Origin of the sequence: Microbacterium sp. NPDC008134 (assembly GCF_042957055.1) — a bacterium.
Lineage (GTDB): Bacteria > Actinomycetota > Actinomycetes > Actinomycetales > Microbacteriaceae > Microbacterium.
Map to the genome: position 1 here is coordinate 507167 of NZ_JBIBHO010000001.1, position 230686 is coordinate 737852.

Consider the following 230686-nt stretch of genomic DNA (forward strand, 5'->3'; position numbering starts at 1 on the left):
GCGCGATCATCGGCCAGGGCGCGAGCGACGCGATGGCGCTCGACCTGCGCACGCAGGGCCCGCACGCGCTCGTCGGCGGGACGACCGGTGCCGGAAAATCGGAGTTCCTGCAGGCGTGGGTGCTCGGTATGGCCGCGGCGCACAGTCCCGACCGGGTCACCTTCCTTTTCGTCGATTACAAGGGCGGGTCGGCCTTCGCCGACTGCGTCGAGCTGCCGCACTGCGTCGGGCTCGTCACCGACCTCAGCCCGCACCTCGTGCGCCGCGCGCTCACGAGCCTGCGCGCCGAGCTGCAGCACCGCGAGCACCTGCTCAACCGCAAGAAGGCGAAGGATCTGCTCGAGCTCGAGAAGCGCCAGGACCCCGAGTGCCCGCCCGCGCTCGTGCTGGTGATCGACGAGTTCGCGGCGCTCGCGTCGGAGATGCCGGAGTTCGTCGACGGCGTCGTCGACATCGCCCAGCGCGGACGCTCTCTCGGCATTCACCTGATCATGGCGACGCAGCGGCCCGCCGGTGTCATCAAGGACAACCTGCGCGCCAACACCAACCTCCGCATCGCGCTGCGTATGGCCGACGAGGCCGACTCGCGCGACGTGGTCGACGACGGCATCGCGGCGACGTTCCCGGCATCCATCCCCGGTCGCGCGATTGCGAAGACGGGCCCGGGTCGCCTGGTGCCGTTCCAGTCCGCGTACGCGGGTGGATGGACGACCGACGACGAGTCGACCACGGCCGACGTGCGCGTCGCCGAGCTGCGCTTCGGTGCGAGCAGCGATTGGGAGGCCGACGGGCTCGAGGAGTCCGAGGTGCACGAGGAGGACCTCGGCCCGAACGACCAGAAGCGGATCGTGTCGACGCTGATCGACGCCGCCGATCGCGCGCGTCTGCAGCGCCCGCGCCGACCGTGGCTGGATGATCTGTCCCCTCTGGTCGACCTCGTGGATCTGCCGAACGAGGGCGACGCGCGCATCCCGATCGCGCTGACCGACGTGCCCGAGAAGCAGCTGCAGCAGGCGGCGGTCTTCTCTCCCGACCGCGACGGCTCGATGGTCGTGTACGGAACATCGGGATCGGGCAAGTCGACGGTACTCAAGACGATCGCCACCGCTGCCGGGATGCGTCCCGATCTGGGGCGCGTGCAGGTCTACTGCCTCGACTTCGCCTCGGGTGCGCTAGGGGCGCTGGCGACCCTGCCGCACGTCGGATCCGTCGTCGACGGCAGCGACGTCGAGCGCATCCAGCGTCTGCTGCGCACGCTCGACGGCGAGATGGATCGTCGTGCGGCCGCCTTCTCGGCGGCCAGCGCCGCATCGGTGCAGGAGTACCGCGAGCTGCGGGACCCGCGGATGCCGCGCATCCTGGTTCTCATCGACAACTATCCCGAGTTCAAGAAGGACTGGGAGGTCGCTCCCGGCCGCGGTCCGTTCTACCGGATCTTCATGCGCATTCTCGGTGAGGGCCGCACGCTCGGCATCCACACCGTCATCACGGCCGACCGCGGCAACGCGGTGCCGAGCGCGGTGGCGGCGAACATCTCGCGCCGTGTGATCCTGCGCATGGGAGACCCGAGCCAGTACATGCTGCTGGGTGCGCCGCGGGACATCCTCGACGAGCAGTCGGGCCCGGGTCGCGCGGTGGTCGACGGCCACGAGGCGCAGATCGCGGTCCTCGGCGGGACCGCCAACGTGGTCGATCAGACCAAGGCCCTCGCGGCGCTCGGTGATCGCCTGCGCGCCGAAGGCGTGCGCGATCTGCCCGAGATCGGTGCGCTGCCCACGATGGTGCCGATCGATGAGATGCCGGCGACGGTCAACGGGATGCCCGTGTTCGGCGTCGCCGACGACACCCTCGCGCCGCATCCGTTCGAACCGATCGGTTCGTTCGTCATCTCGGGGCCGCCGTCGTCCGGTCGCACGAATGCGCTGCGCTCGCTGGTCGTCGCGATGGAGCGCTTCGACCCGAACGTGCGGATGTACCACTTCGGCAACCGGCGCTCCGAGCTCAAGGACTTCCGTCCGTGGGTGAAGAGCGCGATCAAGCCCGAGGACGAGAAGGACCTCGCGACGGAGCTCGCCGAGCTGGTCGTCAGCGATGCGACGGCCGGTCGCATCCTCATCGTGATCGAGGACATGCCGCACCTCGCCGACGGACCGGCCGACCGGCCGATGCGCGCGCTGCTGCAGGCGATGAACAACAGCGACCATCTGCTCATCGGCGAGGCCGAGATCAGCCGCGCGAGCGGCAGCATCGGTGTGCTCGGCGAGTGGAAGACCGGCCGTCAGGGTATCGTGCTCAAGCCCGACACCTACGACGGCGAGGCGATCTTCAAGACGCCGTTCGGGCGCGTCAAGCGCTCGGACTTCCCGGTCGGTCGAGGCATCTTCGTGCAGGCGGGTCGAGCGGTCACCATGCAGATGCCGTTGGTGCCCGAGACGCCGGCCGGCGCATGACGCGAACGGGGAGCGGTGCATGGGTACCTCTCCCCGTTTGCTCGGTCGGCATTGTTGGCTAACCTTTTCGCAAGGGGTCGTCACCACGGCCTGAAGATGATCGATTCGGAGGCGGTTTCTCATGGCCGGACATGATTTCGGGGCAACGTACAGCGAGATGGAGAGCGCGGCGGCGCGTCTGCGCGATGGTCGCAGCACGGTGACCGACACGCTGAAGGAGCTGCAGGGCGTCATCGACGACCTCGTGCAGGACGGTTTCAAGACGGAGAACGCGTCGGAGGCATACTCGACCGCGTACGGCGAGTTGACCGCGTCTCTCGATGACGCGGCGGAGGCCGTGAACGACATGGCGCAGGCGCTGGACCGTATGGCGGACTCGATCCGCGACAAGGACTCGGAGCTCGCCGGCGGCTGAGCCCGAACGTGCTTCACCAGGGCTGCGGCTCGGTCTCCTGACCGGGCCGCAGCTTTTTCGTGGGTGCGTGGGCGGTCCGTGCTGGGTGGGGACTGCTACCCATGGTGTGGATAACCGCTCGCCCCGTACAGTCTGTGCAGGAGGTGTTGCTATGGGGATGATGTTGCCGAACGAGCTGATCTGGGTGATGGAGAAGCTCGGGTTCGACTGGCCGGATATCGACGAGGACGAGGTGCGCCGCGGGGCGCAGATCATCGGAACCTTTCGGGACGAGCTCGAAGGTCGTCTGATGGCCGTCGATCGGAAGGTCAACGGAGATCTGGCGTCCGCGATGCGGGGCCAGGCAGGGCCGGCGTTCGTGGCGGCCTGGAACTCGAACCGGTCGCAGAATCTGCAGAAGCTGCTGGACCTGCTCGGTCCTGTCCCGGCGGGGATGGATATCGCCGCCGGTGTGGTCACGGGCCTCAAGATCAAGGTCATCGCGGACGTGACGACGACGATGATCGCGCTGGTGGCGATGCTGACGAATCCAGTGACGGCGGCGGGCGCCGGCCCGATGCTGCTGATCAAGAAGCGGCTGCTGAACGCCGCCGTCGACATCGCGGTGGAGCAGGCGCTGAACCAGGTGCTGCCGATGGTGATCGAGCCGCTGGCCGAGGAACTGCCGGGAGTGATCATGGCGGCACTGGATGCGCCGGTGGTCGAGGCCGTCGCGGGAGATCCCGACGAGTTCTACGCCGATCTGCAGGCGCTCGAGGCCGCGGAGGGCGACCTCGACATGCACGCGTCGGATATCGAGTCGTTGGTGGATCGCCTCGCCGGTGATCTGTCGAGTCTGAACATCACGGGGGACTGAGCGTCATGGCGAAAATCGGAGACGAGATCTTCCGCCCGATCATCCGGGCGCTGGACGATGCGCCGGTGCACATGCGGCAGCTGCGCGACATGGTCGACGGCCTCAAGGCCAAGCAGCTTCGCAACCGCGACGGCGTGACCAGCGTCGACCGCATCGACACCCCGGGGAGTAACACGCCTCATGGGCCGCATCTCCCGAACCCCAACGGCGACGGGCCGGTTCATTTCAACGTCCCGGAAGGGGCGAGTCCGGCAGAGGTTGCTCAGTTCCACGACTATGTGAATCGCAGCAATCAGTATCTCGCCGATGGACAGCTGTCGAGTTCGGGACGAGTGACGACGAGGGGGGAGATCGCCGCCGATGCGCGTGATGCGGCGCGTGCCGAGCGCATTCGGGCGGCCAACGCGGGCGCTCCGTATCAGGGTGTCGTCGCGCATGTGCCGGATTCCACGTGGGTGGGGCAGGGTACTCCGCCCGGATGGGGTGACTACACTAGTCGTGTCAACTCCAGCCTCGCGGGGCAGGTGAACCGTTATCCGGTGGGCTTCAATCCCACCATGTTCGTAGTGAGGGAATGATGATCGATTGGGCCCCGCGGATCGTGGAGTTGGTGCGGGTGAAGGAGCAGATCGCGCGGCATGATGTCGATGGCATCTTCCCGTATACGTTGCCGTCGGTGGCTGCGCCGCCGGAGCGGTTGGATGCGTACGAGCAGGGCACTGGTCTGCGTCTTGATCCGGGGCATCGTTCGTTCTTGGCGGCGGCGGATGGGTGGAGGGCGTTCTTCGAGACGCAGGACCTGTTGAGTGTCGAGCAGCTCGCCTCGGGTGAGCACCGTGACGTGTTCACGGCGTGGATCGATTCTGCTCCTCCGCAGGCGCGGGAGCAGGGGTTCTCGTCGGCGACGCTGTTGCCGATCGCGGTCGATTTTGAGATGCCGTTCTATGCGGCGATGCCGGTGGTCGATGGTCAGGTGGCAGGTCAGGTGCTTTCCCTTGACCCGTCGGGCATCATCGAGGCTTTCGATTCGTTCGAGGCGTACTTCGACGCGATCATCGCCTATACGCATCGCAAGCTGACGAAGTTCGAGGCGGGCACGTTCGGGGTCTGACCCGGATGGGTAGTCCTCCCCGTTGGCCCGACGGGCGTTCGGCCGTACGCTCGTACCAAGAGGCCGATACGGCCTGAAGATGATCGATGGGGAGGCGGTTTCTCATGGCCGGACATGATTTCGGGGCAACGTACAGCGAGATGGAGAGTGCGGCGGCGCGTCTGCGCGATGGTCGCAGCACGGTGACCGACACGCTGAAGGAGCTGCAGGGCGTCATCGACGACCTCGTGCAGGACGGTTTCAAGACGGAGAACGCGTCGGAGGCGTACTCGACGGCGTACGGCGAGCTGACCGCGTCTCTCGACGACGCGGCGGAGGCCGTCAACGACATGGCGCAGGCGCTGGACCGTATGGCGGACTCGATCCGCGACAAGGACTCGGAGCTCGCCGGCGGCTGAGCCCGCCCGAACTCCGGAGGTCATGGGCCCGTTCGCCGAACCCGGCCCATGACCTCCGCTCGCGCCTGCGACGCATTCTGCGCGGCGCATAGAATCAGGACCATGAGCGGAGCACACCGATGAGCGGATCGCAGCCCTACTGGTACAACCTCTCGACGCAGTCGGTCGAGCGAGCGGATGAACGCCCCTCCGAAGACACGATCGGGCCGTTCGCGACCGCACAGGAGGCCGAGGACTCCCCGGCCGTGCTGCTCGAGCACGCGCGGGCGTGGCTCGAGAGCGAGGAGAGCGAGCCTTTCCGCGCCCTCGCCGAAGAGAGCGGCGACGGCGCCGATCTGGCGTGACGCGCGAGATGGGGGCTCGACGTCGCGCGGCCGCGGCATCCGTTGTGGTACTTGTGCTCGGGCTCGCGGCCTGTGCGCCCGCGATGCCCGAGACGGTGGTACCGGATACGGTGATCGCCGCCGGATGGACCGGTGAACTGACCTCGACGAACGCGTCGGCGTCGCCCACCGTCGGCAACACCGACATTGCGGCGGCCACCCGTGGTGGTTTCGGTTCGATCATCGACGGCGAGTTCGTCCCCGACGAGGGCTTCGGCACGGTCACTATCGTCAGCGACGACCCCTTCACCGTGCGCTACGACCTCGCCGAACCGGCGTGGTCCGACGGCATCCCTCTCGACGCCGCCGATCTCGTGCTCGGCTGGGCGGGAGCATCCGGGCTCTTCCCCGCTGACGACGAGGTCGCAGACGACACCTCCGATGCCCCAGCCGAGATCACGGAGGTCGACGAGTTCGCGCGCGCGATCGAGGTGACGTTCGCGGAGCCCGACATCGACTGGCAGTCGGCGGTCACCGTACCGGTTCCCGCGCACGTCGTGGGGCAGCGTGCGCTCGGCATCGACGACGCCATGGAAGCCAAGCAGGCCGTCTTGCGCGCAGTGCAGGACGACGACCAGGAGGCCCTCGCCGCGATCGGCGGCGTCTGGAACGGCGGGTTCGACGTCACCGACGCCGACGACATCGACGCCGACCTGCTGCTGTCGAGCGGGCCCTTCCGCATCGAAGACATCGGCGCGGGCGGGCGGAGCGTCACCCTCGTGCCGAATGCGGACTACCGCGGTCCGGTGACCCCTCAGGTCGCACGCATCGAGCTCGCTGCGCCCGATGGCGACCCGGTCACCGCCGTCGGCGACGCGCTCGACGTGGTGCAGGTCGCTCCGACCGCGGCGAATCGCGAGCCGATCCACGAGCTCGAGCGCCAGGACTTCACGATCGACACCTCTCACGACGGCACCGTCTGGGCCGTGCTGCTGAAGACGGATGCCGCGTTCGCGCAGCAGCCCGTCCGCACGGCGTTCCTGCGCGCGGTCCAGCCGACCGCCGTGGTCGCCGGTGGCGGCGGCGAATGGGCCTCGGCCGCGTACACGGGCACGACGTCGATGCTGGCGGCGCCGGGGTCGCGCGCCTACGACATCGTCGCGGAGGACTCGGGCTTCGCCGACGCGCTCGCGTACGCGGGCAACGACGCCGCCGCCGAACGCGACGCGGCCGGCGTCGGCGCGGGCACGCCCGTGTGCGTGCTCTACGACCGCGGCAGCGAGTTCGCGACGGGGGCGTTCGCCGCGATGAGGGATGCCGTGGCCGAGACCGGGTGGAGCCTGGTCGACTGCGGCGCTGACGACTTCGACACTGCGCTCGCGCAGGGCAACTGGAATGCGGTCATCGCCCGCGTCCCCGTGCCGCAGACGCCGGCGGACATCGCCGCGCAGTGGGGCACAGGGGGCGAAGCATCCGTCACCGGCAACGCCGACCGTGCGCGGGACGAGCTCATCGCACAGCTGGCCGTCACCACCGACGTCTATGAGGCCCGAGACGTGCTCGCCCGGATCGAGGCGTCGATCGTGCAGGCATCCGTCGCTCTGCCGCTCGCCGTCAACCCGCGTCTGACGATCATCGACAAGGACGTCACGGGGATCGCTCCGCGCACCGGCGCGATCGCCCCGCTGACCGCCGGCGTCGTGCAGTGGGCGGTCGTGCCGGACTAGCCGGGGCATATCCGGGTAGTTCTCCCCGTCGCGGGTATACCGCTCGGCCGAATAGAGTTTTCGTCAGGAGGGTGCACCGTGGGAATGATGTTGCCGAACGAGCTGGTCTGGGTGATGGAGAAGCTCGGATTCGACTGGCCCGATATCGACGAAGACGAACTTCGTCGCGGATCGGGGATGGTGCGGGTCTTCCGCGATGACCTCGAGAACAAGATCCAGGTCATGGACCGCAAGGTCAACGGCGATCTCGCCGCCGCGATGCGCGGCCAGGCCGGTCCCGCCTACGTGGGGGCGTGGAACCAGAACCGCTCGCAGAACCTGCAGAAGCTGCTCGACATCCTGGGGCCGGTCCCCACCGGGGTCGACATCGCCGCGGATGCCGTGTTCGCGCTCAAGATGAAGGTGATCGTCGACGTCTCGACGACGCTGATCGCCCTCGTCGGAATGCTCACCAACCCGGTCACCGCAGTGGGTGCCGGGCCGATGCTGATCATCAAGAAGAAGCTGCTGAACGCGGCGGTCGACATCGCCGTCGAGCAGGTGCTCAACCAGGTGCTGCCGATGGTCATCGAGCCGCTCGCCCAGGAGCTCCCCGCCGTCATCATGGCCGCGCTGGACTCGCCGATCGTCGAGGCCGTCGCCGGCGACCCGGACGAGTTCTACGCCGATCTGCAGGCGCTCGAGCAGGCACAGGGCGAGATGGAGATGCACGCATCCGATGTCGAGTCGCTCACCGAGCGACTGATGTCCGATCTCGCCAGCCTCAACATCGGAGGAGACTGACCATGAGCATGAAACCGGTGATCCGATCCGTCAAGGATTCGCTCGACGGGATGCCCATCCACGTGCGTCAGCTCGCGGAGATGTTCCGCAAGCACGGGCAGAAGCAGAATCGCAACACGTCCGGCGTGAACGATCTCGATGCGACCGAGGTCCCCGCGCCGCTGCGCAACGGGTGGAACACGAACGGCCCGACGCCGAACGCGGTCGTCGACGCCGGTCACGGCAACCGCCCGCACCCGTCGGAGTATCTCGACCAGTCGTACATCGACCAGCACCTCGACCGCTTCAGCGACGGAGCGAGCCGCATCTACATCACGGGCGACATCCAGAACTGGGGTCCGGGCAACCGCGACATGACGTTCGTGTTCCCGACCTCCGAGCTGCAGACTATCCTCGACGAGACCGGCGGCGACGCGACCCAGCTCGCCCTGCGCCTCGGGATGGATGCGGACTACTACCTCGACGCTGCCGGGAACCCGCTGCCCGTCGAGATCCGTCACTTCGATCCGTCCGAGCTCACCAACCTCCGTCTTCCCGACGGAAACGAGGGCGGTGCGAACGCGCACTGGATCCCGGGCGGCTACCTGCCGACGGGCGTGCCCGAGGCGGTCATCGACATCCCGAGCGACGCCACCGGCTGGAACAACGGCGACGGCGTGCTCGATCAATCGCGCTGGCCCGGTAGCCACGAGAGCTTCACGCTGAAATGAGTGCGCACGAGGATCGCGCGCTGACGCCGAAAGCGATCGCGACGGGAGCCGTCGTCGACGCGACCGGTGAGTCCGTGATCGCGGCGATCGAATCATGGATCGACGAAAGCGCGGCCGGCGCCGGCGCCGGTGATGCTCGCGCGGTCTCAGGGATCCCGGTGCTCCGGCGCGGTGAGGCGAGCATCGTTCCACTGTCGTGGGAGTCGCCGGAATCCGAGGCCTCCCCGTTCGAACAGCAGGAGATCTCTCGCCGGGCGAATGCGCTGTGGACCGAGATCGGCGGCGCGTGCCGCTACCGTCACGGTAACCAGATCGGCATCGACCTGTCGTCGCCGCGCGGCTCCTACGCACATGAGCTCGCGCGAACCGGTGCCCGGCGCGCCGATTGGTGGGCGTTCGGCGACCGTGCCGTGGTTCTCGTCGTCTACGGAGCTCCGATTCCCGCGCCCAAGACGTTGATCGGCGTGCAGGTGGTGCCCCGGTCCTGGGTATGGGATGACGCCGCGCGCGACGAGGCGACTGCAACCGACCTGCACACGGGGGACCTGGGTTGGTCGTGGGCCGATGCGGTGGATGCCGCCGACGGCCGGTGACACAGCGCCGGTTAGTCTGGGCTGAGGTTTCGAGAAGAGAGCAGGAAGTATGACGGATGCGGTCGGGAACCTGATCGTGAGCGCGGTGCCACGGGTCTACGGCGCCAGCGAGCTCGGGGTGCTGTCGCTGACGGCTCCGGGTGATGCGCACCCGCGGGTCGAGTACGTGGGCGGCGAGATCTTCATCGGGCTCGATGCCGATGGTGCCGCCGTCACGCAGGGGCAGGCCGAGGACCTGGCCCGTCCCTTCCGGGAGGTCGTGGCGGATGCCGTCGGCTCCTCTGCGGCGCAGCCCTCGGCCGACGGCGGCGTGATCGTCATCGACGACGAGTCGACGGCATCCGCCCTGCTCCTCGATCCGACCGCGATCGACGACAGCGCCCTCGCCGGTGCTCCGGTCGTCTTCGTGTTCTCGCGTTCGCGGGTCGTCATCGTCGGCGCGGAGGATGAGGGAGCTGTCGCACGCGCCCTCGATCTCGCCGAGGAACTCTTCGAAGCGGGTGGGCCGCTCGTGAGCGCGCACCCGATCGTGCGCGTCGACGGCGCATGGACGCCGTTCCCGTGGCGCGAGGCGCTGCCGGCGCTCGCCCTGCGTTTCGAGCGTGTGCTGCGGCTGTTCAGCGTGCGGGCGTACGAGGCGCAGACCGTCGTGCTGCAGCGTCCCGACGTGCACATCGCCGAGGCGAAGATCCGTGTGCTCGAGACGGGCGTGACCACCACGTTCGCGGCATGGCCCCAGGGCACCGCCACGCTTCTGCCGGTCGTCGACAACGTGATCCTCGCGGACCCGTCCGGGTCGATCAGCGTCGCGACCATGGACCAGTTCCTCGATGCGGGTGGCGAGGCGATCGTGCGCACGGGACTCTCGCCGGCGCGTTACTTCGTCCCCGGAGACGCACCTCGTAGCTGACTCCGGAGCGCGGGTGGCCGCCTGCATGGCAGGATGTGTGCCAGGGGGTTACGGAACATGACGGAAGTGAATGCAGCGGCCGAGCCGGATGTCGACGGGTCGACGGAGGTGGCGACGCCGCCGCCGCTTCGGCTCGAGTTCGCGGGGGAGTGGCATGAGCTCCCGCACGACCGCCCCTTCGTCATCGGACGTGAGGGCGATCTCGAGATCGACGACAACCTCTACCTGCACCGGCACTTCCTCGACCTGCGCTATCGCGACGGGCTGTGGTGGCTCGCGAACGTCGGTGTGCGCCTCGCGGCGACCGTGTCGAGCGCGGGGGGTGCGGTCCAGTCGTGGTTGTCACCGGGCGCGCGGATGCCGCTGGTCTTCGAGAACACGGTCGTCGTGTTCACCGCGGGCCCCATCACCTATGAGCTGAGCCTGCACACCGAGCAGGCCCCGTACGAGGTCTCCCGTCAGGTCGAGATGTCGCTGAGCGGAGAGACGACGGTGATGCCCGCCAGCTTCACGCCGCTGCAGAAGCAGCTCATGGTCGCGCTGGCCGAGCCGATGCTGCGCCGCGAGGGCGTGAGCATGAACGAGATCCCGTCGTCGAGTGCCGCGGCGAAACGTCTCGGATGGACCATCAGCAAGTTCAATCGCAAGCTCGACAACGTCTGCGAGAAGCTCGATCGCATGGGCGTCCAGGGGCTTCGCGGCGGTGCGGGTAAGAACGCCACGAACCGTCGAGCGCGACTGGTGGAGTACGCCGTAACGTCGCAGGTCGTCACTCGTGCCGACCTTCCGCTGCTCGACGACGAGTCGCTGCGCGCGCGGACCGACGACGAGGGCGACTGACGGAGCGCTGACTCAGCGCGCGACGTCGGCCAAGTGGCGCGCGTCGTGGTTGAGCACCTTGACGATGATGCCGCGGCGTCGGAGTTCGGCGACCGTGCGCGACTCCTCTTCGCCGTCGCGGCCGAGCGCGTGCGTGTTGGCGACGACGAGCACGTCGCCCTTGTGCAGGGTGTCGATCAGCCGCGCGAGACGATCGCCCCAGCTCTCGAGGATGTCGGGGGCGGGGTGACGGAAGCCCTCGATCGGAACCCCGAAGCGGGTGAGGTCGTCGCGCTGCTGCACGACGGGCGGCATGCCCTCGCGGGCGACGACCAAGCCGACCAGACGCGAGCCGTCGGGGCGCGCGAGCCAGAAGTCGCGGTTCTGCTGGAGTTCGGTGAAGCACTTGGGACACTCGGCCGCGGCGTGCGGCAGGTGCAGTGGGCTCGTGAGCGCGTCACCGACGGACGCCGTGCCGGTGGTCCGGTCTGTCGTATCGCTCATGGGCGCACCTCCGGAACCCATTCTGCCCTGTCGGCGGCCGGATCCGTATCGAATCCGGTGATGAAGCGGATGCCGGTCACAACTGCTGCAGGCGGCGCGGAGGCCCTTCGAGCCGGGCGATCGTGATCTTCACGTCGACCAGTTCGTGCTCGACGGCGAGGAGGCGCTCCTCCACCCGGTCGATCCGGGTGTCGACCCGGTCGAGTCGGGCGTCGACCCGGTCGAGTCGGGCGTCGACCTGGTCGAACCGGGCGTTCGTCTGAGCGTTCATCTGGTCGAAGCGGGCGTCTACGCTTTCTTCCATCCGCCCGAATCGCGAGTCCATGCGCTTCGTCTGATGGGCGAGCATCGCGCCGACGCCGCTCAGCACCGTCGCCGTGAAGGCGAAGAGGGCGATGATCATTCCGATCGTGTCAGGAGACAAGGTCACCGGTCCATTCTGCTCCGTGGAGCGTCGTCAGTCCAGTAACCATATGTCGTCTAAATGTCTTCGTGCGGGGACAGTGGAAAACTGACTTATCCACACACTCGTGCCGGAGAAGTCGGTCAGATCAGACCGAGCGCGCGCACCGCGTCGCGCTCCTCGACGAGTTCGGCGACCGACGCGTCGATACGTCGCCGAGCATCCTCACCGATGTCGAGACCCTCCACGATCTGCCACTCGCCGTCGACCGAGCGCACCGGGAACGACGAGATCAGTCCCGCGGGCACTCCGTACTCGCCGTGCGAGACGACGCCCGCCGACGTCCAGTCCTCCGTGCCGTGCACCCAGTCGCGCACGTGGTCGATCGTCGCGCTCGCCGCCGAGGCGACCGACGACGACCCGCGCACCTGGATGATCTCGGCGCCTCGCTTCGCGACCCGTGGGATGAACGTCTCGTCGAGCCACGTCGGTACGTCACCGACGATCGCGGCCAGAGCATCCGCCGCCGGCTTCCCGGCCACGGTCGCGTGCGAGACGTCCGGGAACTGCGTGGCGGAGTGGTTGCCCCAGATCGGCAGGCGGGCCACGGTCGACACGGGCACGCCCAGCGTCTGCGCGAACTGCGCTCTGGCGCGATTCTCGTCGAGGCGGGTCAGAGCCGTGAAGCGCTCGGCGGGCACGCCGTCGGCGGATGCCGCAGCGATCAGCGCATTGGTGTTCGCGGGGTTGCCGACCACGGTCACGCGAACTCCGGGCGCCGCGTTCGCGGCGATCGCGGCTCCCTGCGGCCCGAAGATACCGCCGTTGGCGGCCAGGAGGTCGCCCCGCTCCATGCCGGGTCCGCGCGGGCGCGCTCCCACGAGCAGGGCGAGGTCGGCGCCCTCGAAGCCGACCGCAGGGTCATCGGTGACCTCGACGTGCTCGAGCAGGCCGAACGCACCGTCCTGCAATTCCAGCGCCGCGCCCTCCGCCGCGCCGAGGCCCTGCGGGATCTCCAGCAGCCGTAGCCGCACCTTCTCGTCCGGCCCGAGCATGTCTCCCGCCGCGATGCGGAACAGCAGCGCGTAACCGATCTGTCCGCCCGCGCCCGTGATGGTGATCGTCGTGGTCATACCCCGAGCCTACGACCGTCCGAGGGGCGGAGTACCCTCGGAGCCATGACGTTCAATCCCGACGCCGACCTGTCGACGAACACCACCCGCCGCCGCGGCCGCAATGCCGCGATCGCGGGCGGGGCGGGTGTCGGTGTGCTCGGCATCATCGCCCTGATCGCGGGACCGCTGCTGGGGATCGACCTCACCGGACTTCTCGGCGGGGGCACGTCGTCCGGCGGTTCGGGGTCGGGTGAGTCGGTGATCGAGAACTGCGACACAGGGGCACAGGCGAACGCCGACGTCGACTGCCGCATGGCCGGCGCGCAGGTCGCGCTCGACGCGTTCTGGACCGAGAACGTCGAGGGGTACGTCGAGCCGACGCTCACGGTGGTCGACGGGTCGACGCCGACGCAGTGCGGCACGGCTTCGAACGCCGTCGGGCCGTTCTACTGTCCACCCGAGCAGGGCGTCTACGTCGACCCCACGTTCTTCGACCTCATGCAGCAGCAGTTCGGAGCATCCGCCGGCAACCTCGCCCAGCTCTACATCGTGGGTCACGAGTGGGGCCACCACATCCAGAACATCGTCGGAACCATGGACCGGTATCCGAACAACGGCACCGGCCCCGGCACCAACGGCGTGCGGATGGAGCTGCAGGCCGATTGCTACGCCGGCGCCTGGATCGGCCGCATGACCGAGCAGACGGATGCCGATGGCGTCCCGTATCTCGTCAAGCCCACCGAGGCCGAGCTCGAAGACGCGCTGAACGCCGCCTTCGTCGTCGGCGACGATCACATCCAGGAGATCTCGGGCTTCCAGAACCCGGAGAGTTGGACGCACGGGTCGAGCGAGCAGCGGCAGTACTGGTTCGCGCTCGGTTACAGCGAGGGTCTCGGCGTCTGCGGAGAGGCGTTCACCCGTTCGGTCGACGACCTCGAGCCCTGATCCGAGCGACCGAGCAGGTCGCGCACGCGGTCAGGCGCGCAGTGCCGCCATCAGCGTCTTCACGAGGCCGGGAATCGAGCCGTTCACCCGGAAGCGCGTGAGTCCTTCACTCACCTCGGCGCCGGTGCGGGAGGTCACGAACCATGGGGGCGTGGGCAGGATCGTGAAGAGCCCGCCCCCGCCCTTCGACAAGCCCAGGGACCCACCGACGGCACGCGGGAACGGCCGGAACGGGCCGCGCAGCACCGATCGTTCGACGCGATCCAGCAGCAGGGCGTTGTGCACCACGCCGATCCCGCTGCCGACATCGTCGATCGTGCTTCCGGGGAACGCGCCCCAGGTGAGGGTCGGCGTGATAAACGCGAAGCCGGTCCAGCCGTTGATCGCGATCGACCCGTACCGGAGCGCGGTGATCGCCCGCTCGAACGCGGTGCCGAGCGACTTCTCGGTCGCCGGGTCGATGATGAGGTTCGCGCCGAGCGTGCCCTGCAGCTCGTCATTCGCGTAGGCGACCGCCGCGTCGAGGAACTCCTGCCCCGTCCCGGCGACACTCACGACGCCGAGCACCGGAGCGAAGTACTCGGTGGTCTGCAGGGCCGACGCGTCGTCGTCGCCGTCGATCTCGACGAGCAGTCGGTCGCCGAGGACGAGCGCGTCGGGGTACGAATCGGATGCCTGGTGCATGCGGTTCGTAGACCCCGGGTACCAGGTGGGACGCTCGGGCGCACTCGCGTACGCCCGACGGAGCGCGGCGCGGAAGGCATCCGCCTGATCCCAGTCCTCCGACAGGATCACGACCTGCCCGGCGATGCAGTTGTGGCCGCTGTTCTGCAGGCGCATCGTCGCGACGTGCTCGGCCTGGTAACGCAGATCGGCGTCCGACCACGCGCCGGGTACGACGATGATCGGCGAGACCCCGCCGAGCTCGGCCGTGATCGGCTTCGACATCGACGGCTTCTTGCGGCGACCGCCGCGGGCGGTCTTCGGCCCCCAGACGATCGCGTCGAACGTCGCCGCGGACCCGGTGATGTGCACGTGGGAGAGGTCGGGATGCGATGTGAGATACGCGCCGACCGCCGGCCCGCCGCGCACGATACGCAGGAAGCCCGGTTCGATGAGCGGGGCGAGAGCACGCTTGTAGATCGGCACGAGCGGGTCCTGCGTCGGGTTCACCTTCAGCAGCGCGGTGCGGTTCGATGCGAGCAGCTCGTAGAGCACGTCGAGCACCGGGATGGAGGTGATGTTGCCGGCGCCGAGTACGAGCCCCACGCCGCCGGAGAGGGTCGGGGTGCGCTGGCCGAGGCCGGCGGCGGCGCGGGCGGCGCGCGGCGTCGTGCCGGGTTCGAGCCAGACCTCCCCGCTGAAGCCCGACAGCAGGAATCGGTCGATGCCGGTGAGCGGGAATGCCTGCACGCGCGTGCGTCCGCCGGGGGCGCGGTCGATCGTGACGCCGTCGAGCGGGTTGGCGCCGCGCGCGATCCGAGAGAGCGTCTCGATGTAGGCGTCGAGGGCGCCGAGCACGCCGTAGGGACCGCTCAACCATTCCTCGCCACGGAGCGGATGCCGCGCGTCGAGCCCCTTCGTCGCCGCGGCGGTCGTCGCCCAATCCTCGGCGGTCGCGGCGACGCTCGTACGCACCTGGCGCAGCAGCGTCACCCGCTGCGCGACGGTGAGCGCCGACCACACGCGGGTGCCCGTCTGCAGATCGTCGATCGCCGTGTCGAGTCGAGAGCGCTCGTTTTCGCCGATCTCGGGTGTGGTCGTGGCGACGGGCGTGGAGGTCACAGGCGGCTCCTTCGAACGGGATCCCAGCTTATGCCCGCTTCGAATCGCTCACTTCGTCGTTTTCTGGCAGGCAGAAGTGCAAAGTGAGCGATTCGAAGGCCAGAGGTCAGGTGTCGATGTCGTGGCGGCGCAGGCGGTAGCGGCGCAGGGGCAGCAGGCTCGCGAACATGATGAGTGCGGGAAGGATGCTGAAGCTGACGACGATGCCGGTGATCGCGGCATCCGGCTGCTCGACGGCTGCGCCCGCGACCGTCGAGACGTATCCGGTCAGGGCGAGCGTGAGCGATACCGTCGTGGCGCCGAGGGCGAAGCCGACGGTCTCGCCGGCGGTCCAGACGCCCGTGAACGTGCCGGCGCGTCCGCTGCCGTGGGTGCGCTCGTCGTGCGAGATGACGTCGGGCAGCATCGCCATCGGCAGCGACTGCAATCCCGCGTAAGCGATCCCGGCCACGGCGACGGAGGCGTAGATCCAGGCGCCGGGCGTCCAGATCGCGATCGTGAGGGATGCCGCCGCGAGGGTGAACATCACGCTCGCGATCCCGAACGCGCGCTCCTTGCCCACCCGCCGGGCGATGGCCGTCCAGGCGGGCGTCGCGACGAGAGCGGGACCGACGAGCGCGACGAAGACGAACGTCACGGCATCCTCCGAGCGCAGCACCCAGGTCGCCACGTACTGCGCGCCGGCGAGCATCGTGCCGGTGGCGAGCGCCTGCAGCAGGAACGTTCCCAGCAGTGCGCGGAAGGGCTGGCTGCGGCGCAGCGCCCGTACTCCCGAGGCATACTGCTCGCGGATGCCGGCGGCCGGGGCTGTCGCCGCTTCATCGCCGGCGCGGCGGGCGGCCGCGGCATCCGCCGTTCGCGTCGCGACGAGCATGCCGATGCCGATCGCGAGACCGGCGACGATGCCCATGAGCAGGTACCCGAGAACGGGATCGTCCCCGGCCTTTCGCAGTGAAGGACCGCCCGCGCCGAACAGAAGGATGGATGCCGTCAGCACCACGACCCGCCAACCGAGCAGTCGTGTGCGCTCGTCGTATCCGTCGGTGAGTTCGGCGGGCAGTGCCACGTACGGCACCTGGAACAGGCTGAACGCGGTGGCCGTGCCGAGGAACGCGAGCAGCACGCACACCGCACCGGCGATCGGCCCCCACGACGGCGGCACCGCGAACGTCAGCGCGAAGAAGACGGGGAGCGTGAGGGCGCCGAGCACCATGAATCCGCGACGCGAACCGGTGCGGGCGAGTTGGCGGTCGGACGCGGCGCCGATCAGCGGGTCGATCACGACGTCCCAGATCTTGGCCGCGGTCACGATGACCCCGGCGGCCAGCGCGGCGACGCCGAGGTTGTCGGTGAGGAAGTACGTCAGCACCAGCCCGGGCAGCGTGGCGTAGCCGCCGGTGCCGACGGAACCGATCGCGTACAGCACGATCGTGCGCGCGGACAGGCGGACGGATGCTCGTTCGGGCCGAGCCTCTGTGCTCATCGCGCCAGTGTAGCGGCGGCTCTTCGTCTCGTCGCTGCGTGGGGGACGCTTCGACAGGCTCAGCGACCCAGTCTCGAGAATCTGGGTCCCAGTCTCAAGAGTCTGGGTCCCTGAGCCTGTCGAAGGGCCTTGCCCTGCGCCGACTCAGATGAGGGCGAGCTCGCGCAGCTTCGCCTCGACGTCGGCGTTCGACGGCTCGACGTGGTGCGAGGAATCCGGGTAGAGCACGACCGGGATGTTCGTGCGGCCCGAGATGTCCTTCGCGACGTCGGCACCCGAGGGGTCGGCGACGAGATCGACGTAGGTGTACTCGACGCCCAGGTCGTCGAGCTGCTTCTTGGTGCGGATGCAGTCGCGGCACCAGTCGGCGCCGAACATCGTGATGGTGGATTCAGCAGGAGAAGTCATGGGACAAGCGTAGAACGCCCTGGCGGGGAGAGGGCCGAGAGGGGTTGTCGGTAAGGGTAGCCTTACCTATAATCGAACCCATGAACAACGCGAGCGAGCACCTGGACGATCCCGACTGGGAGAACATCGAGGGCGCCGTGCTCGTCGCCGGAGACGCCGCCGACGCCGGAGTGATCGCGGGAATCGCCGCCCGGCTGCCGTGGGACGCGACCGGCGTCATCCTGCTCGAAGCGGCCGCGCGCATCCAGATGCGTCACATCGACGTGCCCGACGGCGTATCGGTGCGCTGGCTCGTGCGCGGTGACGGCATCCGTGCGCACACCAAGGGTGAGCGTCTCGCCAACGCAGTGCACTCCTGGTGCGTCGAGTGGGCGTGCAGTGAGCCGCCGGCCCAGTGGACGGTCTGGCTCGGGCCCCACACGCCGCCTCACGTGGCGCGCATGGCTCGCAGCCTGCTCGGCGTCGCGAACTGACCCGCGTCGCCGACCGAACGGCTACCGCGCGAGTGCCGGAGCCGCCGCGCCCGCGGTGATCGCGTCGAGCGCTCGCCGCAGCGACGAACTCGAGGTGTGCGCGGTGTACGGGAAGTACACGACCTCGACGCCGACGCGCGCGAACTCCCGCTCGAGCCGCAGACCCTTCTCGGTGCCGCGCCAGTCGTCGCCCTTGAAGAAGTGCGTGAAGCGCACGTGCTCCCAAGCGTCCAGCTTCGACGGCGTCGTCTCGACGTGCACGTCGTCGACGAACGAGATGTGCCGCACGATCTCCGCGCGCTCCGCCGTCGGGATGACGGGCTCGATGCCCTTCACCTCGCGCAGCATCTCGTCGCTCACGACGCCGGCGATCAGAATGTCGCACTGCTGCTTGGCGTGGCGCAGAAGGTTCAGATGCCCCACGTGGAACAGGTCGAAAGCTCCCGCGGCGTAGCCGATACGCGTCCCCATGATCTCCCCAGATCAGTGATTCCCCAGTAGGCGGATCCCCATCCACCTGCGACTCCCACAGCCGCAGGGGTCAGTCTAGACCGCAGTCGCGCCACAGCGCGACCCCCGATCCGGTGCCCTGTGCGCGGCGGGCCCAGGTTTCGAGCGCATAGGAACCCGTGGCACGATGAGATGCCGCACAGCGGCGCGCGCAGAGGGGGCGACATGGACGCGAAGGTCACGGTCATCGTGCCGACCTTCAACGAGCGCGACAACGTCGCCGAGCTCGTCGCCCGCACCGCTGCCGCACTGGTCGGGTACGACGCCGAGATCCTCTTCGTCGACGACAGCAGCGACGACACCACCGACGAGGTGGCGAGGGTCGCGGCGGATGCTCCGCTGCCCGTACGCGTGATCCATCGCGCCGAGAACACCGGTGGGCTCGGCGGCGCCGTCGTGGTCGGCCTGGAGGCCGCGGCATCCGATCTCTGCATCGTCATGGACGGCGACCTGCAGCATCCGCCCGAACTCCTGCCCGCCCTGCTCGCCCGGCAGGCCGAAGGCGATGCGGATGTCGTCGCCGCCTCGCGCTACATCGGTGGCGGCGACACGAGCGGCCTCGGCACCGCGGTGCGCTTCGGCGTCTCGCGTGCGGCGACCTGGTTGACGCGGGCCATGTTCCCGATCCGGCTCGCCCGCAGCACCGATCCGATGACCGGGTTCTTCCTCGTCGACCGGAGCCGGCTCGACCTGGCGACCCTTCAACCGCAGGGATTCAAGATCCTGCTCGAGATCCTCGCGCGCACCGATCTGCGCATCGCCGAGGTGCCGATGGAGTTCGCCGAGCGGCGGCACGGCACGTCGAAGGCGAGCCTGCGGCAGGGAGGCACGTTCATCGCCCACCTGGCGCGCCTGCGCTTCGGCAAGATGTCGCTGTTCGCCCTGATCGGCGGGGTCGGCGCCGTCGCGAACCTCGCCATCATGTGGCTGCTGACGGCGGCCGGAGTGCCGTACATCTGGGCGGCGATCATCGGGGCGGTCGTCACGATCATCGGCAACTTCCTGCTGCAGGAGCGCTTCGTCTTCGCCGACATGCGCACGAACGCGCGCGGCGTCTGGCAGCGCTTCGCAGCGTCGTTCGCGTTCAACAGCATCGAGGCGGCGCTGCGCATCCCGGTGATGGCGCTGATGGTCGAGAGCTGGCACATCTCGAGCGTCCTCGCGACCGGGCTCTCGCTGATCGTCGCCTTCTTCGCCCGCTTCCTGTTCCACTCGCTGGTGGTCTACGCGCCGCGACGTCGCGGGCAGAACGGCGAGCCGAAGCCCGATACCGCGACGCTGCGCATCATCCGCGCGATCGACGAAGAGGCGATGCGTCCGGGAGAGCTCTGACCTCGCCCGATTCGCGACGTGACGCCAGCCCCGCCACCGGGATCGCCGTGAGCGCGAAGAGCAGCGCCAGCGTACGTGACGACGTCAGCAGCGGACTGAAGAACGTGTCCCACGCGCCGAGGAGCACCAACCACACGGTGATTCCCGCGGCGGCCTTGAGCGAGACGCTGCGCGCGACGGCGTAGATCGCGCATCCGATCAGGACGACGGCGAAGATCGCTCCGACCGGGCCGAAGCGCAGCCACAGGTCGCCGACCACCGAGTGCACCTCGTACTGCCCGCCGAACATGTACCCCTCGACGTAGCCGTTGTCGGGGTCGTAGTTCAGCTCGCTCATGCCGGTCTTCGCGATCCAGACGTCGTGCGAGACGGGCAGGACCCCGCTGCCGAAACCCTGCGGTCGCTCGGCCACGAGGGCGGTCGCCGCGCCGAGTTCGGGGCGTCCTCCGGCGATGAGCGATCCCGAGGTGTCGATCTGCGCCTGGGTGCGTTGCTGGGCCGCGTCGCCGAGCGCACCCTCCAGGATGAGTGCCTGCAGCAGACTGAACGCCGCGAGACTCAGCACCCCGAGCAGCACGAGCGTCTGCAGCGGGCGCGGACGCCGGGTGCCCGGCGGCATGAACATCTGCCACAGCACGATGACGCCGGCCAAGAGCAGGAACGAGGTCATCGACCGGGAATCCGACGCCAGGCACACGACCGCGAGCGCCCCGAGCGCGAGCAGGCCGAGCCACCTGCGACCGCTCGCCGCGGTGAGCCCGAGCACGATGATGATGACCGGGACCGCGAGCGAGTACTTCCAGAGATTGGCCGAGTTCCCTCCGGTGAGCACGACGTTCGCGAGCGCCCCCACTCCGAACGCCACGGCCGTTCCGCCGAGACCGATCTGGGTCCGCGCCCACAGCAGAACGCCGATGCCGCCGGCGAGCGACAGCAGCGTGAAGGTCTGCTCGAGCAGCAGACTCGTCGATACCGGCCGCATGGTCTCGAACAGGGTGAGCACGCCGCCCCAGACGGCCGCGATCGCCGCGAGGGCGAGCAGCAGACGCGCGAAGCGGAACCTCGCTGCTGCCTGCCACCACACCGGAAGCAGCACGACGGCGGCGATCAGCGACAGGCTCACTCCGGGCCCGAACTGGTACCGCACAGCGGTCGCCGCCGCCGCGGCCGCCGCGACGATCGAGGTGGTCGTGTACTGCTCGGCGCGCCCCATGCCGGGTGCGCCGATCAGCGCAGGTCTCCGCGGAACACGGCGACCTTGGCGCCGAAGAGGTAGTCCACGGTCAGGGTGACGTCGTCGCGGTCGGCCTCGGGCACCGTGAACAGGTACGTCCCCTCGGCCGAATCGCCGGGTGCGACGGTGCCCTCGAAGGGTGCGCCACCGGGCTGCGTGAGCGTGCCGGCCGGAGCGCGATCCTCGCCGATGTATGCATTGACGGCGACGTACTCGAGGTCGAGCGGCTCGTCACCGGTGTTCGTGATGCGCACGGTCGCGCGGATCGCGGGCCCCGACGTCTCGCCGGCGAGGGTGGCCTGCCCGTCGACCGCCTGCAGCGACGACAGCGAGATCTCGATGCCCTCCTCGGTGACGATCGTCTGGTCGGGGGCGACCGGGCTGAGTTCGGCGAAGGGCTCGTCGGTCGCGCCCGCCGCGGGCGTCGGCGTCTGCGTCGCCCGCGGGGCATCGGGATCGACGATGTCGCGCGGAGGCGTGGTGGGAGTGGCGGATGCCGTGGGCTCGGTGCTCGGCGTACCGGCGAGCAGCGGCGGCACGAAGATCGCCCCGAGGATCGCGAGCGCGATCACCACGATCAGTGCCGACAGCGTGATCCACACGCGCCGACGATTCGGCTGCGTCTCTTCGGTTGCGTCCATCGCAGACCCCCTGCTCCCCGTGTCTCCCCATCCGGCGCCGCGATGACGGTGGCCGGTGAGGAGAGTTTAGACCGCGGGCCGCCGCTCCGAACCAGCCTGTGCAAGAAGTCGTCGTCCGTCGCGCACCCCGCGCAACGCGGCGCGCAGCGGAGCGATCGGGCGGAGGAACTGCCGGCGTCCCCCGCGCAGCAGCACCTGGCGCGCATTGCGCCAGGCCGTGCGCGACCACGCCGCGGCATCCGTTTCATCGAGCAGCAGGCTCGCGAAGAGCAGCCGATTTCGGATGTTGTAGTAGTAGTACAGCTCGGATTTCGCCTCGGGGCGCTGGGCCGTCGCGCGATGCGTTCCGCCCTCGTCGTGCACCGCGAGAGCGTCGTCGACGACGAGCAGCTGTGCTCCCGCGCGAGCCGCGCGCACCGAGATGTCGACGTCCTCCCAGTACAGGAAGTACGCGTCGTCGAAGCCTCCCGTGAGATCCCAGGCGTCGCGGGTGAACCACAGGCAGGCGCCGCTGAGCCAGGGGAGGCGTCGGGCATCCGCCTGCTCCCGGCGTCGACGGGGGCCGCCCATCGACCCGTCGTCGAGGTACACGTCCATCCCGGCGAACCACACACGCCCCGCGGCGTCCTCGACGCGGGGCGACGCGACGCTCGGCCCCTCGGCGGTCGCCGCGGCCAGGGCGTCGACCGAGGATCCGTCGATCCGCGCATCCGGATTCAGGAGCAGGATGTCGCTGACCCCGAGCTCGTCGAACGCCACGGCAGCGCCGGCGTTCACTCCGCCGCCGAAGCCCTCGTTGTCGTCCATCGCAACGAGCCGCCATCCGTTCGCGACGCTCAGCGCCTCGACCCGCGTGCGCTCCTCGGGCGTCGAGCGGTTGTCGACGACGACGATCCGCGCGTCCGGCACCGCCGCGGCGGTCGCCGTCAGGTTCTCGGCGAGAAGGTCCGCCGAGGCGTAGTTGACGACGATGATCCCCAGCATCCGTCGTGCGTCCATCCGTGCATCCTCCCCATCGTCACGAAACCCACGGACCCGTACGAGGGCACCTGTGGCTATAGTGAAGGCTACATTTGACGCCACCTGGGGAGATGTCGTGTCAGAGATTCGTGGGGCAATGCTGCGTCTGAAACAGGCGCAGAAATCATCGAAGGGCGCGGCGGCGTATTCGCGCTATGTGAACCGGCCGTTGGGGCGCCCGCTCGCGGCGACGGCCTTCGCATGGGGGATGACGCCGTCGCAGGTCACGGTCGTGAGCGCGCTGTGCACCCTCAGCGGGGTGGCGCTCATCGCGCTACTCGCGCCGACCGTCTGGTCGTCGGTGCTCGTGGCGGCGCTGCTCGTGCTCGGCTACGCGCTCGACTCCGCCGACGGGCAGCTCGCGCGGCTCACGGGCACCGGGTCGCTCGCGGGGGAGTGGCTCGACCACTTCTTCGACTCGCTCAAGCTCGCGACGATCCATCTCGCGGTGCTGGTGTGTTGGTTCCGGTTCTACGATCTCGACGACCTGTGGCTGCTCGTGCCGCTGGCCTTCGCCGCGATCGCGAACACCTTCTTCTTCGGCATCATCGCCGCCGACTTCCTGCGGCGCATCCATCGCCTGCAGTCGCCGGTCGACACCGAGGAGGCCCCGCGCGAGGCCTGGCGGTCGGGCCCGCTGTATTCGCTCGCGGTGATCCCCAGCGATTACGGCTTCCTCTGCCTCGCGTTCGCACTGCTGTGGTGGCAGCAGGGATTCGTCGTGATCTACACCGCGCTCGCCGCGATCAACGCTCTGCTGCTCGCGCTCGCCGCCCTGCGCTGGTATCGCTCGATCAAGGGTCTGCAGGCCGATGGCTGAGCGCCCCGGTCCGGTGCGCGTCATGCAGTCGTTCGGGGCGCCGCGCGTGACGACCAACCCGTACATCACGATGCTCGATCGTGCGCTCGCCGAGTCCGACGAGGTCGATCACCTCCGCTTCTCGTGGCGCGGGGCGATCCTCGGTCGCTACGACGTCTTCCACTGGCACTGGCCCGAGGTGAAGCTGCACGGCGGGAGCGCCGTGGGCTCGGTGGGGAAGTACGTGCTCACCGCGCTGCTGTCGCTGCGGCACTCACTGTCGCGGCGGATCGCCGTCGTGCGCACGGTGCACAACCTCGAGCTTCCCGACGACAACGCCGCTCGGCTGTGGCTGCTGCGCCGCATCGAGCAACAGGCCGATCACCGGATCGTCCTCAACGAGACCACGCTGCTGCCGGAGGGCACCGCGCGCTCGGTCATCCTGCACGGGCACTATCGCGACTGGTACGCGCCGCAGCCCCGGGCCGATCGGGTGCGCGGGCGCCTCGGCACCTTCGGTGGCGTGCGCCGCTACAAGGGCGTCTCGGGGTTCGTGGATGCCTACGCCGAGGCCCGCGGCGACGACGACGATCTCAGTATGACGATCGGCGGCAAGGCCTCGACGCAGGAGCTGGCCGACGACCTGCGCGCGCGCGTCGAAGGACTCCCCGGGGTGACGCTGCAGCTCGCGTTCCTCAGCGATGCCGAGCTCGTCGAGCTGGTCACGGCATCCGAGCTCGTGGTGCTCGCGTACCGCTTCATGCACAACTCGGGCAGCGTGCTCGCCGCCCTGTCGCTCGACCGGCCGGTGCTCGTGCCGCGCAACGAGCCGAACGAGGCGCTCGCCGCCGAGGTGGGCGGGGAGTGGGTGCAGATGTACGAGGGCGAGGTCGATGGGCGCGCGCTGCTCGATGCGCTGCGTGCCGTGCGAAAGATCACCGACGAACGGCCGGATCTCTCGCGGCGCGAATGGGCGGATGCCGGGGCCTCGCACGCCGCCGCCTACCGGGCGGCGCTGCGCAGTCGTTGGCTCGGCGTGCAGCCCCGCGGGGTGGACGCGTGATCCGCGAGGCGGCGTTCCGCCTGAAGACCGCGATCGGCGGACGGTCGAGCATGGAGGCCTATCGGTCGTTCCTGCAGATGGATGCGCTCGCCCCCGAGGAGATCGCCGACATCAGTGCGCGCCGGTCGGCGGAGCACGCCCGGTTCGCGTTCGCGCACAGCTCCTTCTACCGCGAGCTCTACTCGTCGCACGGGTTCACCGACGACGATCTGCGCGACCCCGCGTCGTTCTCGTCGCTGCCGATCGTCGACAAGGCGATGCTGCGCGAGAACTTCGACGGCATCCGCACCGACGAGGCCGATGACCGCACCAGCGTGGTGTCGAAGACGGGCGGCAGCACGGGGCTGCCGCTGCACCTGCTGCGCGATCTGCGTTTCCCGGCTCGAGCGCTCGAGTGGCGCCTGTTCGAGTGGTGGGGCGTCACCCCGTGGGACGACCGCGGCATCGTCACGCGGCACGTGCTCACGGGGGCGGCGCGGGTGCGACACGACCTCGGGTGGTTGCCGTCCCGGCGCGTGCAGCTCGATGCGTTCCAGATCACCGATGAGGCGGTGGCGGAGTTCGCCCGTGAGTGGAATCGGGTGAAGCCACGGTTCCTCATCGGGTACGGCGGAGGGGTGCTCGACACCGTGCGACGCCTGCGGCGACTGGGGCTGGAGATGCGCTCCCCGCGGGTGATCGCCGTGACCGCGGCCCCGCTGACCCCCGGCACGCGCGCCGAGATCGAGGCGGCGTTCGGTGCGCCCTGCTACGACCACTACCGCTCCGCCGAGATCCCGTGGATGGCGGGGGAGTGCAGTCACCAGAGCGGTCTGCACGTCTTCGCGGACGTGCGACGGATCGAGATCGTCGACGGATCGGATGCTCCGGTGCCCGACGGCGTCGAGGGCGAGGTCATCGTCACCGACCTCAGCAACCGGGTGTTCCCGGTGGTGCGCTACCGGCTCGGCGACATCAGCAGCTATCTGCCGGGCACGTGCGCCTGCGGGCGGGGTCTGCCCCGTCTCGGCGCGATCTCGGGGCGGTCGTCGGATGCCGTGCGCCTGCCGGACGGCACGACGATCGCCGGCGCACTCGGGCACATCTTCGACGACGCGCCCCTGTCGATCCGGCAGTTCGAGATCGTGCAGGATGCCGACTACGCGGTGACGCTCCGGTGCATTCCGAGCGATGCGGGCGATGCGCAGGTGGGGATCGATGCGGCCGCCGCGAAGTTGCGCTTCGCCACGAAGGGCCTGGTGCCGGTGACGGTGGAGAGGGTCGACGGCATCCCGCAGGTGGGCGGCAAGATGCGCTTCATCCGCAGTGCCGCGCCAGCCGCTCCGGCCTGATTCCGGGCCCGCGGACTTCCGATATATTTCTTTTTCGCAACGATCTTCCAGCGGGCGTGTGTACACTAACGCCTGGCCGTCGCCCTCCGGGTAGGCGGTGCGTACCGAAACTGCACACCATCTCGCCCGGAGGGGGCAAGTTGGAGGGGCGCGGTGTACGCGGGCTGAAACCCCAAGGAGAACCCTGTTGCGTCTTCGACGTCACCCTCACCATCCCGATCCCTCCCCTCGTCTGGCGACCACCGGCGTCACCGCTGCGATCGCAGCCGTGACACTGCTGCTCGGCCTGGTCGGTGCTCCCGCTTCGGCGGATGAGACCCCGGCACCCGAGCCGACGACGACCGAGACCCCGGCTCCGACCCCGGAACCGCAGCCGAGCGCGAGCGAGACGCCGGCATCCGATCCGGCGCCACCCGACCCCGCGCCCGTCGATGCCCCGGCCACGGATGCTCCCGCTCCCGAAGCCCGAAGCGCGACGGCAGCCGCGCCGACCGTGCTGCTCGCCGACGACTTCGAGCGCACCTCGCCGGCCGGCTGGGGCAGCTCCGACAACGGACAGTCCTACACGTCCTGGTCGTCGCGCGCTGGAGTCGCGAGCGTCGCCGACGGCGCCGCGACGATCGCGCTCGAGCCGGGTGAATCGGCGTACCTCACCCCGCGCGCCGTCCAGGCGCAGGACGTGCGGCTGTCCGCCGACGTGCGTCTGTCGTCGACGGGCGGACGAGGCTACTACGCCTACACGGCCCGCGTGCAGAGCGATGGGGCGTCGTACCGCGTGCGTCTGCTCACCGACGCGAAGGGACAGGTGCAGCTCTCGGTGCTGCGCACCCAGGACGGCAAGGACACCGAGCTGAAGTCGGTGTCGGTGCCGCTGAGCATCCTCGGCGACGACTGGTACACCTTCGACGCGACCGTCACCGGAACGGATGCCGTCACGTTCGAGGCCCGCCTCACGCCCAAGGGCACCACTCCCGGTGCGCCGCAGCTGACCGCCACCGACACCTCGTCGAACCGGCTCGGCGACGCCGGCGGACTCGCGTTGTGGGGCTACGCCTCCAGCAGCGGCACCTCGGCATCCGCCCTGCAGATCGACGCCCTCGAGGCGACGGTCGCCACGGGGCCCCTGAGCAGCGAGGTCGTGACCGAGCCGGAGCCGGAACCCCAGCCCGAACCGCAGCCCGAGCCGGAACCGCAGCCCGAACCCGAGCCCCAGCCGGAACCCGAACCCGAACCCCAGCCGGAACCGGAGCCCCAGCCGGGTACGGGTCTCGAGGCCCGCGGTTCCGCTCCCGTCGGCACCGCGTCGTACGCCGTGCCGCAGGGTGCCGTGTTCGTCAACGGATCGTCGACGTCGGCCACGCAGAACGGCACCGCCGCGGCGCCGTACCGCACCGTGCAGAAGGCCGTCGACTCCTCGCCCGCCGGTTCGACGATCGTCGTGCGCGCTGGGGAGTACCACGAGTCCGTCGAGGTGCCCTTCAACAAGACCATGACCATCCAGGCCTATCCGGGCGAGGCGGTCTGGTTCGACGGCTCGAAGCGGGTCACCTCCTGGACGAAGTCCGGATCGGCGTGGGTGAGCGGTGGCTGGACCGCCGAGTTCGACGACGACATGCTCAACGGCAACGCGAGCTGGTTCGTCGACCCGAACCACCCGATGGCGAACCACCCCGACATGCTGTTCATCGACGGCGTCGCGCAGAAGCAGGTGGCGTCGGCATCCCAGGTCACCGCCGGCACCTTCGCGGTCGACTACGCCGGCGATCGTCTGATCCTCGGGACGGATCCGAGCGGCAAGCAGGTGCGGGCCAGCGATCTCGGCCAGGCGTTCAACGTGCGCTCCGCGAACTCGCAGCTCAAGGGTCTCGGCGTGCGCCGTTACGCGACCTCGTACGACGTGCTCGGCACCATCCGCATGCACAACGTCGGCGTCACGCTGCGCGACCTCGTCATCGAGGACAACGCCACGATCGGGCTCTTCGTGGGCAACGACCGCGCGACGGTCGACAACCTCACGATTCGCCGCAACGGCCTGCTCGGCATGTCGCTGACCACCGCGTACGACTCGACCGTGTCGGACTCGCTCATCACCGACAACAACACCGAGCGCTTCAACGGCTCGCCCGTCGCCGGTGGCATCAAGGTCACGCGCTCGCGCGGGGTCGACATGACCAACGTCGACACGAGTCGCAACGTCGGCAGCGGAACCTGGTTCGACGAGTCCTGCTACGACGTGAACATCGTCGACGTCACGTCGAACGGCAACACCGAGATCGGCATCCATGCCGAGCTCTCGTCGAAGGTCACGATCGCTCGTAGCCAGACGTTCGACAACAAGGAGGGCATCCGGGTCTTCGACTCCGAGGGCGTGCTCATCACGAACAACGACCTCGGCAACAACTCCCGGCACGACATCAACCTCATGCAGGACGAGCGCCGTCAGGCGACGCATACGGTCGGTCGCGACCCGCGCGTCTCGGGTGCCGATCCGACGGTGACGTGGATCACGCGCAACATCACGATCCGCAACAACGTCTTCGGCGCCGGCGGCCCCCGGGCGATCTTCGCGCACGACACGAAGACCGGTCGGGCCGTCGACACGTGGAACCTCACGATCGACGGGAACCTCTTCAGCAGCTCGAAGGGCGGGCCGTCGATGGTCACCTGGGGCGGCTCGGGCAACGTCTACGAGACGTTCTCGACGCCGCTCGCGCTCGCCTCGGCGAAGAACTCCGGATGGCGCAATGCGATGACGACCACCGCCGAGCCGTTCTCGAGCATGAAGGACGACATCGCCGCCGACGTCGGCATCGCCCGTCCGCTCACCGGTGCGGCCGCGACCCTGCTCGGGGTCGGCAGCGGCACGGTGCTGCTGGGCAGCGGTCGCTGACCCGTACCCCACCGAATCCGCCCGCCGCGTCCATGACGCGGCGGGCGGATGGGATGTGGGGGCGCGCTCGCGGGCGGTGCCGTGCAGAATGGTCGGGTGACCGCCGACACCCGCCGCCCGCATCTGCTCGTGCACGCCGGGTGGGAGCTCTTCGGTTCCGACCGGATGCTGCTCGAAAGCGCTCGCGGCCTGCGCGATGCCGGGGAACGCGTCGTCGTCGCGCTCCCCGCGGAGGGGCCGCTGGTCGGAGAACTCCAGGCCGCCGGGGTCGAGGTCCTCCTCCCGCCGACGTTCGCTCTGCGGAAGTCGGCGCTCCGCCCCCGCAACTGGTTGCGCTCGGTGCGCGACGCGATCCGCGGCTCGGTCGCGGCGGTCGTGATCACGCGTCGCCTGCGGCCGCAGACGCTGTACGTCAGCACGATCGTGCTGCCGCTGTGGCCCCTCGTCGGTCGCCTGCTGAGGGTGCCGACCGTCACGCACGTGCACGAGGCCGAGGCGTCCGCTGCCCGCATCGTCAACACGGTGCTCTACGCGCCGCACCTGGCCGCCCACCGCATCATCGTGAACAGCGAGTTCACGATGCGCACGGTGGCCGCGGTGATCCCCGCACTCGGACGCCGTGCGACGCTCATCGCCAACGGAGTCGACTCGCCCGACTCGGTGCCGGAACCCCGCGCAGTGATCGATCGTCTGCGCGTCGCTTACGTCGGACGCATCTCGCACCGCAAGGGGCCCGACGTGGCCGTCGAAGCCATAGCGCTCCTCGGCGATGCCGGGATCGAAGCGGAACTCGACCTCATCGGTGCCGTCTTCGAGGGCAATGAGGCGTACGACGAGAGCCTGCGTCGCCGCACCGAAGAGCTCGGCGTCGCCCGCCTCGTGCGGCATCACGGTTTCCGGTCGGACGTCTGGCCGATGCTCGGCGCGGCCGACGTGCTGGTGGTGCCGTCACGCCAGGACGAGTCCTTCGGCAACACGGCCGTGGAGGGCATCCTCGCCGGGCGTCCGGTCGTGGCGAGCGAGATCCCGGGCCTGCGCGAGGCGGTGGGAGCCTACGACGCGGCGGCTTTCGTCGCGCCGGGCGACGCCGCGGCACTGGCGGATGCTCTCGCCCGCGTCGTCGCGGACTGGTCGGAGCTCCGCGTGGCGGTCCTCGCCGATCGCGACCGGGCGAAGGAGCGTTTCGCGCCGGAGACGTACCGCACGGCGGTCGCCGGCTTCCTGCGCGACCTCGCCGCAGACCGCTGAGGTCAGGGCGGGCCCGCCGCCGTCAGCGCGAGCCGGCCGCGGAGTCGAGGAACGCCGTCGCCTGACGCAGGAACTGCGCGACCTCGGCCGACGTCGAGGTCAGCATCGCGCGGTGCTCGCGCGCCGAGTCGTGATGCGCATCGGCGATGTCGAACGGGTTCCGGCGGCGCCGTCCGAACAGCGTGCGGCTCGTCTTCGGCGGAACGGTGAAGCCGCGACGGGCGTGCAGTGCCTCGGCGTACCGGGCGAGGCCCGTGGTGTTCGCGGCATCCGCATCGAACTCGGCGATGATCTCGAACTCACGGGGGTCGACGGGCTCGGTGCCCAGGTGGATCGCCTCGCGCAGGGTGAAGGCGCGGGAGCGAGCCTCGGGCGCGGCGGCGGCCACCGCCGCGCGCTCAGCGCGGCTGGCGGTGAGGATCAGATCGGCGGTGTGCAGTGCTTCGGCGTCGATGGCCTCCGAGCGGTGGCCGGCGGCCAGGATCGGTGTCTCGGCGTCGCCCGAGGCCTCGGCGATCTCGGCGGATGTCACGCACATGCGATTACCCGCCGTGCCCACTCGGCTGCCCGCGCTCGAGACCTGCCATCCGGTCGCACCGCCCTGCGCGCGGAGCACCAGCTCCATCAGCGGCGACCGGCAGATGTTCGCCTCGCAGACGAAGATCAGTCTGTGCGTCACGTGTTCCCCCGTCGTGCCCCGCAGAGATCACTGCGGTCCGATCCTCCAACATAGGTGATAATGGTCGCGGGGAAGGCACCGTGCGAGACACTGAGGCACGCCGGGGTGCCGAGGGGATACGGGGACACATGACACTGCAGGACTATTTCCAGTCGCTGAAGAGCCACTGGATCGTGATCGTCGTGCTGGCGGTGCTCGGCGCGGGTTCGGCGTACGGATACTCGCAGTTCATCGACCCCGAGTACCGGGCCGAGTCCCAGGTGATCGTCATTCCGACCCGCGGCGAGAACACCAGTGAGTTGGTCCAGGGTTCCAATTACGTGCAGAGCCTCGTGCAGACCTACACGCTCCTCGTGAAGTCGCCGACGGTGCTCGACCCGGTCATCGACGACCTCGGCCTCGACGAGACCGCCAACCGTCTGGCGCGCCGGGTCGACGTCAACGTGCCTCTGAACACGGTCGTCATCGAGATCGGGGTGACGGATGCCAGTGGCGAGAGCGCTGCCGAGACCGCCAACGCGATCGCCCAGGAGCTCGCGACGGCCGTCGCGGGCGTCTCACCGGTGAGTGCCGACGGCGAGCCCGCCGTGCGCGTCGACACGATCTCCGCCGCACGCACCCCGACGGTGCCGGTCTCGCCGAACACCCGCCTGAACGTCATGGTCGGAGCCGCCGCAGGATTCGCGCTCGGCGTCGTCTTCGCGTTGCTCCGACGCCTCCTCGCCACCCGCATCACGACCGCGCGCACGCTGAGCGACGCGACCGAGGTCGCCCTCCTCGGCGAGATCCCCGAAGCATCCGACGCGCACACGATCGCCCGCATCATCCGCTCGCAGCCCGACAGCCGTGTCGCCGAGGCGATGCGGCAGGTCGCCGCGAGCCTCAAGTTCGTCGATGTCGACAAGAACCGTCGGGTGATCCTCGTCACCTCGTGTTCGGCCCAGGAAGGGAAGTCCTCGGTGAGCCTCGGACTCGCCCTGACCCTCGCCGAGGGCGGACGCTCGGTACTCTTCATCGAGGCCGATCTGCGTCGCCCGAGCACCGCCCGCTACACGCAGCTCGAGGGCTCGGTCGGACTCACGACCGTGCTGATCGGCGACGTCGAGCTCGCCGATGCCGTGCAGCAGTGGGGGCGCCCCGGTCTCGACATCCTCACCGCCGGAGCGCAGCCGCCGAACCCCGGGCAGCTCCTGTCGAGCGGCGGCCTGCACCGTATCGTCGACGAGGCGCGCGACACCTACGACTACGTCATCATCGACACCGCGCCGGTGCTGTCGGTCAGCGACGCGCTGTGGCTGTCGACGATGGCCGACGGCACCCTGTTCGTCGTGCGCTCGAATCGCACCAAGGCCGCCGATCTCACGCGCGCCCTCGGCTCCCTCGAGTCGACCAGGACGCCGGTGCTCGGAATCGTGCTCAACGGCGTGCGCGGTGCGGCCAAGAGCCCGTACTACACGGATGAGCCGCGTCGCGGCGTCCGTCCGCGTCTCGCGGCTCGCGCCACGCGCTGACCATGAACTCGCTCCTGGCCCTCGGCGCCCGCGCGCTGACGATGGTCGTCTCGCTGGTCTGCGGAGTCATCACGACCCGCATGATCCTCGGCGAGACCGACATCCAGCATTACGCCCTGTACTCGCTGCTCATCACGATCCCGTCACTGCTCACGTTCACCGATCTCGGCAGCGGCGCGGTGCTCGTGAACGCCGTCGCGACGAGCGATGACGTCCGTACCGACCGCAAGCTCCGGCTGCAGGTCACCTCGGTAGGACGCATCCTGCTGATGTTCGCGACCGGCCTCATGCTCATCAACACCGTGTTGCTCGTCACGGGCGGATGGCGCGCCCTGTTCGGTGACGCGGGGGCGATCCCGGGGGCGGCGCTCGCCGCCTTCCTGTGCATCACCCTGTTCAGCCTGTCGATCACCCTGGGCGTGTGGTTCCGCATCCTGCTCGGTCAGCGCCGCAACCATCTGGTGATCCTGGTGCAAGGGCTGATCTCGCCGGTCACCCTCGGCGGCGTGTGGCTGATGCTGCATCTCGGCGGGCGCGAGGCCGACTCGTATCTCGCGATCGCCTCGTACGGTGCCTCGTTGCTCTCGGCGATCATCGGCCTCCTGCTCGTGACGCGGTCGACCAGGCCGCTGATCCCGGATGCCGTGCGGATGCTGTTCCGGTGGCGCAGCATCCCGGGGGTGCGGGTCATGGACGTCGGCTGGCCGATGCTCGCGCAGATGGTCACCTACCCGATCGCCGTCGGGTCGCAGCGCTACGTCCTGGCCCAGTTCGGCACGCCCACCGACGTCGCCGAGTACGGCGTGACGGGGCAGGTGTTCTTCGCGCTCAACGGTCTGGTGATGGCCGCCGGCGTCGCACTGTGGCCGCAGTTCGCCCGCCTGCGGCACAAGGGCGAACTGAAGCGCGGACCGTACCTGCTCTCCCTGCTCTTCGCTGGAGCGGTCGCCGCCGCCACCGCGTTCGTCTGGCTCATCGCGCCGTGGCTGTTCGAGTTCATCACGCAGGGCGAGCTCGACGTGCGCACCTCGACGATCCTCGCGTTCGGCGCGATGATCATGCTCACCGCCGCCGTGTACCCGCTCGGGATGTTCATCATGGACAAGCCCGGCATCCGCTTCCAGGTCATCCCGACCCTCGCGATGGCCGCGGTGAGCATCGTGCTCTCGATCGTGCTGACTCCGGTGGTCGGCATCGTCGGTCCGCTGCTCGGAGTGAGCTTCGCGCTCATCGTCTGCCAGGTGATCCCGTATGCGATCTACATCCACCGGCATCGGGAGCGACTGCTGAAGAGCGAGCCCGACGACGAGGTCGAGGCCGCCGTCGACCCGGTCTGACCCCGGCGATCAGTCGGGCCACTCCGTCGCCGCGCGGTGCGCGCGGCGTGCGGAGAGGTGGATGCTCTCGCCCGCCGCGAGCCGCAGCGCGAGGTCTTCGTAGGTCGCGGCGACATCGTCCCACGAGAATGCGTCGGACGCGCGCCGACGGGCGGAGGCGGATGCCGCGGCGACGGCTGCGGCATCCGCCTCGGCGGCGTCGACCGCCGTGGCAACGTCGCCCGGCGTGCGGAAGTACCAGCCCTGCTCGTCGAGCACCTCGCGGTTGAAGACCACGTCGAACGCGATGACCGCGGTGCCGGCGCCCATGGCGCGCAGCAGCGAGGGGTTCGTACCGCCGACCGAGTGGCCGTGCAGGTAGGTCGAGGCGTGGTGGTACAGCGCGTCGAGCAACTCCTGGTCGTAGACCGCGCCGAGCAGACGAATGCGCGGGTCGGAGGCTGCGATCCGGTCGATCGCTGCGGTGTACTCCGCCGCGTAGGGTGCGGAGCCGACGACGACGAGCGGTTTCGCGGCGTGTGACATCGCGTAGCCCTCGACGATCTCGCGTATGTGGTTCTCGGGTTCGAACCGGGCGACCACGAGGTGGTAGCCGCCGGGCTCGAGACCGAGCTCGCGGATGCCGGCGGACGGCGCCTCGTCGAGCAGCGGTGCGCCATAGCGGATCAACTCGCTCGCGACGCCGAACTGGTGGTCGTAGTAGTCGGCGATGCCGGGTGCATCGGCGATGATCGCATCGGCCTGCCGCACGCCGAAGGACTCGGCGGCGCGGTAGTACGCCTTGCCGCGCGGACCCCACTTCGAGCGGCGCCACTCCAGACCGTCCATGTGCAGGGCGACGGGGATGCGGCGGGCGCGCAGCAGCGGGAGGAAGGGCGAGTTCGCGGCGTTGAACACGAACGCGGCATCCGGTCGTGCCTTCGTGACGGCGTGCACGGTCGAGAGCGCGGTGTGGCTGAGGGTCTCGAGCGCCTTCTGGCGGACCGCTGGGAGGGTGACCCGGCGCATCCCGAGGTGCACGTCTCCCGCGGTGCCGGCGTCGCGCCCGTAGACCAGCACCCGATGCCCGCGCTCGACGAGGCGTCGCCCGACCTCTTCGACGGCGGTCTCGAATCCGCCGTAGGCGGCGGGGATGCCGCGCGTGCCGATGAGGGCGATGCGCAGGGACGTCGACGACGAAGCGGAGGCGGTCTGCATCGCATCAGTATGCCCGAGGCGGCGGACAACGCCGGAAGGCCGCGGGCTATCCTGGGGCGGTGTCCATGCCGCCGCACGAACGTCGCCCGCTGATCTGGGGATTCCCCGCCGAGCAGTCCGTGACGCGCTGGGAGCGTCGGCACTCCGCCGGCGAGGTGCCGAGCGTCTGGCCCTACGGACTCGACGGGCTGTGCGAGTACGCTCCGGTAGCGGTGCTCGATCTTCCGGCCCCCGGGCGCCTCTCGCGACTGCGGTCGCGCGTGGGGATGGGGCCGCGGCCGCGCGCCCAGACCGCGTTCACCTGGGACGAGAACGCGGCGTTCCGCCTGCAGGTCGCGAGCCCCTACGAGCGGTTCGCCTCGGGAGTGATCTGGCTGACCGACATGGTCGATCGCGGGGCAGACACCGGGCGCCTGATCGAGGTGCTCCGCGGGGCCGAGACGCTGTGGGTGCTCAGCGAGGCGCAAATCGAGCCGCTCCGCGCTCTCTTCGGCAGTGCGGGACCGCGGATCGTCGCGGTTCCGTTCGGCGTCGACGCCGATTTCTTCTCGGCGCGGCCGTACCCCGAGCGCCCGCGCATCGTGAGCATCGGCAACGATCGCGACCGGGATCCGCAGACGCTGTTCCGGGCGCTGGCGCGCGTGCACGAGCAGCGCCCGGACGTCGAACTCATCGTGCAGTCGTCGGCGTCGCAGACGGATGCTCCGGCGGGCGTCGAGGTCGTGCAGCGGATGAACCACGGGGAGCTGCACGAGCTCTACGCGACGGCATCCGTCATCGCCACCGCGACCCGGCCCAATCTCCATGTCTCGGGCATGACGGTGACGCTCGAGGCCCTCGCGACCGGTCGGCCGGTCGTGAACACCGACACCCCCGGAATGTCGCAGTACGTGGACGAGGGGCGCACCGGGCATCTCGTTCCGCTCGGCGACGACGAAGCATTGGCGGAGCGGTTGATCGGCCTGATCGACGATCCGCAGCGCGCGGCGGAGATGGGGCAGGCGGGGCGCCGCGAGGTGGAGGAGCGGTTCACGACCCGCGAGATGTGCGCCCACCTCGCGCAGATCCTGGCCTGACGTCAGGGTGATCTTTCGGCTCTGAGACGCCCGATCCGGGGTGTCGCGGAACCGTCGAGAAACTTCTTCTGGTATCCGGCGCAGTTGTGCGCTATCGTTACCGCGGATGCGTCTATGGGGGACGCGGGGGAATCCACTTCTTTTGCCGATCACTCGGCAGCCGCCTGGGGAGGCGCTATGCGAGTCAGTCGACTCGACGCGATCGAAAACGATCACGATTCGAATTCACGTCCATTCCGTCGTATCGCACTGGGGGTCGTCGCCGTTCTGGTGACCGCGATGCTCGGTGCCACGCTGACGGCTCCCGCCGCGCAGGCCGACACGGTTCCGACCGATCCGGCACTGCCCGTGACCATGAGCGCCGATCCGCTGCCGACCGTGCAGATCAACGGCATCGTGTGGGCACAGGCCGTCGCCGGCAACAAGGTCTATGCGGGTGGCCAGTTCACAAGTGCGCGCCCGGCCGGCGCCGCCGCCGGCACGAACGAGACCGCGCGGTCGAACATCCTGGCCTACGACCTCGCGACCGGCGTGCTCGACACGTCGTTCAACCCGACGGTCAACGGGCGCATTCTCGCGGCCGCCGTCTCGCCCGACGGCTCCCGCCTCTACATCGGCGGCGGATTCACGGCCGTCAACGGGCAGAACCGCTACCGTCTCGCCGCGTTCAACACCGCGACCGGTCAGCTCATCTCGACCTGGACCCCCGGGACGAACACGATCGTGCAGGGCATCGTCGCCACCGACACGACCGTCTACGTCACCGGAGAGTTCTCGAACATCAACAACGTCGCCCGCACCGGTGTCGCCGCGCTGAGCGCGTCGACCGGTGCCGTGCTCGACTTCAACCCGCAGCTCGCGGGCGGCTACGGCGTGCGCGCCGTGGTGGTGTCGCCCGACAAGTCGAAGGTCGTCATCGGCGGCTCCTTCACCTCGACCAACGGATCGACCAACCCCGGGCGCGGCATGGCCGCCCTCGACGCGGTCACCGGTCAGAGCCTGCCATGGGCGATCAACAGCGTGATCCGCAACGCCGGCACGGGAGCGTCGATCTACGCGCTCGCCTCCGACGGCGACAGCGTCTACGGCAGTGGGTACGACTTCGGCGGTTCCAAGACCGAGGACGATTTCGAAGGCGCGTTCCGCGCGAACTGGAGCGACGGATCGATGGCGTGGATGGAGGACTGCCACGGCGACACGTACTCGATCTTCCCGACCGGGGGCGTGCTCTACACGGCATCCCACACGCACTACTGCGGCAACATCGGAGAGTTCCCGCAGCTCGACCCGTGGAACTTCAACCACTCGCTCGCGTTCGACAAGAACCCGTCGAACCGCACCATCACGCCCGACCCCTACGGCTACCGCAGCTTCACCGGCAACCCTGCCGGTCGTCTGCTGCACTGGTACCCGACGTGGCAGCCGGGCTCCGTCTCCGGCATGGACCAGGCGGGATGGACCGTCACGGGCTCCGGCGAGTACCTGATCTACGGCGGGGAGTTCACGGCCGTCGGGGGCGTCGCCCAGCAAGGCCTCGTGCGCTTCGCCAAGCCGTCGACCGCTCCGAACAAGGTCGGCCCCACCATCAAGGGCGGCGCCTACCCGATCAGCACGCAGTCGTTTCGCGCCGGTCAGGTGCGCGTCGCGTGGTCGGCCAATTACGACGCCGACAACGCGAAGCTGACCTACGAGGTCTTCCGTCGCGACCTCGCGCAGCCGATCTACACGACCACGGCGGAGTCGACCTACTGGGTGCGTCCGCGCCTGACGTACTCCGACAACGCGGTCACCGCGGGCCAGACGTATCAGTACCGCGTGAAGGTCACCGACCCGAACGGCAACTCGACGACGTCCGACTGGACCTCGGCGACCGTGGCCGCGACCGGAACGGAGAACGCGTACAACACGGCGGTCCTCGACTCGCAGCCGAAGTACTACTGGCCGCTGAACGAGGCGTCCGGCACCTCGGCGATCGACTGGATGGCGGGCAACGACGTCACCCTCGCCGGTGGCACGACCCGCGGCCAGGCCGGCCAGTTCGTCGGCGGCGCATCGTCGTCGACGGCGTTCAACGGCTCCAACGGCACGGGAGCGTCGTCGGTGTCAGAGGTCGGACCCAACACGTTCTCGGTGGAGGCCTGGTTCCAGACCACCAGCACGAGCGGTGGAAAGATCGTCGGCTTCGGCAACAACGCCACCGGTAACTCCGGCAGCTACGACCGTCACATCTACATCAACAACACCGGTCAGGTCTCGTTCGGCGTCTACCCGGGCACGACCCGGGCCGTCACGAGCAGCGCCGGCTTCAACGACGGTCAGTGGCACCACGTGGTCGGCACGATGAGCTCGGCCGGCATGGTGCTCTACCTCGACGGCAAGCGTGTCGGATCGCGTTCCGACACCACGACGGGCCAGAGCTACTCCGGCTACTGGCGCATCGGAGGGGACTCGCTCGGCAGCTGGCCCTCGGCCGGCAACTCCGGGTACCTGAACGGCCGCATCGCCGACGTGGCGGTCTACAACACCGCGATCACCCGCGATGTCGTCGACGCCCACTGGGTCGCCTCCGGACGCACGTCGGCACTGCCGGCGGCGCCCGCAGATGCCTACGGCAAGGCGGTCTACGACCTCGACCCGACTCTCTATTGGCGTCTGGGCGAGACCACGGGCACCGTGGCAGCCGACTCCGGTCGCGACGGCAGCACCGGCACGTACCGCACCAACGGCAGCGCGTCGATCCAGCGCGGTGAGACCGGAGCCCTCGCGGGCGTGACGAACAAGTCGATCCGGTTCACGTCGTCGCGCAGCGGCACGACGTGGAACAACCGGCAGACCGTGACGAGCGATCGCCAGTACGCGGCATCCGACGTCTACTCCATCGAGACGTGGTTCAAGACGACCACGACCGGCGGCGGCAAGATCGTCGGCTTCGGCAACAGCAACACGAACAACGCCAACGCCAGCTCCAACTACGACCGTCACATCTACATGGACACGGTGGGGCGGCTGAAGTTCGGCACGTACAACGGCGGGGAGCAGATCCTCACCGCGCCGAGCACCTACCGCGACAACCAGTGGCACCACGTCGTGGCGCAGCAGTCGCCCAGTGGCATGCAGCTCTACGTCGACGGTCAACTGGTGGCGTCGAACAACCTCGCGAACGCCGAGGACTACGCCGGGTACTGGCGGGTCGGTGGCGACACGACCTGGGAGGGCAACCCCTTCTGGGTGGGTTCGGTCGATGAGGTGGCGATCTACTCCACCCCGCTGACCGGCAGCCAGGTGCTCCAGCACTACCAGCTCGGCAAGACCGGCCAGGGCAACGAGCTCCCGGTCGCACAGTTCACGACCACGCCGACCGACCTGTCGGTGGCCTTCGACGCCTCGACCTCGAGCGATGCCGAGGGGCCGATCGCCGACTACAGCTGGAACTTCGGCGACGGCGAGACCGGTACCGGGGTCGCACCGACGCACGTCTACGCGACGCCCGGCACGTACACGGTCACCCTGACGGTGCGCGACAGCGGGTCGCTGACCTCGTCGGTGAGCCACGACGTGGTCGTGCGCAACCCGAACGTGCTGCCCACTTCGACGTTCACGGCGAGTGCCGAGTTCCTCGCACTGTCGGTCGACGGATCGGCCAGCGCCGACCCGGACGGCACGATCGCGAGCTACTCGTGGAACTTCGGTGACGGAGCATCCGCGACCGGCGCGACGGCGGCGCACACCTACGACGCGAGCGGCACGTACTCGGTCTCGCTCACGGTCACCGACGATCGCGGCGGCTCGGCGACGAGCACGCAGGAGATCGTGGTCGAGGCGGCGAACGTGCCGCCGAAGGCCGTGGCCAACGTCGTGCGCGGCGCCGACGGCATGACGGTCTCGGCCGACGGCAGCGGGTCGACCGACGCCGATGGCACGATCACGGGATACGCCTGGAACTTCGGTGACGGCGCGACCGCGACGGGACCGTCGGCCAGCCACACCTACACGACCGCCGGCACCTACACCGTGACTCTGACGGTCACCGACAACCGCGGTGCGACGCACCAGGCGACCTCGTCGGTCGCCGTGGCTCCGGCCTCGACCGAAGACGTGATCGCCCGCGACGCCTTCGCACGCTCGGCCAGCGCCTCGTGGGGCAGCGCCGACGTCGGCGGAGCCTGGACGACCACCGGCGGTGCTGCAGCCTTCACGGTCGCGGACGGTGTGGGCAAGATTGCCCTGGGAATCGGACAGACGCGCGAGGCCCGCCTCGCCGGTGTCAGCACGACGAACACCATCACCTCGCTCACGCTCTCGTCGAGCAACGCGACGTCGGGTGGCGCGTTCAACCTCACGGTCAACGGCCGTCAGGTCGGGAGCGACGTCTACTCCGGCCGCATCAAGGTCGAGTCGACCGGAGTGATCCGCCTCTACCTGCTGCGCAACGAGACGGCGATCGGCAACAGCGTGGTGCTTCCCGGCAACTACGTCGCGGGTGAGAGCCTGTCGGCCGTGCTGTCGGTGCGGGGAACTTCGCCCACGAACCTGTCGCTCAAGGTCTGGCGCACGGGAACGACCGAGCCGACCACGCCGCAACTCCAGGCGACCGACACCACGGCCGCGATGCAGCAGGCGGGATCGGTCGGTCTGAAGATGGCCGTCAGCTCCGTCTCGACGGTGTCGACCGTGATCAGCGTCGACGACTACAAGGTGGTCTCGGGTGCGGTCGTCGCCCCGCCGAACCAGGCGCCGGTCGCCGCGTTCGTCTCGTCGACGACGGGCCTCACCGCCAACGTCGACGCGAACGGCTCGAGCGACTCCGACGGCACGATCACCGGGTACGCCTGGAACTTCGGAGACGGAGCGACGGGAACCGGGGTCACTGCCTCGCACCCCTATGCCACGGCCGGCACCTACACGGTGACGCTCACCGTGACCGATGACGACGGAGCGACGCACACGGTCACGGCTCCCGTGACCGTGACCGCACCGCCCGTCGACCCTCCGGCGGGACCGACCCCGCTCGCGACCGACGAGTTCAACCGCACGCTCACTGGCGGGTGGGGGACGTCGGATCTCGGCGGCGCCTGGGCGACCTCGGGTGGCAACGCCGCCTTCGCGGTCGCCGGTGGTCAGGGCACGGTGACGCTGGCGCCGTCGCAGACCCGTGAGGCCCGGCTGGGCGTCTCGGCGACGAACGTCGTGATCGACACGCTGTTCTCGTCCGACGTCGCCTCGACCGGCGGCACGGCGAGCGTGACGGTACTGGGACGCACGGTCGGAACGTCGAACTACTCGGCCCGCGTGCGGTTCGAGCCGGCCGGGGTCATCCGCCTCTACATCCTGCGCGACGAGACCGCGATCGGGAACAGCTACGTGCTGCCGACCGCCTACACGCCGGGACAGGTACTGCACACCAAGCTGTCGGTCACGGGCACGAGCCCGACGACGATCGCCGCGAAGGTCTGGGTCGAGGGGCAGCCCGAGCCCACCACCTGGCAGCTGCAGGGCACCGACACCACGGCGGCTCTGCAGGCGGCCGGTGGTGTCGGGATCAAGACGTCGATCAGCTCGGCGTCCACCAACCCGGCGACCAAGCTGTCGTTCGACCGCATCGCCGTGGTGGTCCCGCAGTAAGCACGGTGCGGGGAGGGGCAGGCCCAGGCGGCCCTCCTCCTTCCCGCATCCGGGCGATCCGGGAGTGCCCGATACGCTCCCGTCGCTGAAGGCCCGACATCTTCGCGATGTCGGGCCTTTTCGTTGCGCGCGGCTGTGCACGACCGCGCGAGTGGCGGCGGTCGGTGCCGCCTGCTACACCGCCGAGGGAGCGCCGGGTTTCGGGGGTCTCGCGTACTCAGGCGTCACATGCCCGACGGCGCCGAGGATGCGCCCCTGCGCGAACCAGGTGCGACGTGTCAGCACGGCATGGTTCGCGACGTCTCCTCGAAGTCGCGCGATGGCGCCGCGCGCCGAGAACACGATCAGGCGAGCGACGCCGCCGAGCAGGTGTGCGCCGCGCAGAAGAATCCGTCGCGGTGTCGACGAGGTGCGGGTGAGCAGGCGAGTGCGCATCTGCCCCTGCGAGATGGTCCGGCGACGAACGAACTCCCGCGTCGTCCGGGCCGCGGGCACCTCGTCGCGAACGACGGAGTCCGCGGAGGCGACGATCGATCCACCCGCCGCGAGGACAGCCCGCCCGAACAGCATGTCCTCGCCGCCGGCCAGGCCGAGACTCGAGTCGAACGAGACGCCGATGCGCTTCACCTGCGCGGCATCGACCAGCACGTTGCCGGTGGCGAGGGCATCGAGGTGCTGCCCGGTGGTGCGTCGTCGTCGGCGCATGAATCCGCCGGCGACGATCCACGGATCGGTCCCGTCGGGCCACACGTACTCGACGTACCCCATCACCACCGCGGGTCGCTCCGCCGCCCACACGCGCAGGAGCGCGTCGAGCCATCCGGGCTGCGGAACGACGTCGTCGTCGACCATCGCGACGAGCTCACCGGTACGGGCGGCGTCGAGAGCTGCCTGACGGGCCGCGGCGATCCCGGGAGTGGGCTCCGAGACGTAGTCGACACCGAGGTCGGTGGCGATCGCGGATGCCGAACGGTCGGGGTCGTTGTCGATGAGCGCGATCCGCATCCGCGGGCCGGTATCTCCGGCGGCGCCACGGATCGCCGAGACCAGGGGCGGGAGCAGCTCGGTGCGCCGGAACGTCGTCACGGCGACAAGGACGGCAGGGCCCTCGTCGGGCGCGGCGGAGCTCATGCGTTCAGTATGCCCCGCTCGGCTGCACCATGACCTTCGCCGTGCGCCACATGATCTGCAGGTCGTTCATGACCGACCAGTTCTCGACATAGCGCAGATCGAGACGCACGCTCTCGTCCCACGACAGGTCGCTGCGACCCGAGATCTGCCACAGGCCCGTGATGCCGGGCTTGATGTACAGACGGCGGAACACCGTGCCGTCGTATGCGGTGACCTCGGTCGGCAGCGGCGGGCGGGGCCCGACCACGCTCATGTCGCCGACGAGGACGTTCCAGAACTGCGGCAGCTCATCGAGCGAGAGCTTGCGGAGCACGCGCCCGACGCGCGTGACGCGGGGGTCGTCCTTCATCTTGAACAGGAGGCCGGAGCCCTCGTTCTGCAGCTTGAGCGCCGCGAGTCTCTGCTCGGCATCCGTCGCCATCGAACGGAGCTTTACCATCTTGAACCGCTGGCCGTCGCGCCCGACGCGCTCCTGGTGGAAGAACACCGGACCGGGGGAGTCGAGTTTGATGAGGAGGGCGAGCACCGGCAGGATCAGGCCGATCGGGATCAGCGCGAGCGCGGCGACGACGACGTCGAGCGCCCGCTTGAGCACGTGCTTGCCGCCCTCGTATGTCGGGATCTGCACCTGGATCAACGGGAGCCCCTCGACCGAGGCGAACGAGATCCGGGGCCCCGCGACATCGGTGAGCCGGCTCGACAGCACCAGCTCGGCGGCCGTGCCCTCGAGCTGCCAGCTCAGGTGCTTGACGAAGTCGGGATCGCGATCCGGGCGGCTCGCGACGATGATCGTGTCGGCGCCGAGCTCGGTCGCGACGGTCGCCACGGAATTCGAGTTGCCGAGGACCGGGAAGCGGATGTCGTCGATCTCGACGTCGCGGGCGTTGCCGTCGAGCAGCGTCGCACCGACCACCTGGTATCCGGATGCGCCGATCGGATGCAGCGTGCGGATGACGTACTCCACGTCGTCCCGATTGCCGACGACGAGTGTGCGGGAGGCGAAGCGGCCGTGTCGTCGTTCGCCCTGCAACCAGTGCCGCCACCCCCAGCGGGCGACGAGCAGCGCGAGCAGTCCGACCGGCAGGCCGACGACGAGCATCAGCTGCATCGACTCCCATGCCAGCAGCACGTCGATGATCGCGACCAGGGCGAACGCGAGCCCGCTCGCGTTCGCGACGCCGCGGTACTCGGTCGCGCTCGCCTGGAACAGTGCGGCATCGCGGGTGTGGAGCGCCCCGAGCATGAGGAACCACAGCACGGCGAGAGGCGCACTGGCGCGCAGGACCTCGAGCAGGGTGAGACCGATGGAGAGCTGGATCGCCGCCGTCAGAGCGACGGCGAGCAGGATGACAGCCGCATCCGTCGTCCGCAGCCGCATCCGATATCGCCGCTCCCACTGACGGCGGCGTTCCAGTGTTGCGGAGACGCGCGGCGAGACCACCGATCGCGGCACCGACTTGACAGCTCGCGGAGCGGCAACCGGCACGAATGCCGAACCTGCGCGAGTGATGCTCACGGCATCCTCTACGGAGGTCATGCCGAGGCTCCTCGAGCCGGTGATGTACGCAAATATCCCCAGTGCGCCATTGTTTCCCCAGATATTCCCCAGACCGCCAGCCCCACGCTCGCGGTGTCGTCTGCATTCCCGACCCCTCGGGTCTCTCCGACGTTCCGTGATCCCACATCACGGGCGAGCAGCCACCGTCCCACACGGTGAATGCATACAGAGAGCACTGCAGACTCCCGTCAGCATAGCCCACGGCGGTCGCGTTCGGTAGGTTCTCCGTGCAACGATCCGAAACGACTTTCCGGTGTCGCGGCGTGCGGCGATGACGGCGGGTCTATTCTGGCGCGGTGACACCGAACGCCACCCCGCCGAGACTGCGTCTCGCCCGCATGATCCCGCGTGACGCCACCCAGCCGCACCGGGTCGCCAGCTCGCTCGAGCTGTTCTTCGACCTCGTCTTCGTCGTGGCCGTGAGCATCGCCTCGGCGCAGCTTCACCATGCGCTCAGCGAGGGGCATCTGCAGCACGGGATCATCTCGTACGCCATGCTCTTCTTCGCGATCTGGTGGGCGTGGATGAACTTCACGTGGTTCGCGACCGCGTTCGACACCGACGACTGGCTGTACCGCGTTACCACGATCGTGCAGATGAGCGGCGTGCTCGTTCTCGCCGCCGGCATCCCGAGCGCTTTCGAGCACGGCCACTTCACGCTCGTGGTCGTCGGGTACGTCGTGATGCGCATCGCGATGGTCGCCCAGTGGTTGCGGGCGTCTCGCGCGGCGGGTCCGTTGCGTGAGGCGACGCGGCGGTATGCCTTCGGCATCGCCGCAGTGCAGGTGCTCTGGATCCTCTTCCTGCTGGTGCCGGAGGGGGCTCTCCAACTGGCGGCCTTCGTGGTGTTCGCGCTGCTGGAGATGTCGATCCCGGTGTTCGCCGAGCACAAGCGGCACACGCCCTGGCATCCGCATCACATCACGGAGCGCTACGGCCTGTTCACGCTGATCGTGCTCGGTGAGAGCCTGCTGGCATCGGCCAATGCGATCATCGAGGCGCTCCACGAGGCCGAGTCGTTCGTGCCCTTCATCTCGATCTCCGTGCTCACGCTGGTCGTGACGGCCTCGCTGTGGTGGATCTACTTCTGGCCCGAGCACCATCGGGCCGTCCGGTCGTTCGGCAGCTCGCTGCGCTACGGGTACACGCACTACCTGATCTTCGCCGCCGCGGCCGCCTTCTCGGCCGGCATCGAGGTCGAGCTCGACGTGCTCACCGGCAAGAGCGAGCTGTCGAGCACGGCCGCCTCCTTCACGGTGACGATTCCGATCGCCGTCTTCCTGCTCGGCGTGTGGTGGGTCGCGATCCGCCGGAGCGCCGACCGCGTCGTCAACGCGGTCGTTCCGATCGGTGCGGTCCTCGTGCTCCTCGACCCGATCCTGCCGATCCCGGTGGCGCTCACCGCCGTCATCATGGTGATCATCGTCATCGTCCTCGTCCTGCACCCTCCGGTGTCGGAGGATCAGGTCATCGAGAACGCATAGCCGACGCAGGGGCTGCGCATCGATCGCCGGGCGACCATGGATCCTCCCGACCCCGCACACGAGGAGCGCCATCATGACCCGGATCCCCGAACCCGACCGCACGCCCGACGGCCCCGCTTACGAGGGGCGACTGCTGGATCGTCCGGACGAAGAGGTGGTCGACCAGGGTGTGGCCTTCGACCTGCGCACCCTGGTCACGCGCCGGGGGATGCTGAGTCTCGCCGGTCTCGGTGTGGGCGCGGTGGTGCTCGCCGCCTGCGCGCCGTCGGTGACGGCATCCGCTTCTCCGTCGCCGACCGCGACGTCGACGCCCAGCCCGACGCCCACTCCCACGCCGACGTCGGATGCCGTTGCCGCCGACGTCGCGGAGATCCCCGAGGAGACCGCCGGCCCCTACCCGGGCGACGGGTCGAACGGTCCGGACATCCTCGAGGACTCCGGGATCGTCCGGCAGGACATCCGCTCCTCCATCGACGGCGGTGCGACCGCCGGGGGAGTGCCGCTCGTCTTCGAGCTGCAGGTCGTCGACGTCGCCACGGGGGCGCCCGCCGAGGGCGTCGCCGTCTACGCCTGGCACTGCACGGCGCAGGGGGAGTACTCGATGTACTCGTCGGGCCTCGAGAACGTCACCTACCTGCGGGGTGTCCAGGTGGCGGATGCCGCGGGCACGGTGTCGTTCACCTCGATCTTCCCCGGCTGTTATGCCGGGCGCTGGCCGCACATCCACTTCGAGGTGTACCCCGACGTCGCGTCGATCACCGATGCCCGCAACGCGATCGCGACCTCCCAGCTCGCGCTGCCGGAGGCGGAGTGCGCGGCGGTCTACGCGACCTCGGGGTACGACGGATCCGCACGGAACCTCTCGCAGATCACGCTCGCGAGCGACAACGTGTTCGGCGAAGACTCGGCGGCATCCCAGCTCGCCACGCTGTCGGGGGATGCGTCCGCCGGATACCGCGGATCGCTGGTCGTCGGAGTGGCCGCCTGACGCGAATCCCGCGAATCTGCTAATCTGTCCATGCAACGTGTGTGCACGCCCCCTCTCGGCGCCCACGTCGCCACTGATCGGGGCCATTACGGACCACGCACATCGACGCGCGCGGCATCCGCCCACGATCTTCCATCGCGGAGCGCCGACGTGCGCCCGCCACACAGCAATGATGAGCATGACCATGAGTACGACAACTTTCCATCCGACCGATCCGTTGACCTGGAAGCAGGCCGACCTCGATGTGCACGTCGCGACGCGCGACGGCGAATTCGCCGGCTTCGTCGAGTTCGACGGCACCGGCCACCTGGTGCGTGACGCACGAGGTGCTGATCTCGGCAACTTCGCCGATCTCGACGACGCCCAGCAGGCTCTGGAGTTCTCACACGAACCCCATAAGAAGCGCCGCAATCTCGCGATTCCCGCGGTTTTCCGCCGTCGCCCGCGCCGCGCTCGCGCCTGATCGACCACGCCCCTCCGGCATCACCGGCCGGAGGGGCTTTCGTATGCCCTCCGGCGTATGCGGGCGAGGTTAGCCTGAGGTCAGCGAACGGCATCCGCCCTTGGCTTCCATGCCTCCAGGGCTCCCGATCGGCAGGAGAGCACCATCTCCATCTCTCAGCTCGACCCGACCACCTCCACCCTCGGACCCGTGCGTCAGACCTACGCCGGCAACGCCGAGATCCCCCCGATGACGCGGGCCTATCGTGATGTGCAGCAGGTGATCAAGGAGATGGGGCTGCTGCAGCGCACGCCCGTCTTCTACTCGCTCGTCGGCGCGGCGCTGGTTCTCGCCTTCGCCGGCTGCGTGACGGGCTTCATCCTGCTGGGTGACAGCTGGTTCCAGCTCCTGATCGCGGGAGCACTGGGCATCGTCTTCACGCAGGTGGCGTTCCTCGCGCACGAGGCGGCGCATCGCCAGATCCTCGCCTCGGGTCCGGCGAACTTCCGCCTCGCCCGCCTCCTCGCCTCGGGCGCCGTCGGCATGAGCTACGCCTGGTGGGATTCGAAGCACACCCGCCACCACGGCAACCCGAACCAGGTCGGTAAGGACCCCGACATCGAGGTCGACACCATCTCGTTCCTCGAAACGGACGCCGCGCAGTCCCGGGGTCTCGTGCGCCTGATCACTCGCAAGCAGGGCTGGTTGTTCTTCCCGCTGCTCCTGCTCGAGGGCATAAACCTGCACTACATCAGCCTCAAGCACCTGGTGACGCAGAAGAAGGTGAAGGGCCGGTGGACCGAGCTGAGCCTCATCGTCCTGCGCCTGTCGCTCGTGATCGTCCCGGTCTTCCTCCTGCTCCCGCTGGGCATGGCGTTCGCCTTCATGGGCGTGCAGCTCGCCGTCTTCGGCGTATACATGGGGGCGTCCTTCGCCCCGAACCACAAGGGCATGCCGGTCATCGCCCCCGACGCCAAGCTCGACTTCTTCTCGAAGCAGGTGCGCACCTCGCGCAACGTCAACGGCGGCTGGTGGGCGACGTGGCTGATGGGCGGTCTCAACCACCAGGTCGAGCACCACCTCTTCCCGAACATGTCGTGTCTGCACCTGTCGACCGCGCGCGGCATCGTGCGCGACTACTGCAACGCCAACGGCGTTCCGTACACCGAGACCAGCCTGCTGCGCTCATACGGGATCGTCATCGCCTACCTGAACCGCGTCGGGCTCGCCGCTCGCGATCCGTTCGACTGCCCGGCCGCCGCGCAGATGCGGCGCGCGTAGAGCACGGATGACGAAGGCCCGAGCGGATATCCGCTCGGGCCTTCGTCGTGGTCGGGGTGGCGTCAGCGACCCGACTCGTCGTCGCTCTCGACGACTTCGATCGTGATCTTCTCGAGCGGACGCTCGTCGTCGATCGCCTCGTCGTCGAGAACCTCGTCGCCCAGGAACTCCTCGGTCGGCTCGTCGTCGATCGACGCGACCTCGCCGAGCGACGCCGTCGCGTCTCCTTCGTCGGAGAAGACGCCGTCGGGGCGGATGAGCTCGCGCACCTCGGCCATGAAGCTCGTGAGCTGCTGCTGCTGCCAGCGCAGCTGGCGCGTGCGGTCCTCGGCATCCCGCAGCACCGTGTTGGTGTGCGTGGTGACGGCGTCGACGATCTTCTGCGACTTCACGCGGGCACGGTCGAGCGTCTCACGGGCGCGCACCTGAGCGTCCGCCTCGATCGACTGCGCCTGCGAACGCATGAGGCGCTCGTAGTCGTCGGCCTTCGCCGAGATGCGCTGGGCGTGGTCGAGCGACGCCGAGACCTGTTCGTTGGCATCGCTCGTGATGCGCTCGGCGTGGGCGACGGCCTGGTTGTGCAGCACGAGGAACTCCTGCTGGGCGTCGTCCTGGCGGCGGGTCAGGGTCTCTTCGAACTCGAGCACGCGAGCGTTCATCTCGCGCACGTCGCGCTCGGCGTCGGCGCGCAACTGCGTGGTCTCGCGCGTGACGAGGGAGCGCAGCGCGGCAGCGCCCTTCTCGGCCTCGGTGCGGATGGCCGTGGCCTCCTGCGACGCCTGGTTGACCTTCTCGGTGGCGTGAGCGCCCTCGCGTTCGATGCGCGCCTCGTGCGCCGTGTACTCGGTGTCGATCTTGAGACGCACCTGGTCGGCGTCGCGCTCGGCCTGGGAGATGATGCGGGCGGCGTCGGCCTCGGCCTCGGCGCGCTGGCCGGCGACCTCTTCGCGGGCGGCGGCCATGAGGCGGTCGGCCTGCACGGCGGCGTTCTGGATCAGGACGTTCGCCTGCTCCTCGGCCACGCGCAGGATCGCCTCGAACTGCTGGCGCGAGGGAGCCTCTTCGCCGTCCGGCGCGGGCGCGTCGACGAGCTCGGAGGTCAGGGTCGCGACCTGCTGCTCGGTCTCGGCGACCTTCGCCTTGAGGGCCGTCAGCTCGCTCTCGAGCTCCTCGCGGGCGGAGCTCTCATCCGACTTCAGGGCGTCGATCGCGTCGGCATGACGCACCTCGGCGTCGGCCAGATCGGCGTTCGCCTGCTGCAGCTGGTTGCGCAGCGTCGACAGAGCGGAGTCGACCTCGGCCTTGTCGTAACCGCGGAAGCCGATCGTGAACGCCGACGGAGACGACGACGAACCCTGCGACGAGGAGTTCGCGGGCGGCGCGGTCTCGATCAGCTGGTCGAAGAAGTCGGGGGAGCGGTCGCCGCCGCGATCTTCGGACTCGGTCGGTTCGCTCATGGTTCGTGCCTTTCTGGCGCAGGTCTCGAGGACCGGGGAGGGGTCGTGAAGGGCCGGTGCCGCGACAACCGCTGCGAGCCGCTGTCGCCGTCGCAGTCCAGCCTAGTTGCGTCGTGCGTGAGTTGTGTGCGGGTTTCACCCGGCGGGAGGGGCGAATTCACCCGTCGTGCGGACGATCAGGCGTCGAGCGCCCAGCGCGCGTTCTTGGGGTCGAGCAGGCGGCCGCGGAGGTACTCGAGGTGCGGACCGTCCGACACCGTCACGCCGCGCGCGGCGGCGGCGGTCGAGATGCGCGTACGCAGGTCCTGCCAGAACGAGACCGTCTGTGGGAAGCCCATGTACTCGCGGAACGTCTCGATCTGCACGCGGGTGCCCGCGGGGTCGGGCACCAGGCGCACGATCGTGTCGTCGGGCTCGATGAAGCGGATGCCGAAGCCCCCGTCCGCGCGCTCCGTGAAGTCCTTGGGCTTCTTGCCTGCGGCTTCGGCGACGATCTCGCGCGCCGCGTCCTCGGGAGCGTGGATGACGATCGTCGTCCCGAACTCGACGAGCACGTTCACCAGTTGCTTCGCGGCGAACTTGCGTCCGGCGTTCTCTCCGGCGGCTGCGGCCTTGCGGTTCGCCCACCCCTTGATGAAGGGGCCGCCGATGATCAGCACGAGGACGAGGATGCCAAGAAGGATGAGTGTCGGGTCCACGGCCACAGCGTAGCGGGTGAGCGTCGGCTCGGTGAGCGAGCCGGTATTTCGGCTAGTTCGGCAGGACGTTGTCGAGCACCAGCTCGCCGCTGGCGTTCAGGTGCTGCATCAGTTCGGCGATCCGCTGAGGGTCGACGGCGGGCGGAACCTCCTCGTCGAAGCCGAACTGCAGGGGGATGGCCGGGTGGATCCAGACGGTCGCGCGTCGATTCACTCCCCCGTCGCGGGGGACCCACGTCATCATGAAGCTCTCCTGCCGTCGGAGCTTCGTCGCGATGATGATCTTGAGATGCGCGAGGGTCACGTCCTCGATGGTGATCGGATCGGAAGTGCCGTCGTACCTGAGCCTGCCCATACATGAACCGTACGCGGTTTTCGGCGAGTATCACGCCGATGTCCGCCACGAATTCGTGTCGCGCTGATACCGTGACGGCGGGGGACATCATGTCCGCTGGGGCCGAACGACCACGGGAGAGCGCGACATGCACCGACAGTCACGCCTCCGGCGCGCCCGAGTCGGTGTGCTGGCACTCCTCGCCGTGATCCTCGCATCCTTCTTCCCTGCGCTCACGATGTCGACGACGGCATCCGCGGCCATCGACGGGCAGATGGTCGTTCCCTCGTCCGGGAACATCCAGTCCAAGGTCGGCGACGGATGCCGTGGCAACTACCGCAAGCACGACGGCATCGACATCGGCGGAGGGGGCGGTACGCCGATCCTGGCCGCCTACGACGGCGTCATCAAAGCGCGCACCGCGAACAGCGGATACGGCAACTACGTCGACATCGAGCACCCTGGCGGCTACGTCACCCGCTACGGGCACATGGCGGCTCCCGGGCTGCAGGCCCCGGGAACACGCGTCAGCCGCGGCCAGCAGATCGGCGTCGTCGGCAAGACCGGCGCCACCGACGCGTATCACCTGCACTTCGAGGTGTGGCGCAACGGCAGCGTGTACTCGGCGATCAACGACGGCTTCACGTGCCTCGCGAACGTCGCCCGCGGCAACATCATCCCGATGAACTTCCCCGGGCTCGGAACGCCGGTCAGCCCCAAGGTGCTGACGGCCGACTACAACCGCGACGGCAAGGCCGATCTCGTCGGTGTCGCGGCGGACGGCGATCTGCACTTCCTCGGCGGGAACGGCACCGCAGCGCTCAGGCCGCGTGTCGTGATCACGTCCGGGTGGGCGGGCCGAGGCCAGATCGCGCACGGCGACCTCAACAACGACGGTCACTCCGACCTGATCGTGGTCCGCAACGATGGCACGCTGGAGTTCTACGGCGGCAGCCCCGCGACCGGGGGCGGATTCGCCTCGCAGCGCGACATCGCGACCGGCTGGGGCGGGTTGGCCCACGTCATCTCCGGGGCCGACTACACCGGCGACGGACTGCACGACGTCATCTCCGTCCGGAAGGACGGCACCATGACGATCCATCTCGGCGACGGAAAGGGCGGGCTGTCGGGGCAGACGCGCCCCGGTGGACCCGAGTGGGACACGATGGTCTACCTCGTCGGCGGCGACTTCGACCGCGACGGGCGTGGAGACCTCATCGCCATCGATGCCGCCGGCACTCAGTACTTCTACCCGGGTATCCCCAACGGATTCGCCGCACGGCAGATCATGGGCCGCGGATGGACCGGGTTCACGGCCATGACCGGCGGCGTGGATTACAACGGCGACGGACGCCCGGACCTCGTCGCACGGATGGCCAATGGCGACCTGCGGGTCTACCCCGGGAGCGGGAACGGTGGATTCGGAGCCTCGTACGTCATCGGAACCGGGTTCGGCTCCTACCTGCAGATCGAGTGACCGCGACTCGGGTCAGCCGAGGAGCAGCATGATCAGGAGCAGCACCGGCAGGCATCCGATCGTGGTCAGGAAGACGGTGTCACGGGAGATCGCCTCGCCGACGCCGTAGCGCTGCGAGTAGTTGAACACGTTCTGCGCCGTCGGAAGAGCCGCCAGCACCGTCACGATCAGCACTTCATGCGCCGTGAGACCGAAGACGAACTGCGCGAAGACCCACGCGACCAGCGGCATGACCACCAGCTTCAGGATGCTCGCCACGACGACGTCGCGTCGATGCCCCTGCGTGCCGAGGACACGCTGGCCGTGCAGCGACATCCCGTAGCTGAGGAGGAGCACCGGCACCGCGGCATCCGCGATCAGCTGTGCGGGGGCGAGCACCATCTCGGGGAGCTGCAGACCCGTCACCGAGACCAGGGTGCCGAGCAGGGCGCCGATGATGATCGGATTCGTCGCGGTGCGCAGCAGCGTGCGACGCAGAGACGTGCGCTCCGCCGTCGCGGCGTCGAGGATCGTGAGCGACACCGGTGTGAAGACCAGCAGCTGCAGGAGGATCACCGGCGCGGGGAACGCCGCGCTTCCCAGCAGGTAGAGCGAGAGCGGCAGGCCGATGTTGTTGGAGTTCACCTGACCGGCCGAGAGCGCGCCGATCGTCGTCTCCGCCACCGAGCGGCGCCAGGCGAATCGTGCCACGACCGTATGGATGAGGATGACGATCACCGCCGCGATCGCCGACACGGGCAGCAGCGACGAGAACAGCATCGTCGCATCGGCGTGGGCGAGAACGGTGAAGAGCAGGAACGGCGAGAGCACGAAGAACACCAGGCGGCTCAGCAACGGACGTGCGTGCTCGCCGAGCAGATCGATCCGGGCCAGGACGTAGCCGACGATGATCGCGACGCCCACCACGACGAATCCGGTGAGCGTCTCGAGCATTCCTCGAGCGTATCGAGGTGCTTTCGCCCGCACGAAACCGGAGACGTCCGGAGAAACACGTCGGGCGGTGCGAGCCGAAGCTCGCACCGCCCGACGGCGATCAGATCAGAATCGGATCAGAGGGTGTTGCGCGTCCGCATGCGACGGACCATCAGCAGCGCTGCGCCGAGCAGGAGCAGGGCGGATGCCGTCACCACGTACGGCGTCGGATCGCTCATACCGGTGTTGGCGAGCGAACCGGGCGCGCTGCCCGCGCCGCCGTCCGAACCGCCGCCCGTCGTGGGCGCCGCCGCGACCTCGTAGGTGACCGTCGTGCTGTTGCTCTGGCCGTTGACGGTCTGCGTCACGACGAGCGTGAACGCGCCCGCCTCAGCGGTGAGCGGAAGGCTCCAGGCCCCGTCGGCGACCGTGGTCGCTCCCGCATCCGCACCGTTCAGGGTGGCGCTGATCGCGGCCTCCTCGATGCCCGTGCCGGTCGCGGCCGTCGGGGCGCTGGCGAAGGCGTACGCGCCGCCGACCAGCGGGGCCTCGACGACCGGAGCGGTCGGGATCACGGCGAAGGCCGAGGTCGCGGATGCCGAGGTGATGCCGTCGATCTCCTGCGTGGCGGTGACGGAGTAGGCGTCGATGCCGAGGTCGACCTCGACGCTCCACGTGCCGTCCTCGCCGACCGTCGCCTCGTCGGTGACATCACCGGTCAGGCTGACGGTGGCGCCGATCTCGCCGGTGCCGGCGATCTCGGTGACCTCCGACACGATGCGGTCGCCGTTCGCGGGCGAGGTGAAGACCGGAGCCGCCGGAACGACCTCGACCTCGAACGCGGTGGTCTCGGAGGTGTTGAAGCCCGAGGCGGCGTAGGCCGTGTAGGAGTAGGTGCCGACCTCCGGAGCGGGGAACGACCAGTTGCCGGCGCCGTCGACGGGAACGTCGACCTCTGCGCCGCCGTCCTGCGAGACCTTGAGGGTCGAGTTCGCCGGGCCGGTTCCGGTGATCGCCGAACCCGCGCCGAGCGGCGAGGTGGAGGTCACGACCGGAGCGTCGAGGAACAGGGCGACCGTGTACCCGCCGGTGAGGGAGAGCGCGTTCTGCAGGTCCGCCGCGAACATGATCGGTCCCTCGGCGGTGGTCGTTCCGCCCGACAGGATGCCGACAGCGGTGTTGCCCTGGAAGACGGCTCCACCGGAGTCGCCCTCGGAGGACTGGACGTTCGTCATGAAGCCGTAGACCTGTCGGCCGCTGACGTTGGCCCAGCCGCCGACGGCCAGGACCTGTCCCGAGGTGAAGCCGGTGGTGCGGCCGGACTTCGTCACGGCTCCGTCGACCACGGCCGTGCCGACCGAGCGGATCGGGATGGTCGACAGCGACAGATCCTCGGTCGCCGAAGTGGTCCAGTTGGTGACCTCGGGCAGAGTCGTCAGTGCGGGGTTGGTGACGTCCCAGGCCGAGACGTCGCTGGACGTCAGGTCGCCGGAGGCGCCGGGGGTGTTGCCCGGTCCGCCGTACTGCGAGAACGCGAGATCGGCGAGGCCGTAGGTCAGCGCGACATCTTCGTTCTCCGGGTCGCCGCCACCGGCGGGGTCTCCGGTCGGGAGGGTCAGGGCGCTGGACGAGTACAGGCCGTCGCTCGTGCAGTGTCCGGCCGAGATGTAGGCGGGGTCACCCGCGGGGGTCCAGGCCGAGAAGCCGACGGAGCACAGTCCGCCCGGGCCGGGGTTGGCCGGGTCGGTAGCGAAGTATCCGGCACCGCCGACGACGTCGGTGTCGGCGTGGGACTCGAACGGAGCGTCGATGACCTCGACGACGACGTTGGAGTGGCCGTCGACGAAGGCATCCGCCTCGCCCGCCAGCGCGTCTTCGGGAGCCGTCGTGTAGACGACGACCTGGCCCGCCGCGTTCGTGGCGACGGCCTCGACGCCGTCGTTCGTCAGGAGCTGCTTGGCGTTCGCGTCGAACGACGCTCCGCTGGTCGGCGCCGTGGCGTCTTCATCGGCCGTGGCGGCCGTGGGGATCAACGCGCCGGACAGCGCGAGGATGATGGCCGCGGTGGTACCGCCAGCCAGCACTCTTCTCTTGTTCTGGGTCATCTTCTCGTCTCGATAGTTCGCAGTGCAGGTGATCGACGGCGCGCGCGAAAGCGGTTGCGTGCGCCCGGGGACACGCCCAACGTAGCCAACCTGTGAGCAGGCTGTATGCGCCTCGGGCGATCTCTTGCGCGAATTGTCATTGGGGAGATGTCCCCATGACATACGACGAAACAGCCGATCAGCGGCGAGTACGCGCCCGGGTCTTCGCCACGCTGCCGAGCGTCGCGCGCACGGGGGTGCCGAGGTAGAGGCCCAGTGACGCACCCGAAGCCAGCCCGATGCCGATGATGGCGGCGTCGATCAGCGAGCCGCCCGCGCCGACGACCCCCATGCTGGTGCCGCCGTTGTGCACCATCTCGAGCAGGCCCTGGAAGACGGCGACACCGGGAACGAGAGGCACGATCGCCGCGGTCGTCACAGCCACCGACGGGACGTGCAGATTGTGGGCGATCAGCACGCCGACGAAGCTCGCGAGCAGGGCGCCGATGGCGCTCGCCGCGGCCGGGTGCAGGTTGAGGGCGACGGATGCCGTGTACCCGGCGATCGTGATGGCGCTCAGCAGTGCGCTGACGAGGATGATGCGGATGCCGGCACCGTTGAAGACGGCGACGGCGACCGCGATGATGATGGCGCCGGCGAAGACACTGAGCAGCGGGCCGAACGGTGCGGGGTCGTCGGGCAGGTCCATCGTGAAGCCGAGCACGCTGCCGAGCTCGAGTCCAACGAGGATGCCGATCACGACGCCGAGCGTCTGCATCGTGAGATCGAGGATGCGGCCGCCGGCGGTAAGGGCGAACCCGTCGATCGCGTCCTGCGCGGCGCCGACGACGGTCAGCCCGGCGAGCATGAGCACGATGCCCGAGGCGACGATGATCGAGGGTCGGATGCCGACGAACGGCTCGATCCCGGCTGAGCCGAGTGCCGAGACGGCGACCGCGACCACCGTGGTCACGAACCCTCCGGCGATCTGACTGAAGAAGAGGGGAACGCGCACGCGCGCGAGGCCGGCCTGGGTGAGGGCGGCGGCGAGAGCCGCGATGAACGTGAGCCCGACGATGATCGGGGAGGCGCCGAGCAGGATGCTGACGCCGACGGCGAGCATCGCACGGGCCACGACCACCACGGCCTGCTGGTAGCGGAAGGGCACACGACGGATGACGCGGAACGCGGTGCGCGCGGACTCCAGGTCGAGGCCGGCTTCGATCTCGGCGACGAGCGCCTGCACGCGCTGCAGCTTGGCGTGGTCGGGGGCGGCGACCCGCACGACGCGCAGTAGCGTCTCGGGCCAGACCTCGCCGCTGAGGTGGAACGAGACGGTCACCGAGTTGTAGGTGACGTCGACCTGCACACCCTTCAGCGCGTAGGCCTCGCAGACCCGCGTGATCGCGAGGGTGACCTCATGGGCGGAGGCGCCGACCGCGAACATCGATTCCCCGATGCGAGTGGCGAGGTCGAGCACGCGGGGAACCGTGCGCTCGTCGATGATCGGCATGGCCTCGGTGTGCGCGACGTTCGAGGGATCGGTGTGCAGGATCCGCTGCATCGAGGCGAGCAGCCGCCGGCGGGGGTTCGAGGGCATGCCTCCATCCTCCTGTCCGGATCAGGTGAATGACGAGAGAGCGCGCCGATATGCCACGCTGTCGGCGCGGGTGCCGGCGGTCATGAGCAGGGTGTTGTCGCCTATCCGTCGAGTGTGCTCACCGGTGCAGGGGATGGTCACGATCGTCGTGAGGCCGGACTGCCAAGCGGGGATGAGGGCTTCGAGGTCGCGGTGCTCGGGATTGTCGGCGAGCGTGTGCGGGCGTGCGGCGGCGCGCTCCTCGGGGGTCGAGCGCTCTCGCTCGGTGTAGGACGGGTCGTCGAACGCGTCATCGCCGAACTCGTCGCGCCAGGTCGGGCCGATCATGTCGTGGAGGAGCTGGGCGCGATCGGGGGCGCCCGGAGGCATTTCGAGGAGGCGGGGAAAGGCATCGGGGTCCTGCGTGCGACCGGCGTGGGCGGATGCCGCGTGCCACAGGCGTGGCCAGGCGTTCTCCCCGAGGGCGCGAGCGGCGCCGTCGAGCGGCCTTGTGGCCGGCGCGGGGGTGCGCACGAGGAACGGTGGAAGATCGCCGCCGACGGGTTGGAGTGCATACGCCTCGCGCAGCCAGAGAAGTTCCCACAGCGGCTGCGGCGAACCGGAGACGTGGATGACCATGTCGTGCGGCCAGGGGTTACCGGGGATCGGATTCACGGAGCGCATCGGAGAAGTACACCCGATCCTGGTCGCTCGCGTAAGACCCCACCGGGCTATTGCAGATGCCCGGGCAAAGCAAAACCCCCGCGATGTAGAAGCTACGCGAGGGTTTCTGGGCTGATTGTAATGATCAGCCTTGTGGCTCCGACCGGCATCGATCCGGTGACCTTTCGATTTTCAGTCGAACGCTCTACCAACTGAGCTACAGAGCCGCGCGACCGGCGAACCTGTCGCGTCCTAGACGAAGAGCCCTCTCCGAAGAAAGAGCTCGTCGCACGGAGCGACCCTGACGGGACTTGAACCCGCGACCTCCGCCGTGACAGGGCGGCACGCTAACCAACTGCGCTACAGGGCCATACTTATTTTCAATTGTATCGGACGTGGTGACCCCAACGGGATTCGAACCCGTGCTACCGCCGTGAAAGGGCGGCGTCCTAGGCCGCTAAACGATGGGGCCGAGTCAGTCCCGGGGGACTTCCTTGCCGACGCTCAAGCATAAGCGATAGTCGGGGCAAATCGCGAATCGAGGGCGAGTCGGCGCCGTCCCGGGCGTGTTCCGGGGGACGATGGCACCGTCAGCAGGCCCTCCGACGCGCCCGCGCGCCCTGGTGCGCGTGTGAAAGTTGTTGTTACTGTGACATGTGTGAAACCGGCGGAAGGGGCCGTGTGAACGACCAGATCACGAAGGATGCCGCGGCAGCCGCAGCATCCGAAGAATGCGGCTGCGCGCCCACGCCCGCCGAGCGCGACGCTCTGTGGAAGCAGAGCGTCAGCCGCCGGAGCGCGCTCGGTCTCGGCGCGCTCAGCGTCGTCGCCCTCAGTGCCTTCGGAGTCACCTCGGGCGTCTCCGCCGCCTACGCCGCGTCGTACCCGAGCTGGGACGACGTGCAGAAGGCCAAGAACAACGAGGCCGCCAAGGGCGCCGAGATCCAGCGCATCGAGGGTCTGATCCAGTCCCTCACGCAGAAGGTCGCGCAGACCCAGGCCGCCGCCAAGACCGCGTCCGACGAGTACTTCACGGCTCAGCAGGAGTTCTTCGCCGCGATCGCCGAAGCCGACACCCTGCAGGCGAAGGCCGACGAGCAGGCCGGCGTCGCCGACGAGTCCGCTCGCAAGGCCGGCCAGGTCGCCGCTCAGATCTACCGAAACGGTGGCGACGACACCTCTCTCGAGCTGTTCTTCGCCGGATCCGCGACCAATGCCGATGAGCTGCTCTCGCGCCTGGGCACGATGGACAAGCTCCTCGAGTACAACCAGTCGGTCTACGACGACGCCGTCGCCGCCCGCAACTCCGCCCAGTCGCTCAGCGACCAGGCCAAGGTCGCCCGCGACGAGCGCGACCGCCTGCAGAAGATCGCCGAGCAGAAGATGGTCGCGGCCCAGCAGGCAGCGGATGCCGCGCAGGCCGCCCTCGACGAGCAGTCGGCGAACCTCACCACGATGCAGGCGCAGCTCGCCGCCCTCAAGGACACGACGACCAAGACGGTCGCAGGGTACCAGGCCGGCGTCGCGGCCCGCGAGGCCGAGGAGAAGAAGCGCCGCGAGCGCGAGGCTGCCGAGGCCGCGGCGAACGCCGGCGGCAACAGCGGCGGCGGAGGAGCCCCCGCCGGAAGCGGAAGCGGTTGGGTGCGCCCCCACGGTGGCTACCGCAGCTCGGGTTACGGCCCCCGTTCGCAGCAGTGCAATGCGAACGGATGCTCGTCGAGCTGGCATTACGGCATCGACCTGGCGAACGGGTGCGGCGCGGCGATCTACGCCGCGTACGCGGGTGTCGTCGACGCCGCGTTCTACAACGGCGGGTACGGAAACTACGTCCGCATCCAACACGGCACCGGCGTCGCGACCGGCTACGCGCACATCCGCGACGGCGGCTTCGCGGTCCGAGCCGGTCAGCAGGTGCAGGCCGGTCAGATCATCGCGTACGCGGGTAACACCGGCGGATCGTTCGGTTGCCACCTCCACTTCGAGGTCTACATCAACGGGTACTACACGAACCCGGCCGACTTCATGGCCGCGCGGGGCATCTCGATCTGAGCATCCGCCCCTCCGGCATGCAGAAGACCCCCGGCCGTCGAGCGGAACCGGGGGTCTTTCGCTTCGACGGGCTCAGCGACCCAGGGGGTAAGTGAGCCCGACGGGTCAGTGACCCTGCTCGCCGAAACGGACGATCGCCTCGTCGAGGATGCGCTCGGCCTCGGCCTTGTCGCCCCATGCGTCGACCTTGACCCACTTGTTGGGCTCGAGGTCCTTGTAGTGCTCGAAGAAGTGCGCGATCTCCTTCTTCGTGTACTCGGCGATGTCGTCGATGTCCTGGATGTGCGCCCAGCGCGGGTCCTTCGACAGCACGGCGACCAGCTTGTCGTCTCCGCCGGCCTCGTCGCTCATCTTGAGCACGGCCACGGGACGCACCTCGACGACGACGCCCGGGTAGATGGCGTGGTCGAGCAGCACGAGCACGTCGAGCGGGTCGCCGTCCTCGCCGAGCGTGTTGTCGAAGTAGCCGTAGTCGGCCGGGTAGCCGAAGGTCGTGTAGAGCACGCGGTCGAGGTGCACTCGTCCGGTCTCGTGGTCGACCTCGTACTTCACGCGGCTGCCGCGCGGGATCTCGATGACGGCGTCGTGTGCGCCCATGCGTGTGCTCCTCGGGAGAAAAATCGGTTGGATGCCGCGGACAAGCCTACTCGGGGCGGTTGGGCGTCTGAACGTCGGGGCCGTGCGAGCGCCCGTGCGACACCCGATCGACGAGGCGCGACACGGGCGCGTTCAGCAGCAGGAGGAGGAGCGCGGCGTATCCGATCTGCGGAACGAGCACCGCGATGAGCAATGCCGCGACGAACAGGATGATCGCGGCGATGTCGCCGAGCACACCCGCACGATAAGCGGACGGCGGAGCGGTCGTGAGTTCGGGGTGGCGCCCGAGGTAGATCCCGCCCGCCAGCGTCGCGACCTGCGTCGTGAGGAGCGTGCCGATGTAGACGATCTTCTGCAGAGCGTCGGCGTCGATCTGTCCCAGCATCGCCGTGGGCACCGGCAGCCACACGATCGTGGCCATCCACGCCACATTGATCCAGATGAGCGGCACCGTGATCCGCTCGACATCGCAGTACTGGCTGTGGTGCCCCATCCAGAACGTGGCGATGAGCAAGAAGCTCAGGGCGAAGCTCAGCAGCTGCGACGAATGCTCATGGAAGAACTCCGCGGTGGACAGCTTGCCCGACGCGGCATCCGACACCGCCTCCATCAGCGGCAGGATGAGCAGCGTCATCGCGATCGCGACGACGGCGTCGACGAACGCCTTGAAACGCTCGGTGCGGAACGGCCGGGTGCGGTGCGGTGCGGTCACGGCGTCAGAATAGTCCCGGCCCCGAACCCGTCGCACCCCTTCGGGACGTGCCCTAGCGTGGAGGGATGCCGTCACTCGACCCCGCCATCGCCGAGATCCGCCGCGCCGTGCGCACCGCCCTGGCCGATCTGTCCGAGGGAGCGACCGTCGTGGTGGCGCTGTCCGGGGGAGCGGACTCCCTGGCTCTGTCGGGCGCCGTCGCCTTCGAAGCGCCGAAGCTCGGCATCCGCGTGACCGCCGTCACCGTCGATCACGGTCTTCAGGCGGGATCGGATGCCGTCGCCGCCCGTGCCTCCGAGCAGGCGACGGCCCTCGGGCTCGAAGCCCGCGTCGTGCGGATCGAGATCGACCACGCCGCGGATGACGGCCCCGAGGCGGCCGCGCGCGAGGCGCGCTACCGGGCGCTGCAAGACGTCGCCGCCGAAGTGGGGGCGCGAGCGGTACTCCTCGGCCACACGCTCGACGACCAGGCCGAGACCGTGCTGCTCGGATTGGCACGCGGCGCCGGAGCCGCGAGCCTGCAGGGCATGGCGCCGGTGCGGGAGGACGACGGCGGTCTTCTGTGGCTGCGCCCGATGTTGACGGTGCGTCGTGCGACGACGCGGGCCTTCTGCGCGGCATCCGGTCTCGATGTCTGGGACGACCCCCACAATCTCGACGACCGTTTCGCCCGCGTGCGGGTGCGTGAGCGGGTGCTCCCCGTGCTCGAGGCCGAGATCGGGCCGGGCATCGCCGACGCCCTCGCCCGCACCGCCGAGCAGCTGCGCGAAGACGCCGAGGCGTTCGACGAGATGATCCACGAGACCATCGAGGACATCGTCGAGCACGCCGAAGCCGGCATCTCGGTGAGCGTCGCGGCCCTCGCGGCGAACCCCGCGGCCCTGCGCAATCGTGTGATCCGGCTCGTGGTCGACAGCGAGTTCGGGGTGAGCCTCACCCGACTGCAGACGCTGGAAGTCGCGCGCCTCGTGACCGACTGGTCCGGTCAGGGACCGATCGACCTGCCCGGATGCTCCGCCACCCGCCACGGCGGCCGCATCGTCTTCACCGCGCGCAGCTGAATCCTGCTTCGCGCGACCGGAACCGTCCGGTGCCTACTTCTTTCCGCCGAAGAGTCCGCCGACGATGCTGCCCAGGTCGATGCCGCCGCCGTTGCTGCCTCCGCCGAGCAGGCCGCCGATGATGTCGCCGATCCCGCCGCCGCCCTGCGACTCGGTCGAGGCGGACTCGGTCTTGCCCTTGCCGGCGTTGGCGATCAGGCCCATCACGATCGGGGCGAGGATCGGCAGGAGCTTGCCGAAGTCGATGCCCGCGGTCTTGTCGGACTGCGTGAGCTTCTCGGTGACCTTCTTCTTCTCGTCGGCACCGAGGATGTGCGCGACGATCTTGTCGCCGTCGGCCTGATCGATGTCCTTCACCGAGGCGGCACCGCCCGTGCCCTCGTGCTTCTTCAGCGCCTTCTGGATCGCCGCCGAACCCTCGTCGGTCGAGGCGTTCTTCGCGAGCCCGCCGAGCAGCACTGCACCGCCCTGCTCGACCGCGGTCTTCGCGACGTCGGGAGAGACGCCGAGCTGCTTCGCGATATCGTCGATCGGGACCTGCTTCAGGATGTCGTCGAGAGCCATGGGAATCCTTCCGTCGGTGGGCGTCCGCCCGTCTCACGGCTCAGAGTAGTGCGGATGCCGGGACAGGGGGAGAGCGGTGTCGTCGATCGCCTAAAATCGATCCATGCGCGCCACGGAAATCCAGGCTGACCTGTCCGAGATCCTCGTCACCGAGGAGCAGATCCTCGCGAAGCTCGACGAGCTGGCCCATCGCGTCGCCGATGATTACGCGGGTAAGGATCTCATCCTGGTGGGCGTGCTCAAGGGCGCGGTCATGGTGATGGCCGACTTCGCCCGTGCGCTGCCCTTCCACGCCCCGATGGACTGGATGGCCGTGTCGAGCTACGGCGCGAGCACGAAGTCCAGCGGTGTGGTGCAGATCCGCAAAGACCTCGACACCGACCTGAACGGCAAGCACGTGCTCATCGTCGAGGACATCATCGACTCGGGCCTGACGCTCAGCTGGCTGCTCGAGAACTTCGAGTCCCGCGGCGCCGAGTCGATCGAGGTGCTCGCCCTGCTGCGCAAGCCGGAGGCGGCGAAGGTGGTCATCGACTGCAAGTACGTGGGCTTCGACATCCCCACCGATTTCGTGGTCGGCTACGGCCTCGACTTCGACGAGCGGTACCGCAACCTGCGCGACGTCGCGGTGCTCGCCCCGCACGTCTACTCCTGAGGCGCTACGCCGTGGGTGAACGCACAGCAGGCGCCTAGTACGCGCGCGATACGCTGATCCGATCATGGATGTGAAGAAGCTCGGCAAGAACCCGCTGATCTACGTGCTCGTGATCGGCCTGCTGCTGATCCTCGGCTTCGTGCTGGTCTCGAACATCGCGGCACCCAAGCAGATCACCACGCAGGAGGGTCTGAAGCTGCTCGGCGGCTCGACCGTCACCGAGGTGGTCAACACCGACGGCGACCAGCGCGTCGACCTCACGCTGTCGAAGCCGTTCGAGGGCGCCGACAAGGTGCAGTTCTACTACGTCGATGCCCGCGCCGACGAGGTGGTCACGGCGATCAACGACGCCGACCCCAAGGAGGGCTTCAACGACGCCGTGCCGCGCGCGACGTGGTTCGACGGCTTCCTCTCGCTCCTTCTGCCGCTCGTGCTGCTCGGCCTCCTGTTCTGGTGGCTCCTGTCGTCGATGCAGGGCGGCGGCGGCAAGGTCATGCAGTTCGGCAAGTCGAAGGCGAAGCTCGTCAACAAGGAGACCCCGACGGTCACCTTCGCCGACGTCGCCGGCGCCGACGAGGCGATCGAAGAGCTCCACGAGATCAAGGAGTTCCTGCAGGATCCCGCGAAGTTCCAGGCGATCGGTGCCCGCATCCCGAAGGGCGTGCTGCTGTACGGCCCTCCCGGAACGGGTAAGACCCTTCTCGCGCGTGCTGTCGCCGGCGAGGCGGGCGCCCCCTTCTACTCGATCTCGGGTTCGGACTTCGTCGAGATGTTCGTCGGTGTCGGAGCATCCCGCGTGCGCGATCTGTTCAACCAGGCCAAGGAGAACTCGCCCGCGATCATCTTCATCGACGAGATCGACGCCGTCGGTCGCCACCGCGGCGCCGGCATGGGCGGCGGCAACGACGAGCGCGAGCAGACGCTCAACCAGATGCTCGTCGAGATGGACGGCTTCGACCCCAACGCGAACGTGATCGTGATCGCGGCGACCAACCGTCCCGACATCCTCGACCCCGCGCTGCTGCGCCCCGGCCGTTTCGACCGTCAGATCGGTGTGGACGCCCCCGACCTCAAGGGCCGTCAGAAGATCCTCGAGGTGCACAGCAAGGGCAAGCCGCTGTCGCAGAGCGTCGACCTCGAGGTCGTCGCCCGCAAGACACCGGGCTTTACCGGTGCAGACCTCGCCAACGTGCTGAACGAGGCCGCACTGCTCACGGCTCGCTCGAACGCGCAGCTCATCGACAACCGGGCACTCGACGAGGCGATCGACCGCGTCATCGCCGGCCCGCAGCGTCGCACCCGCGTGATGAAGGATCGCGAGAAGCTCATCACGGCGTATCACGAGGGCGGGCACGCGCTCGCCGCCGCGGCGATGAACTACACCGACCCGGTCACCAAGATCACGATCCTGCCGCGCGGCAAGGCCCTCGGTTACACGATGGTGCTGCCGCTCGAAGACAAGTACTCCGTCACCCGCAACGAGCTGCAGGACCAGCTGACGTACGCGATGGGTGGGCGTGTGGCCGAGGAGATCGTGTTCCACGATCCGACCACGGGTGCCTCGAACGACATCGAGAAGGCGACCTCCATCGCCCGCAAGATGGTCATCGAATACGGCATGACGACCGAGGTCGGTCCGGTCAAGCTCGGTTCCGAAGGCGGCGATATGTTCGTCGCCCGCGACATGGGCCGCGGTCGCGAGTACTCCGAGAAGGTCGCCGAGCGCGTCGACGCCGAGGTGCGCGCGCTCATCGAGCAGGCCCACGACGAGGCCTACTCGGTGATCAGCGCGAACCGCGACATCCTCGATCGTCTCGCCCTGGCACTGCTCGAGGAGGAGACCCTCGACCACAACCAGATCGCCGAGATCTTCACCGAGGTGCGCAAGCTCCCGGAGCGTCCACTGTGGCTGTCGAGCGACGACCGTCCGGTGTCGGACGTGCCGCCGATCGAGGTTCCGAAGAAGGTCGTCCCGGTGGCGGCGTCCGTCGAGGAGCCCTCGGCGACCGCCCGCGCACAGGAGCCGTCGGGAGCCACGAACCCGCGCCCCGCGACGGCCTGATCGTGAGCGTCGACAGGGCGCGGATCGAGAGCCTCACCCGTGAGCTGCTCGAGGCGATCGGCGAAGACCCGGATCGTCCGGGCCTCCGCCAGACGCCCGCGCGCGTGGCCGAGCTGTACGCCGAGTTCTTCGCCGGTGTCGGTGAGGATGCCGCGGCGCCGCTCGAGCGCACGATCAGCGTGACGCGGGGCCCGGCGCCCGACACCCTCCCCTCGGGGGCCGTGCTTCTGCGCGACATCCGCTTCCGTTCGGTGTGCGAGCATCATCTGCTGCCCTTCGCCGGTCGCGCCCATCTGGCGTACCTCCCGGGGGAGCAGGTCGTCGGACTCGGAGCGCTCGTGCGCGTCGTCGAGATCCTCGCCGCCCGCCCACAGGTGCAGGAGCGGCTGGGTGAGCAGATCGCCGACACGATCGCCGAGAACCTCGACACCCGCGGCGTGCTCGTCGTGCTCGACGCCAGCCACGGCTGCGTGACGATGCGGGGCGGACGCCAGCCCGAAGCATCCACCCTCACGATCGCGGCCCGCGGCGTGTACGAGGATTCGATCGCGCGCGCCGAGCTCATCGCCCTGATCGGCTCGTCGGCGGGCGCTGCCTCGTGACCGGCATCTGGGGCATCGTCAACGTCACGCCCGACTCGTTCAGCGACGGCGGGCGGTATCTCGATGTCGCCGCCGCGGTCGCGCGCGGGCTGAGCCTGCGCGCCGACGGGGCCACCGTTCTCGACATCGGCGGAGAGTCGACGCGCCCCGGTGCGGAGCGCGTGGATGCCGCCACCGAGCAGGCGCGGGTGATCCCCGTGATCGAGCAGTTGGCAGCGGCCGGCGTTCCCCTCAGCATCGACACGATCAACGCCTCGACCGCAGCGGCGGCGGTACGCGCCGGTGCGCGCATCGTCAACGACGTGTCGGGCGGTCTCGCCGACCCGGAGATGCGGACGGCCGTCGCCGAATCCGGCGCCGATTACGCGATCGGGCACTGGCGCGGATTCTCCGACGACATGTACGCCCGCGCCGACTACCATCGCATCGCCCGCGAGGTCGCCGGGGAGCTGCAGGAACGCATGGGCGAAGCGGCGGCGGCGGGGATCGCCCCGTCGCGGGTGATACTCGACCCCGGCATCGGATTCGCGAAGGCGGGAGAGCAGAACTGGGAGCTGCTGCGCGGGCTCGACGACATCGTCGCCCTCGGCCCGCGCGTGCTCATCGGTACCTCGCGCAAGCGATTCCTGGCCGAGACGTTGGGGCAGGCGGATGCCGACGTCACCGAGCAACGTCGAGACCTCGCCACGGCCGTCACCAGCGCCCTCGCGCTGCGCGCCGGCGTATGGGCGGTGCGCGTGCACGACGTGGCCGCGACCCGCGACGCCCTCGCGATCGCGCACGCCTGGGAAGGGCGCTGAGCGCCGGCCGCTGCGCCGTCGGTGCTCCCGCGTACGCTGGGGGAATGGACTTCCTCGACGAGATCGTGCTGACCGGGCTGACCGTCTTCGGTCGGCACGGCGTGTACGACCACGAGCGGGCCGAGGGGCAGGAGTTCACGATCGACCTGCGTCTGCGTCTGGACCTCGCCCTGGCCGCGGCATCCGATGACGTGGTCGACACGGTGCACTACGGCGAGCTGGCCGAGAAGGTCGCGGCGATCGTCGCCGGTGAGCCGGTCGACCTGATCGAGACGCTCGCCTCGCGCATCGCCGACGCGGCCCTCGACGACGGGCGCGTGCAGCAGGTGGTCGTGACCGTGCACAAGCCGCACGCCCCCATCCCGCTGACCTTCACCGATGTCTCGGTGACCCTCACCCGCAGGCGTTCGGCCACGGAGGCAGCCGCATGAGCCGGAATCTCACCCGCCCGCCCGAGGTGCCGCTGCCCGGCCCCGGCCGCGAACCGGTCACGGCCGTCGTCGCACTCGGTGCGAACCTCGGCGACCGTCATGCCACGATCACGGCTGCGGCCGAGCGCATCGCGCGCCTTCCGCTGGTGAGCGATGTACGGCTCTCCCCGCTCCACGAGACGGTCGCCCTCCGCCTCGACGGTCCCGACCCCGACGCGCCGGGGTATGTGAACGCGGTCGCCCTGGTGACCACGCGTCTCGCCCCCGAGATCCTGCTCGGCATGCTGCACGCGATCGAAGACGAGAACGGTCGCGAGCGCCACGAGCGCTGGGGCGACCGCACCCTCGATCTCGACCTCATCGCGTACGGTGACGTCGTCTCGGACGACCCGCGCATCGCGCTGCCGCACCCGCGTGCGTTCGAGCGGCTCTTCGTGCTCGACCCGTGGCTCGACCTCGACCCCGACGCTGAGCTGATCGGGCACGGTCGCATCGCCGACCTCGCCGCCGCGTTGCGGGCGCAGGAGCAGTGATGCGACGCACCTCCGCCGGGCTGCTCGTCATCCTCGCCGCCGTCGGCGCCGCGCTGGGGTTCCTCCTCGATCAGCTCCTGACCGCCATGGGGCGCGCGACGTTCACTCCGTCGGTCTTCCTGCCCGCGCTGCTCGTGCTGATCGCCGCGGCGGCGCTCGCGGTCGCGTGGCCGGTGCGGCGCAGTGTGCGCACCGGCATCCGCATCGATCCCTTCCGCGCGCTCCGCGCCGCGACGCTCGCCCGCGCGTCGAGCCTGCTCGGAGCCCTGCTCGCGGGCTTCGGCGCGGGCCTCCTGGGCTTCCTCCTGACACGGCCGATCGATCCCCCGCTAGGGTCGACAGTGGCGATGATCGCCCTGATCGCGGGATCAGTCGTGCTCGTGGTCGCCGCCCTCGTCGCTGAACAGTTCTGCACCCTGCCGAAGGATCCTGATGACTCAGAGCCCAGAGAACGCGCCCCTGAACCCGGCCGAGGGCACTGACCTCGCCGCCCTCGACCAGGGGGTGTACACGTCTCTCCGCACTGCGCGCAGCGAGGCGCGCCTCGAGCTCGACGGCGCCTGGCATCAGATCTCGCCGCGCTACGCCGTCTCCCAGTTGCTGCAGAATGCGATCCTGCTCGTCGTGGTGATCGTGGCCGCCGCGGTGCTCGCATTCGTCCTGCACCAGAGCTGGGTGTGGATCCCCGGCGCGGCGCTCACGCTGCTGATCGTCGTGACGATGATCATCCTGCCGCGGCAGGCGCGCGCGATCGGCTACATGCTGCGCGCCGACGACATCGTCTTCCGCAAGGGCATCCTCTGGCAGCGCATGATCGCGGTGCCCTACGGGCGCATGCAGCTCGTCGACATCACCCAGGGGCCGGTCGACCGTGCGTTCGGTATCTCCCAGCTCAAGATGGTCACCGCCGCCGCGACCACCGGCGTGCAGATCCCCGGCCTCACGCAGGCCGCGGCCGAGGCGCTGCGCGACACGCTCATCGAGGTCGCCGAGACCCGTCGGACCGGCCTGTGAGCGAGCCGCAGCTCCCGGCCCCGTCCGGTCCGCAGCCCGGAAGCTCCGCCGCCAAGGAGGACTCGTCGAACCTGGCGGACGGCGAATGGCATCGGATGCATCCGCTCACGCCCCTGTTCAAGGGCGGGCTGGTGCTGCTGATCGTCGCGGGCATCACGATCGCGAACCTGCGCGACCGGGTGATCGCCTGGTTCGTGAACATCACGACCCCGAGTGACACGCACTACAGCGACTACACCTCGGGAGACCCGGTCGACTGGGTGCTCGAGAACAACCTGATCCTCATCGCCCTGTTGGCGGTGCTCGGCCTGCTGATCGTGCTGGTCGCGATCTTCTGGTTCGTGTGGCGCTTCCAGCAGTTCCGCATCACCGGCGACCACGTCGAGGTGCGCAAGGGCATCATCTTCCGTTCGCACCGTCGCGCTCCGCTCGACCGCGTGCAGGGCGTCAATCTCACCCGGCCCTTCCCGGCGCGCATCATCGGCCTCGCCAAGCTCGAGGTCGTCGGCGCGGGAACCGATGCGAACGTCGAGCTCGAGTACCTCGCCACGCCCAAGGCCGAGGCGGTGCGGGCCGACATCCTGCGCCTCGCGTCGGGCGTGCGTGCGGCGCGTCAGGCCGCGGCATCCGGTGCGCCCGCCGCGCCGACGACCGCGCGCGCCCAGCTCGTCGACTCGATGAACCACGGCGTCACCGGTCTTCTCGCCGGCGTCGACCTCGAAGATGTGGCGCCCGAGAGCGTCGTGAAGATCCCGACCGGACGCCTCGTCGGTTCGCAGCTGCTCGCGGGTGTGTTGTGGTTCGTGTTCTTCGCGCTCGTATTCGGCGTCACGATGGGGTTCATCTTCTTCGGTGCCCTCCTCGACGGCGATGTCGGCGGCAGCTTCATCTCGTTGGGGCTCGCTCTCGGTATCGGCATCCCGTTGGTGATCGCCGTCGTCGGTATCACCTGGGCGCAGATCTCGAAGTCGCTCCGGTACTCGATCGCCCCGACACCCGACGGCGTGCGCATCACCTACGGTCTGCTCACGACCGTCACCGAGACGCTGCCTCCGGGGCGCATCTTCGCGGTCGAGGTCACGCAGTCGCTGCTGTGGCGACCGTTCGGCTGGTGGTCGATCAAGATCAACCGCATGAGCGGTAAGAGCGCCGCGCAGCAGTCGTCGGGCAGCGCGCAGCAGTTCAATGTCGTGCTGCCGGTCGGCAAGCGAGCCGATGTCGAGCGCGTGCTCGGGCTGATCCTTCCCGACGTACCGGCGGCCGACATCCCTCTCATCTGGGAGCACGGCATCCTCGGGCCGGTCGAGGGCGATCCCTATCGCACGATGCCGCGTCGCGCGGGCTGGCGCCGCCCGCTCTCGTGGAAGCGCCACGGCTACACGGTCACCGATTTCGGGCTGATCCTGCGTCGTGGCGTCATGTGGCGCAAGCTCGCGGTGTTCCCGCTCGCGCGTCTGCAGGGAGTCTCGCTCTCGCAGGGCCCGATCGACCGCGCGCAGCGGGTCAGCGGTGCTCAGGTGCACACGGTGCCGGGGCCGATCCACGGCGTCCTGTCGGGCCTCGAGCGCGACGACGCCCTCGCGTTGATCGGCGATGTCTCGAGTCGGGCGGCGGCCGCCGCCGCGCGCGACACCTCGCACCGTTGGAGCGAGCACACCGGAGGATCGGATGCTGCGGGTGCGACGGATGTCGCGGGTGCGGGTGCGCCTCTGCCTCCGCCGTACGCGCCCGTGCCTCCTGCGTCCGCCCCGGTGCCGCCCGCTGCTGCCGTGCCGCCACCGTATGCCGGTGAGCCCGGCGTCGGTGCGCCGGCGTACCCTGCCCCGCCTGCTCCTCCGGCCCCGGCTGCACCGCCCGCGCCGCCGGCATCCACTGCACCTCCGGCACCGCCGGCATCGACTGCGCCTCCGGCACCGCCTGCGCCGACCGCGCCGCCTGTGCCCCCGGCGTCGACGGAGGACTGACGTGGTGGAGCGCGACGGACGCCTCGGCGTCGGCATCATCGGCGCGGGTCTCGTGGGACCGGTGATCGGCGCGGCGCTCGGCGGTGCCGGGCATGCGGTCGTCGGGATCACGAGCGGTTCCGATGACGAGCGAGCCTCGGCCGTGCTGCCCGATGTGCCCGTTCTCGATGCGCTCGAGGTCGTGCGCCGAGCCGAGCTCGTCGTGATCGCTGTTCCGCACGACCAGCTGGAATCGCTCGTGGCCGGCATCGCCGAGGTCGGCGGGTGGCAGATCGGTCAGCTCGTGCTGCACACCGACCCGGCCTTCGGCATCGAGGTGCTTCGCCCGGCTGCCGAGAAGGGCGCGATCCCGCTCGCCGTGCACCCGGCGATCACCTTCACCGGCACCTCGATCGATCTGCGTCAGTTGCAGGCCGGGTTCGCCGCGGTCACCGCGCCGGCGGCCGTGCTGCCGATCGCCCAGGCGCTCGCCGTCGAGATCGGCTGCGAGCCGGTCGTCATCGCCGAGGCGGATCGCACCGCATACGCCGATGCGATCCAGACGGCGACGGAGTTCTCCCGCTCGATCATCGGGCAGGCCACCGGCCGTCTCCGCGAGATCGGCGTCGACAACCCTGGGGGGTACCTGTCGGCCCTCGTGCAGTCCACCGTCGAGCGGGCGCTACGCGAAGCATCCGATCCTCCGCCTCTGATCTGACGGCACTCCGTCGCGTGCGGGGGCGCTTCGACAAGCTCAGCGACCCAGCGTCGTTCAGCGACCCGGTGTCGCGAACTGGACTGCGTCCCTGAGCCTGTCGAAGGGTCCCGCCCCGAGAGCGACTGCGTCCCTGAGCCTGTCGAAGGGTCCCGCCCCGAAGACGACTGGGTTCCTGAGCCTGTCGAAGGGTCCCGCCCCGAGCGGGGTCAGCGACCGCCCGAGAACCCTCCGCCGCCTCCGCCGCCGGAGAACCCGCCGCCGCCCGAGCCTCCGAAGCTGGACGAGCTCCCCGTCGACGGGGCCGTGTACGACGACGCCGATGCGGTGGAGACGGCGAAGGCGGCGAGCGAGGTGCTGAGGTACGGAGAGCGACCGTCGCCGATCCAACCGGGGCCGCGCTGCTCGTACGTGTAGACGTGCTCGAGCACCTTGCCCCATTCGTCTTCCATGCCGAAGAGCATGGCGTACGGAAGCAGGCGTTCGTACAGCACGATCACGTTCGCGCTGCCGTCCTGCCGGCGCTCCGCGCCCGTGTACGACTGCAGCATGCGGAGGCGGTCGGCCTCGGCGACGCGGATGAACTCGCGCACCCCCTGCAGGTACTCGTACTGCCGCGCGCCCTCCGGGGTCAGCATGACGTGTTTCGAGAAGGCGTAGAGGCTCGCCAGGAGCACGAGGAAGGCACCGAAAGCGGCGACCACGAGCGCCGGAATCGCGCCGACCCGACCGGTGGCGACGCCCCAGATCGACACCGCCAGTCCGATCGCGGCGACGGCGATCGCGATCCATTGCAGGATCACCGCACCGCGGGCCCGTGCGCGCACGGTGAGGCCGCGTGTCTCGGCCTGCTTCGTCCCCAGCGCCTGCACGACGCCCATGCGCGCGGCGAAGGTCTCGCTCGCGGCCGGGATGTCGACCACGCCGGCGTCACCCGTGCCGAGGAACAGGTTGTCGAGGGCATCCGCGTCGAGCTGATCAGGGATGCGGCCGTCGAGGAGGCGCCGCAGTCTCGGACGCTCCGGCTCTGCTCCCTCCTCGATGCGGAGCACGCCGCGAACGGCGAGGTGCACGATCTCGGCCGGGATCACGGCCTTCGCGCCGGGGAGGATCGCGGCGGCGAGGACCGGGGGCATGGCATCCGGCACGTCGTACTGGGCGACGACGATGCCGGTGGCGGTGCGCCGGCGCTTGCGGACGGACGCGACGGCGAACCAGCTCGCGACCGTCAGCCCGAGACCTCCGGCCGCGGCGATCATCGGGGCGACGTCGGTGACCGGGTTCGGGGTGCGTGCGGAGGGTTGCGTGACGGTACCCGCGTCGAAGGCGATCGCGACGGTCACCCCGTCACCCGCGGGGCGCTCGCCGGACTCGACGTGGAAGAGCGCGCCATCCGCGGTCTCGGTCGGGCCCGTGAGTGCGCAGGTCTCGGATGACCCGGAGTATCCCTCGTAACAACGGCTCGCTCCGGTGAGCGCTGCGGTCAGGGTGTCGTCGAACAGGATGTCGGCGCGGAACGACTCGATGTCCTGCGTGCTGTCGAGGGGCAGGAGGTCCCAGTAGAACTCGTCGACTCCGGTGTCGGCGGCGAGCACGACGTCGCGCATCTCGTACTCGATGACGTAGGTCGTGAGCCCCTGCACGTAGTCGTCGTCGCCGGTGAGCACGTAGAGCACGCCGTCGTCGGTGTCGGTCTCGTAGGGCACACCGGCGCCCGTCGCATCGGTGACGGAGAGCACGCGGGTGTCGATCCCGGCGTTCTCGTAGGAGGTGGCGAGCCCCCGGACGATTCCCCGGTTCTGATCGAAGTCGGGGAAGCGGGCGACGAGCTCTTCCGTGACGTGCATCGTGGCTCGACCTTCGTCGTCGACTCCCACCGTGTACGTGGCATCCCACGACGCGTAAGAGAAGTCGTCGACGTCGGCGGAGACGGATGCCCGGGCACTCGCGGGGCTCGACGTGAGCAGGGCGAGGCCGGCGACGGCGGCGGTGGTGGCGAGGGCGCGGAGGATCCGTGGGGCGGCCATTCTTCGAGGCTACCCAGCCCGGGCCTCGGATCGGCTCTCGGCCTCGGTAAACTGGAACGACTTTTCCAAGGAGCCCCGAATGACCGACGCGTCCGCCGCGCCCGCGCAGAACCCCACCGACCCTTCGAACACGGAACTCGGCGATGACGAGATCCACGAGCAGAAGGCGGTGCGTCTCGCCAAGCGCGAGCGCCTGATCGCGAAGCGTGCGGATGCCGGTGGCGGAGCGTTCCCTGTCGGCGTCCCGGTGACCCACACGATCCCGGCGCTGCGCGCCCAGTACGGCGAGGACGGCCCGGACGCCCTCGAGGCGGGTGCCGAGACCGGCGTCCAGGTCGGCGTCGCCGGTCGCGTCGTGTTCAGTCGGAACACCGGAAAGCTCTGCTTCGCGACGCTCCAGGCGGGTGACGGCTCGCGCATCCAGGCGATGATCTCGCTCGCGAACGTCGGTGAGGAGTCGCTGGCGGACTGGAAGGAGTACGTCGACCTCGGGGACCACGTCTTCGTGCACGGCGAGGTCATCTCGAGCCGCCGCGGCGAGCTGTCGATCATGGCCGACGCCTGGGAGATCGCGTCGAAGGCGATCCTGCCCCTGCCCAACGCCTACTCCGAGCTCAGCGAGGAGGGCCGCGTCCGCAGCCGCTACCTCGACCTGATCGTGCGCGAGCAGGCCCGCACCACCGTGCGCGCCCGCGCCGCCGTGAACGCGAGCCTGCGTGCCACCTTCACCGGTCATGACTACCTCGAGGTCGAGACCCCCATGCTGCAGGTGCAGCACGGTGGGGCATCCGCTCGTCCGTTCATCACGCACTCGAACGCCTTCGACACCGAGCTGTACCTGCGCATCGCTCCCGAGCTGTACCTCAAGCGCGCGGTGGTCGGCGGCATCGAGCGCGTCTACGAGATCAACCGCAATTTCCGCAACGAGGGCGCCGACTCGACGCACAGCCCCGAGTTCGCGATGCTCGAGGCGTACCAGGCGTACGGCGACTACAACCAGATGGCTGCCCTCACCCAGGAACTCGTGCAGAACGCCGCGATCGCGGTCTCGGGCTCGACGACGGTGACCTGGGCCGACGGCACCGAGTACGACCTCGGCGGCGAGTGGGACCGCATCTCGATGTACGAGTCGCTGTCCGCCGCCGCGGGGCGCACCTTCACTCCGCAGGACGCGGTCGAGGACCTCATCGCCTTCGCCGAGGCCAACGACGTCGATCTGCCGCCGCAGGCGACCCACGGCAAGCTCATCGAGGAGCTGTGGGAGCACTTCGTTAAGGGCGACCTCGTGCGCCCCACGTTCGTCATGGACTTCCCCGTCGACACCTCGCCGCTGGTGCGCGAGCACCGCTCGATCGAGGGCGTCGTCGAGAAGTGGGACCTGTATATCCGCGGGTTCGAACTGGCGACCGGATACTCCGAGCTCGTCGACCCGGTGATCCAGCGCGAGCGCTTCGTCGAGCAGGCGAAGCTCGCCGCGCGCGGCGACGTCGAGGCGATGCCGATCGACGACGAGTTCCTGCGGGCGCTCGAGCACGGCATGCCGCCGTCCGGGGGCATGGGCATGGGCATCGATCGCCTGCTCATGGCGATCACGGGTCTCGGCATCCGCGAGACCATCCTCTTCCCGCTCGTCAAGTAGTCCGCCCGGGGGTGCGCCGGAAGGTCCACTCCGGCAGCACGGCCGCGTTGATCATCGAACTCACCAGCGCGGCGAGTCCGTAGTCGGGGTCGATCTCGCGCACCAAGTCGAGGTAGTGCGCGGCGTGCGTCGATCGGCCGAGCGCCCAGGAGAGCCACGCCGCCGCGGTGAGTGGGGCGGGGCGTGCGGCGCGCGGCGCCTGCGATACGGCCGTGCGCACGACGTCGAGGGCGAAGCTGAGACGGTCGGGATCGGGTGTCGGGCCACGTCCGAGGAAGATGTCGCCGAGGTCATCCGGGATCGACTGCCCGTGCTGCGCGAAGTCGAGCTGGGCGGCAAGCGATCGGCGGCCGGATGCATGGTCCGAGGCCCACTGCAGCAGCGCCACGTCGCGGTAGACGGGACGCTCGAGGCACCACAGCAGCGCCGCGACGGCGAAGGGCGGCAGATCGCCGCGGGTGTCGATCAGCTGCTCGTAGAAACCGGGAACGTCGTCGAGGATCGCGAGCGCGGCCAGGGCCTCGGGGTTCTCGTCGTCGGTCAGCGAGGACGCCGGGCGGCCCAACAGCGCGGAGAGGTCGCGCAGAGCCCGCCCGACGCGCTCCTTCTGCGCGAGATCGGCGACCGGGAGCACGGCGCCGGAGTTCTGATCGCCCGAGACGTCTCCGATGCCGGGCACGCTCTCGGCGCGCACGGGCTCGACGGCGTGGAGCACGGGCTGCTCGTCGAGGTAGCTCGCCCATCCGCCCGGCGTGACGCAGAGGGCGTCGACGACGCGGAGCCCGGCGTCCTCTGCGCACCCGAGCAGTTCGTCGAGGGCGACGGTGTAGGGGAGCACCCATCCGTCCGGCGTGCTCTGCGCCGCCTCGTCGACGTAGACGACGACGGCGACCGCGTCGATCGCGGCGACGCGTGAGACGAGTCCGATCGCGGTGTCGGCATAGCGCTCGAGCGGCACGTCGTCGCGGGGCAGATCGATGCGCATCGCGCCGTAGGCGCGGGAGCCCTGGAAGGGGAGCAGCACGATGCTGCGTCGCGGCGTGAAGCCGGCGAGGAGGGGGACGATGCCGAGGAACTCGGCGGAATCTGCGGCACGGAGGACGGTGTTCATGAGGCGAGTGTGCCCGGTGGGAGCATCCGCTCGTTCCGGAAAACCGGCCCTGTGGAGAGATTGCCCCGACTTCGCGAACGGCGCAGGAGGAGTGAGGTCGCGTACCATGGGGGTATGGACAACTTCTGGGTCGCCGCCGCGTGGTCGATCCTTCCGACCCTGGGGGTCAGCGCCATCTTCTTCATGGTGCTCCGCGGCATCCTGCGCTTCGACCGCACCGAGCGCAAGGTGCACGCGCAGATCGAAGCCGAGGAGCGGGCAGCTCGCGGCCTTCCGCCGCGCTCCTGAGGCACTGTCCCACCCATCCGATACTGTGAAGCGAACACCGCTCGACGGTGATGCGCGACGGAACCCTTCATCGGTGAGGGCCGTCAGGAAGAGAGCAGTATGACCGCGGAGGGCGTCGCCTGGGCGATCACGGCCTTCCTCGTCGTGCTCGACCTGACCATACGCATCACGGCGATCATCGTCATCCCGCGCAATCGCCGCCCCACGGCCGCGATGGCCTGGCTCCTGGCGATCTTCTTCATCCCGTTCGTCGGCGTCTTCCTGTTCCTCGTGATCGGAAATCCGCGACTGCCGCGCGCCCGCCGCCGCAAGCAGGATCAGATCAACGAGTACATCGCCGCGACCAGCGAGCACCTGCATTTCGGTACGCTCCGACCGCACGCGCCGGACTGGTTCGGTCCCCTGGTCGAGATGAACCAGCGCCTCGGCGCGCTGCCGCTCTCGGGCGACAACGGCGCGCACCTCATCTCCGACTATCAGGAGTCGCTCGATGCGATGGCCGACGCCATCCGCGAGGCGAAGGACTACGTGCACGTCGAGTTCTACATCCTGCAATCGGATGCCTCGACCGACAACTTCTTCCGCGCGCTCGAAGAGGTCGCGGCACGCGGAGTCTCGGTGCGGGTGCTGCTCGACCACTGGGCCAACCGCTGGAAGCCGCGCTACAAGCAGACGATCCGGCGCCTCAACGCGATGGGCGCCGACTGGCACCTCATGCTGCCGGTGCAGCCCTTCAAGGGGCGGATGCAGCGACCCGACCTGCGCAACCACCGCAAGCTCCTCGTGGTCGACGGGATAACGGCGTTCCTCGGTTCGCAGAACGTCACCGACTCGACCTACAACCTCCCGAAGAACATCAAGCGCGGCCTCCACTGGGTCGACCTCATGGTGCGCCTCGACGGCCCGGTCGTGCTCAGCGTCAATGCCATCTTCCTCAGCGATTGGTACAGCGAGACCGACATCGTGCTGGAGGAGATCGACATCGCCCACGCCGACATCGGCTCGGGTGATCTCGACTGCCAGGTGGTGCCCTCGGGGCCGGGGTTCGAGGTCGAGAACAACCTCCGCCTCTTCCTGGGCCTGCTGTACGCGGCCAAGGATCGCATCATGATCGTGAGCCCGTACTTCGTTCCGGACGAAGCCCTGCTCCTCGCCGTCACGGCGGCCGTCGACCGTGGCGTCGAAGTCGAGCTGTTCGTCTCGGAAGAGGGCGACCAGGCGATGGTCTACCACGCGCAGCGCAGCTACTACGAGGTGCTGCTCAAGGCCGGCGTGCGCATCTGGATGTACCGCAAGCCCTTCATCCTGCACACCAAGAGTCTGACGGTCGACGACGAGGTGGCGGTGATCGGCTCGAGCAACATGGACATGCGCTCGTTCGGTCTCAATCTCGAGGTCTCGATGCTCGTGCGCGGCGAGGAGTTCGTCGCCGAGATGCGCGAGGTCGAAGACACCTACCGCTCACTCAGCCGTGAACTCACACTCGAGGAGTGGATGCAGCAGCCGCTCCGCTCGACCGTGCTCGACAACCTGGCGCGTCTCACCTCCGCTCTGCAGTGATCGCCGGCCTTCCGATGGAATATCGCCACCGGTACCCTGAGAGAATGGTCACTCCCTCGCGCGTCGTCGCCGTCCTCTCCGCCTTCGCCGCGGCGCTGCTGATCGCCGGGTGCACCGCCACCCCCGGTTCGACCTCGCCCACGAGCACTCCCGGCGCCTCCACCGCGCTCGAGGCGGGCGATGACGACTTCGCCGACGTCGAGGCCGCACTGCTCGACGATGGCCGCATGTTCGCCGTCGTGACCTGGGGCTCCTCGACGTGCATCCCGCAGGTCGACACGGTGAGCGCCGATGGCCAGAACGTCTCGGTGACCCTGGTCGACGGTGCCGCCGACCAGGTCTGCACCCAGGACATGGTGCAGCGCGCCAGCCTCGGCGGTCGCCCCGCCGGCGTGGACCCCACGAAGGACATCACGCTGCAGGTCACGTACGGCGACATCTCGGACAACGCCGAGATCGGCGGGGTTCCCGTCAGCGGTGTGCCCGGGGAGTCGACCGAGTACCAGCCCTCCGCTGGATGGTTCGACGACGGCAGCCTCGTGCTGCTCACCTGGGGATCGTCGGGATGCCCGCCGGTCGTCGAGTCGGTCGAGGGCTCGGGCAACGCGGGTACGGTGACGTTCGTCACCGACGACACCAAGATCTGCACGATGGACATGGCGCCGCGCGCGACGATCCTCTCGTTCGGCGACGACACGGTCGACGACGACGGCTTCACCCTCACCATGGTGGGCGGCGGCCTCGACGGCACGGTGTCGGTCCTCGCCGACTGACATCGCCGGAGGCCGGCGGCGGTCGTCGGCGCGCGTCAGAGCGCGTCGACCGGATGCCCCTCCGGCAGCGCGAGCAGGAGCGCGCCCGGATCGACGCGACAGGTGATCCGCACGGCGTCGCCGAACTCGTCGCCGTCGAGCTCGACCGGGGTGGGGGTCGATGTCGCGGCCTCCGCGACGAGGCCCTGGAAGTAGTGCACCGCGGCATCCTTCCCGCGTCGTTCGAGAATGCGCCGGCCGGCGGCGAAACGACGGAGAACCGAGTTCTCCCACCAGATCCTGCGCCAGACGTTGAACCAGCCGAACGCGCCGGACGGCCGGATCACGGCGACGTCGAGAGTGCCGTCGGAGATCGAGGCATCCGGAACCAGCGCGATGCCCGCGGGGAGCGTGCCGCAGTTCGCGAACAGGATGCTGTGCACCTTCGTCGAGTGCAGGCGACCGTCGTCTATCTGGTAGACCGAGCGGAAGGGCGAGGCGTTCGCGAGCGAGCGCGCGGCCCCGTCGACGTAGGCGATCCAACCGACCGATTTCTTCAGGTCGGGGCGGGTGTTCGCGATCATGTCGGCATCCAGCCCGATGCCCGCGAGCACGACGAAGGCGTGCTCGCTCTCGTCGCCGCTCTCTCGGGTGATGCGCGCCCACCCGATGTCGATCGCGTGGCGCGAGCCCGTCAGCGCGGCCCGGATCATGTCCTCGGGCGCCGCGAGCGGCAGCGCGAGATTACGGGCGAGCAGGTTGCCGGTGCCACTCGGCAGGATCGCGAGGGGCACTCCGGTGTTCGCGATGGCCTCGGACACCGCGCGAACGGTGCCGTCGCCGCCGGCGACGAGCACGACGTCGACCCCGCGGGCGAGCGCCTGCGCGGTCGCTCCCTGCCCGGCATCCTGGATCGTCGTCGGATAGAACGCCGGATGCTCCCACCCCTCGGCCTTCGACAACTCGCGCACGGCGGAGCGCAGTCTCTTCTCGTCGACCTTGATCGGGTTGTAGACGAGCGCCGCCTGTCGTCTCGCGGCCGCGGGCTTCGTCATGGCGATACTCTATTCCCGGCATGTGTCATGCAGGTGACACGGGGATGGATGCCCGAGTGCTCTGGGGAGGGGCCGGAATGGGTGCGCAGGCGAACAGCGGGTCGGTCGACGACGCTCGGGTACTGCTGACGGAGATGATCACCGACAAGCCCGATCGGCTCCGTCGCCGCAGTATTTCTCTCGGTGTGCCGGTGGACGACGCCGATGACGCCGCTCAGATCGCGCTGCTGCGCGCCTGGCGATCGGTCGCCCACCTCGAGACCCCGGAGCCGGGACGTGTGTGCTCCTGGCTCGATGCGATCGCGCGCAACGTCGCGATCGATCTCTCGCGTCAGCGGGCCCGTCGTCCGCAGGCCGAGCTCGACGACGAGATGCCCGACGCCGTGAACGTGGCCGGTGCCGCCGAGGTCCGCGTGATCCTCGACGGAGCGCTCGCCGCGTTGCACGACCTCCCCGACTCGCTGCGGGAGCCGCTGCTGCTCACCGCCGTCGACGGACTGTCGGCCACCGAGGCGGCGGAGCGGCTGGGCATCGATCCCGCCGCGGTCCGCCAGCGCGTAGCCCGTGCCCGCAAAGCGCTCGGCGCCTGCCGGCAGAGCGGCATGGGCGCGGACTGAGACTGTCTCGGTAGCGGCGGCCTCGCGGTCCGGTTGATGCTCCGGCCGGGCGCCGAGACCCATCGGTACCGCCGAGACCCATCGGCACCGACGTCGATACCGGTGGGTCTCGACGGGCGCGGTGGGTCTCGACGGGATCGCGGATGCCGAGGGGCCGGGTCAGACGGTACCGAAGGGGTTGTCGACCGCGTAGCGCCAGCCGTGCTCCTCGTCGAAGACCGCGACGTCGGCGGTCGTGCCGGCGAGGGCGATCTCGGATCCGTCGGGACCGGTGCCCGTGATCGTCCAGTCGGCGATCGCGAGACCGGTGCCGGCGCTCTCGAACACGTGGCGGACGGTCATCGAGATCGGCAGGTCGAGCCCGAGGAACTGCTCGAGCGCGCCGCGGACGGCCGCTTCGCCGGTCACCGGGGTGCCGGGAGCCGGCACGAAGACGACGTCAGCCGTGTTCAGGGCCATCAGGCCGTCGAGGTCGCGGGCGTTGAAGCGATCGGCGAAGGCCAGGTTCAGCTGGTCGAGCGAGGTGACACGGGTGGTCATGGGTGTTCCTTTCACAGCGGCGATCAGCCGGATGCCGACCACCGAGGAGAAAGACGATGCGCGTCCGCCGGTGTGACATCCGGGGAGCCTGCGGTGTCGGAGGACCCCCGTAGAATCGTGGAATGATCGACCTCGCTCTTCTCCGCGACCACCCTGAGATCGTCCGCCGCTCGCAGACCGCGCGCGGCAACGACCAGGCCACCGTCGACATCGCACTCGAGGCAGATCGATCGCGCCGCGCGGCGCTCGCCGCGTTCGAGGAACTGCGAGCCGAGCAGAACGCCTTCGGCAAGGTCATCGCGAAGGCGCCGAAAGACGAGAAGCCCGCGCTCGTCGCTCAGGGCAAGGAGCTCGCCGAGCGCGTCAAGCAGGCGCAGCAGGTCGCGAACGAGGCGGGGGAGGAGGCATCCGTCGCCCTGTCCCGCATCGAGAACGTCGTCATCGACGGCGTGCCCGCCGGCGGCGAGGCCGACTTCGTCGAGCTGCGTCGCGTCGGCGAGGTGCCCGCCTTCGACTTCGAGCCGCGCGATCACCTCGAGATCGGCGAGATCCTCGGTGCGATCGACATGGAGCGCGGGGCGAAGGTCTCGGGCGCCCGCTTCTACTTCTTGCGCGGCATCGGCGCCCGCCTCGAGATCGCGCTCATGAACCTCGCGCTCGACAAGGCGCTGCAGAACGGTTTCGTGCCGCTCATCACCCCAACGCTCGTGCGCCCCGAGATCATGCAGGGCACCGGTTTCCTCGGCGAGCACGCCGACGAGGTCTACCACCTCGACAAGGACGACGACCTCTACCTCGTCGGCACCAGCGAGGTCGCCCTCGCCGGCTACCACAAGGACGAGATCGTCGATCTCTCGGACGGCGCCCTGCGCTACGCCGGCTGGTCGACCTGCTACCGCCGCGAGGCCGGATCGCACGGCAAGGACACCCGCGGCATCATCCGCGTGCACCAGTTCAACAAGCTCGAGATGTTCGTCTACACGGCGGCGGAGGATGCCGAGGCCGAGCACCTGCGCCTCGTGGCGCTGCAGGAGGAGATGCTGACCTCGCTCGGCCTCGCCTACCGCGTGATCGACGTCGCCGCCGGCGACCTCGGGTCGAGCGCCGCGCGCAAGTACGACATCGAGGCCTGGGTGCCCACGCAGGACGCGTTCCGCGAGCTGACGTCGACGTCGAACTGCACGACCTACCAGGCGCGACGCCTCGACGTGCGTCACCGACCCGCGGCCGATGAGGCGGCGCAGGGCGGCTCGGCGCCGAAGACGCAGCATGTCGCGACGCTGAACGGAACGCTCGCGACCACCCGCTGGATCGTGGCACTGCTCGAGACGCACCAGCAGGCCGACGGGTCGGTGCGCGTGCCCGAGGTACTGCGTCCGTACCTCGGAGGCCTCGAAGTCCTCACGCCGGAGAACACGAAGGCGACGCCGAAGGTCACCGCATGACCGCGCCCTGGCTCGTCGCGCTCGACGTCGACGGCACGATCCTGCTCCAGGACGAGACGATGAGCCCGGGCGTTCCCGAGGCCGTCGCGCGCCTGCGCGATGCGGGTCACGTCGTGACAATCGCCACCGGCCGCAGCTGGATGGCGACCCGCCGCTACGTCGAGCAGCTTGAGCTCGACGCCGAGTATGTGGTGTGCTCGAACGGTGCCGTCACGATGCGTCGCGTCGACGACGACTGGGAGCGCTGGAACGTCGAGACCTTCGACCCCTCGCCCGCGCTGGCACTCCTGCGCGAGCGCCTGCCGGACGCTCGCTACATGGTGGAGCTCGCTTCGGGCCAGCGGCTCTTCACCGATCAGCTCGACGACTGGACGCTCGACGGCGGTCGGCGGGTGAGCTTCGAGGAGCTCGCCGCCGAGCCCGTGTCGCGCATCGTCGTGGTGTCGCCCGGCCACGATGAGGAGGACTTCCACCGACTGGTGGCGGATGCCGGCCTCAACGAGGTTTCGTACGCCATCGGCTGGACCGCCTGGCTCGACATCGCCCCGCAGGGCGTCGACAAGGGCACGGCCCTCGAGCGTGTGCGCGAGGTGCTCGGACTCGTCGGGGAGCGCGTGCTCGTCGCTGGGGACGGACGCAACGACATCGGCATGTTCGGCTGGGCGCGCACCCTGGGTGGGCGAGCCGTCGGCATGGGGCAGGCTCCGGCCGAGGTGAAGGAAGCGGCATCCGAGATCACCGACGATGTCGTCGACGGCGGGCTGGCACGGGCGCTGAATACGCTTCCAGCGCCCGCCCAGGTCAGCGCGGGAGAATAGAACTCGGCTAGACTCACGGCTTGTCGGCAGATCCGTCTGTCGGGAGGGTTGTCCGAGCGGCCGATGGAGCTGGTCTTGAAAACCAGTGGGCAGAGATGTCTCGTGGGTTCGAATCCCACACCCTCCGCTTCCTGAGCCCGGTGCCCCCTCACCGCAGGCAGAACCGAAAGGCACCGTGTGACCGAGAACACCCGACGCCGTCGAACGATCGCGCGGCACGGCCAACTGCACACGCCCGGACCTCTCAGCCAGCTGCTGAAGTTCATCGCGATCGGACTCGCGGTGGTGCTGGTGAGCGGTGTCGGCGTGGCTGCGTACGTCGTGTACGACCTGCGCAGCACGCAGCTCGCGAACTCCGTCGAGCTCGAAGGGCAGTCGGCCGATGCGGTGCCGCCGGACATCAGCGAATACGAGGGCGGTTTCAACTTCGTGCTCGCGGGCGTCGACACCTGTGAAGAGGCGTACGCCGGGTACTTCGGGGACCGCTGCAGCGGCAACGACTCCGAGGGCAACCTCAACGACGTCAACCTTCTCGTGCACGTCTCCGACAACCCCCGCCGAATCACGGTGGTCAGCTTCCCGCGCGACCTCATGATCCCGATCCCCGAGTGCACCGACGAAGACGGCAACGTGCACTCCGCCATGAGCAAGCAGCCGCTCAACGTCGCGTACAGCGACGGCGGTCTCAACTGCGTGGCGAAGACGATCTCCGAACTCACCGATCAAGAGGTGCAGTTCGCGGCATCCGTCACCTTCGGTGGCGTGATCGAGATCACCAACGCGATCGGCGGCGTCGACGTGTGCCTCGCGAACCCGATCCGCGACCGCTACACGGGCCTCGACCTCGCGGCCGGCACCCACACCGTGCAGGGCCTCGAGGCGCTCCAGTTCCTGCGCACCCGCCACGGCGTCGGCGACGGCAGCGACCTGGGCCGTATCGGCAACCAGCAGCAGTACATGTCGAGCCTGGCGCGCAAGCTCATCAGCGGCGAGACACTCGGCAACGTGGGCACCATGCTGAAGCTCGCGAACGTCGGTCTCAGCAACCTCGAGACGAGCACGACCCTGAACGACCCGATGACGATCGTGCAGATCGCGCTCGCGGTCAAGGAGGTCCCCTTCGAGGACATCGTGTTCGTGCAGTACCCGACGGGTGCCGACTCGCAGAACCCCAACAAGGTCGTGCCCAACTACACGGCAGCCGGCGAGCTCTTCGCCGCGATCGAGGCGAACGCGCAGCTGCAGATCACGCATCAGAACACCAGCAACGACGGCGTGATCGTGCAGGAGCCGACGCCGGCCGACACGACGCCCACCGAGGAGACGGCTCCGACCGAGGAGGCCGCACCCGAAGAGGGTGCCGAACCGACCGAGCCGGCCACGCCCGACAACGTCGTGGCGCTCCCCGACAGCATCAAGGGCAACTCGGCCGCGCAGCAGACCTGCTCGAACGGCAACGTGCGCTGACCGGCGCGTCGAGACCCACCGAACGCATCGAGACCCACTGGAAACCACGCGGCTCCCGGTGGGTTTCGTCGTTCGGGATGGGTCTCGACGCGGCGCTGGTGCGAGACGTCAGTCGCGCGGAGCGAAGCGCACGGGGGCGTGGGTCGCCGCCACGAGGGCGCGCAGCTCTTCGAGGGTCGCCGGAGCTGCGCCGAGAGCCCGGGCCTGCACGAGAACGTTGCCGAGCGCGGTGGCCTCGACGGGGCCGGCGAGCACGGGGAGCCCGGTGCGGTCGGCGGTCGCCTGGCACAGCAGGCTGTTGAGCGATCCGCCGCCGACGATGTGCACGACATCGAGGGTGCGACCGGTGAGAACGGATGCCGTGGCGACGGCATCCGCGAAGGCCTCCGCGATCGACTCGACGATGCTGCGCGCGAAGCCCGGGCGGTCGGTCGGGGCCGACTGCCCATGTGCGGTGAGCAGCGCGCGGATACGGGCGGGCATGTCACCCGGCGCCGAGAGCGACGGGTCGTTCGCGTCGAAGGTCGGCACGACATCGATGACAGCGGATGCCGCGGCCAGCAGTGCGACCAGATCGATCGGTGCGCCATCCTCGGCCTCCCAGGCCCGTACGGTCTCGCTCAGCAGCCACAGGCCCGCGACGTTGTGCAGGAACCGGAAGCGCCCGTCGACACCGCGCTCATGCGTGAAGTTGGCCGTGCGCGCGGCATCCGTCAGCACGGGCTCCGTGAGCTCGACGCCGACGAGTCCCCACGTGCCGCACGAGATGTACGCGGCGGAGGGCGAGGTCATCGGAACCGCGGCGACGGCGGAGGCCGTGTCGTGCGAGCCGACGGCGATCACCGGGAGCGTGGCGCCGATCCGCGCGGCGATCGCGGGGCGGAGATCGCCGATCACCGCGCCCGGATCGACGAGGGCAGGGAGGAGCGCCGGAGCGATGTCGAGTCTGCCCGCGAGATCGACGTCCCACTCCCCGTCATCGACGCGCAGGAGGCCCGTAGTCGACGCGTTCGTGCGCTCGGCGACCCGGGCGCTGGTGAGCAGGAACGCGAGCAGATCGGGCACGAGCAGCGCGGTCTCGGCTTCGGCGGCGCGGTCGTCGACACGGAGTTGGTAGAGCGTGTTGAACGGGAGGAACTGCAGGCCGTTGCGACGGTACAGCTCATCGAACGCAACGATCTCGTGCACCTCGGCCACGCCGCGGGCCGAGCGGTCGTCACGGTAGTGGAACGGCTCGGCGAGCAGCGCGCCGCCCGCGATCAGCCCGTAGTCGACCGCCCAGGAGTCGATGCCGATGCTCTCGATCGCGGGCTCGCGCCGCACCGCTTCGGCGAGACCGTCGAGCACGTTCTCGTACAGGGCATCGAAGTCCCAGTGCAGACCGTCGGCGCGCTCGACCGGACCGTTCGGGAACCGCGAGACGAGTTCGAGATCGAGCGTGCCGTCGCCGACGCGTCCGATCATCACCCGGCCGCTGGTCGCGCCGAGGTCGACGGCGGCGACGGCGCGGGTGCTCATCGCAGGAACGCGGCGGCGACGCCGGAGTCGACGGGGATGTGCAGTCCGGTCGTGCGGCTCAGCTCGGGGCCGGTGAGCACGAACACGGCATCCGCCACGTTCTCGGGCACGACCTCGCGCTTGAGGATCGTGCGGTTGGCGTAGAACTGGCCGAGGTCCTCTTCGGCGACGCCGTAGGTCGCGGCGCGGTTGGCGCCCCAGCCCGAGGCGAAGATGCCCGAGCCGCGCACGACGCCGTCGGGGTTGATGCCATTGACACGGATGCCGTACTCGCCGAGCTCGACCGCCAGCAGCCGTACCTGGTGCGCCTGGTCGGCTTTGGTCGCCGAGTACGCGATGTTGTTCGGGCCGGCGAAGACGGAGTTCTTCGACGAGATGTAGACGATGTCGCCGCCGAGCTTCTGGTCGATGAGCACGCGGGCCGCGGCCTTCGATACGAGGAACGAGCCCTTCGCCATGACGTCGTGCTGCAGATCCCAGTCCTTCTCGGTGGTCTCGAGCAGCGGCTTCGACAGCGAGAGGCCGGCGTTGTTCACGACGAGGTCCACGCCGCCGAATGCGAGCACGGCATCGTTCAGTGCGGCCTGGATGGCGTCGGCATCCGCGACGTTCGCGGCGACGCCGATCGCGACGTCGGTGCCGCCGAGCTCGGCGGCAGCGGCCTGAGCCTTCTCGAGGTCGAGGTCGGCGATCACGACGCAGGCGCCCTCTGCGGCCAGGCGCGTGGCGATGGCCTTGCCGATACCCGAGGCGGCCCCGGTGACGAAGGCGATGCGCCCCTGGTGTGACTTCGGCTGCGGCATCCGCTGCAGCTTGGCCTCCTCCAGCGCCCAGTATTCGATGCGGAACTTCTCGGCGTCGGAGATGGGGGAGTAGGTCGAGAGTGCCTCGGCTCCACGCATGACGTTGATCGCGTTGATGTAGAACTCGCCGGCCACGCGCGCGGTCTGCTTGTTCGCGCCGTACGAGAACATGCCCACGCCGGGGACGAGCACGATGAGCGGGTCGGCGCCGCGGATCGCGGGGGATGCCGTCTCGGTCGCTGAACCTGTCGACGCATGCGCGTCGTAGTACGCCTGGTAGTCGGCGCGGTACTCGGCGTGCAGCTCGTGCAGACGCGCGATCTGCTCTTCGGCGGATGCCGTCGCCGGCAGGTCGAGGATCAGCGGCTTGACCTTGGTGCGCAGGAAGTGGTCGGGGCAGCTCGTACCGAGCGCGGCGAGAGCAGGCGCCTTCTCGGAGGCGAGGAAGTCGAGCACCTCCGCGGCATCCGTGAAGTGGCCGACCATCGCGCGGTCGTGCGAGGCGATGCCGCGGATGGTGCCGGCGAGGGCGGCGGCGCGTTCGCGGCGCTCGTCGGCGGGCAGCGCCTCGAAGCCGGCGCGGACCCCACCGAACGGATCGGCCTTCCCGTGCTCGGCGATGTACGAGGCCGCGGTGTCGATGATCCAGAGGGAGTTCGCTTCGGACTCCTCGGAGGTGTCGCCCCACGCGGTGATGCCGTGGCCGCCGAGGATGCAGCCGACCGCCTGCGGGTTCGCCCGCTTGATCTCGGCGATGTCGAGACCGAGCTGGAACCCGGGGCGGCGCCACGGCACCCACACGACCTTGTCGCCGAAGATCGTCGAGGTCAGCGCCTCGCCGTCGGCGGCGGTCGCGATCGCGATGCCCGAGTCGGGGTGCAGGTGGTCGACGTGCGCGGCATCCACGAGTCCGTGCATGGCCGTGTCGATCGAGGGAGCCGCCCCGCCCTTGCCCTGCAGGCAGTAGTCGAACGCGGCGACCATCTCGTCTTCGCGGTCGATACCGGGGTAGACGTCGACGAGGGCGCGCATGCGGTCGAGGCGCAATACGGCCAGGCCCTTCTCGGTGAGGGTGCCCAGGTCACCGCCCGAGCCCTTGACCCACAGCAGCTCGACGGGCTGCCCGGTCACGGGGTCGATCTCGGTGCCCTTCGCGGAGGTGTTACCACCCGCGTAGTTGGTGTTCTTCGGGTCGGCGCCCAGGCGGTTGCTCCGCGCGATGAGGTCGGCGGCAGTGGGGTTCGTCATGAGTGGTCTTCCGTGATCGAGGGGTCGAGGGGCGGCGCGCTCAGGCGCCCCAGCCGGCCTGCACGCCACCTGTACGTTCGGCGGCGATCTTCTGCTGGTAGCCGGATGCCGCGTACGCGGCCATCGGGTCGGCGGCGAGGCCGCGCGACTCGCGCCACTCGGCCAGCGCCGGGCGCACGTCGGTGTAGAAGGCATCCATGAAGACGGCGTTCGCGGCGAGGACGTCGCCGGACTTCTGCGCGGCGGTCAGGGCGTCGCGGTCGACGAGCAACGCGCGGGCCGTCATCTCCTGCACATTGAGCACCGAGCGGATCTGGCCGGGGATCTTGTCCTCGACGTTGTGGCACTGGTCGAGCATGAACGCCACGTCGGGGTTGTTCAGGCCGCCACCGCGTACCACCTCGAACAGGATGCGGAAGAGCTGGAAGGGGTCGGCCGCCCCCACGATGAGGTCGTCGTCGGCGTAGAAGCGCGAGTTGAAGTCGAACGACCCGAGCTTGCCCAGGCGCAGCAGCTGCATGACGATGAACTCGATGTTCGTGCCGGGGGCGTGGTGCCCGGTGTCGAGGCAGACGGATGCCTTGTCGCCGAGCGAGACCACCTGTGCGTACGAGGTGCCCCAGTCGGGAACATCCGTGTGGTAGAAAGCCGGCTCGAAGAACTTGTACTCGAGCACGAGACGCTGGTCGTCGCCGAGGCGAGCGTAGATCTGCTGAAGCGAGTCCTGCAGGCGGTCCTGGCGGCCGCGCAGGTCGGCCTGGCCGGGGTAGTTCGAGCCCTCGGCGAGCCAGATCTTGAGGTCGCGGCTGCCGGTCGCGTCCATGACGTCGATGCAGGCGAGGTGGTGGTCGATGGCCTTGCGACGGATCGCGGCGTCTTCGTGGGTGAGGGCGCCGAACTTGTAGTCGTCGTCCTGGAAGGTGTTGGAGTTGACCGTGCCCAGGGTGACGCCCAGGTCTTCGGCGTGCTTGCGCAGGTCGGAGAACGAGTCGACGAGGTCCCACGGGATGTGCAGCGCGACGCTTGGGGCGAGCGCCGTGTAGGCGTTGACCTGCGCGGCATCCGCGATCTTCTCCCACGGATCGCGCGGCGTGCCGGGGGTGCCGAACACCTTGAAGCGAGTACCGGAGTTGCCGAACGCCCAGCTGGGGAGTTCGATGCCCTGCTTCTCGAGCGCGGCGAGGTGGTCAGGGGTGAGGACGGACATTGTCACTCGCTTTCTGTGGTGATGAATCGTTTCATAAACTACGGCACGGGGTGATCTACGTCAACCGCAGCCGGGCATTCGGAGTCATTCCCGGCTTTCGAATAGCTCACTTGGCGCTTGAACGGCGGTCAAAACGACGAAGTGAGCTATTCGAAAGTGGGTCTGCCCTGACGCACCGCCTCGAACAGCCCGTCGTCGCCGACCTGGCCGCCCTTGAGGAGCAGCTCGGTGCCATCGACCGCGGGGTCATCGCTGCGGGTGCGCAGTACCACCACGTTCGCGCCGGGGTTCGCGGCGATCGAGAGGCTCGTGATGCCGAGCGAGCGCACGACGCGGCTCGACGTGTCGCCGCCGCACACGATCAGGCGACGGGTCGCTTCGGCCCGCAGTGCTTCCCGGACGACCGCGGTGGTCGCCTCGGCGATCCCGGCGAGCACGTCGGGGTGGTCGGCGAACGCCGGGGCGCCCTCCGACGAGAGGGCGACGCTCCGGCCCGATCGCAGCAGGTCGATGACCTCGGACCGCGCCTCGGCATCCGGAGACAGCGGCAGCACGGCCCAGCCGGCGGCCTGCGCGGCCGCGATCTGGCGCCGGGTCTGCGGTGATCGGCTGCCCGACACGGCCAGCACCGGGCCGTCGGTGGTGCGTTCATCGGCCAGCACGGATGCCGGACGCCCGAGTGCGAGAGCCCGGCTGAGCCCACCCGACCCGATCGCGAAGAGCGGATGCCGTGCGGCGCTCAGCTCATCCAGCGCCCCGCCGATCAGCGCGAGGTGCGCGTCGTCGAGGGCATCGAGCACGAGGGCCGCCGCGGGGGAGTCCTCGATATCGGTCGCGAGAGTCGACGCCGTCGAATAGTGGGTGAGCGGTACCCCTGCCACCGGCAGCGCGGTCTGCCGGGAGAGATGCGCCGCGAGGTCGGAGTCGTCCATCGGGGTCGACGGATGCTGCGACATGGTCGGCTGACGATCGAGGCGGTGCACCGTGCCGCCCTCGGCCGCGAAGTGATGCCCGAAGACCGTGTAGCGCCCGAAGTCGGGCTGCGCGAAAAGCACCGGAACGGTCCGAGGGCCGAAGATCTCGCGCCCGATCTCGATCACCCGACCGAGGCTGCCGACGGTCGGCGACGAGTCGGCCGTCGAGCACGCCTTGTACTGCACGATGCGGGGCGAGATGTCGCGGAGCGCGGTCAGAGCCGGACGCACCTCCGCGTCGAGAGCGTCGGGATCGAGCGAGCGGGCGATGCCGGCGATGCCGATCACCTCGTGCGTCGCCGCGGCATCCGCGAGCGCGGCGGCCGAGGGCGTGCCGATGAACAGGCATCCGCGCACCCCGTGCCGCGCGAACTGCAGCAGCACGTCGACGCTGCCGGTGACGTCGTCGCCGTAATACCCGACGGCCAGCGAAGCTGCGGACTCAGTCACGGACCGCTCCGAAGCGCTCGGTCGCGCGGCGCAGCTCCGGGGAGGCCGCCAGCGCCTGCGCGGTGGTCTCGCCGCGCTCGGCCGAGGCCCACGCGGCGCGCATGCTCTCGACGCCGGCCGCGGCACCGTCGGGGTGCCCGTGGATGCCGCCGCCCGCCAACACGAGCAGGTCGGACGACCCGACCGCGCGACGCGTGGCGTGGGCGAGCCCGCCCCACTGCCCGGACGACAGCACCGGGACCGTGTCGCCGATGCCGTCGAGCGGGGTGCGTACGTCGTCGATCGACGCGAGCACCTCGTCGTCGGACTCGTAGAACTTGTTCGAGATGCCGTTGGTGTGCAGATGGTCGGCGCCGCTGAGGCGGGCGAGCTTCTGCCAGGCGCGGAACGAGAACCCCACCTGCGGGGAGCGGCTGATGGCGCCGAACATCGCGCGGTGGCCGTGGATCGGCACCTGAGTGAAGCGCCGCACGTGGGCGAGGCCTGCGAGACCGACCATGTTGATGCACACCATGACGCACGTGCCTCCGGCGGCGACCACGAGATCGTGGTTCTGCTCGAGCAGGTGGATATCGTCGGTGATGTTGAAGGCGTACATCGGCATGCGCCCGGTGTGGTCGGCATGGCGTTTCAGCACCGGCATCACGGCGGCCACGCGCTCGGCCAGCGGCGCACTCGGGCCGTTGCCCTGCAGCTCGTCGTCCTTGATGAAGTCGACGCCCGCGGCGGCGAGTTCGCCCACCACCTCGGCGAGATCGGCCGGTGAGAGACCGATGCTCGGCTTCACGATCGTGCCGATCAGCGCGCCGTCCGGGCGCCCCATCCGTTCGCGCGTACCCGCCAGGCCGAACCGGGGCCCGCCGTAGCGCTCGCCGAAGGCCGGGGGCAGATCGAGGTCGACCAGCTTGACGGCCGCGAGCTCCTTGATCTCGAACAGGTTGCCGGCGACGGCCGCCTGCAGGTTCGGGATCGACGCACCGAAGTTGTCGAGCGGGAAGCGCAGGCGCATCCGAGCGCGCCGGCGCCGTGCCGGATCGCCGACCGTTCCGGGCAGGGCGCTGTCGCCGGTCAGCGGCAACTCTTCGAGATCGACGACCTGGGCCGCGAATCGTGCTCGCAGATCGTCGGACTCGCGCTCGACCCGCACGAAGGTGCCGGTCGACTGCTCGCCGGCGAGGGTCTCGGCGGCCTGCTGCAGTGGCAGCGAGGTCTCGATGACGTAGGTGGCAGTGACGAAGGCGCTCATCGGATCACCAGACGATCGGCAGCCAGACCGACATCTCGCCCGGGCCGCGATTGCCCCAGGCGAAATACGGCACGAGCCGGATCGGAATCTCGATCAGCGGCGCCCCGTCGATGTCGGCGTAGAGAGCGTCGTCCGACGTTCCGGGAATGACCTGCAGCGTCGTGCGCAGCGCCGTGAGGCGCTGCCCGTCGATCTCGATTCGTTCGGTACCGAACGTCGCGCCGCGCCGCAGCGCCGCCTGCTCGAGCAATACGTCGTCGGGGAGGTCGGCCTCTTCGATGCAGTAGACGACCGGGCCGCGCTGCACGGCGACCTGATTCGCGGCCTCCTCGGCGAGACGGTGGGCGCGCAGCACCCGCACCGGCATCGGCAGATCGAGCACGATCTCGTCGCCGACGGAGAGCGGCCGATCGATCCGCGTGTACGTCCCGGGAGCGCTGACAGCGACCGGTTCGCCCGCGGCCGTGATCCGGGCATCCGACGACCATCCGGGGATGCGCAGGTGCACGGGCAGACCGCCCGCCTCGACCGCCGTCACGGTGAAGACGATCCGTCCGTCCCAGGGGTAATCGCTCTGCTCGGTGAGCGCGAGCATCCGCCCGTCCTCGAGGGCGGCGCGCAGCTCGCTGCCGCCGTACTGGTGCACGTGCAGGCCGGCGTCCGAGACCGATGCCGCGCACTCGTGCCACCGCGAGAGCGTGCGCGCCGTGTTCGGTGGGCAGCAGAAGCAGCTGAGGTACCGCTCGCGCAGGCGCTCGTCGGACTTCGGAGGGGCGGGAACGGGGTGCAGTCCGGTGTCGCCGGCCCGGCGCAGCTCGAAGGGCAGGTCGCGCACCTGGCGCAGGGGGTTCGTGTAGAAGTACGCGGTTCCGTCGAGGCTGATCCCGGCGAGCAGCGCGTTGAAGGCGATCCGCTCGATCACATCGGCGAAGCGGGCCTCGCCGGTAAGTGCGAGCATCCGCTCGGCCCACAGGATCATGCCGATGTTCGCACACGACTCGCCATGCGCCGTCGTGTGCGGCAGCTGGTACGCGCGGCCGTAGGCCTGGTGCACGCGGCTGATCTGCTCCTGCCAGGGATGGCCGTCGGGCGAGGCGCCGTCGTAGAGCGCGCCGCAGCCCCCGGTGATGTAGAGCTTGGTGTCGATGACGTCGTCCCAGAGGCGCGTGAGCACCTCGACGATGTCGGCATCACCGGTCTCGAGGGCGAGGTCGGCGAGCCCCGCGTAGAGGTAGTTCGCGCGCACGGCGTGCCCGGCGACCACGTACTGCTCCCGCACGGGGAGGCGATCCTGGTTGTCGTCGCCGCCCTCGAACTCGTCGCGCACACGCAGGAACGCCTGGGCCAGTGCGAGCCAGCGCCGGTCGTCGGTCGCGCGGTACAGCTCGATCACGGCCATGTAGTGCGAGGGGCAGATCGCGCTGCGGGCGAGTTCTGCGGGCTGGTTCTCGGCGAGGTGCTCGAGGTACCCGGCGGTGCGCACGGCGACGTCGAGCAGCAGAGCGTCGCCGGTCACCTCGTGGTGGCGCACGCACATCGTGATGAGGTGGCCGAGGTTGTACGTCTCGAAGTGGAACCGATCGGCGAGGTCGGTGGCCGTCTGCGGGCCGAGGGCCGCGATCAGCGTGGGCGTGTGCAGGTAGCCGTCGGCGCGCTGCACCGAGGCGATGAGCCGGGCGAGCTCGTCGATCGTCGCGGCGAGGTGCGGGTCCGGGTGCACCTCGAGCTGGGCGATCGCGGCTTCCATCCATTTGTAGAAGTCGCCGTCCATGAACGGTGGCCCGACATGCTCGCCCTGCTCGAGGCCGGCGGCGATGCGGAAGTTACGGAGCCCCGCGCTGACGGCGGGATCGCGGAGCGACTCCCACATCGTCGGCACCGTCGCGGTTCGGGTGCGCTCCTGCACCCCGCCCCAGAAGCCGCTCGCCCAGCGGGCGCCGTCGGTGCCGAGCGGGGCGAGTGCGCGCTGTCGCGTGCCGGTGGTCATCGGGCATCTCCTTCGGTCGTCGCGCCCGGGGTGAGAAGTTCGCCGAGTCGGGCGATCCCCGGACGGATGCTGGTGAGTACCGGCACCGAGACGCGAGCACTCTCGGCGGCCGAGGCCATCGACGCCTGTGCGAGCACCACGACATCGGCGTGTGCGGCCAGGCGTTCGATCGCGGCGGCCACCAGCGCGTCGTGCCGTAGGCGATCGCCGCCCGAGACCGCCGCGAAGGCGCCGTCGACGATCTCGTCGAGGATCGTCGGCTCGGCGCCGGCGAGCGCAGCGCGCTCGCGCAACAGGGCGACGGTCGGGGCGAGAGTGGTCGGGAGCGTGGCGATCACGGCGATCCGCGTGCCGGTGGCGACGGCTTGGTCGGCCATCGCCTCGTCGATGCGCAGCACGGGGATGCCGGCGCGCTCGGCCGTCGGCGCGGCGTACCCCGAGATCGACGAGCAGGTGAGCATCACCACGTCGGCTCCGGCGTCGCGCGCAGCACCGGCGAGGTGCGTGAGACGGTCGGCGACGGATGCTGCGCGCTCCCCGTCACCCAGATCGGCGACGATCCGGTCGTCGAGGTAGTTCACGAACGTGGCATCGGGGAGGGCGGCACGGGCGGCCTCGACGACGGGGGCGATGACGACGGCCCCGGTGTGCAGGAAAGCGACGCGGGTCATGCCGTCACCTCCGTGGCGTTGGCGGCGGTGGAGTCGAGGGCGACGGTGCGCGTGTGCGTGCCGTGCCCGACCTGCTCCTCGGGCTGTTCCGGGAGGGCCAGCACACCGGTGGTGCCGACGGGGAGCTCGGCGGTCACGTGCAGCTGTCCGTCGGTGATCCGCCATGAGACCGCGGCCTCGCCGAACGGGGTGCGGTGCCGGGCCGACGCCGAGGTGAGACCACCACCCGGGCGCGGGGCGACGCGGATCCGGCGGTAGCCGGGTGCGTCGGCGGCGAGACCGGCGACGACACGGTGCATCCAGTCGACCACGGCGCCGAGCGCGTAGTGGTTGAACGAGGTCATCGATCCGGGGTTCACCGATCCGTCGGGGCGCATCGAATCCCAGCGCTCCCAGACCGTCGTCGCGCCCATGCCCACCTGGTAGAGCCACGACGGGCACTCCTTCTCGAGGAGCAGGTCGTAGGCGGCTTCGAGCTGGCCGTTCGCGCTGAGGGCGTCGGTCACGAGGGGCGTGCCCACGAACCCGGTGCCGATGCGGTTGCCGCCGGCGCGCACGAGGGCGGCGAGGCGGGCGGCGGCGGGCGAGCGCAGCTCATCGGGGAGCAGATCGAACTCGAGCGCGAGTGCGTAGGCCGTCTGCGCGTCGGAGGTCATGCGCCCGTCGTCGCCCACGTACGCGCCGATGAACGCGGCCTTCGCCTCGGCTGCGAGGGCGGTGTAGTGCGCGGCATCCGTCGTCTCGCCCAGCGTCGCCGCCATGTCGGCGACCAGCCGCGCGGAGTACGCGAAGTACCCCGAGGCGACGAGGTAGCGATCGGTGAGCGCATCGGCGGGGTCGTGCGGGGGAGCGGCCGGGTCGAGCCAGTCGCCGAGCTGGAATCCGGTGTTCCACAGGCGGGAGGGGCCGGCGATCTCCGCCTGCAGGTCGACCCAGGCGCGGGCGCTGTCGAACTGCGCGCGCAGCACGCCCTCGTCGCCGAAGCGGCGGTGCAGAGTCCACGGCACGATGGTCGCGGCGTCGCCCCAGGCGGCGCCCGGGCGCTGCGGGGTCCACATGGTGTCGGCGGGGATGACGGGCACGTACCAGGGCACGGTGCCGTCGGGCAGCTGCTCGGCCGCGAGATCGCGCAGCCAGCCGGCGAGCATGCCGGAGGAGTCGTAGAGGAAGGATGCCGCGGGCGTGAACACCTGGATGTCTCCGGTCCAGCCCAGGCGCTCATCGCGCTGCGGGCAGTCGGAGGGGATGTCGACGAAGTTGCCGCGCATGCCCCAGACGACGTTCTCGTGCAAGCGGTCGAGCTGGGGGTTCGACGACTCGAACCACCCCGTGCGCTCCATGTCGGTGTGCAGCACGCGGGCCACGAGAGCGCCGGCGGCGGCATCCGCATCGATGTCACCCGGCCACCCGTCGACCTCGACGTAGCGGAAGCCGTGGTACGTGAAGCGCGGCTCCCACTCCTCGCCCTCGGCGCGTCCGGCGAAGGTATAGACGTCGGTCGAGGCCGCGTCGCGCAGCGGGCGCGTGTAGAGCTCATCGTCCTGCAGCACCTCCGCGGTGCGGAGGGTCACGGTCGTGCCCGCGGGGGCCGTGGCGCGCACACGCACCACACCCACGAGGTTCTGTCCGAAGTCGAGAACGCGCTTGCCGGACGGGGTGCGCAGAACCGTGACGGGGTGCACCTCCTCGGTCACGCGCACCGGCGGTCCGGTGGGCGCGACGAGCGTCGCGGGGTCGCGGCGCCGCAGCTGCACGCGCTGCCAGTCGCCGTCGTCGTAGCCCGGGCGGCTCCACCCCGGCAGCTCTTCGCGGGCGTCGTAGGTCTCGCCGTCGTAGATCCCGGAGTGCAGGATCGGGCTCGGTGCGGACTTCCAGCGGGTGTCGGTCGCGACGGTCTCGATCGTGCCGTCGGCGTAAGTCAGCTCGAGTTGCCCGATGAATGAGAGGTCGTCGCCGAACACGTTGCGGAAGCCGCCGCGCCAGCCGAGACGGCCGCGGTACCAGCCGTCGCCGAGCCACGCGCCGATCGCGTTGTCGCCCTCGTCGAGCAGATCGGTGACGTCGTAGGTGTAGTAGCGCAGGCGTTCGCGGTAGACGGTCCAGCCGGGTGAGAGCACGTCGGTGCCGACGCGCTCGCCGTTGATCTCGGCCTGGTAGAGGCCGTGGGCCGAGGCGTAGAGGCGGGCGCGCACGAGGCCGGGGCGCACGGCGAAGTCGCGGCGCACGAGCGAGGGGCGGCGGTCGTCGCGCATCGGGTTCTCGTTCCGGATCGCGCCGATGGGACCGGCGGTCCAGTCCTCGGGGCGCAGGAGCCCGGTCTCGACCGCGGACCAGGGGCTCGGGTCGCTCCAGTCGCCGTCGTCTCCGTCCGCCTGGGCTCCGCGCACCTGCACGCGGACGGATGCTCGGGCGCGCGAGCCGAGGGTGTCGGCGGGCCAGGGCACGAGCACCTGTTCGGGGGAGTCGATCTCGAAGGTCTGCACGTCGCCGTCGAGATCGATCTCGACGCGATAGGCGGTCTGCGTCCACCCGGCGGGTGCCGTCTCGACGAACCAGCTGAGCCGCGGGCGCGGCTCGCCGATGCCCAGGGGCTCGCGGTGGTGCTCGAAGCGAACGGCGGATACGGTGGCCGGCATTGGACACTCCCAAGATTTCGAAACGTTTCAGAGACGCAGAAAAAGCACTGTTGCGGCGAATCACGTTAGAATTGTGACGTTTCAATACTAGGGCATGGAGGTCGACGAGGTCGATCATCGTGCCAGACTCGGACGCGGAGGTCCCCATGGTCATTGCGGTCACAGGAAGCAGCGGCACGCTCGGTCGTGCGACGGTCGAACGACTGCGCGCCGGAGGGGCAGAGGTGATCGGCTTCGACCTCGCGGGCCCCGCCGGGGCGGGCTTCACGCGCGTCGACCTCACCGACTACGGGCAGACGCTCGACGCACTGTTGGGAGTGACCGCGCGCCACGAGGGCATCGATGCCCTCGTGCACCTCGCGGCGATCCCGGTCAACGGACTCGTGCCGGATGCCGCGACCTTCGAGAACAACATGCTCGTCTCGTCGCACGTGTTGCTCGCCGCGCATCGCGCCGGTATCCGCACCGTCGTCTTCGCGTCGAGCATCACCGCCATGGGCTTCCCCTTCGACGTCGCGCCGCCGTCGCTCCCCGTCGACGAGACCTACACGCGCGCGTTCAACACCTACGGGCTCGGCAAGGTCGTCGAAGAGGCGATGGCCGCGCAGCTCGTCGGATGGCACCCGGATGCCTCGATCACCGCGCTGCGATTCACCAACGTCGTCGCCCCCGAGGCCTACGACACCTTCGCCTCGGCATCCGAGCCGAACTACCGCCGCGATCTGCTCGGGTCGTGGGTCGATGCGCGGGATGGGGCCGAGGCGATCGCCCTGGCGCTGGATGCCGCGGCCCCCGGGTTCCGCGTGTACAACGTCGCCGCTCCCGAGTCGGGTAACGCGGCGCCCTCGCGCGAGGTGGCGGAACGGTGGTTCCCGGGAGTGCCGGTCGCCGATGGCCTCGCCGAGTTCGGATCGCTCATGTCGACCCGCCGCATCCAGGACGAACTCGGCTTCCGCGCGCAGTACGACTGGCGCTGAAGGGCCCCAATCGAGCTACTGGGTCCCTGAGCCTGTCGAAGGGTCCCATCCGCGAAACTGGGTCCCTGAGCTTGTCGAAGGGCCCCGCGCCGCGAAACTGGGTCCCTGAGCTTGTCGAAGGGTCCCACGCCGCTCACCGTGTGGGGCGGAGTTCTCGCTGTGGGGCGGAGTTTTTAGGCGGATGCTTCCGCCCAACGCGGAGTTCTCCTCCCGTCGTGGGCGGGGCCCGCCCCGCGAAACTGGGTCCCTGAGCCTGTCGAAGGGTCCCACCCCGAGGTCACTCCGCCCGCAGCGACCGCACCATGCTCTGCAGCGCGTCGAACGCGCCCCTCTGATCGTCGGCGCTCATGCCCGACAGCATCCGCTTCTCGACCGCGCGCACCGCGGCGGTCGCCTGCGCGAGCAGGGCACGCCCGGCCGGCGTGAGGTCGGTCGGCAGCGCCTTGCCGACGGGAGCTTCGGATGCCCGCACGACGAGCCCTTCGCGTTCGAGCTGTTGCAGCAACACGTTCATCGACTGTCGGGTGACGAACGCCCCGCGCGCGAGGTCGGAGTTCGAGAGCCCCGGACGTTGTGCGAGAAGTTCGAGGCAGGAGTACCGCGTGATGGTCATGTCGAGCGGGCGGAGGGCCTCCTCCATCGCGGCGCGCAGCGCGCTCGCGGCCTCCTTGAGCAGGTAGCCGAGGGAGGTCGGCAGGTGGATGCCGTCTTGACTCATGTCAGTATTCTGACATAGATTGATGCATGTCAGAAAACTGACACGTATCGAAGGAGCATCCCATGCCCGTCACCGGCCCCGACTTCATCTCGCTGCAGACCCGCGACCTCGACGCCTCGCAGAAGTTCTACGAGAACTACCTCGGGCTCGTGCGCTCGCCCGCCGGGCCCCCGCACGCCGTCGTCTTCACCACGACCCCGATCGCCTTCGCACTGCGCGACATCGTGCCGGGAACCGACCTCGCCGCCGCGGCCCAGCCCGGCATCGGCGTCGCCCTCTGGCTGCACGCGACGGACGTGCAGAGCATCCACGACGCCCTCGTCGCCGACGGGCACGCGATCGTCACGGCCCCCATCGACGGCCCGTTCGGCCGCACGTTCACGTTCGCGGACCCCGACGGATACCACGTCACCCTCCACGACCGCGCCTGACGGTCTCGTGGGGGCGCTTCGACAGGCTCACCGACCCAGTTCTGGAACAGGCTCAGCGACCCAGTGTCTGAGACTGGGTCCCTGAGCCTGTCGACGGGCCCCACCACAGAAGAGAGGGTGCAGCGGCATCCGCTCGGGAGGAGATCTCGTCCAGGGGAGGAGCGTTCCGCGGATTCTCTCCTCCCGAACGCGAGTTCTCCTCCGTTCGTGCGTGGGTGAGGCGCTTCGACAGGCTCAGCGACCCAGTTCTGGAAACAGGCTCAGTGACCCAGTTGCGTGCGCCTGAGTTCGGCGACCCAGTGTCTGAGACTGGGTCCCTGAGCCTGTCGAAGGGTCCCTCCACGGGGGAGGGGCGGATGCCGCGGCATCCGTTCGGGAGGAGATCTCACGTTCGGGAGGAGCGTTTCGAGGATTCCCTCCTCCGGTAGGTGAGTTCTCCTCCGTTCGTGCGTGGGTGGGACGCTTCGACAGGCTCAGCGACCCAGTGCCAGACCACAGAAGAGGGGGCGGATGCCGCAGCATCCGCCCCCTCCGTCGTCCCCGGGTCTCAGCCCTTGACCGCGCCGGCCGCGAGGCCCTTCATGATGCGTTGATTCAGGAACAGGTACATGACGAGGATTCCGAACACCGTGACGCAGATCGCGGCGAACAGCGGGCCGTAATTGATCGCGCCGTACTCGCCCGAGAAGTTGAGCAACCCGACCTGGATCGTGTTGAGGCTCTTCTTGCCACCGAAGACGAGGGCGATGAGGAGGTCGTTCCAGATGAGGAAGAACTGCACGATCGCGACCGTGAAGATCGCGTTCTTCATCATCGGCAGGCCGATCGCGAAGAACGAGCGCAGCATCGAGGCGCCGTCGATCGTCGCCGCCTCGAAGATCTCGCGGGGGATCGCGCGTAAGTACGTGGCCATCATGAAGACCGTCAGCGGAAGGCCGCCGGCGACGTAGATGAGGATCATCGGCAGGTACGACCCGCTGAGGCCCATCTTCGAGAAGGCGTTGAACAGGGGCAGGATGATCATCTGCCCGGGGATCATGATGCCCGCCAGGAACAGCAGCAGCACCGAGGCGCGGCCCTTGAAGACCATGATCTCGAGCGCGTAGCCCGCGGCCGTTCCGAGCAGCACGATGAAGACGAGCGACGGCACCGTGACGATCAGCGAGTTCGTGATCGTGGTGGCGAGGTTGCCGGTCTCCCAGGCGGTGGCGTAGTTGTCCCACCGCCAGGTCTCGGGGAGCGTGTAGGAGGGGTTGTTGAGGAACTCGCTGTTGGACTTCAGCGAGTTGATGAACATCCAGAAGAGCGGGTACGCCGTCACGATGACGAGCACCGCGATGGTGATCCAGGTCGGGATCTTGCGCAGGATGCCGAGGGCGGTCGCCGCGGGACCGCGGCGATGCGGGACGAAGGCCTTCGGGCTGGCGACGGCCGTCGTGTCAAGTGTGGTGGTCATGATGCTGTCCTCAGACGGTGTTGTCGCGGCGCGACGAGCGGAAGATGACGAGCGTGATCAGCAGACACATGATCGTGAGCACGAGGGCGACGGTCGAGCCGTAGCCGAAGTCGCTGTACTGGAACGCCGTGCGGTACATGTACATCGTCAGCGGGGTGGTCGCGTTGCCGGGGCCGCCGGCGGTGAGGGCGAACACCGAGTCGAAGACCTTGATCGTGCCGTTGATGCTGAAGATCATCGAGGCGAAGAGGATCGGCAGCGACATCGGCAGCACGATGTAGCGGAACAGGCTGAACGACTTGGCGCCGTCGAGGCGGGCCGATTCGATGATCTCGTCGGGGATGTCGAGCAGACCGGAGAAGACGAGGATGCCGTAGAAGCCGGCGGAGCGCCAGACGTCCATGATGACGATGACGACGAACGCGGTCGCGCCGTCGCCGAGCCAGTCGATGTTGCTGAGGCCGACGTTCACGAGCAGCTCGTTGACGAGGCCGTCGCCGGGGGCCGACTGGAAGAGCTTCTGGTACAGGATGCCGATCGCGACGGTTGGGAGCACGACGGGGAAGAACACCAGGGTGCGGACGATGACCGAGGAGCGACGCAGCACGAAGTGGTAGAGCAGCGCGAGTCCGAAGCCGAGGACCACCTGGAAGAGGGTGGTCAGCAGGGCGTAACGGATGGTGAACCAGAAGGCGTCGGCGACGTACTGGTCGGAGAAGAGCCGCTGGAAGTTCTCGATGCCGTTGAACTCGAAGCCTTCGAGGATGCTGCCGGTGAAGAACGTGAGGCCGAACGACCAGAGCACGGGGACGATGGTGATGAGCGTGTAGATGACCAGTGCCGGCAGGAGCAGCAGCAGGATCGTCTTCCGGTCGCCGAGGACGGACTTCATGCGTGGCGGCCTTTCGGGTGTAGAGGGGGTGAGACGAGAGAACCGGCTCCGCGCACTCCGGGTTCGAGTGCGCGGAGCCGGTGCGGATCAACCGGCGTCGAGGGCGTCCTGGACGAGGGTCATGAACTCCTCGGCCGTGAGCTGGCCGGTCACGAGGAGCGCGGCGTTCGTCGACGAGATGTTGCTCGCCTTCGCGTTGAAGAGCGCCTCGAACCACAGCACGCTGTCGGAGCTGCTGGCGATCTCATCGGCGACCGTCTGCGAGATGGCGGGCAGCTCGACGTCGGCGTCATCGGCGATGAAACCGGTGATCTGGCCCTGCTCGAGCGCCTCGGCGCCGTAGTTCTCGGCGATGCAGCCGAGCCAGTCGCCGGTGCCCTCGTTGTAGGCGGCGCTGCTCATCGTGGCCGGCAGGCCGACGTTCGACGGGTAGGCGTCGGGCGTGCCCTTGCCGCCCTCGACGGCCGGGAAGTTGAAGAACCCGACGTTGTCGGCGCCGATCTGGTTGCCGTCGCCGTTGATGTTGCCGAGGATCCAGCTGCCCATGTAGATCATGGCGGCCTTGCCCGTGAGGAACTCGTTGTACGAGCTGTCGATGTCGAGCGAGGTGACGTTCGCGTCGAAGTAGCCCTCGGCGCCGAGGTCGGCGATCTGCTGGGCCGCGGCAACGTACTCGGGGTCGGTGAGCTTGGCGTCGCCCGAGGCGACCTTCTCGAGTGCGTCGTCGCCGACGGAGCGGAAGAGGTAGCTCGAGATGAGGCGGGTGATGGGCCAGCCCTGCTCGCCGGATGCCGTGAACGGCGTGTAGCCCGCGGTCTTGGCCTCGGCGGCGATCGTGGTGAGCTCGTCCCAGGTCTCCGGGACCTCCCAGCCCTGCTCCTCGAAGATCTGCTTGTTGTACCAGATGCCCTCGATGTTGTACTGGAACGGCAGGAAGTTGAACTCGCCGCCGTAGAGCTTCTTGATGGTCGACACGGCGCCCTCGGCGATCTTGTCGCGCACGCCGAGCTCGGTGAGCTTCTCGTCGAAGTCGACGAGGTAGCCGCCCTTGGCGAGCTTCGCGCCCTCGGAGGGGTTGCCGCCGGCCGAGAAGATCGGGGGCAGTTCGTCCTGCGTGGCGAGCAGCTGCACCTGGGCGTCGAGGTCGGCCTGTGGCGCGGAGTTGAACTCGAGGGGCATAGCCTCTTCTTCGGCGGCGCACTGGTCGCCGGCGAGAGCTTCGAGCACGGGCTGCGTGGTGGTGTTCTCGGAGTTCTTCAGGAACTCGAAGGTGGTCGCACCCGATCCGCTGTCGCCGGCGCAGCCGGAGAGGACGAGAACCCCGGCGCTGGCCAGAGCGGCAACGCTGAGGAGCGGCTTGCGAAGGCGCCGCCGTTCTGCTGTGAACACATTTCCTCCTTGAAAGTGGCATCTCGTTATTGAGACGTTTCAAAACTTGATGTTAGGGCCAGATTTGTTGAGTGTCAAACGAAAACTGGCGAGGGAAGCGCTCGATGAGTTCGGCGGGCACCGGGCGGATGCGTCATCATGAATCCATGAACTTTGAAACGTCACAATCGGATGCCGTCGACGACGACGCGCTCGAACGTCTCATCGGCGAGATGACGCTCGCGCAGAAGACCGCGCAGCTCGTGGGACTCTGGGCGGGCGCGCGCCGCGACGACAACGCGGCCCCGATGCAGGACCAGCTCATCGCCGACGGCGTGCACGTCGACGAGTTCGCCGCCCACGGCCTCGGCCAGCTCACCCGGCACTGGGGCACGACGCCGATCGCGGTCGAGGCCGGTACCGCCGAACTGCGCCGACGTCAGGCCGCCCTCGCCGAGCGCACCGGTATCCGCGCCCTCGTGCACGAGGAGTGCCTCACCGGCGTGCTCGCCTGGGGAGCAACGACCTATCCGACCCCGCTGGCCTGGGGTGCCGCCTTCGATCCCGAACTCGCCGAACGCCTCGGCCGCCGGATCGGCCACGACCTGCGCGCACTCGGGGTGCATCAGGGCCTCGGCCCCGTGCTCGACGTCGTGCGCGATGCCCGCTGGGGCCGTGTCGAGGAGTGCATCGCCGAGGACCCGTTCACGGTCGGGGTCGTGGGCAGCGCCTACGTGCGTGGACTCGAGTCGGCGGGGGTGGTCGCCACGCTCAAGCACTTCGCGGGCTACTCCGGGTCGCGCGCGGGACGCAACCACGCACCCGTCTCGGTCGGTCCGCGCGAGCTCGCCGATGTCTACCTGCCGCCGTTCGAGCGGGCGATCCGCGCCGGGGCGCGTTCGGTGATGAACGCCTACAACGATGTCGACGGCGTTCCGGCCGCGGCATCCGCCGAACTGCTCACCGGCATCCTGCGCGACCGCTGGGGCTTCGACGGAACCGTCGTCGCCGACTACTTCGCCGTGCGGTTCCTCGAGACGATGCACGGCGTCGCGGCCGATGGCGAGGACGCGGCGGTGCTCGCCCTCTCCGCCGGGATCGACGTCGAACTGCCCACCGGCACCGACTACCTCGCTCCGCTCGTCACGGCGGTCGAGAGCGGGCGGATCGACGAGGCGGTCGTCGATCGTGCTCTCCGCCGGGTGCTGCGGCAGAAGCGCGATCTGGGCCTGCTCGGGCCCGCCGAACCCGAGGGTGACCCAGCCGTCGACCTCGACTCCGCGGCCAACCGGGCGCTCGCGCGCGAGATCGCGGATGCCTCGATCGTGCTGCTCCAGAACGACGGCATCCTGCCGCTCGACGCCGGGCGCACCCCGCGCCTCGCCGTCGTCGGCCCGAATGCCGACCGCTTCGGTGCCGTGTTCGGCTGCTACTCGTTCGTGAAGCACGTGCTGCCGCGGCATCCGGAGGTCGATCCGCTGATCTCGGCCCCCACCGTCGCCGAGGCTCTCCGGGGGAGCTGGTCCGGCGCGGTCGACGTGGTCGAGGGCTGCACCGTCATGGGCGACGATGCGAGCGGGATCGCGGCGGCCGTCGCGGCCGCGCACGCCGCCGACGTCGTGGTGGCGGTGATGGGCGACGATTCCGGGATGTTCGGGCGCGGAACCTCCGGCGAGGGCTGCGACCGCGAGGACCTCAGCCTGCCGGGCGTGCAGGAGCAGTTGCTGAAGGCTCTGGTCGACACCGGACGCCCCGTCGTGCTCGTGCTGCTGACCGGCCGCCCCTACGCGATCGGCGCCGCGGCCGACGGGTGCGCCGCCGTGGTCCAGGCGTTCTTCCCCGGCCAGGAGGGTGGCCCGGCGATCGCGGATGCCCTCTTCGGAGTGACCTCGCCGTCGGGTCGCCTCCCGGTGCAGATGCCGCGCCCCGGCACCCCGCAGCCGGGCAGTTACCTCGCTCCGAAGCTCGGGTCGCTCACGGGCGTCAGTTCGGCCGACCCGACGCCGCGGCATCCGTTCGGTCATGGCCTCGGATACACGACCTTCGCGCGGGACGGTCTGCGCGTCTCCGAGACGCGGGTCGCCGTCGACGGCATCGTCGAGGCCGAGATCACGGTGCGCAACACGGGCGACCGCGACGGAGCCGACGTGCTGCAGGTCTACGCGAGCGACCCGGCCGCGCAGGTCGTGCGTCCGCTCCGCCAGCTCGTCGCGTTCCGGAAGGTCGCGCTGGCGGAGGGCGAGGCGCAGACCTGGCGAGTGCGCATCCCGGCCGCGGCCTTCGCCTTCACCGGCATCGACGGGCAGCGCATCGTCGAACCCGGACGCCTCGTGCTGCGCGTGGCCGCGGATGCCGCCGACGAGGGCGAGTCCGTCGAGATCGACCTGGTCGGCGACGTCGTGCGCGTCGACACGATCGCCGACGAACCGGTCTGGGAGCGGCGTGCGTGAGCGCGTGTGCCGCTCCCGGCCGGGCGCGGGGGAGCCGGTAAAGTGACTGATCGATCACCGAGCCGAAGGAGGCCGCGCATGGCCCGTGTCGGGATCCGTGATGTGGCGGTGCTCGCGGGCGTGGCCGTGGGTACCGTGTCGAACTACCTCAACCACCCCGACCGCGTCTCGGCCGACAAGGCCGAACGCATCCGCGCCGCCATCGACTCGCTCGGGTTCGTGCCCAGCAACGCCGGGCGACAGCTGCGCCTCGGGGTGAGCAGCGCGATCGGATACATCGCCCCCGACGTGAGCAACCCGTACTTCGCCGAGATCGCCGAAAGCGTCGAGCTGCGCGCCAGCGAGCTCGGGTTCACCGTGTTCCTCGCCAATTCGCACCGCAACCGCGACCGCGAGAACGACTACATCCAGCTCTTCGAGCAGTATCGCGTGCAGGGTCTGCTCATGTCGTCGCACCTGCCCGTCGAGGATCGCCTCGCGCAGGTGCGCCGCCGCGGTACGCCCTCGGTGCTCGTGGGCCAGCGCGGGCAGTCCGACGAGCAGCCCTCCGTGTCGCTCGACGAGGTCTCGGGAGGGCGCCAGGCGATGCAGCACCTCATCGAGATCGGATGCCGTCGCCTGCTGTTCGTGGGTGGCCCGCTCGACATCCCACAGGTCTCCGGTCGTCTGGCGGGGGCGGGAGAGGTCGTGCGCGAGTTCGGCGCGGCGACCCTCGAGGTGATGGACGAACCCGATCGCACGGTGCGCGGAGGAAAGCGGATCGGGGCGGCGCTGCTCTCGCGCCCGGCCGACATGATGCCCGACGGCATCTTCGCCGCGAACGACCTGCTCGCGCTCGGCATCATGAACGCGCTCGTCGCCGGGGGCGTCGACGTGCCGCGGCAGACCGCGATCGTCGGCTACGACGACATCGAGTTCGCGGAGGCCTCGCTCATCCCGCTGACGAGTGTCATGGGGCGCCACGACGGCTTCGGTATAGCCGTGGTCGATCTGCTCTTCGACGCGATCGGCGGCACGGCGATCGACGCGCCGCATCGGATGTTCGAACCCCAGCTCGTCGTGCGCGCGAGCACCGGGAGGGGATGACCGTGGCTGCGAGCATCCGCGACGTCGCCGACCGCGCCGGGGTGTCGGTGGGCACGGTGTCGAACGTGCTCAATCACGTCGACCGCGTGAAAGAGGAATCCGTCCGACGGGTGCACGAGGCGATCGCCGAGCTCGGGTACGTGCGCAACGACGCCGCCCGGCAGCTCCGGGCCGGGCACAGCCTCATGGTCGGGCTGGTCGTGCTCGACGTGCGCAACCCGTTCTTCACCGAGCTCGCCCGCGGCGCCGAGCGCGAGGCCGCCCGGCACGGTCTCTCGGTGGTGCTCGCCAACAGCGACGAGGACGTCGCGCAGGAGGCCAGGCACATCGACCTGTTCGAGCAGCAGCGCGTGCGCGGCATCCTGCTCTCGCCCTATCAGGAGGCGGGGCCCCGCCTGCGCCGGATGCGCGACCGGGGGATCCCCGCCGTGCTCGTCGACCGCCGCGGCGCCGACGACTCGTTCAGCAGCGTCTCGGTCGACGACGAGACCGGGGGATACCTCGCAGCGCGGCACCTGCTCGACACCGGGAGGCGCCGCATCCTCTTCGCCGGCGGTCCGCTCGACATGCGCCAGGTGGAGGACCGTCTCGGGGGAGCCCGGCGCGCGGTCGCCGAGGTGCCCGGCGCGGTTCTCGAGACGCTCGCGTCGACGGCATCCACGGTCGACGCCGGTCGTCTGGCGGGAGATCAGGTCGCCGCGCTCGCCGCATCGGAGCGCCCCGACGCGATGTTCTGCGCCAACGATCTCGTGGCGCTCGGGGTGCTGCAGGGATTGCTGACCCACGGCATCCGCGTGCCGCAGGACGTCGCCCTCATCGGCTTCGACGACATCGACTTCGCCGCAGCCGCCGCCGTGCCGCTCTCGTCGGTGCGCCAGCCGAGCAATCTCATGGGCGAGACGGCGATGCGCCTGCTGCTCGAGAGTGCCGATGACCCGGGCCGGGCGCCCGAGCACATCGTGTTCCAGCCCGAGCTCGTCGCCCGCGCCTCGACCGCCTGAGTCGGTCGCGGGCCCGTCTGTGCGCTGAACGCGACGTACCCAAGTCAGGAAAAACGTGGCAGCTCGAGCCCGAACGGGCCGGATCGGCCCCCGCCACGCTCGTTCTTCCTGAGTTGGGTACGCCCCGCGGCCCCTCCCGCCTCAGAACTCCGCGACCACCGGGCGGCCGTCGAGGTACGCGATGAGGTTGAGCACGAGGAAGTTCCAGTTCTGGAAGTTGCGCGTCATGATCGCCTCGCCCGTGTCGGGGTTGTAGAACTCGTGCAGGCATCCGGTCGTCGCGAGGTCGCGACCGAACAGCTCGACGGTCTGCTCCGCGAGTTCACGGGCATCGTCCGCGAATCCGTACTTCTCGAGGCCCCGGAAGACGAGGTAGTTGCTGATGCCCCATACCGGTCCGAGCCAGTTCGAGGGGTTGTTCGACGCGCGCAGGTTGTAGGGCTTCTCGAGGCGCGACAGCGTGCGAACCCCGAAGTTCGCGCGGAACGTGCGGGTGTCCTGCAGTCGCTGGCGCATCCGCTCGGCCTGCTCCTGCGACGCGAATCCGGCCCACAGCGGAAGGAAGCTCGACCAGTTGTCGACGCGCAGCAGCAGCGACGACCACGAGCGCGGGGCGCCGCTGTGCAGCCAGTCGTCGCCGTCGATCTCGCGGAAGGCCAGGTCGGCGCTGTAGTAAGTCCCGTCGCGCTCGTCCCACAGGTGGGTGTTGATCGCGTCGGCGAGGTCCTGCGCGCGTCCGCGCCAGCGGTTCGCCTCGGGCAGACGGTCGAGGTCTTCGAGCAGCGATCCGAACGCGAGCAGCTCGCGGTAGAGCAGCGAGTTCAGGTAGATCGAGGCCGTGCTGCGGTCGGGGCGGTAGTAGACGGAGGGGTCGTTGTCGACGCCGATCGCGAAGTCGGTCTGCCAGTAGGCCAGTCCGGTCTCGGCGTGGATGTGGCTCTCGAGGTAGCGCTCGAGGAAGGACTGGATCACCGGGATGCCGTCGGCGATCCACTCGGCGCTGCCGCGACGACGGCTGAGGAGCGCGGCCTGCTGGGCGATGATCGGCTTGTGCATGTTCTGCGAGAACCCGGCGGCCCGGGAGGGGTCGCCGTGCAGCAGCGGACCTTCGGGCTTGAGCAGCAGCGGCATGACGCCGTCGGCGTCGGTGTGGTCGAGGAAGTTGCGGACCGTGCCCTCCTCGTACGCGCCGAAACGCCCCGACTGCCCTGTCTCGAGTTCGACCTGGCCCAGCACCACGCTGATGAACCACGAGTCCCAGTCCCACAGTGCGTTCGAGTAGTACGGGGAGTCGGGCGAGCTGGGCACCGTGTACGGGTGCTCGAGCACCCCGGAGGGCTCGCGGGTCATCTGCACCGCGTGCTCGGTGATGTAGGTGCGGAGGTCGGACTTCCAGGTGTCGATCATGCGAGCGGTTCCTCGGTTCGGGGCAGGGAGATGCGGATGAAGGTGGAGGGTTCGAGCGAGACGGATGCTTCGCCGCGGTCTGTTTCGATGCGAAGCGCGCGAGGTTCCTCGGCGATGTTCACGGCGAGGATGTCGTCGGTTGCGACGGTGCGGGCGCCGATCGCCCAGGTCAGGCCGTCGGGGCTGGGGCCGGTGAGCAGCATCGCGCCGTCGCTTGCCGCGAGGGCGGCGAGTGCGTGCAGGGCCGCGGCGACGGGGAAGTCCTCCCCGTCGGACGAGCGGATGCCGCGCGGCCCCCACTCTTCGAACCACACCAGGGACGCGACCCCGGGCACGGCCAGCGCCGCGGCGCTCGCGACCGTCCAGGCGGCGAGCTCGGGGGCCCGCTGACGCTCGTCGTCGGTGCCGGTGAACTGCGGGCCGTAGCCGTCGCGCAGATCGTCGTGGGGCGACAGCGGCTGCGGGGAGGCGGCGACGTCGTTGAAGCGCGGGCGGAGCGACACCGGGCCGATGTGCACGGGGTGCCCGGCCGCGCGGGCGACCGACTCCTCGGCGACGAGGCGCTGCATCGCGACCGACTCGACGATCTGTTCGGTGTCGGCGGAGTGGAAGAGCGGCGTGACGGTGACCGCGATCCCGTCGAGGTCGTCGGGCAGGCGGTGGAGTTCGCGGTTGAGTTCGGTGAAGTGCGAACGGCTGCCGCCGATCACCTCGCGCGTGCGGCCGTGCGCGGCGAGGGCGGTGCGCAGCAGGTCGATCGCCTCGCCGTCCGAGACGTGCCGGGCATCGCTCACCTGGTGGAAGGCCGTGGCGCGCACGATCTCGGTGCCGGCGAGGGCAGCGACGGCATCCGAGATCTTCTCGGGCGCCGCCGGATCGAGCACGAAGCGCACGTCGAGGGCGAGGCCGGATGCCGCGGCGCGGGCGAGGGCCGCCCGCCAGTCGCGACTCGCGAGGTCGAGCTCGACGAGCAGCGTCTCTCCGATGGTGTCGACGCGCGGCGCGGGGTCGGGGGCGGATGCCGCGGCGACACCGATCGTCGGGAAGGGGCCGGCGGGGGTGAGGCGGATCGTGTCGTCGAGCGCGGCGGTCTCGGCATCCGTCGTCTCCTGCGCGCGGATGCGGAGGGCCTGCACGACATGCTCGCCGGCGGCGACGCGGTAGGGGAAGGGGAGCGAGAGCGGCCGGTTGTACGTCTTGAACGAGGCATCCGTCCAGTTGCGCTGATCCTCCATCTCGAACACGTCGCCGTCGAAGGCGAGGTCGATCGCCGCGCCGTCGTGCGTCCACGCGAGCGACGTGATGTCGAAGACGGGCTGGTGCGCGCTGATCCGCTCGGGGAACACGGTGTGCTCGGTGGTGCCGTCGGGGTGCCCGACGCGCAGCGCGGCGCCGGCGACCTGTGGGGGATGCAGCACGATGATGCCCGTGCGGTTCGTGTCGACGTCGCGCATCGCGCGGAGGTCGAGGGCGACGGTGAGTTCGGCGCCGTCGGCGGTGGCGAGGATCGAACCCTCGAACGCGGACTCGATAGTGCGCACGGAGATCTCGAGGCTCTCGGCGTCGCCGGTGATCTCGCGGACGGTCAGGGGGAGCGTGTTCCAGTCGCCGTCGCGCACCACCCCGCGGATGCTGCGGAGCACTCGGCGACCCCGCCATCGGATGTCGGCGAGCTCGTCGTCGCGGCGCTCGATCGTCCAGTCCCCGAGGGTTCGCTCGTCGCGTTCGGGGCGGTTCCACGTCATGATGCGTCCTTGCACGGGTGGGCCGGGGCCCGGATTGGTACGTTTCAATTCTGCCGTACGTGTCACATGCCGGGCAAGGTGGAAGCGCGAATCGGGCGGCGATCGGCCCCGGTTCTGCCCGACTTCACCCCCGGTTCGTGGGATGCGGCGGAATCCGTTACGATGGCTAGGTGCATCCGAACTTTCGGGTGAGGATGCCTGGAGACGTCGCATAGTCCGGCCTAGTGCACCACCCTGCTAAGGTGGAGACCTCTTTAAGGGGTCCAGGGGTTCAAATCCCCTCGTCTCCGCCACGAAGCCCCCGAGTGATCGGGGGCTTTTCGCGTCTAGATCCAGTAGGTATTCGGGCGGTTTTCGCGAACGTGAGCATGCCCGGCCACGGCAAGTGGTGCGGATAGGTTTTCCTCGACATGGGTGCAGGTGGCGAGCACGCCTGCCGCATCATTGCAAAAGAGCGTTGCCAATGTCGCCAGATCGTTGACCGCAGACACCGTCGACTGGCGTTTCTGATTTCCGACTGCGTCCTGTTCGCCGGGCTGATGGATGCCGAAAGCAACCGACTCGATGGCCCTGCTCTCGACCACCACGGCTCTGTCGGTGCTCGACACGACGGATGCCTTCGTCAACGCGTTCGGCATCATGGCCGTGGCGCTGGTCGCCGTGGTCGTCGTCGCCTGGGTGCTGCACAAACTGCCGGCGTTGCAGGAGCATCTCAACCGTCGGTCGAGCTTCCGGGTGGGATTCATCTGGAAGCTGCTGATCGGTGCCCTCGCTCCGATCGTGCTGGGCTGCCTGCTCATCAGCGAGTTGATCACCAAGATCTCCGAGCCCTACAGCGGCTACCCCGACTGGTTCCTCGCCGTGTTCGGCTGGGGCATGGTGATCGCCCTGGTCGTGATCGGTGTGCTGCTCTCGCTCGTGCCGTGGAGCCGCCGCTCGCACGCGAAGGACGACCCCGAGTACGACGAGTTCCTCGATGAGGAGCACTACGACCCCGACCCCGAGACGGGAATGCTCCCCGTGCAGGCCGCGACCGAGAAGGAGGCCAGCGCATGACCCCTGTGGCGATCGTCATGATGATCATCGCGATGGTCACGGTGTGGGGCGGCCTGATCGCCGCGATCGTGAACCTCGCGCGTCACCCTGAGGTGGCCGATGGTGAGCCGGAGGCTCCGCCGGTCGAGCTCTGACGCTCAGCGCCCCGGTCGCCGACGACGCGCGCGTGCCCCGAAGGCATCCAGTGCATCGAGGATCTCCGTCGCCTGCCAGTGCCGGTTGCGCCGTCCACTGCTCGACTGGGTGAGGATGCCGGCGTCGACCAGCTTCTCGACGGATGCACGGGCGGCGGGCTCGCTCACGTCCAGTTCGCGGGTGGCGACGCCGAGTGTGATGACCGGTTGGCGGAGGAGGAGGCTCCTCAGTGTGTGCACGGAGGAGTCGCGGCGCGCGCTGACGCGTTCGTCCCACATCGACGAGACGCGCAGAATGTCGCTCTCGAGCTGTCGCCCGTTGGCGATCGCGGCGAAGGATGCTTCGGACAGTGCTTCGATGATCGGTCGGGCGTCCCCCTCGCGATAGGCGGTCAATGCGCGGAAGTAGCCATCGGTGTCACCCAGGAGGCCCGCGGAGACGGGCACGGTGACGCTCTGCGTGACACCGGCTGCGCGCAGCATCCCCTGCACGAATGCGCGTCCCGTGCGCCCGTTGCCGTCCGGGAACGGGTGGATGGTCTCGAACTGCGCATGAGCGATCGCGATCTGGGCGATCGCCGGCAGGTCGGCGCGCCGCGCGAAGCGCATCACGTCGTCCATCAGCTCAGGCACGTGCTCGTGATGAGGGGGGATGTAGGTCGCCTTGTGCGGAGATATCGCACCGCCGCCGATCCACACCTGTTCGTCGCGCCAGCGGCCGACGATGCCGGGAGCCGAGCGCTCGAGGAGTACACGGTGCATCGTCAGGATCGCCGCGGGATCGAGATCGTCGGCGAGTGAGATCGCGGCCGACATCGCGGCAACGTTCGCGACGACGAGCTGCGCGTCGGGTGAGCGTGTGTCGCCGATCTCGGCGAGCGCGAGCTGTTTCGCGCTCGCCGTGACGTTCTCGACCTCGGAACTCGACGCGCTCTCGGTGCGCAACAGAATCGATGCGAAAGGTGCGGTCAGGGCGCCCGACTCGGCATCGAAACGCGCGAGTTCTCGCCCGGCGTCCTCGGAGGCCGCGATGAGGTCAGCGGGTAGGTCGACGGTCATGTCGGCGATCAGAGGTGGGACCGATGCGAGGTACGGCCCGACGGCGGCGCGCAGTCGGGCACGCGAGGCGACCTCATCGCCCGAGCGCACCCACGGGCGCTCCTCGAAGTGCACCGGCGGCCATGCGGCGGGAGGGGAAACTGTCATGATCGCATCCGTTCTCTCTCCATACCAAAGGGTACGCAATTATCCTTTGGTATGGAGAGAGATTGAGCCGATCGAATCCGTCCGGAGTGATCGGGTGGGTGCACCCTGCCTCGCGAAATGCTGGGGACCATCCACAGAGGAGGACCGCATGATCGGCACGCTGAACGCTCTGGTCGACCTGGTCGAGCGGGTCGACGCCGACGACCTGGATGTCGCCGGATTCGCCTGCGAGCACGGCACCACGGAGTACCACCTGCGCCGGATGTTCTCGGCGCTGGCCGGCATGCCCCTGTCGGAGTACGTGCGGCGTCGCCGCATGACGCTCGCCGGCGCCGAGCTCGTGGCCGGAGCATCCGATCTGCTCGACGTCGCCGTACGGCACGGATACGGATCGGCCGAAGCGTTCGGCCGTGCGTTCCGTGCGGTGCACGGCATCGCGCCGGCCGATGCGCGCCGGGACGGCGGCCCTCTTCGCACTCAACCCACGCTCCGGTTCCGCCTGAGCGTCGAAGGGAGCACACCCATGCACGTCACCATCACCGATCACCCCGCGACCATCCTCGCTGGGCACGCGGTCGAGGTTCCGCTGATCCATCGCGGGGTCAACCCGCACATTCAGCAGCACATCGCCGGGATCGCCCCGGAGGAGCACCGTCGCCTCAAGGCGTTGTCGGATGCCGAGCCCGCCGGCATCCTGGCGATCACCGCCGACGTCGAGCCGGATGCCCCGGAGGGCACCCCGCTCACCTACCTGCACGGTGTCGCTCTGCAGGAGTCGTCGACCGTGCCGGCCGACCTCGATGTGATGCCGATGCCCGCCGGATCGTGGGCCGTCTTTGCGGCGGAGGGGCCGTTCCCCGACACCCTGCAGAACCTCTGGGCGGCGACGGCGACCGAGTGGTTCCCCTCGAACCCGTGGCGACTGCGGCCCGGACCGTCGATCGTTCGGTACCTGGAGTTCACCGGCGCGCATGCGTCGTGCGAGCTCTGGCTGCCGGTGGAAGCGGCCTGACATACTCCTCGTGCGGGTGGTTCGCGCCGCCCGCACGAGGAGACATCTCATGGCGACCGATCTGAAGAAGACGCTCGACGCGTACCAGGCGAAGCGAGGGGTGTTCCGACTCGTCGACGTGCCGCCGACGCAGTACCTGATGATCGACGGCGCGGGCGATCCGAACACGTCCCAGGCCTATACGGACGCCCTCGCTGCGCTGTACCCGATCGCGTACGGGGTCAAGTTCGCGAGCCGCGCGCAGCTCGGCATCGACACGGTCGTCATGCCGCTGGAGGGGCTCTGGCACGCCGACGACCTGGCGTCGTTCACCACGCGGCGCGACAAGTCGGCGTGGCTCTGGACCATGATGATCATGGTTCCCGAACACGTCACGGCCGACATGGTCGAGGCGGCGCGCGACAAGGCCGGGGCGAAGAAGGATGCCTCGCCGAATCTGCCGGCGGTGCGGCTCGAGACCCTGGAGGAGGGGCTGTGCGTGCAGACGCTGCACGTCGGCTCGTACGACGACGAGGCGCCCCTGCTGGAGGAGATGCACCACCGCTTCATCCCGGAGAACGGTCTGCGGATGCGCGGCATCCACCACGAGATCTACCTCAGTGACGCGCGCCGGGTGGAGCCGGCGAAGCTCCGCACGATCCTCCGGCAGCCCGTCGCGCTCGGTTCCTGAGCTGCGGTGTTCCTCCGCAGATCTGCACTGATCTCGGACGCTTGTGGCGGAAGCATCCGAAATGCGTGCAGATCTGCGAGATCGTGACCGCCCGGACTCAGGTGCTGGCGGGCTTCTCGCTCCACACCAGCAGGAATGCTCCGAGCCCGATCATCATGCCGCCGCCGGTAGCCGACATGGTCGAGAGGCGGCGCGGTGAGCGGCCGAACCAGTCGCGTGCGGCGCTCGCGAGCAGCACCCAGATCGCGTCGCAGCTGACGCCGATGGCGACGACGATGACGCCGAGCACGAAGAGCTGCAGGGGGACGGAGCCTGCGTGCAGGTCGACGAACTGGGGGAGGATCGCGAGGAAGAAGGCGATCGACTTCGGGTTGGTGAGCCCGACGACGAAGCCCTCGAAGAGTAGCCGGGTTCCGGACTTCCGTGCGGCGGGAGCGGATGCCGTCGCCGCTGCGTCGTGTCGGTGGCGGATCGCCTGGATGCCGAGGAACACCAGGTAACCGGCGCCGAGCACCTTCACGATCGTGAAGAGGATCGCCGATTGCGCGATTACGGTGCCGACGCCGAGCGCGACGGCGAGCACCAGCACGATCGATCCGACGGCGGTGCCGAGGATGCTGAGGAACCCGCCGACGCGGCCGAGTGCGATCGATCGACCGATCGTGAAGAGCACGGTCGGGCCGGGGATCACGACCATCACGAAGGCTGCGACGACGAACGCGAGCAGCGTCTCGGGAGCGAACATGAGCCGATCTTAAAGGCATATTGGCATGCTTTCCACAGATGCGGTTTATGTGTCTTCACATGGGGCGAATTTGTCGTAATCTCGCTGTCGAGATCGGAGGTTCGAATGGTTGATGATGGATGGTCGGTATCGCCCGAACAGGTGTCGGTGGTGCTGCAGAACGTGGACGTTGCGGGGGAGCCACTGGGGCAGGACGTCAAGACGGCTCAGACGCTCGCAGAACGACGGACAGACCTCATGGCGAGCGGTCGGGCAGAGATAGCGAATGCCTGGGACGAGTTTCTGGAGGCTCGCTCGCTGGTGCCCGGGATGCTGATCGATGCCGTGACGTCGGCGGCGGCCTCGGTTATCGAGGGTACGCTCGCGATCGTCGCAGGCGACGAAGCGATGGCGCAGGAGTGGCGGGGGAGCCATCCCGAACTCTTCGAATCGGCGGACAGCAAATGAGCGCATTCGTGGCACACACGCTCCGGGACGTTCCGTCCTCAGCGGCGATGTCGACTCTCGGAACCGACTCTGACTCCCTTGGCGTCTCGGTAGCGGGACACATGGAAGCTGTGACTACTATGTGGTCCGCGATCGACGGTGCGTTGACCATCATCCCTGACGGTAGCCCCTCGAGCGCGCTTGAGGAGCCGCTGGCCTCTGCAAAGGATTTCGCAGAGGCGATGACGCAAGTGAAGTCGGCGCTGGTCAACGCCGCGGGGGAAACGTTCGCCAAGCTGGAGCAGACACGCGCAGAACTCCAGGGCACTATTCAAAACTTGAACGATCGCCACCGGTCGCACTCACTCATCCTCGACGAGGAGATCGCGAAGTACGTGGCTGATCCAGAGAACGATCCGACCATCAACGGGCGTAATCACCCCGAAACGGATGCCTACGATACAGCGAAAGTGAATCTTGGTCTGCTCGACGAAGAGGCCGCGCGCCTCGCTCTCGCCGTTGACCTTTTCCATCGCGACCTGGCGCAGGCAGAGCAAGACCTCGCAGATCAAATTCGGAAGATATCCGGCGGCGATGAGGTCACTCGTCGTGACGGAAGCCGGGTGACCACGTCGCAGACGGCGTGGGGCCTTTTCCCGCCGGTTCCGTCAGCTGGTCCAGGGCAGGCCCCAAGATCGGTGTCGCTCGATGATTATTTCGGCCTCGCGATCGCCCGCGCGACAGCGGAACGTATCGAATGGTTCGCTTCCGCGACTGATAAGGATCTGACGGATTGGCTAAGTTCTCATCCTGAGTTCTTCGCGACCGTCGGATTCATCCCCCCGGCGGAGGCGAAGGCACTCTACGACCGGCTTCAGTCGCGATCGACGCAGGATCCCACCGGCGCGTGGGTAACGGGCCCCCTCGCGGCGCTGTGGCACCGTGCCCCGGCATCAATCGGCAACCTCAACGGGATACCCGCTACGACGCGCGCAAGCTTCGGCGCACAAGAACTTCAACGTCTGCTCGGCGACCCGAGTCTCACCGACGATCAGCGCACAAAGCTCAATCTCCTTCTTGATGAGACGACAAAAGGCTCCCGAGTTCTCTCCCTGTTCCTTGACGCGGATGGCCAAGTCCGCGGATCGCTTTTCGTCGGAGACCTTGACGCTGCTGACCAAATCATCACCGTGACTCACGGCATCGCGACCGACTTTGGGGCGATGGACGAGTGGGGGACGATCGCAAGTGATCTCGCGGGTATGACTAACGAGCAACTCCGGCTTCGCGGAATCGATCCATCGACGGCTGTCGTCCTTTTCATGGAGTGGGATTCCGGCGAATGGAACACGGTCCAGGGAATGAACAGACCGATTCTGGGCGCGGATCGAGAAGCGGCCCTAGTTGCTGGAATGCGCTTCGTGAACCCAGAGGCGTGGCAAGAGGGCTGGGCTCATTCGCTTGGTACGACCATGACCACGACGAATCAGACGCACAACCCCGGAATCTTCGATCACCTCACGCTATTCGGGTCGGCGGGCATCACCGAGGTCTCGGCGAGGTTGCTTGAGACTCAGATCGCGGATGGCACTGTCTCCGTTTCCGCTGCTTCTTCTGGACTCGATCCGATCGCGTGGATGGGTCGAACCGATCTTTCGATGCATCCCGTTGACCCGAAGACTGTCGAAGGGGTCGAAGAGATCGGGGCGCACGGTGGCGTGGTTGAGGACTACCTCACAGTGGATGGGCAGGAGGTGAGGGGAGTCGCGACGCAGGGCCACAACGCAGGCCCCTCGGCGGAAATCCTCTATCGCATTCATAGATCGCCCTATTGGCATCTCGGGCTCATTCCCGATGACAGCGTCGGGTATCTGGACCCGCGCTCTGAATCGATGCTGCAAGCAGTCGCCGATTTCGCCGAGCGTGCCGAGGAGCGCCAGTGAGAAAGGCAAGACGACGAGATCGACGCCGTGCGCGGGTGGCACTCGCACTTGTCTTGATAGGAGGAGTATTCCCCATGACCGGTTGTGCCCCGACGGGCTTCTCTCTTTACGAGCATGCTCGTGAGACCAACCTCACGATGAAGCAACAAGTGGCTGACCTGCAGTTACACATCTTTGACGGCGAGTGGACTGTAGGAGAGTACGGCGATGTGCCGAATAGTTGCGGATCTAACGGCTATAACTTCTACGTTCAGCGCGGTACGCCGCTCGACAGCGATTGGCGGATGTCGGCGCCAAGTGCTCAGGACATGGCAGACGAACTGATGGAGTGGCTCGAAAGTCGCGGCTGGACGAGCGTCACCCGGCAGGCATACTCGACGGGCGTGTCCACCGTCACCGTCGAGGCCGAGAAGCGCTCGAGTTACGTCGAAGACCTACTCGTCATGATCTCCAGCGGCGTGGAGAACGACATCGTGACGATCCGTGCCACGAGCACATGCGAGGACGGAGATCGTTGGGAGCTTAGGGAACTGATGTTCCCGGACAACCTCTTTGAGTACGAGGTCATTGGGCGAGAGCATCCGTCGGCGGAGCCGAAGTTCGGCATGGCCACGCCGACGCCTGGACCATGACGATTTCGGTGTGGGGTGAGTCTGGAATCGCCAAGGTGGGATGTCCATACTCACCACCTGTGGATAACTTCTGTGGGCGTCGATCGTTCTCGGGCACACTGTCCCAGTGCGCATGTTCCGAGACAGGTCCGCAGAGCTGACGAGGCGGACGAAGGTGCGAGTCTTAGCTCTCGTCGTTGTGACGATAACCGTGCTTCTTTCGTCATCCGGTTGTGCCAACGCGAGCGATGACCTGTACGCAGAAGCTCATAAAGTAAACGCCGCGATGAAGGCAGAGATCTCGTCGCTTCAGTTGCACATCTTCAATGGCGAATGGGACGTGGTCGAGTACGGAGACATTGCGGCTTCGTGCGGGAGCGGCTATCGCTTCAATCTTCACCGCGCTACCCCGCTAGGGGCTGAGTGGCGTCTACCGAGGGAGAGCATTCGAGCTCAGGCCGATGACATCGTGAGGTGGCTCGAAGAAAAGGACTGGAGAGGAATCGTGAATCGGTCTTACCCAACCGGTCTAGGTACGGCGACGATTGAGGCTTCGAAGCCTGCGGCCCATATCGACGATCTGCTGGTGAAGATTTCGACTGGGAAAGTAGCGGATGGAATCAGCGTAAGAGCCACAGGCGCATGTGAGCCCGGTGACATTGAAGAGTTGGACGAGTTGATGTTCCCCGATGGATTCTCGGGCAACACTTTCCCGCCGACGGAGCACCCGACCGAGACGCCAAAGTTCGGCATGTCGACGCCGAAGCCTGGATCGTGAGCGACGAGAGAGTGCGCTCGCTCGTGAATCCAGAGAACACGTCAGCACTGCCGCCGATGCCGAAGACCAAGCGCGACAAAGCCGAGACTTTCGGCGCGATCGTGGTGTTCACGCCGCTGGTCGTCACCGGTCTCTCGTTCTTGATCATGGCCGTGCCGGTTGTCGGCATCATCGGCATCTCGACCTTCCTGTACTTCTCGCTGGCATGGTGGATCGTCGGTCTGGCTTCCTTGTTCGTGCTGTTCCTCGCGCTGTGGGGCAATCGTCAGGTGGCGCTGTACGGCGCTCTCGGAATGCTCGAATCGTTAGTGCTCGGTATGATCTGCTCGCACTTGCCTGGCCTATGAACGAGGCAACCGAACCCGAACAGCCCGGTTCCGCGCAGCCCTATGTCGCGAACACGGCGCAACGAGACCGAGCAAGGTCTGCGGCATGGGGCTCGATGCTCGCGGCATTCTGCCTGTGGCTGGCATTCCCGCTCTGGACGGTCTGGTCCGTGTACCTGAACTTCGTGCCGATATGGCAGTACCTGCAGTACGGTGTCTCGGTCGTGCTCGCCGCGTTCATCTACAAGAACGTGCACTTCCGGACGCGGTTCGGCTCGCTCCCCACGAAGATCTTCGGCGCGTTCGGCGCACTCGCTATCGCCGCGCTCGGCCCTGTCCTTCTCCTCTACATGCTCGAACACCCCTGGGGCTGGTCATGACCAGTTCGTCCTTCGTGGCGGAGCGTTAGCGCTCGGCAGCGGACCCGTCCGTCCCTTGAACTGATCGAAACACGCACACGTCGCGGTCAACCGATCTCCGCTGCCTACATACCCAGCCACACGGAGAACATCACTCCAGATTCGATGAGCCCGATCGCTCCTCCTACGATGCCGCCGGGGCTACACCGCTTCACACCGAAGATGATCGAGATCAGACCACCGAGCGTCCACACCCACCAGTGGGTGGCCAGGACCCACCAGAACAGCAAGCCTGAAAGTCCGATGACCGGGATGAGGAGCGCGACGAAGCCCGCCGCCAAGAGAAGCACGGGGCTGAGGGCAACCCAGAGCCCCAGGATGGATGCGCTCCGCGCGGGATTGACGTGCCGGGCGACCGGAGGACGTCCGCGCATTCCCGCGAAAGGGTCGAGCGGTGTCGAAGCGGACGGCATCTCAGAGGGGGTTTCGCTGGTCACCGAGAAAGTGTGCCAGCGATCGCGGGACGGCCCGGGAGTTATCCACAGACCCCACCCCCACAACGAAATCCATGATGCTAGCCGTTGGCATATCGGTCTGGCAATGGCATTCTCCGATTCATCCGCGCTCCTTATATTCAGCAGTACACACACGAACACTGGAGCCCGTCATGACTGCACGAACCCGCACACCAGATGGCTCCGACACGGATGCGGGCCAGCCCGAGCCGTCGTACGAGCGCGTCGACCTCGAGCGATACGTCGTGCTGCACGACGGGCCTATCGGCTACGTCGAAGCCGTCGCCCCGGTGTTCGTCTGCTACGTCGGCCACCCGTATCCCCGCGCCGTCGAGGTCGCGCAGGTGCACGACTTCCACCACGCCGTGCGCATCGTCGAGATCGCCGCGACATCTGCAGCACCTAAGATCACCGGATGAGCCTCGAAATCTGGCCGGGTACGCCATACCCCCTGGGAGCGACCTACGACGGACAGGGCACGAACTTCGCCCTGTTCAGCGAGTGCGCCGAGAAGGTCGAGCTGTGTCTCTTCGATGCCGAGGGCAACGAGGAGTGCATCGAGCTGACTGAGGTCGATGCCTTCGTCTGGCACGGCTACCTTCCCGCCGTGCAACCGGGGCAGCTCTATGGTTACCGCGTGCACGGTCCCTACGATCCGGCCGAGGGCCAGCGCTTCAACCCGAACAAACTTCTCCTCGACCCCTACGCCAAAGCGGTCGCAGGCGACATCGCCTGGGGCCAGTCGCTGTTCGGTTACGACTTCGGTGACCCAGACTCCCGCAATGACGAGGACTCCGCGGCCGACATGGCGAAGGGCGTGGTCATCAACCCGTTCTTCGACTGGGCGGGCGACCGTCTGCTCAAGACGCCCTACGCGCAGACCGTGATCTACGAGGCCCACGTGAAGGGCCTCACGATCCAACATCCGGACGTTCCCGAAGACCTGCGCGGCACCTACGCCGGTATCGCGCACCCGGCCATCATCGACCACCTCACCCGCCTGGGCGTCACAGCGATCGAGCTCATGCCGGTGCACCAGTTCGTGAACGACTCGGTGCTCCAGGACAAGGGCCTCTCCAACTACTGGGGCTACAACACCCTGGCCTTCCTCGCGCCGCACAATGAGTACGCGTCGAACGGTCAGCAGGGCCAGCAGGTGCAGGAGTTCAAAGCGATGGTGCGCGCCCTGCACGCGGCCGGCATCGAGGTCATCCTCGACGTGGTCTACAACCACACCGCCGAGGGCAACCACATGGGGCCGATGCTCTCGATGCGCGGCATCGACAACCAGGCCTACTATCGGCTCGAAGAGGACAAGCGATACTACACCGACTACACGGGCACGGGCAACAGCCTCAACGCCGGCAGCCCACATGCTCTGCAGCTGATCATGGATTCGCTGCGCTACTGGGTCACCGAGATGCACGTCGACGGCTTCCGCTTCGACCTCGCCTCGACCCTCGCCCGCGAGTTCTACGACGTCGACCGGCTGGCGGCGTTCTTCGAGCTCGTGCAGCAGGACCCGATCGTGTCGCAGGTGAAGCTGATCGCCGAGCCGTGGGATGTCGGCCCCGGCGGTTACCAGGTCGGCAACTTCCCGCCGCAGTGGACCGAGTGGAACGGCAAGTATCGCGACACCGTGCGCGATTTTTGGCGCGGTGAGCCGCAGGCCCTGGGGGAGTTCGCCTCGCGCCTGACCGGTTCGGCCGACCTCTACGAGCACTCCGGTCGTCGCCCCGTCGCCTCGATCAATTTCGTCACCGCCCACGACGGCTTCACCCTGCGCGACCTCGTCTCGTACAACGAGAAGCACAACGAAGCCAACGGCGAAGACAACAACGACGGCGAATCGCACAACCGCTCCGACAACAACGGCGCCGAGGGGCCGACCGACGACGCCGAGATCAACCGACGCCGGGCGCGCCAGCAGCGCAACTTCCTCGCCACGCTCCTGCTCTCGCAGGGCGTGCCGATGATCGCGCACGGCGACGAACTCGGGCGCACGCAGGGCGGCAACAACAACGGCTACGCGCAGGACAACGAGATCACCTGGGTCGATTGGGATGCCGCCGACGGGCCTCTCATCGAGTTCACCGCGGCGGTGGCGCGACTGCGGCACGAGCATCCGACGTTCCGGCGCAGCCGCTTCTTCGACGGCCGCCCCGTGCGCGACGAGGACGGCGGGCGCGTGCCCGACGTGGTCTGGCTGCGCCCCGACGGGCGCCCGATGAAGCCCGAGGACTGGGACTCCGGCTTCGGGTTGTCGGTCGGGATGTTCCTCAACGGCTCGGGCATCCGCGAGAAGGACGTGCGCGGACGCCCCGTCACCGACGTCAACTTCCTCGTCTACTTCAATAGCGGGGATGCCGCGGTCGACGCCGTGCTGCCGCATGCGCGCCTCGCGAAGGGCTGGGAGGTCGTCGTCGACACGGCGGGGCAGACCGTCGAGGGCGCGGCCCTGCGGCCCCGCGACGATCTCACCCTCGAGGCGCAGTCCTTGCTGGTGCTGCGTGAGCGTCCCGAGGCCGAGATCGATCTCGACGACTCGGTCGAGGCGTCGCTGCGCATCCAGAGCGAGCACGCCGAGGCATCCGATTCCGGCGCGACGACGGGCGCCACGACCGAGACCGCGACCGACACCACCGGTGAGGACCGCGGATGACCCGCCGCCCGGTCTCGACGTATCGCCTGCAGATCACCTCGCGCCTCACGCTCGACGACGCCGCGGAACTCACCCCGTACCTCGCCTCGCTGGGGGCGGACTGGGTCTATCTCTCGCCGATCCTGGCGGCGACACCCGGCTCGGACCACGGCTACGACGTCGTCGATCCCTCCCGCATCGACCCGAGTCGCGGCGGCGCCGAAGGGCTCGAGCGTTTCGCGGCCGCCGCGCGCGCCCACGACCTCGGCATCCTGATCGATACCGTCCCCAACCACATGGGCGTCTCGGTGCCGCGCGCGAACCCCTGGTGGTGGGACGTGCTGCGTCTGGGGCGCGCATCGCGCCACGCCGTCGCCTTCGACATCGACGCGCGGCAGAGCGACGGGCGTGTGCGGTTGCCGATTCTCGGCGCGCAGCCCGAGGAGGTGCTCGCGGCAGGCGACCTGGTGGTCGACCCGACGCCGCAGGCGGATGCCCCCGACGGCACGCTCTCCTACTTCGAGCACATCCTCCCGCTGGCCCCCGGCACCGCCGCGCTCGCCGATGACCTGCCGGCCCTGCTCGCCGCGCAGAACTACGAGCTGCGGTTCTGGGAAGACCAGAACACCGAGCTGAACTACCGCAGATTCTTCGCGGTGTCGGAGCTCGCCGGCATCCGCGTGCAGCTCGACGACGTCTTCCGCGAGTCGCACCGCGAGATCGTGCGCTGGATCACCGACGGTCTCGCCGACGGCCTACGCGTCGACCACCCCGACGGCCTCGCCGACCCGGGCGGGTACCTCGAGAAGCTGTCGGATGCAACGGGCGGGGCGTACACGCTGGTGGAGAAGATCCTCGAACCCGGTGAGGCCTTGCCCGACTGGTGGCGCACCGACGGCACCACCGGGTACGACGCCCTCGGCGAAATCGACCGGGTGCTCATCGACCCTGACGGCGTCGGCGCGCTCGACGCGCTCGACGCCCGACTGCGCGCCGACACCGGCCTGCCGGACGGCGCGAGCTGGCACGACCTCACGCACCGGACCAAGCGGCTGGTCGCCGACACGATCCTGCGATCAGAGGTGCGTCGACTCGTGCACGCTCTGCCGTTCGGTGTCGTCGACGCCGAGGACGCGCTCGCCGAGATCGTGGCCTGTTTCCCGGTGTACCGGTCGTACCTTCCCGCGGGCCGCGAGCATCTGGAACAGGCGCTCGCCGAGGCATCCGCTCGCCGTCCCGATCTGGCGGCCGCGATCGCCGAACTCGCCCCGCTGCTCGCCGACCCCGCGCTCGAAGTCGCCGAACGGCTGCCGCAGGTGAGCGGTGCGGTGATGGCGAAGGGCGTGGAAGACACGGCGTTCTACCGCTTCACGCGCCTCGGCACCCTCACCGAGGTCGGCGGCGACCCGTCGATCGCGGCGGTGACCGTGGAGGAGTTCCACGCCGCGCAGCAAAACCGTCTCGCCGCCTGGCCGAACTCGATGACGACGCTCTCGACGCACGACACCAAGCGCTCCGAAGACGTGCGGGCACGGCTGTCGGTGCTCGCTGAGGTGCCGCAACGATGGGCCGAGGTGCTCACCGAACTCCGTGCGATCGCATCGACCGGCCACGGCCCCCTCGACTCCCTGCTCTGGCAGGCGGCGGTCGGCGCGTGGCCCATCACCTCGGAACGCCTGCGCGACTACGGCCTCAAAGCGGCGCGCGAAGCGGCCGAATCCACGACCTGGCAGCACCCGGACGAGGAGTTCGAGCGGGGAGTCATCGCCATCGCGGATGCCGCGAACGGCGCTGCCCGCGCGACCATCGAGGACTTCGTCGCCGAGATCGCCGGTTTCGGCCGGTCCAACTCGCTGTCGGCCAAGCTGCTCCAGCTCACCGGTCCCGGCGTGCCCGACGTCTATCAGGGCAGCGAGCTGTGGGACCTGTCGCTCGTCGACCCAGACAACCGGCGTCCGGTCGATTTCGCCGCGAACGCGCAGCTCCTCGGCGCACTCGACACCGACGTGGCGCACGGGCTCCTCCCGGCGATCGACGGCACGGGACTGGCGAAGATGCTGGTCACCTCGCGCGCCCTGCGGCTGCGCCGCGACCACTCGGAGTCTTTCACGCGGTATCGCGCGGCGGAGGTGGTGGGCGCAGCATTTGCTCACGCCGTCGCGGTCGACCGCGGACGCGTGACCGTCGTCGCGACCCGGCTGCCGGTCGCGCTGGCTCGGCGCGGTGGCTGGGGCGACACGGTGCTGATGCGCCCCGACCGGGCGGCGACCGATGTGCTCACCGGGCGTCGCGTCGACCCCGGCCCGGTGCGCTTGGCCGACCTGCTCGACACCTACCCGGTGGCGCTGCTGATGGAGGAGAGATGATCGAGGTCTGGGCGCCGCGGGCGCAGCGCATTCGCCTGCGGCGGCTGACGGATGCCGGGGCCACGGCATCCGACACCGAGATGACCGCGACCGCCGACGGGTGGTGGCGATCGGATGCGGTGTTGTCCGAGGGAGAGAAGTACGGGTTCCTGCTGGGCGACAGCGACCAGCTGCGGCCGGATCCGCGCTCGCGCCGCCAGCCCGACGGAGTGCACGGCGCGTCGGCGGCGTTCGACCCGGCGACCTTCGCCTGGACGGATGCCGCGTGGACCGGGCGTCCGCTCGCCGGCGGTCTGATCTACGAGCTGCACGTCGGAACGTTCACCCCCGGCGGCACCTTCGACGCGCTGATCGGGCGGCTCGACCACCTCGTCGACCTCGGCGTCACGCACGTCGAGCTTCTGCCGGTCAACGCCTTCAACGGCACCCACAACTGGGGCTACGACGGCGTGCTCTGGTACGCCGTGCACGAGCAGTACGGCGGTCCCGCCGGCTACCAGCGTTTGGTGGATGCCGCCCACGCCCGGGGTCTCGCCGTGATCCAGGACGTCGTCTACAACCACCTCGGTCCGAGCGGTAACTATCTGCCCGAGTTCGGCGAGTACCTGCGCGACGGCCAGCGCAACACCTGGGGCGATTCGGTGAACCTCGACGAGCCCGCCGTGCGCGAGTACATCATCGAGAACGCGCTGATGTGGTTGCGCGACATGCACGTTGACGGCCTCCGTCTCGACGCCGTGCACGCGCTGCACGACGAGCAGCCCGTGCACATCCTGCAGGAGCTGGCCGAACGGGTCGACGCGCTGTCGGCCCACCAGCAGCGCCCGCTGACGTTGATCGCCGAGTCGGATCTCAACGACCCGACCCTCATCCTCCCCCGCGAGGCGGGTGGTTACGGCCTCACGGCGCAGTGGTCCGACGACTGGCATCACGCCATGCACGTGGCCCTGACCGGCGAGACGGCGGGGTACTACGAGGACTTCGCCGCAGCGGATGCCGTCGCCAAGGTCACCCGCGGCGGCTTCTTCCACGACGGAACGTATTCGTCGTTCCGCGGGCGTCCGCACGGTCGGCCTCTGCCGGATGAGGTTCCGTCGTGGCGACTGGTGACGTTCGCCCAGGATCACGACCAGATCGGCAACCGTGCGGCGGGCGACCGGCTCTCGCAGACGCTGTCGCCGGAGCGGCTCGCGGTCGCGGCCGTGCTCACCCTCACCGCGCCGGGCACGCCGATGCTCTTCATGGGTGAGGAGTGGGGAGCATCCACCCCCTGGCAGTTCTTCACCTCGCACCCCGAGCCGGAGCTCGGGAAGGCGACCGCCGAGGGGCGCATCGCCGAGTTCGCGCGCATGGGCTGGGACCCCGACCAGGTGCCCGATCCGCAGGATCCGGCGACGTTCGAGCGTTCGCACCTCGACTGGTCCGAGCTCGACCGGCCGGTGCACTCCCGCCTGCGGGCGCTGTACCGCGAGCTCATCGCGCTGCGCCGTGCGCGGCCCGAGCTCACCGATCCCGACATGACCCGCAATCGCGTCACGGTCGAGGTGAGCGCGGATTCGGCCGGAAACGCGCCCGACGCCCGGGTCTATCGGATCGACCGCGGCGCGCTGTCGGTGCTCGTGAATCTGTCGCCGGAGCCTGCGACCTTCGAGGCGGGCGGCGAGGTGCTGCTCGCGACGGCGGAGGCGGGCATCGCTGACGGCTCGATCACTCTCGCGGCGGATTCCGCAGCCGTCGTCGCCCCTGCCGAGGGCCCGGAGGCCGTCTCGGGGTGAGAAGCTAGAAGGATGAGCACTGCGTCCGTCACCGCCCCGGCCACCCCGCTGAGCGACGACGAGGTGCGACGTCTCCGCGCCGACTTCCCGATCCTCTCGAGCGAGGTGAACGGGCATCCGCTCGCCTATCTCGACTCGGGAGCGACCTCGCAGCGTCCGTTCGCCGTGCTCGACGCCGAGCGCGATTTCGCGAGCCGCTTCAACTCCGCCGTGCACCGCGGTGCGCACACCCTCGCGGCCGAGGCCACCGAGCTCTTCGAAGACGCGCGGGCCACCGTCGCCCGCTTCATCGGCGCCGACGACGACGAGATCGTCTGGACCTCGAACGCCACCGAGGCGCTGAACCTCGTCGCCTACTCGCTCTCGAACGCGTCGATCGGGCGCGGGGGAGCGGCGGCCGAGTCCCTGCGGCTGCGGGCGGGCGACGAGATCGTGACGACCGAGATGGAGCACCACGCCAACCTCATCCCGTGGCAGGAGCTCGCCGCGCGCACCGGCGCGACCCTGCGCGTGATCCCGCTCGACGACGACGGTGCACTGCGCCTCGACGCGCTCGCCGAACACATCACCGAGCGCGCGAAGCTCGTCGCCGTCACCCACGTCTCGAACGTGCTCGGCGTGATCAACCCCGTCGAGCAGGTGATCGCGCGCGCCCGCGAGGTCGGCGCACTCGTGATGCTCGACGCCTGCCAGTCGGCACCGCACCTGCCGCTCGACGTGCGCGCCCTCGACGTCGACTTCGCCGTGCTCTCCGGTCACAAGATGCTCGGGCCCACCGGCGTCGGCGCGCTCTACGGCCGCCGCGAACTGCTCGAGATCATGCCGCCGTTCCTCACCGGCGGGTCGATGATCACCACCGTCACCACCACCGAGGCCGAGTACATGGCGCCGCCCCAGCGCTTCGAGGCCGGCACCCAGCGGGTCTCTCAGGCGATCGCGCTCGCCGCGGCCGTCGACTACCTGACCGAGGTCGGGATGCCGCGGATCGCCGCGCATGAGGCGCAGCTCGGGGCGCGACTGCTCGACGGGCTCGGTGCGATCGAGGGTGTGCGGGTGCTCGGTGCGGGCATCGCGCTGCCGCGCGTGGGGCTCGCGAGCTTCGACGTCACCGGCATCCATTCGCACGACGTCGGCCAGTTCCTCGACGACCGGGGCATCGCCGTGCGCGTCGGGCACCACTGCGCCCAGCCGCTGCATCGCCGCCTGGGCGTGACCTCGTCGACCCGGGCGAGCACCTACCTCTACACGACCGACGCCGAGGTGGATGCCGTGATCGACGGCGTCGCCGCGGCCATCGACTTCTTCGGAGCACGCTCATGACGTCCGGCGACCTGCAGAACCTGTACCAGGAGCTCATCCTCGACCACTCGCGCACCCCGCACGGCTTCGGACTGCGCGGCGAGATCCTCGCGCAGTCGCACCAGGTCAATCCAACCTGCGGCGACGAGGTCACCCTGCAGGTGCACCGCGGGGCCGACGGTTCGGTCGAGGCGATCGCCTGGGAGGGACACGGCTGCGCGATCTCGCAGGCATCCGCCTCGCTGCTCGCCGAACTCGCCGAGGGTCTCTCGGTCGATGACCTCGAGGTGCGCATCTCGGCGTTCCGCGAGGCGATGCGCTCGCGCGGCAAGATCGAGCCCGACGAGGAGCTGCTCGGCGATGCCGCGGCACTCGGGGGAGTGTCGAAGTACGTCGCGCGCGTGAAGTGCGCGATGCTCGCGTGGGTCGCCGCGGAGGACGCGCTGCAGAAGTCGACGCTGGCTTCCTGATCCGTCGCCGTCATCCGGCGACTCATCGGAATACCCACGGGTGGTGGGCGTTGGCCCCTGCATGACCACTATCGGAATCATCGGTGCAGGAAACATCGGCGCCCAGGTCGCACGTGCGGCCGTCGCCACCGGCTACGACGTCGTGATCGCGAACTCGCGCGGACCCGAGACCCTCACGGATCTCATCGACGAGCTGGGTCCGAAGGCGAAGGCGGCGACCGCTGTCGAAGCGGGCGAGGCGGGAGACGTCGTCGTGGTGACGGTGCCGCTCAAGGCGATCGGTGACGTGCCGGTCGAACCGCTCGCCGGCAAGATCGTGCTCGACACGAACAACTACTACTTCGAGCGCGACGGCCACATCGCGGCGCTCGACAAGGGCGAGACGACGACGTCCGAGATCGTGCAGGCGCACCTGCCCACCTCGCGCATCGCCAAGGCGTTCAACCACATCTACGCCGCGGACATCACGACCGACGGCACTCCGGCCGGCACTCCGGACCGGCGCGCCCTCGCGACCGCGGGCGATGAGGAGGCCGTCGCTTTCCTCACGAAGTTCTACGACGAGATCGGCTTCGACACCGTGAACATCGGTCCGCTCAGTGAGTCGTGGCGCGTCGAGCGCGACCGTCCGGCCTACGTCGTTCGGCAGAACGCGGCCGAGCTCGAGGCGAACCTGGCGAAGGCGAATCGCCTGCCCTGAGCAGAGATCGATTTCACCGAAGAGGGCGGATGCTGCGGCATCCGTCCTCTTTTCATGCGGGTGCATATTATTACGGTGGGATACCAAAGTTGGCGAATCGGGTCCCCGAGTGGGAGACTGCCGGAATGACGGGGGCGGGGGCTACCGGCGAACTGGAGTCGGTGCGCGTGACGCGCATACTGCGCGATGACATCGTGCTGGGTCGGCGTGCCCCGGGATCGCGCCTCGTCGAGCGCGACATCGCCGCGGAGCTCGATGTGTCGCGTCTGCCGGTGCGCGAAGCCATCCGGGCTCTCGTCGCGGAGGGCGTCGTCGTCGCCCGGCCGCGAACGTGGGCCGTGGTGCGCGAGTTCACGCACCAGGACATCCAGGACTTCGCCGAGGTGCGTGAGGCGATCGAGACCCTGATCTTCGTGTTCGCCGCCGAGCGCCACGATGAAGACGGCATCGAGCGCATGCGGCTCGTGTACGAGCGGGAGATGGCGGCGGCGCTCGCGGGCGATGCCGAAGGAGCGCGGATCGCGGCGGGCGAGTTCCACGAGATCGCGGCCTATCTCGCCGGCAACGACATGCTCAACGAGCTCATCAGCGTCTTCCTCACACGGCTGCAGTGGCTGTTCGGCCAGCACGACGACCTCGTGGCCATGGCCGAGGAGCACCGCATCATCTACGAGGCGATGGCGGCACGTGATTCCGATGCCCTGCGGTCGCTGATCCCGCAGCACCTCGCGAGCGGGCGTCTCGCGGCCGAGCAGCGGTTGGCGGGCGGCGTCGAGGCCTGAGGTCGGGGTCGCTCGAGGTGGGAGCCTGCAGCCTGGCGTACCCAACTCAGGAAGATCTCGCTCTGTCATCGGTTTCATCGTCGTTCCAGCCCCGCGGGGCGGCGATCTTCCTGAGTTAGTGCCACCGACGCGCCGGGCCTGCGGCCGAGGGCGTGCACAACTCCGGAGAAATCCGGCCGAGGGCCCGAATTCGAGGCTGATCGACGGGGTCGGCGTGATATCTCCGGAGTTGTGAACCGCGTCGACGGCGCGACCGCCGCACATCGCCCTCACATGGGCCCGGCACACCGCTATATTGAGCCTGTTGGGTGTGTTCGCGTTCTCTGGGGAGCGGTATGCGAGGCGTAGCCGTCGTCGTCGGGGGTCTGTTGGTGATCGGGGGAGCGACGGTCGTCGTGCTCGCCGATCAGCAGCGTGCGGCCGAAGTCGCCCAGTTGCACGAGCGCGTCGAGCAGGCCACCGAGCGCCTCGACGACATCGGCGACGAGAACCTGAGCCTCGCCGCGCAACTCACGGCCCTGCGCTCGCAGATCGCCGAGCAGGATGCCGCGCTCACCGACACCGCGGGGTTCATGCAGTGATCCGGCGCGCGATGGCTGTGACGATCGCCGCCGCGATCCTCGTGGGTGGTGCCGCGGTCGATCGAGCTACCGCCCTCGAGGCCGAGCGGGCCGCAACCGCTGCCGAACTGATCGCCGTGACCGAACAGGCGGATGCCTCCGCCGCACGCACCGCCTATCTCGAGGGGGCCGTCGAACGCGCCGAGGAGGATGCCGCCGAGCGCGACGCGGTGCTCGAGGTGCGCCCGGCCTTCGTCGATGAGGTCGCCGCACTGTCGACGGCGTTGGAGGGAGCGGACGGCAAGGTCGACACAGCGGCGCACCGGGCATCCGCTCTGGATGCGCAGAAGACCGTGCTCGCCGAGCGGTCGGACCCCGCTGTGGTCGTCGCGGCCACCGCGACCGTGCACGCTCTCACCGAGAAGGTGGGCGAGGAGGTCGCCGGGTGGCAGGCGGCGCAGATCGCCGCCGCGGGCCCCGCAGGTCCGGCGTGGAGCACGAGCGGACCCGACGGATATGCGCGCGTGCGCGCCGCTCTCGACCAGGTGGGCGGGGCGGGCGTCGGCCTCTACGAGTCGTCGTCGTGCGCGGGCGGTACGGCCCCCGCCTGCGCGAACAGCGGCGGCTACATCAAGTACCGCGCCGACATCGCGAGCTGGAGCACCGGCCGCTTGCAGTGGGCCATGGCACACGAGCTCGCGCACATCTACCAGTTCCAGGTGTGGGGCGCGCTCAACGCCTCGGGGTCCTACCAGTCGTTGTTCGGGGGTGATCCGGAGTTCCTGGCGAACTGCATGGCCGTCGTGCGCGGGTACCCGGGAGATGTCGGATGCACCGGCGATCAGCAGGCGTGGGCCTCGGGCATCTGGATCGGCGCGGTGCGCTGAGACGCCGGTTCAGGCGATCGGCGTGGTCGTGTCGATGGCCTCGCGCAGCGGACCTCGCAGGAACCGCCAGTACCCCGTGGGGAAGAGGCGCGTGAGCACGTCGATGAGCCGTGCCTCGCGGCCGATCATCGTGCGCGCGCGTCGATGCACGGTCGCGCGCACGATGCGCGCCGCGGCGTCGGCGGGTTCGGTGTGGTACATCGCGGCCTGCGCGGCGGCGGCGCGGTCGGCGACGGCCGGGGGGATCGCCGCCGCGTAGCGACCATGCAGGATGATGCCCGTGCGCACTCCCGCCGGATACACCGCGCCGACCGACACCGTGCTGCCGTCGAGCTCGTGCCGCAGGGCCTCCGAGAACCCGCGCACGGCATACTTGCTCACCGCGTACGGGATGCGGCCGGCCGGGGCGGCGAGGGCGTAGACGCTCGCGAGATGTGTGATGTGGGCGGCGGGTGCGGTTCGGAGTGCCGGGAGAAGAGCCTTCGTGATCGAGACCGTGCCCCAGAGGTTCACGTCGGTGAGCCAGCGCATCTCCTCCATCGTGAGCTGGTCGATGTCGCCGAGCATCGACGATCCGGCGCAGGTGATGAGGGCGTTGATCGTCGGGTGTGCGGCGGTGATGTCGGATGCCGTCGCGAGGACCGCGTCGTCGTCGCGCAGGTCGACTACGTGGATGGTGACCGGTGGCGCGCTCGGGTTGCGCGGGCCGGCGAGCTCCGTCGAGAGGGCCTGCAGTGCATCGGCGTTGTGATCGATCAGGGCGAGGTGGGCTCCGGCAGCGTGGAGTTGGCGGGCGACCTCGGCGCCCATGCCGCTGGCAGCGCCGGTGATCACCGTCGTACTCCCGGGCAATGTCAGTGGCCGCATGCATACTCCTCGAGGGCGAGACGAGCGGTTTTCCCCCATTGTGTCCGAGGTTCGGCGCGGGCGATACGGGTACGCTCGAAGGGAGGAGGTTCCGGTGGGACGAACAGCGGATGCCATCGCCGAAGGCGTCGCGATCGCGACCGCTGCGGCGCGCCTCGCGATCAAGAACCACATCCTCGTCGGAACGATCGCCGAGGACGGGATCTTCGACACCGAGAAGTACATCGCCGATGCCCGTGAGGCGCTGCGCGCGATGGCCGAGGAGTCCGAGGCGGCGGCCGAGAACGTCACGGCCCTGCGCAAGCGTGCGCGGGGCCGGCACTCCGACCCGCGCGGCACCCACGACTACCGCGACCGCGACGTGCGCAACCTGCGGCGGCGGGCGAAGCAGTCGAGCGGGGTCGCCGCGAAGCTGCGCGAGATGATGGATGACCCCGAACAGCTCGGCGCGATGGTCGAAGAGGCGCGCGAAGGTGCGTGGTCGGACGTGCGGCACAACCTCGATCGCCGGTTGCGTGTCGAGGGCATGCGTCCCGATCAGGATCCCGACTACTCCCGCATGCGTGAGGCGCGGATGCAGGCGCTGCGTCTCGTCGATCTGCAGGCGTTGTCGTCGCTGCAGCGCGCCAAGGCGAAGCGCAAGAAGAGGCAGGACGAGGCCGACGAGCGAGCGGTCGAGTCGGCCTGAGGGGCCTCGTTTCGCTTTCGCGTCGAGTCTCATGTAGGCTATTCCACGGCCCGCTGAGCGGGCCGGGCGCCCGTAGCTCAATGGATAGAGCATCTGACTACGGATCAGAAGGTTAGGGGTTCGAGTCCCTTCGGGCGCACATCACGCAAAGACCCGGTCAGGAAGAAATTCCAGGCCGGGTCTTCTTCTTTTCGCCTCAGCATTCCGGCCAGGGCGGGCATTCCACGGGCATTCCGTCGCCGAAAAGCGGCCGATTCTGAGCCCCTGTTTGCCCGTTGAACGCTGAGTCGTGGATGAACTCGCTGGTGCCCTTCGGTGCGAACAGAAGGGACTCCGCGAACTCTCCGACACGCTCGGCCATGTGGGCGTCGATGACGTCGGTCATCCAGGTGGGGAGGGTCACGGATCGAACGCCCTTCGCGCTCTTCGGTGGGCCGACGACCCAGCCCTGACCGGTGACGTACTGCGCCTGCCGGGTCACCAGGACGCGGTACCTGCCATCGATCAGAGCGAGGTCGCTGCGACGTAGCGCGCGCCATTCAGAGAGCCGGAGACCGCCGTATGCGGCGATGAGCCATGCTGTCTCCACTGGCCCGAATAGCGCCCGTGTGACTTTCACGGCCACAAATGACACGACACTCGGGTCTATGGTCCGAGGCATCGGCACATACGAGTTCTGGAACGGCATCCCGGGGCCGAGCGGGCCGTTCTCGACGGTTCAGCAGAGTTATGTTTGGACGGAGGAGGTGACGTGGTGAGCCGTCGCGCGAAAGCTGTGGTGATCGTGTCTGCGTTCGCGTTTGTCCTGCTCGCCGCGTGTGGAGTTGCGGCAATGCTGAATCTGGGAAGGAGCCTAGGGGCTGCCGACGTGGCGGGCAGCTGGCGCTTCGAATCTGAAGGGCACAGTATCGAGATCCGCGTCGACGCCGACGGTGGCTTCACCGCTCCTCGATGGCCAGAGAATCTCGGATGTTCGAATGCTCCGTGGCCCTCCAGAGTGGCCGACGTCACTTGGGAACGCACGGTCCGCTTCGAAGGAAGTTGGTCGGTCGACGACATCACCGGACGCGCGATCAATCTCTACGGCGACCCATCGGGAGACTGCTCGATCGTAACCTTGAATGCGTCCCCTGTTCTGGGCGACAACTCGTTGAGTGTCACGCTCGATTTGACGGGAGAGCCTGTTGAGCTCACCTTCTCTCGTCGCTGAGAGAGCAAATAGGGCTACGACAAGGCGGGCAACCGCACCTCCTGGAACGTCAACGGCGCAGAGGCGGGGAACAGCAAGCTGACGGCGGTGTTCGACGAGGCCGGTCAGCTGACGTCGACTACGACGACGGGTGCGAATGCGGGGTCTGCGTCGTACACGTTCGATGGTGCGGGCAACCGGTCGTCGCAGACGGTGAACGGCGCGCAGGCGTCGTTTGGTCATGACCCGGCGGGGCGGTTGTTGTCGACGCAGACCGAGGGCCGGTCGACGTCGTACACGTACTACGGGTTGGATCGTCGCACGTCGGTGACGGATGCCACGGCCTTCGGGTCGGACACGACGTCGACGACGTGGGATGGGCTGACGCCGGTCGCAACCGATAGCGCCCAGCACGGCGTGACGGATCTGTTGCGGGATCCGACCGGTGTGCGCGGCGACGGACCGGAAGCGGTGCTGCTCGTCGCGGTGGATGTTGCCAAGGGGAGTGGCGACAAGCACATCGATGAGCTTGAGTTCGTGTGGAGTGGGGAGAACCGGCGTACGAGCAGTCCGTGCCGCTCGGCCTCGAATACGGCGATGACGGTTGCTCGGTTGTCGTGGGCGTGACCGTGTGCGTGCTGGTTCGCGTGATGGTGCGCAAGACCGGAGTGCCCTGGCAGCTTTTCATGAGCGGGGTGATCGCCGCATCGCTCGGCGGCGCCACGCTCTGGCTGTGGGGCGTCGTCGACGAAGAGCAGATCGGCGGATGGGCGCGTGGCGTGCTGATGCTCATGGCGATGGGGAGTCTGCTCTTCATCGTCGTCGGTCTGGCATGGATGTTCGTTCGCCGTGTCGTCGCGGTCGAGGTTCCGCCGTCGGTGTCGCCGACCGCGGAAGAGGGCGTTCTGGGTCGATGGTGACTCCTGCAACGGGTAGAAAAGAAGACATGGGTGAAGGGAATTCGATCGTCGTCGCGAAGTACGACCAACGGGCGGTGGTCTGGGCTCTCTTCGGTGCAACGTGGAAGACGGTGATCGCGACCGTGGCGATCGCGGGCGTCGCGCTCGGCGTCTTCATCGCGGTGCTGAACGACTTCATCGACCGGCCGCTGTGGCTGGTCTCGACGATCTGCGCTGTGACGCTCCTCATCTTCGTGCTCGTCATGGTCGGCAGCCACCGACGCATCAGGGTCTCGATGCCCGTCGGATCGACGAGCGCGATCTCCGTCACCCAGCACGCGATGGAGCTCGAAGGGCACGGAGGGACATCGCAGTTCGATTGGCGGCAGCTCACCGATGTGAAGCGCTCCGGCGGCGCCGTGTTGTTCCGGATGTCGGGAACGCGCCTCGCGATCCCCGGTCGGATGGTGAGCCCGGAGGCATTCGAGACGATCTTGTCGCGCATCGAAGCGGGGCACGGGGGTGCTCGCCTGCGGCACGCGACGCCCGACCTTCCCAGCGGTGGCGGAGAAAGCGAGAGAGACGAGCCGGGCAGCCGGAGCATCCTTCTCACCACTGACGACCTTCGTGCGATCCGTCACGGGGTATGGGTGCAGTCGGCGCCCATCGTGTGCGTCCTCGGCGTTCTTGGCGGGGGACTCATCGCGGCCGCGGTCGCCGCCCTCCTCCACGGTCCGGGCGTCGCCGGATGGCTCCTTGCCGCCGGATCACTTCTGTTCTGGGGACTCGACGCTGCACTGCTCATCGTCAACGCCCGTAACGTCCGGTCGTCGTGGGTGGTCGGCAGCCGGTACAGCGTCAGGGTCACCGATGCCGGGGTCGAATTCGCGGATGCTTCTGCGAAGTCCCAGACGCGGTGGACGCAGATCTCCCACCTGAAGCAGCGAGGACTGGTCGTCACGATGACGATCAACGGAGTGCCCCAGATCGTCCCGGCACGGCTGATCTCGCCGACGATCTTCGCGCTGATGACGCAGAACCTCGCGAAGGCGTAGCGCGCGAAGACGTTTGGTCTCGCGCGGCGGCGTCTCTCGACGAGAGCGCGTGAGCCTTACTCCACCAGACTCGTGATCGCCGGGTCCCGCCGGGCGACCTCGACTGCGGTCGCGACGATCACCTTGCGCATGGCCGACACGGCGATCGCCGGCGTCACGTCCGAGCGGTGGGCGAGGCTCACGGTGCGGGTCATCATGGGGTGCGACAGCCGCATCGAGCGCAGCTCGGGCCGGTCGAGCAGCACCATGGCGGGCACCACTGCGACGCCGAGGCCGCGCTCGACGAAGCGCAGCACGGCGTCCATCTCGGCTCCGGCGAGCACCGGCACGGGTTCGAGGCCTTCGCTGCGGAACGCGGCATCCGTCGTCGCGCGCAGTTCGTAGGTCTCGTCGAAGACGATGAGCGGCAGGGTCGCGAGTTCGTCGAGCCCGATGGCGGATGCCGTCGACACGGGCGGCTGCGCCGCCGACGACACGACAACGAGCTCTTCGGCGAGCAGCGGCATCCGCGTCAGGCTGACGCCCGCGGGCGGCGGCCCGGCCGACTCGGTGATGAGCGCCATGTCGACCGCGCCGACGGCGACCTGCTCGACGAGCGCGCGCGATCCGGCCTCGCCGAGCTGCAGCTCGACGCCGGGATGGGCGACGTGGAACGCCGCGAGCGCCTCGGCGACGAGACTCATGCAGAGGGTGGGCGGGGCGCCGAGGCGCACACGGCCGCGACGGATGCCGGCCAGCTCGCCCATCTCCTCTTTGATCGCCTCGGCCTCGGCGAGCATGCGCTGCGCGCGGGGGAGCAGGGTCTCGCCGGCGGAGGTCAGGGCGATGTGCCCGCGTGCGCGATGGAAGAGTTCGGCGCCGAGTTCGCGTTCGAGCGTCGAGATCTGACGGCTCAACGACGGCTGCGCGAGGTGCAGCGATTCGGATGCCCGGGTGAAGTGTCCGAGGCGAGCGACCTCGACGAATCCGCGCAGCTGCTCGAGGTTCATGTTCATAGCGTACCTACATGGTTCGAAGAGAAACTATGCATTGGAGTTATTAGGGTGACCTAACTAGCGTCGAAGGCATGAGTACTCGCGAACGTCAGATCTCCACCACGATCCTCGTCATCGGCACCGGCGGATCCGGGCTGCGCGCGGCGATCGAGGTCGCCGAGCACGGCATCGACGTGCTCGCCGTCGGCAAACGCCCCCGTCAAGACGCGCACACCTCCCTCGCCGCCGGCGGCATCAACGCCGCCCTCGGCACCATGGACTCCGACGACACCTGGCAGCAGCACGCCGCCGACACCATCAAGGAGAGCTACCTGCTCGCCAACCCGCACACGGTCGAGATCGTGACCCAGGGCGCCGAGCGCGGCATCCGCGATCTGGAGCGCTGGGGCATGGACTTCGCCCGCGAAGACGACGGCCGCATCTCGCAGCGCTTCTTCGGCGCACACACGTTCCGCCGCACGGCTTTCTCCGGCGACTACACCGGACTCGAGATCCAGCGCACCCTCGTGCGCAAGGCCGAGCAGCTCGAGGTGCCCATCCTCGACAACGTCTACATCACGCGCCTGCTCGTACGCGACAACGTCGTCTTCGGCGCCTACGGCTTCGACCAGGCCGACGGCACGCGCTACCTGATCCACGCGGATGCCGTCATCCTCGCCGCCGGCGGACACAACCGCATCTGGCGCCGCACCTCGTCGCGCCGCGACGAGAACACCGGAGACTCCTTCCGCCTCGCCGTCGACGCTGGGGCCCGCCTGCGCGACCCCGAACTCGTGCAGTTCCACCCCTCCGGCATCATCGAGCCCGAGAACGCCGCCGGCACCCTCATCTCCGAGGCCGCCCGCGGCGAAGGCGGCATCCTGCGCAATGCCCTCGGCGAGCGGTTCATGCCCAAGTACGACCCCGAGCGCATGGAACTCTCGACCCGCGACCGCGTCGCGCTCGCCGCGTACACCGAGATCAAAGAGGGGCGCGGCACCGAGAACGGCGGCGTCTGGCTCGACGTCTCGCACCTGCCGCGCGAGACGATCATGACCCGCCTGCCCCGCGTCTACCAGACGATGATGGAGCTGCAGATGCTCGACATCACGACCGACCCGATCGAGATCGCGCCCACCGCGCACTACTCGATGGGTGGCGTGTGGGTGCGGCCCGAAGACCACCAGACCGATGTCGACGGGCTCTACGCGATCGGCGAGGCATCCAGCGGTCTGCACGGTGCCAATCGCCTTGGCGGCAACTCGCTCATCGAACTGCTCGTCTACGGACGCATCGTCGGGCAGGCCGCGATGGAGCACGCGGCCGGCCTCGACGCGCAGAAGCGATCAGCGGATGCTGTTGCCCGGGCGCGAGCCGAGATCGACGACCTGCTCTCCGCCGACGGACGCGAGAACGTGCGCGCCCTTCAGCGCGCGATCCGCAACACCATGACCGAGCACGCCGGCGTCGTGCGCTCGGAGGAGGGCCTGCGCCAGGGCCTCGCCGAACTCGACCTCATCGAGGGACGCATGGAAGACATCGGCATCCACCCCGACATCGCCGGGTTCCAGGACCTCGCGCACGCCTTCGACCTCAAGGCCTCGGCGCTCGCGGCGCGCGCGACGATGGAGGCGGCTCTGGAGCGTCGGGAGACCCGCGGATGCCACAACCGCAGCGACTTCCCCGACACCGACCCGACGCTGCAGGTCAACCTCGTCTGGTCGCCGACCGAGGGCGTGACGCGTGAGTCGATCCCCGAGATCCCCGAGGAGATCGCCGAGCTCATGCGCGAGGTCGACACGGCGGGCAAGCTCGTCGAGTAGCGGCTTCTGCGGGGTGGGGCGCTTCGACAGGCTCAGCGACCCAGTTGAGTCCGCGGCACACACTACTCGGTTCCTGAGCGAGCGAAGCGAGACGAAGGGCCTCCACACGCGACTCGGTTCCTGAACGCCCTTCGTCTCGTCGCTTCGCTCCTCGCTCAGGAACCGCGAAGCGAGCGCCGTGTTGAGCGAGCGAAGCGAGACGAAATGACGAAGGGTCGCCCGAGGAGCCTCAGTCCTCCGTGTCGACGACGCCGATGCCGACCGCTTCGTGGTCGGGCTCGGGCTCGTCGCGCTTCGGGGCCTTCGGCTCCTCGCCGGGATCCTTCTCGGTGCTCGGCTCTTCGAGCTGATCGGTGCTCGGCACCTCGCTCGGATCGGCGTCTTCGGGCGACTCGGCCGCATCCGGCGTGGTCACTTCGCCCTCGGCATCCGATGCTGGAGTGGGTGTGGGCGTCTGCGCCTCAGCCGAGAGATCGTCGGTGGGTTCGGGGGTGCTGTTCGTCATGGTCGCTCCCTTCGCGATGTCTGACGTTCAGGATGCCGTCGCCACTGCCCCGCCTGAAGGGGCTTGACGCGCGGTCAGAAGTGCATCTGCTGGAGCGTGCCGTACTTGATGACGATCTCCTCGATCTCGGGCTGGGCATCCGCCGGGTGCAGGCGCACGGTCTTGCCGGCGCTGTCGAGCAACACCAGGTCGGGGCCGTTCGAGAACCGCAGGGCCGACCACGGCGAGGTCCAGACGATGCCGCTGTTCGCGTCGAGGGCCGTCACGCCCGCGGCATCCATTGTCACCGCCGTCGTGCCGTGATCGCCACGCACGGGAAAGCGCGCGGGGAACTCGCTGTTCTCCCACTCGCGGAAGTACGCCGACATGCCGATCTTCGCCTGGGGGAACCCGGCGCGCAGGCTGCGGCTGACCCGGGAGATGCGCACCGTGCGGCCGTCGGGCTCGTCGTCGGACGGGATCTGCAGCTCGCCGCCGATCTCGTAGGTGAGACGGAAGAGCTCTTCCTGGCGCTTGTCGTCGAGCGCGATGTCGTTGCTCTCGAGGAACGGCTGGGAGCCGATCTCGCCCGGGCGCACGGTGAAGGTGCGCATGGTCGCGTTCTTCTTGCGCTTCGAGCTCAGCACACCGAACACGACGATACCGATCACGACGAGCACGCCTACGCCGAGGAAGATCAGGATTCCGGTGTCATCAATCACACGCTCACAGTAGTGAATCGATGGGTTAACGAAGGTGAACCGAAACCGACGATCCGGCGTAGCCTGGAGGGGTGACAGCGTACGTCTCGGCCTTCGACCTCTTCTCCATCGGAGTGGGGCCCTCGAGCTCCCATACGGTCGGACCGATGCGGGCCGCTCTCGACTTCGCACAGCGTCTCGCAGCCTCGGGCGAACTCCCACGGGTCGCGCGCGTCGGGTGCAGCCTCTACGGCTCGCTGGGCGCGACCGGCATCGGCCACGGAACACCGGATGCCGTCGTCGCCGGGCTTCGCGGACTCTCACCCGAAACCTGTGATCCGGCCGCCGTGCGTTCGGCCTGGAGCGACTACCCGGCGGGTGAGCCCCTCGTCGTCGCCGGGACGCACGAGATCGCGTTCGCGAAGGGCGACATCGAGTTCGCCCCGCGCACGCGGCTCCCGGGGCATCCGAACGCGATGACGCTCGTGGCGCGGGCGGACGACGGCGAGGTCGTCGCCGAAGACACCTACTACTCCGTCGGCGGCGGGTTCATCCGTCGTGAGGGCGAGGAGGCGGCGGTGTCCATCGGCGGATTCCCCTACTCCTACGCGGATGCCGCCTCCCTTCTCGCGCTCTGCGACGAGCACGGCCTCTCGATCGCCGAGGTCGCCCGACTCAACGAGACCGCGATGCGCAGCGAAGAAGAGGTCGCCGCGGGCCTAGACGCGATCTGGGACGCGATGGCGGGCTGCGTCGACGCCGGCCTGCACGCCGACGGTGTGCTGCCCGGGATCCTGAAGGTGAAACGGCGCGCCGGGGTGATCCGCAGACAGCTCGACGCCTCGGAGGCCGACGGGCATCGCGAACTCCCGGGTGAGTGGCTCGGCGCCTTCGCGCTCGCCGTCAACGAGGAGAACGCCGCGGGCGGACGCGTCGTCACCGCGCCGACGAACGGCGCCGCCGGCATCCTGCCCGCCGTGGCCATGTACTGGTGGCGGTTCCTCGCCGACTCCGGCCTCGGCGCGGGCAACGCGGTCACCCCGTACGGCGAGTTAGTCGGCAGCGCCCTGCTGGGATTCGAATCGGATGCTAGGGCGCTCGGCACGTCTGCTGGGCTGGACGAGGAGCAGACCGCCGAGGCGAACCGTCGCCGCGGCATCCGCCGTTTCCTGCTCACCGCCACCGCGCTGGGATCGTTGTTCAAGGCCAACGCGTCGATCTCGGGTGCCGAGGGCGGCTGCCAGGCCGAAGTCGGATCGGCCTGCGCGATGGCCGCAGGCGGACTCACCGCGGTCATGGGCGGCACCAATCGCCAGATCGAGAACGCCGCCGAGATCGCGATGGAGCACCACCTCGGACTCACGTGCGACCCGATCGGCGGCCTCGTGCAGATTCCGTGCATCGAGCGCAATGCGATCGCGGCATCCACCGCCGTCACCGCCGCCCGACTCGCCCTGCGCGGCGATGGCAGCCACTACGTCTCGCTCGACGCGGTCGTCGAGACGATGCGTCAGACCGGACTCGACATGTCGACGAAGTACAAGGAGACGAGCGAGGGCGGCCTCGCGGTCAACGTCATCGAGTGCTGAGTCTCTTCCCGGCGAACCACCCCCGGCTTTCGAGTCGCTCACTTCGTCGTTTCGACGGCCGCGAAACGGCAAAGTGAGCGATTCGAAACGGGTGGTGGATGCCGGGACGGCTCGGGAGCATAATCGCACCATGGACACCGGATCGGTGAGCGATGGGGCCGCGGTCGAGATCGCGGGGCTGCGGGTGCGGCGCGGGCGCGTGCACGTGTTCGACGGCATCGACCTGGCGATTCCGCGCGGCCAGATCACCGGACTGCTCGGGCCCTCGGGCTGCGGAAAGACCACCCTCATGCGCTCGATCGTCGGGGTTCAGCGCATCGACGCGGGGCGCGTCACCGTGCTCGGCGAACCAGGCGGATCGCCGCAGCTGCGGCACCGGGTCGCCTACGGCACGCAAGGTGCTGCGGTCTACACCGACCTCACGGTGCGACAGAATCTCGCTTACGTCGCGCGTCTCCTGCGTGCGCCGAAGGGCGACGTCGACCGCGTGCTCGCCGAGGTCGGGCTGGCGGCACAGGCGGGGCAGCTCGTCGAATCGCTCAGCGGCGGGCAGCTGAACCGGGTGTCGCTCGGGATGGCGCTGATCGGATCGCCCGAGGTCGTCGTGCTCGATGAGCCGACCGTCGGCCTCGACCCCGTGCTGCGCGCCGAGCTGTGGACGCTGTTCCGCGGCCTCGCCGATCGCGGGGTGACGCTCGTCGTCTCGAGCCACGTGATGGACGAAGCCGCCCGCTGCGACCGCCTGCTCCTCATGCGCGAGGGCCGCATCATCGCCGACACGACCCCGCAGGGACTCCTCGACGAGACCGGGGCCGCCGACGCGGAGGCGGCGTTCCTGGCGCTGATCGAGCGCGATCGCTCCGCGGCATCCGCTCTCGACGCTGCGCCCGACGCTGCGCCCGACGCTGCGCCCGACGCTGCGCCCGCCGGCGGCGAGACCCGCCGATCGCGTCGGGCGCTCCGTGAGGAGGGCGAACGATGAACGGCACACGGATGCTGGCGACCGCCGGTCGCGTGCTCGCGCAACTGCGCCACGACCCGCGCTCGATCGCGCTCATGCTCGTCGCCCCGAGCCTGCTCGTCGGACTCTTCGCCTGGCTGTTCAGCGATCAGGACGGCGTCTTCGACCAGTTCGGCGGGGCGATCCTCGCGCTGTTCCCGTTCATCGTGATGTTCCTGATCACGTCGATCACCACACTGCGCGAACGCCGGTCGGGCACGCTCGAACGACTGATGACGACACCGCTCGGCAAGGCCGACTTGATCCTCGGTTACGCGCTGGCCTTCGGGCTCATGGCCTTGCTGCAGGCCGTGATCACCGTGTCGTTCGCGGTGGGGGTGTGCGGGCTCGACGTCGACGGGCCGCTCTGGCAACTGGGACTCGTCGCGATCGCCGACGCGCTGCTCGGCACCGCTCTCGGGCTGCTCGCGAGCGCCTTCGCGCAGACCGAGTTCCAGGCCGTGCAGTTCATGCCGCTGCTCGTGTTCCCGCAGATCATCCTCGGCGGACTGTTCATGCCCCGCGACCAGATGCCCGACGTGCTTTACGCCATCTCGGACTGGCTGCCCCTGAGTCACGCGATCGACACGATCAACGCCGTCGCGGCGGGGGACGACGGGTGGGACGTGTTCGGGCCGCTGCTCATCGTGGTCGCGTTCGCGGTCGGTGCGCTGGTGCTCGCGTCGCTGACGCTGCGCCGGCGCACGCGCTGATTGCGGCTGGGTCGGCCTCAGCGCGCAGCGCGGTTCTTCGTGTGCCGGGTCGGCGCGGCGGCCCAGGGGTCCTCGGGCCACGGATGCTTCGGATAGCGACCGCGCATCTCCGCGCGCACCTGCGCATAGGGTCCCGACCAGAACGAGGTGAGGTCGTCGGTGACGGCGAGTGGGCGGCCGGCGGGGGACAGCAGATGGAAGAGCACCGGCACGCGGCCGTCGACCAGGCGGGGAGTCTCGGCCCAGCCGAAGCACTCCTGCAGCTTCACGGCGACGACGGGGCGCGCGTCCGGATCGGCCAGGTCGGGATACGCGATGCGGATGCGGGAACCGCTCGGCACCTCGAGCCGCTCGGGCGCGAGCTCGTCGAAACGGACGGCCTCGGGCCACGGCAGCAGCCGACGGAGCGCCGAGGTGAGGTCGAGCCGTCCTGCAGGGGTGCCGCCCGCCAGCGCGTCGAGCTCCGGGGCGAGCCAGGAATCGAGCGCGGTGAGGAGTCCGGCATCCGAGACATCCGGCCACGGCGCTCCGAGCTCGCGGTGCAACAACGCCAGGCGGGTGCGCAGTTCGGCGGCCGGCGCCGACCAGGTGAACATGCTCAGTCCCTCGCGCTGGAGCGTGCGGCGCACAGCATCCCTGCCCTCATCGGCTGACGCCCGCACCGGTGACGACGAGCGAAGGATCGCGCCCGCTCGTCGTTCGCGACGTGCCTGGATGCGGCCGTCGACGAACTCGGCCTCGACGCGGTCGGTGAGTAGATGACTCGCCGCCCGCTCCATCTGCTCCTCGGTGAGAGCCGCAGCCGACCGGACGATCGCGCCCGAACCGCTCGCCGCGCGACCGGAGGAACGCGTGACATCGGCGATGGCCAGCCATTCGACCGCCGCGAGCGAGCCGGTCACCCCCGCGCGGGTGCCGGAAGCCAGAAGGAAAGTGGCCCCGGTCGCCGTGCTCTCGACGCGACGGGCGATCCGTTCGGGGAACGTGAGCGCGACCACCAGGCCGACGCCGTCGAGGTCGGAGCGCATGTCCGGCGTAGGCGGGGCCAGGCGCTCGAGCCGATCCGCGTCGCTGCGCCACCGACGAGCCTCCGGTGAGCGTCCGCCGCGCAGGGTGATGAGCGCCTGCGCGACGTCGGAGTCGGCGGTGCGCGCGTCGCCGCCCAGCAGCGCGACGACCTCGGCGGCGAGGCGAGAACCCACGACCGGGCCGCCGTCGCGCAGTGCACGGGCGAGCCGCGGATCGGTCGGGATGCGAGCGAGCGCGCGCCCAGCAGAGGTCGCGCGCCCCTCGTCATCGATCGCGCCGAGGCCGTGGAGTACTCCGACGGCATCGGCCAGGCTCGGGGTGGGGAGAGGGTCGATCAGCCGTAGCCCCACTCCTCCCGGTGCTCCCCAGCAGGCGAGCAGTAGCGCCGCATCCGCGAGGTCGCTCGACGCGATCTCCGGAGTCGGTCGCGCGGGCGCCGTGGCATAGGTGCGTTCGTCGACGCAGCGCACGACGATGCCCGCTCCTTGACGTGTGGCGCGACCCGCGCGTTGCACGCTTGACGACCGCGAGGCCACGGTGGTGACGAGGCCCGTCATTCCGCGCGCGGCATCCCGCTGCGGGCCGCGTGCGAGGCAGGTGTCGACCACCAGGCGCACGCCCGGCACGGTGAGCGACGACTCCGCGAGTGACGTCGTGACGATGATGCGGGGCTGCGCGTCGGCGCGGCGACCGCGGATCACGGCATCCTGTTCGGCGGCGGGCATCCGCCCGTGGAGTTCTCGCACATCGAACACGTCGGTCGCCTCGCGGATGCGTCGGGCGGTCTCCGACACCTCGCGGACTCCCGGTGCGAACACCAGCGCATCCGCCGCAGGGTCGTCGCGATGCAGATCGAGAGCAGCGGATGCTGCGGTGCGCGCGACGTGATCGAGGAACGCCCAGGTCACTCCGCGTTCATCGAGGCGCGGGGCGGGGCTCGGCGCCCAGCGCTCGGTGAGCGGGAAGGCGGGCACCTCGTGGTTGACGATCGGCGCGGGCCGGTCGTCGGAGCCGATCACGGCGGCGATGCACTCGGCGTCGAGAGTGGCCGACATGGCGATGACCACGAGGTCGTCGCGCAGCTCGCGCACCTCCGAGAGCAGGCCGATCAGCAGGTCGGTCTCGAGCGCGCGCTCGTGCACCTCGTCGATGATGACGGCATCCACCCCGGCGAGGCCCGGGTCGTCGAGCAGACGCCGCAGCAGCACCCCTGCCGTGACGAACTCGACACGCGTCTCGGGCCCGACCGCGCGCTCGCCGCGGACCGTGAAGCCGACCCTGGTGCCGAGCGGCGAGCCGTCGAGCTGGGCCAGGCGGCGCGCGGCGGCCCGGGCGGCGACGCGGCGCGGCTGGGTGACGATCACGCGCCCCGTGGAACGCGAGGCGAGAAGCGGCGGCACGAGCGTGGTCTTGCCCGTACCGGGAGGGGCACTCACGACCACCGACGTGCTCACATCGAGCGCCGCCTCGAGCTCATCGACGGCGGAGGCGAACGACAGTCCCGCGCCGATCGCGGCGAGGTCGAAGGCGCGCGTCATGCTTCCAGTCTGCCCGGGTCCGGGAGGAGTCTCCGCGAGTCGCCGTTCATATCTCCGGAGAATCGTCGAAGATCGCGCGAGATCGGGGCAGACGAGCGGACGAGGGTGTTTTCTCCGGAGTTATGAACGCGATACACCGGCGGAAACGACGGATGCCGCGACCGAATCGGTCGCGGCATCCGCGTCTGCTGCTGTGACTACTCCGCGTCGTCGGCGGGCGGCGGGGGAGTGGTCGGGTTCGGCACGCGCTTCGTGGGCGCGGCGGCGGGCGCCGGGGCGGATGCTTCGGCCGCACCGGCACCGAAGGCGCGGCCGACGGCCTGGCCCTGGATGATGCCGGCGAGGTCGAGACCCGTCGCCGACTGCACGCTGTCGAACACTGAACGCAGTGCCTTCGCGCTGTCGGCGCCGACGACCTGGGAAGCACCGTCTTCGCCGGAGCCGCCGATGATCGACACGTTGCCGATCGCGGAGTACCCCTTCGCGAACTCGGCCATGATCGACGGCAGCACATCGAGCACGCGCTGCGAGAGGAACGCGTCCTGGTTCGAGGCGATGGCCTTGGCTTCGGCCTCGACGGCCGCGGCGCGGGCTTCACCCTCGGCACGGATCGCGTCGGCCTCGGCGATGGCCCGGAGGCGACGTGCCTCGGCCTCTGCCTCTGCCTTCGACCGCAGAGCTTCGGCCTCACCGGTCGCGCTGGCGACCGCGGCCGCGGCCTCACCGTCGGCGCGAGCCTTGTCGGCCTGAGCCTGCTGCTCGGCGATGCGGGTGCGGGCCTCGGCCTGCTTGACCTGCTCGATCGCGGCGGCCTCGGCGGCACGCTCACGCGTGTAGAGCTCGGCCTGTGCGCGGGTCTCGGCCTCGTACCGCTGCGCGTCGGCGACGCGCTTGACGTCGGCATCGAGCTGGGCCTGCTTGTTCTCGGCCTGCTGCTGCAGAACGGCCTGCTGGGCCTGCTCGCGGGCGAGGTTCTCGGCCTGCTCGGCCTCGGCGCGCGCCCGACCGATGCCGGCGTTCGCGTTGGCGGTGTTGGTGTCGAGGGCGGTCTGCTCGACCAGGTTGGCTTCCTGGTTGGCGATGAACTTCTGGTTGATCGCACGGTCGGCGTTCGTCTGCGAGATCTCGGCCGACTGACGCTTCGCCTGGATCTCGGGAGCACCCAGCGACTGGATGTAGCCGACCTTGTCGGTGATGCCCTTGATCTGGAACGAGTCGAGGATCAGACCCTGCTCGGCGAGCTCCTGCGAGACGTCGGCGGCGATCTGGTCGGAGAACTTCTTGCGCTCGCGCATGAGCTCGACGACCGACAGCGTCGCGACGATGCCGCGCAGGGCACCTTCGAGCTGCTCGGTGGTGAACTGCTCGATGGCCTTGTCCTGCGAGGCGAAACGCTCGGCGGCGCGGCGCACGAGGATGGGGTCGGAGCCGATCTTGACGATCGCGACGCCGTCGACGTTGAGCGTGACGCTGTCGAGCGACTGCGCCTCGGCATTCAGTGACACCTGGCGCGAGCGCAGCGAGATGATCTCGTGGCGCTGCGTGATCGGGTTGACGAGCGACTTGCCGTTCACGATGACCGTGACGGGCGACTCCGACATCTCGGGGCGGCTCGTGCCGTCGGGAGCGACGACGGCGCGCTGCACCTTCTGCTTGCGTCCCGAGATGACCAGCGCCTCGTCGGCGCGGGCGACCTTGATCCAGCTGCGTGCGAACAGAAGCAGGATCAGCAGGACGACGACGAGCACGACGACGGCGATGCCGACGATGACGAGGATGCCGACGATTCCGGCGAGCTCCATGGATGACCTCCCTGATCCCCCGAAGGGGAAGTCTCAGGTCCCGCGACATGCGGGACTCAGCATCCACCCTGCCAGATCATAGGAACGGATGCCGAGGGGAGATCTCCCCGCGTGGAGAAATTCCGCCGGGGGAGCGTTCGATCAGGAGTGGCGCAGCTTGTCGGCGAGCGCGCGGAGGGTGCGTAGTTCGTCGTCGTCGAGGGCTGACATGCGTTCGGCGATGGAGCGCCCGTGCACGGTGGCGACGGCGCGGAACGCGCGAGCGCCGGCGTCCGTCGCGGTGATGAGCGATCCGCGACCGTCGTCGGGATCTGCGCACTTGGTGACCAGGCCGTTCGTGACCATGCGATCGACGAGGCGCGAGACGCTCGGCTGACTGATCAGCATGTTCGCCGTGATGTCGCGCAGACGCGCGGTCATCTCGGGCGATCGGGTGACCGTGAGCATGACGTCGTACTCCGCCTGACTGATGTCGGTGCCCTCGAAATCGGCGAGCATGTCGTGGAAGACCTCGTGCTGCGCGCGGAACAGGCTCTCCCAAGCGGCGAGAGCGAGTTTGCGATCGGTCATCCGTCCAGAATACCCGCCCGAGGAGCAGCAGTAAGGGCCGGTCGGAGAGGCTCCCGACCGGCCCTTGTCCCTTGCACCAAGAGTGTCCTGCAATCACATTCGGTGAGTGCCACAGCAAACATTCACCGTGTGATCACTGTATAACGGCGAGGTAACGAATGCAACGGTTTGATTACGGAATGTGGATGGAGAATATCGGCTTCTATCCGTCTCCACCGACAGCGAGTACGCAGTTCTGGACATGTCGTCTGTGGCTGTGCCTGCCGTTCTCGGACCGTCTCCGCTCGTGGCCCGTCTGCATGCCCGCGTACACCGGGTCCAGTCTCGCGTATGCAACCTTCGGACGATGCCGGAAGTGCCGCCTTTCGGTCGTCGCGGGTCTCCCGCATCCGTTCCTAGCGTGTTGAACGACCTGATCACACGACCCCGAGAGCGGAGGCTCTGACCATGACACGCATTGATCGTCTCGATCCGACCCGGACGGGAGGGGGTGGCGTCGCCGCGCTCATTCGGCGTCGGCCGCTCGTCGCCTTCTTCGCCCTCGCGCTCGGTATGAGCTGGCTGGCCTGGACGCCCTGGATTCTGTCGCAGGACGGTCTGGGCATACTGCCGTTCTCGTTCCCCACGGTGCTCGGTAGCACCCAGATCACCGGCATGCTTTTCGGCGCCTATCTCGGCCCGTTGGGCGCCGCGTTCATCGTCACGGCCGTCACGGCTGGCCGGGCGGGCTTGCGGGTATGGGCGGGGAGGCTGCTGCGCTGGCAGGTTGCTCCTCGGTGGTACGCGGTCGCGCTACTGGCCGTGCCGCTCGCGGTGCTCGCGCTCGGTGCCGTCGCCTCCGGCGGCGCGATGCAGGCGCCGAGCGCCGCAGCGATCGCACTGTTCGTGCCCATGCTCGCCTTTCAGATGGTGACCACCGGCTTGGCAGAGGAGCCCGGGTGGCGCGACTTCGCCCTGCCGCCGCTGCAAGAGCGCTTCGGACCTCTCGGTGCAGCGGTCATCCTCGGCCCGCTCTGGGGCGCGTGGCATCTGCCGCTCTTCCTCACGGCCGACTGGGGCTCCTGGCCCGACGTCACTCTGCTCCACGTCGTGCAGTTCGTCGCCTTCAGTGCCCTGTTCAATGTCGCCGTGATGTGGCTGTTCAACCGTTCGGGTGAGAGCCTGCCGATCGTGATGCTGTTTCATGTGAGCCTCAACACCACGGTGTCGGTCTTCTGGGCGGAGATGTTCCCGACCGTCGAGAACGCCATCGGGGTGCTGTTCGCGGGGTCGGCCGTCGCGGCTGTCGTCATCATCGTGCTCACCCGGGGTCGCCTCGGCCTTCCCCGCTCGACGCCGCTGCTCGGTCGTCGCGAGCTGCGATCGGGAAGAATGGTGGAATGAGTCCTTCCGCCAACCAGCCGAGCGCCGTCGACGTGTCGATGGCGCTCGGCTGCGGTCTCCTCACCGTGGGCGCCTTCGTTGCGGCCCCCACGCTTCTCGGACAGGAGGCGGCACCGACGCTGAACGCTGCGGAGTCGACGACCACGGTCGGCGTACTCGTGTCGCAGGCGCTGCTGTTGATCATCGCGCGCCTCCTGCCTCGCACGACACTGCTGGGCGTCGCAGCGGCAGCGATGCTGCTGGGCCTCGTCGTACCGAGCGGTCTGACAAACCTCGCGGATGCTGCCGTGATCGTGGCGGTGCTGCGCACGACCTCGCTGCTCTCCGCGCGGGCGCAGCGAGGTCTGCTCCCGCTTGCGGGGCTTGCCGTCGCGGTCGGCCAGGTATCGGACCTCCTCGGCGCAGGCGGGACGGAGCCGGTGCCCGCGGTCATCGCCGGCGCGTTACAGGCGGTGGTCGTCGTCGCGCTACCCGCAGCGGGAGTCCTGGCGGTCACAGCACGACGAGAAGCGCACCGCGCGCGCACCGGGGAATCAGCAGCGGTCGCTCGCGAGCACGACGCCCGCATCGAGGCGGCTGTGGCACGCGAGCGCACGGGCATGGCTCGAGAGCTGCACGACATCGCCGCACATCATGTGTCCGGTATCGCGGTGATGGCAGCGGCGATCGAGAAGCAGATCGACACCGATCCGGATGCCGCGAAGCAGTCGGTGCGACAGGTGCGCGTGCAGAGCCGCGCGCTGCTCGACGACCTGCGGCGCCTCGTCGGACTGCTGCGCGACGCCGACCACGTCGACGCGGTCGAGACGGTCGGCGCCGTCGAGCGGCTCATCGCCGACGCACGCGCCGCGGGTCGCCCGGTCACGCTGCGCGTCGAAGGTCGCGCCGACGGCGTCGGCCCGCTCGGTCAGCTCGTGGCCTTCAGGATGGTGCAGGAGTCGCTCGCCAACGCCGCGCTGCACGCGCCCGGTGCCGCCTGCGCCGTCGTTATCGACGGTGCCCGCCCCGGACGCCTGGTAGTGACCGTGCGCAACGATCCCACGCCGCATGCCGGCAGCATCCGCCAGGAAGGACTCGGGCTCCTGGGCATGCGCGAGCGTGCGGCGCTCGTCGGCGGTGAGGTCAGTGCCGGGCGAGAGGAGGACGGTGCCTGGCTGGTGCGGCTCGAGCTGCCGTCGGAGCTGACACCCGCCGTGGAGGCCTCCGCCACAGGTGAGTCCGAGCGAGACACGGTGGCACCGTGATCCGCGTGCTCGTCGCCGACGACCAGCCACTCGCGCGAGCCGGCATCGCCTCCCTGATCTCTGCGGAAACCGACCTCGAGGTCGTCGGCGCGGCAGCAGACGGCGACGAAGCACTGCGGCTCGCGCTCGAGCTGCGCCCCGACGTCGCTTGTCTCGACGTGCGCATGCCTGGGCGCACCGGTATCGACGTGACGCGTGCGCTCAGCTCGGCCGAACGCATCGACAAGATCCCGGTGCTCATCCTCACGACCTTCGACATCGACGACTACGTGTTCGGGGCACTCGAAGCCGGCGCCGCGGGCTTCCTCCTGAAGGATGCCGAGCCGGATGAGATCGTGCGGGCGGTGCGGCAGGTAGCGGCTGGCAACGGCACGCTCGACCTCGCAGTGACGCGCAAGGTGCTGCACGAGTTCGCTCGGCGGCGCAGCCTCCAGGCCGTCGCCTCTCCCGACGGCGTCGATCTGCTCACCCCGCGGGAGCTCGACATCCTGCGTCTCCTCGCACAGGGCATGTCGAACGAGCAGATCGCCACCACCCTCACCGTCGAGGTCACGACGGTGAAGTCGCACCTCGTGCGCATCCTGCCGAAGCTGGGCGTGCAATCCCGCCTGCAGGCCGTCGTGTGGGCATATCAGAGCGGCGCCGTCTCACCGACCGATTAGTCGTGCCAAGAAACTCTTTGTCTGTGAGGTGTTCACCTGACGGATGCCGGAACGACAGCATCCGGGCCCGAAGCGCTCCTAGCGTGGGCGAGTTCCCCCTCTCGAGACTCGTCAAGGAGTTCCCTTCCGCATGTCTGTTTCGTCCCCTACTCGCCGGCGCGTCTGCGCCGCGATCCTCGCCGCGACGATGGCCTCCGGTGCCGTCGTCGCGCTCGGAGGCTCCGCCGCCACCGCGGCCGAACTGCCCGAGACCTTCCTGAGCACGGCCGCCACCACGTGGTCGTACTCCGATGACAACACCGACCCCGCCGCCGGTGTCGCCGATCGCCTGGTCTGGACGCAGGCCGCCTACGACGACTCCACGTGGAAGACCGCCACCGGCGCGTTCGGTGCGAAGAACGGCCAGCCGACCGGAATCGGCTCGGGTTTCCCCATCAACACGCTGCTCACCCAGTACATCTCGGGCACGTCCGACGACGTGCCGACCTTCCACTTCCGCACGGCCGTCGACATCGACGCCGAGCAGCTGGAGGCGATCGACGGTCTCTCCGCCACGCTCACCTACGACGACGCCGTGCAGGTGTTCGTCAACGGTGAGAAGGTCGCCGGGTTCGTCGACGAGAAGGTCGAAGCGGCCCCCGAGGCGCAGCGCAACCTCATGTACGCGGGCAACAGCGGCGGCGACCCCGTCACCTCGACGTTCACGATCGATGCCGACGACCTCGTCGCCGGCGAGAACACGATCGCCGTCGCGCTCTACCAGGACCGCATCACGAGCTCCGACATCTACTTCGACTTCCAGAGCCTCACCCCGATGATCGCGGGCGTCGAGCCCGTGGCCTCCTACGACGACGTGGTCCTCACGATCGGCGCCGACGAATCGGCCCGCAACGTGACCTGGTACACCAACGTCGACACGGCTCAGGAGCTGCAGTACGCGCCCGGCACCGACACCTCGTCGTTCCCGGCATCCGGCGTCACCACCGTCGCCGCGACCGGCGGCCTCACGAGCAGCAACGAGTACAACCGTCGCGCCGCGCTCCAGGGACTCGCGGAGAACACCACGTACCTCTACCGCGTGGGCTCCGAGGCCGGCGGCTGGTCGGACGTCCGGTCGTTCTCGACCGCCGCGTTCTCGGGCGACTACGGCTTCCTCTTCTTCGGCGACCCGCAGATCGGCGCCTCCGGCAACGCGGAGCGCGACGGACAGGGCTGGGCCGACACCCTCGACATCGCCGAGCAGACCTACCCCGACAGCGAGCTGCTCTTCTCTGCCGGCGACCAGGTCAACACGGCATCCAGCGAGACCGAGTACGGCTACTACCTCGCTCCCGAGCAGCTCTCCAGCATCCCCACCGTGCCGGTGAACGGCAACCACGACGTGGGCTCGAAGGCGTACGCGCAGCACTACACCGTGCCCAACCTCGATGAGTCGGCGGGTGCCGCGACCAGCGGCAGCTCGTCCGGCGGCGACTACTGGTTCATGTACAAGGACGTGCTCTACGTCGTCCTGAACACGAACAGCAACGACGACCAGAGCCACATCGACTTCATGGAGAAGGTCGTGGCCGAGCACGGTGCCGACGCGAAGTGGAAGGTGCTCGCCTTCCACCACTCGATCTACTCGGTCGCGTCGCACGTGTACGACACCCAGATCGAGCGTCTGCGCAACGCGCTGCCGACCTCGATCTCGGACCTCGGCTTCGACCTCGTTCTGCAGGGTCACGACCACAGCTACACCCGCACGTACCTGATCAAGGACGGCGAGCTCGCCGACGCGACCGAGGTGCCGGGTCAGGCCGAGGTGTCGGCCGGTGCGGGCGAGGTACTGTACGTCACGGCGAACTCCGCCAGTGGGTCGAAGTATTACGACGTGAAGGCGCCCGACGCCTGGTACGGCTCGGTCATCAACCAGGAGAAGGTGCGCAACTACTCGCACATCGAGGTCACCGACGATTCCATCACCGTCACCACCCTGCGCAGCCAGGCCAACGGTACGGCGTCGCCCGTGAACAGCGTCGTCGACGAGGTCACCCTCGTTCGCGATGACGTCACCGCCCCGGAGATCGCCTTCCCGGCGGAGTCCGAGGTCGTGCAGGGCGAGAAGTTCGACGCCCTCGCCGGCGTCACCGCGACCGACGAGCGCGACGGCGACGTCACCGCGTCGCTCGAGGTCGAGGGCTCGGTCGACACCGACACGCTCGGCTCGTACGACCTGGTCTACACGGCGACGGATGCCGCGGGCAACACCGCGACCGCCGAGCGCGCGGTGACCGTCGTCGAGGCGCCGGTCGTCGCTCCCGCGAAGCCCCGCGTCACGATCTCGGGAGAAGCCGTCCAGGGTGGCAAGATCACGATCGAAGGATCGGGCTTCACCCCGGGTGACACCGTCTCGGTCGTCGTGCACTCCGACCCGGTCGACCTCGGTTCGTTCACGGTCGCGGCCGACGGCACGCTGGCCGCGAGCTGGACGATCCCGACGACGTTCGAGGCCGGAGCCCACACGATCGTGGTGACCCTGCCCGACGGTTCGACCGTCGAGACCGCCTTCACGATCGCCGCCGCGGCGGCATCCGGAGCGGCCGGATCCGACGCGCTCGCCACGACCGGCGGCGAACTGCCCCTCGCGATCGGCGGCATCGCCCTGCTGCTGCTCGTCGTCGGTGGCGTGCTCGTCGCCCGCCGTCGCCTGGTCGCGAACCGCGACTGACGATCACGGATGCCCCGGGCTCTCGAGCCCGGGGCATCCCCGTACTCTCCGAGGAACCCATGAAGTGGTCAGCGCCCGCCGTCGGGCTCGTGCTCGCGATCGCGCTCGTCGGCTGCACGCCCGCCGTCGAGGCGTCGGATCAGCCGACTCCGGCGCCGAGCGCCTCGGCCTCGACGCCGGCCGAGCTCGTGCCGGGCTCGACCCTCGACCGATCAGCCGTCACCGCCGCGGTGCCGGAGGGCGCCACTCTCTCGGTGGTCATGCCGTCGGATGCCGGTGAGGAGGAGAGCGCGGCGCTCGCTGCCATGCAGGACGCAGCCGCTCGCCACGGAGCCGCCGTGCAGGTGCACGCGGATGCCGACCCCGTCGCGGCCGTGACCGCCGCTCTCGCCGATCGCCCGGATGCGATCGTCGGCATCGGCCCCGCGCTCGTCGGTGTGCTCGACCGTGCCTCCGCCGCCAACCTCGACGTGTCGTTCCTCCTGCTCGGCACGCAGCTCGCCGAGCCGACGGGCAACGTCATCGCCGTGACGTGGCCCGGGGCCGAGGAGCGCGCCGTGTTCGCCGATGATCCCGCGTCCTTCACCGGAGCCGCCGCCTACGCCGGCGAAGCGCTGGAGGTCGGGCTCGCCGGTTTCGCCTCCGGCCTCGACGGGCACGTCATCGCCCTCGACTGACGCGCGTCACATTCGACGCGATGTCTCGTCTTCCTCTACGGCGGGTATTTCGAGGAGAGCAGGGCGGGCGTGGGCGGTAGTTTCTGGTTCATGTTCATCAACGTCGGCGTGGTCGTCGTGCTCGCATCGCTTCCGCGCATGGTGCGCGCGGTCTATCCGAACGGCAAGCGAGACGCTGCGGCGATCGCCGTCTACCGTCGGGCGAGCATGCTCCCGCTCTTCACCATGGTCGGGGTGCTGTTGCTCGTCGGGGGAGCGGGGGTGCTGTTCCCCGAGTGGGGCCTCGCGACGACCTGGGTCATGTCGGCGGTCGCGATCATCGGATGCCTGTGGGTGGTCGAACGCGGCATCCGCTCGGTCCGTCGCTATCGACGTGACGAGGAGGCCGGAAAGCGCGGGCCGGACCACCCGTGGCCGTATCGGCGGCGGAGCTAGAAGCGTTCGACGCCGGCCTTTATGCTCATCGCGAGGGGGTCGATGATGACGAAGTTCGAGCGCGTGGCGGCGGCCGTGGGTGTGACGTTGGTGTTGATGCTGACGGGGTGCGCCGTTCCGGTCGGCCCATCCGACGCTGCACCGCCACCGTCCCCGACACCGACCGCCGCATGCCCACAGGTCGAGGGGGTCGAGCTGCCGCCCGACTGCGCTCCCTACGACCCTGAGAAGGCGATGGCTCTCAACGATCGCTACCGCGATCGAGTGGACATCGACGGCGAGACGCGCGAGGCGAGCGCCGCGGTGGTCGATGCCATCCGGGCTGATCTCGATGAACTCCGCATCTCGGGTGCGGCGTCCGTCGACACGGTGCAGGCCGCGCTCGCGAATGCCGGTCTCGCCGACGCCCAGGTGCGCGAGGACTACGGAGACTTTCTCTTCGGCGTCGGCGGGATCGACGGCGGATGCATCTTCGGCGAGGTCTCCGAAGAAGCGGTGTCGGTCGAGATCGGCGGGTACATCCTCGACGGCGGATGCCTGCCCGCGCAGTGAGCTCCCGGCCGGGCGTCGGTGCTCAGTCGTCTTCGATCACGTACGCGCCCGAGGCGTCGGTGAACAGAGCGGTCTGGCCCGGCAGCGCCTGCTGCGCGAAGTCGGCGACCCACGGGAACCGTGCGAGGAAGGTGTCGACCGACCACACTTCGTGGTTCGCGGAGTCGTTCATGTAGGCATCCGATTCGAGGCCCGTGACCGACTGCAGATGCGCACCCGTGAACGTCACCCATCGGGGCGGATGCTCGGCGTGCAGCTTCGAGAGGAAGACGGGGCGATTGCCGTCGATACCGGTCGGCGCACTTGCGGCGTCGCCGCGTGTCACGTCGAGCAGGGCGTCGAGCGACCCCGCCTCGGCGACCAGGGCATCCCAGCCCCGCGCGGTGGTGAAGGAGGCCTCGGCATCGGTGAGCAGGCGCAGGGTGCGCACATGACCGACGACGGCCCCCTCGTGTCGCACCTCGTCGAACTCGCTGCCCCATCGCGACCCCGTCGCCATGATCGCGCTGATGCGCGTGCCCGACAGGAACGGCTCGCTGTTGCGCCAGGGTGCTCCGACCGGGGGCACGCGACGGTTGCGGGTGATGTCGTCGCAGACGATCTCGAGGGCGACGAGCGCGACGCCCTGCTGCCCGTCGAGCACTTCGACGGCGAGTTCGACGCGCTCGCCGCTGTCGGTCGGCAGGCGTGATGCGCCGAGGGTCATCACGGTGACAGGCCCGTCGACGGGGCGTTTCTCGACCACGCGGACCGAGCCGCCGACCAGGTCGGGAAAGGGTGCCGGCGCGGCTCCCAGCGAGTCGAAGACGTGCTCGGGGAAGCCATGGTCGACAGTCATCGCCCGAGTCTTCCAGGTGCGGCGAGGGGAGGCAACGATGCCCCGTCGATGTCAGCCGTGGGCGAGGACCTGCAGCCCTATGACCGCGAGACCGAGTGCGGCTTCGGCGCCGAGGGCGACGAGTCGCTGGAGGAACGTCAACGGCATCCGACGAACGGCGATCCAGCCGATCACGATCAGCGAGACGAGCAGGGCGATCGCGCTCGCGCGCAACGCGGCATCCGTCTCCCAGGCGCCGAGGCCCGCGAACCCCAGGAAGACGAACGGCAACACGATCGTGCTGAGCGCGCCGAAGCTCGAGGCGAGCGCGTGGCGCAGCTCGGGCTGCGTGAAGAGTCGCTCGTGCACGACGAGGTGCGAGATGAGGTCGGCGGTGAACACCGCGAGGAGGGTGCCCATCACCGTGACGATCAGCGTCGTGGCCGCTTCGCCGGCGGTCACGTGGCCGTGGGTCGAGAGCGTGATGACGACGGCGAGCGCGGCGAACGTGAGATAGATCCGCTCCTTGAGGTGGGCGGCGCGGGCCGCGCGTTCGGCATCGTCGATCTCTGCGGCCATGGCTGCTCCTCGTTCGCTCTGCGGGTGTGCTGACCAGGCTACGTCGCGCCGGATGGGGCCTGAGTACGCTGTGGGCATGGCGGGTCAGGAGAGCGATGAGATCCAGGGGCTGCGTCGTCGCCTCGCCGAGGTGCGTCGGCTGCATCAGGAGGCATGGCTGGGCGGGATGAGAGTGGGCGGCGGCCTCGCGCTTCACGACGCGCAGATGCGGCTGGAGGAGGAGGCGCGGAGTATCGAGGCCCGTCTCATCGAACTCGGCGACGACCCCTCGACGTAGCGACCCACGCGTCCGCTGCTGACGGCATCCGCTCCCGTCGCGCGAAAGGCCGGTATCCGCCGCGATACCGGCCTTTCGCGCGACCGGAGCATGCCGCTGGCCGCGGGAGACGTCGGATGTTCGGGTTGCGCATCGGCCGGAGCGGTGTTTATATTACGACGTAAAGTAATTCTCCCAAGAAGGTAGATATGACGCTCACCGTCGAGCACGACCACCCCGCCGCGACAGCGGCGGCGCCCGTGGAACGACCGAAACGGCAGTCCCGGTTCCGCCGCAGCCTGCGCCGCTATTGGCAGCTGTACCTCCTGCTGCTGATCCCCGTCATCTGGTTCATCGTGTTCCGCTACATCCCGATGGCCAACGCGGTCATCGCGTTCAAGAACTACAACCCGATCGACGGCGTGTGGGGGAGCCCCTGGGTGGGCTTCGACAACTTCGCGAACCTCTTCCGCAACCCGGTCTTCCCGCGGCTCGTCGGCAACACCTTCATCCTCGCCGCGTACACCCTGCTCGCCAGTTTCCCTCTGCCGATCATCCTCGCGCTCGCGCTCAACGAGGTGCGCCTGCGCTTCTTCAAGCGCACCGTGCAGATGGTCACCTACGCGCCGTACTTCATCTCGACCGTCGTCGTCGTGTCGATGACGATCCTGCTGCTCTCGCCGCGGGTGGGTCTGCTCGGCCGCACGTTCAGCTTCTTCGGCGCCGGCCAGGTCGACCTGCTCGCGAGCGCCGACTTCTTCCGGCACATCTACGTCGCCACCGACATCTGGACCACGACCGGCTACTCGGCAGTGATCTACCTCGCGGCCCTCGCCTCCGTCGACACCTCGCTCTACGAAGCGGCCAAGATCGACGGCGCCAGCCGACTGCAGAAGATCTGGAACGTCGACATCCCGGCGCTGCTGCCCACGGCATCCATCATCCTCATCCTCGGCGTCGGCAACATCATGGCCATCGGGTTCGAGAAGGCGTTCCTCTTGCAGAACGCCCTCAATCTCTCGACATCCGAGATCATCCCGACCTACGTGTACAAAACCGGCATCCTCAACGCGAACTTCAGTCTCGGGGCGACGATCGGGCTCTTCAACGCCGTGATCAGCCTCGTGCTGCTGCTGGTCGTGAACACGGTGTCGAAGCGAGTGACGGGAAACGGACTGTGGTGACCACGATCAACACCGAGGCGCTCCTGACCGAAGAGGTCGTCGTCGCGAAGAACAAGAAGCGCCGGCCGAAGCGCGACCCGCTCACCCGCGGCGTCAAGGTCAAGGAGACCAAGACCGACCGCGTCTTCATCGCCGCGGCCTACATCCTGCTCACGGTCTTCCTGCTGGTCGTACTGCTGCCACTGCTGAACATCCTCGCCAGCTCGGTCTCGAGCCCGCAGGCCGTGTCGGCCGGACGCGTACTGTTCTGGCCCGTCGACTTCACCCTGCAGGGGTACGAGGAGGCGCTCGGCAATCCCGCGATCCTCCGCGGCTTCGGCAACTCGATCTTCTACACCGTCGTCGGCACGCTCATCAGCGTCGTCGGCACCGTGGCCATCGCCTACCCGCTCTCTCGCGCCCAGCTCTTCGGCCGCAAGTTCATCACCGGCGGCGTCGTGTTCACGATGCTGTTCAGCGGTGGCGTCATCCCGATGTACCTGGTCGTGCAGTCGCTCGGCCTGCTCGACACCCGCTGGTCGATGCTGCTGCCCAACGCGATCGGCGTCTGGCAGGTGATCATCGCGATCGTGTACTTCCGCTCGGCCGTGCCCGACGAGGTGTACGAAGCGGCACAGCTCGACGGGGCATCCGAACTGCGCATCCTCTGGACCATCGTCGTACCGCTCGCGAAGCCCCTGCTCGCGGTCATCGCGCTGATGTACGCGATCATGCAGTGGAACTCGTACTTCGACGCCCTGCTCTACCTGCGCAACGCCGACCTGCAGCCGCTCCAACTCGTGCTGCGCGGGCTCCTCATCCTCAACGACGCGGGTGGCGGCGGAGACGTCGCCGAGCAGCTGCGTCGCCGTGAACTCGCCGACCTCATGCGGTACTCGACCGTCGTCATCGCGACCATCCCGATGCTCGTCGCCTACCCGTTCGTCGCGAAGTACTTCAACAAGGGGATCATGGTCGGCGCAGTCAAGGGCTGACCCCTCTCACAGACCCACCACCACACACCCCCATTACCCGGGCAAAGGAGATTCCGGCAATGAGACACAGCATCATCCGAGGAGTGGCGGCCGCAGGCGCGCTCGCCCTCGCCGCAGGAACGTTGGCGGCGTGCACGTCGCCCGCCGACGACGACGGCAAGCTCGTCGCGTTCGGTCCGCAGGGCGACAACGGCTCGCTCAAGGACAACGCGTTCACGCAGCTGCTCGAGGAGAAGTTCGACATCGACTTCGACTGGCAGACCACCACCTACGACGGCAGCGTCGCCGGCGAGAAGCGCCAGGTGTCGCTCGCCAGCGGTGACTACCCCGACGCGTACTTCCTCGTGCCGTGGGTCGACGCGTTCTCGCGCAGCGAGGTGCTCAAGTACGGCCAGCAGGGCGTGCTCGTGCCGCTCGAAGACCTCATCGACGAGTACGCGCCGAACCTCAAGGCGCGCTTCGAGGAGAAGCCCGACTGGGAGCAGTCGGTCACCGCGCCCGACGGCCACATCTACGCGATCACCCAGTGGACCGAGTGCTTCCACTGCAGCTACCCGTCGAAGCTCTGGGTCAACACGACCTGGCTCGACAAGCTGGGTCTCGAGCAGCCGACGACCACCGAGGAACTGCGCGAGATGCTGCGCGCCTTCAAGAACGACGACCCGAACGGCAACGGCAAGGCCGACGAGGTCGCGCTCAGCGCATCGTCGGGCGAACCGGTCATCAACTACTTCATGAACGCCTTCACCTACGCCCCGTACGGCTCGCCCTCCAGCCCGCCGCCCCTCGTGCTCGACGGTGGCGAGGTCGCGCTCACGGCGACCAGCGACGGATGGCGCGAAGGCCTGAAGTACATCTCGTCGCTCGCCGACGAGGGACTCATCGACACGGCATCCTTCACGCAGAACGGCGAATCGCTGCGTGCGCTCGGCGACAACGCCGAAGCCGAGATCCTCGGTGCCGCCGCGGTGCTGCACCCGTACGAGATCACCACGCAGGACTCGCCCGACGGACGCGACACGCACTACGACGCGGTCCCGCCGGTCAAGGGTCCCGACGGCACCCAGCTCGCGACCTACCGTTCCCCGATCAGCTCGCTCGGCATGTTCGCGCTGACGAACAAGTCGACCGAGGAGGAGCGCATCCAGGCCATCAAGGCGATCGACTTCCTCGTGACCGACGAGGGCGACCGGCTGGGCGCCATGGGCCCCGAGGGGGAGGCGTGGGTCGAGGCGGAGCCCGGCGACGTGGCGCTCGACCCCGAGCTCGAGCCGACCTTCAAGCCGCTCACCTACGACGAGACCTCGAACTCGTCGTGGCGCTCGATGGGGCAGTACTGGGACTCGCTCGAGTTCCGCAACTCGCAGGTCTTCCCCGAGGAGATCTATACGCCGGCCGGATACGAGCGCCGTCTGCTCGAGGCCACCAACCTCTACGAGCCGTACGCGCCCGACGAGAACGTGGTCTTCCCGTCGGAGAAGCTGTGGCCGAACCCCGACACCTCGGCCGAGATCGCCGAGCTGCAGACGAACATCGCGACCTACATCACGCAGGCGCAGGCGGAGTTCGTCACGGGTCAGCGCGACATCAACGACGACGGTGCGTGGCAGGCGTACATCGACGACCTGAACGGCCTGGGCGTCGAGCGCTACCTCGAACTGCAGCAGGAGCTGTACGAAGCACTGTGATCGAGTGAGGTGACGGAACTGCCCGGCGCATGCTTCCGCCGGGCAGTTCTGCGTGCGGTGGGCGGTTGCGACGCTTCGACAGGCTCAGCGACCCAACCGCGGTTCCCCGCAAGGTATTGGGTCCCTGACTCCGCAACTGGGTCCCTGAGCCTGTCGAAGGGCCCCGTCCGGCTGACCCTGGGTTCGGAGATGTGCAGTGGTTTCGGATGCTGGGGGCGGATGCGTGCGAGATCGGCGCACTTCTGCGCGGGCGGTTGCGACGCTTTGACAGGCTCAGCGACCCAACCGCGGTCGCCGCAAGGCACTGGGTCCCTGAGCCTGTCGAAGGGCCTCGCCCCGCGAAAACCTCAGCGCACGAGCGACTGGATCGCGGCGGCGGCAGCCCCGCGGGCCCAATCCTCGAACGTGTGCGGGCGCGCGACGATGCGGCAGCGCGCAGCGGCACCGAAGGCGTGCGCCTCGAACGCGCTGCGCAGGGTCTCGTCGAAGAGATCGAAGTTCGACACCCCTTCGCCGCCGATGATGACGAGTTCGGGTCCGGTGAGGTTCACGAGCGTGGCGATGGCGGTGCCGACGATCTCGGCCGCCTCGCGGAACGCGGCCTCGGCCGCGGGGTCGCCGTCGTGGGCGAGGCGCACGGCCTCGTCGATGCCGATCATCCGACCGTGGGCGGCCGACACCGCCGCCTCGATGGCGGGTGTCGCCGCCACGGCCTCGACGCAGCCGTTGCGCCCGCACGGGCACACGCGCCGCGGGTCGGCGAGGGGCAGGTGCCCGATCTCGCCGGCGACCCCGTAGGCGCCGCTGACGACCTGGCCGTTCACGTGGAGCCCGCTGCCGATGCCGCGCCCGATCGTGACGATCGCGAACGAGGCGGTGCCCAGACCGATACCGAACCAGTGCTCGCCGACCGTGAGCGCGTGCACGTCGTTCTCGAGGGTGACCGGGCGGCCGATCCGGTCGCGCAGGCGTGCGGCGAAGTCCTCGTCGGTCCAGCCCATGATCGCCGACTCGCGCACGATGCCGTGGCGGCTGTCGACGTCGCCCGAGATCGAGACGCCGAGTCCGGCGATCGCCGTGGCGCGCGCTCCGAGCTCGGTCTCGAGAGACGCCACGACCTCGACGATGGCCTCGAGCACGGCATCCGGATCGTGGGCCTGAAGCGTGCGATGCTCGGAGGCGAGCACCGCGGTCGTGAGGTCGGTGGCGACGGCGATGACCTCGTCGACGTTCACCTTCACCCCGAGCATGATCATCGCCTCGGGCACGATCGACACCGGGGCGACGGGGCGCCCCGGGTTGCCGTCGCGGTGCTCGGCGGGTGGTGCGTCGACGAGCCCCGCCGCGACCAGCGGCGACACGGCCTTGGTGACGGCGGCCTGCGAGAGTCCGGTGTGCCGGGCGATCTCGATGCGGCTGATCGGGCTGCGCGTGAGGATGGTCGCGAACACCTTCGATCCGGCATCCGATGCGGATCGGATGAGGGTGGTGCGCGTCGACGTGTCGTGGTCCATCAATTCCTCGTTCGTTATCGGCAACCGTAGCGAATCTCGGGCGCAGACGGGCGGCGGCGAACTCGAGCGCGTTCTCCTCGTCGAGGTCGCCGCCGGCCTCGTGGCCGTTGTCGGGCCAGAGCACGACGTGCTTCTCGCCGCCGTACGCCGTGAAGGCGGGAAGGACGGATGCCGGGGGCGTAACTCCGTCGCGCAGCCCGGTGCTCAGGAGCGCCGGAGCGGTCGCCCGCTTCGCGTGGTTGACGGCGTCGAAGTAGCGCAGGGTGTCGAGCGCTGCCGCTCGATCGAGTCGGCGGTCGGCGAAGTACTGCGTCAGCAACGCGTAGGGCGCCTCGGCGCTGAGGTCGGCGGCGCGGTTCAGCTCACTGAGGAAGGGCGCCTGGATGATCGCCACGGCGAGGTCGGGAACGAGGCCGGCCATGGCGAGCGCGATACCGCCGCCCTGGCTGGCGCCGACGACGCCGACGCGCGAGGCATCGACGAGGTCGAGCGAGCGCAGGGCCTCGACCGCGCGCACCGCGTCGGCGTAGACGCGGCGGTAGTAGTACTCGTGCGGCGAGCGCAGGCCGCGGGTGAGGAACCCGCCTGCCGAGGGGCCTCCGTCGGGGTGGTCGTCGTCGGTGTCGCCGTGGCCCTGCCCGCGGGCGTCGACGACGAGGTGCGCGTAACCGGCGGCTGCCCAGCGCAGGTCGCGTAGGGCGTGGCCGCGACCGTTGCCGTATCCGAAGAACTGGACGAGCCCGGGCAGCGGCGCGGTGGCACCGTGCGGCACGCGCAGCCAGGCGCGGATCTGCGTGCCGCCGAACCCGGCGAAGGTCACCTCGAACACGTCGATCGCGGTCAAACGGGTCGGATACGGCTCGATCGTCACGCCGAGCGGATGCTGCCTCGTCTCGTCGAGCGTCTCGGCCCAGAACGCGTCGAAGTCGGCGGGTTCGGTCTGCGTCGTCGGAGTGTCGACCGTCACGAACTCACCGCGCATCGGAGGCTCCGCTCAGGGAGAGGGCGTCGACCGGCACGGCGACGGTGCCACCGGCGGGAACGGTCAGCGTCACGCGGCGCCCGTCGTGGTCGACGTCGACCGTGCGGTCCTCGGCGAGCCGGTTGTGCAGGAGTGCCTCGGTGAGGTGCCCGTCGGCCCACGAGATGTCGGTGACGAGGCCCGTGCGCACGCCGATGCCGTGCACCGAGCCCGAGGCGAAGTCGACGGGGAGCGCGGGCAGCAGCCGAACGACGCCGCCGTGGCTCTGCACGAACATCTCGGCGATCGCAGCGGGGAACCCGAGGTTCGCGTCGATCTGGAACGGCGGATGCGTGCTGAAGAGGTTCGGCAGCAATCCGCCCCACTCCGAGCCGTCGACCGGGCCGTGGCGCGTGGCATCGCCGTCGAAGGGGGTGAGAGCCTCGTCGAGCAGGGAGGCCGCGGTCTCGCCGTCGCCGATGCGGGCGCGCAGCGCGATCTTCCAGGCCCACGACCAACCCATCGCTCCGGGTCCGCGCGCATCGAGCAGGCGGATGCCGGCGTCGAACAACTCGGGGGTGCGCTCGCGCGTCGTCACCTCGAGCGGGTACATGCCGAGCACGGGGGTGAGGTGGCGGTGCAGCGGCTCGACCTCGACCACGTCGGCCGACCACTCGCTGATGCGGCCGTCGGCGCGGATGCCGACCGGCGCGAGGCGGTCGAGTGCGCTCGTGATCTCGCCCGCGAGCGTCGAGTCCTCGAGGCCGAGGACATCGATGGTCTGCAGGGCGCGCTCGAAAAGGCCCTGGACCAGCAACAGATCGGATGCCGACGTCAGCCCGATCGCGGTGCCCTCGCCGTCCGCGGCGACGAACGAGTTCTCCGGCGAGGTCGACGGCGAGGTGCGCAGCCGACCTTCGGCGTCGGGCACGAGCCAGTCGAGGCAGAACTCGACGGCCCCGCGCAGCACGGGCCAGACGCGCGTGCGCAACAGCTCGCGGTCGCCGCCGAATTCGTAGGCGTCCCAGAGGTTGTGGGTCAGCCAGACGCCGCCCATCATCCAGATCGCCCAGCTCGGAGCGCCGTGACCGTCGCCCACCGGCAGCGCCCAGCCCCACACATCGCTGTTGTGGTGGGCGACCCAGCCGCGCGCACCGTAGAGTTCGCGGGCCACGTCGGCGCCGTTCTCGGCGAGCTTCTCGACGAGGGCGAGCAGCGGCTCGAAGGCATCGTCGAGACCGAGCACGGGGGCGGCCCAGTAGTTCATCTCGGTGTTGATGTTGATCGTGTAGTTCGACGACCAGGCCGGGCGCAGTTCGGCGTTCCAGATGCCCTGCAGGTTCGCGGCCGGGCTGCCCGCGCGGGAGCACGAGGTGAGAAGGTACGCGCCGAACTCGGCGATCACGGTCGTCTTCAGGGCGAGGTCGTCGCCGCGCAGCAGATCGCGCTCGACGTCCCAGGTACCCGCGCGACGGCCGCCGATCGCGAACCGCGCCCGCGAGAGGGCGCGCCGGTCGGCGACGTGCTCGTCGAACAGGGCGGATGCCTCGCGACGAGCCGCGGCATCCGCCTGTTCCTCGGCGCGGGTCCGGATCGTCTCGCGCGAGACGTTCCGCCACTCCTCCTCGTCTGCGCCGGCCCACCACGACGCGGCGCGAGACGAGGAGGAGAGGAAGATCAGCAATCGGCGCGCGCCGTGGATCGCGACGTCCTCGGCGGTCGTCTCGACGCGGCCGTCGGTGCGCCAGGCGACGGATGCCGCGGCGAAGGCGTCGTAGCCCTCGTCGTCGGCGTATCGCAGCGGCGCCTGCAGCGGTCCCTCGTGCAGCGGGGCTCCGTCGATGGGGGCCACGACGCCGAGCGTCATCCCGCCGCCGCGGACGATGAGCCCGTCGGTGTGCAGGGGAGTGGTCAGTGACAGCAAAGCCGTGAACTCCGCGTCGGCGTCGATTTCGATCACGAGCGCCTGCGCGGGCGCCGAGACCCACGAGCGGCGGCGTAGCGTGCCGCCGGGGATGCGCAGCGTCTCGAGGAGCACGGCGTCGTCGAGGTCGAGGATGCGTGCGGGACCTGAGGACTCGGCATCGGAGATCCGCACGTGCAGGTCGCCGAGCGGGAGGTACTCCTGGGAGTACGGGCCCTCGAAAGCCATGAGCAGTTCTTCGGCGCGGCGCACGTCGCCCGTGTCGAGCGCCGCGCGCACCTCGGCGAGGCGGGCGGGACCCGCGCCGGCGGCGAGCACGTCGCGCAGCGCGAGGGCGGGTCCGTCGGGCGTTCCCGACCACAGCGTGGAGTCGTTGAGCGCGTAGCGCGCGTCGGCGCCGCCGAACGCCATCGCGCCGATCCGTCCGTTGCCGAGCGGTGCCGCTTCCTCCCACCGGGTCGCCGGGGCGCCCCACGAGAGCCGGAGATTTTCGGCCGCGGACGAGGGGTTTTCTGCTGCGGAGAGCGACATCGATCTTCCTGTCAAAACCTCGGATGTTTGCTTGCAGTCTCAGCGTATTCATGATTAATTACCGATGTCAAGTAATTGGCCGGGCCCTTGGGCACCGGCTCTTTCCTGGGGACAACGCGACGGAGCGCCTGGGGTTTCACCGTCGAAACCACCGAGAGGAAATCATGATCGACACCATCCGTTCGAGAGCACGGTTGCGATGGGCGGCGGGCTTCGCCGTCGGCGCACTCATGCTCGGAGCAGGTGCTGCCACGGCATCCGCGGCATCCGCCGACGAGGCATCCGCCTCACCGGTCACCGCGGCACCGACGAGCGTCGTCGCCGCGGCGAACACCGACGAGGAGCCGCTCGCAGCAAAGCCCTACATGGGCTGGAGCAGCTACAGCATGCAGGTCTACGCCGGCAACGGGCAGGCCTGGATCAGCGCCGACCAGATCATCGCGCAGTCCGACGCGATGCACGAGAAGCTGCAGAGCCACGGCTACGAGTACATCAACATCGACGCCGGCTGGAACGGCAGCAACGACGAGTACGGCCGCCCGATCCCGAGCGAGACGCTCTACCCGAACGGCCTGCAGGCCGTGATCGATCACGTGCACGGCAACGGCCAGAAGATCGGCCTCTACTTCATCCCCGGCATCTCGGAATCGGTCTACGAAGCCGCATACCCGGTCTACGGCGCCCCCGAGTGCACGACCGCCGACGTCGTCAAGCGCCCGCTCCAGCAGGCCGACTACTGGGGCATCGGGCACCGCATCGATTTCTCGACCCCCTGCGGTCAGGCCTACATCGACTCGATCGCCGACATGCTCGGCGAGTGGGGGATCGACTTCGTCAAGTTCGACAGCGTGACCCCGGGGTCCGGCGTGGGCGACCTCTCGCTCGACGCACGCGACGATGTCGCCGCGTGGTCGCAGGCGCTGAAGCGCAACAACATCTGGTTCGAGCTCTCCTGGGCCCTCGACATCCGATACGCCGACTACTGGAAGGAGCACGCCGACGGCTGGCGCATCGACTGGGACGTCGAGTGCTACTGCGAGAACGAGGCCCTCACCACGTGGGACAACATCGCGCGGCTCTTCCCGAAGGCCGCCGAGTGGTGGCGGCACGCGGGGCCGAACTCGGGGTGGAACGACTTCGACTCTCTCAACGTCGGCAACGGCAAGATGGACGGCCTCACCAAGGACGAGCGCCGCACCGCGGCCACGTTCTGGGCGGTGTCGTCGGTGCCGATGTACCTCGGCAACGACATGACGAACCTCGACGACTACGGCCTCGAGCTGCTCACCAACGACGAGGTCATCGCGGTGAACCAGGCCGGTCGCCCCGCGCACCCCGTCTCGACCGGGTCGTCGCGCCAGACGTGGTTCTCGACCAACCCCGACGGATCCGTCACGGTCGCGGTCTTCAATCTCGGGCGCACGGATGCCGACATCACCGTGTCGCTCGCCGACCTCGGCGTCGAGGGCGAGGTCAAGGTGCGCGACCTCTGGAAGAAGAAGAACCTGGGCAAGGCGACCGGAGAGTTCGTCGCGACCGACGTGCCCGTGCACGGCACCCGCCTGTTCACCTTCACCCCGGCGAAGAACAGCACGCTCACGCTCAACGACGACGACGCGCGTCTCACGTACGAGGGTGCATGGACGCGCAACGGCGGCGCAGAGGTGCCCGCGCGCGCCCAGGCTCTGACGGTCTCGTCGTTCGATTCGTCGCAGGGCGGCACGGCTCCCGAGCCCGGCCCGTCGAACGTGCGCACGATCAACAACAACGACCCCGGCATCGTCTACAGCGGCACGTGGAGCCAGAGTGGCGGACGCGGCATGGGCGACTACCAGGACGACGTGCACTACAGCGAGGCCAACGGCTCGGCATTCGAGTACTCGTTCGTCGGCACCGGGATCGATTGGTTCACCGAGACGCACTCCTCGCAGGGAGAAGCAGAGATCTACCTCGACGGCGTGCTCGTCGACACGGTCGACACCTTCCAGGCCGACGGCCGCGGCGTGCAGCAGCAGGTCTACAGCGTGCGCGATCTGCCGAACGGATCACACACCCTGCGGGTGGTGAAGAAGTCGGGTCAGTTCATGCTCAACGATCGCCTCGACATCGTGCAGGAGGGGGTTATCGACGTCGACCACCTCGCGTTCGACCGGGCGGCTCCGGCGGATGCCGTCGTCACGCTGCTGCGCGACCCGAGCGAGCTGCAGAGCATCTCGCGCGATGGCACGGCCCTCGTGGACGGTGCGGACTACACGATCGCGGGTGACGAAATCACCTTCGCAAGCGCGTACCTCGCGGCGCTCCCTGACGGCGACACCGGGCTCGAGCTGCGGTTCCGTGGTGACTACCGCGACGACGTGCATGCCACGGCCGACGACGGTGCGGCGGTCTCGTTCACGTTCAGCGGCAAGAAGGTCACGCTGACCGGCGCCACCGGGCCCGACCAGGGCACCGCCGAGGTCTACCTCGACGGGAACCTGGTCGACACGATCGATCTGCACAGTGACGCGCGGCTCACGCAGCAGGTGCTCTTCACGCTCGACAACGTGAAGAAGGGGGATCACACGATCAAGATCGTGAAGGCCTCGGGCGACCTGCTCCGCTTCGACAGCGTGTCGTACGTGACGCGCTAGTCGATCGAACCAGGGGCGCGGGCGGAGTGTGTGCCGCCCGCGTCCCTTCTTTCTCGCGTTCTCGGATGCCGTCAGGCGTCGGGCGTGACGACCAGTCGCGTGCCCCACGGGTCGGCGAGACGCAGCGAGCGTCCGTCGTCGGCGGCGTCGATGCCGTGCAAGCGTATGCGGTCGGCAAGCGCTTCGACGTCGTCGCGCGTGGGCACCACGATGCGCACGTCACCGAGGCCGAGCGAGGCGGCACGAGGGCCGGCGCCCGCGCTCTGCCAAGTGTTCATGCCGATGTGGTGGTGGTAGCCGCCGGCCGAGACGAACAGGGCGCTGCCGAGGTCGGCGGTCACATCGAACCCGAGCACGCCGACGTAGAACGCCTTCGCCGAGGGGATGTCGCCGACCTGCAGATGCACGTGACCGATCGCCGCGGTGTCGCCCGACGTCGGAGCATCCGTCGTCAACCACTGCTGCAGGAACGCGTTCGGGTCGAGGGCGAGCGAGGCCATCTGCACCCCGCCGTCGGGCAGGACCGTCCACTCCTCGCGCGGGCGATCGTGGTACAGCTCGAGTCCGTTGCCCTCGGGGTCGGTGAAGTAGAACGCCTCGCTGACGAGGTGGTCGGCGGAGCCCGTGAATGTCTGCGGCACGCGTTCGGCCATCGAAAGCAGAGACGAGGCGAGCTGGTGCTGATCCTGGAAAAGGATCGCCGTGTGATAGAGCCCTGCTCCGCGCGGATTCGCGTTCGGGAGGTCCGTCTCCTGGCGGAGGCGCATGATCTTCTGCGTTCCGCGACCGAGGGTCGCGGTCGCGCCGGACTGGTCGAGCACGTCGAGCGTGACAGCCTGCTGGTAGTACGCGGTCATGGCGTCGAGATCGCGCACGAGCAGTTCGACGGTGTCCATGCGGGTGTCGTCGGGAGCCGTGCCGGTGGTCGAGACGGATGCCGCGCGCCATGCGCCGACGGACGGGACTGCACTCATCGGATGCTTCTTCCTCACGCGGAGATCGTTGACATTTCAACTAACGCCGCGAGGAGAGGGAGAATTCCCGCTCAGCGCTCGAATCCCTCCTGAAGACGGCCGCCCGCTCGGTCCAGTTCATCCGCGATTCGTCGGGCGAAGAGCGCGTGATCGTCGGCGAGAAGAGGTGCGGAGAGGAGGCGCGCCCGGTCCGCATCGAACTCGCGGAGCCGCCGCGGAAGGTACTTGCCCGAGCCGATCCATCGACGGTTCGTCAGGAGGATCAACTCGGCCACGCGCTCGAACAGCAGAGCGGCGAGGACGCGGCGTTCGAGAGGGTCGGAGGCGTCCGTGAAATCATCCAGGACGTCGGTGATCACGTAGCGGCGAAAGTCGAGCTCGGCCATGTCCATCACGGGGCCCCCGACGTACCGCGGTTCCCATACGGAGCGGAAGCGCTCGCGCTCTGCCGCGCCCCGCACCGTGATGCCGTCCCGCAGCATCTGCACGATGACCGGTCGATACTGAGCCAGCCCGCGCTCCGCCCAGGTCGTGAATCCACGCTCGGTGTAGGCGAAGACCTCGAACACCTCGCCGGCGAAGCGGTAGGTCGCCGCGAGGCTCTCGCGGTCGTCGTCGAAGAGATTCTCACCGAGCAGGAGGAGATCGATGTCGCTCGTCGATGTCCGTGTCGCGCGGGCGGTGCTCCCCGCCACGATCGCCACCTCGGCTCGAGGAAAACGTTCCGCCAAGAATCGCTCGATGATGTCGACGAAGTCCATGGGAGGCGAGACTACCGGCCTCGAAGCACCTCGTCAGAAAGCATCCGCCCGCATGCTTTATAGTGGGACGTACCAAGGGGAGTACTCCGCCACGGTGGTTTCGTCATTACGGATGCGTTCGCATCCCGGCCCACCGGTTCCCGATCCCGGGGATGGAGAAGACTTTGGCGCTGCTTTTGCATACGCTGAGTCTGGAGCCCCTGTTGGACATCACCCCCCTCGTCTGGATCATCACGATCGCGGTCACGATCGCGTTCTTCGTCTACGAGTTCTTCGCGCACGTGCGCACGCCGCACGAGCCGACGATCGGCGAGTCCGCCCGCTGGTCGATCTTCTACATCAGTCTCGCGCTGCTGTTCGGCGTCGGCATCGGCGTCTTCTCGGGCTGGACGTACGGCGGTGAGTACTTCGCCGGTTATCTCACCGAGAAGGCGCTGTCGATCGACAACCTGTTCGTCTTCCTCATCGTGATGACCGGGTTCGCGGTGCCGAAGAAGTACCAGCAGAAGGTGCTGATGATCGGCATCGTGATCGCCCTGGTGCTGCGCGGCATCTTCATCGCCGTCGGTGCGACCCTCATCGAGAACTTCTCGTGGATCTTCTACCTCTTCGGTGCCCTGCTGCTCGTGCTCGCCTACCGTCAGGCGTTCAGTGACCACGAGAGCAACCCCGCCAACGGCAAGTTCATGACGTTCGTGCGTCGTCACCTGCCGGTGAGCGACGAGTACAACGGCGACAAGCTCACCGTCGTCAAGAACGGCAAGCGCTTCGTCACCCCGATGCTGCTGACGATCATCGCGATCGGATTCATCGACCTCGTCTTCGCGGTCGACTCGATCCCCGCGATCTACGGTCTCACCGACCAGGCCTACATCGTGTTCACGGCCAACGCCTTCGCGCTCATGGGTCTGCGCCAGCTGTTCTTCCTCATCGGCGGTCTGCTCGAGCGCCTCGTCTACCTGGCGCAAGGCCTTGCGGTCATCCTCGCCTTCATCGGCGTGAAGCTCGTCTTCCACGCCCTGCACGTCAACGAGCTGCCCTTCATCAACGGCGGCGAGAACGTGCTCTGGGCGCCCGAGATCCCGATCTGGTTCTCGCTGCTCTTCATCGGCGCGACCATCGCCGTCGCCACCGTCGCGAGCCTCGTCAAGACGCGCCGCGACCCCGCATCCGTCACTTCCGCCACCGATAACACCGACAACACCGACAAATAAGGAGACCTCCTTGAACGCCCACTGTTCTGACTCTTCGGACTCTGACAGTACGAGCGCCCGGTTCACCCCGGGCGCGCACCCCTCCACCTCGCAGGTGACCCGCTGATGGGCGATCTGCTCTGGAACATCGCCCTCGTTCTCGCGTTCGTCCTGATCGGCGGTGTCTTCGCAGCGACGGAGATGGCGCTCGTCACGCTGCGGGAGAGCCAGATCAACGCGATCGGACAACGGGGCAAGCGTGGTGCGAAGGTCGCAGACCTCGCCCGCAACCCCAACACCTTCCTCTCGGCCGTGCAGATCGGCGTGACCGTGGCCGGCTTCGCGTCGGCCGCGTACGGTGCGACCTCGATCGCCCCGTCCGTCGCGCCGCTGTTCGTGTCGTGGGGCTTGGACCCGGCGATCTCACTCACGATCGCGACGATCGTGCTCACGCTGCTGATCGCCTACCTGTCGCTCGTGCTCGGCGAGCTCGTGCCCAAGCGTCTCGCGATCCAGCGCAACGCGCAGTTCGCGTACGCCGTGGCGCCCGCGCTCAACGGGTTCGCGGTTGTCATGCGACCGGTCATCTGGCTCCTGTCGGTCTCGACCAACGCGCTCGTGCGGCTGCTCGGCGGAGACCCGAACAAGACCGGTGAGGAGCTCAGTGACGAGGAGGTGCGCGACATCGTCGCCTCGCATCAGGGCCTTCCCGATGACGAGCGCCGCATCCTCGACGACGTCCTCTCGCTGCGCGGACGCCAGATCAGCGAAGTCATGCGGCCGCGCCCGGAGGTGGTCGCGCTCGACGAGACCGCGACGGCATCCGAGGCCATGGCGCAGGTGCGCGAACTCCCGTTCTCGCGGTATCCGGTGGCCGACAAGTCGATCGACGACATCGTCGGGTTCGTACACGTGCGCGACCTGTTCGAGGCGGCGGGCGACGACCCGTCGCGCCCGGTCAAGACGCTGCTGCGCGACATCCCGTACATCCCGTCGACCGCCCGCGTGCTGCCGACCCTCACGCGCATGCGCGCCGATGGGCACCACATCGCGGTCGTCGTCGACGAGTACGGCGGCACCGACGGACTCGTCACGCTGGAGGACCTGGTCGAGGAGGTCGTCGGCGAGATCTTCGACGAGTACGACACGGCCGAGATGGATGCTCCGGGCGGAGCCCTCGACGGACGCCTGAACCTGCAGGACTTCGAGGAGGCGACCGGTCTCGAACTGCCGCGCGGCTCGAGCGACACCATCGCCGGGTTCATCACCGAGCAGCTCGGCCGCCTCGCGGTCGTCGGTGACACGGTCGACGTGCCGGGCGCGACGATCCAGGTCGCCGAACTCGACCGCCGCCGCATCGCCCGTGTGCGGGTGACCCCGCGCGTGGAGGAGGAGCCGGCCCCCATCACCTGACCCTGCGCACCCTGCGCCGCTGTCGCCGAGCCACCCCTTTCTGCGCGAGCCACCCCTGTGCGGGCGGTGCGGGGAGGGGTGGCTCGGCCGTAACGGGGTGGCTCGGCGAGCGGGAGCGGATGCCTCTGCCCCGGGCGAGGGGGCGCACCGTCATCGCGGCATGCCGATACTCTGGCGGGGACATCGACACGGGGGACACTTCCATGCGCACTTCTCGACTCGCCCTGCTCGCCGCCGCCGCGGGCCTGCTCGCCACGGCTCTCACGGGCTGCACCTTCTCGGCATCCGCCACCGCCTCGCCCGATGAGATCGCGAGCCTCGCGGAAGACGCACTCGAGGCCGAGGTCGGCCAGCGTCCCGAGATCGACTGCGGCGACGACAGCATTCCGCTGGAGCAGGGCTCGGTCGTGAGCTGCCTGCTGACCGATCCGTCGACGGGCTCGGAGTTCGACGCCGACGTCACGCTGTCGAAGGTCGACGGCACGAACGTGACCGTCTCTGTGCAGGTCGCCGACACCCCGAACAACGCCCCGGAGGGTGAGCCGAGCGATGCGCCCGCCACCGATACCGCCGGCACGCTGACCCTGACCGCCGACGAGATCGGCGTCACCGCCGCGCGAGCTCTGACCGACGCCGCGGTGCTCGCGAGCCCGACCGTGCTGTGCCCGGGCGCCTCGCACGAGGTGTCGAACGGCTACAGCCTCGAGTGCACCGCGATCCAGGGTGGCGACGAGTACGCCGCGACGGTCACAGTGTCGGACATCGAGGGGTCGTCGTACTCGGTGAACGTCGTGATTCCGGAGCTCGCCGGCTGATCCCGGCGCTCACCGGCTGATCGCTCAGCTCGCGAAGCGCACTCCGGTCGCCGCCTCGGCGGCCGACCACAGCGCCGCGCCGGTCGCGGGGGAGCGCACGGCATCCGAGGCGACCACGCGCGTCGGGGCGCCGCGGAACTCGAGCAGCCCGCCCGGCCCCCAGTAGTCGCCGCTCGCGGCATCCGTCGCCGTCGCGGCGTGCACGATCGGCCGTGCGCCGTCGTCCTTGCCCTGCACGATCACGCGCGTCGGAACCGCGAGGGCGCGCATCAGGCGGGAACCCGTGACGAGACCCGGGCGCTCGGCTGTGAGGGGGTCGACGGCGTAGCCGGGGTGCGCGCACAGCGCCGACCGCCCCGTGCCCGACCATCGTCGATCGAGCTCGAACGCGAACGCCATGAGCGCCGCCTTCGAGCGGCCGTACTGCCGTAGCGACGACCCGCGCCAGGGGGCAGTGATCCGCGCGGGGTCGAGCGCCGCGAAGCGATGCGCGAGCGAGCCGACCGCGACGACACGGGCGTCGGCGGCGAGCATCGGATCGAGCTGCGCGATCAGCGCGAGGTGCCCGAGGAAGTTGGTGCCGACCATGAGGTCGAGTCCGTCGGTGGTCCGGGCCTCGGGCGTCGCCGCCTTCACGCCGGCATTGCAGATCACGGCGTCGATCGATTCGTCGACAGCGGATGCCGCGCGCGCGATGCCGTCGAGCGAGCCGAGGTCGAGGGGGAGCACGCGCAGATCGGCGTCCGGCACATGACCCTGCACGGCAGCGACCGCGGTCGCCGCACGCTCGGCGGAACGGCATCCGAGCAGCACCCGTGCCCCGCGAGACGCGAGCTTCTCGACGCACCAATAGCCGATGCCGGCGTTCGCCCCGGTGACGAGGATCGTGCGGCCGCGCAGGTCGGGAGCATCCATTCCCCCAACCTACGCGGCCGCCGCGAGGGCGCGAGGCGTCAGGTCGATCGACGCCGCGAGACGAGCCCTGCGACCGTGTCGATCAGGAGGAAGCCCACGAGGGTCCAGCCGACGAGCGGAAGCCACAGGCCGACGACGACGCCGACCGCCGCGACAGTGGCCACACCCCACCAGGGCGCATCGCGCACCACGCCTCGCGCGGGCGGTGCGCCCCCGAAGCGGCGGGTCGACCGCGGCGGTCGCCGCTTCCACCACATCGCGTACCCGAGCACGACCATCCCGGCGATCGCGAGTGCGATGACGAGCAGCACGATCTGGTTCGCGAGACCGAACATCACCCCCATGTGCAGATCGATGCCCCATCGCGCGAGCTTCGCCGGCAGCGAGAACTCGGCGAAATCGACCCGGTCGACGACCTGCATCGTCGTGCCGTCGATCGCGACGGAGTCGACCTCGGTGGGGTAGCTCGTCTTGATCCCGCGCACGACCCAGGCAGCGCCCGGCTGAGCGGGAGGGGTGATCTCGACGAGCCCGGTGTCGACGTTGGTGCGCTGCGCGATCGCGAGAACCGCATCGAACGTGGCGGGGTTCGCCGCGCCGGTCGGAGCCGAGACGGCGCCGTGGTGGCCGGCGTGCTCGTCGACGGGGGCATCCGCCTCTTCACCGAGAGCGGTGTTCAACTGCGGCGTCCCCCAGTCGAGCGAGGCGCGCAGGTTCGACACGTTCGCCCCGGCGAACTGCGACCAGGTGATGCCGGTCGCCGACAGGAACAGTGCGCCGAGCATGACCCAGACGCCGAGCGACGCATGCCAGCCGAACACCCGCCGATACCCGGTGTGCTTCGGGTTCGGACGCAGCAGATCCCGTTTCGCCCGGGCCTTGCGGATCCGGATGATCCACAGGGCGAGGCCCGCCACGACGACGACTCCCAGCCAGGACGCCGCGAGCTCGCTGTAGTACCGGCCGACATCGCCGAGATGCAGGTTGCGATGCAGATTGTCGATCCACGTGCGCAACGGCAGCGCCCCGCTCGTGCCGTAGACCGTGAGGTCGCCGCGGATCTCGCCCGTGCCGGGGTCGATGAACACGGCGCGCGACTCGCTCGCCCCGAGCCCCTCTTGCGCGAACAGGATGCGGGTCGTGTCGCCCGCCTCCGGTGCGGGGCGCACGGCCGACAGCGTCGCCTCACCGTCGATGTGCTCCTCGGCGATCGCGATCTGCTCGGCGAGCGTCAGCCGTTCGTCGGTCACCGGCGCGTGCAGCTCGTGCGCGTAGACGACCTGCTCGAGCGTCGGGGTGGCGGCGTACAACGCACCGCTGAACGCCGCCACGAGAATGAACGGTCCCACCAGGATGCCGGCGTAGAAGTGCAGCCGCAGCATCAGGGCACCGAACCAGCGGGGTCGTTTTCGGCGTGGAGGGGGAGCGGGTGCCGCGTGCGCCGGGGCCTCCGTGACCGTCACGACGCCCCTCCCAGCAGCGTCTCGCCGATGAAGCCGCCCTCGCGGCATCCGGGCGGGATCGCGAACACGGCAGAGCCGATCGGGGTCGTCCACTCGTTGAGCAGATCGAGGTCCGCGAGGCGTTGCTGCATCGGGATGAACTGCCGGTCGATGTCGGCTTGGAACGACACGAAGATCAGCCCGGATTCCGACACGCTCGCGCCCGCGGACCGCTCATCGTAGTTGTAGGCGCGACGGAAGATCTTCTCGCCGTCGTCGCCGCGCGCCCGTCGCATGTGCGCGAACTGCGCGATGACGGGGAACCCGGATGCACCGACCGCGTCGAAGTCCGGCTCGTCGAACTCTTTCGTGCCGGTGAGGGGCGCACCGTTCGCGAGCGTTCGACCGACGGATGCCTCGCGGCCGCTGCGGTCCAGGCGATCCCACTTGTCGAGATCCATCCGCGTGCGGCGCACGACCATCCCCGTGCCTCCGGTCAGCCAGCCGTCCGCCGCCCAGACGACGGAGTCGAACTCGGTCGTGCCCGGTTGGGGGTTGGACGTGCCGTCGACCTGGCCGAACAGGTTGCGCATGGTGGTGCCCGGGCGTTCGGTGCCGTAGGCGCGACGGAAGCCCTGCTGGCTCCACCGCAGCGAGGCGAAGCTGCGGGCATCCTTCAGCAGCATCCGCGCCGCATGGGCGACCGTGAGCGGATCGTCCGCCGCGATCTGCAGCAGCAGATCGCCGTCGGAGAACTCCGGCTGCAGGCGATCGATCGAGAATGCGGGCAGCGGAGCGAGCCAGGACGGTCCCGCACCCGCCGCGCGCGCGACGAGCCTCGGCCCGAAGCCGAACGTGACGGTCAAGCGTGCGGGGGCCGCGGCCAGCTCCGGTTCGGAGTCCGCCAGAGCGGCCTTCCCCTGCGTGAGCCGGGCGGCGTCATCGGTCAGGATGCGCAGCAGCCGGGTGAGGCCGTCGCGATCGGTCGTCTCGAGCAGATCCAGCGCGAGGAACAGTCCGTGCGCCTGCGCTGCGGTGTCGATCCCCGCCTGGTGCGCGCCGAAGAACGGCACGGTCTCCTCGCCGTTCATCGGCGTCGAGGCGGGGGCTGCGGTGCCGGCATCCTGCCGGTTCAGGGCGTAGTCGACCCCGATCGCCGCGACCGCGCCGACACCGGCGACAGCCCCTCCGAGGAGGAACTGCCGCCGGGTCGACCCGGAGCGATCGGAGCGCGCACCCTCGGTGCGCGGGGGCATCAGTGATCCATGCCCTCGTGGTCGTCGCCCTCGTCGCCCTCGTAGTTCTCGTTGGCGCCCGAGTAGTCCTTCACCGGAGCAGTGAAGGCGTACGTCGAGTCGTCCGAGAAGGTGAGGGTGACGGTGACCTCGTCGCCCGCGGTGAGCGCGCCCGTGAGCCCCATCAGCATGATGTGGTTCGCGCCGGGAGCGAGTTCGAACGAGCCGCCGGCGGGAATCGAGAATCCGCCCTCGATCTCGCGCATGACCATTTCGCCCGCCTCGTTCTCGACGGTCTCGTGCAGCTCGACCATGCCGGCGGCCTCGGTCTCGGCCGAAACGATCGTGACGGCATCCGTGCCGCTGTTGGTCAGCGTGCCGAAGGCCGCCGACATGTCCTCATCGGTCGCCTTCACCCAGGCGTCCTCGATCGTGACGGTCTCGCCGGCGGGAGCCGACTCGGCGGGTGCCTCGGTGGTGGCGCACCCGGTGAGGGCGAGCAGCGTGACGGCGACGAGCGCGGTCAGGCGGGACAGGTTCTTCGTGGTGGTGTGCATGAAATGCCTTTCAGTTCGCTTCCGCGGCGTCGGCATCGGCGGACGCGGCGGGGGCCGTCTTCGGACGGCGGAAAATTCGATACAGGACGAGGGCGACGACGGCGATCGCCGCGCCCGCGCCGCCGACGAGCAGCACGCGCAGGCCGCCGTCGGCCTCATCAGTGGGCTGATCCGTGGCATCCGGAACGTACGCGGGAGCATCGGCATCCGTCGGCGCTTGCGTCGTCGTCATCGGTTCGGCATCGCCGATCGTGAACGGGACGATGCCCGAGATCGGATGCCCGTCCTCCGAGACGACCTGCCAGCGCACCTGGTAGCCGGCCTCGGGCATGCCGGGTTCGACGGTGGCGGTCACGGTGTTGCCCGAGACCTCCACGTCGCCGGTCGCCCAATCGCGGCCGCTCTCGTCGATCACGAGCACGACCGCGCCCTGGGTGGAATCGCCCAGCACGAGCAGCTCACCCGAGTACGTCAGGGTGATGCTCTCGGGTGCCGTGGCCAGACTCTCGTCGGCTTCGGGCGTGCTGTGGACGAGCGAATCATGAGCGGATGCCGGCAGAGCCGTCGCGAACACCGCGACAGCCGCCACCGCCATCCCGACCGCGAATCTGCGGACAGGGGACATGGGGACAGACCTCTCGACGGGCGCCGACAGCCGGCGCCGTATGTGCGTTCGGATGCCCGCACGGCAGCGTGCCGGCGCAGGCGTGATCACCTGCCGGCCCAGATGCCGGAGGTGCGGATCAGATCGCGGGGGAGAGGGGCGGAGCTCGACCGCGGAGGGTCGACAGCAGCAGGGCATCGCGCAGGGCAACGATGACGGAGATGACCGCGGGAGCCGTGAGCGGGCGCGGCAGCGGCACGAAGGTCGCGGATGCGACGCGACGCTGCACCCAACGGATGCTCTGCTGCGCGAGGTCGCGGAGGCCGAGGAGCAGGCGCTCGCCGCGGTGCAGGGCGGCGATCGTGATCAGGGCGGCGACCACGTGGCCGATCCACATCATGCCGTCGGCGGCGACGGCATCCGGGATCGTGCCCGCAGCCGGCAGCACCAGCGGGGCGCCGTGCACGTGCGGGGCGACGACGCCCGACGGGGTGATCGTGCCGAGAACGAAGAGCGTGTGGAAGAGGAACTGGCTGACGGCCACCGAGATGCTCAACCGGATGACCGAGAGCCGGCGGCCGGCGAGGAGCACGCACACCATGAACGAGAGCACCCAGGGCACGAGGATCCCGAGCGGCCCCGGCATCGCGCCACCCGCCGTGACGTGCCCGGCCAGTGCGACGAAGATCGCCACCGCGGATGCCGCGAACCCGCGCAGGACGGCGGGTCTTCTGGACGGGTGCACGCGTCCATTCTGTCAGGTCGCGGCAACTCGACGAACGAGGGGCGTCAGATTCTCCGACGCCCCTCGTTGTTCTGAACAGGCCCTTCCCCAGGGCCCCATGTGATCTCCCCGATCACGTCGGTGCTTCGGGCACCACACCCGAGGGGCGGTGGTCCCCACATGCCGCCCCTCATCTCCCTCCGGCGAGCCCGTGTCAGGCGATTACGTGCACCGCGCCGCCGACGATGACGGTCAGGAGCGTCGTCCAGAGAACGATCGCGAGTCCCTGCCAGAAGAGGATGCGCGCCTTGCTCACACCGGTCGCGGCGAGCATCGTCGCGGTGAACTGCGTCGGCAGGAGCAGCGGGCCGAGCAGGCTCACGCCGGGAACGCCGTAGCGCTCGAGCGCGTTCTGGAACTTCTGCTTGCGGGGGCTCGTCGGCTCCGGGGTCTCGAGCGCCGTCGCATCGCCGCTGGCCGCGACGAGCTTGCGGGCCTGGCTGCGCTGCACGATGGCCTGGCGGGCACCGGAGCTCGCGAGCACGAGCACCAGCACGCAGAGGAAGTTGCCCACGATACCGGCGATCGCCGCGACGACCGGGTGGATGCCGCCGATGATGCCGATCGACGCGGCGCCCTCGCCCTCGATGAACGGGATGGCGCCGGCGAGGGCGACGATCAGGGGCTGGACGAGCTCGGGCACCTGGGCGACCAGGTTCTGGAAGGTCTCGATGAGGTTCATGGTTCCAGTTCACCCGCCTTCGCCCGTTCGCGGCAGTGCCGCGGTGTCACCGGAATCCATGCGCTGTGCACGCCCGAGGGGTGACAACTGTCACGGCTCTAGGGTGGTGGGGTGAGCACCCCCTCGACCCCCGGCGCCCGCCAACTCGCGCGCGGCATCATCGCCACGTGGTGGTACACGGTGTCGGGAGTGCTGTTCCTCGAGCTCATGCTGGTGTTCTTCTGGACGGTGCTCGCGTTCGCCGAACCCGAGAGCATCGTGCCCGGCATGGTCGTGGCGATCGGTGGGCTGATCTGGTGGGCGTCCACGGCTCTCCTGCTGCGCGATTACCGGCACCGCATCGACGCCGAGCCTGGCGTCGCCTGGCGGAGCATCCTCCTGCCGATGACGATCGCGGTGGTGTTCGGTGTCGTCGCGGGCATCGCGCTCGGCAGTTGGCAACTCGCGCTCATGCCGATCGTCCAGTCGCTCGCACTGCTCAACTGGCCGGCCGGGGTGCGCTACCGCGTGACGATCGCGGCGGTGCTGGTCATGGGGGTGCTCGGGTTCATCGACGCGCATGACGAAGCGGCGGCTGTGTGGTGGATGCCGATCTTCTACACCGCGCTCCTGCCGCTCATGACCGTGAGCACGCTGTGGTGGTGGGACGTGCTGAACACCCTCGACCGCGCCCGCGCTGCCGAGGTCAAGCTCGCCGCCACCCAGGAACGTCTGCGCGTCGCGACCGACGTGCACGACCTGCAGGGACACCACCTGCAGGTGATCGCCCTTCAGCTCGAGCTCGCCGAGCGCCTCATGCCGGTCGACGCGGATGCCGGGATGGAGCAGTTGCGCGCCGCGCGCGGCAGCGTCGACGACGCGCGGCAGGGCACGCGCGACCTCGCCACCCGGTTCCGCTCCGTGCCGTTGGGCGACGAGCTCGCCAACGCTCGCGACCTGCTCACCGCCGCGGGACTCGAGGTCGAGGCGCGGATCGCCCCGGACGCGGCGCTCGCCCCGGCATCCGCTCTCGGACCCGTGATCCGCGAGACCACCACCAACGCGCTGCGTCACGGCGGCGGTACTCGGGCACGGTTGTCGCTGGAACGCGACGGAACGCGGTGGCGCTACGTGATCGCGAACGACCGCCCGCCAGGCGGGCAAGCGGATGCCGAGGGCTCGGGCCTCGACGGCATCCGCCGCCGTCTCGCCGAGGTCGACGGAGAACTCGACGTGCACGACGACGGCGAAGAGTTCGAGGTCACCGTGACCGTACCGGCGGAGGACGCGCGATGATCCGCGTGCTGCTCGCCGACGACGAGGGCATGATCCGGTCGGCGCTCGCCGCATTGCTGCGACTCGAAGACGACATCGACGTGGTGGCAGAGTGCGGTGACGGCGAGGAGGCGGTGGCCGAGGCCCTGCGGCTCGAACCCGACGTATGCCTGCTCGACCTCGAGATGCCGGGCCTCGACGGCGTGCAGGTCGCCGAGCGTCTCAACCGCGCCATCGCGACCCGCTGCGTGGTCGTCACCCGGCACGCCCGGCCGGGTGTGCTGCGCCGCGCGCTGGCGTCGGGGGTGTCGGGCTTCCTGCCCAAGTCCCGCGGAGCGAACGAGGTGGCAGCCGTCATCCGCAAGGTCGCCGCCGGGGGCAAGTACGTCGATCCGGAGATCGCCGCCGACGCCCTCAGCGACGAGCGCTCGCCGCTGACCGATCGCGAACTCGACGTGCTGCGTGCCGGGCGCCGCGGCGAGACGACCGGGCAGATCGCCCGAATCCTGTCCCTCGCCCCGGGAACCGTGCGCAACCACGTCTCGGCGATCCTCGGCAAGCTCTCGGTCGCGACGCGGCAGCAGGCGGTGCTCCTCGCCGAGGAGCGCGGCTGGATCTGAGCCGCTTATCCTGGGCATCATGACCTCCTCCGCCGCCAAGCCCTCGGTTCTGTTCGTCTGCGTGCACAACGCCGGCCGCTCGCAGATGGCCGCGGGATTCCTGCGCGAGATCGCCGGGGATCGCATCGAGGTGCGCTCGGCCGGGTCGATGCCCGCCGACGCGATCAACCCGGTCGCGGTCGCGGCGATGAGCGAGCTCGGCATCGACATCACCGCCGAGCAGCCGAAGGTGCTCACGACCGAGGCCGTGCTGGCGTCCGACGTCGTCATCACCATGGGGTGCGGTGACGCCTGCCCGTTCTTCCCCGGCAAGCGTTACGAGGACTGGACGCTCGACGACCCGGCCGGTCAGGGCATCGACGCGGTGCGTCCGATCCGTGACGAGATCCGCGCCCGCATCGAGAGCCTCGTCGCCGAACTCGTCTGACGGTTCGCGCGCTCAGTGCGCGTGGTGGTCGGGGTCGTCCTCGTGGCCGTCTTCGAGGATCATCCCGACCGACGTCGCGCAGGCGTCGCCCTGCCAGGCCTCCCATCCCTCGCGGACGGCGAACGCAGCGATGACGAGGCCGGCGACGGCGTCCGCCCACCACCATCCGACCAGGCTGTTCAGCACGAGCCCCACGAGCACGGCGCCCGAGAGATACGTGCAGATGAGGGTCTGCTTCGAATCGGCGACGGCGGTGGCGGATCCGACCTCGCGGCCGGCGCGGCGCTCGGCGAACGACAGGAACGGCATGATCGCGACGCTGACTGCCGTGAGGACGATGCCGACGGTGCTGTGCTCGGGGCGCTCGGCCGTCACGAGAGCGAGGACGGATGTCGTCGTGACATACGCGGCGAGCAGGAAGAATGCGACGGCGATCACCCGCAGGGTGGGCTTCTCCCACTTCTCGGGATCGCGTCGGGTGAACTGCCAGGCGACCGCCGCCGCCGACAGCACCTCGATGCTCGAGTCGAGGCCGAAGCCGATCAGGGCCGCCGACGAGGCGACGGTGCCCGCCGTGATCGCGATCACCGCTTCGACGAGGTTGTACCCGATCGTGATCGCGACGATCAGGCGGATGCGTCGGTGCAGGGTGTCGCGTCGGGTCGGGGTGAGTGTGGTCGACATCAACAGGTGCACCCCTCGCCGTCGCAGCATCCGGGGTCGACGATCAGCACGACGCGCAGCAGCTCGTCGAGCGCCGGCGCGAGGTGCGGGTCGGTGAGCCGGTAGCGGCTGCGTCGTCCGTCGGGAATGCTCTCGACGAGGCCGCAGCCGCGCAGGCAGGTGAGGTGGTTCGACATGACCTGGCGCGAGACCCCGAGCTCGTCGGCGAGATCGGCCGGAAACGCGTCGCCGGTGCGCAGAGCGAGCAGGATGCCTGCGCGGGTCGGGTCGGAGAACGCGTGTCCGAGGCGGGCGAGGGCGGCGGTGTGCGAAAGCGTGGCGGTGGTCACGTTCTGAGAGTACATGGCTTTCTGAATTAAGCGAAATATGTATTGACCGGGGCGGGGTAAGTTCGAGGCACGTCGTGGTTCGGAACGGTACCGACGCCGGTCGGGGTCGTCGGCGTCGTCAGTGACGGGGTCTCCCTCACGCGCGTCACGTGGATCACCGACCCGCCGACCGGGGCCGACACGGGCTCGGAGCCGTTGCTGGGCGAAGCGCTCCGGCAACTGGACGCTTACTTCACCGGTCGGCTCACGCGCCTCGACCTGCCGATCGACCTCGGCGAGCAGACCGTCGCGACGCGAGCGGTGCTGACGGCGCTGTACGAGACGGTAGGGCACGGTGAGACCGTCACCTACGGCGGCCTCGCGGCCCGCAGCGGAACCGACGTGCCCGCCCGGGGGATCGGGTCGATCATGGGCGCCAATCCGGTGCCGCTCATCGTGCCGTGCCACCGGGTCGTGGCCGGAGACGGACTCGGCGGGTACTCCGGCGGTGCTCCCGGCCGCGGTCTCGAGACCAAGCGCTGGCTTCTCGAGCACGAAGGGGCGCTCCCGGCGTCTCTCTTCTGACGGCTCGCGTCCCGGCTCGGCACGGCATCCGTCATCGCGTCATCGACGCGCCCGCCGTCCTGCGAGAATGGACGTGCCGAAGTCCCGAGCCGAGGAGCCAACGTGCAGTTCATCTCCACCCGCGGCGGCATGCAGCCGCAGCCGTTCAGCGAGACGCTGTTGGAGGGCCTCGCGCCCGACGGAGGGCTCGCGGTCCCCGCCGAGATGCCGACCGTCGACACCGAGACGCTCGAACGCTGGCGGGCCCTGACATACCCGCAGCTCGCGACCGAGGTGCTCGGCCTCTTCGCCACCGACATCCCGCGCGAAGACCTCGCACGGATGACCGAGGCGGCGTACGCGCCGTTCCCCGGCGACGTCGTGCCGCTGCGCCCGATCGACGGGGGACTCACGCTCGTCGGCCTTTCCGAGGGGCCGACGCTCGCCTTCAAGGACATGGCGATGCAGTTCCTCGGTCAGGTGCTCGAGTACGCGCTGGAGCGCAAGGGCTCGGTGCTCAACATCCTCGGGGCGACCTCGGGCGACACCGGCTCCGCGGCCGAGCACGCGCTGCGCGGAAAGGACCGCGTCTCGGTCTTCATGCTCTCGCCGCAGGGGCGCATGAGCGCGTTCCAGCGCGCGCAGATGTTCTCGCTCGACGACGCCAACGTGCACAACCTCGCTGTCGAGGGCGTGTTCGACGACTGCCAGAACCTCGTCAAGCACCTCGCGGGCGACCTCGACTTCAAGCGGGCGCAGAACCTCGGCGCGGTGAACTCGATCAACCTCGCGCGCATCACCGCGCAGGTCGTCTACTACTTCTGGGCCTGGCTGCGGGCGACGGATGCCGACGGCCCGACCGAGGTGTCGTTCACCGTTCCCTCGGGCAACTTCGGCAACATCCTCTCGGGATTCTTCGCGAAGCAGATGGGTCTCCCGATCCGTCGCCTCGTGCTCGCCGCCAACGAGAACAACGTGCTCGACGAGTTCTTCCGCACCGGTGTCTATCGGCCGCGCAACGCGGCGCAGACCCTCGCCACGTCGAGCCCTTCGATGGACATCTCGAAGGCCTCGAACCTCGAGCGCTTCATCTTCGAGCTCGTCGGTCGGGACCCCGAGCGTGTCGTCGGCGCCTGGCGCGACCTCGACGAGCAGGGCTACTTCGACTTCGCCGGCGATCAGCCGCGCTTCGCGGAGGAGTTCGGCATCGTCAGCGGCACGTCGACGCACGCGGATCGCCTCGAGACCATCCGTGCGGTGTACGCCGCGACCGAGGAGATCATCGATCCCCACACCGCCGACGGTGTGAAGGTGGCGCGTCAGTACGTAGAGGAGGGCGTGCCGATGCTCGTTCTCGAGACCGCGAAGCCGCACAAGTTCGCCGAGACGATCAACGAGGCGATCGGTGTCGAGCTCGACTACTCGAAGGAGCTCCGCGACATGCTGGGTGCGCCCCAGCACGTGACGGAGATGGCCGACGACGAGCACGCGCTGCGCGCGTTCATCGAAGCGAACGCTCTGCGCTGATCGCTCCCGCTGCGTCCCTGGTCTGCGACCGCTGGGTCCCTGAGCCTGTCGAAGGGCGCAGCGGTCGCCACCGGGTCACTCCTCGGGGTCGCCGTGCAGCATCCAGTCGATGCCGAAGCGGTCGACGAGCATTCCGAACGTGCCGCCCCACGGCGGAACGTCGAGGGGCATCGTGATCGTCGCTCCGTCGGAGAGCTTGTCCCACACCTCCTGGGTGCGTGCCTGCGTGTTGCCGCTGAGCGAGACCGAGATCCCTGCGGGTCTCTCGTAGGGCATCCCGTCGGGGGTGTCGGAGGCCATGAGTACCAGGCCGTCCGGCGTGGTGAGCTGCGCGTGCATGATGAGGCCCTTCTGATTCGGATCCTGCATCATGTCGGGGAAGTCCCCGAACACACTGATGTCGAGGTCTCCACCGAGCACGCTCTGATAGAACTCCATCGCCTGGCGGGCGTCGGTGCGGAACGACAGGTAGGGGTTGAGATTCGCCATGACTGCTCCTGGTGAGAGGGGTGCCCCGGCTCCGAGACACGCCCAGTCTGCGTCGGTCCGCGGCTGCGCACAAGAGAGTCGTGCGGACTCGTCGCGGTTCAGGCGGGGAGGGCGCGAACCGCGGCGGTGAGCACCTGCGGAACGGTCGGCACTCCCTCGGCGCGGAAGACCGTCTCGCCGTCCGTGCGACGGATGATCACGGTCGGCGTGAAGCGGATGTCGAGCGCCTCGGCGGCGTCGGGATCGCGGGCGACGTCGATCTCGGTGATGGTCGCATCCGGTAGGAAACGCGCGGCGTCATTCAGGACGGCCCGGGTTCTGGCACATGCGCCGCAGAACGCCGACGTCACGAGCGTCAGTTCCATGCGCGTCTCCTCTCGGCGGATGCCTCCACCGATGCAACCGGAGACCGCCTGCGGGTGTTCCCGACCTGACGTATCCGGTCGGGAACCGGTCGTTCAGAAGTCGGTGCGCTGGACGAGGGCGTGGTAGTCCTCGATCGCGGCGTCGCGCGTCACGCCGTCACTCCCTGTCCAGGCCGAAGGTGCGCTTGACGAGTGCCTGCACGTCGCGGTCGAGCCCGTCGATGCGGTGACCGACGATCTCGAAGCGAGAGTTCATCTCGGCGCGCAGGCCGCCGAGCTCTGCTCGCAACACGCGGATGAAAACGGTCGAGACCGTCGTCATCATGCCGAACATCAGAGCGGCGAATGCGCCGATCATCGTCCAGATCTGCGGTTCGGCCATGGCGATCATCTCCTCATCGTGCGGCGTTGCGTCCATCCTGCCAAGGGTCGACGCGCTGTCCGCACTGCCCGTCACGATCTGTGGAGAACTCGCCACGATCACCACTTGTGAAGAGAAAATGCGCCCCTCACGTATCCCGCGACGCCGCCCGCGGATGCAGGACACCCGAGGCCGCACCGAGCACCGCGCCGACGATGGTGTCGACGATCCGTTCGCCCGCCACATCGAGCGAACCGATGCTGCCGGTCGCTGCCCCGGTCAGCAGGAGCACGAGCGGGGTGATGAACACGAGGGCGAGCGCGTAGTGACGCACGACGACGAGCTCGATCGAGAACTGCAGCAGGCCGAGCAGCAGCGCCAGCCAGATGCCGGCCGGGTGCAGCAGGGCGAGGATGATGTAGAGGCCGGCGCCGACCACGGTCCCCAGCATCCGATGCAGCCCGCGCTGGAAGGCGGCGCGACGCGCGGCCGCGACGCCGATCACGGCGACGGCCGAACCCACGATCCAGTACGTGCGATCCGGGTCGACCACGAGGCCCAGCAGAACGCCCACGAGCGAGACGATCACGACACGGAGCAGGAGCATCCGGGAATCCGCGTTCCACGCCGGGCCGGGCAGGATCTCCCGCAGCGGACGGGCTCCGATCCCTCGGATGCGCGGGAGCGCGAGCGGTGTCAGGGCGACGAGGTACGAGAACAGGCAGCCGCCGGCGAGCGCCGCGAGATAGACGAGCGGTGGGAGCGCCCCGGCCACCACGTGGGCCGACAGTCCGTAGACGAGCACGAAGAACAGCGGCCCGGGCGGGCCGAGCCGGAAGCCGAAAGCGAGCGCGGCGCTCACCGTCGCCACGACCACGACGCCGATGCTCACGACGAGGGTGTTCCCCGAGACCAGGGTGCCGAGGAAGGCACTCGCGAGCAGCGCGACGGCGACGATCGGCAGCACTCGTGCGCGGTCGACCACCGGAGCGGACCCGGCGTAGAGCACGGTGAAGGCGCCGGAAGCGGCGACGTACCCGAGCGGCGCGTGACCCGCGAGGGTCATCACCGCGATCGGAGCCGCGATGCCGATCGCGGCCTGGAGGGCGAGGGGCCGACGCGGTCCACGGGAGGGGGCGAAGGCGAAGAGGCTCACTCCTCCATTGTCCTCCTCGCTCCGACGGCGCCGGCGCCGGTCGATACGATGGCGAACGTGACCCCCACCGTGCGCCCCGGTATCGACGAACGCCTTTCGCGGATGATCCAGCTGCCCACCGTCTCGGCAGAACTCGAGGAGCGCGGACGCGAGCCGTTCGAAGCCTTCGTCGCCCTGATCGCCGAGCTCTACCCGCTGACGCACACGCATCTCGCGCTCGAGCGCCACACCGACTTCGGTCTCCTCTTCCGCTGGCGCGGGCGTGCCGAGGGATCCGACGGCCCGGTCGTGCTGATGGCGCACTACGACGTCGTCCCGGTCGACGAGAGCGACGCCTGGACGCACCCTCCGTTCGCCGGGGTCATCGCCGACGGCATCGTCTACGGGCGGGGCGCGCTCGATGACAAGGGGCCCCTGATCGTCGTGCTCGAAGCCGTCGAGAACCTGCTCGCCGATGGCTTCGTGCCCGCACGCGACGTCTATCTGTCGTTCGGCGGGAACGAGGAGACGTACGGGCACGCGGCGCAGGAGATCGCGCGGGTCCTGCGCGATCGCGGTATCGTGCCCTGGCTCGTCGTCGATGAGGGGGGAGCAGTGGTCGACGCGCCGCTGCCGTTCGTGCCCGGACGGGCGGCGATGATCGGCGTCGGCGAGAAGGGGGTGATGACCGTGCGGCTCTCGGCCCGCGGCGAGGGCGGCCATGCCTCCGCGCCACCGACGCTCACGGCGGTGCGGCGCATCGCCCGCGCCGTCGATCGGCTGGGGCCGGGCACGTTCCGGCCCCGTGCATCGACGGCGATCCTCCGGATGCTGTCGCGGCTCGCCGACCAGACGCCCGGCTCCGCGAGGCATCTGCTGCGCGTGCTCGGATCCGCTCCTCTGCTCACGGCGCGCGTGTTCGCTGCGCTCGGCGGAGAGCCGGCGGCCCTCGTCCGCACGACCATCGCGCCCACGATGCAGTCCGGCGGTACCGCCGCGAACGTGCTGCCGTCGCAGGCATCCGCCACGGTCAATCTGCGCATCGCGCTGGGGGCGACCACGCAGCAGACCGTCCTGCGGGTACGGCGACGCGTGCGCGACCCCCTCGTGAAGGTCGAGGTGATCGAGGCGAGCGAGCCGTCGCCCGAGTCCTCGACCGAGAACGAGCAGTTCGCGCTCCTCGCCGAGGCGCTCGAGGTCTCGCATCCGGGGGTGCCCGCCGTGCCCTATGTGATGATGGCCGCGACCGACTCCCGGCATTTCCACCGCTTCTCTCCGGCGGTGTACCGCTTCGCGCCGCTCGAGATGTCGAACGCGCAGCGGGCATCGATCCACGGCGTCGACGAGAACGTCGAGATCGCCGCCCTGATGCGGGGAGAGCGCTTCCATCGCGCGCTCCTCGAACGGCTAGTGTGATCTCAGTCGCCCTGCAACGGCCCGGAGGCCCGAACTCCTCGCAGCCAGGGCCGGGAGAGAAGCAGGAGTTGCGATGACTCGCACCCGCACGCTGGGCACCCTCGCCGCCGTCGTCGGCTATCTCGCCTTCGTCGAGTTCACGAGCGGAGTGCTACAGGGGTACTACACCCCCATGCTCACCGACATCGCCCGCCATCTCGGCATCCACGATGCCGACGTGAACTGGCTCGAAGGCACGCAGCTCATGCTGTCCGCCCTGGTCGTGCCGGCGTTCGCGAAGCTCGGCGACATGATCGGCCACAAGCGGATGCTGTTGATCTCGACGGCGCTCACCGCCGCTGCCGCGCTCGTGCTGCCGTTCACCGACTCGTTCGCGGTCTTCCTCGTCGCATGGACGCTCATGGGCTTCTACGTCGTGTGGCTGCCGCTCGAGATCGCCCTGATCTGGTCGCGTTCGCGGCGGATGGAGGGTCGCTCGACGATCACGGCGAAGGCCGCGGGACTTCTCGTCGCCGCTCTCGAGGGAGGGGCGATCCTCGGTGCGCTCGCCGGAGGTGCGCTGGTCGATGCGCTGCCGCTGACGGTCGTTCTCCTCGTGCCGGCGATCCTCATCGTCGTGTGTTTCTTCGTGATCCTGTTCGGCGTGAAGGAGTCGCCCGACCCCACCGGCGGTGCGTTCGATACCGTCGGACTCATCCTCATCTCGCTCGCCCTCGTGTGCTTCACCGGCGGGCTCAGCCTGCTGCGTCTCGACGGCGGCCTCGTTAACCCGTGGTCGTGGGCCGTGGTGCTGCTCGGGATCGTGCTGGTCGTGCCGTTCGTGCTGTGGGAGCTCCGCCACGACGACCCTCTGATCGACGTGCGCATGTTCCGTTCCCCGGCACTCGGTCCGGTGTTCCTCACCGCCGGTCTCTTCGGCGTCAGCGTGCTCGGCGCACAGGCTCCGCTGTCGACCTTCGCGCGTACCGATCCCGCCCTGCACGGCTACGGCCTGGGCACCTCGGGCTTCCAGACATCGCTGATCATCGGGCTGTACCTCATCGCGATGATCGCCGGAGCACTCCTCTTCCCGCTGATCGCGCGCCGCACCACGCCCAGACTCACGCTGATGGGCGCGTCGCTCCTGGTCGGGATCGGCTTCCTGCTCTTCCTGCCGTTCCACGACACGTATGCGCAGGTGGTGACCAACATGGTGATCGCCGGGCTCGGCTCCGGAGCGCTCGTCGCCGCCCTTCCCGCGGCGGCGGCCTCCGGTGCGCCCGCGACGCAGACGGGCGTGGCGACCGGCCTGACCAACTCGGTCAAGACGGTGGGCGGCGCGATCGCGTCGTGCGTCTTCGGCATCGCGCTGTTGAACGGTGTGGCCGAGTCCGCGGCCTCGACAGCCGACGGCACGGCCGGATCGCTCGCCGGTTACTTCACGGTGTGGATCGTGTGCGGTGTCACGGCTCTGGTGGCTGCGGCCACGCTCGTCTTCGTGCCGAAGACGGCGTTCACGGACCGTCCCGCCGAGGTCGAGGTGTCGCCGGTCGTCTGACCTCGGGCGCACGGATCGGTCAGTCGCGATCGAGCCGCCCGTTCATCTCGCTGCGCAGCCCGCCGATCTCGGCGCGAACGACGTGGATGAACAGGGTCGAGATCACCGTGAGCATCCCCAGCATCAGTGCCGTGAAGGCTCCGATCATGGCCCAGATCTGCGCGTCGTTCATGAATGCCATCCCCACATCAGCGCCCACCCGTCGGCATAGGTGTCAAGCGTCGCGCGGCGGGTTGTGCATGAACTCGATGCGGATGCCGCCGTCGTCCTCGACGAACGACGCGTAGTAGCGCTCGGTGAAGCGCGGGTACTCCTTCGGTTCTCGCACGGGTGTCCATCCCGCCGCGACGGCGACGGCGTGCAGCCGCTCGACCTCGTCGCGAGACCCGACGGCGAAGGCCAGGTGCTGCCAGCCGACGCTTCCGTGGCGGTGGGGTTCCGGAGCGTCGTCCCGGGGCGCCATGAGGATCAGTTCAGTCTCGCCATCTTTGTTCCAGGAGAGCGAGTGGTCGTCACCGTACCCGCTCGAGAAGCCGAGCGCGGAGAGCACCGGATCGAACTGTGCGCGCCCCCGTTCGAGGTCGGCGACGGTGATGCCGAGGTGATCGAGGAGGGGCATCAGATCTCGATGCCGTGGTCTTCGTCGTTCACGCCGGCGTTGTGCCCCCGCCGTGATTCGTAACCGAGGAACCACCCGATCCAGACGATCGCGGCGAGCAGCACACCGAGCCAGACGTTCTGGAAGATCAGTCCGATCACGACGCCGAGCACGAGGAGTCCGACGGTGACGGAGAGGCGGAGTGCGAGGCGGCGACGGGCGGGATTCATGGGATAACTCTAAAGGGGGGTGAATTCCGGAGAAAGTTCTTGAACGTTCTCTCCATGTCTGTTTAGGGTGATGGAAACCGTAGCCAGTGGGGGAATCATCCGGCGGCGGTACGAACCGGGGAGGGTTCTGCTACATGGAGGGTGTTATTCGTCGCGCCCCGCGATGGAAATCGTTCGTCGCGATGCTCACAGCGGCGACGCTCGCGACCGTCGGTCTGACGCTCGCGGCGCCGACATCGGCCGAAGCCGTCGTCGTGCAGTGGGGCACCAACTCCGGCGAGTCCCCGAACTACCAGGCCAACGTCAACGGCGACTTCCTGATGTCCGGCAACGGCGTACTCGCCTGCACGTCGGCCGCCACCACGACCGTCGGCACCTGCAACGATCTCCACGCGGCCTCCAGCAGCAACACCGAGAACGTCAACGACAACTTCGTGATGTCGAACAGCAACACGGTCGCCGGATTCACGACGAACTCGTCGAGCGCGACGATCAACGTGCCCGCCGGTGCGACCGTGGTCAAGGCCTTCCTCACCTGGAGCGCGAACACGGGCGCCTTCACCGGCGACACCCGCATGCTCTGCGCCTCCTACTCCGCTGCGCGCGGCGTCGCCACGATGCCCACGGGCTCGGCCACCGGGTACTTGAACCGGGCGATCCAGTTCAAGGTGGGCTCCGGCGCGACGGCGAACGTCTCGCCGCAGAACGTGCTCGTCGATCCGACCTCGCAGGCGACGGCTCGCTACTACTCGGCGAGCGCCGACGTCACCGCGGCCTTCGCCAACGTCTCCACCGGGTCCGATGTCACGCTCTCGGCGGGGAATATCTGGGCTCCGACCGGCGCCGGCTGCTACGCGGGCTGGTCGGTCACCGTCGTCTACGACTACGGCACCTTCATCCCCGGCAACGCCGCGTCTGTGCCGCACAACATCATCTACTACGAAGGTCACGTGCGTCAGGGCGCATCGGACCCCGACCTCACCGTCGCCTTCAACGGCTTCACCGCCGTCGCCCCCGGTACTCGTGCGGGATTCACGCTCTTCGAGGGCGACCGCAACATCACCGGGGACACGGCGTCGTACTCGCGCGGGGGATCGTCGACGTTCACCGCCATCCCCAACGCGGCCGGCGCGAGCAACAACTTCGGTATCGGACGGGCCGAGAACTCCGTGAGGTATACCGGTACGGCGGGAACCGCCTTCACCAACCAGAGTGTCGACGTCGCGACGGCATCCCTCGGCAACGTCGTTGCCGGGGACTCCCGCGTGAATCTGCGTCTCGGCACGAGCGGCGACTCCTACCTGCTGCGCAACGCCGTGCTCTCGGTGCCGACGGCCGGCCTGCAGCTCACCAAGACCTTCGACGGCACTGCCGACACCCAGTCGCGCACGGCCTCGGAGCGCGCGACCTTCACCGTGCGCATCACCAACACCGGAGCCGGGACGCTCCGCAACATCGTCGTGACCGACGACCAGGCCGACTGCGCGCGCAATCTGGGCGCGCTCGTGCTGGCTCCGCTCGAGTCCACCACTTACACGTGCACGGCCACGGCCCCCTCATCGACCGGGTACGTCTCGACCGCCGAGGCCACGGCCTACACGGTCGTCGGCAACTATCTGGCGCAGGACAGCGACAGTACGACCGTGCTGCTGAGCGCCATCGGGCTCTCCAAGACGAGCTCGCTCGCTCCGGGAGCATCCGGCCGCGCCGGCGACGTCGTGACCTACACCTTCACCGTGACGAACACGGGGCAGGCGCCGCTGACGAACATCGTCATCACCGATCCGCTCGTCGGACTCTCGGCGATCACCTTCGGCACCTGGCCGGGCACGGTCGGCACGCTCACGGCCGGCCAATCCGTCACCGCGACGGCCACCTACACGCTCAAGCAGAGCGACGTGGATGCCGGGTCGATCGCGAACACGGCTTCCGTCTCCGCTGACGACAACGACGGCGGGGTGAAGCCGCTCGGTTCGAGCAACCGCGTCACCCCCTTGGCCTCGTCACCGGGCCTGTCCGTGACCAAGGCCGGTGCCCTCCCGTCCGGCTCGACGGGCCGGGTCGGAGACCGCATCACGTACACCTTCACGTTCACGAACACGGGCAACGTGACTCTCGCGAACGCGTCACTGGTCGACCCTCTGCCCGGTCTGTCGCCTCCGGTCGTCACCTGGCCCACCGCGACCACCGGCGCGCTTCCGGTCGGTCAGACGGCCACCGCCACCGCCACCTACGTCATCACCCAGGCCGATGTCGATGCGGGATTCGTCCGCAACACGGCCACCGTCACCGCACGCACCCCCTCCGGCACCACCACCTCGGCATCCTCGCCCCAGGTCCAGATCAACACGGTCGCCTCCGCACCCGCGCTCACGACGACGAAGTCGGGCAGCATCACCTCGGGATCCGGCGGGGTCGGCAGCGTCATCACCTACAGCTTCACCGCCCGCAACGCGGGGAACACCACTCTCACCGGCGTCTCGATCGCCGATCCGCTTCCCGGTCTCTCGGCGCTCACGTACACGTGGCCCGGGACCAGCGGCCGACTCGCTCCCGGCCAGTCCGTCACGGCGACGGCGACGTACACCGTCACCCAGGCCGACGTCGACGCGGGCTCCGTGAAGAACACCGCCGTCGGCACGGCGACGACGCCCGCGGGCGCCACCCTCACCGTCCCCAGCAGCCAGTCGACCGTCGCCACGGTCGCCGCCGCGCCCTCCGTGAATCTCACGAAGGCCGGAGCGCTCGCCCCGGGCAGCACCGGTCGTGCCGGCGACACCGTCACCTACTCGTTCAGCCTCGCCAACACGGGCAACGTGACCCTCACCGAGGTCGGGATCAGTGATCCGCTCAGCGGTCTCTCGGCGTTGACCTACACGTGGCCGGGCGCCGCGAACACCCTGGCGCCGGGGCAGACCGTCACCGCGACCGCCTCGTACACGCTCAAGCAGAGCGACGTCGACGCAGGGTCGGTCGCGAACTCGGCGACCGCCGCGGCGAAGCCTCCCGTCGGTGCTCGGCTCACCCAGACGAAGTCGGCGACGGTTCCGGTCGCTCCGAGCGGCACGCTCACCGTGCTCAAGTCGGGCTCGGTGACCTCGGGCGACGGCGGCGTCGGCAGCACGGTCACGTACCGGTTCTCGGCGACGAACGCGGGCAACGTCACGCTCACGCAGGTGGCGCTCGCCGACCCGCTGTCCGGGCTCTCGACCATCTCGGCGACGTGGCCCGGAACCGCCGGTACCCTGGCCCCGGGCCAGACCGTGAACGGCGTCGCGACCTACACGATCAAGCAGGCCGACGTCGACGCGGGATTCGTGACCAACACCGCTTCGGCCACGGGGCGCACCCCGGGTGGCGCGACCGTGACCGGCACCTCGCCCACCACGCGCGTCAACACGATCGCCGCTGCTCCCGCATCGACGACGACGAAGTCGGCATCCGTCTCGGGAACCGGGCGCGTGGGCGACGTCATCACCTACACGGTGCGCACGACCAACACCGGCAACGTCACGCTCACCGGCGTCTCGCTGACCGACCCGCTTCCCGGACTCTCGGCGTTCACCTACACGTGGCCTGGAACGAGCGGCCGCCTGGCGCCCGGTCAGACGGTCACCGGTGTCGCGACCTACACGATCAAGCAGGCCGATGTGGATGCCGGGTCGGTGCGGAACACGGCGAGTTCGTCGGCCGTCTTCGGGACCACGCCCGTCTCGAGCGCGTCCGCCCCCGTCGTCACTGCGACCGCCGCGGCCGCGCCGGGCCTCGTCACCACCAAGGCCGGAGCACTCCAGAGCGGCTCGACCGGCAGGGCGGGCGACACGATCGTCTGGACGATCACCCTGCGCAACTCCGGCAACGTCACCCTCACCGGTGTCTCGGTCGCCGATTCGCTCCCCGGCATCACGGCCCCCTCGTACGGCAACTGGCCCAGCGGCACCGCCGGGACCCTGGCTCCGGGCCAGACCGTGACCGCGACGGCGACCTCGACGATCTCGCAGACCGACGTCAACGCGGGAGCCGTCAGCAACACCGCGACGGGGTCGGGCACTCCGCCGACGGGCGCGGCCATCACGAGTCCGAGCACGCCGGCGACGGTGTCGCTCGCGTCGGTTCCGAGCCTCGCGCTCGTGAAGAGCGGTGCGATCACCTCGGGTTCCGGGGGAGTGGGTAGCACCGTCACCTATACGTTCCGCGCGACGAACACCGGCAACGTGACGCTCACGGGTGTGGCGATCAGCGATCCGCATCCCGGTCTCTCCGACATCGCCTACACCTGGCCGGGCACGGCCGGTACCCTGCAGCCGAACCAGACGGTCACGGCGACCGCGACGTACGCGATCCGCCAGAGCGACGTCGACGCCGGATCCACGAAGAACACCGCATCGGTGCGGGGCACGCCTCCGACCGGAGCGGCGGTCACCGCGTCGTCGGCCGAGGTCTCGGTCGCGACCGTCGCGGCCGCCCCCGCCCTCACCACGACGAAGAGCGCGACCGGTGCCGGAGGCGGCGTCGGCAGCACCCTGACCTACACCTTCCGCGCGACGAACACCGGCAACGTGACGCTCACAGGCGTCGCGATCACCGACCCGCTCGCGGGTCTGTCGAGTCTGAACTACTCCTGGCCCGGGGTCTCCGGGGTGCTCGCCCCGGGGCAGAGCGTGACCGCGACGGCGACGTACACGGTCCGGCAAGCGGATGTGGATGCCGGTTCGGTGACGAACACCTCGACGGCCCGCGGCACGGGCGGTGGGGCCACGGTGACGGCGACCTCCGGCGCGGTGGTCACCGCGACCGCGCAGAGCGCACCCGCGATCACGGTGGCGAAGACGGGAACGCTCAACGGCACGGGCGTCGCGGGGGACACGATCACCTACGCGTTCACCGTGCGCAACCCCGGCAACGTGACGCTCACGGGGGTCTCCCTCGTCGACCCGCTCATCGGCTCGACGCCGATCTCGCTGAGCGGCTGGGCGGGAACCGCCGGGACCCTCGCGCCGGGAGCGGCCGTGACCGGAACGGCGACCTACACGCTCCGGCAGAGCGACGTGGATGCCGGATCGGTCGCGAACATCGCGACCGCGACGGGGCAGCCCCCGCGCGGAGCGGCGGTCACCGGGACCGGGCCCGCGACGGTGCCGATCGCCGCGGTCCCCGCCATCAGCGTGAACAAGACCGGCGCGGTCACCACTGGAAGCGGGGGACCGGGCAGCGTCGTCACCTTCTCGTTCACCATCCGCAACGCCGGCAACGTCTCACTCAGCGCCGTGTCTCTCAGCGACAGCCTGCCCGGACTGAGCACGCCGGCCCTCACCTGGCCCGGTGCCGTCGGCTCCCTCGCCCCGGGGCAGACGGCGACAGGAACGGCGACATACACCGTGCGCCAGGCCGATGTCGACGCGGGATCGGTGCGCAACACCGCATCCGTCTCCGGGCGGCCCCCGGCGGGTGCCGTGGTGTCGGCGACATCGACGGCGACCGTCCCCACCCTCGCCGCTGCGCCGGGGTTGTCCGTCTCGAAGACCTCCACGGTGAACGACGGCGGCCGCGTGGGCGACGTCGTTCAGTACGGCATCCGCGTCGAGAACACGGGTAACCAGACGCTGACCTCCGTCGCGATCGCCGATGAGCTGCCGGGCCTCTCGGGCCTCGCCATCACCTGGCCGGGTACCGCGGGAACTCTGGCGCCGGGCCAGGTCGCGACCGCGCGCGGCACCTACGTGATCACCCAGGCCGATGTGAACGCGGGCACGATCCGCAACCGGGCCACGGCGACGGCGACCGCGCCCGGAGGAGTGCCCGTCTCCGGCGCCGCGACTCGCGACACCGCCACCGCCACCGCGGCCCCTCAGCTCGCGCTGACGAAGAGCGCCGCGCTGCCAGCCGGGTCGAGCGGGCGAGCCGATGATGTCGTGACCTACACGTTCACGCTGCGCAACACCGGAAACGTCACCCTCACCGGCGTCGGCTTGACCGACCCGCTGCCCGGGCTGTCGGCGATCACCGTCGCCGCCTGGCCTGGAGCCGACGGCGTGCTCCAGCCGGGGCAGAGTGTCACGGCCACCGCGACGCGCGCGCTCACCCAGGCCGACGTCGACGCCGGCGCCGTCGCGAACACGGCGACCGCACGCGGCACGTCGCCCGCCGGGACCGCGGTGGAGCAGACGGCATCCGCCACGCTGCCGTTGACATCCGGCCCCGCGATGACGATGACCAAGACCGGCTCGTACACCACGGGTTCTGGGGCCGTCGGAAGCGTCATCACCTACCGCTTCACGGCGCAGAACACCGGCAACGTCACCCTCACGGGCGTGACCGTCACCGACCCGCACACGGGGCTCAGCCCGATCGCGCTCACCTGGCCCGGCACCGCCGGCCGGCTCACCCCGGGCCAGCAGGTCACGGGCGTGGCGACCTACACGGTCACCCAGGCGGATGTGGATGCCGGAAGCATCGTGAACACGGCGACCACCGCCGGGACACCGCCCGCCGGCGCGCCGGTCGGCGCGACGTCTCCCACGGTCGTGCTCCCCGCCGCGCAGGCCGGGCCGGCGCTCGCCGCCACCAAGTCGGCGACCGTCACCGGCAACGGTTCGGTCGGTGACGTCGTCAACTACACGATCACGGCGACGAACACCGGAAACGTCACCCTGCGTTCGGTCGCGATCACCGACACCCTGCCCGGACTCACCCCGCTGGTGTACTCCTGGCCGGGTGCCTCGGGAGTGCTGGCCCCGGGTCAGATCGTCTCGGCGACGACCTCGCACACGATCACCCAGGCGGATGTCGATGCCGGCACCCTGGTCAACGTCGCCACGGTGAACGGCACCGCGCCGAACGGTACGGCGGTCTCCGCGGCCTCCCCGGCAGCCACGACGCCCACGGTCACGGGAACCCCGCAACTGCAGGTGAGCAAGGCCGGCGCGCTGCCCGAGGGCGCGACCGGCGTCGCGGGGGAGACCATCACGTGGACCGTGACGATCCGCAACTCCGGCAACGTCACCCTGACCGGCGTTGCCGCGACCGATTCGCTGCCCGGCATCTCCGCACTGAACTACGGTCCCTGGCCCGGCGGCACGGCGGGCACGCTGGCACCCGGCGACACGGTCACCGCGACGGCCACCTCGGTCGTCCGGCAGTCCGATGTGAACGCCGGTTCGGTGGCCAACACGGTCTCGGCATCCGGCGCCCCCGCGCGCGGACAGGCGGCGACGGCCACCTCGTCGGCGACCGTTCCGCTCGCGGCGGCCCCGCGCCTCGTGATCGACAAGACGGGTGTCTACACCTCGGGCAGCGGCGCCAGCGGCGACACGATCACGTACACCTACACCGTGCGCAACTCCGGCAACGTCACGCTCACCGGGGTGACGATCGCCGATCCGCACAGCGGTCTCTCGGCGATCACGTACTCGCCGTGGCCGTCGAACGTGGCCGGCACGCTCGACCCGAACCAGTCGGTCACGGCGACCGCGACCTACCAGGTGCGTCAGTCCGACGTGAACACGGGCAGCGTCACCGACACCGCGACCGTCTCGGGTCGCACCCCGGCCGGTGCGACCGTGAATGCGGTCTCGCCGACGGTCGTGCTCGACACCGTGGCCGCCGCCCCGGCCATCACCGCCGGCAAGTCGGCGACCGTCTCGGGCACGGGCGCGGTCGGCGATCTGGTCGTGTACACCCTGACCGCGTCGAACACCGGAAACGTCACGCTGACAGGTGTCGCGCTCTCCGACCCTGCGCCCGGACTCTCGCCGATCACGTACGGGCAGTGGCCAGGGGCGAGCGGCACGCTGCAGCCCGGACAGACGATCTCGGCGACCACGACGCACCGCATCACGCAGGCCGACGTCGACGCGGGAACGATCCCGAACACCGCCACGGCGGTGGGCGCACCGCCCACCGGGCCCACCGTCTCGAATTCGGCATCGACCACCACCTCCACGGCCCCTGGCGCGGCGGATCTCGAAGTGATCAAGCGCGGGGCCCTCGCTCCGGGCTCGACCGGACGCGCGGGTGACACCGTGAACTTCTCGTTCTCGCTGCGCAACTCCGGCAACGTCACCCTCACCGGTGCCGATCTGATCGACTCCCTTCCGGGCATCTCGCCGCTCGCCTTCAGCTGGCCGGCCGAGGCCAACACGCTCGCACCCGGGCAGACCGCCACTGCGACGGCGACCTACGCGCTCACGCAGGCCGATGTCGACGCGGGCGCGGTGACGAACAGTGTCGAGGCCGTCGGTACCCCGTCGCGCGGCGACGCGCTGTCGAAGACCACGGGCGTCACCGTTCCGGTGGCTCCGTCCTCGTCGCTCTCGCTCTCGAAGACCGGCGTGGTCTCCGAGGGGCAGGCCGGCGAGGCCGGTGACACGATCGAGTTCGCCTTCACGTTCGCGAACACCGGGAACGTGACGCTCACGGGCGTCGAACTCACGGATGCGATCGACGGACTCGTTCCGACCATCGCCTGGCCGGGCGCGGCGGGAACGCTCGTCCCCGGCGCCACCGCCACCGCGACCGCCGTCTACGTCCTCACCCAGGACGACGTCGACGAGGGCAGCGTCCTCAACACGGCGACCGTCACCGGACGGACTCCGGGCGCGCAGATCGTCTCGGCGACCGACGACGTCACCGTGGCGACGGGTGCGCAGCGCTCGCAGCTCGCGCTCGTCAAGACCGGCGCTCCCACTGTGCCCGACGAAGCCGGCGCCGGCGACCAGATCACCTACGCGGTGAGCCTCACGAACGTCGGCAACGTCACCGTCTCCGACATCGAGCTGACCGACGATCGCGCCGACGTCACCCTCTCCGAGATCACCTGGCCGGACGTGGCAGGTGAGCTCGCTCCGGGCGCCACGGCGACGGCGACAGCGACCTACACGATCACGCAGGCCGATGTCGACGCCGGCGGAGTCGACAACACCGCGAGCGCCACCGGCACCGCGCCCGGTCCCGACGGCCCCGTCGATGTCACCGTCGTCAGCGATGTCAGCACCGTGGCGACGGAGCGCTCGACGCCCGCGATCACCGTGCAGAACAGCGGATCGCTGCCCGAGGGAGCGGTCGCCGGTTCGGTCGTGACGTGGACCTACGTCCTCACCAACACGGGCAACGTCACCCTCACCGGTGTCGAACTGGCCGACGCCCTCCAGGGCACCAGCCTGCCCGTCTACGACTGGCAGGGCGGTACGCCGTTCCGCCTCGGGCCGACGGAGAGCGTGACCGCCACCGCGACCACGACGCTCACCCAGGCCGACGTCGACGCCGGATCCATCGTCAGCGTCGTCACCGGACGCGGCACGCCGCCGTCCGGCGCCGCGGTGACCGCCTCGGCCCCGGCGACGGTCGGGATCGCCGCGCCCGCCCGTCTCACGATCGACAAGACCGCCGATGTGACGGACGGACTGGCGGTCGACGACGTCGTCACCTTCTCGTTCCTCGTCACCAACACGGGGGCACTGACCATCGACGGCATCGCGGTGAGCGACGCCCTCCCCGGACTCTCCGACATCGTGTTCACGGGCTGGCCGGGCGGCCGCACCGGCGCACTGGCACCGAACGACACGGTCACCGGCACGGCGACGTACACCGTCACCCAGCCCGACGTCGACCGCGGCGAGATCGTCAACAGTGCGACGGTGACCGGCCGGCCGCCGAGCGGCGCGGCGATCGAGGCATCCGACACCATCACCGTCGAGACGGTCGCGGCCGACGCCGCCCTCACGTTCTCGAAGACGACGGCGCAGGATGCCGTGGTCCCCGGTGACGTGGTGGAGTACGCGTTCACGATCGCGAACGCGGGCAACGTCACCCTCACCGACGTCTCGATCGCGGATGAACTCGAGGGGCTCTCCGCCATCTCGTACGGCGCATGGCCGCGCGGCGACTCCGGTGTCCTCGAGCCGGGGGATCGGGTCGAGGCGATCGCGCGCTACACCGTCACCCAGGCGGACTTCGATGCCGGGACCCTGACGAACACGGCCACCGCGAGCGGCCAGCCGCCCGTCGGAGACCGTGTCTCGGAGCAGGCCGAGGCCGAGGCGTCCGCCGATGGCGCAGACCCGGCGCTCACGGTCGACAAGACGGGTTCGCTCGTCGCCGGCTCGACCGGCCGTGCGGGAGACACGGTCGAGTACCGCTTCTCGGTGACCAACAGCGGCGACGTGTCGATCTCCGACATCACCCTCGCCGACCCGCTCTCCGGTCTCAGCGAGATCGCGATGACGTGGCCGGCCGACGCCCAGGTGCTCGCCCCCGGCCAGACCGCCACGGGTGTCGCGACCTACACGCTCACGCAGGCCGATGTCGACAGCGGTTCGGTGGTCAACACCGTGACCGCGAACGGCCTCCCGGCCCGCGGAGCACTGCCCCCGGCATCCGAGCGCAGCGACACCCACACGATCTCGATCGTTCCGGGAGCAGCGCTGTCGGCAGTGAAGACCGGAGTTTTCGTCGACGACGGCATCGGTCGTGTCGGCGACGTCATCCAGTACGAGATCGTCGCGACCAACACCGGCAACGTGACGATCACCGAGGGCGGCCTGATCGACCCGATGGAGGGGCTGTACGACGTCTCGATCGCGTGGTCGGGAACGCCGGGTCAGCTGAACGTCGGCGATTCGGTGACGGGTCGCGGCAAGTACCGCATCACGCAGGCGGACGTGGATGCCGGCTCGGTCGTGAACACCGGAACGGTCGGCGGTGAGACCCCGACCGGGGCACCCGTGCGCGTCGACACGAACACCGTGACGATCAACACGGTGCTGCCGGCGCCGGGACTGGCGGTGACGAAGTCCGGGGAGACGACCGGCTCGGGCCGGGTGAACGACACGATCGATTACGACTTCGAGATCACCAACACCGGCAACGTCACCCTCACGGGTGTGACGCTCGAGGACGTGCGCCCCGACGTCGAGGTCTCCGACATCGCCTGGCCGGATGCCGCACAGCCTGGCCGCCTCGAGCCCGGTGACGTGGCGACGGCGCAGGGAACGCTCCTGATCACCCAGGAGATGGTCGACGCCGGGCGGGTCGACAACACCGCGACCGCGACCGGCATCCCGCCGCGCGACGCTGACCCGGTCTCCGCCACCTCGCCCGTCAGCTCCGTCGCGACCGTCGCAGGTGAGCCCGCGCTCACCGTGACCGATGTCGGAGAGCTCGCCCCCGAGGCCACCGGCAAGGCGGGCGACATCGTCACCTGGACGTACGTGCTCACCAACTCGGGCAATGTCACCCTCAGTGGAGTGGCGCTCAGCGACGCCCTCGCGAACGTCGGTCTGCCGAACTACGTCTGGACCACCCCGGAGGGTGTGCTCGGCCCGCAGCAGTCGGTGACGGCGACCGCCACCTACACACTCACGCAGGCCGACGTCGATGCGGGATCGGTCACGAGCATCGTCACCGGAACGGGGACGCCCCAGGTGGGCGCAGGCGTCACGGCGACCCGCCCCGCGACGCTCGCGATCGACCCCGCTCCCTCGCTCTCGCTCGGCAAGACCGCATCGGCTCCCGAGGCCCCCGTGGTCGGCGACGTTATCACCTACGAGTTCACGATCGCGAACCGCGGGAACGTGACGCTCTCGGGCGTCGTGCTCGACGACCCGCTCGCGGGCCTCAGCGCGCCCGTCATCACCTGGCCCGGCGCGAACCGCGTGCTCGCTCCGGGGGAGGTCGCGACGGCATCCGCGACCTACGAGATCACCCAGGCCGACGTCGATACCGGCGCGGTCGAGAATTCCGCGACCGCGACGGCGACCACCCCGACCGGCGCGACGCTCGCGTCCGCACCGGCGGCCACGCGCACGTTGACGGATGCCGCGGCACCGGCGATCGCGACCACGAAGTCGGCGGCCATCGACGGCGAGCCGGTCGTCGGGCAGACGGTCTGGTACACGATCGAGGTCGAGAACACCGGCAACGTGACCCTCGACGACGTGACCGTCGAGGACCCGTTGGAGGGACTCTCGTCGCTGGACCTCACCTGGCCGCAGACCGAGGGCGTTCTCGCCCCGGGACAGGTGCTGACCGCATCCGGACAGTACGACATCACGCAGGCCGACATCGACCGCGGCACGATCGTCAACGTGGCGACGGGGGCGGGCACCCCGCCCACCGGACCCGCGGTGGACGACGAGTCCGAGGAGAACGTCGTCACCCTTCCGGCGGCGGCCCCCGACGCGCTGCTCACCAAGGAGGGGCGCCTCGCGGCCGGCTCCGCCGGCGAGACGGGCGACCTGATCGAGTTCTCGTTCCGTCTGCAGAACACCGGCAACGTCACCCTCGAGGACATCACGCTGACCGACGAACTCGACGGTCTCTCCGAGATCGAGATCGTCTGGCCCAGCGCCGACGGTGTGCTCGCCCCGCAGGCGGTCGCCACGGCCACGGCGACCTACGCTCTGACGCAGGCCGACATCGATCGCGGCTACGTCGACAACGTCGCGACATCGACGTCGAACCCCGCCCGGGGCGCGGCGATCGAGCGCACGGACGACGTCCGCGTCGCCGTTCCGCAGACGCCGGGGCTCTCCGCCGTCAAGACCGGCGTGATCCTCGACGGCGGCATCGGCCAGGTCGGGGATGTCGTCCAGTACGAGGTCGTCGCCACCAACAACGGCAACGTGACCATCACCGACGGCCGACTCATCGATCCGATGCCGAACCTCTTCGACCTCTCGATCGCGTGGGCGGATCCCGAGGATCCGGGCCGGCTCGAGGTGGGGGACTCGGTCACCGGGCGGGCCAAGTACCGTCTGACCCAGGCCGACGTCGATCGCGGTTTCATCGAGAACACCGCGCAGGTCGGCGGCCTCACCCCGGGTGACGTCGAGGTCGAGGCGTTCACCAACACCGTGCGCATCCAGACCGTGCAGCCGGTGCCCGGACTGACCGTCGAGAAGTCGGGCCTCGTGTCCGGCAACGGCGGAGTCGACGCGCCCGTTGCTTACGAGTTCGTGATCCGCAACAGCGGCAACGTCTCGATCGGCGGCATCACCCTCACCGACCCGATGCCCGGTCTCTCGGAACCGGTCATCGACTGGCCGGGCGCGGACGGCACCCTGGCCCCGGGGCAGGAGGCGACGGCCACCGCCGAGTACGCGATCACCCAGGCCGACGTCGATGCCGGAGCCGTCGTCAACGCAGCGACCGCCGAGGGCAGCGCCGTGCGCGGCGGCACCGTCACGAGCGCTCCCGGCATCGCCACCGTGCCGACCCAGAGCATCCAGGCGTCGATCGTCGTCGAGAAGTCCGGGGCGCTCGAACCCGACGCGTCCGGCATTGCCGGTGACGAGGTCATCTGGAGCTACGCGCTGCGCAACACGAGCAACGTCACTCTCACGGGCGTCACGCTCGTCGACCGTCTCCCCGACACGAGCGCGGCCGAGTACGTCTGGCCCGATCCGGACGCCCCCGGGCAGCTGCTGCCCGGTCAGACCGTGACGGCGACGGCGCGGTACACGCTCACCCAGGCCGACGTCGATCGCGGTTCGGTGGCGAGCAGCGTCGACGGCACCGGTGTGCCGCCGCGCGGCGCCGACGTGACCGGTGAGGCCGCGGCATCCGTGACCATCGGGGCGCGCGCCGCGCTCTCTGCCACGAAGGATGCCGAGCTGACCGGCACCGGAGCAGTCGGCGACCGCATCGACTACGCGTTCACCATCACCAACGACGGCAACGTCACGCTGACCCTGGTCGACCTTCAGGATGCTCTCGTCGGCATCACCGACCCGGTGTTCGTCTGGCCGGGGGAGCCCGGTGTGCTCGCGCCCGGAGAGACGGTCGACGCGACCGCCGACTACGAGATCACGCAGGCCGACGTCGATCGCGGCACCGTGACGAACATCGCCACCGCGCGCGGCAAGCCGCCGGTGGGCGACATCATCACCGCGAGCACCGAGTCGGTCGAGACGACCGTCGCTCCCGCGGGCGGCGAACTGACGGTCACCAAGGACGTCACATCGGGCGCCGGGGGAGGCGTGGGCGAGGAGATCGTCTACGCGTTCACGATCGAGAACACCGGCAACGTCACGGTCTCCGATATCGTGCTCGACGACCCGCTGGCGGGTCTCTCGACGCCGGTCATCGAGTGGCCGGGTGACCCCGGCGTGCTCGCCCCCGGAGACGTCGCCACGGCGACCGCCCGCTACACGATCGTGCAGACCGATGTCGACGCCGGCACGGTGGAGAACACTGCGACCGCGAACGGCACCGCGCGTGGCGGGGCCGTGTCGGGCTCCGACACGGTGACCACCGACACGACGGATGCGGCGCCCGCCCTGACCGTCGACAAGGTCGGCGCTCTCACGGGCGGCGGCGTGGGTGTCGTCGGCGAAGAGCTCGACTACACCTTCACCGTGCGCAACACGGGCAACCAGAGCCTGACCGGCGTCACGCTCACCGACCCGCTCGTGGGGCTGAGCGACATCGTGATCGACTGGCCCGGTGCCGCCGGGGAACTGCCCGTCGGCGCGACCGTGATCGGCACCGCGACCTACGCGCTCACGCAGACCGACATCGACGCCGGATCGGTCGTCAACACCGTCACCGCCGACGCGGACCCCGCGCGGGGCACCCTCGTTCCCGCGAACGACCGCGAGACCGTTGCGATCCCGCAGGCGGCGGCGTTGACCGCGGTGAAGACCGGCGAGTTCGTCGGCGACGGAATCGGCGAGGTCGGCGACGTCATCCAGTACGAGATCGTCGCCACCAACACGGGCAACGTGACGATCACCGAGGGGCGTCTGATCGATCCGATGGAGGGTCTGTACGACGTCTCGATCGCGTGGTCGGGGACCTCGGGTCAGTTGAACGTGGGTGATTCGGTGACGGGTCGCGGCAAGTACCGCATCACGCAGGCCGATGTGGATGCCGGGTCCATCGTGAACACGGGAACCGTCGGCGGTGAGACCCCCACGGGTGAACTCGTGCAGGTCGACACGAACACCGTCACCATCAACACCGTGCTTCCGGCGCCGGCTCTGTCGGTGACGAAGATCGGTGCGCCGATCGGGTCGGGCGGTGTGGACGACACGATCGAGTACGACTTCGAGATCGTCAACACCGGCAACGTCACGCTCTCGGGCGTCCGGCTCACCGACGCCCTCCCGGGCGTCAGCACGCCGGTTGTCGACTGGCCCGGCGCCGACGGGGTGCTCGCCCCCGGCGACCGCGCCACCGCGACGGCCGAGTACACGATCACCCAGCCCGACGTCGACGCCGGCGAGGTGCGTAACGTCGCCGCGGTGCGCGGGCTGACGCCCGGCGGCGAGGAGACGACCGCCGAGTCGCTGCCGAGCATAGTCGCGACCGAGGCCGGAACGCCCCGCGTCACGATCACCGACATCGGCGCGCTCGCCCCGGGGTCGACCGGCAAGGCGGGAGACACCGTCATCTGGAGCTACTCGTTCACCAACGAAGGCAATGTCACGCTCTCCTCCGTGGCACTCACCGATGCGGTCACCGCGATCGGTTCGCCCCGCTACGAGTGGCCGGGCACGCCCTTCGCGCTCGCCCCGGGGCAGCGGGTCACCGCGACCGCGGAGTACACCCTGACCCAGGCCGACGTCGACGCCGGCTCGGTCTCGAGCATCGTCACCGGAACGGGCACCCCGCAGGTCGGTGCGCCCGCCACGGCGACGCAGCCCGCGACCCTGGCGATCGCGCCGACCTCCGGCCTCGTCTTCCAGAAGACGGCGACGCTGGATGCCGCGGGCGAGAACGGTCTGGGCGACGCCGTGACCTTCGGGTTCCGCCTCGAGAACACCGGTACCGTCACGCTCAGCGACATCCGGATCACCGACGAGCTCACCGGCATCGGTCCGATCGAGATCGACTGGCCGGGAGCGGCGAACACGCTCGCCCCCGGTGACGTCGCGACCGGCACGGCCGCCTATGCGATCAGCCAGGACGACGTCGACCGCGGACAGGTCGAGAACACGGCATCCGTCCGTGCCACCACCCCCGCGGGCGCGTCCGTCACCGGGTCGTCCACGATCCCGCCGCTCGCCACCGAGGAGCAGCAGCCGTCGATCCACACCGTCAAGGGCGGCACCTACATGACCGGAGACGGCGGTGTGGGCAGCGTGATCGAATACACGTTCGACGTCACCAACACGGGCAACGTGACCCTCCGTCTGATCCGCGTGGTCGACGAGCTCGAGGGCGTCGGGACGCCGGACATGGAGTTCCCGTCGGCCACCGGCATCCTCGCGCCGGGCGCCACCGCTACCGGCGTCGCCCGGTACACGGTGACCCAGGCCGATGTCGACGCCGGGTCGATCACGAACATCGCGACCTCGTTCGGCACCTCGCCGCGTGGCACGGTCGTCTCGGGTACCTCCGAGCCGTTCGAGATCGACACGGCCCCGCCGTCGCCCGGAGCCTCGGCGATCGAGACCACGCAGACGGCGAAGCTCGCGGACGGCGACACCGGAGTGCTCGGCGACACCGTCGAGTACGTCTTCACGATCCGCAACTCGGGCAACCTCACGCTCGACGACGTCACGCTCGACAACACGGTGCCCGGGCTCACCGGCTTGGCATACACCTGGCCCGACCCGGCGAACCCCGGGCGCCTCCTTCCGGGGCAGAGCGTCACGATCACCGCCGTGCACACGGTCACGCAGACCGATGTCGATGCCGGAGAGGTGCGCAACACCGCCACCGGGACCGGCGAGCGCCCGCGCGGGGGAGGCGTGAGCGACGAGTCCGTCGAGACGGTCGTCCCGCTCGTCGCGGCTGCCGCCTCGCTCGAGGTCACCAAGAAGGGAACCCGCCTCGGCGACGGTTCGGTGGGCACCGGGATCGACTACGCCTTCCTCATCACCAACTCCGGTGCCGTGACCCTCACCGGAGTGGCGCTGACCGATGATCTTGCCGGACTCGGACCGATCACCTACGGTGCCTGGCCGGGCGCGGAAGGACGCCTGGGCCCGGGAGAGTCGGTGACGGCGTCGGCCGGCTATGTGATCACGCAGGCCGATGTGGACGCCGGCGCGGTGCGCAACATCGCGAGCGCGACCGGCGAGACGCCGCAGGGGACGTCCGTCACGGATGACTCGGCGGAATCGATCGTCCCGACGACCACCGCGGCGCCGAGCATCGTGCTCGAGAAGTCGCAGCAGCTCGCCGACGGCGCCGCCGGTCGCCCCGGTGACACCGTCGAGTACTCCTACACCTTCCGCAACGACGGCAACGTGACGCTCACCGGTGTCGGCCTCGTCGACGGGCAGCCGGGCATCTCCGCGATCACGATCACGTGGCCGGGCGAACCGGGGGTCCTGGCGCCGGGCGAGACGGCCACGGGCGTCGCGACCTATGTGCTGCGTCCGGCCGATGTCGACGGCAGCGGCGTGACGTCGACCGCGACGGTCAGCGGGCGCGGTGGCGGAACGGCCGTCAGCGACACCGATGACGGCGGTGTGACGGTCGTCGCCGACCCGAGCATCCGCATCGAGAAGACGAGCACCCTCGAGACCGTCGCCCAGCAGGGCGCGGGCGTGCGCTACGAGATCCGCGTCACGAACGACGGCAACGTCACGCTCTCCGGAGTCGCGGTCACCGACCGGCTCGCCGGCCTGAGCCCGCTCACGGCGGTGTGGCCGGGAACGCCCGGCACGCTCGCCGCCGGGCAGACCGCGGTGTTCACCGCCCGCTATGTCATCGGCCAGCCCGATGTCGATCGCGGATCCATCGTCAACACCGCATCGGTGGTCGGAACTGCGCCGGATGAGACGGTCGTCTCGGCCGAGGACGAGAACACCGTACCCGTCCCGCGCACCGCGACGATCGACCTGCGGATGAAGATCTCGATCGCCGATGGGCAATCGGGCTACGCCGGAGACACCCTCGTCTTCACGTACACCGCGACGAACACCGGCACCACGACGCTCACCGGCGTGAAGATCGTCGACCCCTATCCCGGACTCTCGAACATCGAGTACATCTGGCCGGGAGAGCCGGGAGTACTGCTCCCGGGGCAGACGGTCACCGCGATCGCGCGGGTGACGATCACCCCCGAGATGGAGGGCACCGTGGTGTCGTCGCAGGCCCAGGTCACCAGCATCGAGGTCGAGACCTCCGAGGTCGTCGCCGATACGGCGGCGGCGGAGGTCGAACTCCCCGAGCGGCTCGGCGGGATCCTTCCGATCCCGAACCCGCTGCCGCCGACCGGCGCCGACCCGACGATCTATCTGGGCGCAGCCGGCGTGCTGCTGATCGGCGGTCTCGTGCTGCTGATCGTCGCGCGCCGTCGTCGCGACCACTCCGCTTCCTGATACTTTTCCCCGGCAGTCCGCACTTCGAAAGGCACCGCATGAACCGCGTCATCACGGATCCCGCCCCCTCGACCGCAACCCTCCCGGAGGCGCCGAGACGGCGTCCGGGGACCCGACGGATGCTGGGTGCCGGTCTCGCGGTAATGATCGGCATCACGGCGCTGAGTGCGTGCACGGGGGAGGCGGAGCCCGCCCCCACGCCGACCGAGACCCAGGCCCCGGAGTCGGGGATCACCGATATCACCGATGCGCCCGGATCGGGAGAGGGCCTCGTCGGCGCGCTCGCCGACACCACCGTCGACACGTGCGAGCTCGGCGATGGCGAGTGGAACGTCGACGGAACCGTCACCAACTCGAGCGACGCGAGCGCCTCGTACCGCATCTACGTGTCGCTGCTCAACGAGGGCGGCGAAACCCGTTCCCTGACGCAGGTCGACGTGCCGGCGATCGACGCGGGCGCAGAGACCGAATGGTCGACGACGGTCGCCCTCGATGAGGAGGACCTGTCTTGCGTGCTGCGGGTCGAGCGCTACGGCGCGTCCGGCGAGGAGTCCGCTCCGGAGGGCGACGGCGAAGGCTGAGCCCGTCCCGACGACCCGGTCGCCGCTCGGAGTGCGACCGGGCATGATCAGTGCGAGCGGTGATCCTGCGGGGCGAGCCGTGGCCCGCGGCGCGGCTCCTGCACGCCGCTCGCATGGATCAGGCGGAGCACGCGCTGACGGTGCCCGGCCCACGGGGCGAGCAGGGCGAGCATCCCGTCGTCGTCCGTCCGCCTGCCGGTCAGCGCATAGCCGACCTGGTGCGCCAGATGGTAGTCGCCGACGCTGACCGCGTCGGGGTCGCCGAGCGCGCGGATACGGGTCTCTGCCGAGGTCCAGGCCCCGATGCCGGGCAGGCTCGTCAGGACGCGTTCGCGGTCGTCGCCGGTACCGGCTGCGCGCACGGCGCGCTCGATGCTGTCGCCGCGCTGAGCGGCGCGCACGATCGTCTTCGACTGCGGCGGCTCGACTCCGGCGCGCTGCCACGTCCACGAAGGGATGCCGCGCCAGACGGAGTGCGGGGGAGCGGCGAACATCGGGCGAGGCGTCGGTCCCGGCGCGCGTTCGCCGAACCGGGAGACGAGATACCGCCAGGCCCCGAAGGCCTGCATACCGGTCACCTTCTGCTCGATGATCGCGCAGGCCAGCGCATCGAACACCTCGTCGGTGCGCGCCAGGCGGATGCCCTGGTGGCGATGGGCGGCATCGGCGACGAGCGGATGCCCGGACGGATCGAATCCGGTGGGGTCGTCGTCAGCGCCGCACAGGCGCGGCACGCGGGAGAGCGCGTCGTCTGCACCCGGTCCCCACGCGGTCGCGAGAACCTCCGAGCGCGTCGCGCGCAGGGCGAGGGTAGCGATGCCGGACGGTGTGCGCAGTGCACGCCAGATGACGCCGTTCTCGATCACCGTCGTCGGGTCGGTACGGCCGCGCCGCAGCATCCCGACGGTGCGATGGAGGTCGAGCGGATGCGTCGGACGGTAGACCGTCTCGCGCGGTGAACCGGTCGTGCGCGCGGCATCGGCCGCACCGGCATCCGCTGTCATCGTCATGCGCCCACCCTACGTCGGGCGTCCGACAGAGCGGTGGGCGTGCGGGTCAGAAGCGGTCGGGCGAGGGCGTGCCGTGTCCGTAGCGGATGACGACGTCGGCGTGACGGTCAAAGCGGTAGCCGATACCGCGCACGGTGCGGACGATGTCCTCGTAGCGGCCGAGCTTGGCGCGCAGACGGCGCACGTGCACGTCGATCGTGCGCTCACCGGGCGTCTCGTCGTCCTGTGCCTGCCACAGGGCCGACACCAGCTCCGAGCGCTCGATCGTGCGGCCCTCGCGGAGAACGAGGTACTGCAGCAGCTCGAACTCCTTGTAGGTGAACGCAGCGGACTCGCCGTCGATGAGCACGCGCTTGCGCGAGATGTCGACGGTCACGCCGCCCTCTTCGTCGACCGCGTCGTCCTCGGCGGCGGCCTTGGTGCGGGCGATGGCGCCGGGCTCGTGCAGGGCGAGACGGACGACGTCGAGGTCCTTGCCGCCGGAGCCGTGCGGGGCGAGAGCCACCGTGGCGTGCGTCTCCGCGCCGGGGGCGAGCTCCGCCAGCGTGCGGCGGAGGGCATCGACGAGGAGGGGAAGGCTCACGCCGGCCTCGGCCGCCTTGATCTCGTCGAGTCCGACGTACAGGGCGAAGCCGCGCGGCGAGCGGGCCGCGGGAAGATCGGCGGCGGTGTTCAGGGGTGCGTCTGCCTCGGGGCGTGCGGGGACGGTGCGCAGCGGGGCGGTGGAGGGACGCTCGAGAAGTGCGATGTTCGACATGATGATGAAGTCCTCAGGACGTGAGCCGATGGGCTCTGATGCGTTGCATGAATGACCGGGGCGAGCCGGGAAGCGAGCAAAGGGTGGATGCTCGGGGACCCTGCCTCGAAGATCGCGAGGGACGGGTCAGGCGGGTGGCTGTTCGTTCAGCTGCACATTCGGCAACACATGCCAACGCGACCGGGCATCATCATCCCGGCAGTCCCGTTCGCCTCCTGGGCGGACAAAGGGCATGCGTTGGTGGTCATGGGGGGATTATGTCCGATCATGTCGGCCCGTGTCAAAACGACCGGATGATCGCGTGGCGGGCGTAACGTGGATGCGGTGACCACTTCGACGCTCGCCTCCGGCTTCATCCTCACCGACGAGAAGGACGCCTCGCGCTACACGCTGACCCGCGACGGACAGCTCGTGAGCGTTCTCGACTATCGAGACGACGGCAGCACCGTCGCCCTCACCCGGGCCTTCACGATCCCGACTTTCCGGGGCCACGGCTATGCCGGGACGGTCGTCGAGGGCGCGGTCGCCGACATCGAGCAGCGCGGGGACCGCAAGGTCGACCCCGTGTGCTGGTACGTCGCCGACTGGTTCTCGGCGCACCCCGAGAAGGCGTCGCTCCTGCGCTCGCGGTGACGGCCTCGTCCGTGACGTTGTGTTACGACGTCGATTTGGAAGGATGGGGCGTATGAAACTCGCCGAGGCACTCACTGCGCGCGCCGATCTGCAGCGTCGGATCGAACAGCTCCGCGCGCGGATCACCGCGAACGCCCGCTTCCAGGAGGGGGAGGAGCCGTCCGAGGACGCGAGCGCCCTGATCGTCGATGCCGAGTCGGACCTCGCACGGCTGCGCGACCTCATCCGCCGGATCAACGCCACCAACGCTCGCCTCGATCTGGGAGCGGACGGCACGATGACCGATGCGCTCGCCACGCGGGACGTGCTCCGGCTCCGGCATTCACTGCTGGCGGATGCCGCGGCATCCGCCTCGGGCAACATGCAGTTCCCACGGCAGATGCGTTCGGAGCTGCGACAGATCTCGGCGCTTCCCGTGGCGGAGTTGCGGGCGAACGCGGATCGGGTCGCGCAGGAGCTGCGCGAACTCGACAACCGAATCCAGCAGGCGAACTGGACCAACGATCTGGAGGAGTAGCGGAAGTCGGTAGTCACGACGAGGCGGGCACAACCCCCGCCGGGAGGGGCAGATCCCGGCTCCTGTGGGCGGAGGGCAGCCCTGATCTCGCATCGCGCAGCCCCGCACGCCGCACAGGTGATCGCGCACCGCGCATCTCGCATCACCGCGTGCCGATCGTCGTGACGAGGGTGGGTCAGGGGACCTTCCGCTTCTCTCCACGGCGCTCTCCTCGCTGTCGACGGCACGCCTCGGACGGAATGTCGGTGGCCCTTCGTACCGTGTGATTATGCGAATCCTGCACACCTCCGACTGGCACATCGGCCGCACCTTCCATGGCAACTCGACCATGGACGCGCTGGCCGAGGTCCTCGGCGCGCTGACGGAGCAGGTGCGCGAGCATGCGGTCGACGTCGTGATCGTGGCGGGAGACGTCTTCGACTCGGCCACGCCGTCGGGCCCTGCCTACACCCTTCTCGGTGATGCGCTGGTCGCGCTGCACGAGACGGGGGCGAGTGTCATCGTGACGAGCGGTAACCACGACTCGGCCGCGCGACTCGGTTTCCAGGCGCGGCTGCTGCGCGAGGGGATCCACGTGCTCACCGATCCGCTCTCGATCGGCACCCCGGTGACCATCCACGACTCCGACGGTCCGGTCGACTTCTTCGGCATTCCGTACCTCGAGCCCGCGATCGTGCGCCAGCATTGGCCCGAAGGCGACGCCCAGGGCCGCCCCCTGCGCACCCAGGCCCAGACCATGGCGCACGCGATGGATCTCGTGCGCGCGGGTATGTCGGGTCGCGACGGGCGTTCGGTCGCGATCGCCCACTGCTTCGCAGCCGGCGTCGATGCGACGACGGGACTCGAGCGAGAGGTGCGTCAGGGTGGGCTCGACGTCGTGCCGCTCGAGGTGTTCGACGGTCCCGATTACGTGGCTCTAGGGCACATCCACGGCCGCAACCGGCTGAGCGAGCGCGTGCGCTACGCCGGGGCACCGCTGCACTACAGCTTCGGCGAGCAGAGCAAGCCGCGGGGCTCCTGGCTCGTCGATCTCGATGCGAGCGGCCTCGCCGCAGTCGAATGGCTCGACCTTCCGGTGCCACGTCGTCTCGTCACCCTGACGGGAAGCCTCGACGAGATCCTCTCCGACGACAACGTCGCCGCTCACGCCGAGGACTGGGTGTGCGCGAACTACACCGATGCCCTCCCACAGATCGAACCGATGCGCCGGCTTCGCGAACGCTTCCCGTTCTGCGCGGTGGTGCAGCACCTGCCGGCGACGGCGGTCGAGAGCGGTGACGGGTCGTACACGGCTCGCCTGCGTGAGGCCGTGAGCGACGATGAGCGCATCACCGCCTTCCTCGAGCACGTTCGCGATGGCCGCGGGCCCACGGCGCGTGAGACCGAACTGATCCGAGAGGTGCTCGACGACCGCGTGCGGGCAGAGGCGCTCGTCTAGATGCGTCTGCACCGATTGGAGGTCGAGGGATTCGGCCCGTTCCGCTCGCGTCAGGTCGTCGACTTCGACGCGTTCGCCGACGACGGGATCTTCCTGATCGCCGGTCGCACGGGGGCGGGCAAGTCGAGCATCCTCGACGCGGTGTGCTTCGGGCTCTACGGTGGTGTGCCCCGCTACGAGAGCGGCGAGAAGAGGCTGCGCAGCGACTACTGCGAGCCCGACGACATCTCCGAGGTCGCGATCGAGTTCAGCACCCCGGCCGGTCGCTTTCGGGTCACGCGCTCGCCCGAGTACCTGCGCCCGGCGAAACGCGGCGGTGGTCTGACCAAGCAGGCGCCGTCCGTGGCGCTCGACGAGCACACGGAGTCCGGGTGGGTCGGGCGTGCGGCCCGCGCGGTCGATGTCGCCCACGAGCTCGACGAGATCCTTCAGCTGAGTCGCGAGCAGTTCCTGCAGGTCATCCTCCTCGCGCAGAACCGCTTCTCGGAGTTCCTGCTCGCCAACAGCAAGGATCGGCAGGCGCTCCTGCGACGGCTGTTCGGCACCGAGCGTTTCGACGACGTGCAGACGAGATTCGACGAGCGGCGTCGAGCATCGGAGCGCGCACTCGATGCGCGCCTCGCGGCCATCGGTGCGCGTCTCGACGAGGCGGAGACGCTCGTCTCCCGTGAAGACCTCGGGGCCGACGAGCGCGTGCAGTCGGGGGACGTCGAGGTGCTGTCCGGCGGCTCTGCCGGTTCCGAAGGATCCGCCGCCGCGGAAGTGCAGCCCGACTCGGCGTCGTCCGCGCGTGACGTGCCCGCTGCCGACACGGGCGGGAGGCTCGATGCCCTCCGCCGGGCAGAAGCGCGTGCCGCGTATCGCAGTGAGCGCCGCAGTGCCGAGAGCGGCGATGCCGAACGTGCCCTCGCCGCGGCCGACGCCCGTCTTGCCGAGGTTCGTGAGGAGCGCACGGCGCAGAGGGAGCGCGATCGTTCGCGTGCCGCGCTCGCGATGCTCGCCGCCGAGCAGCCGCAGATCGACGAGGACCGGATCACGCTCACGGCAGCGCGCAGCGCCGAGTCCCTTCGTGCGGTGATCGATGCCGCCGAACGGGCCTCCCGTGCGGCCGAGTCCGCGGCCGAAGCCGTGCGGGTCGCCGAGGGGGAGTGGGATGCCACGGGCACCGCGCTCGACGAGCCCACCGTCGACGCCTTGAACGATTGGGTGGCCGAAAGACTGCGCGAACGTGGGGCATGGGAGCAGGCAGCTCTCCTCGAGGAGCAGTCCCCGTCACGGACCGTGGACATCGAACGCGCTCGCACGGACGTCAGCGCCGCAGCGGTGCGCGTCGCCGAACTGGTTCAGGCGCAGAGAGATCTTCCCGGCGAGCTCGACCGCGAGACCCGCGCACGCGACGACGCGAGGCGCTCCGCCGACCGTCTCGACGACCTCACCCGACGACGCGACCAGGCGGTCGCCCGTGCAGAGGCCGTACGCCTGCGCGAATCGCTGAAGGAGGAGAGCGCTTCGGCCGAGCGTGCGCTCGCAGAGGCGACCGACGAACTGGCGACGGCTCAGACGGCACTCGCCCTGCTGCGACGACGGCGCCTGGACGGCTTCGCGGGAGAACTCGCATCGACGCTGACGGCGCAGGGGCCCTGTCCCGTGTGCGGATCACGCGAGCACCCGGCACCCGCCGCGCACGTTGACCCGGTGTCGGCAGGCGACGTCGAGACGGCCGAAACCGTGCGTGACGTGGCCGCCCGAGGGGAGCGGGCCGCCTCCGAGCTTCACGCTGCGCTGCGCGAGAGGATCGCCGGCGCGGACGCCGCCGCTGAGGGCCGCACCGCGGAAGACGCGCTGTCCGAACTCGAATCGATCGAGATCGAGCGGCGGTCCTCGTCGGATGCGCAGAAGGCTCTCGCCGTCCATGACTCGGTCATCGCCGAGATCTCCGCGCGAGCGGCGGCGCTCGACGACGACCGAACGGCCGCCGACGCGGCGGCGGGAGCGGCGCGCGAGGCGCTCGCGGCCCAGGAGCAGAGCGCTCGAGAGGCAGACGCGCGAATCGTCGAGGCGCGCGGCGACTTCGACTCGGTCGCCGCGCGGATCGCCGCCGCGAGCGCGGGCATCGCCGCAGCGACGGCGTTCGCCTCCGCACTGCGCGATCGTCAACAGCGCGACCTCGCGCTCGCCGAAGCCGAGATGGCTCGGCGCGACGCCCTCGCCGACTCTCCCTTCGACACGATCGATGACGCCCACGCGGCGCTGCGCTCGCCGCGCGAGTGCGACGTGCTCGACGAGAGGATCACGCGGTACGCGGTGAATCGCGAGAAGGAGAAGAGCATCCTTCTGCCGCTCGAGATGCGCGCGCTCCCCGAGGAACCGATCGAGGTCGCTCCGTTCGAGACGTCTGCCGCCGAAGCGCGGGCCGGTTGGATCACCGCGGTCTCGGTCGCCGGAACCGCAGCGGGGGTGCTCGAACGGCTCACCTCGCTCATCGCCGCGGCCTCCGACGAGCACGACCGCAGTGCCGATGACATGGCCGAACATGCGGTGCTGCAGAACCTCGCCGATGCGATCGCGGGTCGCGGGCCGAACACGCGCAAGATGACGCTCGAGACTTTCGTGCTCGCCGCCGAGCTCGAAGAGATCGTCGAAGCCGCGAACCGTCGCCTCAGCGACATGTCCACCGGCCGCTACCAGCTCCGGCACTCCGACGCCCTCGCCGCGCGCGGCGCAGCGTCCGGCCTCGGCATCGTCGTCTTCGATGCGTTCACCGGGCAGACGCGTCCCGCACAATCGCTCTCCGGTGGCGAGACGTTCCTGAGTTCGCTCGCTCTCGCCCTCGGACTCGCGGAGGTCGTCACCGCCCGGGCCGGCGGCATCCGCCTCGACACGCTTTTCATCGACGAGGGCTTCGGGTCTCTCGACGGCGACACCCTCGACATCGCCATGCGCACCCTCGACGAGCTACGGCAGGGCGGACGAACCGTCGGAGTGATCAGTCACGTCGAGGCGATGCAGGATCAGATCCCGGCGCAGCTCCGGGTGCGTGCGACGAGCGAGGGACCCAGCGTCATCGAGACGCGGTGACGCGGCATCCGCTCAGACGCCGTACTCCTGCCGGATGACCTCGCGCAGCTGGACGCTGCACCGGGCGATCGCCGCCCGGAAGTCGACCAGCGCACCTTCTTCTGCACGGTCGGAGATCGCGCGGAAGGCCCGGATCGGCACGCCGAACTTCTCGGCTACCCAGATGTACGCGTATGTCTCCATGTCGACGAGCCCGGCACCGGAGGGCCGGATGACCGCCGTGATCCCGGCGTCGCCGACGAAGCTGTCACCGGTCGCGATCAGCACGCCCTCGCGTCCCGTCGACACGCGCGCGGGCAGGGAGACGTGCTGGCCCGCGACGCCGTCGAGGTCGAAGACGTCGTGCTGCAGTGCGCTGCCGATCTCGTGCACGCTCGCGTCGAGGTTCGGATCGATCCCACCCGCCGTCCCCACGACGACGACCTCGTCGTACGGCTTCGCGTCGAGCGCGCGTGTGAGCGCATACGTCGCCTGCATCTTGCCCTCGCCGGTGACGAGCTGATCGAATCCTTCGAGGTGATCGGGGAAGGCTTCGAGTTCGGAGGCCATGGCGGCGACGAGGAGTTTCACCTCGCCATCCTCTCAGGTGCCGACGCGTGGCGCGAAGCCGCACGGCATCCGCGATGCGTCATCCCTCCGTAACAGGACCGGGAGATACTGGGAGGAGGAAGAGTGGAGGAACCGTGTCCCTGCAGAAGCAGATCTCCGATGCCCTCGGCGTCCGCGCCGAGATCGATCCCGAGTCCGAGATCGAGCGGCGGGTGCAGTTCCTCGCCGATTACCTCCGTACCACCGGTGCCCGGGGCTACGTGCTCGGGATCTCGGGTGGGCAGGACTCGACGCTCGCCGGTCGCCTCGCGCAGCTCGCGGTGGAACGTGTGCGCGCCGAGGGCGGGCAAGCCCGCTTCCTCGCCATCCGCCTTCCCTACCGGGTGCAGCACGATGCGGCGGATGCCGACGCGGCGCTCGAGTTCATCGCCGCCGACAGCTCGGTCGAGGTCAACATCCAGAACGGCGTCGACGGTGTGGAGGAAGACATCGAGTTCGCCGTGACGAGCGACATCAGCGACTTCAACCGCGGCAACATCAAGGCCCGCGTGCGCATGGTCACGCAGTATGCTCTCGCCGGCCACGAGGGCGCACTCGTCATCGGCACCGATCACGCGGCCGAGGCGGTGACGGGCTTCTACACGAAGTTCGGCGACGGGGCGGCGGACATCCTGCCGTTGTCCGGTCTGTCGAAGCGACAGGGGCGTGCGCTGCTGCAGTTCTTCGGCGCCCCCGACCGCCTCGCGTTCAAGGTGCCGACGGCGGATCTCCTCGATGGCCAGCCCGGTCGCGCCGACGAGGACGAGCTCGGTCTCACCTACGAGCAGATCGACGACTTCCTGGAGGGGCGCACGGTCGACCCCGATGTCGCTGGACGGATCGAGGCGCGGTACCTCGCGACCCAGCACAAGCGCAATCTCCCCGTCACGCCCGACGACACCTGGTGGCGTTGACCGGCAACGCCCTGACCGGCGGCGATGTCGGATGCCGCAGCTAGTGTCGAAGCACGACGAAATGGAGCATCGTGCGGATCGACACTCAGGCGCAGCGCGTCATCTGGAGCGCCAGCGACCTCAAGGCCGCAGCGGAATGCGAGTTCGCGTGGAGTCGCGCGATCGACGCCAAGCTGGGCCGTGTTCCGGCCGTCGATGAGCCCGAAGACGCGACGCTCGCGCGTGCGGCGCTGCTCGGTGACGTGCACGAGCAGAACGTGCTCGCCCGATACGTCGCCGATCTCGGTGACGACGCCGTGCGTCAGATCGCGAAGGTCTCGTCCACGGATGCCGCGGCGCTGAGCGCGGCGGTCGACGAGAGCGTGGCGGCGCTGCGATCGGATGCCCAGGTCGTCTTCCAGGCCGCGTTCGCGACGGACGAGTTCGTGGGATTCGCGGACTTCCTTCGGCGCGACATCGACGGTCGCTGGCGGGTGCAGGACTCGAAGCTGGCGCGCAAGGCGCGGGTCACGGCGTTGATGCAGCTCGCGGCATATGTCGATCAGCTCGATCGTCTCGGAGTCCCACGCGCCGACGAGGTCGACCTCATCCTCGGTGACGGCACGGTGAGCACGCACGCGGTCGATGACCTCCTTCCGCTCTTCCATGTGCGGCGCGCACGGTTGCGTGCGCTGATCGCCGACCGTCGCATCGAGACGGGAGCAGCCGGCGAACCGCTCGCCTGGGGCGACGACCGCGGCGATCTGCAGGTCGTCGCGTGCGGCCGTTGCGCGACGTGCGAGGAGCAGGTGGTCGCGCACCGCGACCTGTTGACGGTCGCTCGGATGCGTCCGGTGCAACGAGCGCGCCTGCGCGCGGCGGGGGTCACCACGATCGACGAGCTCGCCGCGGCGCCCGCCGCGCCCGAGGGGATGAACGTCGACACGTTCGAGGGGCTGCGCGCCCAGGCGGCGCTGCAGCTCCGTGCGGATGCCGACGGAGCGCCGACCTTCGACGTGCACTACGCGCCGGCGATCCACACGCTTCCGGTGCCGAGTCACGGCGACATCTTCTTCGATTTCGAGGGTGACCCGCTCTACACGGAGCCCGCGCCGATCGGGGAGTCGCACTGGGGGATCGACTACCTCTTCGGCTGGGTCGACAACACCGATCAGTACACGGCGCTGTGGGCGCATACGTTCGCCGAGGAGCGCCGGGCGTTCGAGACGTTCCTCGACTTCGTCGCCGTGCGTCGGGCGGCGCACCCCGGCATGCACATCTACCACTACGCGCCCTACGAGACCGCGCATCTGGTGGCGATGGCCGCGCGTCACGGCGTGCGCGAGGGCGAGGTCGATCGACTGCTCCGCGAGGGCGTCTTCGTCGACCTCTACCCGCTCGTGCTGCGCACGGTGCGCATCGGTTCGCGCTCGTACTCGATCAAGAAGCTCGAGCCCCTGTACATGGGCGACGAGGTGCGCACGAGCGACGTGCAGAAGGGCGACGATTCGATCGTGCAGTACGTCGCCGCACGCGAGCTCGCCGCCGCGGGCGAGCAGAGCGAAGCGGACGCCGTGTTCGCCGACCTCGCCGACTACAACCGCTACGACTGCGTCTCGACCCGGCGCCTGCGCAACTGGCTGATCGAGATCGCTCGGGAGAAGGGCGTCACACCCGCCCCGCCCGATGCCGCCGACCAGGTGATCTACGAGCCGTCCCCCCGTTCGGTCGCGCTCCTCGCTGACGCCGAGCGGGCCGTCGCCGCGGGCGGTGACGGTCAGGTGCACCGCATCGCTGCCGCGGCCATCGACTACTTCCCGCGCGAGGCCAAGAGCTTCTGGGTCTCCCACTTCCAGCGCCTTCGCGAGCCGGTGACGATGTGGGAGGGCACACGTGACGTGGTGCGCGTCGACGCCGCCTCCTCCATCGTGCGGCGCGACTGGAGCATCGGCGAGGGGCGGCGGGTGATGTCGCGCGATATCGAGATCCGCGGAGAGGTCTCGCCGGGAACGACGCTGGGCGTCGGCGCACAGCCGTTCGCGTTGTACGAGGCGCCGGCACCGTTCGACGTCGATGTTCCCTCTCGCGCGGTGCACGTGCCGCACGTCGTCACGGTGGCCGAGATCCTCGACGACGGGTTCCTCATCACCGAGACGGCGATCCAGGGGCAGACGTGGGACGAAGTCCCGCTCGCCCTCACGCCTGCTGCGCCGCCGCGCGTCGTGTCGCTGCAGGGAGCGATCGACGAGTGGGCCGATGCCGTGCACACCGCGGCCCCGGGTTTTCCCGAAGACCCGGCGACCGACATCCTGCGCCGGATCCCGCCGCGCACGCGCTCGGGCGGTCCGCTTCCGGTGGTGGATGCCGCAGGCGGCGACACGATCGACGCCATCGTGCGCGGCGTCCTCGACCTCGACCGGAGCTACCTCGCGGTGCAGGGTCCTCCCGGAACGGGCAAGACCTACACGGGGTCGCGGGTGATCGCCCGGCTGGTGAACGAGTACGGCTTCAAGATCGGGGTGGTCGCGCAGTCCCACGCGATCATCGAGACGCTCCTCGCCCGAGTCGTCGCCGACGGCGTCGCTCCCGCACAGGTCGCGAAGGCTCCGAAGGATCCCGAGTCCGACCCGGCGTACACGGTGATCCCCAAGAGCGGCATGGCAGCGTTCCTCGCCGAGCACGCCGACGACGGCGTCGTCGTCGGGGGTACCGCGTGGGATTTCAGCAACACCGCACGCGTCGACCGCTCGGGTCTCGATCTGCTCGTGATCGACGAGGCCGGACAGTTCTCGCTCGCCTCGACCATCGCAGTGGCGGCGGGCGCGAAGCGCCTTCTCCTCCTGGGCGACCCGCAGCAGCTGCCGCAGGTCAGCCAGGGCGCTCACCCCGAGCCCGTCGACACCTCGGCCCTCGGCTGGGTGATGGACGGCGATGCGGTGGTGCGCCCCGAGTACGGGTACTTCCTCGCCCGCTCCTGGCGGATGCATCCGTTCGTGGCGGAACCGGTCTCGAAACTCGCGTACGCCGGCAGGCTCGCCTCTGCGCCGGGAACGGAGAAGCGATCCGTCGACGGTATCGACCCCGGGCTCCACATCGTGCCGTTGAGGCATCGCGGCAACGCCACGCAATCACCGGAGGAGGCCGCCGAAGTCGTACGGATCGTGCGCGATCTCGTCGGGCGATCCTTCACCGACAACGACGGCGGCGATCGCGGCGGCAGCGGCGAAACAGCCCCGACGGTGCGGCCGCTCACGCCGGCCGACATCATCGTCATCACGCCCTACAACGCGCAGCGCCAGCTGGTGCACGACGCCCTCTCGGCCGCAGGATTCGCCGATGTCCCGGTGGGCACGGTCGACAACTTCCAGGGCAAGGAAGCCGTCGTCTCGATCACCTCGCTCGCGGCATCCAGCGGGCGTGATGCGCCCCGTGGACCGGAGTTCCTGTTGCTGCAGAACAGGCTCAACGTCGCGATCTCGCGGGCGCAGTGCGTCGCCTACCTGGTCCACTCGCCGGCACTGCTCGACGATCTTCCCTACACACCCGAGGGGGTGGCGCGCCTCAGCGCCTTCGCCCGCCTCGTCGGTGCGGCCGAATGAGAGAGGCCGCGCGTGCACAGTAGCGAGGAGATCCTCCGTGCAGCCGCGGAGTGGGCGTGGTTCCCTCGCGGATCCGAGAGCGAGAGCGCGGAGCTCCTCCTCGTGCGATACCCGAGACGCTTCGGGGGAGGAGTGCGCGGATCACAGGTCCACTCCTCACTCAGCGCCGCCGAGGTGGTCGACCGTGCCATCGCGCGCACCGCGCTGTGGGAGGAAGACGTCCTCACCTTCTGGACGAACCCCTCCGACGGGCCGGACCTCGAGGATGAGCTCCGCCGACGGGGTGCCGAGCACATCGACACCGTCGCCGTCTTCGCCGCCCCGATCGACAGCACCACGATCCATCCACCGGCCGATACGACCGTCGAAGTGGTGACGACTCTTCCGCAGATCCGCGAGGTCGATGCGATCAACGTGGCGGTGTGGGAACAGCTCCCGCTCGACGAGAGCGGCCTGAGCGAAGAACTCGACGAGGTCGCAGGCTCCCTCGTCGCGAAGTCGCACGGACGCGTGCTCGCGCGCATCGAGGGGCGCGCGGTGAGTACGGGCGGCGTGACGCTCGCTGACGGGTTCGCCCGGCTGTGGGGTGCGGCCACCTTCCAGGGCCAGCGCGGTCGTGGTGCCTACCGGGCGGTGCTGGCCGAGCGCCTCCGGCTCGCCCAGAGCTGGGGTGCCGAGACCGCGCTCGTGAAGGGTCGCATCTCGACCTCGGCGCCGATCCTCCGGCGCTCGGGCTTCGCGCACTACGGCGACGAGCGCGCGTACCGTCTCGTCGTCCGCTGACGCCGATCAGACCGTGACCTCGACGCCGATGAGAGCCGAGCTGTAAGAATCGCGCTCAGACCGTGCCGTAGAGACGGTCGCCCGCGTCACCGAGGCCGGGCACGATGTAGCCCTTCTCGTTGAGGCGCTCGTCGAGGGCGCCCAGCACGAGCGTCACGTCGCGGTCGCCCACGAGTGCCTCGATCGCCGCGACTCCCTCAGGAGTGCCGAGCAGGCAGATCGCCGTGACGTCCTTCGCACCGCGATCGAACAGGAACTGGATCGCGGCGGCGAGCGAGCCGCCCGTCGCGAGCATCGGGTCGATGGCGAAGCACTGGCGGTCGCTCAGGTCGTCCGGGAGGCGCTCGGCGTAGGTGGTGGGCTCGAAGGTCTCCTCGTCGCGCACCATTCCCAGGAATCCGACCTCGGCGGTCGGGAGCAGCTTGACCAGACCCTCGAGCATGCCGAGGCCCGCGCGCAGGATCGGGACGACGATCGGTCGCGGCTCCGAGATCTTCACGCCCATCGTGGTGGTGACGGGGGTCGTGATCTCGACCGGCGAGACCTTGACGTTGCGGGTCGCCTCGTACGCGAGGAGCGTCACGAGCTCCTCCGTCAGCTGGCGGAACACCGGCGACGGGGTGCGCGCATCGCGCAGCACCGAGAGCTTGTGGGTGACGAGGGGGTGGTCGGCGACGTGAACACGCATGGAATACAGGCTAATGCGCCGAGCGGCCCGGCACGACATCGGATGCTTCGCGCGCGGCGGCCGCCGCACGCCCCTGTCGTAGGCTCGACCCATGACCGCCGCCGACCTGCCCGCGATGCGCCGAGCGCTCGCGCTCGCGGCGGAGGCGCGTATCGCCGACGAGATCCCCGTGGGCGCCGTGGTCATCGATTCCACCGGTCGGATCATCGCCGAGGGGCGCAACACCCGCGAGGAGACGCACGACCCGACCGGCCATGCCGAGGTCGAGGCGCTGCGTGCAGCGGCGGCATCCGTCGGCTCCTGGAATCTCGAAGGTCACACGCTCGTCGTCACGCTGGAGCCCTGCCTCATGTGCGCCGGGGCGATCCTGCAGGCGCGCATCGGGCGGGTGGTCTTCGGCGCATGGGACGACAAGGCGGGAGCCGCGGGGTCGATGTACGACGTGCTGCGCGACCGTCGGCTGCCCTACCGCGCCGAGGTCGTCGGGGGAGTCGAAGCGGATGCCGCGACCGCTCTGCTCCGCGACTTCTTCGCGCGTAAGCGCTGACGACCGCGCGACGCCCGACTCAGTCCGAGGACTTGAGCACGAACGCGTCCGTCGGGGGCTCCGGGTCGAGGGCCGGCCGGTACACGTCGGGCTCGATGTAGATCACGCGTGCGGCGGGCACGGCCTCGCGGATTCGCGCTTCGATCTCGTCGATGTCGTCGGCCGCTTCGCGTACCGACTTGTCGGCGGTCAGCGCGACCTTCGCCGCCACCATGAGCTCGTCGGGGCCGAGGTAGAGGGTCTTGATGTGGATGAGCTTCTCGACCTCGTCACCGGCGGCGATCGCGTCGACGATGCGGTCGAGGTCGGCGGTCGTCGCACCCTCGCCGACCAGCAGGCTCTTCGTCTCGATGCCGAGCACGATCGCGATGAGCACGAGCAGCACACCGATCATCAGAGTGCCGATCGCGTCGAACACCGAGTTTCCGGTGATGACGGTGAGGCCGACGCCCAACAGCGCGAACGACAGACCCGCGAGCGCACCGGTGTCCTCGAGCAGCACGACGGGCAGCTCGGGCGCCTTGGAACGGCGCACGAACGACACCCACGACTGCCCCTTCTCGCGCACGAGATTGCTTTCCTTGATCGCGGTGCGAAGCGAGAAGCTCTCGAGGCCGATCGCGATCACGAGCACGACGATCGGCAGCCACCACCACACGGGGTCGAGCTCGTGCGGGTGGGTGAGCTTGTCGATGCCCTCGTAGATGGCGAACAGACCGCCGAGCGAGAACAGGATGATCGACACGACGAACGCCGAGACGTACCGCTCGCGGCCGTAGCCGAAGGGGTGAGCGCGGTCGGCCTCGCGGCGCGACTTGCGACCGCCGAGCAGGAGGAGCAACTGGTTGCCGGAGTCGGCGATCGAGTGCACGGCCTCGGCGAGCATCGACGCGGATCCCGAGAGCAGCCAGGCGATGAGCTTCGCGAGCGCGATGCCCATGTTCGCCAGGAACGCTGCGATGATCGCCTTGCCGCCGCCGGATGCACTCATGCGTCGAGTCTAGATCGCCTCCTCTGGGGATCGCAGGTGCGCCCGCCGTAGGATGACGACATGGCTGACTCTCTCCCCGCTCTCGCGTTCCTCGGTGCCGGTTCGATGGGAGGGGCGATCCTGCGCGGCGTCGTCGCCTCGGGCGTCACCGTCGACGGCGGCATCACGGCCACGAACCGCTCGCTCGTGAGCGCCGCCGATCTCGCCGACCTCCCCGGGGTCACGACCATCGCGCTCGAAGATCGCCCCGATGGCAACCGCGAGGCCCTGGCATCCGCCCGTATCGTGCTCGTCGGCGTGAAGCCGGTGATGGTGCCGGACCTGCTGCGCGAGATCGCCCCGCACCTCGCCCCTGACGCCATCGTCGTGAGCCTCGCGGCCGGTGTGACGCTGGCCACGTTCGCCGACGCCCTCGGCGCGGACGCGCACGTCATCCGCTCGATGCCCAACACCCCGGCGACGGTCGGCAAGGCGGTCACCGGTCTCGCGGCCGGACCGGCATCGACGGCCGAGGACATGGCCCTTGTGCGCCGGCTGTTCGAGACGGTCGGTGCGGTGATCGAGGTGCCGGAGTCGCAGATCGACGCGCTGTCGACGATCTCCGGATCGGGCCCCGCCTACGTCTTCCTGCTGATCGAGGAGTGGACGAAGGTCGGCCTCGGACTCGGCTTCAGCGAAGCCGACGCCCGCCTGATGGCGGAACAGACGTTCATCGGCTCGACGGCGCTGCTCGAGGCGTCGGGGGAGACCCCGACCGAGATGCGTCGACGGGTCACGAGCCCCAAGGGCACGACCGAGCGTGCGATCGCCGTGCTGCAGGACGCGCATCTCGAGAACACGTTCGCGGATGCCTCCGCCGCCGCGCTCGCACGCGCCAAGGAGCTCGCCGCCGGGGCCTGACCATGCAGCTGCGATTCTCGGGTGGGATCTGGTACTGGCGCGGACCCGCGCCGTTCCACTTCGTGACCGTGCCCGAGGTCGAGGCCGCGATGATCGGCGAGGTCGCGTCCGTCGTCACCTACGGCTGGGGCATGATCCCGGCATCCGTCACGATCGGGGGAACCCGCGTGACGACCTCGCTCTGGCCGAAGGACGGCGGCTACATCGTGCCGATCAAGAAGGCCCTGCAGGACGGCGAGGGCTTCGGCGTCGACGACGCCTGATCGCCGCTACGGATCAGGATCGCGCGTCAGCGGTCGAGGGCGGCGAAGCGCTCGATGTCGCTGTTCGTACCCGAGACGATGATCAGGTCGTGGTTGGTGACGATCGTGTTCGCCTCGGCGTACCGGAACGGCTTGCCGGGGCTCTTCACGCCCACCACCGTGACGCGGTACTTCGTGCGCACTCCGGACTCGTTCAGGCCGACGCCGCGGATGAACTTGGGTGGGTACATCTTCGCCAGCACGAAGTCGTCGTCGAAGCGGATGAAGTCGAGCATGCGCCCGCTGACGAGGTGGGCGACGCGCTCGCCGGCCTCGCGCTCGGGGTAGATGACGTGGTTCGCTCCGACGCGGGCGAGGATCTTTCCGTGCGACTGCGAGACGGCCTTGGCCCAGATCTGCGGGACCTTGAGGTCGACGAGGTTGGCGGTGATGAGGACGGATGCCTCGATCGACGAGCCGACCGCGACGACGGCGACCTGGAAGTCCCGCGCCCCGATCTGACTCAGCGCTTCGATGTTGCGGGCATCGGCCTGGACCGTGTGCGTGACGCGGTCGGACCACTTCTGCACGAGCTCGAGGTTGTCGTCGATCGCGAGGACCTCGCGGTCGAGGCGGTCGAGTTCGCCCGCACACGCGGCGCCGAACCGGCCGAGACCGATGACGAGGACGGGCGCGTCGCCCCGGAGGACTTCAACCAACGATCGGCCTTTCCACGGGCAGCGAGTAATACTGCGATCGCGACGTCGCGGCGACTGCCGCGGCGAGAGTCACTGTACCAATGCGCCCCATGAAGATGGTCACGGCGAGCACGTACGAGCCGGCGTCCGGGAGCTCGGCGGTGAGCCCCGTCGAGAGGCCGACGGTGGCGAAGGCGGAGATCACGTCGAACAGCACGTGACTGATGTCGGCCTTCGTGATCTGGGCGATGATGATCGTCGAGAGTGCGACGATCGTCGCGCCCCACGCCACGACGCTAAGCGCGACGCGCTGCACATCGCTGGGGATGCGCCGACCGAACACCTCGACCGACTGACGTCCCTTCGCCTCCGACCACACCGCGATCGCGAGGACGGCGAGGGTGGTGACCTTGATTCCACCGGCTGTCGATGCCGACCCTCCACCGACGAACATGAGCATGCTCGCGGCGACGAGCGAGGAGCCGTTGAGATCGGCCATGTCGATCACGTTGAACCCGCCCGAGCGGGTCATCGCCGACAGGAAGAACGCCTGGAACGTGGTGTCGGCGGCATCCATCGACCCGAACGTGCGCGGGTTCTCGTACTCGAGGATCAGGAAGACGGCCGCGCCGAGCACGAACAGCAGCACCGTCGTGACGAGCGTGAGCTTGGTGTGCAGCGACCAGCGCTTGACGTGCCAGACGTGCTTGGCCAGGGAGTAGATCACGGGGAACCCGATGCTGCCGAGGAAGACGCCGACCATCAGCAGCGAGAGCACGAAGTAGTCGTCGGCGAACACCGCGACACCGCCGTCGTTCGGCGCGAAGCCCGTGTTCGTGAACGCCATCGCGGCGAAGTAGGGGGCTTCCCAGAGAGCGGCGATGGGGCTCACCCCGGCCATCACCAGCCCCGGGTAGAGGAGGCCCGCGAGCGCTCCCTCGATGATGAGGGCCGAGACCGCGACGGTGCGCAGCAGCTGGCCGACCTCGCCGAGGCGCACGGTCTGGCTCTCGTTGACGACTCCGCCGTGCGCGCGCATGGGGTTGGTGTCGCCCGCGGCGAGGAGCTTGGCGCGCAGACCCAGGCGTTTGGAGATCACCATGCCCATGAGCGAGGCGAGGGTCAGCACGCCGAGGCCGCCGATGTTGACGCCGATGAAGATCAGCACGTGCCCGAACGGCGACCAGTGGTTCGCCATGTCGACGGTCGCGAGTCCGGTGACGCAGATGGTCGATACCGCGGTGAACAGGGCGTCGCTGAGCGGGGTCACCGTGCGGTCCGCAGAGGCGATCGGCAGGGACAGCAGCGCGGTGAACACGAGGATCAGCAGCGCGAAGACCACGATCGCGAGACGCGAGGGCGAAGACGTGAGGATGTGGCGCCCGTGGGCGGCGGCATTGCGCAGGCGCTGTTTGGGGGACGACGCAGACACGATGCCCGACATCGCGTCCCCCTTCGTCTGCCTCCGCCGTGGATCGGCGCCGACTCGGCACCTGCGACCGAGCCCTCGTCATGGTACTCCGTGCCGGGGACGACTACCCTGAACACATGACCG

The 230686-nt window shown here is 69.2% G+C and carries 201 protein-coding genes, 6 tRNA genes and 2 pseudogenes (2 of these 209 cut by a window edge); 122 read left to right on the plus strand and 87 right to left on the minus strand.

Annotated elements, in window-relative coordinates:
- From ACFY9N_RS02350 to ACFY9N_RS02410, 13 genes are all read left to right on the plus strand, one after another.
- Nucleotides 1-2450, plus strand: partial view of an FtsK/SpoIIIE domain-containing protein gene (locus tag ACFY9N_RS02350; RefSeq protein WP_391476667.1) — the 3' portion only. 2065 nt of this gene lie to the left of the window's left edge; 2450 of the gene's 4515 nt are visible here — the last part of the coding sequence; its start codon lies off the left edge, out of view; it ends in the stop codon at nt 2448-2450.
- 121 nt (nt 2451-2571) lie between these two features.
- Complete coding sequence (locus tag ACFY9N_RS02355; RefSeq protein WP_391476668.1) at nt 2572-2865, plus strand: WXG100 family type VII secretion target; 294 nt, start codon at nt 2572-2574, stop codon at nt 2863-2865.
- A gap of 106 nt (nt 2866-2971) precedes the next feature.
- Nucleotides 2972-3721, plus strand: a complete 750-nt coding sequence (locus ACFY9N_RS02360; protein WP_391476669.1) for a hypothetical protein — start codon at nt 2972-2974, stop codon at nt 3719-3721.
- Nucleotides 3722-3726: 5 nt separating this feature from the next.
- A complete protein-coding gene (locus ACFY9N_RS02365; RefSeq protein ID WP_391476670.1) occupies nt 3727-4299 on the plus strand; it encodes a hypothetical protein in 573 nt (190 codons plus the stop codon).
- Complete coding sequence (locus ACFY9N_RS02370) at nt 4299-4832, plus strand: hypothetical protein (RefSeq protein WP_391476671.1); 534 nt, start codon at nt 4299-4301, stop codon at nt 4830-4832. The genes ACFY9N_RS02365 and ACFY9N_RS02370 overlap by 1 nt, the downstream gene beginning before the upstream one ends.
- A gap of 104 nt (nt 4833-4936) precedes the next feature.
- The gene (locus tag ACFY9N_RS02375; RefSeq protein WP_391476668.1) at nt 4937-5230 is read left to right on the plus strand and encodes a WXG100 family type VII secretion target; all 294 of its coding nucleotides are present in this window, start codon (nt 4937-4939) and stop codon (nt 5228-5230) included.
- 119 nt (nt 5231-5349) lie between these two features.
- The gene (locus ACFY9N_RS02380) at nt 5350-5574 is read left to right on the plus strand and encodes a hypothetical protein (protein ID WP_391476672.1); all 225 of its coding nucleotides are present in this window, start codon (nt 5350-5352) and stop codon (nt 5572-5574) included.
- Nucleotides 5571-7280: an ABC transporter substrate-binding protein gene (locus ACFY9N_RS02385; RefSeq protein ID WP_391476673.1), complete on the plus strand. Its 1710-nt coding sequence runs from the start codon at nt 5571-5573 to the stop codon at nt 7278-7280. The genes ACFY9N_RS02380 and ACFY9N_RS02385 overlap by 4 nt, the downstream gene beginning before the upstream one ends.
- Nucleotides 7281-7364: 84 nt before the next feature.
- Nucleotides 7365-8063: a hypothetical protein gene (locus tag ACFY9N_RS02390; RefSeq protein ID WP_391478437.1), complete on the plus strand. Its 699-nt coding sequence runs from the start codon at nt 7365-7367 to the stop codon at nt 8061-8063.
- 2 nt (nt 8064-8065) lie between these two features.
- Complete coding sequence (locus ACFY9N_RS02395; protein WP_391476674.1) at nt 8066-8773, plus strand: hypothetical protein; 708 nt, start codon at nt 8066-8068, stop codon at nt 8771-8773.
- Nucleotides 8770-9366, plus strand: coding sequence for a hypothetical protein (locus ACFY9N_RS02400; RefSeq protein ID WP_391476675.1), 597 nt, complete (start codon nt 8770-8772; stop codon nt 9364-9366). Before ACFY9N_RS02395 ends, ACFY9N_RS02400 begins: the two co-directional genes overlap by 4 nt.
- Nucleotides 9367-9415: 49 nt before the next feature.
- Nucleotides 9416-10276, plus strand: a complete 861-nt coding sequence (locus ACFY9N_RS02405) for a hypothetical protein (protein WP_391476676.1) — start codon at nt 9416-9418, stop codon at nt 10274-10276.
- Between the two features lie 57 nt (nt 10277-10333).
- A complete protein-coding gene (locus tag ACFY9N_RS02410) occupies nt 10334-11116 on the plus strand; it encodes a hypothetical protein (RefSeq protein ID WP_391476677.1) in 783 nt (260 codons plus the stop codon).
- A 12-nt stretch (nt 11117-11128) separates the two neighbouring features.
- Here the strand turns inward: ACFY9N_RS02410 and ACFY9N_RS02415 are convergent, their stop codons facing one another.
- From ACFY9N_RS02415 to ACFY9N_RS02425, 3 genes are all read right to left on the minus strand, one after another.
- Entirely contained in the window at nt 11129-11599 is a 471-nt protein-coding gene (locus ACFY9N_RS02415; protein WP_391476678.1) for a recombinase family protein, read from the minus strand.
- Nucleotides 11600-11675: 76 nt separating this feature from the next.
- Nucleotides 11676-12029 (minus strand): response regulator, encoded by a 354-nt coding sequence (locus ACFY9N_RS02420; RefSeq protein WP_391476679.1) that lies wholly within the window; start codon nt 12027-12029, stop codon nt 11676-11678.
- 116 nt (nt 12030-12145) lie between these two features.
- Complete coding sequence (locus ACFY9N_RS02425) at nt 12146-13135, minus strand: malate dehydrogenase (RefSeq protein WP_391476680.1); 990 nt, start codon at nt 13133-13135, stop codon at nt 12146-12148.
- 45 nt (nt 13136-13180) lie between these two features.
- On the opposite strand from ACFY9N_RS02425, the gene ACFY9N_RS02430 reads away from it, so the two are divergent.
- Nucleotides 13181-14062 (plus strand): neutral zinc metallopeptidase, encoded by an 882-nt coding sequence (locus tag ACFY9N_RS02430; RefSeq protein WP_391476681.1) that lies wholly within the window; start codon nt 13181-13183, stop codon nt 14060-14062.
- Nucleotides 14063-14092: 30 nt separating this feature from the next.
- Here the strand turns inward: ACFY9N_RS02430 and ACFY9N_RS02435 are convergent, their stop codons facing one another.
- From ACFY9N_RS02435 to ACFY9N_RS02445, 3 genes are all read right to left on the minus strand, one after another.
- Nucleotides 14093-15847, minus strand: coding sequence for an aldehyde dehydrogenase family protein (locus ACFY9N_RS02435; RefSeq protein WP_391476682.1), 1755 nt, complete (start codon nt 15845-15847; stop codon nt 14093-14095).
- A gap of 106 nt (nt 15848-15953) precedes the next feature.
- The gene (locus ACFY9N_RS02440; protein WP_391476683.1) at nt 15954-17330 is read right to left on the minus strand and encodes an MFS transporter; all 1377 of its coding nucleotides are present in this window, start codon (nt 17328-17330) and stop codon (nt 15954-15956) included.
- 144 nt (nt 17331-17474) lie between these two features.
- Entirely contained in the window at nt 17475-17738 is a 264-nt protein-coding gene (locus ACFY9N_RS02445; protein ID WP_391476684.1) for a glutaredoxin domain-containing protein, read from the minus strand.
- Nucleotides 17739-17818: 80 nt separating this feature from the next.
- On the opposite strand from ACFY9N_RS02445, the gene ACFY9N_RS02450 reads away from it, so the two are divergent.
- On the plus strand, nt 17819-18211 hold the full coding sequence (locus ACFY9N_RS02450) for an SIP domain-containing protein (RefSeq protein ID WP_391476685.1): 393 nt from the start codon (nt 17819-17821) through the stop codon (nt 18209-18211).
- Between the two features lie 21 nt (nt 18212-18232).
- On the opposite strand, the gene ACFY9N_RS02455 is transcribed toward ACFY9N_RS02450, so the two are convergent.
- Nucleotides 18233-18682 carry an adenylyltransferase/cytidyltransferase family protein gene (locus ACFY9N_RS02455; protein ID WP_391476686.1) on the minus strand — a complete coding sequence of 150 codons (450 nt, stop codon included), beginning with the start codon at nt 18680-18682 and terminating at the stop codon, nt 18233-18235.
- 204 nt (nt 18683-18886) lie between these two features.
- On the opposite strand from ACFY9N_RS02455, the gene ACFY9N_RS02460 reads away from it, so the two are divergent.
- A complete protein-coding gene (locus ACFY9N_RS02460) occupies nt 18887-20053 on the plus strand; it encodes a glycosyltransferase (protein ID WP_391476687.1) in 1167 nt (388 codons plus the stop codon).
- Here ACFY9N_RS02460 and ACFY9N_RS02465 read toward each other — a convergent pair.
- From ACFY9N_RS02465 to ACFY9N_RS02475, 3 genes are all read right to left on the minus strand, one after another.
- Complete coding sequence (locus tag ACFY9N_RS02465) at nt 20007-21266, minus strand: hypothetical protein (RefSeq protein WP_391476688.1); 1260 nt, start codon at nt 21264-21266, stop codon at nt 20007-20009. The two genes, ACFY9N_RS02460 and ACFY9N_RS02465, sit on opposite strands and share 47 nt — an antisense overlap.
- Nucleotides 21267-21280: 14 nt before the next feature.
- Nucleotides 21281-21928, minus strand: coding sequence for a DUF4232 domain-containing protein (locus tag ACFY9N_RS02470; RefSeq protein ID WP_391476689.1), 648 nt, complete (start codon nt 21926-21928; stop codon nt 21281-21283).
- Between the two features lie 66 nt (nt 21929-21994).
- The gene (locus ACFY9N_RS02475) at nt 21995-22927 is read right to left on the minus strand and encodes a glycosyltransferase family 2 protein (RefSeq protein ID WP_391476690.1); all 933 of its coding nucleotides are present in this window, start codon (nt 22925-22927) and stop codon (nt 21995-21997) included.
- A gap of 118 nt (nt 22928-23045) precedes the next feature.
- Here ACFY9N_RS02475 and ACFY9N_RS02480 point away from each other — a divergent pair, with 118 nt between their 5' ends.
- The 5 genes from ACFY9N_RS02480 to ACFY9N_RS02500 all read left to right on the plus strand — a co-directional run bounded on the left by ACFY9N_RS02480 (nt 23046) and on the right by ACFY9N_RS02500 (nt 30279).
- A complete protein-coding gene (locus ACFY9N_RS02480) occupies nt 23046-23768 on the plus strand; it encodes a CDP-alcohol phosphatidyltransferase family protein (protein ID WP_391476691.1) in 723 nt (240 codons plus the stop codon).
- Nucleotides 23761-24810, plus strand: coding sequence for a glycosyl transferase (locus tag ACFY9N_RS02485; protein ID WP_391476692.1), 1050 nt, complete (start codon nt 23761-23763; stop codon nt 24808-24810). The genes ACFY9N_RS02480 and ACFY9N_RS02485 overlap by 8 nt, the downstream gene beginning before the upstream one ends.
- On the plus strand, nt 24807-26141 hold the full coding sequence (locus tag ACFY9N_RS02490) for a phenylacetate--CoA ligase family protein (RefSeq protein ID WP_391476693.1): 1335 nt from the start codon (nt 24807-24809) through the stop codon (nt 26139-26141). The genes ACFY9N_RS02485 and ACFY9N_RS02490 overlap by 4 nt, the downstream gene beginning before the upstream one ends.
- 268 nt (nt 26142-26409) lie before the next feature.
- Nucleotides 26410-29031, plus strand: coding sequence for a right-handed parallel beta-helix repeat-containing protein (locus ACFY9N_RS02495; RefSeq protein WP_391476694.1), 2622 nt, complete (start codon nt 26410-26412; stop codon nt 29029-29031).
- Between the two features lie 96 nt (nt 29032-29127).
- Entirely contained in the window at nt 29128-30279 is a 1152-nt protein-coding gene (locus tag ACFY9N_RS02500; protein ID WP_391476695.1) for a glycosyltransferase, read from the plus strand.
- Between the two features lie 22 nt (nt 30280-30301).
- Here ACFY9N_RS02500 and ACFY9N_RS02505 read toward each other — a convergent pair whose 3' ends face one another.
- On the minus strand, nt 30302-30958 hold the full coding sequence (locus ACFY9N_RS02505) for a low molecular weight phosphatase family protein (RefSeq protein ID WP_391476696.1): 657 nt from the start codon (nt 30956-30958) through the stop codon (nt 30302-30304).
- 128 nt (nt 30959-31086) lie between these two features.
- Here ACFY9N_RS02505 and ACFY9N_RS02510 point away from each other — a divergent pair, with 128 nt between their 5' ends.
- Both ACFY9N_RS02510 and ACFY9N_RS02515 read left to right on the plus strand, forming a co-directional pair.
- Nucleotides 31087-32469: a polysaccharide biosynthesis tyrosine autokinase gene (locus ACFY9N_RS02510; RefSeq protein ID WP_391476697.1), complete on the plus strand. Its 1383-nt coding sequence runs from the start codon at nt 31087-31089 to the stop codon at nt 32467-32469.
- Nucleotides 32470-32471: 2 nt separating this feature from the next.
- Nucleotides 32472-33806 (plus strand): hypothetical protein, encoded by a 1335-nt coding sequence (locus tag ACFY9N_RS02515; RefSeq protein ID WP_391476698.1) that lies wholly within the window; start codon nt 32472-32474, stop codon nt 33804-33806.
- Between the two features lie 9 nt (nt 33807-33815).
- On the opposite strand, the gene ACFY9N_RS02520 is transcribed toward ACFY9N_RS02515, so the two are convergent.
- Nucleotides 33816-35003, minus strand: a complete 1188-nt coding sequence (locus tag ACFY9N_RS02520) for a DUF1972 domain-containing protein (RefSeq protein ID WP_391476699.1) — start codon at nt 35001-35003, stop codon at nt 33816-33818.
- 65 nt (nt 35004-35068) lie between these two features.
- Between ACFY9N_RS02520 and ACFY9N_RS02525 the strand changes: the two genes are divergently transcribed.
- Together ACFY9N_RS02525 and ACFY9N_RS02530 are read left to right on the plus strand one after the other, a co-directional pair.
- Nucleotides 35069-36079, plus strand: a complete 1011-nt coding sequence (locus ACFY9N_RS02525; RefSeq protein WP_391478438.1) for a glycosyltransferase family 4 protein — start codon at nt 35069-35071, stop codon at nt 36077-36079.
- Nucleotides 36080-36358: 279 nt separating this feature from the next.
- On the plus strand, nt 36359-41701 hold the full coding sequence (locus tag ACFY9N_RS02530) for a PKD domain-containing protein (protein ID WP_391478439.1): 5343 nt from the start codon (nt 36359-36361) through the stop codon (nt 41699-41701).
- 174 nt (nt 41702-41875) lie between these two features.
- Here the strand turns inward: ACFY9N_RS02530 and ACFY9N_RS02535 are convergent, their stop codons facing one another.
- Both ACFY9N_RS02535 and ACFY9N_RS02540 read right to left on the minus strand, forming a co-directional pair.
- The gene (locus ACFY9N_RS02535; protein ID WP_391476700.1) at nt 41876-42832 is read right to left on the minus strand and encodes a glycosyltransferase family 2 protein; all 957 of its coding nucleotides are present in this window, start codon (nt 42830-42832) and stop codon (nt 41876-41878) included.
- Between the two features lie 4 nt (nt 42833-42836).
- Nucleotides 42837-44369 (minus strand): sugar transferase, encoded by a 1533-nt coding sequence (locus tag ACFY9N_RS02540; RefSeq protein ID WP_391476701.1) that lies wholly within the window; start codon nt 44367-44369, stop codon nt 42837-42839.
- A gap of 359 nt (nt 44370-44728) precedes the next feature.
- Here ACFY9N_RS02540 and ACFY9N_RS02545 point away from each other — a divergent pair, with 359 nt between their 5' ends.
- From ACFY9N_RS02545 to ACFY9N_RS02560, 4 genes are all read left to right on the plus strand, one after another.
- Nucleotides 44729-45874: a low temperature requirement protein A gene (locus ACFY9N_RS02545; RefSeq protein ID WP_391478440.1), complete on the plus strand. Its 1146-nt coding sequence runs from the start codon at nt 44729-44731 to the stop codon at nt 45872-45874.
- Nucleotides 45875-45947: 73 nt separating this feature from the next.
- Entirely contained in the window at nt 45948-46862 is a 915-nt protein-coding gene (locus ACFY9N_RS02550) for an intradiol ring-cleavage dioxygenase (RefSeq protein WP_391476702.1), read from the plus strand.
- Nucleotides 46863-47046: 184 nt separating this feature from the next.
- Nucleotides 47047-47325: a hypothetical protein gene (locus ACFY9N_RS02555; RefSeq protein ID WP_391476703.1), complete on the plus strand. Its 279-nt coding sequence runs from the start codon at nt 47047-47049 to the stop codon at nt 47323-47325.
- Between the two features lie 228 nt (nt 47326-47553).
- The gene (locus ACFY9N_RS02560; RefSeq protein WP_391478441.1) at nt 47554-48585 is read left to right on the plus strand and encodes a fatty acid desaturase family protein; all 1032 of its coding nucleotides are present in this window, start codon (nt 47554-47556) and stop codon (nt 48583-48585) included.
- A gap of 62 nt (nt 48586-48647) precedes the next feature.
- Here the strand turns inward: ACFY9N_RS02560 and ACFY9N_RS02565 are convergent, their stop codons facing one another.
- The 3 genes from ACFY9N_RS02565 to ACFY9N_RS02575 all read right to left on the minus strand — a co-directional run bounded on the left by ACFY9N_RS02565 (nt 48648) and on the right by ACFY9N_RS02575 (nt 51095).
- Entirely contained in the window at nt 48648-50042 is a 1395-nt protein-coding gene (locus ACFY9N_RS02565) for a cell division initiation protein (protein ID WP_391476704.1), read from the minus strand.
- 176 nt (nt 50043-50218) lie between these two features.
- Entirely contained in the window at nt 50219-50740 is a 522-nt protein-coding gene (locus ACFY9N_RS02570; RefSeq protein WP_391476705.1) for a hypothetical protein, read from the minus strand.
- Nucleotides 50741-50792: 52 nt separating this feature from the next.
- Nucleotides 50793-51095 (minus strand): hypothetical protein, encoded by a 303-nt coding sequence (locus ACFY9N_RS02575; RefSeq protein WP_391476706.1) that lies wholly within the window; start codon nt 51093-51095, stop codon nt 50793-50795.
- 127 nt (nt 51096-51222) lie between these two features.
- Here ACFY9N_RS02575 and ACFY9N_RS02580 point away from each other — a divergent pair, with 127 nt between their 5' ends.
- Nucleotides 51223-52551: a peptidoglycan DD-metalloendopeptidase family protein gene (locus ACFY9N_RS02580; protein WP_391476707.1), complete on the plus strand. Its 1329-nt coding sequence runs from the start codon at nt 51223-51225 to the stop codon at nt 52549-52551.
- 12 nt (nt 52552-52563) lie between these two features.
- Here ACFY9N_RS02580 and ACFY9N_RS02585 read toward each other — a convergent pair whose 3' ends face one another.
- From ACFY9N_RS02585 to ACFY9N_RS02615, 7 genes are all read right to left on the minus strand, one after another.
- Nucleotides 52564-53484: an AEC family transporter gene (locus ACFY9N_RS02585; RefSeq protein ID WP_391476708.1), complete on the minus strand. Its 921-nt coding sequence runs from the start codon at nt 53482-53484 to the stop codon at nt 52564-52566.
- A gap of 116 nt (nt 53485-53600) precedes the next feature.
- Nucleotides 53601-55568, minus strand: a complete 1968-nt coding sequence (locus ACFY9N_RS02590) for a S1 family peptidase (RefSeq protein ID WP_391476709.1) — start codon at nt 55566-55568, stop codon at nt 53601-53603.
- 178 nt (nt 55569-55746) lie between these two features.
- Nucleotides 55747-57147 carry a threonine/serine exporter ThrE family protein gene (locus ACFY9N_RS02595; protein ID WP_391476710.1) on the minus strand — a complete coding sequence of 467 codons (1401 nt, stop codon included), beginning with the start codon at nt 57145-57147 and terminating at the stop codon, nt 55747-55749.
- Nucleotides 57148-57168: 21 nt separating this feature from the next.
- On the minus strand, nt 57169-57810 hold the full coding sequence (locus tag ACFY9N_RS02600; protein ID WP_391476711.1) for a hypothetical protein: 642 nt from the start codon (nt 57808-57810) through the stop codon (nt 57169-57171).
- A gap of 133 nt (nt 57811-57943) precedes the next feature.
- Nucleotides 57944-58016 (minus strand) — tRNA-Phe (locus ACFY9N_RS02605).
- A 69-nt stretch (nt 58017-58085) separates the two neighbouring features.
- Nucleotides 58086-58159 (minus strand) — tRNA-Asp (locus ACFY9N_RS02610).
- 26 nt (nt 58160-58185) lie between these two features.
- A tRNA-Glu gene (locus ACFY9N_RS02615) sits at nt 58186-58261 on the minus strand.
- 209 nt (nt 58262-58470) lie between these two features.
- On the opposite strand from ACFY9N_RS02615, the gene ACFY9N_RS02620 reads away from it, so the two are divergent.
- Nucleotides 58471-59838: a M23 family metallopeptidase gene (locus ACFY9N_RS02620; protein ID WP_391476712.1), complete on the plus strand. Its 1368-nt coding sequence runs from the start codon at nt 58471-58473 to the stop codon at nt 59836-59838.
- Nucleotides 59839-59943: 105 nt separating this feature from the next.
- Here ACFY9N_RS02620 and ACFY9N_RS02625 read toward each other — a convergent pair whose 3' ends face one another.
- A complete protein-coding gene (locus ACFY9N_RS02625) occupies nt 59944-60435 on the minus strand; it encodes an inorganic diphosphatase (protein ID WP_045254862.1) in 492 nt (163 codons plus the stop codon).
- A 46-nt stretch (nt 60436-60481) separates the two neighbouring features.
- Complete coding sequence (locus ACFY9N_RS02630) at nt 60482-61147, minus strand: TMEM175 family protein (RefSeq protein WP_391476713.1); 666 nt, start codon at nt 61145-61147, stop codon at nt 60482-60484.
- A 65-nt stretch (nt 61148-61212) separates the two neighbouring features.
- On the opposite strand from ACFY9N_RS02630, the gene tilS reads away from it, so the two are divergent.
- Nucleotides 61213-62208, plus strand: a complete 996-nt coding sequence (gene tilS, locus ACFY9N_RS02635) for a tRNA lysidine(34) synthetase TilS (protein ID WP_391476714.1) — start codon at nt 61213-61215, stop codon at nt 62206-62208.
- Between the two features lie 33 nt (nt 62209-62241).
- On the opposite strand, the gene ACFY9N_RS02640 is transcribed toward tilS, so the two are convergent.
- Complete coding sequence (locus tag ACFY9N_RS02640) at nt 62242-62772, minus strand: DUF937 domain-containing protein (RefSeq protein ID WP_391476715.1); 531 nt, start codon at nt 62770-62772, stop codon at nt 62242-62244.
- Nucleotides 62773-62875: 103 nt separating this feature from the next.
- Between ACFY9N_RS02640 and hpt the strand changes: the two genes are divergently transcribed.
- From hpt to ACFY9N_RS02690, 10 genes are all read left to right on the plus strand, one after another.
- Complete coding sequence (hpt, locus tag ACFY9N_RS02645) at nt 62876-63427, plus strand: hypoxanthine phosphoribosyltransferase (RefSeq protein ID WP_391476716.1); 552 nt, start codon at nt 62876-62878, stop codon at nt 63425-63427.
- 64 nt (nt 63428-63491) lie between these two features.
- Nucleotides 63492-65489 carry an ATP-dependent zinc metalloprotease FtsH gene (gene ftsH, locus ACFY9N_RS02650; RefSeq protein ID WP_391476717.1) on the plus strand — a complete coding sequence of 666 codons (1998 nt, stop codon included), beginning with the start codon at nt 63492-63494 and terminating at the stop codon, nt 65487-65489.
- A gap of 2 nt (nt 65490-65491) precedes the next feature.
- Nucleotides 65492-66091 (plus strand): GTP cyclohydrolase I, encoded by a 600-nt coding sequence (gene folE / locus ACFY9N_RS02655; protein ID WP_391476718.1) that lies wholly within the window; start codon nt 65492-65494, stop codon nt 66089-66091.
- The gene (gene folP / locus ACFY9N_RS02660; protein ID WP_391476719.1) at nt 66088-66891 is read left to right on the plus strand and encodes a dihydropteroate synthase; all 804 of its coding nucleotides are present in this window, start codon (nt 66088-66090) and stop codon (nt 66889-66891) included. The genes folE and folP overlap by 4 nt, the downstream gene beginning before the upstream one ends.
- A gap of 44 nt (nt 66892-66935) precedes the next feature.
- Nucleotides 66936-67322: a dihydroneopterin aldolase gene (gene folB, locus ACFY9N_RS02665; RefSeq protein ID WP_391476720.1), complete on the plus strand. Its 387-nt coding sequence runs from the start codon at nt 66936-66938 to the stop codon at nt 67320-67322.
- Nucleotides 67319-67855, plus strand: coding sequence for a 2-amino-4-hydroxy-6-hydroxymethyldihydropteridine diphosphokinase (gene folK, locus ACFY9N_RS02670; RefSeq protein WP_391476721.1), 537 nt, complete (start codon nt 67319-67321; stop codon nt 67853-67855). The genes folB and folK overlap by 4 nt, the downstream gene beginning before the upstream one ends.
- Nucleotides 67855-68337 carry a DUF3180 family protein gene (locus ACFY9N_RS02675; RefSeq protein WP_391476722.1) on the plus strand — a complete coding sequence of 161 codons (483 nt, stop codon included), beginning with the start codon at nt 67855-67857 and terminating at the stop codon, nt 68335-68337. The genes folK and ACFY9N_RS02675 overlap by 1 nt, the downstream gene beginning before the upstream one ends.
- Complete coding sequence (locus tag ACFY9N_RS02680) at nt 68288-68869, plus strand: PH domain-containing protein (RefSeq protein ID WP_391476723.1); 582 nt, start codon at nt 68288-68290, stop codon at nt 68867-68869. Before ACFY9N_RS02675 ends, ACFY9N_RS02680 begins: the two co-directional genes overlap by 50 nt.
- Nucleotides 68866-70833 (plus strand): PH domain-containing protein, encoded by a 1968-nt coding sequence (locus tag ACFY9N_RS02685; protein WP_391476724.1) that lies wholly within the window; start codon nt 68866-68868, stop codon nt 70831-70833. Before ACFY9N_RS02680 ends, ACFY9N_RS02685 begins: the two co-directional genes overlap by 4 nt.
- A 4-nt stretch (nt 70834-70837) precedes the next feature.
- A complete protein-coding gene (locus tag ACFY9N_RS02690) occupies nt 70838-71530 on the plus strand; it encodes a DUF2520 domain-containing protein (RefSeq protein WP_391478442.1) in 693 nt (230 codons plus the stop codon).
- Nucleotides 71531-71736: 206 nt separating this feature from the next.
- On the opposite strand, the gene ACFY9N_RS02695 is transcribed toward ACFY9N_RS02690, so the two are convergent.
- Nucleotides 71737-73554, minus strand: coding sequence for a DUF2207 domain-containing protein (locus tag ACFY9N_RS02695; protein ID WP_391476725.1), 1818 nt, complete (start codon nt 73552-73554; stop codon nt 71737-71739).
- Nucleotides 73555-73633: 79 nt separating this feature from the next.
- Between ACFY9N_RS02695 and lysS the strand changes: the two genes are divergently transcribed.
- Nucleotides 73634-75193: a lysine--tRNA ligase gene (lysS, locus tag ACFY9N_RS02700; RefSeq protein WP_391476726.1), complete on the plus strand. Its 1560-nt coding sequence runs from the start codon at nt 73634-73636 to the stop codon at nt 75191-75193.
- Here the strand turns inward: lysS and ACFY9N_RS02705 are convergent.
- Nucleotides 75186-76304 (minus strand): DUF4192 family protein, encoded by a 1119-nt coding sequence (locus tag ACFY9N_RS02705; RefSeq protein WP_391476727.1) that lies wholly within the window; start codon nt 76302-76304, stop codon nt 75186-75188. The two genes, lysS and ACFY9N_RS02705, sit on opposite strands and share 8 nt — an antisense overlap.
- 114 nt (nt 76305-76418) lie before the next feature.
- On the opposite strand from ACFY9N_RS02705, the gene ACFY9N_RS02710 reads away from it, so the two are divergent.
- The 3 genes from ACFY9N_RS02710 to ACFY9N_RS02720 all read left to right on the plus strand — a co-directional run bounded on the left by ACFY9N_RS02710 (nt 76419) and on the right by ACFY9N_RS02720 (nt 78925).
- Entirely contained in the window at nt 76419-76592 is a 174-nt protein-coding gene (locus ACFY9N_RS02710) for a hypothetical protein (RefSeq protein WP_247623465.1), read from the plus strand.
- 99 nt (nt 76593-76691) lie between these two features.
- Nucleotides 76692-78152, plus strand: a complete 1461-nt coding sequence (gene cls / locus ACFY9N_RS02715) for a cardiolipin synthase (protein ID WP_391476728.1) — start codon at nt 76692-76694, stop codon at nt 78150-78152.
- Nucleotides 78153-78196: 44 nt separating this feature from the next.
- Nucleotides 78197-78925 (plus strand): hypothetical protein, encoded by a 729-nt coding sequence (locus tag ACFY9N_RS02720; RefSeq protein ID WP_391476729.1) that lies wholly within the window; start codon nt 78197-78199, stop codon nt 78923-78925.
- Nucleotides 78926-78960: 35 nt separating this feature from the next.
- Here ACFY9N_RS02720 and ACFY9N_RS02725 read toward each other — a convergent pair whose 3' ends face one another.
- Nucleotides 78961-79959, minus strand: coding sequence for a diacylglycerol/lipid kinase family protein (locus ACFY9N_RS02725; RefSeq protein WP_391476730.1), 999 nt, complete (start codon nt 79957-79959; stop codon nt 78961-78963).
- A gap of 20 nt (nt 79960-79979) precedes the next feature.
- Here ACFY9N_RS02725 and ACFY9N_RS02730 point away from each other — a divergent pair, with 20 nt between their 5' ends.
- A complete protein-coding gene (locus ACFY9N_RS02730) occupies nt 79980-80576 on the plus strand; it encodes an RNA polymerase sigma factor (protein WP_391476731.1) in 597 nt (198 codons plus the stop codon).
- A 159-nt stretch (nt 80577-80735) separates the two neighbouring features.
- Here ACFY9N_RS02730 and ACFY9N_RS02735 read toward each other — a convergent pair whose 3' ends face one another.
- On the minus strand, nt 80736-81116 hold the full coding sequence (locus ACFY9N_RS02735) for a nuclear transport factor 2 family protein (RefSeq protein ID WP_247623460.1): 381 nt from the start codon (nt 81114-81116) through the stop codon (nt 80736-80738).
- Between the two features lie 122 nt (nt 81117-81238).
- On the opposite strand from ACFY9N_RS02735, the gene serS reads away from it, so the two are divergent.
- The 4 genes from serS to ACFY9N_RS02755 all read left to right on the plus strand — a co-directional run bounded on the left by serS (nt 81239) and on the right by ACFY9N_RS02755 (nt 84846).
- Complete coding sequence (gene serS, locus ACFY9N_RS02740) at nt 81239-82561, plus strand: serine--tRNA ligase (protein WP_391476732.1); 1323 nt, start codon at nt 81239-81241, stop codon at nt 82559-82561.
- Nucleotides 82558-83379 (plus strand): HAD family hydrolase, encoded by an 822-nt coding sequence (locus ACFY9N_RS02745; RefSeq protein ID WP_391476733.1) that lies wholly within the window; start codon nt 82558-82560, stop codon nt 83377-83379. Before serS ends, ACFY9N_RS02745 begins: the two co-directional genes overlap by 4 nt.
- Nucleotides 83380-83421: 42 nt before the next feature.
- A tRNA-Ser gene (locus tag ACFY9N_RS02750) sits at nt 83422-83506 on the plus strand.
- 50 nt (nt 83507-83556) lie between these two features.
- Nucleotides 83557-84846 carry an LCP family protein gene (locus ACFY9N_RS02755; RefSeq protein WP_391476734.1) on the plus strand — a complete coding sequence of 430 codons (1290 nt, stop codon included), beginning with the start codon at nt 83557-83559 and terminating at the stop codon, nt 84844-84846.
- Between the two features lie 108 nt (nt 84847-84954).
- On the opposite strand, the gene ACFY9N_RS02760 is transcribed toward ACFY9N_RS02755, so the two are convergent.
- The 8 genes from ACFY9N_RS02760 to ACFY9N_RS02795 form a co-directional block, all read right to left on the minus strand.
- Nucleotides 84955-86364: a rhamnulokinase family protein gene (locus tag ACFY9N_RS02760; protein ID WP_391476735.1), complete on the minus strand. Its 1410-nt coding sequence runs from the start codon at nt 86362-86364 to the stop codon at nt 84955-84957.
- The gene (locus ACFY9N_RS02765) at nt 86361-88415 is read right to left on the minus strand and encodes a bifunctional aldolase/short-chain dehydrogenase (RefSeq protein WP_391476736.1); all 2055 of its coding nucleotides are present in this window, start codon (nt 88413-88415) and stop codon (nt 86361-86363) included. The genes ACFY9N_RS02760 and ACFY9N_RS02765 overlap by 4 nt, the downstream gene beginning before the upstream one ends.
- 40 nt (nt 88416-88455) lie before the next feature.
- On the minus strand, nt 88456-89622 hold the full coding sequence (gene rhaI / locus ACFY9N_RS02770; RefSeq protein WP_391476737.1) for an L-rhamnose isomerase: 1167 nt from the start codon (nt 89620-89622) through the stop codon (nt 88456-88458).
- A gap of 146 nt (nt 89623-89768) precedes the next feature.
- Nucleotides 89769-91046 (minus strand): four-carbon acid sugar kinase family protein, encoded by a 1278-nt coding sequence (locus ACFY9N_RS02775; RefSeq protein WP_391476738.1) that lies wholly within the window; start codon nt 91044-91046, stop codon nt 89769-89771.
- Complete coding sequence (locus tag ACFY9N_RS02780; protein ID WP_391476739.1) at nt 91039-92292, minus strand: RuBisCO large subunit C-terminal-like domain-containing protein; 1254 nt, start codon at nt 92290-92292, stop codon at nt 91039-91041. The genes ACFY9N_RS02775 and ACFY9N_RS02780 overlap by 8 nt, the downstream gene beginning before the upstream one ends.
- A 4-nt stretch (nt 92293-92296) precedes the next feature.
- A complete protein-coding gene (locus ACFY9N_RS02785; protein WP_391476740.1) occupies nt 92297-94279 on the minus strand; it encodes a glycoside hydrolase family 127 protein in 1983 nt (660 codons plus the stop codon).
- Complete coding sequence (locus ACFY9N_RS02790; RefSeq protein WP_391476741.1) at nt 94276-94950, minus strand: aspartate/glutamate racemase family protein; 675 nt, start codon at nt 94948-94950, stop codon at nt 94276-94278. Before ACFY9N_RS02790 ends, ACFY9N_RS02785 begins: the two co-directional genes overlap by 4 nt.
- Complete coding sequence (locus ACFY9N_RS02795; protein WP_391476742.1) at nt 94947-97586, minus strand: family 78 glycoside hydrolase catalytic domain; 2640 nt, start codon at nt 97584-97586, stop codon at nt 94947-94949. Before ACFY9N_RS02795 ends, ACFY9N_RS02790 begins: the two co-directional genes overlap by 4 nt.
- 146 nt (nt 97587-97732) lie before the next feature.
- On the opposite strand from ACFY9N_RS02795, the gene ACFY9N_RS02800 reads away from it, so the two are divergent.
- Nucleotides 97733-98563, plus strand: a complete 831-nt coding sequence (locus ACFY9N_RS02800) for an NAD-dependent epimerase/dehydratase family protein (protein ID WP_391476743.1) — start codon at nt 97733-97735, stop codon at nt 98561-98563.
- Between the two features lie 277 nt (nt 98564-98840).
- Here ACFY9N_RS02800 and ACFY9N_RS02805 read toward each other — a convergent pair whose 3' ends face one another.
- A complete protein-coding gene (locus tag ACFY9N_RS02805; protein WP_391476744.1) occupies nt 98841-99281 on the minus strand; it encodes a MarR family winged helix-turn-helix transcriptional regulator in 441 nt (146 codons plus the stop codon).
- 62 nt (nt 99282-99343) lie between these two features.
- On the opposite strand from ACFY9N_RS02805, the gene ACFY9N_RS02810 reads away from it, so the two are divergent.
- Nucleotides 99344-99712 carry a VOC family protein gene (locus tag ACFY9N_RS02810; RefSeq protein WP_391476745.1) on the plus strand — a complete coding sequence of 123 codons (369 nt, stop codon included), beginning with the start codon at nt 99344-99346 and terminating at the stop codon, nt 99710-99712.
- A 547-nt stretch (nt 99713-100259) separates the two neighbouring features.
- Here ACFY9N_RS02810 and ACFY9N_RS02815 read toward each other — a convergent pair.
- From ACFY9N_RS02815 to ACFY9N_RS02825, 3 genes are all read right to left on the minus strand, one after another.
- Nucleotides 100260-101168: a carbohydrate ABC transporter permease gene (locus ACFY9N_RS02815; protein WP_391476746.1), complete on the minus strand. Its 909-nt coding sequence runs from the start codon at nt 101166-101168 to the stop codon at nt 100260-100262.
- Between the two features lie 10 nt (nt 101169-101178).
- Nucleotides 101179-102060 (minus strand): carbohydrate ABC transporter permease, encoded by an 882-nt coding sequence (locus tag ACFY9N_RS02820; RefSeq protein ID WP_391476747.1) that lies wholly within the window; start codon nt 102058-102060, stop codon nt 101179-101181.
- An 87-nt stretch (nt 102061-102147) separates the two neighbouring features.
- On the minus strand, nt 102148-103449 hold the full coding sequence (locus ACFY9N_RS02825) for an ABC transporter substrate-binding protein (protein WP_391476748.1): 1302 nt from the start codon (nt 103447-103449) through the stop codon (nt 102148-102150).
- A gap of 146 nt (nt 103450-103595) precedes the next feature.
- Between ACFY9N_RS02825 and ACFY9N_RS02830 the strand changes: the two genes are divergently transcribed.
- The 3 genes from ACFY9N_RS02830 (at nt 103596) to ACFY9N_RS02840 (ending at nt 107965) form a co-directional block, all read left to right on the plus strand.
- Nucleotides 103596-105878 carry a beta-glucosidase gene (locus tag ACFY9N_RS02830; protein WP_391476749.1) on the plus strand — a complete coding sequence of 761 codons (2283 nt, stop codon included), beginning with the start codon at nt 103596-103598 and terminating at the stop codon, nt 105876-105878.
- A 78-nt stretch (nt 105879-105956) separates the two neighbouring features.
- Nucleotides 105957-106964: a LacI family DNA-binding transcriptional regulator gene (locus ACFY9N_RS02835; protein WP_391476750.1), complete on the plus strand. Its 1008-nt coding sequence runs from the start codon at nt 105957-105959 to the stop codon at nt 106962-106964.
- Nucleotides 106961-107965: a LacI family DNA-binding transcriptional regulator gene (locus ACFY9N_RS02840; RefSeq protein ID WP_391476751.1), complete on the plus strand. Its 1005-nt coding sequence runs from the start codon at nt 106961-106963 to the stop codon at nt 107963-107965. The genes ACFY9N_RS02835 and ACFY9N_RS02840 overlap by 4 nt, the downstream gene beginning before the upstream one ends.
- Nucleotides 107966-108106: 141 nt before the next feature.
- On the opposite strand, the gene ACFY9N_RS02845 is transcribed toward ACFY9N_RS02840, so the two are convergent.
- Nucleotides 108107-109372 (minus strand): trehalase family glycosidase, encoded by a 1266-nt coding sequence (locus tag ACFY9N_RS02845; protein WP_391476752.1) that lies wholly within the window; start codon nt 109370-109372, stop codon nt 108107-108109.
- Nucleotides 109369-111117 (minus strand): hypothetical protein, encoded by a 1749-nt coding sequence (locus tag ACFY9N_RS02850; protein WP_391476753.1) that lies wholly within the window; start codon nt 111115-111117, stop codon nt 109369-109371. Before ACFY9N_RS02850 ends, ACFY9N_RS02845 begins: the two co-directional genes overlap by 4 nt.
- A 200-nt stretch (nt 111118-111317) precedes the next feature.
- Between ACFY9N_RS02850 and ACFY9N_RS02855 the strand changes: the two genes are divergently transcribed.
- Nucleotides 111318-111410 (plus strand) — tRNA-Ser (locus tag ACFY9N_RS02855).
- A gap of 33 nt (nt 111411-111443) precedes the next feature.
- On the opposite strand, the gene ACFY9N_RS02860 is transcribed toward ACFY9N_RS02855, so the two are convergent.
- Entirely contained in the window at nt 111444-111704 is a 261-nt protein-coding gene (locus ACFY9N_RS02860) for a hypothetical protein (protein ID WP_391476754.1), read from the minus strand.
- Between ACFY9N_RS02860 and ACFY9N_RS02865 the strand changes: the two genes are divergently transcribed.
- Together ACFY9N_RS02865 and ACFY9N_RS02870 are read left to right on the plus strand one after the other, a co-directional pair.
- On the plus strand, nt 111682-112173 hold the full coding sequence (locus ACFY9N_RS02865; RefSeq protein WP_391476755.1) for a hypothetical protein: 492 nt from the start codon (nt 111682-111684) through the stop codon (nt 112171-112173). The two genes, ACFY9N_RS02860 and ACFY9N_RS02865, sit on opposite strands and share 23 nt — an antisense overlap.
- Nucleotides 112170-112307, plus strand: coding sequence for a methionine/alanine import family NSS transporter small subunit (locus ACFY9N_RS02870; RefSeq protein WP_391476756.1), 138 nt, complete (start codon nt 112170-112172; stop codon nt 112305-112307). Before ACFY9N_RS02865 ends, ACFY9N_RS02870 begins: the two co-directional genes overlap by 4 nt.
- 3 nt (nt 112308-112310) lie before the next feature.
- On the opposite strand, the gene ACFY9N_RS02875 is transcribed toward ACFY9N_RS02870, so the two are convergent.
- Nucleotides 112311-113513, minus strand: a complete 1203-nt coding sequence (locus ACFY9N_RS02875) for a Fic family protein (RefSeq protein ID WP_391476757.1) — start codon at nt 113511-113513, stop codon at nt 112311-112313.
- A 148-nt stretch (nt 113514-113661) separates the two neighbouring features.
- Between ACFY9N_RS02875 and ACFY9N_RS02880 the strand changes: the two genes are divergently transcribed.
- Nucleotides 113662-114525 carry a GyrI-like domain-containing protein gene (locus ACFY9N_RS02880; protein WP_391476758.1) on the plus strand — a complete coding sequence of 288 codons (864 nt, stop codon included), beginning with the start codon at nt 113662-113664 and terminating at the stop codon, nt 114523-114525.
- Between the two features lie 49 nt (nt 114526-114574).
- A complete protein-coding gene (locus ACFY9N_RS02885) occupies nt 114575-115195 on the plus strand; it encodes a GyrI-like domain-containing protein (RefSeq protein WP_391476759.1) in 621 nt (206 codons plus the stop codon).
- 97 nt (nt 115196-115292) lie between these two features.
- On the opposite strand, the gene ACFY9N_RS02890 is transcribed toward ACFY9N_RS02885, so the two are convergent.
- On the minus strand, nt 115293-115940 hold the full coding sequence (locus tag ACFY9N_RS02890) for a LysE family translocator (protein WP_391476760.1): 648 nt from the start codon (nt 115938-115940) through the stop codon (nt 115293-115295).
- A 105-nt stretch (nt 115941-116045) separates the two neighbouring features.
- Between ACFY9N_RS02890 and ACFY9N_RS02895 the strand changes: the two genes are divergently transcribed.
- The 6 genes from ACFY9N_RS02895 (at nt 116046) to ACFY9N_RS02920 (ending at nt 120404) form a co-directional block, all read left to right on the plus strand.
- Nucleotides 116046-116387 carry a DUF6507 family protein gene (locus tag ACFY9N_RS02895; protein WP_391476761.1) on the plus strand — a complete coding sequence of 114 codons (342 nt, stop codon included), beginning with the start codon at nt 116046-116048 and terminating at the stop codon, nt 116385-116387.
- A 101-nt stretch (nt 116388-116488) separates the two neighbouring features.
- Entirely contained in the window at nt 116489-118309 is a 1821-nt protein-coding gene (locus ACFY9N_RS02900) for a hypothetical protein (RefSeq protein WP_391476762.1), read from the plus strand.
- A gap of 74 nt (nt 118310-118383) precedes the next feature.
- A complete protein-coding gene (locus ACFY9N_RS02905; protein ID WP_391476763.1) occupies nt 118384-118941 on the plus strand; it encodes a hypothetical protein in 558 nt (185 codons plus the stop codon).
- A 265-nt stretch (nt 118942-119206) separates the two neighbouring features.
- Nucleotides 119207-119698 (plus strand): hypothetical protein, encoded by a 492-nt coding sequence (locus tag ACFY9N_RS02910; RefSeq protein WP_391476764.1) that lies wholly within the window; start codon nt 119207-119209, stop codon nt 119696-119698.
- Entirely contained in the window at nt 119695-120045 is a 351-nt protein-coding gene (locus tag ACFY9N_RS02915) for a hypothetical protein (protein WP_391476765.1), read from the plus strand. Before ACFY9N_RS02910 ends, ACFY9N_RS02915 begins: the two co-directional genes overlap by 4 nt.
- 95 nt (nt 120046-120140) lie before the next feature.
- The gene (locus ACFY9N_RS02920) at nt 120141-120404 is read left to right on the plus strand and encodes a hypothetical protein (protein ID WP_391476766.1); all 264 of its coding nucleotides are present in this window, start codon (nt 120141-120143) and stop codon (nt 120402-120404) included.
- A 104-nt stretch (nt 120405-120508) separates the two neighbouring features.
- Here ACFY9N_RS02920 and ACFY9N_RS02925 read toward each other — a convergent pair whose 3' ends face one another.
- Nucleotides 120509-120880 carry a hypothetical protein gene (locus ACFY9N_RS02925; RefSeq protein WP_391476767.1) on the minus strand — a complete coding sequence of 124 codons (372 nt, stop codon included), beginning with the start codon at nt 120878-120880 and terminating at the stop codon, nt 120509-120511.
- A 170-nt stretch (nt 120881-121050) separates the two neighbouring features.
- On the opposite strand from ACFY9N_RS02925, the gene ACFY9N_RS02930 reads away from it, so the two are divergent.
- From ACFY9N_RS02930 to ACFY9N_RS02975, 10 genes are all read left to right on the plus strand, one after another.
- The gene (locus ACFY9N_RS02930) at nt 121051-121317 is read left to right on the plus strand and encodes a hypothetical protein (protein WP_391476768.1); all 267 of its coding nucleotides are present in this window, start codon (nt 121051-121053) and stop codon (nt 121315-121317) included.
- A complete protein-coding gene (gene glgX, locus ACFY9N_RS02935) occupies nt 121314-123560 on the plus strand; it encodes a glycogen debranching protein GlgX (protein WP_391476769.1) in 2247 nt (748 codons plus the stop codon). The genes ACFY9N_RS02930 and glgX overlap by 4 nt, the downstream gene beginning before the upstream one ends.
- Nucleotides 123557-125905, plus strand: a complete 2349-nt coding sequence (treY, locus tag ACFY9N_RS02940; RefSeq protein ID WP_391476770.1) for a malto-oligosyltrehalose synthase — start codon at nt 123557-123559, stop codon at nt 125903-125905. The genes glgX and treY overlap by 4 nt, the downstream gene beginning before the upstream one ends.
- The gene (gene treZ / locus ACFY9N_RS02945) at nt 125902-127680 is read left to right on the plus strand and encodes a malto-oligosyltrehalose trehalohydrolase (protein ID WP_391476771.1); all 1779 of its coding nucleotides are present in this window, start codon (nt 125902-125904) and stop codon (nt 127678-127680) included. The genes treY and treZ overlap by 4 nt, the downstream gene beginning before the upstream one ends.
- Before the next feature lie 12 nt (nt 127681-127692).
- A complete protein-coding gene (locus tag ACFY9N_RS02950; protein ID WP_391476772.1) occupies nt 127693-129000 on the plus strand; it encodes a cysteine desulfurase in 1308 nt (435 codons plus the stop codon).
- Nucleotides 128997-129449: a Fe-S cluster assembly sulfur transfer protein SufU gene (sufU, locus tag ACFY9N_RS02955; protein ID WP_391476773.1), complete on the plus strand. Its 453-nt coding sequence runs from the start codon at nt 128997-128999 to the stop codon at nt 129447-129449. The genes ACFY9N_RS02950 and sufU overlap by 4 nt, the downstream gene beginning before the upstream one ends.
- Nucleotides 129450-129510: 61 nt before the next feature.
- Entirely contained in the window at nt 129511-130149 is a 639-nt protein-coding gene (locus ACFY9N_RS02960) for an NADPH-dependent F420 reductase (protein WP_391476774.1), read from the plus strand.
- A 125-nt stretch (nt 130150-130274) separates the two neighbouring features.
- On the plus strand, nt 130275-130931 hold the full coding sequence (locus tag ACFY9N_RS02965; RefSeq protein WP_391476775.1) for a GntR family transcriptional regulator: 657 nt from the start codon (nt 130275-130277) through the stop codon (nt 130929-130931).
- A gap of 335 nt (nt 130932-131266) precedes the next feature.
- Nucleotides 131267-131512 (plus strand): hypothetical protein, encoded by a 246-nt coding sequence (locus tag ACFY9N_RS02970; protein ID WP_391476776.1) that lies wholly within the window; start codon nt 131267-131269, stop codon nt 131510-131512.
- Nucleotides 131513-131523: 11 nt separating this feature from the next.
- The gene (locus ACFY9N_RS02975; RefSeq protein WP_391476777.1) at nt 131524-132378 is read left to right on the plus strand and encodes a hypothetical protein; all 855 of its coding nucleotides are present in this window, start codon (nt 131524-131526) and stop codon (nt 132376-132378) included.
- Nucleotides 132379-132387: 9 nt separating this feature from the next.
- Here ACFY9N_RS02975 and ACFY9N_RS02980 read toward each other — a convergent pair whose 3' ends face one another.
- Nucleotides 132388-133245 (minus strand): SDR family NAD(P)-dependent oxidoreductase, encoded by an 858-nt coding sequence (locus tag ACFY9N_RS02980; RefSeq protein WP_391476778.1) that lies wholly within the window; start codon nt 133243-133245, stop codon nt 132388-132390.
- A gap of 94 nt (nt 133246-133339) precedes the next feature.
- On the opposite strand from ACFY9N_RS02980, the gene ACFY9N_RS02985 reads away from it, so the two are divergent.
- On the plus strand, nt 133340-133933 hold the full coding sequence (locus tag ACFY9N_RS02985; protein ID WP_391476779.1) for an asparagine synthase: 594 nt from the start codon (nt 133340-133342) through the stop codon (nt 133931-133933).
- A gap of 66 nt (nt 133934-133999) precedes the next feature.
- Nucleotides 134000-134072, plus strand: a tRNA-Arg gene (locus ACFY9N_RS02990).
- A gap of 57 nt (nt 134073-134129) precedes the next feature.
- Here ACFY9N_RS02990 and ACFY9N_RS02995 read toward each other — a convergent pair.
- Entirely contained in the window at nt 134130-134558 is a 429-nt protein-coding gene (locus tag ACFY9N_RS02995) for a hypothetical protein (RefSeq protein ID WP_391476780.1), read from the minus strand.
- A 129-nt stretch (nt 134559-134687) separates the two neighbouring features.
- On the opposite strand from ACFY9N_RS02995, the gene ACFY9N_RS03000 reads away from it, so the two are divergent.
- The 4 genes from ACFY9N_RS03000 (at nt 134688) to ACFY9N_RS03015 (ending at nt 137076) form a co-directional block, all read left to right on the plus strand.
- Complete coding sequence (locus ACFY9N_RS03000) at nt 134688-135143, plus strand: hypothetical protein (protein WP_391476781.1); 456 nt, start codon at nt 134688-134690, stop codon at nt 135141-135143.
- Between the two features lie 87 nt (nt 135144-135230).
- Nucleotides 135231-135749 (plus strand): RHS repeat domain-containing protein, encoded by a 519-nt coding sequence (locus ACFY9N_RS03005; RefSeq protein ID WP_391476782.1) that lies wholly within the window; start codon nt 135231-135233, stop codon nt 135747-135749.
- Nucleotides 135740-136042 (plus strand): hypothetical protein, encoded by a 303-nt coding sequence (locus ACFY9N_RS03010; protein WP_391476783.1) that lies wholly within the window; start codon nt 135740-135742, stop codon nt 136040-136042. The genes ACFY9N_RS03005 and ACFY9N_RS03010 overlap by 10 nt, the downstream gene beginning before the upstream one ends.
- Nucleotides 136043-136068: 26 nt before the next feature.
- Nucleotides 136069-137076 (plus strand): hypothetical protein, encoded by a 1008-nt coding sequence (locus ACFY9N_RS03015; RefSeq protein ID WP_391476784.1) that lies wholly within the window; start codon nt 136069-136071, stop codon nt 137074-137076.
- A 56-nt stretch (nt 137077-137132) separates the two neighbouring features.
- Here ACFY9N_RS03015 and ACFY9N_RS03020 read toward each other — a convergent pair whose 3' ends face one another.
- On the minus strand, nt 137133-138071 hold the full coding sequence (locus tag ACFY9N_RS03020) for a LysR family transcriptional regulator (protein ID WP_391476785.1): 939 nt from the start codon (nt 138069-138071) through the stop codon (nt 137133-137135).
- Between the two features lie 71 nt (nt 138072-138142).
- Here ACFY9N_RS03020 and ACFY9N_RS03025 point away from each other — a divergent pair, with 71 nt between their 5' ends.
- Nucleotides 138143-139873 (plus strand): L-aspartate oxidase, encoded by a 1731-nt coding sequence (locus tag ACFY9N_RS03025; protein WP_391476786.1) that lies wholly within the window; start codon nt 138143-138145, stop codon nt 139871-139873.
- 229 nt (nt 139874-140102) lie between these two features.
- Here ACFY9N_RS03025 and ACFY9N_RS03030 read toward each other — a convergent pair whose 3' ends face one another.
- Together ACFY9N_RS03030 and ACFY9N_RS03035 are read right to left on the minus strand one after the other, a co-directional pair.
- Nucleotides 140103-140378: a hypothetical protein gene (locus tag ACFY9N_RS03030; protein ID WP_391476787.1), complete on the minus strand. Its 276-nt coding sequence runs from the start codon at nt 140376-140378 to the stop codon at nt 140103-140105.
- A gap of 74 nt (nt 140379-140452) precedes the next feature.
- Entirely contained in the window at nt 140453-141079 is a 627-nt protein-coding gene (locus ACFY9N_RS03035) for a hypothetical protein (protein WP_391476788.1), read from the minus strand.
- A gap of 71 nt (nt 141080-141150) precedes the next feature.
- Here ACFY9N_RS03035 and ACFY9N_RS03040 point away from each other — a divergent pair, with 71 nt between their 5' ends.
- The 3 genes from ACFY9N_RS03040 (at nt 141151) to ACFY9N_RS03050 (ending at nt 144360) form a co-directional block, all read left to right on the plus strand.
- A complete protein-coding gene (locus tag ACFY9N_RS03040) occupies nt 141151-142647 on the plus strand; it encodes an L-serine ammonia-lyase, iron-sulfur-dependent, subunit alpha (RefSeq protein ID WP_391476789.1) in 1497 nt (498 codons plus the stop codon).
- Nucleotides 142648-142777: 130 nt separating this feature from the next.
- The gene (locus ACFY9N_RS03045) at nt 142778-143629 is read left to right on the plus strand and encodes an ABC transporter ATP-binding protein (RefSeq protein WP_391476790.1); all 852 of its coding nucleotides are present in this window, start codon (nt 142778-142780) and stop codon (nt 143627-143629) included.
- A complete protein-coding gene (locus ACFY9N_RS03050; RefSeq protein WP_391476791.1) occupies nt 143626-144360 on the plus strand; it encodes an ABC transporter permease in 735 nt (244 codons plus the stop codon). The genes ACFY9N_RS03045 and ACFY9N_RS03050 overlap by 4 nt, the downstream gene beginning before the upstream one ends.
- Before the next feature lie 17 nt (nt 144361-144377).
- On the opposite strand, the gene hrpB is transcribed toward ACFY9N_RS03050, so the two are convergent.
- The 3 genes from hrpB to ACFY9N_RS03065 all read right to left on the minus strand — a co-directional run bounded on the left by hrpB (nt 144378) and on the right by ACFY9N_RS03065 (nt 149299).
- Nucleotides 144378-146927, minus strand: a complete 2550-nt coding sequence (hrpB, locus tag ACFY9N_RS03055; RefSeq protein ID WP_391476792.1) for an ATP-dependent helicase HrpB — start codon at nt 146925-146927, stop codon at nt 144378-144380.
- 197 nt (nt 146928-147124) lie between these two features.
- Nucleotides 147125-148729 carry an SPFH domain-containing protein gene (locus ACFY9N_RS03060; protein WP_391476793.1) on the minus strand — a complete coding sequence of 535 codons (1605 nt, stop codon included), beginning with the start codon at nt 148727-148729 and terminating at the stop codon, nt 147125-147127.
- A gap of 141 nt (nt 148730-148870) precedes the next feature.
- Nucleotides 148871-149299, minus strand: a complete 429-nt coding sequence (locus tag ACFY9N_RS03065) for a MarR family winged helix-turn-helix transcriptional regulator (protein WP_391476794.1) — start codon at nt 149297-149299, stop codon at nt 148871-148873.
- A 447-nt stretch (nt 149300-149746) separates the two neighbouring features.
- Here ACFY9N_RS03065 and ACFY9N_RS03070 point away from each other — a divergent pair, with 447 nt between their 5' ends.
- From ACFY9N_RS03070 to ACFY9N_RS03100, 7 genes are all read left to right on the plus strand, one after another.
- The gene (locus tag ACFY9N_RS03070) at nt 149747-150682 is read left to right on the plus strand and encodes a CPBP family intramembrane glutamic endopeptidase (protein ID WP_391476795.1); all 936 of its coding nucleotides are present in this window, start codon (nt 149747-149749) and stop codon (nt 150680-150682) included.
- On the plus strand, nt 150679-151926 hold the full coding sequence (locus tag ACFY9N_RS03075) for a sensor histidine kinase (protein WP_391476796.1): 1248 nt from the start codon (nt 150679-150681) through the stop codon (nt 151924-151926). Before ACFY9N_RS03070 ends, ACFY9N_RS03075 begins: the two co-directional genes overlap by 4 nt.
- Nucleotides 151923-152588, plus strand: a complete 666-nt coding sequence (locus ACFY9N_RS03080; RefSeq protein ID WP_391476797.1) for a response regulator — start codon at nt 151923-151925, stop codon at nt 152586-152588. The genes ACFY9N_RS03075 and ACFY9N_RS03080 overlap by 4 nt, the downstream gene beginning before the upstream one ends.
- A 130-nt stretch (nt 152589-152718) precedes the next feature.
- Nucleotides 152719-155298, plus strand: a complete 2580-nt coding sequence (locus ACFY9N_RS03085; RefSeq protein WP_391476798.1) for an immunoglobulin-like domain-containing protein — start codon at nt 152719-152721, stop codon at nt 155296-155298.
- Nucleotides 155299-155357: 59 nt separating this feature from the next.
- Complete coding sequence (locus tag ACFY9N_RS03090; RefSeq protein ID WP_391476799.1) at nt 155358-155975, plus strand: hypothetical protein; 618 nt, start codon at nt 155358-155360, stop codon at nt 155973-155975.
- Between the two features lie 90 nt (nt 155976-156065).
- Nucleotides 156066-156410, plus strand: coding sequence for a hypothetical protein (locus tag ACFY9N_RS03095; protein WP_391476800.1), 345 nt, complete (start codon nt 156066-156068; stop codon nt 156408-156410).
- Nucleotides 156411-156455: 45 nt separating this feature from the next.
- A complete protein-coding gene (locus tag ACFY9N_RS03100; RefSeq protein ID WP_391476801.1) occupies nt 156456-156962 on the plus strand; it encodes a hypothetical protein in 507 nt (168 codons plus the stop codon).
- A gap of 22 nt (nt 156963-156984) precedes the next feature.
- Here the strand turns inward: ACFY9N_RS03100 and ACFY9N_RS03105 are convergent, their stop codons facing one another.
- Nucleotides 156985-157800 (minus strand): 3-octaprenyl-4-hydroxybenzoate carboxy-lyase, encoded by an 816-nt coding sequence (locus ACFY9N_RS03105; protein ID WP_391476802.1) that lies wholly within the window; start codon nt 157798-157800, stop codon nt 156985-156987.
- A 51-nt stretch (nt 157801-157851) separates the two neighbouring features.
- On the minus strand, nt 157852-158358 hold the full coding sequence (locus ACFY9N_RS03110; protein ID WP_391476803.1) for a hypothetical protein: 507 nt from the start codon (nt 158356-158358) through the stop codon (nt 157852-157854).
- Nucleotides 158359-158434: 76 nt separating this feature from the next.
- Here ACFY9N_RS03110 and ACFY9N_RS03115 point away from each other — a divergent pair, with 76 nt between their 5' ends.
- The 4 genes from ACFY9N_RS03115 to ACFY9N_RS03130 all read left to right on the plus strand — a co-directional run bounded on the left by ACFY9N_RS03115 (nt 158435) and on the right by ACFY9N_RS03130 (nt 162460).
- Nucleotides 158435-158635: a hypothetical protein gene (locus ACFY9N_RS03115; RefSeq protein WP_391476804.1), complete on the plus strand. Its 201-nt coding sequence runs from the start codon at nt 158435-158437 to the stop codon at nt 158633-158635.
- Between the two features lie 188 nt (nt 158636-158823).
- A complete protein-coding gene (locus tag ACFY9N_RS03120; RefSeq protein ID WP_391476805.1) occupies nt 158824-159798 on the plus strand; it encodes an ABC transporter permease in 975 nt (324 codons plus the stop codon).
- A complete protein-coding gene (locus tag ACFY9N_RS03125; protein WP_391476806.1) occupies nt 159795-160772 on the plus strand; it encodes a carbohydrate ABC transporter permease in 978 nt (325 codons plus the stop codon). Before ACFY9N_RS03120 ends, ACFY9N_RS03125 begins: the two co-directional genes overlap by 4 nt.
- 59 nt (nt 160773-160831) lie before the next feature.
- Complete coding sequence (locus ACFY9N_RS03130) at nt 160832-162460, plus strand: extracellular solute-binding protein (protein ID WP_391476807.1); 1629 nt, start codon at nt 160832-160834, stop codon at nt 162458-162460.
- 347 nt (nt 162461-162807) lie between these two features.
- Here ACFY9N_RS03130 and ACFY9N_RS03135 read toward each other — a convergent pair whose 3' ends face one another.
- From ACFY9N_RS03135 to ACFY9N_RS03145, 3 genes and pseudogenes are all read right to left on the minus strand, one after another.
- Nucleotides 162808-163974, minus strand: coding sequence for an ROK family protein (locus ACFY9N_RS03135; RefSeq protein ID WP_391476808.1), 1167 nt, complete (start codon nt 163972-163974; stop codon nt 162808-162810).
- Between the two features lie 115 nt (nt 163975-164089).
- Nucleotides 164090-164956 (minus strand): annotated as a pseudogene (locus tag ACFY9N_RS03140) (acetylxylan esterase); the annotation flags it as partial.
- On the minus strand, nt 164946-167390 hold the full coding sequence (locus ACFY9N_RS03145) for a glycoside hydrolase N-terminal domain-containing protein (RefSeq protein WP_391476809.1): 2445 nt from the start codon (nt 167388-167390) through the stop codon (nt 164946-164948). The pseudogene ACFY9N_RS03140 and the gene ACFY9N_RS03145, both read right to left, overlap by 11 nt.
- A 164-nt stretch (nt 167391-167554) precedes the next feature.
- Here ACFY9N_RS03145 and ACFY9N_RS03150 point away from each other — a divergent pair, with 164 nt between their 5' ends.
- Nucleotides 167555-170023: a X2-like carbohydrate binding domain-containing protein gene (locus tag ACFY9N_RS03150; protein WP_391476810.1), complete on the plus strand. Its 2469-nt coding sequence runs from the start codon at nt 167555-167557 to the stop codon at nt 170021-170023.
- 71 nt (nt 170024-170094) lie between these two features.
- Here ACFY9N_RS03150 and ACFY9N_RS03155 read toward each other — a convergent pair whose 3' ends face one another.
- Together ACFY9N_RS03155 and ACFY9N_RS03160 are read right to left on the minus strand one after the other, a co-directional pair.
- Nucleotides 170095-170997 carry a VOC family protein gene (locus ACFY9N_RS03155; RefSeq protein WP_391476811.1) on the minus strand — a complete coding sequence of 301 codons (903 nt, stop codon included), beginning with the start codon at nt 170995-170997 and terminating at the stop codon, nt 170095-170097.
- A gap of 71 nt (nt 170998-171068) precedes the next feature.
- Complete coding sequence (locus tag ACFY9N_RS03160; RefSeq protein WP_391476812.1) at nt 171069-171758, minus strand: nucleotidyltransferase domain-containing protein; 690 nt, start codon at nt 171756-171758, stop codon at nt 171069-171071.
- 203 nt (nt 171759-171961) lie between these two features.
- On the opposite strand from ACFY9N_RS03160, the gene ACFY9N_RS03165 reads away from it, so the two are divergent.
- From ACFY9N_RS03165 to ACFY9N_RS03175, 3 genes are all read left to right on the plus strand, one after another.
- Complete coding sequence (locus ACFY9N_RS03165; protein ID WP_391476813.1) at nt 171962-172972, plus strand: TerC family protein; 1011 nt, start codon at nt 171962-171964, stop codon at nt 172970-172972.
- Nucleotides 172973-173077: 105 nt separating this feature from the next.
- A complete protein-coding gene (locus tag ACFY9N_RS03170; RefSeq protein WP_391476814.1) occupies nt 173078-174364 on the plus strand; it encodes a hemolysin family protein in 1287 nt (428 codons plus the stop codon).
- Nucleotides 174365-174567: 203 nt separating this feature from the next.
- A complete protein-coding gene (locus ACFY9N_RS03175) occupies nt 174568-175179 on the plus strand; it encodes a hypothetical protein (RefSeq protein ID WP_391476815.1) in 612 nt (203 codons plus the stop codon).
- A gap of 24 nt (nt 175180-175203) precedes the next feature.
- Here ACFY9N_RS03175 and ACFY9N_RS03180 read toward each other — a convergent pair whose 3' ends face one another.
- The 7 genes from ACFY9N_RS03180 to ACFY9N_RS03210 form a co-directional block, all read right to left on the minus strand.
- A complete protein-coding gene (locus ACFY9N_RS03180) occupies nt 175204-176094 on the minus strand; it encodes an SDR family NAD(P)-dependent oxidoreductase (RefSeq protein ID WP_391476816.1) in 891 nt (296 codons plus the stop codon).
- Between the two features lie 38 nt (nt 176095-176132).
- Nucleotides 176133-177476, minus strand: coding sequence for a PepSY-associated TM helix domain-containing protein (locus ACFY9N_RS03185; RefSeq protein WP_391476817.1), 1344 nt, complete (start codon nt 177474-177476; stop codon nt 176133-176135).
- Between the two features lie 77 nt (nt 177477-177553).
- The gene (locus tag ACFY9N_RS03190; protein WP_391476818.1) at nt 177554-178792 is read right to left on the minus strand and encodes a Dyp-type peroxidase; all 1239 of its coding nucleotides are present in this window, start codon (nt 178790-178792) and stop codon (nt 177554-177556) included.
- Complete coding sequence (locus ACFY9N_RS03195) at nt 178792-179328, minus strand: copper chaperone PCu(A)C (RefSeq protein WP_391476819.1); 537 nt, start codon at nt 179326-179328, stop codon at nt 178792-178794. The genes ACFY9N_RS03190 and ACFY9N_RS03195 overlap by 1 nt, the downstream gene beginning before the upstream one ends.
- 10 nt (nt 179329-179338) lie before the next feature.
- Nucleotides 179339-179953, minus strand: coding sequence for a copper resistance protein CopC (locus ACFY9N_RS03200; protein WP_391476820.1), 615 nt, complete (start codon nt 179951-179953; stop codon nt 179339-179341).
- 118 nt (nt 179954-180071) lie between these two features.
- Entirely contained in the window at nt 180072-180677 is a 606-nt protein-coding gene (locus ACFY9N_RS03205; RefSeq protein WP_391476821.1) for a hypothetical protein, read from the minus strand.
- Nucleotides 180678-180870: 193 nt separating this feature from the next.
- Nucleotides 180871-181398: a small multidrug efflux protein gene (locus ACFY9N_RS03210; protein ID WP_391476822.1), complete on the minus strand. Its 528-nt coding sequence runs from the start codon at nt 181396-181398 to the stop codon at nt 180871-180873.
- 111 nt (nt 181399-181509) lie between these two features.
- Between ACFY9N_RS03210 and ACFY9N_RS03215 the strand changes: the two genes are divergently transcribed.
- Genes ACFY9N_RS03215 through ACFY9N_RS03225 form a run of 3 tightly spaced genes read left to right on the plus strand, consistent with a single transcriptional unit; the run spans nt 181510 to nt 183699 of the window.
- The gene (locus ACFY9N_RS03215; protein WP_391476823.1) at nt 181510-182673 is read left to right on the plus strand and encodes a sensor histidine kinase; all 1164 of its coding nucleotides are present in this window, start codon (nt 181510-181512) and stop codon (nt 182671-182673) included.
- Entirely contained in the window at nt 182670-183272 is a 603-nt protein-coding gene (locus tag ACFY9N_RS03220; RefSeq protein WP_391476824.1) for a response regulator, read from the plus strand. The genes ACFY9N_RS03215 and ACFY9N_RS03220 overlap by 4 nt, the downstream gene beginning before the upstream one ends.
- A 19-nt stretch (nt 183273-183291) precedes the next feature.
- On the plus strand, nt 183292-183699 hold the full coding sequence (locus tag ACFY9N_RS03225) for an arsenate reductase ArsC (RefSeq protein WP_391476825.1): 408 nt from the start codon (nt 183292-183294) through the stop codon (nt 183697-183699).
- 12 nt (nt 183700-183711) lie between these two features.
- On the opposite strand, the gene ACFY9N_RS03230 is transcribed toward ACFY9N_RS03225, so the two are convergent.
- Both ACFY9N_RS03230 and ACFY9N_RS03235 read right to left on the minus strand, forming a co-directional pair.
- On the minus strand, nt 183712-184383 hold the full coding sequence (locus ACFY9N_RS03230) for a cation diffusion facilitator family transporter (protein ID WP_391476826.1): 672 nt from the start codon (nt 184381-184383) through the stop codon (nt 183712-183714).
- The gene (locus ACFY9N_RS03235; protein WP_391476827.1) at nt 184383-184727 is read right to left on the minus strand and encodes an ArsR/SmtB family transcription factor; all 345 of its coding nucleotides are present in this window, start codon (nt 184725-184727) and stop codon (nt 184383-184385) included. Before ACFY9N_RS03235 ends, ACFY9N_RS03230 begins: the two co-directional genes overlap by 1 nt.
- 78 nt (nt 184728-184805) lie before the next feature.
- Between ACFY9N_RS03235 and ACFY9N_RS03240 the strand changes: the two are divergent.
- Together ACFY9N_RS03240 and thrC are read left to right on the plus strand one after the other, a co-directional pair.
- Nucleotides 184806-185276 (plus strand): annotated as a pseudogene (locus ACFY9N_RS03240) (methylated-DNA--[protein]-cysteine S-methyltransferase); the annotation flags it as partial.
- Nucleotides 185277-185378: 102 nt separating this feature from the next.
- On the plus strand, nt 185379-186782 hold the full coding sequence (gene thrC, locus ACFY9N_RS03245; RefSeq protein ID WP_391476828.1) for a threonine synthase: 1404 nt from the start codon (nt 185379-185381) through the stop codon (nt 186780-186782).
- 75 nt (nt 186783-186857) lie between these two features.
- Here the strand turns inward: thrC and ACFY9N_RS03250 are convergent, their stop codons facing one another.
- The 4 genes from ACFY9N_RS03250 to ACFY9N_RS03265 form a co-directional block, all read right to left on the minus strand.
- Entirely contained in the window at nt 186858-187271 is a 414-nt protein-coding gene (locus tag ACFY9N_RS03250) for a VOC family protein (RefSeq protein WP_391476829.1), read from the minus strand.
- Nucleotides 187272-187369: 98 nt separating this feature from the next.
- Nucleotides 187370-187636 carry a glutaredoxin family protein gene (locus ACFY9N_RS03255; RefSeq protein ID WP_391476830.1) on the minus strand — a complete coding sequence of 89 codons (267 nt, stop codon included), beginning with the start codon at nt 187634-187636 and terminating at the stop codon, nt 187370-187372.
- A 157-nt stretch (nt 187637-187793) separates the two neighbouring features.
- Nucleotides 187794-188123: a hypothetical protein gene (locus ACFY9N_RS03260; RefSeq protein WP_391476831.1), complete on the minus strand. Its 330-nt coding sequence runs from the start codon at nt 188121-188123 to the stop codon at nt 187794-187796.
- A gap of 22 nt (nt 188124-188145) precedes the next feature.
- Nucleotides 188146-189153, minus strand: coding sequence for an FUSC family protein (locus ACFY9N_RS03265; protein WP_391476832.1), 1008 nt, complete (start codon nt 189151-189153; stop codon nt 188146-188148).
- A 48-nt stretch (nt 189154-189201) separates the two neighbouring features.
- Between ACFY9N_RS03265 and ACFY9N_RS03270 the strand changes: the two genes are divergently transcribed.
- Together ACFY9N_RS03270 and ACFY9N_RS03275 are read left to right on the plus strand one after the other, a co-directional pair.
- The gene (locus ACFY9N_RS03270) at nt 189202-190548 is read left to right on the plus strand and encodes a M20/M25/M40 family metallo-hydrolase (protein WP_391476833.1); all 1347 of its coding nucleotides are present in this window, start codon (nt 189202-189204) and stop codon (nt 190546-190548) included.
- A gap of 73 nt (nt 190549-190621) precedes the next feature.
- Nucleotides 190622-192085, plus strand: a complete 1464-nt coding sequence (locus ACFY9N_RS03275; RefSeq protein ID WP_391476834.1) for an MFS transporter — start codon at nt 190622-190624, stop codon at nt 192083-192085.
- Between the two features lie 19 nt (nt 192086-192104).
- Here the strand turns inward: ACFY9N_RS03275 and ACFY9N_RS03280 are convergent, their stop codons facing one another.
- The 3 genes from ACFY9N_RS03280 to ACFY9N_RS03290 are packed head-to-tail and all read right to left on the minus strand — an operon-like array spanning nt 192105 to nt 192913.
- Complete coding sequence (locus ACFY9N_RS03280) at nt 192105-192257, minus strand: hypothetical protein (protein WP_391476835.1); 153 nt, start codon at nt 192255-192257, stop codon at nt 192105-192107.
- Nucleotides 192258-192299: 42 nt separating this feature from the next.
- Nucleotides 192300-192704: a VOC family protein gene (locus ACFY9N_RS03285; protein WP_391476836.1), complete on the minus strand. Its 405-nt coding sequence runs from the start codon at nt 192702-192704 to the stop codon at nt 192300-192302.
- Nucleotides 192704-192913: a hypothetical protein gene (locus tag ACFY9N_RS03290; RefSeq protein WP_391476837.1), complete on the minus strand. Its 210-nt coding sequence runs from the start codon at nt 192911-192913 to the stop codon at nt 192704-192706. The genes ACFY9N_RS03285 and ACFY9N_RS03290 overlap by 1 nt, the downstream gene beginning before the upstream one ends.
- Nucleotides 192914-193047: 134 nt before the next feature.
- Here ACFY9N_RS03290 and ACFY9N_RS03295 point away from each other — a divergent pair, with 134 nt between their 5' ends.
- Nucleotides 193048-211188, plus strand: a complete 18141-nt coding sequence (locus ACFY9N_RS03295; protein WP_391476838.1) for a beta strand repeat-containing protein — start codon at nt 193048-193050, stop codon at nt 211186-211188.
- A 38-nt stretch (nt 211189-211226) separates the two neighbouring features.
- Entirely contained in the window at nt 211227-211769 is a 543-nt protein-coding gene (locus tag ACFY9N_RS03300) for a hypothetical protein (protein ID WP_391476839.1), read from the plus strand.
- 47 nt (nt 211770-211816) lie between these two features.
- On the opposite strand, the gene ACFY9N_RS03305 is transcribed toward ACFY9N_RS03300, so the two are convergent.
- Complete coding sequence (locus tag ACFY9N_RS03305) at nt 211817-212779, minus strand: DNA-3-methyladenine glycosylase family protein (RefSeq protein ID WP_391476840.1); 963 nt, start codon at nt 212777-212779, stop codon at nt 211817-211819.
- Between the two features lie 46 nt (nt 212780-212825).
- Entirely contained in the window at nt 212826-213536 is a 711-nt protein-coding gene (locus tag ACFY9N_RS03310; protein WP_391476841.1) for a winged helix-turn-helix domain-containing protein, read from the minus strand.
- A gap of 324 nt (nt 213537-213860) precedes the next feature.
- On the opposite strand from ACFY9N_RS03310, the gene ACFY9N_RS03315 reads away from it, so the two are divergent.
- The 4 genes from ACFY9N_RS03315 (at nt 213861) to ACFY9N_RS03330 (ending at nt 219202) form a co-directional block, all read left to right on the plus strand.
- Nucleotides 213861-214169, plus strand: coding sequence for a GNAT family N-acetyltransferase (locus ACFY9N_RS03315; protein ID WP_391476842.1), 309 nt, complete (start codon nt 213861-213863; stop codon nt 214167-214169).
- A gap of 52 nt (nt 214170-214221) precedes the next feature.
- Nucleotides 214222-214686 carry a DIP1984 family protein gene (locus ACFY9N_RS03320; RefSeq protein WP_391476843.1) on the plus strand — a complete coding sequence of 155 codons (465 nt, stop codon included), beginning with the start codon at nt 214222-214224 and terminating at the stop codon, nt 214684-214686.
- A 268-nt stretch (nt 214687-214954) separates the two neighbouring features.
- Nucleotides 214955-216124 carry an exonuclease SbcCD subunit D gene (locus tag ACFY9N_RS03325; protein WP_391476844.1) on the plus strand — a complete coding sequence of 390 codons (1170 nt, stop codon included), beginning with the start codon at nt 214955-214957 and terminating at the stop codon, nt 216122-216124.
- Nucleotides 216125-219202, plus strand: coding sequence for an AAA family ATPase (locus tag ACFY9N_RS03330; protein WP_391476845.1), 3078 nt, complete (start codon nt 216125-216127; stop codon nt 219200-219202).
- A 12-nt stretch (nt 219203-219214) separates the two neighbouring features.
- Here the strand turns inward: ACFY9N_RS03330 and ACFY9N_RS03335 are convergent, their stop codons facing one another.
- Nucleotides 219215-219772, minus strand: a complete 558-nt coding sequence (locus tag ACFY9N_RS03335; protein ID WP_391476846.1) for a nucleoside phosphorylase — start codon at nt 219770-219772, stop codon at nt 219215-219217.
- Between the two features lie 113 nt (nt 219773-219885).
- Here ACFY9N_RS03335 and nadE point away from each other — a divergent pair, with 113 nt between their 5' ends.
- The 3 genes from nadE (at nt 219886) to ACFY9N_RS03350 (ending at nt 225065) form a co-directional block, all read left to right on the plus strand.
- Nucleotides 219886-220704, plus strand: coding sequence for an ammonia-dependent NAD(+) synthetase (gene nadE / locus ACFY9N_RS03340; RefSeq protein ID WP_391476847.1), 819 nt, complete (start codon nt 219886-219888; stop codon nt 220702-220704).
- A 71-nt stretch (nt 220705-220775) separates the two neighbouring features.
- Nucleotides 220776-224282, plus strand: coding sequence for a TM0106 family RecB-like putative nuclease (locus ACFY9N_RS03345; RefSeq protein WP_391476848.1), 3507 nt, complete (start codon nt 220776-220778; stop codon nt 224280-224282).
- A 12-nt stretch (nt 224283-224294) separates the two neighbouring features.
- On the plus strand, nt 224295-225065 hold the full coding sequence (locus ACFY9N_RS03350; protein ID WP_391476849.1) for a hypothetical protein: 771 nt from the start codon (nt 224295-224297) through the stop codon (nt 225063-225065).
- 55 nt (nt 225066-225120) lie between these two features.
- Here the strand turns inward: ACFY9N_RS03350 and upp are convergent, their stop codons facing one another.
- Entirely contained in the window at nt 225121-225753 is a 633-nt protein-coding gene (gene upp, locus ACFY9N_RS03355; protein ID WP_391476850.1) for a uracil phosphoribosyltransferase, read from the minus strand.
- Between the two features lie 91 nt (nt 225754-225844).
- Here upp and ACFY9N_RS03360 point away from each other — a divergent pair, with 91 nt between their 5' ends.
- Nucleotides 225845-226300 (plus strand): nucleoside deaminase, encoded by a 456-nt coding sequence (locus ACFY9N_RS03360; protein ID WP_391476851.1) that lies wholly within the window; start codon nt 225845-225847, stop codon nt 226298-226300.
- Between the two features lie 19 nt (nt 226301-226319).
- Here the strand turns inward: ACFY9N_RS03360 and ACFY9N_RS03365 are convergent, their stop codons facing one another.
- Complete coding sequence (locus ACFY9N_RS03365; RefSeq protein WP_391476852.1) at nt 226320-227291, minus strand: cation diffusion facilitator family transporter; 972 nt, start codon at nt 227289-227291, stop codon at nt 226320-226322.
- 60 nt (nt 227292-227351) lie between these two features.
- On the opposite strand from ACFY9N_RS03365, the gene proC reads away from it, so the two are divergent.
- Nucleotides 227352-228191, plus strand: coding sequence for a pyrroline-5-carboxylate reductase (proC, locus tag ACFY9N_RS03370; protein WP_391476853.1), 840 nt, complete (start codon nt 227352-227354; stop codon nt 228189-228191).
- A 2-nt stretch (nt 228192-228193) separates the two neighbouring features.
- The gene (locus ACFY9N_RS03375) at nt 228194-228454 is read left to right on the plus strand and encodes a DUF1905 domain-containing protein (protein WP_391476854.1); all 261 of its coding nucleotides are present in this window, start codon (nt 228194-228196) and stop codon (nt 228452-228454) included.
- Nucleotides 228455-228480: 26 nt separating this feature from the next.
- Here ACFY9N_RS03375 and ACFY9N_RS03380 read toward each other — a convergent pair whose 3' ends face one another.
- Together ACFY9N_RS03380 and ACFY9N_RS03385 are read right to left on the minus strand one after the other, a co-directional pair.
- On the minus strand, nt 228481-229152 hold the full coding sequence (locus tag ACFY9N_RS03380; RefSeq protein ID WP_391476855.1) for a potassium channel family protein: 672 nt from the start codon (nt 229150-229152) through the stop codon (nt 228481-228483).
- A complete protein-coding gene (locus ACFY9N_RS03385) occupies nt 229145-230575 on the minus strand; it encodes a TrkH family potassium uptake protein (protein ID WP_391476856.1) in 1431 nt (476 codons plus the stop codon). The genes ACFY9N_RS03380 and ACFY9N_RS03385 overlap by 8 nt, the downstream gene beginning before the upstream one ends.
- 104 nt (nt 230576-230679) lie before the next feature.
- On the opposite strand from ACFY9N_RS03385, the gene ACFY9N_RS03390 reads away from it, so the two are divergent.
- Nucleotides 230680-230686, plus strand: the 5' end (the start) of a protein-coding gene (locus ACFY9N_RS03390) for an ArsR/SmtB family transcription factor (protein ID WP_391476857.1). It continues 410 nt past the right edge of the window; only the first 7 of its 417 coding nucleotides appear in the window; it begins with the start codon at nt 230680-230682; its stop codon lies off the right edge, out of view.

Bases quoted from the DNA above. Each gene is read 5' to 3' on its own strand.
- ACFY9N_RS03145 (WP_391476809.1), bottom strand. From the start codon at position 167,390: ATGTCGCTCTCCGCAGCAGAAAACCCCTCGTCCGCGGCCGAAAATCTC.
- ACFY9N_RS03225 (WP_391476825.1), top strand. From the start codon at position 183,292: ATGACCTCCTCCGCCGCCAAGCCCTCGGTTCTGTTCGTCTGCGTGCAC.
- glgX (WP_391476769.1), top strand. From the start codon at position 121,314: ATGAGCCTCGAAATCTGGCCGGGTACGCCATACCCCCTGGGAGCGACC.
- folB (WP_391476720.1), top strand. From the start codon at position 66,936: ATGGACTTCCTCGACGAGATCGTGCTGACCGGGCTGACCGTCTTCGGT.
- ACFY9N_RS02805 (WP_391476744.1), bottom strand. From the start codon at position 99,281: ATGAGTCAAGACGGCATCCACCTGCCGACCTCCCTCGGCTACCTGCTC.
- ACFY9N_RS02520 (WP_391476699.1), bottom strand. From the start codon at position 35,003: ATGCAGACCGCCTCCGCTTCGTCGTCGACGTCCCTGCGCATCGCCCTC.
- ACFY9N_RS02890 (WP_391476760.1), bottom strand. From the start codon at position 115,940: ATGTTCGCTCCCGAGACGCTGCTCGCGTTCGTCGTCGCAGCCTTCGTG.
- tilS (WP_391476714.1), top strand. From the start codon at position 61,213: ATGCCGTCACTCGACCCCGCCATCGCCGAGATCCGCCGCGCCGTGCGC.
- ACFY9N_RS02440 (WP_391476683.1), bottom strand. From the start codon at position 17,330: ATGAGCACAGAGGCTCGGCCCGAACGAGCATCCGTCCGCCTGTCCGCG.
- ACFY9N_RS03200 (WP_391476820.1), bottom strand. From the start codon at position 179,953: ATGTCCCCTGTCCGCAGATTCGCGGTCGGGATGGCGGTGGCGGCTGTC.
- ACFY9N_RS02375 (WP_391476668.1), top strand. From the start codon at position 4,937: ATGGCCGGACATGATTTCGGGGCAACGTACAGCGAGATGGAGAGTGCG.
- ACFY9N_RS02810 (WP_391476745.1), top strand. From the start codon at position 99,344: ATGCCCGTCACCGGCCCCGACTTCATCTCGCTGCAGACCCGCGACCTC.
- ACFY9N_RS02535 (WP_391476700.1), bottom strand. From the start codon at position 42,832: ATGAGCTCCGCCGCGCCCGACGAGGGCCCTGCCGTCCTTGTCGCCGTG.
- ACFY9N_RS03365 (WP_391476852.1), bottom strand. From the start codon at position 227,291: ATGAGTGCATCCGGCGGCGGCAAGGCGATCATCGCAGCGTTCCTGGCG.
- ACFY9N_RS03115 (WP_391476804.1), top strand. From the start codon at position 158,435: ATGGCGGGTCAGGAGAGCGATGAGATCCAGGGGCTGCGTCGTCGCCTC.
- ACFY9N_RS02875 (WP_391476757.1), bottom strand. From the start codon at position 113,513: ATGACAGTTTCCCCTCCCGCCGCATGGCCGCCGGTGCACTTCGAGGAG.
- serS (WP_391476732.1), top strand. From the start codon at position 81,239: ATGATCGACCTCGCTCTTCTCCGCGACCACCCTGAGATCGTCCGCCGC.
- ACFY9N_RS03250 (WP_391476829.1), bottom strand. From the start codon at position 187,271: ATGGCGAATCTCAACCCCTACCTGTCGTTCCGCACCGACGCCCGCCAG.
- ACFY9N_RS02465 (WP_391476688.1), bottom strand. From the start codon at position 21,266: ATGGGGCGCGCCGAGCAGTACACGACCACCTCGATCGTCGCGGCGGCC.
- ACFY9N_RS03155 (WP_391476811.1), bottom strand. From the start codon at position 170,997: ATGAGTGCAGTCCCGTCCGTCGGCGCATGGCGCGCGGCATCCGTCTCG.
- treY (WP_391476770.1), top strand. From the start codon at position 123,557: ATGACCCGCCGCCCGGTCTCGACGTATCGCCTGCAGATCACCTCGCGC.
- ACFY9N_RS03295 (WP_391476838.1), top strand. From the start codon at position 193,048: ATGGAGGGTGTTATTCGTCGCGCCCCGCGATGGAAATCGTTCGTCGCG.
- ACFY9N_RS02485 (WP_391476692.1), top strand. From the start codon at position 23,761: ATGGCTGAGCGCCCCGGTCCGGTGCGCGTCATGCAGTCGTTCGGGGCG.
- ACFY9N_RS02910 (WP_391476764.1), top strand. From the start codon at position 119,207: ATGAAGGCAGAGATCTCGTCGCTTCAGTTGCACATCTTCAATGGCGAA.
- ACFY9N_RS03175 (WP_391476815.1), top strand. From the start codon at position 174,568: ATGCGCACTTCTCGACTCGCCCTGCTCGCCGCCGCCGCGGGCCTGCTC.
- ACFY9N_RS02470 (WP_391476689.1), bottom strand. From the start codon at position 21,928: ATGGACGCAACCGAAGAGACGCAGCCGAATCGTCGGCGCGTGTGGATC.
- ACFY9N_RS03310 (WP_391476841.1), bottom strand. From the start codon at position 213,536: ATGTCGAACATCGCACTTCTCGAGCGTCCCTCCACCGCCCCGCTGCGC.
- ACFY9N_RS02795 (WP_391476742.1), bottom strand. From the start codon at position 97,586: ATGCCGGCCACCGTATCCGCCGTTCGCTTCGAGCACCACCGCGAGCCC.
- ACFY9N_RS02580 (WP_391476707.1), top strand. From the start codon at position 51,223: ATGCACCGACAGTCACGCCTCCGGCGCGCCCGAGTCGGTGTGCTGGCA.
- ACFY9N_RS02800 (WP_391476743.1), top strand. From the start codon at position 97,733: ATGGTCATTGCGGTCACAGGAAGCAGCGGCACGCTCGGTCGTGCGACG.
- ACFY9N_RS03325 (WP_391476844.1), top strand. From the start codon at position 214,955: ATGCGAATCCTGCACACCTCCGACTGGCACATCGGCCGCACCTTCCAT.
- ACFY9N_RS03220 (WP_391476824.1), top strand. From the start codon at position 182,670: ATGATCCGCGTGCTGCTCGCCGACGACGAGGGCATGATCCGGTCGGCG.
- ACFY9N_RS03070 (WP_391476795.1), top strand. From the start codon at position 149,747: ATGACACGCATTGATCGTCTCGATCCGACCCGGACGGGAGGGGGTGGC.
- ACFY9N_RS03300 (WP_391476839.1), top strand. From the start codon at position 211,227: ATGAACCGCGTCATCACGGATCCCGCCCCCTCGACCGCAACCCTCCCG.
- ACFY9N_RS03360 (WP_391476851.1), top strand. From the start codon at position 225,845: ATGACCGCCGCCGACCTGCCCGCGATGCGCCGAGCGCTCGCGCTCGCG.
- ACFY9N_RS02815 (WP_391476746.1), bottom strand. From the start codon at position 101,168: ATGACCACCACACTTGACACGACGGCCGTCGCCAGCCCGAAGGCCTTC.
- ACFY9N_RS02595 (WP_391476710.1), bottom strand. From the start codon at position 57,147: ATGCCCTCGAACCCCCGCCGGCGGCTGCTCGCCTCGATGCAGCGGATC.
- ftsH (WP_391476717.1), top strand. From the start codon at position 63,492: ATGGATGTGAAGAAGCTCGGCAAGAACCCGCTGATCTACGTGCTCGTG.
- ACFY9N_RS03270 (WP_391476833.1), top strand. From the start codon at position 189,202: ATGGCGAACGTGACCCCCACCGTGCGCCCCGGTATCGACGAACGCCTT.
- cls (WP_391476728.1), top strand. From the start codon at position 76,692: ATGACCGCGGAGGGCGTCGCCTGGGCGATCACGGCCTTCCTCGTCGTG.
- ACFY9N_RS02760 (WP_391476735.1), bottom strand. From the start codon at position 86,364: ATGAGCACCCGCGCCGTCGCCGCCGTCGACCTCGGCGCGACCAGCGGC.
- ACFY9N_RS02980 (WP_391476778.1), bottom strand. From the start codon at position 133,245: ATGCGGCCACTGACATTGCCCGGGAGTACGACGGTGATCACCGGCGCT.
- lysS (WP_391476726.1), top strand. From the start codon at position 73,634: ATGACCGACGCGTCCGCCGCGCCCGCGCAGAACCCCACCGACCCTTCG.
- ACFY9N_RS02965 (WP_391476775.1), top strand. From the start codon at position 130,275: ATGACGGGGGCGGGGGCTACCGGCGAACTGGAGTCGGTGCGCGTGACG.
- ACFY9N_RS02835 (WP_391476750.1), top strand. From the start codon at position 105,957: ATGGCCCGTGTCGGGATCCGTGATGTGGCGGTGCTCGCGGGCGTGGCC.
- ACFY9N_RS03160 (WP_391476812.1), bottom strand. From the start codon at position 171,758: ATGGACTTCGTCGACATCATCGAGCGATTCTTGGCGGAACGTTTTCCT.
- ACFY9N_RS02975 (WP_391476777.1), top strand. From the start codon at position 131,524: ATGGCTGTGACGATCGCCGCCGCGATCCTCGTGGGTGGTGCCGCGGTC.
- ACFY9N_RS02765 (WP_391476736.1), bottom strand. From the start codon at position 88,415: ATGACGAACCCCACTGCCGCCGACCTCATCGCGCGGAGCAACCGCCTG.
- ACFY9N_RS02675 (WP_391476722.1), top strand. From the start codon at position 67,855: ATGCGACGCACCTCCGCCGGGCTGCTCGTCATCCTCGCCGCCGTCGGC.
- ACFY9N_RS02410 (WP_391476677.1), top strand. From the start codon at position 10,334: ATGACGGAAGTGAATGCAGCGGCCGAGCCGGATGTCGACGGGTCGACG.
- ACFY9N_RS03285 (WP_391476836.1), bottom strand. From the start codon at position 192,704: ATGCCCCTCCTCGATCACCTCGGCATCACCGTCGCCGACCTCGAACGG.
- ACFY9N_RS02425 (WP_391476680.1), bottom strand. From the start codon at position 13,135: ATGACCACGACGATCACCATCACGGGCGCGGGCGGACAGATCGGTTAC.
- ACFY9N_RS03075 (WP_391476796.1), top strand. From the start codon at position 150,679: ATGAGTCCTTCCGCCAACCAGCCGAGCGCCGTCGACGTGTCGATGGCG.
- ACFY9N_RS02790 (WP_391476741.1), bottom strand. From the start codon at position 94,950: ATGACCCGCGTCGCTTTCCTGCACACCGGGGCCGTCGTCATCGCCCCC.
- ACFY9N_RS02545 (WP_391478440.1), top strand. From the start codon at position 44,729: ATGATCCCGCGTGACGCCACCCAGCCGCACCGGGTCGCCAGCTCGCTC.
- ACFY9N_RS02460 (WP_391476687.1), top strand. From the start codon at position 18,887: ATGGACGCGAAGGTCACGGTCATCGTGCCGACCTTCAACGAGCGCGAC.
- ACFY9N_RS02865 (WP_391476755.1), top strand. From the start codon at position 111,682: ATGGCCCTGCTCTCGACCACCACGGCTCTGTCGGTGCTCGACACGACG.
- ACFY9N_RS02695 (WP_391476725.1), bottom strand. From the start codon at position 73,554: ATGGCCGCCCCACGGATCCTCCGCGCCCTCGCCACCACCGCCGCCGTC.
- ACFY9N_RS03290 (WP_391476837.1), bottom strand. From the start codon at position 192,913: ATGAATCCCGCCCGTCGCCGCCTCGCACTCCGCCTCTCCGTCACCGTC.
- ACFY9N_RS02745 (WP_391476733.1), top strand. From the start codon at position 82,558: ATGACCGCGCCCTGGCTCGTCGCGCTCGACGTCGACGGCACGATCCTG.
- ACFY9N_RS03280 (WP_391476835.1), bottom strand. From the start codon at position 192,257: ATGAACGACGCGCAGATCTGGGCCATGATCGGAGCCTTCACGGCACTG.
- ACFY9N_RS03100 (WP_391476801.1), top strand. From the start codon at position 156,456: ATGACGAAGTTCGAGCGCGTGGCGGCGGCCGTGGGTGTGACGTTGGTG.
- ACFY9N_RS02590 (WP_391476709.1), bottom strand. From the start codon at position 55,568: ATGACCCAGAACAAGAGAAGAGTGCTGGCTGGCGGTACCACCGCGGCC.
- ACFY9N_RS02400 (WP_391476675.1), top strand. From the start codon at position 8,770: ATGAGTGCGCACGAGGATCGCGCGCTGACGCCGAAAGCGATCGCGACG.
- ACFY9N_RS02600 (WP_391476711.1), bottom strand. From the start codon at position 57,810: ATGCGCTCCGTGAATCCGATCCCCGGTAACCCCTGGCCGCACGACATG.
- ACFY9N_RS02575 (WP_391476706.1), bottom strand. From the start codon at position 51,095: ATGGGCAGGCTCAGGTACGACGGCACTTCCGATCCGATCACCATCGAG.
- ACFY9N_RS02880 (WP_391476758.1), top strand. From the start codon at position 113,662: ATGATCGGCACGCTGAACGCTCTGGTCGACCTGGTCGAGCGGGTCGAC.
- ACFY9N_RS03085 (WP_391476798.1), top strand. From the start codon at position 152,719: ATGTCTGTTTCGTCCCCTACTCGCCGGCGCGTCTGCGCCGCGATCCTC.
- ACFY9N_RS03120 (WP_391476805.1), top strand. From the start codon at position 158,824: ATGACGCTCACCGTCGAGCACGACCACCCCGCCGCGACAGCGGCGGCG.
- ACFY9N_RS02565 (WP_391476704.1), bottom strand. From the start codon at position 50,042: ATGAGCGAACCGACCGAGTCCGAAGATCGCGGCGGCGACCGCTCCCCC.
- ACFY9N_RS02455 (WP_391476686.1), bottom strand. From the start codon at position 18,682: ATGGGGACGCGTATCGGCTACGCCGCGGGAGCTTTCGACCTGTTCCAC.
- ACFY9N_RS02840 (WP_391476751.1), top strand. From the start codon at position 106,961: ATGACCGTGGCTGCGAGCATCCGCGACGTCGCCGACCGCGCCGGGGTG.
- ACFY9N_RS03065 (WP_391476794.1), bottom strand. From the start codon at position 149,299: ATGACCGATCGCAAACTCGCTCTCGCCGCTTGGGAGAGCCTGTTCCGC.
- ACFY9N_RS03130 (WP_391476807.1), top strand. From the start codon at position 160,832: ATGAGACACAGCATCATCCGAGGAGTGGCGGCCGCAGGCGCGCTCGCC.
- ACFY9N_RS03060 (WP_391476793.1), bottom strand. From the start codon at position 148,729: ATGGAGCTCGCCGGAATCGTCGGCATCCTCGTCATCGTCGGCATCGCC.
- ACFY9N_RS03180 (WP_391476816.1), bottom strand. From the start codon at position 176,094: ATGGATGCTCCCGACCTGCGCGGCCGCACGATCCTCGTCACCGGGGCG.
- ACFY9N_RS03105 (WP_391476802.1), bottom strand. From the start codon at position 157,800: ATGACTGTCGACCATGGCTTCCCCGAGCACGTCTTCGACTCGCTGGGA.
- ACFY9N_RS03050 (WP_391476791.1), top strand. From the start codon at position 143,626: ATGAACGGCACACGGATGCTGGCGACCGCCGGTCGCGTGCTCGCGCAA.
- ACFY9N_RS03190 (WP_391476818.1), bottom strand. From the start codon at position 178,792: ATGCCCCCGCGCACCGAGGGTGCGCGCTCCGATCGCTCCGGGTCGACC.
- folK (WP_391476721.1), top strand. From the start codon at position 67,319: ATGAGCCGGAATCTCACCCGCCCGCCCGAGGTGCCGCTGCCCGGCCCC.
- ACFY9N_RS03255 (WP_391476830.1), bottom strand. From the start codon at position 187,636: ATGGAACTGACGCTCGTGACGTCGGCGTTCTGCGGCGCATGTGCCAGA.
- ACFY9N_RS02785 (WP_391476740.1), bottom strand. From the start codon at position 94,279: ATGACCACCGGCACGCGACAGCGCGCACTCGCCCCGCTCGGCACCGAC.
- ACFY9N_RS03110 (WP_391476803.1), bottom strand. From the start codon at position 158,358: ATGGCCGCAGAGATCGACGATGCCGAACGCGCGGCCCGCGCCGCCCAC.
- ACFY9N_RS03320 (WP_391476843.1), top strand. From the start codon at position 214,222: ATGAAACTCGCCGAGGCACTCACTGCGCGCGCCGATCTGCAGCGTCGG.
- ACFY9N_RS03330 (WP_391476845.1), top strand. From the start codon at position 216,125: ATGCGTCTGCACCGATTGGAGGTCGAGGGATTCGGCCCGTTCCGCTCG.
- ACFY9N_RS02415 (WP_391476678.1), bottom strand. From the start codon at position 11,599: ATGAGCGATACGACAGACCGGACCACCGGCACGGCGTCCGTCGGTGAC.
- ACFY9N_RS02830 (WP_391476749.1), top strand. From the start codon at position 103,596: ATGAACTTTGAAACGTCACAATCGGATGCCGTCGACGACGACGCGCTC.
- ACFY9N_RS02475 (WP_391476690.1), bottom strand. From the start codon at position 22,927: ATGGACGCACGACGGATGCTGGGGATCATCGTCGTCAACTACGCCTCG.
- ACFY9N_RS02930 (WP_391476768.1), top strand. From the start codon at position 121,051: ATGACTGCACGAACCCGCACACCAGATGGCTCCGACACGGATGCGGGC.
- ACFY9N_RS02365 (WP_391476670.1), top strand. From the start codon at position 3,727: ATGGCGAAAATCGGAGACGAGATCTTCCGCCCGATCATCCGGGCGCTG.
- ACFY9N_RS03170 (WP_391476814.1), top strand. From the start codon at position 173,078: ATGGGCGATCTGCTCTGGAACATCGCCCTCGTTCTCGCGTTCGTCCTG.
- ACFY9N_RS03185 (WP_391476817.1), bottom strand. From the start codon at position 177,476: ATGCTGCGGCTGCACTTCTACGCCGGCATCCTGGTGGGACCGTTCATT.
- ACFY9N_RS02430 (WP_391476681.1), top strand. From the start codon at position 13,181: ATGACGTTCAATCCCGACGCCGACCTGTCGACGAACACCACCCGCCGC.
- ACFY9N_RS03195 (WP_391476819.1), bottom strand. From the start codon at position 179,328: ATGCACACCACCACGAAGAACCTGTCCCGCCTGACCGCGCTCGTCGCC.
- ACFY9N_RS03030 (WP_391476787.1), bottom strand. From the start codon at position 140,378: ATGACGAACAGCACCCCCGAACCCACCGACGATCTCTCGGCTGAGGCG.
- upp (WP_391476850.1), bottom strand. From the start codon at position 225,753: ATGCGTGTTCACGTCGCCGACCACCCCCTCGTCACCCACAAGCTCTCG.
- proC (WP_391476853.1), top strand. From the start codon at position 227,352: ATGGCTGACTCTCTCCCCGCTCTCGCGTTCCTCGGTGCCGGTTCGATG.
- ACFY9N_RS03045 (WP_391476790.1), top strand. From the start codon at position 142,778: ATGGACACCGGATCGGTGAGCGATGGGGCCGCGGTCGAGATCGCGGGG.
- ACFY9N_RS02885 (WP_391476759.1), top strand. From the start codon at position 114,575: ATGGCGACCGATCTGAAGAAGACGCTCGACGCGTACCAGGCGAAGCGA.
- ACFY9N_RS02515 (WP_391476698.1), top strand. From the start codon at position 32,472: ATGAACTCGCTCCTGGCCCTCGGCGCCCGCGCGCTGACGATGGTCGTC.
- ACFY9N_RS02820 (WP_391476747.1), bottom strand. From the start codon at position 102,060: ATGAAGTCCGTCCTCGGCGACCGGAAGACGATCCTGCTGCTGCTCCTG.
- ACFY9N_RS03275 (WP_391476834.1), top strand. From the start codon at position 190,622: ATGACTCGCACCCGCACGCTGGGCACCCTCGCCGCCGTCGTCGGCTAT.
- ACFY9N_RS02355 (WP_391476668.1), top strand. From the start codon at position 2,572: ATGGCCGGACATGATTTCGGGGCAACGTACAGCGAGATGGAGAGCGCG.
- sufU (WP_391476773.1), top strand. From the start codon at position 128,997: ATGACGTCCGGCGACCTGCAGAACCTGTACCAGGAGCTCATCCTCGAC.
- ACFY9N_RS02525 (WP_391478438.1), top strand. From the start codon at position 35,069: ATGCCGCCGCACGAACGTCGCCCGCTGATCTGGGGATTCCCCGCCGAG.
- ACFY9N_RS02380 (WP_391476672.1), top strand. From the start codon at position 5,350: ATGAGCGGATCGCAGCCCTACTGGTACAACCTCTCGACGCAGTCGGTC.
- ACFY9N_RS02395 (WP_391476674.1), top strand. From the start codon at position 8,066: ATGAGCATGAAACCGGTGATCCGATCCGTCAAGGATTCGCTCGACGGG.
- ACFY9N_RS02710 (WP_247623465.1), top strand. From the start codon at position 76,419: ATGGACAACTTCTGGGTCGCCGCCGCGTGGTCGATCCTTCCGACCCTG.
- ACFY9N_RS02540 (WP_391476701.1), bottom strand. From the start codon at position 44,369: ATGACCTCCGTAGAGGATGCCGTGAGCATCACTCGCGCAGGTTCGGCA.
- ACFY9N_RS02920 (WP_391476766.1), top strand. From the start codon at position 120,141: ATGCTCGCGGCATTCTGCCTGTGGCTGGCATTCCCGCTCTGGACGGTC.
- ACFY9N_RS02905 (WP_391476763.1), top strand. From the start codon at position 118,384: ATGACCGGTTGTGCCCCGACGGGCTTCTCTCTTTACGAGCATGCTCGT.
- ACFY9N_RS03385 (WP_391476856.1), bottom strand. From the start codon at position 230,575: ATGTCGGGCATCGTGTCTGCGTCGTCCCCCAAACAGCGCCTGCGCAAT.
- hpt (WP_391476716.1), top strand. From the start codon at position 62,876: ATGCGCGCCACGGAAATCCAGGCTGACCTGTCCGAGATCCTCGTCACC.
- ACFY9N_RS02640 (WP_391476715.1), bottom strand. From the start codon at position 62,772: ATGGCTCTCGACGACATCCTGAAGCAGGTCCCGATCGACGATATCGCG.
- ACFY9N_RS02705 (WP_391476727.1), bottom strand. From the start codon at position 76,304: ATGAACACCGTCCTCCGTGCCGCAGATTCCGCCGAGTTCCTCGGCATC.
- ACFY9N_RS03090 (WP_391476799.1), top strand. From the start codon at position 155,358: ATGAAGTGGTCAGCGCCCGCCGTCGGGCTCGTGCTCGCGATCGCGCTC.
- ACFY9N_RS02720 (WP_391476729.1), top strand. From the start codon at position 78,197: ATGGTCACTCCCTCGCGCGTCGTCGCCGTCCTCTCCGCCTTCGCCGCG.
- ACFY9N_RS03230 (WP_391476826.1), bottom strand. From the start codon at position 184,383: ATGTCGACCACACTCACCCCGACCCGACGCGACACCCTGCACCGACGC.
- ACFY9N_RS03015 (WP_391476784.1), top strand. From the start codon at position 136,069: ATGGGTGAAGGGAATTCGATCGTCGTCGCGAAGTACGACCAACGGGCG.
- ACFY9N_RS03235 (WP_391476827.1), bottom strand. From the start codon at position 184,727: ATGTACTCTCAGAACGTGACCACCGCCACGCTTTCGCACACCGCCGCC.
- ACFY9N_RS02530 (WP_391478439.1), top strand. From the start codon at position 36,359: ATGCTCGGTGCCACGCTGACGGCTCCCGCCGCGCAGGCCGACACGGTT.
- ACFY9N_RS02585 (WP_391476708.1), bottom strand. From the start codon at position 53,484: ATGCTCGAGACGCTCACCGGATTCGTCGTGGTGGGCGTCGCGATCATC.
- ACFY9N_RS02895 (WP_391476761.1), top strand. From the start codon at position 116,046: ATGGTTGATGATGGATGGTCGGTATCGCCCGAACAGGTGTCGGTGGTG.
- ACFY9N_RS02555 (WP_391476703.1), top strand. From the start codon at position 47,047: ATGAGTACGACAACTTTCCATCCGACCGATCCGTTGACCTGGAAGCAG.
- ACFY9N_RS02560 (WP_391478441.1), top strand. From the start codon at position 47,554: ATGACGCGGGCCTATCGTGATGTGCAGCAGGTGATCAAGGAGATGGGG.
- ACFY9N_RS02970 (WP_391476776.1), top strand. From the start codon at position 131,267: ATGCGAGGCGTAGCCGTCGTCGTCGGGGGTCTGTTGGTGATCGGGGGA.
- ACFY9N_RS02550 (WP_391476702.1), top strand. From the start codon at position 45,948: ATGACCCGGATCCCCGAACCCGACCGCACGCCCGACGGCCCCGCTTAC.
- treZ (WP_391476771.1), top strand. From the start codon at position 125,902: ATGATCGAGGTCTGGGCGCCGCGGGCGCAGCGCATTCGCCTGCGGCGG.
- ACFY9N_RS02450 (WP_391476685.1), top strand. From the start codon at position 17,819: ATGAACAACGCGAGCGAGCACCTGGACGATCCCGACTGGGAGAACATC.
- ACFY9N_RS02780 (WP_391476739.1), bottom strand. From the start codon at position 92,292: ATGAGCGCCTTCGTCACTGCCACCTACGTCATCGAGACCTCGCTGCCA.
- ACFY9N_RS02405 (WP_391476676.1), top strand. From the start codon at position 9,416: ATGACGGATGCGGTCGGGAACCTGATCGTGAGCGCGGTGCCACGGGTC.
- ACFY9N_RS02445 (WP_391476684.1), bottom strand. From the start codon at position 17,738: ATGACTTCTCCTGCTGAATCCACCATCACGATGTTCGGCGCCGACTGG.
- ACFY9N_RS02950 (WP_391476772.1), top strand. From the start codon at position 127,693: ATGAGCACTGCGTCCGTCACCGCCCCGGCCACCCCGCTGAGCGACGAC.
- rhaI (WP_391476737.1), bottom strand. From the start codon at position 89,622: ATGTCCGTCCTCACCCCTGACCACCTCGCCGCGCTCGAGAAGCAGGGC.
- ACFY9N_RS03375 (WP_391476854.1), top strand. From the start codon at position 228,194: ATGCAGCTGCGATTCTCGGGTGGGATCTGGTACTGGCGCGGACCCGCG.
- ACFY9N_RS02510 (WP_391476697.1), top strand. From the start codon at position 31,087: ATGACACTGCAGGACTATTTCCAGTCGCTGAAGAGCCACTGGATCGTG.
- ACFY9N_RS02625 (WP_045254862.1), bottom strand. From the start codon at position 60,435: ATGGGCGCACACGACGCCGTCATCGAGATCCCGCGCGGCAGCCGCGTG.
- ACFY9N_RS02870 (WP_391476756.1), top strand. From the start codon at position 112,170: ATGACCCCTGTGGCGATCGTCATGATGATCATCGCGATGGTCACGGTG.
- ACFY9N_RS02730 (WP_391476731.1), top strand. From the start codon at position 79,980: ATGTGTCATGCAGGTGACACGGGGATGGATGCCCGAGTGCTCTGGGGA.
- ACFY9N_RS03020 (WP_391476785.1), bottom strand. From the start codon at position 138,071: ATGAACATGAACCTCGAGCAGCTGCGCGGATTCGTCGAGGTCGCTCGC.
- ACFY9N_RS02390 (WP_391478437.1), top strand. From the start codon at position 7,365: ATGATGTTGCCGAACGAGCTGGTCTGGGTGATGGAGAAGCTCGGATTC.
- ACFY9N_RS03150 (WP_391476810.1), top strand. From the start codon at position 167,555: ATGATCGACACCATCCGTTCGAGAGCACGGTTGCGATGGGCGGCGGGC.
- ACFY9N_RS02725 (WP_391476730.1), bottom strand. From the start codon at position 79,959: ATGACGAAGCCCGCGGCCGCGAGACGACAGGCGGCGCTCGTCTACAAC.
- hrpB (WP_391476792.1), bottom strand. From the start codon at position 146,927: ATGACGCGCGCCTTCGACCTCGCCGCGATCGGCGCGGGACTGTCGTTC.
- ACFY9N_RS02850 (WP_391476753.1), bottom strand. From the start codon at position 111,117: ATGACGTGGAACCGCCCCGAACGCGACGAGCGAACCCTCGGGGACTGG.
- ACFY9N_RS02370 (WP_391476671.1), top strand. From the start codon at position 4,299: ATGATCGATTGGGCCCCGCGGATCGTGGAGTTGGTGCGGGTGAAGGAG.
- ACFY9N_RS02960 (WP_391476774.1), top strand. From the start codon at position 129,511: ATGACCACTATCGGAATCATCGGTGCAGGAAACATCGGCGCCCAGGTC.
- ACFY9N_RS03135 (WP_391476808.1), bottom strand. From the start codon at position 163,974: ATGGACCACGACACGTCGACGCGCACCACCCTCATCCGATCCGCATCG.
- ACFY9N_RS03210 (WP_391476822.1), bottom strand. From the start codon at position 181,398: ATGAACCTCATCGAGACCTTCCAGAACCTGGTCGCCCAGGTGCCCGAG.
- ACFY9N_RS03095 (WP_391476800.1), top strand. From the start codon at position 156,066: ATGTTCATCAACGTCGGCGTGGTCGTCGTGCTCGCATCGCTTCCGCGC.
- ACFY9N_RS02735 (WP_247623460.1), bottom strand. From the start codon at position 81,116: ATGACCACCCGTGTCACCTCGCTCGACCAGCTGAACCTGGCCTTCGCC.
- ACFY9N_RS02680 (WP_391476723.1), top strand. From the start codon at position 68,288: ATGACTCAGAGCCCAGAGAACGCGCCCCTGAACCCGGCCGAGGGCACT.
- ACFY9N_RS02480 (WP_391476691.1), top strand. From the start codon at position 23,046: ATGCTGCGTCTGAAACAGGCGCAGAAATCATCGAAGGGCGCGGCGGCG.
- ACFY9N_RS03025 (WP_391476786.1), top strand. From the start codon at position 138,143: ATGAGTACTCGCGAACGTCAGATCTCCACCACGATCCTCGTCATCGGC.
- ACFY9N_RS03305 (WP_391476840.1), bottom strand. From the start codon at position 212,779: ATGACGATGACAGCGGATGCCGGTGCGGCCGATGCCGCGCGCACGACC.
- ACFY9N_RS02845 (WP_391476752.1), bottom strand. From the start codon at position 109,372: ATGATCGACACCTGGAAGTCCGACCTCCGCACCTACATCACCGAGCAC.
- ACFY9N_RS02900 (WP_391476762.1), top strand. From the start codon at position 116,489: ATGGAAGCTGTGACTACTATGTGGTCCGCGATCGACGGTGCGTTGACC.